Source organism: Marinobacter iranensis, assembly GCF_029207565.1.
Taxonomy (GTDB): Bacteria; Pseudomonadota; Gammaproteobacteria; order Pseudomonadales; family Oleiphilaceae; genus Marinobacter; species Marinobacter iranensis.
Genome location: NZ_JANCMW010000001.1, coordinates 397,917 through 628,602, shown reverse-complemented (window position 1 = coordinate 628,602; position 230,686 = coordinate 397,917). Strand labels below are relative to the sequence as shown.

General features: G+C 57.9%; 205 protein-coding genes and 10 tRNA genes (1 of these 215 running past the window's edge). 63 read left to right on the top strand and 152 right to left on the bottom strand.

The features are described 5' to 3' along the window. The 10 genes from NLU14_RS02960 to NLU14_RS02915 form a co-directional block, all read right to left on the bottom strand. On the bottom strand, positions 1-496 hold the start of the coding sequence (locus tag NLU14_RS02960) for a SurA N-terminal domain-containing protein (RefSeq protein ID WP_275704663.1). It extends 1,358 nt beyond the left edge of the window; 496 of the gene's 1,854 nt are visible here — the first part of the coding sequence; its start codon is at positions 494-496; its stop codon lies off the left edge, out of view. A 172-nt stretch (positions 497-668) separates the two neighbouring features. Further along, a complete protein-coding gene (locus NLU14_RS02955; RefSeq protein ID WP_027832426.1) occupies positions 669-941 on the bottom strand; it encodes an HU family DNA-binding protein in 273 nt (90 codons plus the stop codon). A gap of 238 nt (positions 942-1,179) precedes the next feature. After that, complete coding sequence (gene lon, locus NLU14_RS02950; protein ID WP_275704662.1) at positions 1,180-3,597, bottom strand: endopeptidase La; 2,418 nt, start codon at positions 3,595-3,597, stop codon at positions 1,180-1,182. Positions 3,598-3,762: 165 nt separating this feature from the next. Then, positions 3,763-5,046, bottom strand: coding sequence for an ATP-dependent Clp protease ATP-binding subunit ClpX (gene clpX, locus NLU14_RS02945; protein WP_275704661.1), 1,284 nt, complete (start codon positions 5,044-5,046; stop codon positions 3,763-3,765). A gap of 77 nt (positions 5,047-5,123) precedes the next feature. Next, positions 5,124-5,759 (bottom strand): ATP-dependent Clp endopeptidase proteolytic subunit ClpP, encoded by a 636-nt coding sequence (clpP, locus tag NLU14_RS02940; RefSeq protein ID WP_275704660.1) that lies wholly within the window; start codon positions 5,757-5,759, stop codon positions 5,124-5,126. A 179-nt stretch (positions 5,760-5,938) separates the two neighbouring features. Next, positions 5,939-7,246, bottom strand: coding sequence for a trigger factor (tig, locus tag NLU14_RS02935; protein ID WP_275704659.1), 1,308 nt, complete (start codon positions 7,244-7,246; stop codon positions 5,939-5,941). A gap of 215 nt (positions 7,247-7,461) precedes the next feature. Further along, a tRNA-Leu gene (locus NLU14_RS02930) sits at positions 7,462-7,546 on the bottom strand. 83 nt (positions 7,547-7,629) lie between these two features. After that, a tRNA-His gene (locus NLU14_RS02925) sits at positions 7,630-7,705 on the bottom strand. 94 nt (positions 7,706-7,799) lie between these two features. After that, a tRNA-Arg gene (locus NLU14_RS02920) sits at positions 7,800-7,876 on the bottom strand. Positions 7,877-7,926: 50 nt separating this feature from the next. After that, positions 7,927-8,003: transfer RNA gene (locus NLU14_RS02915), tRNA-Pro, on the bottom strand. Between the two features lie 164 nt (positions 8,004-8,167). Between NLU14_RS02915 and folD the strand changes: the two genes are divergently transcribed. After that, complete coding sequence (gene folD, locus NLU14_RS02910; RefSeq protein ID WP_275704658.1) at positions 8,168-9,025, top strand: bifunctional methylenetetrahydrofolate dehydrogenase/methenyltetrahydrofolate cyclohydrolase FolD; 858 nt, start codon at positions 8,168-8,170, stop codon at positions 9,023-9,025. 176 nt (positions 9,026-9,201) lie between these two features. Here folD and NLU14_RS02905 read toward each other — a convergent pair whose 3' ends face one another. The 3 genes from NLU14_RS02905 to NLU14_RS02895 form a co-directional block, all read right to left on the bottom strand. Then, the gene (locus tag NLU14_RS02905; protein ID WP_275704657.1) at positions 9,202-11,382 is read right to left on the bottom strand and encodes a malate synthase G; all 2,181 of its coding nucleotides are present in this window, start codon (positions 11,380-11,382) and stop codon (positions 9,202-9,204) included. 154 nt (positions 11,383-11,536) lie between these two features. Further along, positions 11,537-12,919, bottom strand: a complete 1,383-nt coding sequence (gene cysS / locus NLU14_RS02900; RefSeq protein ID WP_275704656.1) for a cysteine--tRNA ligase — start codon at positions 12,917-12,919, stop codon at positions 11,537-11,539. A gap of 187 nt (positions 12,920-13,106) precedes the next feature. Then, complete coding sequence (locus tag NLU14_RS02895; RefSeq protein WP_275704655.1) at positions 13,107-14,783, bottom strand: glutamine--tRNA ligase/YqeY domain fusion protein; 1,677 nt, start codon at positions 14,781-14,783, stop codon at positions 13,107-13,109. Positions 14,784-14,921: 138 nt separating this feature from the next. On the opposite strand from NLU14_RS02895, the gene NLU14_RS02890 reads away from it, so the two are divergent. After that, entirely contained in the window at positions 14,922-15,431 is a 510-nt protein-coding gene (locus NLU14_RS02890) for a peptidylprolyl isomerase (protein ID WP_275704654.1), read from the top strand. Further along, positions 15,428-16,153 (top strand): UDP-2,3-diacylglucosamine diphosphatase, encoded by a 726-nt coding sequence (locus NLU14_RS02885; protein ID WP_275704653.1) that lies wholly within the window; start codon positions 15,428-15,430, stop codon positions 16,151-16,153. Before NLU14_RS02890 ends, NLU14_RS02885 begins: the two co-directional genes overlap by 4 nt. Positions 16,154-16,192: 39 nt before the next feature. On the opposite strand, the gene NLU14_RS02880 is transcribed toward NLU14_RS02885, so the two are convergent. From NLU14_RS02880 to NLU14_RS02860, 5 genes are all read right to left on the bottom strand, one after another. Beyond that, complete coding sequence (locus NLU14_RS02880; protein WP_275704733.1) at positions 16,193-16,903, bottom strand: amino acid ABC transporter ATP-binding protein; 711 nt, start codon at positions 16,901-16,903, stop codon at positions 16,193-16,195. Between the two features lie 98 nt (positions 16,904-17,001). Beyond that, on the bottom strand, positions 17,002-18,087 hold the full coding sequence (locus NLU14_RS02875; RefSeq protein WP_420845017.1) for an amino acid ABC transporter permease: 1,086 nt from the start codon (positions 18,085-18,087) through the stop codon (positions 17,002-17,004). Beyond that, positions 18,087-19,274 (bottom strand): amino acid ABC transporter permease, encoded by a 1,188-nt coding sequence (locus tag NLU14_RS02870; RefSeq protein ID WP_275704651.1) that lies wholly within the window; start codon positions 19,272-19,274, stop codon positions 18,087-18,089. Before NLU14_RS02870 ends, NLU14_RS02875 begins: the two co-directional genes overlap by 1 nt. 94 nt (positions 19,275-19,368) lie before the next feature. Beyond that, the gene (locus NLU14_RS02865; protein WP_420845016.1) at positions 19,369-20,394 is read right to left on the bottom strand and encodes an amino acid ABC transporter substrate-binding protein; all 1,026 of its coding nucleotides are present in this window, start codon (positions 20,392-20,394) and stop codon (positions 19,369-19,371) included. 260 nt (positions 20,395-20,654) lie between these two features. After that, positions 20,655-21,542: a hypothetical protein gene (locus NLU14_RS02860; RefSeq protein WP_275704650.1), complete on the bottom strand. Its 888-nt coding sequence runs from the start codon at positions 21,540-21,542 to the stop codon at positions 20,655-20,657. Positions 21,543-21,641: 99 nt separating this feature from the next. On the opposite strand from NLU14_RS02860, the gene NLU14_RS02855 reads away from it, so the two are divergent. Together NLU14_RS02855 and NLU14_RS02850 are read left to right on the top strand one after the other, a co-directional pair. Further along, positions 21,642-23,519 (top strand): LTA synthase family protein, encoded by a 1,878-nt coding sequence (locus NLU14_RS02855; protein ID WP_275704649.1) that lies wholly within the window; start codon positions 21,642-21,644, stop codon positions 23,517-23,519. Between the two features lie 7 nt (positions 23,520-23,526). Further along, positions 23,527-25,323, top strand: coding sequence for a glycerophosphodiester phosphodiesterase family protein (locus tag NLU14_RS02850; protein ID WP_275704648.1), 1,797 nt, complete (start codon positions 23,527-23,529; stop codon positions 25,321-25,323). Position 25,324: 1 nt separating this feature from the next. Here NLU14_RS02850 and NLU14_RS02845 read toward each other — a convergent pair whose 3' ends face one another. Further along, a complete protein-coding gene (locus tag NLU14_RS02845; RefSeq protein ID WP_275704647.1) occupies positions 25,325-27,283 on the bottom strand; it encodes a winged helix-turn-helix domain-containing protein in 1,959 nt (652 codons plus the stop codon). Positions 27,284-27,410: 127 nt separating this feature from the next. On the opposite strand from NLU14_RS02845, the gene NLU14_RS02840 reads away from it, so the two are divergent. Both NLU14_RS02840 and NLU14_RS02835 read left to right on the top strand, forming a co-directional pair. After that, on the top strand, positions 27,411-28,016 hold the full coding sequence (locus tag NLU14_RS02840) for a DUF1326 domain-containing protein (protein WP_275704646.1): 606 nt from the start codon (positions 27,411-27,413) through the stop codon (positions 28,014-28,016). 17 nt (positions 28,017-28,033) lie between these two features. Continuing rightward, on the top strand, positions 28,034-28,801 hold the full coding sequence (locus NLU14_RS02835) for a DUF2182 domain-containing protein (RefSeq protein WP_275704645.1): 768 nt from the start codon (positions 28,034-28,036) through the stop codon (positions 28,799-28,801). Here NLU14_RS02835 and NLU14_RS02830 read toward each other — a convergent pair. The 3 genes from NLU14_RS02830 to NLU14_RS02820 all read right to left on the bottom strand — a co-directional run bounded on the left by NLU14_RS02830 (position 28,795) and on the right by NLU14_RS02820 (position 31,122). After that, positions 28,795-29,898: a hypothetical protein gene (locus NLU14_RS02830; protein WP_275704644.1), complete on the bottom strand. Its 1,104-nt coding sequence runs from the start codon at positions 29,896-29,898 to the stop codon at positions 28,795-28,797. The genes NLU14_RS02835 and NLU14_RS02830 overlap by 7 nt on opposite strands. Positions 29,899-29,922: 24 nt before the next feature. Beyond that, on the bottom strand, positions 29,923-30,252 hold the full coding sequence (locus tag NLU14_RS02825) for a DMT family transporter (RefSeq protein WP_275704643.1): 330 nt from the start codon (positions 30,250-30,252) through the stop codon (positions 29,923-29,925). Positions 30,253-30,351: 99 nt separating this feature from the next. After that, positions 30,352-31,122, bottom strand: coding sequence for a ferredoxin--NADP reductase (locus NLU14_RS02820; protein ID WP_275704642.1), 771 nt, complete (start codon positions 31,120-31,122; stop codon positions 30,352-30,354). A gap of 119 nt (positions 31,123-31,241) precedes the next feature. Here NLU14_RS02820 and NLU14_RS02815 point away from each other — a divergent pair, with 119 nt between their 5' ends. After that, on the top strand, positions 31,242-32,177 hold the full coding sequence (locus NLU14_RS02815) for a LysR family transcriptional regulator (RefSeq protein WP_275704641.1): 936 nt from the start codon (positions 31,242-31,244) through the stop codon (positions 32,175-32,177). Positions 32,178-32,212: 35 nt separating this feature from the next. Here NLU14_RS02815 and NLU14_RS02810 read toward each other — a convergent pair whose 3' ends face one another. Next, positions 32,213-32,815: a MiaE family protein gene (locus NLU14_RS02810; RefSeq protein ID WP_275704640.1), complete on the bottom strand. Its 603-nt coding sequence runs from the start codon at positions 32,813-32,815 to the stop codon at positions 32,213-32,215. 194 nt (positions 32,816-33,009) lie between these two features. On the opposite strand from NLU14_RS02810, the gene acnB reads away from it, so the two are divergent. Then, positions 33,010-35,604, top strand: coding sequence for a bifunctional aconitate hydratase 2/2-methylisocitrate dehydratase (gene acnB / locus NLU14_RS02805; RefSeq protein WP_275704731.1), 2,595 nt, complete (start codon positions 33,010-33,012; stop codon positions 35,602-35,604). Between the two features lie 307 nt (positions 35,605-35,911). On the opposite strand, the gene putP is transcribed toward acnB, so the two are convergent. The 13 genes from putP to NLU14_RS02740 all read right to left on the bottom strand — a co-directional run bounded on the left by putP (position 35,912) and on the right by NLU14_RS02740 (position 49,773). Further along, the gene (putP, locus tag NLU14_RS02800; protein ID WP_275704639.1) at positions 35,912-37,402 is read right to left on the bottom strand and encodes a sodium/proline symporter PutP; all 1,491 of its coding nucleotides are present in this window, start codon (positions 37,400-37,402) and stop codon (positions 35,912-35,914) included. A gap of 212 nt (positions 37,403-37,614) precedes the next feature. After that, positions 37,615-40,794, bottom strand: a complete 3,180-nt coding sequence (gene putA, locus NLU14_RS02795; RefSeq protein WP_275704638.1) for a bifunctional proline dehydrogenase/L-glutamate gamma-semialdehyde dehydrogenase PutA — start codon at positions 40,792-40,794, stop codon at positions 37,615-37,617. 202 nt (positions 40,795-40,996) lie between these two features. Continuing rightward, entirely contained in the window at positions 40,997-41,776 is a 780-nt protein-coding gene (locus NLU14_RS02790) for an AraC family transcriptional regulator (RefSeq protein ID WP_275704637.1), read from the bottom strand. Positions 41,777-41,843: 67 nt separating this feature from the next. Further along, positions 41,844-42,476 carry a dTMP kinase gene (gene tmk / locus NLU14_RS02785; protein WP_275704636.1) on the bottom strand — a complete coding sequence of 211 codons (633 nt, stop codon included), beginning with the start codon at positions 42,474-42,476 and terminating at the stop codon, positions 41,844-41,846. After that, the gene (gene mltG / locus NLU14_RS02780; RefSeq protein ID WP_275704635.1) at positions 42,473-43,540 is read right to left on the bottom strand and encodes an endolytic transglycosylase MltG; all 1,068 of its coding nucleotides are present in this window, start codon (positions 43,538-43,540) and stop codon (positions 42,473-42,475) included. Before mltG ends, tmk begins: the two co-directional genes overlap by 4 nt. Before the next feature lie 5 nt (positions 43,541-43,545). Further along, positions 43,546-44,364, bottom strand: a complete 819-nt coding sequence (pabC, locus tag NLU14_RS02775; protein WP_275704634.1) for an aminodeoxychorismate lyase — start codon at positions 44,362-44,364, stop codon at positions 43,546-43,548. A gap of 7 nt (positions 44,365-44,371) precedes the next feature. Further along, positions 44,372-45,619: a beta-ketoacyl-ACP synthase II gene (fabF, locus tag NLU14_RS02770; protein WP_275704633.1), complete on the bottom strand. Its 1,248-nt coding sequence runs from the start codon at positions 45,617-45,619 to the stop codon at positions 44,372-44,374. Between the two features lie 114 nt (positions 45,620-45,733). Further along, a complete protein-coding gene (gene acpP, locus NLU14_RS02765) occupies positions 45,734-45,967 on the bottom strand; it encodes an acyl carrier protein (RefSeq protein ID WP_095609555.1) in 234 nt (77 codons plus the stop codon). A 133-nt stretch (positions 45,968-46,100) separates the two neighbouring features. Beyond that, positions 46,101-46,844 carry a 3-oxoacyl-ACP reductase FabG gene (fabG, locus tag NLU14_RS02760; protein WP_275704632.1) on the bottom strand — a complete coding sequence of 248 codons (744 nt, stop codon included), beginning with the start codon at positions 46,842-46,844 and terminating at the stop codon, positions 46,101-46,103. Between the two features lie 9 nt (positions 46,845-46,853). Then, positions 46,854-47,795 (bottom strand): ACP S-malonyltransferase, encoded by a 942-nt coding sequence (gene fabD, locus NLU14_RS02755; protein WP_275704630.1) that lies wholly within the window; start codon positions 47,793-47,795, stop codon positions 46,854-46,856. Between the two features lie 128 nt (positions 47,796-47,923). Further along, positions 47,924-48,925 carry a phosphate acyltransferase PlsX gene (plsX, locus tag NLU14_RS02750; protein ID WP_275704629.1) on the bottom strand — a complete coding sequence of 334 codons (1,002 nt, stop codon included), beginning with the start codon at positions 48,923-48,925 and terminating at the stop codon, positions 47,924-47,926. Positions 48,926-48,968: 43 nt separating this feature from the next. Then, positions 48,969-49,148: a 50S ribosomal protein L32 gene (rpmF, locus tag NLU14_RS02745; RefSeq protein ID WP_036205010.1), complete on the bottom strand. Its 180-nt coding sequence runs from the start codon at positions 49,146-49,148 to the stop codon at positions 48,969-48,971. 70 nt (positions 49,149-49,218) lie between these two features. Then, complete coding sequence (locus NLU14_RS02740) at positions 49,219-49,773, bottom strand: YceD family protein (protein ID WP_275704628.1); 555 nt, start codon at positions 49,771-49,773, stop codon at positions 49,219-49,221. A gap of 151 nt (positions 49,774-49,924) precedes the next feature. Between NLU14_RS02740 and NLU14_RS02735 the strand changes: the two genes are divergently transcribed. Next, the gene (locus NLU14_RS02735) at positions 49,925-50,530 is read left to right on the top strand and encodes a Maf family protein (protein ID WP_275704627.1); all 606 of its coding nucleotides are present in this window, start codon (positions 49,925-49,927) and stop codon (positions 50,528-50,530) included. On the opposite strand, the gene NLU14_RS02730 is transcribed toward NLU14_RS02735, so the two are convergent. The 3 genes from NLU14_RS02730 to rluC are packed head-to-tail and all read right to left on the bottom strand — an operon-like array spanning position 50,527 to position 53,343. Next, positions 50,527-51,567 carry a S49 family peptidase gene (locus tag NLU14_RS02730; RefSeq protein WP_275704626.1) on the bottom strand — a complete coding sequence of 347 codons (1,041 nt, stop codon included), beginning with the start codon at positions 51,565-51,567 and terminating at the stop codon, positions 50,527-50,529. The genes NLU14_RS02735 and NLU14_RS02730 overlap by 4 nt on opposite strands. Positions 51,568-51,592: 25 nt before the next feature. Next, positions 51,593-52,240, bottom strand: coding sequence for an HAD family hydrolase (locus tag NLU14_RS02725; RefSeq protein WP_275704625.1), 648 nt, complete (start codon positions 52,238-52,240; stop codon positions 51,593-51,595). A gap of 50 nt (positions 52,241-52,290) precedes the next feature. Continuing rightward, positions 52,291-53,343 (bottom strand): 23S rRNA pseudouridine(955/2504/2580) synthase RluC, encoded by a 1,053-nt coding sequence (rluC, locus tag NLU14_RS02720; protein ID WP_275704624.1) that lies wholly within the window; start codon positions 53,341-53,343, stop codon positions 52,291-52,293. Between the two features lie 596 nt (positions 53,344-53,939). On the opposite strand from rluC, the gene rne reads away from it, so the two are divergent. Next, complete coding sequence (rne, locus tag NLU14_RS02715; RefSeq protein ID WP_275704623.1) at positions 53,940-57,023, top strand: ribonuclease E; 3,084 nt, start codon at positions 53,940-53,942, stop codon at positions 57,021-57,023. Between the two features lie 3 nt (positions 57,024-57,026). Beyond that, on the top strand, positions 57,027-57,566 hold the full coding sequence (locus tag NLU14_RS02710; protein WP_275704622.1) for a YecA/YgfB family protein: 540 nt from the start codon (positions 57,027-57,029) through the stop codon (positions 57,564-57,566). Here the strand turns inward: NLU14_RS02710 and NLU14_RS02705 are convergent. Then, positions 57,563-58,441 carry a PHP domain-containing protein gene (locus NLU14_RS02705; protein ID WP_275704621.1) on the bottom strand — a complete coding sequence of 293 codons (879 nt, stop codon included), beginning with the start codon at positions 58,439-58,441 and terminating at the stop codon, positions 57,563-57,565. The two genes, NLU14_RS02710 and NLU14_RS02705, sit on opposite strands and share 4 nt — an antisense overlap. Before the next feature lie 86 nt (positions 58,442-58,527). Between NLU14_RS02705 and NLU14_RS02700 the strand changes: the two genes are divergently transcribed. From NLU14_RS02700 to NLU14_RS02690, 3 genes are all read left to right on the top strand, one after another. Next, positions 58,528-58,827 (top strand): YciI family protein, encoded by a 300-nt coding sequence (locus NLU14_RS02700; RefSeq protein ID WP_275704620.1) that lies wholly within the window; start codon positions 58,528-58,530, stop codon positions 58,825-58,827. Between the two features lie 118 nt (positions 58,828-58,945). Then, positions 58,946-59,617 (top strand): TIGR04211 family SH3 domain-containing protein, encoded by a 672-nt coding sequence (locus tag NLU14_RS02695; protein ID WP_275704619.1) that lies wholly within the window; start codon positions 58,946-58,948, stop codon positions 59,615-59,617. Between the two features lie 200 nt (positions 59,618-59,817). Then, positions 59,818-60,108, top strand: coding sequence for a PilZ domain-containing protein (locus tag NLU14_RS02690; protein WP_275704618.1), 291 nt, complete (start codon positions 59,818-59,820; stop codon positions 60,106-60,108). Between the two features lie 74 nt (positions 60,109-60,182). Here NLU14_RS02690 and rraA read toward each other — a convergent pair whose 3' ends face one another. Then, positions 60,183-60,665, bottom strand: a complete 483-nt coding sequence (gene rraA / locus NLU14_RS02685; protein WP_275704617.1) for a ribonuclease E activity regulator RraA — start codon at positions 60,663-60,665, stop codon at positions 60,183-60,185. Between the two features lie 27 nt (positions 60,666-60,692). Then, the gene (gene ppsA / locus NLU14_RS02680; protein WP_275704616.1) at positions 60,693-63,065 is read right to left on the bottom strand and encodes a phosphoenolpyruvate synthase; all 2,373 of its coding nucleotides are present in this window, start codon (positions 63,063-63,065) and stop codon (positions 60,693-60,695) included. 174 nt (positions 63,066-63,239) lie between these two features. Between ppsA and ppsR the strand changes: the two genes are divergently transcribed. Beyond that, complete coding sequence (gene ppsR, locus NLU14_RS02675) at positions 63,240-64,055, top strand: posphoenolpyruvate synthetase regulatory kinase/phosphorylase PpsR (protein WP_275704615.1); 816 nt, start codon at positions 63,240-63,242, stop codon at positions 64,053-64,055. Positions 64,056-64,122: 67 nt separating this feature from the next. On the opposite strand, the gene NLU14_RS02670 is transcribed toward ppsR, so the two are convergent. Further along, on the bottom strand, positions 64,123-67,047 hold the full coding sequence (locus NLU14_RS02670; protein WP_275704614.1) for an insulinase family protein: 2,925 nt from the start codon (positions 67,045-67,047) through the stop codon (positions 64,123-64,125). A gap of 98 nt (positions 67,048-67,145) precedes the next feature. Here NLU14_RS02670 and NLU14_RS02665 point away from each other — a divergent pair, with 98 nt between their 5' ends. The 3 genes from NLU14_RS02665 (at position 67,146) to NLU14_RS02655 (ending at position 70,238) form a co-directional block, all read left to right on the top strand. Then, positions 67,146-67,667 carry a hypothetical protein gene (locus NLU14_RS02665; RefSeq protein WP_275704613.1) on the top strand — a complete coding sequence of 174 codons (522 nt, stop codon included), beginning with the start codon at positions 67,146-67,148 and terminating at the stop codon, positions 67,665-67,667. Between the two features lie 159 nt (positions 67,668-67,826). Beyond that, complete coding sequence (locus NLU14_RS02660) at positions 67,827-69,092, top strand: MORN repeat-containing protein (protein WP_275704612.1); 1,266 nt, start codon at positions 67,827-67,829, stop codon at positions 69,090-69,092. Between the two features lie 48 nt (positions 69,093-69,140). Next, positions 69,141-70,238 (top strand): response regulator, encoded by a 1,098-nt coding sequence (locus tag NLU14_RS02655; RefSeq protein ID WP_275704611.1) that lies wholly within the window; start codon positions 69,141-69,143, stop codon positions 70,236-70,238. On the opposite strand, the gene NLU14_RS02650 is transcribed toward NLU14_RS02655, so the two are convergent. Further along, positions 70,221-70,832 carry a nucleotidyltransferase family protein gene (locus NLU14_RS02650; protein WP_275704610.1) on the bottom strand — a complete coding sequence of 204 codons (612 nt, stop codon included), beginning with the start codon at positions 70,830-70,832 and terminating at the stop codon, positions 70,221-70,223. The two genes, NLU14_RS02655 and NLU14_RS02650, sit on opposite strands and share 18 nt — an antisense overlap. Positions 70,833-70,942: 110 nt before the next feature. Here NLU14_RS02650 and NLU14_RS02645 point away from each other — a divergent pair, with 110 nt between their 5' ends. Next, the gene (locus tag NLU14_RS02645) at positions 70,943-71,794 is read left to right on the top strand and encodes a 6-pyruvoyl trahydropterin synthase family protein (protein ID WP_275704609.1); all 852 of its coding nucleotides are present in this window, start codon (positions 70,943-70,945) and stop codon (positions 71,792-71,794) included. A 79-nt stretch (positions 71,795-71,873) separates the two neighbouring features. On the opposite strand, the gene NLU14_RS02640 is transcribed toward NLU14_RS02645, so the two are convergent. The 3 genes from NLU14_RS02640 to gltX form a co-directional block, all read right to left on the bottom strand. Beyond that, positions 71,874-71,949: transfer RNA gene (locus tag NLU14_RS02640), tRNA-Glu, on the bottom strand. 7 nt (positions 71,950-71,956) lie between these two features. Continuing rightward, positions 71,957-72,032 (bottom strand) — tRNA-Ala (locus NLU14_RS02635). Positions 72,033-72,144: 112 nt separating this feature from the next. Continuing rightward, positions 72,145-73,629 carry a glutamate--tRNA ligase gene (gene gltX, locus NLU14_RS02630; RefSeq protein ID WP_275704608.1) on the bottom strand — a complete coding sequence of 495 codons (1,485 nt, stop codon included), beginning with the start codon at positions 73,627-73,629 and terminating at the stop codon, positions 72,145-72,147. A gap of 162 nt (positions 73,630-73,791) precedes the next feature. Between gltX and NLU14_RS02625 the strand changes: the two genes are divergently transcribed. Next, a complete protein-coding gene (locus NLU14_RS02625) occupies positions 73,792-74,739 on the top strand; it encodes a zinc ABC transporter substrate-binding protein (RefSeq protein WP_275704607.1) in 948 nt (315 codons plus the stop codon). Here the strand turns inward: NLU14_RS02625 and NLU14_RS02620 are convergent. The 3 genes from NLU14_RS02620 to NLU14_RS02610 form a co-directional block, all read right to left on the bottom strand. Beyond that, positions 74,719-75,633 carry an AEC family transporter gene (locus NLU14_RS02620; RefSeq protein ID WP_275704606.1) on the bottom strand — a complete coding sequence of 305 codons (915 nt, stop codon included), beginning with the start codon at positions 75,631-75,633 and terminating at the stop codon, positions 74,719-74,721. The genes NLU14_RS02625 and NLU14_RS02620 overlap by 21 nt on opposite strands. Positions 75,634-75,716: 83 nt before the next feature. Continuing rightward, positions 75,717-76,487, bottom strand: a complete 771-nt coding sequence (locus NLU14_RS02615) for an SDR family oxidoreductase (RefSeq protein ID WP_275704605.1) — start codon at positions 76,485-76,487, stop codon at positions 75,717-75,719. 44 nt (positions 76,488-76,531) lie between these two features. Further along, the gene (locus NLU14_RS02610) at positions 76,532-77,281 is read right to left on the bottom strand and encodes a CLCA_X family protein (RefSeq protein ID WP_275704604.1); all 750 of its coding nucleotides are present in this window, start codon (positions 77,279-77,281) and stop codon (positions 76,532-76,534) included. 253 nt (positions 77,282-77,534) lie between these two features. Between NLU14_RS02610 and dusA the strand changes: the two genes are divergently transcribed. The 5 genes from dusA (at position 77,535) to NLU14_RS02585 (ending at position 82,099) form a co-directional block, all read left to right on the top strand. Continuing rightward, entirely contained in the window at positions 77,535-78,599 is a 1,065-nt protein-coding gene (dusA, locus tag NLU14_RS02605; protein WP_275704730.1) for a tRNA dihydrouridine(20/20a) synthase DusA, read from the top strand. A gap of 111 nt (positions 78,600-78,710) precedes the next feature. Beyond that, on the top strand, positions 78,711-79,676 hold the full coding sequence (tal, locus tag NLU14_RS02600) for a transaldolase (RefSeq protein ID WP_275704603.1): 966 nt from the start codon (positions 78,711-78,713) through the stop codon (positions 79,674-79,676). Positions 79,677-79,710: 34 nt separating this feature from the next. After that, positions 79,711-80,157, top strand: a complete 447-nt coding sequence (locus NLU14_RS02595; RefSeq protein ID WP_275704602.1) for a tellurite resistance TerB family protein — start codon at positions 79,711-79,713, stop codon at positions 80,155-80,157. 17 nt (positions 80,158-80,174) lie between these two features. Further along, on the top strand, positions 80,175-81,302 hold the full coding sequence (locus tag NLU14_RS02590; protein ID WP_275704601.1) for a 3-deoxy-7-phosphoheptulonate synthase: 1,128 nt from the start codon (positions 80,175-80,177) through the stop codon (positions 81,300-81,302). Next, entirely contained in the window at positions 81,299-82,099 is an 801-nt protein-coding gene (locus NLU14_RS02585) for a glycerophosphodiester phosphodiesterase (RefSeq protein ID WP_275704600.1), read from the top strand. Before NLU14_RS02590 ends, NLU14_RS02585 begins: the two co-directional genes overlap by 4 nt. Here NLU14_RS02585 and sthA read toward each other — a convergent pair. The 10 genes from sthA to NLU14_RS02535 all read right to left on the bottom strand — a co-directional run bounded on the left by sthA (position 82,073) and on the right by NLU14_RS02535 (position 92,622). Next, the gene (gene sthA, locus NLU14_RS02580; RefSeq protein WP_275704599.1) at positions 82,073-83,464 is read right to left on the bottom strand and encodes a Si-specific NAD(P)(+) transhydrogenase; all 1,392 of its coding nucleotides are present in this window, start codon (positions 83,462-83,464) and stop codon (positions 82,073-82,075) included. The genes NLU14_RS02585 and sthA overlap by 27 nt on opposite strands. A 122-nt stretch (positions 83,465-83,586) precedes the next feature. After that, entirely contained in the window at positions 83,587-83,835 is a 249-nt protein-coding gene (nqrM, locus tag NLU14_RS02575; RefSeq protein WP_275704598.1) for a (Na+)-NQR maturation NqrM, read from the bottom strand. 12 nt (positions 83,836-83,847) lie between these two features. After that, positions 83,848-84,897, bottom strand: a complete 1,050-nt coding sequence (locus NLU14_RS02570) for an FAD:protein FMN transferase (RefSeq protein ID WP_275704597.1) — start codon at positions 84,895-84,897, stop codon at positions 83,848-83,850. An 8-nt stretch (positions 84,898-84,905) separates the two neighbouring features. Next, a complete protein-coding gene (gene nqrF, locus NLU14_RS02565) occupies positions 84,906-86,132 on the bottom strand; it encodes an NADH:ubiquinone reductase (Na(+)-transporting) subunit F (RefSeq protein WP_275704596.1) in 1,227 nt (408 codons plus the stop codon). Between the two features lie 37 nt (positions 86,133-86,169). Further along, positions 86,170-86,778, bottom strand: a complete 609-nt coding sequence (gene nqrE, locus NLU14_RS02560; protein WP_137434919.1) for an NADH:ubiquinone reductase (Na(+)-transporting) subunit E — start codon at positions 86,776-86,778, stop codon at positions 86,170-86,172. Then, a complete protein-coding gene (locus tag NLU14_RS02555; protein ID WP_275704595.1) occupies positions 86,778-87,443 on the bottom strand; it encodes an NADH:ubiquinone reductase (Na(+)-transporting) subunit D in 666 nt (221 codons plus the stop codon). The genes nqrE and NLU14_RS02555 overlap by 1 nt, the downstream gene beginning before the upstream one ends. Before the next feature lie 2 nt (positions 87,444-87,445). Next, positions 87,446-88,249 (bottom strand): Na(+)-translocating NADH-quinone reductase subunit C, encoded by an 804-nt coding sequence (locus NLU14_RS02550; protein WP_275704594.1) that lies wholly within the window; start codon positions 88,247-88,249, stop codon positions 87,446-87,448. Beyond that, positions 88,242-89,447 carry an NADH:ubiquinone reductase (Na(+)-transporting) subunit B gene (locus tag NLU14_RS02545; protein ID WP_275704593.1) on the bottom strand — a complete coding sequence of 402 codons (1,206 nt, stop codon included), beginning with the start codon at positions 89,445-89,447 and terminating at the stop codon, positions 88,242-88,244. Before NLU14_RS02545 ends, NLU14_RS02550 begins: the two co-directional genes overlap by 8 nt. Before the next feature lie 4 nt (positions 89,448-89,451). After that, the gene (locus tag NLU14_RS02540; protein WP_275704592.1) at positions 89,452-90,798 is read right to left on the bottom strand and encodes a Na(+)-translocating NADH-quinone reductase subunit A; all 1,347 of its coding nucleotides are present in this window, start codon (positions 90,796-90,798) and stop codon (positions 89,452-89,454) included. A 354-nt stretch (positions 90,799-91,152) separates the two neighbouring features. Beyond that, positions 91,153-92,622: a glyceraldehyde-3-phosphate dehydrogenase gene (locus NLU14_RS02535; protein ID WP_275704591.1), complete on the bottom strand. Its 1,470-nt coding sequence runs from the start codon at positions 92,620-92,622 to the stop codon at positions 91,153-91,155. 193 nt (positions 92,623-92,815) lie between these two features. Between NLU14_RS02535 and mfd the strand changes: the two genes are divergently transcribed. Beyond that, entirely contained in the window at positions 92,816-96,325 is a 3,510-nt protein-coding gene (gene mfd / locus NLU14_RS02530) for a transcription-repair coupling factor (RefSeq protein WP_275704590.1), read from the top strand. Positions 96,326-96,399: 74 nt separating this feature from the next. Next, on the top strand, positions 96,400-97,242 hold the full coding sequence (locus NLU14_RS02525) for a CsiV family protein (protein ID WP_275704589.1): 843 nt from the start codon (positions 96,400-96,402) through the stop codon (positions 97,240-97,242). On the opposite strand, the gene NLU14_RS02520 is transcribed toward NLU14_RS02525, so the two are convergent. From NLU14_RS02520 to NLU14_RS02500, 5 genes are read right to left on the bottom strand one after another with little or no spacing between them, the layout of a single operon-like run. After that, complete coding sequence (locus NLU14_RS02520; RefSeq protein WP_275704588.1) at positions 97,223-98,005, bottom strand: S-methyl-5'-thioinosine phosphorylase; 783 nt, start codon at positions 98,003-98,005, stop codon at positions 97,223-97,225. The two genes, NLU14_RS02525 and NLU14_RS02520, sit on opposite strands and share 20 nt — an antisense overlap. A 2-nt stretch (positions 98,006-98,007) precedes the next feature. Then, the gene (locus NLU14_RS02515) at positions 98,008-99,255 is read right to left on the bottom strand and encodes a mechanosensitive ion channel family protein (RefSeq protein ID WP_275704587.1); all 1,248 of its coding nucleotides are present in this window, start codon (positions 99,253-99,255) and stop codon (positions 98,008-98,010) included. Between the two features lie 32 nt (positions 99,256-99,287). Further along, complete coding sequence (locus tag NLU14_RS02510) at positions 99,288-99,794, bottom strand: L,D-transpeptidase (protein ID WP_275704586.1); 507 nt, start codon at positions 99,792-99,794, stop codon at positions 99,288-99,290. A 58-nt stretch (positions 99,795-99,852) separates the two neighbouring features. Beyond that, entirely contained in the window at positions 99,853-100,527 is a 675-nt protein-coding gene (locus NLU14_RS02505; RefSeq protein ID WP_275704585.1) for a TetR/AcrR family transcriptional regulator, read from the bottom strand. A gap of 59 nt (positions 100,528-100,586) precedes the next feature. Further along, positions 100,587-101,504, bottom strand: coding sequence for a hypothetical protein (locus NLU14_RS02500; RefSeq protein WP_275704584.1), 918 nt, complete (start codon positions 101,502-101,504; stop codon positions 100,587-100,589). Between the two features lie 218 nt (positions 101,505-101,722). Here NLU14_RS02500 and NLU14_RS02495 point away from each other — a divergent pair, with 218 nt between their 5' ends. Then, positions 101,723-102,337, top strand: a complete 615-nt coding sequence (locus NLU14_RS02495; RefSeq protein WP_275704583.1) for a riboflavin synthase subunit alpha — start codon at positions 101,723-101,725, stop codon at positions 102,335-102,337. Here NLU14_RS02495 and NLU14_RS02490 read toward each other — a convergent pair. The 6 genes from NLU14_RS02490 to NLU14_RS02465 form a co-directional block, all read right to left on the bottom strand. Continuing rightward, positions 102,316-103,461, bottom strand: a complete 1,146-nt coding sequence (locus tag NLU14_RS02490) for a class I SAM-dependent methyltransferase (protein ID WP_275704582.1) — start codon at positions 103,459-103,461, stop codon at positions 102,316-102,318. The genes NLU14_RS02495 and NLU14_RS02490 overlap by 22 nt on opposite strands. A gap of 164 nt (positions 103,462-103,625) precedes the next feature. Continuing rightward, positions 103,626-104,477, bottom strand: coding sequence for a UDP-2,3-diacylglucosamine diphosphatase (locus NLU14_RS02485; RefSeq protein WP_275704581.1), 852 nt, complete (start codon positions 104,475-104,477; stop codon positions 103,626-103,628). A gap of 82 nt (positions 104,478-104,559) precedes the next feature. Beyond that, positions 104,560-105,606: a class I SAM-dependent methyltransferase gene (locus NLU14_RS02480; protein ID WP_275704580.1), complete on the bottom strand. Its 1,047-nt coding sequence runs from the start codon at positions 105,604-105,606 to the stop codon at positions 104,560-104,562. A 107-nt stretch (positions 105,607-105,713) separates the two neighbouring features. After that, complete coding sequence (locus NLU14_RS02475; RefSeq protein ID WP_275704579.1) at positions 105,714-105,887, bottom strand: hypothetical protein; 174 nt, start codon at positions 105,885-105,887, stop codon at positions 105,714-105,716. Between the two features lie 124 nt (positions 105,888-106,011). After that, complete coding sequence (gene can / locus NLU14_RS02470) at positions 106,012-106,689, bottom strand: carbonate dehydratase (protein ID WP_275704577.1); 678 nt, start codon at positions 106,687-106,689, stop codon at positions 106,012-106,014. A 64-nt stretch (positions 106,690-106,753) separates the two neighbouring features. Continuing rightward, positions 106,754-111,640, bottom strand: coding sequence for an NAD-glutamate dehydrogenase (locus tag NLU14_RS02465; protein ID WP_275704576.1), 4,887 nt, complete (start codon positions 111,638-111,640; stop codon positions 106,754-106,756). 144 nt (positions 111,641-111,784) lie between these two features. Here NLU14_RS02465 and NLU14_RS02460 point away from each other — a divergent pair, with 144 nt between their 5' ends. From NLU14_RS02460 to NLU14_RS02435, 6 genes are read left to right on the top strand one after another with little or no spacing between them, the layout of a single operon-like run. After that, positions 111,785-112,747, top strand: coding sequence for an AAA family ATPase (locus tag NLU14_RS02460; protein ID WP_275704575.1), 963 nt, complete (start codon positions 111,785-111,787; stop codon positions 112,745-112,747). Positions 112,748-112,758: 11 nt separating this feature from the next. Further along, positions 112,759-113,703 carry a DUF58 domain-containing protein gene (locus tag NLU14_RS02455; protein ID WP_275704574.1) on the top strand — a complete coding sequence of 315 codons (945 nt, stop codon included), beginning with the start codon at positions 112,759-112,761 and terminating at the stop codon, positions 113,701-113,703. A gap of 19 nt (positions 113,704-113,722) precedes the next feature. Beyond that, a complete protein-coding gene (locus tag NLU14_RS02450; RefSeq protein WP_275704573.1) occupies positions 113,723-114,193 on the top strand; it encodes a DUF4381 domain-containing protein in 471 nt (156 codons plus the stop codon). Continuing rightward, positions 114,187-115,209: a vWA domain-containing protein gene (locus NLU14_RS02445; protein WP_275704572.1), complete on the top strand. Its 1,023-nt coding sequence runs from the start codon at positions 114,187-114,189 to the stop codon at positions 115,207-115,209. Before NLU14_RS02450 ends, NLU14_RS02445 begins: the two co-directional genes overlap by 7 nt. Beyond that, a complete protein-coding gene (locus NLU14_RS02440; protein WP_275704571.1) occupies positions 115,202-117,001 on the top strand; it encodes a vWA domain-containing protein in 1,800 nt (599 codons plus the stop codon). The genes NLU14_RS02445 and NLU14_RS02440 overlap by 8 nt, the downstream gene beginning before the upstream one ends. Beyond that, positions 116,995-118,743 (top strand): BatD family protein, encoded by a 1,749-nt coding sequence (locus NLU14_RS02435; RefSeq protein ID WP_275704570.1) that lies wholly within the window; start codon positions 116,995-116,997, stop codon positions 118,741-118,743. Before NLU14_RS02440 ends, NLU14_RS02435 begins: the two co-directional genes overlap by 7 nt. A 4-nt stretch (positions 118,744-118,747) precedes the next feature. Here NLU14_RS02435 and ccmI read toward each other — a convergent pair whose 3' ends face one another. The 9 genes from ccmI to ccmA all read right to left on the bottom strand — a co-directional run bounded on the left by ccmI (position 118,748) and on the right by ccmA (position 126,003). Continuing rightward, entirely contained in the window at positions 118,748-120,025 is a 1,278-nt protein-coding gene (ccmI, locus tag NLU14_RS02430; RefSeq protein WP_275704568.1) for a c-type cytochrome biogenesis protein CcmI, read from the bottom strand. A gap of 66 nt (positions 120,026-120,091) precedes the next feature. Then, positions 120,092-120,580: a cytochrome c-type biogenesis protein gene (locus NLU14_RS02425; RefSeq protein WP_275704567.1), complete on the bottom strand. Its 489-nt coding sequence runs from the start codon at positions 120,578-120,580 to the stop codon at positions 120,092-120,094. Next, entirely contained in the window at positions 120,580-121,116 is a 537-nt protein-coding gene (locus NLU14_RS02420; RefSeq protein ID WP_275704566.1) for a DsbE family thiol:disulfide interchange protein, read from the bottom strand. The genes NLU14_RS02425 and NLU14_RS02420 overlap by 1 nt, the downstream gene beginning before the upstream one ends. Beyond that, positions 121,113-123,122: a heme lyase CcmF/NrfE family subunit gene (locus NLU14_RS02415; RefSeq protein ID WP_275704565.1), complete on the bottom strand. Its 2,010-nt coding sequence runs from the start codon at positions 123,120-123,122 to the stop codon at positions 121,113-121,115. The genes NLU14_RS02420 and NLU14_RS02415 overlap by 4 nt, the downstream gene beginning before the upstream one ends. Positions 123,123-123,160: 38 nt before the next feature. After that, entirely contained in the window at positions 123,161-123,637 is a 477-nt protein-coding gene (gene ccmE / locus NLU14_RS02410; RefSeq protein WP_275704564.1) for a cytochrome c maturation protein CcmE, read from the bottom strand. 14 nt (positions 123,638-123,651) lie between these two features. Further along, on the bottom strand, positions 123,652-123,879 hold the full coding sequence (ccmD, locus tag NLU14_RS02405) for a heme exporter protein CcmD (RefSeq protein WP_275704563.1): 228 nt from the start codon (positions 123,877-123,879) through the stop codon (positions 123,652-123,654). A 4-nt stretch (positions 123,880-123,883) separates the two neighbouring features. Then, positions 123,884-124,627, bottom strand: coding sequence for a heme ABC transporter permease CcmC (ccmC, locus tag NLU14_RS02400; protein WP_275704561.1), 744 nt, complete (start codon positions 124,625-124,627; stop codon positions 123,884-123,886). Positions 124,628-124,649: 22 nt separating this feature from the next. Next, on the bottom strand, positions 124,650-125,381 hold the full coding sequence (gene ccmB, locus NLU14_RS02395) for a heme exporter protein CcmB (protein ID WP_275704560.1): 732 nt from the start codon (positions 125,379-125,381) through the stop codon (positions 124,650-124,652). Next, a complete protein-coding gene (ccmA, locus tag NLU14_RS02390) occupies positions 125,365-126,003 on the bottom strand; it encodes a cytochrome c biogenesis heme-transporting ATPase CcmA (protein ID WP_275704559.1) in 639 nt (212 codons plus the stop codon). Before ccmA ends, ccmB begins: the two co-directional genes overlap by 17 nt. Before the next feature lie 133 nt (positions 126,004-126,136). Here ccmA and fliK point away from each other — a divergent pair, with 133 nt between their 5' ends. Both fliK and NLU14_RS02380 read left to right on the top strand, forming a co-directional pair. Further along, positions 126,137-127,483, top strand: a complete 1,347-nt coding sequence (gene fliK, locus NLU14_RS02385) for a flagellar hook-length control protein FliK (RefSeq protein ID WP_275704558.1) — start codon at positions 126,137-126,139, stop codon at positions 127,481-127,483. A gap of 35 nt (positions 127,484-127,518) precedes the next feature. Next, on the top strand, positions 127,519-127,821 hold the full coding sequence (locus NLU14_RS02380; RefSeq protein ID WP_275704557.1) for an EscU/YscU/HrcU family type III secretion system export apparatus switch protein: 303 nt from the start codon (positions 127,519-127,521) through the stop codon (positions 127,819-127,821). Between the two features lie 12 nt (positions 127,822-127,833). Here NLU14_RS02380 and NLU14_RS02375 read toward each other — a convergent pair whose 3' ends face one another. From NLU14_RS02375 to flhA, 14 genes are all read right to left on the bottom strand, one after another. Next, the gene (locus NLU14_RS02375; protein WP_275704556.1) at positions 127,834-128,226 is read right to left on the bottom strand and encodes a DUF2802 domain-containing protein; all 393 of its coding nucleotides are present in this window, start codon (positions 128,224-128,226) and stop codon (positions 127,834-127,836) included. A 67-nt stretch (positions 128,227-128,293) separates the two neighbouring features. After that, positions 128,294-128,782 (bottom strand): chemotaxis protein CheW, encoded by a 489-nt coding sequence (locus NLU14_RS02370; RefSeq protein WP_275704555.1) that lies wholly within the window; start codon positions 128,780-128,782, stop codon positions 128,294-128,296. A 143-nt stretch (positions 128,783-128,925) separates the two neighbouring features. Further along, positions 128,926-129,708, bottom strand: coding sequence for a chemotaxis protein CheW (locus NLU14_RS02365; protein WP_275704554.1), 783 nt, complete (start codon positions 129,706-129,708; stop codon positions 128,926-128,928). After that, positions 129,701-130,498: a ParA family protein gene (locus NLU14_RS02360; protein ID WP_275704553.1), complete on the bottom strand. Its 798-nt coding sequence runs from the start codon at positions 130,496-130,498 to the stop codon at positions 129,701-129,703. Before NLU14_RS02360 ends, NLU14_RS02365 begins: the two co-directional genes overlap by 8 nt. A gap of 197 nt (positions 130,499-130,695) precedes the next feature. Further along, entirely contained in the window at positions 130,696-131,478 is a 783-nt protein-coding gene (motD, locus tag NLU14_RS02355; RefSeq protein WP_275704552.1) for a flagellar motor protein MotD, read from the bottom strand. Further along, positions 131,475-132,212: a flagellar motor protein gene (locus NLU14_RS02350; protein WP_275704551.1), complete on the bottom strand. Its 738-nt coding sequence runs from the start codon at positions 132,210-132,212 to the stop codon at positions 131,475-131,477. The genes motD and NLU14_RS02350 overlap by 4 nt, the downstream gene beginning before the upstream one ends. Further along, complete coding sequence (locus tag NLU14_RS02345) at positions 132,212-133,363, bottom strand: protein-glutamate methylesterase/protein-glutamine glutaminase (RefSeq protein WP_275704550.1); 1,152 nt, start codon at positions 133,361-133,363, stop codon at positions 132,212-132,214. The genes NLU14_RS02350 and NLU14_RS02345 overlap by 1 nt, the downstream gene beginning before the upstream one ends. Positions 133,364-133,398: 35 nt before the next feature. Next, the gene (locus tag NLU14_RS02340) at positions 133,399-135,561 is read right to left on the bottom strand and encodes a chemotaxis protein CheA (protein ID WP_275704549.1); all 2,163 of its coding nucleotides are present in this window, start codon (positions 135,559-135,561) and stop codon (positions 133,399-133,401) included. Between the two features lie 16 nt (positions 135,562-135,577). After that, positions 135,578-136,366, bottom strand: coding sequence for a protein phosphatase CheZ (locus NLU14_RS02335; RefSeq protein WP_275704548.1), 789 nt, complete (start codon positions 136,364-136,366; stop codon positions 135,578-135,580). 20 nt (positions 136,367-136,386) lie between these two features. After that, the gene (cheY, locus tag NLU14_RS02330; RefSeq protein WP_275704547.1) at positions 136,387-136,770 is read right to left on the bottom strand and encodes a chemotaxis response regulator CheY; all 384 of its coding nucleotides are present in this window, start codon (positions 136,768-136,770) and stop codon (positions 136,387-136,389) included. A 175-nt stretch (positions 136,771-136,945) separates the two neighbouring features. Beyond that, positions 136,946-137,677 carry an RNA polymerase sigma factor FliA gene (locus NLU14_RS02325; RefSeq protein ID WP_275704546.1) on the bottom strand — a complete coding sequence of 244 codons (732 nt, stop codon included), beginning with the start codon at positions 137,675-137,677 and terminating at the stop codon, positions 136,946-136,948. Between the two features lie 30 nt (positions 137,678-137,707). After that, complete coding sequence (locus NLU14_RS02320; RefSeq protein WP_275704545.1) at positions 137,708-138,520, bottom strand: MinD/ParA family protein; 813 nt, start codon at positions 138,518-138,520, stop codon at positions 137,708-137,710. A gap of 46 nt (positions 138,521-138,566) precedes the next feature. Further along, entirely contained in the window at positions 138,567-139,862 is a 1,296-nt protein-coding gene (flhF, locus tag NLU14_RS02315) for a flagellar biosynthesis GTPase FlhF (RefSeq protein ID WP_275704544.1), read from the bottom strand. Between the two features lie 60 nt (positions 139,863-139,922). Further along, positions 139,923-142,091 (bottom strand): flagellar biosynthesis protein FlhA, encoded by a 2,169-nt coding sequence (gene flhA, locus NLU14_RS02310; RefSeq protein WP_275704543.1) that lies wholly within the window; start codon positions 142,089-142,091, stop codon positions 139,923-139,925. Positions 142,092-142,326: 235 nt separating this feature from the next. Here flhA and upp point away from each other — a divergent pair, with 235 nt between their 5' ends. From upp to NLU14_RS02295, 3 genes are read left to right on the top strand one after another with little or no spacing between them, the layout of a single operon-like run. Further along, positions 142,327-142,965 (top strand): uracil phosphoribosyltransferase, encoded by a 639-nt coding sequence (gene upp / locus NLU14_RS02305; protein WP_275704542.1) that lies wholly within the window; start codon positions 142,327-142,329, stop codon positions 142,963-142,965. A 2-nt stretch (positions 142,966-142,967) separates the two neighbouring features. After that, the gene (locus NLU14_RS02300; protein ID WP_275704540.1) at positions 142,968-144,224 is read left to right on the top strand and encodes a uracil-xanthine permease family protein; all 1,257 of its coding nucleotides are present in this window, start codon (positions 142,968-142,970) and stop codon (positions 144,222-144,224) included. Continuing rightward, positions 144,205-145,080, top strand: coding sequence for a class I SAM-dependent methyltransferase (locus tag NLU14_RS02295; RefSeq protein ID WP_275704539.1), 876 nt, complete (start codon positions 144,205-144,207; stop codon positions 145,078-145,080). Before NLU14_RS02300 ends, NLU14_RS02295 begins: the two co-directional genes overlap by 20 nt. Positions 145,081-145,524: 444 nt before the next feature. On the opposite strand, the gene flhB is transcribed toward NLU14_RS02295, so the two are convergent. The 23 genes from flhB to NLU14_RS02180 form a co-directional block, all read right to left on the bottom strand. After that, complete coding sequence (flhB, locus tag NLU14_RS02290; RefSeq protein WP_275704538.1) at positions 145,525-146,661, bottom strand: flagellar biosynthesis protein FlhB; 1,137 nt, start codon at positions 146,659-146,661, stop codon at positions 145,525-145,527. Positions 146,662-146,785: 124 nt separating this feature from the next. Beyond that, positions 146,786-147,568: a flagellar biosynthetic protein FliR gene (gene fliR, locus NLU14_RS02285; protein WP_275704537.1), complete on the bottom strand. Its 783-nt coding sequence runs from the start codon at positions 147,566-147,568 to the stop codon at positions 146,786-146,788. 6 nt (positions 147,569-147,574) lie between these two features. Next, on the bottom strand, positions 147,575-147,844 hold the full coding sequence (gene fliQ / locus NLU14_RS02280; protein ID WP_275704536.1) for a flagellar biosynthesis protein FliQ: 270 nt from the start codon (positions 147,842-147,844) through the stop codon (positions 147,575-147,577). Positions 147,845-147,857: 13 nt separating this feature from the next. Further along, the gene (fliP, locus tag NLU14_RS02275) at positions 147,858-148,622 is read right to left on the bottom strand and encodes a flagellar type III secretion system pore protein FliP (RefSeq protein WP_275704535.1); all 765 of its coding nucleotides are present in this window, start codon (positions 148,620-148,622) and stop codon (positions 147,858-147,860) included. 1 nt (position 148,623) lies between these two features. Beyond that, a complete protein-coding gene (gene fliO, locus NLU14_RS02270) occupies positions 148,624-149,094 on the bottom strand; it encodes a flagellar biosynthetic protein FliO (RefSeq protein WP_420845023.1) in 471 nt (156 codons plus the stop codon). A 10-nt stretch (positions 149,095-149,104) separates the two neighbouring features. Continuing rightward, complete coding sequence (gene fliN / locus NLU14_RS02265) at positions 149,105-149,617, bottom strand: flagellar motor switch protein FliN (RefSeq protein WP_275704533.1); 513 nt, start codon at positions 149,615-149,617, stop codon at positions 149,105-149,107. After that, the gene (gene fliM / locus NLU14_RS02260) at positions 149,610-150,608 is read right to left on the bottom strand and encodes a flagellar motor switch protein FliM (protein WP_275704532.1); all 999 of its coding nucleotides are present in this window, start codon (positions 150,606-150,608) and stop codon (positions 149,610-149,612) included. Before fliM ends, fliN begins: the two co-directional genes overlap by 8 nt. A 49-nt stretch (positions 150,609-150,657) precedes the next feature. After that, entirely contained in the window at positions 150,658-151,167 is a 510-nt protein-coding gene (locus tag NLU14_RS02255; RefSeq protein WP_275704531.1) for a flagellar basal body-associated FliL family protein, read from the bottom strand. Positions 151,168-151,323: 156 nt separating this feature from the next. Next, complete coding sequence (locus tag NLU14_RS02250) at positions 151,324-152,538, bottom strand: flagellar hook-length control protein FliK (RefSeq protein ID WP_275704530.1); 1,215 nt, start codon at positions 152,536-152,538, stop codon at positions 151,324-151,326. A 108-nt stretch (positions 152,539-152,646) separates the two neighbouring features. Continuing rightward, positions 152,647-152,991: an Hpt domain-containing protein gene (locus NLU14_RS02245; RefSeq protein ID WP_275704529.1), complete on the bottom strand. Its 345-nt coding sequence runs from the start codon at positions 152,989-152,991 to the stop codon at positions 152,647-152,649. Then, positions 152,988-154,754, bottom strand: coding sequence for a SpoIIE family protein phosphatase (locus NLU14_RS02240; RefSeq protein ID WP_275704528.1), 1,767 nt, complete (start codon positions 154,752-154,754; stop codon positions 152,988-152,990). Before NLU14_RS02240 ends, NLU14_RS02245 begins: the two co-directional genes overlap by 4 nt. A gap of 32 nt (positions 154,755-154,786) precedes the next feature. Further along, positions 154,787-155,092 carry an STAS domain-containing protein gene (locus tag NLU14_RS02235; protein WP_275704527.1) on the bottom strand — a complete coding sequence of 102 codons (306 nt, stop codon included), beginning with the start codon at positions 155,090-155,092 and terminating at the stop codon, positions 154,787-154,789. Positions 155,093-155,218: 126 nt separating this feature from the next. Beyond that, complete coding sequence (gene fliJ / locus NLU14_RS02230; protein WP_275704526.1) at positions 155,219-155,659, bottom strand: flagellar export protein FliJ; 441 nt, start codon at positions 155,657-155,659, stop codon at positions 155,219-155,221. Then, positions 155,659-157,041, bottom strand: a complete 1,383-nt coding sequence (gene fliI / locus NLU14_RS02225; RefSeq protein WP_275704525.1) for a flagellar protein export ATPase FliI — start codon at positions 157,039-157,041, stop codon at positions 155,659-155,661. Before fliI ends, fliJ begins: the two co-directional genes overlap by 1 nt. Continuing rightward, positions 157,022-157,873 (bottom strand): flagellar assembly protein FliH, encoded by an 852-nt coding sequence (locus NLU14_RS02220; RefSeq protein ID WP_275704524.1) that lies wholly within the window; start codon positions 157,871-157,873, stop codon positions 157,022-157,024. Before NLU14_RS02220 ends, fliI begins: the two co-directional genes overlap by 20 nt. Further along, positions 157,873-158,913, bottom strand: a complete 1,041-nt coding sequence (fliG, locus tag NLU14_RS02215) for a flagellar motor switch protein FliG (RefSeq protein ID WP_275704523.1) — start codon at positions 158,911-158,913, stop codon at positions 157,873-157,875. Before fliG ends, NLU14_RS02220 begins: the two co-directional genes overlap by 1 nt. After that, positions 158,906-160,606 (bottom strand): flagellar basal-body MS-ring/collar protein FliF, encoded by a 1,701-nt coding sequence (gene fliF, locus NLU14_RS02210; protein WP_275704522.1) that lies wholly within the window; start codon positions 160,604-160,606, stop codon positions 158,906-158,908. The genes fliG and fliF overlap by 8 nt, the downstream gene beginning before the upstream one ends. A gap of 15 nt (positions 160,607-160,621) precedes the next feature. After that, the gene (gene fliE, locus NLU14_RS02205; protein ID WP_275704521.1) at positions 160,622-160,990 is read right to left on the bottom strand and encodes a flagellar hook-basal body complex protein FliE; all 369 of its coding nucleotides are present in this window, start codon (positions 160,988-160,990) and stop codon (positions 160,622-160,624) included. Between the two features lie 219 nt (positions 160,991-161,209). After that, positions 161,210-162,664, bottom strand: a complete 1,455-nt coding sequence (locus NLU14_RS02200; RefSeq protein ID WP_275704520.1) for a sigma-54-dependent transcriptional regulator — start codon at positions 162,662-162,664, stop codon at positions 161,210-161,212. Positions 162,665-162,676: 12 nt separating this feature from the next. Beyond that, complete coding sequence (locus tag NLU14_RS02195; RefSeq protein WP_275704519.1) at positions 162,677-163,966, bottom strand: sensor histidine kinase; 1,290 nt, start codon at positions 163,964-163,966, stop codon at positions 162,677-162,679. Positions 163,967-164,188: 222 nt separating this feature from the next. Continuing rightward, the gene (locus NLU14_RS02190) at positions 164,189-165,640 is read right to left on the bottom strand and encodes a sigma-54 dependent transcriptional regulator (RefSeq protein ID WP_275704518.1); all 1,452 of its coding nucleotides are present in this window, start codon (positions 165,638-165,640) and stop codon (positions 164,189-164,191) included. A 71-nt stretch (positions 165,641-165,711) separates the two neighbouring features. After that, positions 165,712-166,038, bottom strand: a complete 327-nt coding sequence (locus NLU14_RS02185; protein ID WP_275704517.1) for an SOS cell division inhibitor — start codon at positions 166,036-166,038, stop codon at positions 165,712-165,714. A 71-nt stretch (positions 166,039-166,109) separates the two neighbouring features. Continuing rightward, positions 166,110-167,468, bottom strand: coding sequence for a DUF1329 domain-containing protein (locus NLU14_RS02180; RefSeq protein ID WP_275704516.1), 1,359 nt, complete (start codon positions 167,466-167,468; stop codon positions 166,110-166,112). 257 nt (positions 167,469-167,725) lie between these two features. Between NLU14_RS02180 and NLU14_RS02175 the strand changes: the two genes are divergently transcribed. Together NLU14_RS02175 and NLU14_RS02170 are read left to right on the top strand one after the other, a co-directional pair. Continuing rightward, entirely contained in the window at positions 167,726-168,202 is a 477-nt protein-coding gene (locus NLU14_RS02175; protein ID WP_275704515.1) for a DUF6586 family protein, read from the top strand. Positions 168,203-168,253: 51 nt separating this feature from the next. After that, positions 168,254-168,514, top strand: a complete 261-nt coding sequence (locus NLU14_RS02170) for a hypothetical protein (RefSeq protein ID WP_275704514.1) — start codon at positions 168,254-168,256, stop codon at positions 168,512-168,514. A gap of 4 nt (positions 168,515-168,518) precedes the next feature. On the opposite strand, the gene NLU14_RS02165 is transcribed toward NLU14_RS02170, so the two are convergent. Both NLU14_RS02165 and lexA read right to left on the bottom strand, forming a co-directional pair. After that, on the bottom strand, positions 168,519-168,932 hold the full coding sequence (locus NLU14_RS02165) for a cell division inhibitor SulA (protein WP_420845015.1): 414 nt from the start codon (positions 168,930-168,932) through the stop codon (positions 168,519-168,521). Positions 168,933-169,092: 160 nt separating this feature from the next. Then, positions 169,093-169,701, bottom strand: coding sequence for a transcriptional repressor LexA (gene lexA / locus NLU14_RS02160; RefSeq protein WP_275704512.1), 609 nt, complete (start codon positions 169,699-169,701; stop codon positions 169,093-169,095). Between the two features lie 178 nt (positions 169,702-169,879). On the opposite strand from lexA, the gene NLU14_RS02155 reads away from it, so the two are divergent. Both NLU14_RS02155 and NLU14_RS02150 read left to right on the top strand, forming a co-directional pair. After that, on the top strand, positions 169,880-170,875 hold the full coding sequence (locus NLU14_RS02155) for an amidoligase family protein (RefSeq protein ID WP_275704511.1): 996 nt from the start codon (positions 169,880-169,882) through the stop codon (positions 170,873-170,875). Continuing rightward, on the top strand, positions 170,868-171,632 hold the full coding sequence (locus tag NLU14_RS02150; protein ID WP_275704510.1) for a gamma-glutamyl-gamma-aminobutyrate hydrolase family protein: 765 nt from the start codon (positions 170,868-170,870) through the stop codon (positions 171,630-171,632). Before NLU14_RS02155 ends, NLU14_RS02150 begins: the two co-directional genes overlap by 8 nt. Here the strand turns inward: NLU14_RS02150 and NLU14_RS02145 are convergent. After that, a complete protein-coding gene (locus tag NLU14_RS02145; RefSeq protein WP_275704509.1) occupies positions 171,617-171,817 on the bottom strand; it encodes a hypothetical protein in 201 nt (66 codons plus the stop codon). The two genes, NLU14_RS02150 and NLU14_RS02145, sit on opposite strands and share 16 nt — an antisense overlap. A 12-nt stretch (positions 171,818-171,829) precedes the next feature. Between NLU14_RS02145 and NLU14_RS02140 the strand changes: the two genes are divergently transcribed. Then, entirely contained in the window at positions 171,830-172,516 is a 687-nt protein-coding gene (locus tag NLU14_RS02140; RefSeq protein ID WP_275704508.1) for an SIMPL domain-containing protein, read from the top strand. 26 nt (positions 172,517-172,542) lie between these two features. Here the strand turns inward: NLU14_RS02140 and NLU14_RS02135 are convergent, their stop codons facing one another. Both NLU14_RS02135 and NLU14_RS02130 read right to left on the bottom strand, forming a co-directional pair. Continuing rightward, the gene (locus NLU14_RS02135) at positions 172,543-176,277 is read right to left on the bottom strand and encodes a translocation/assembly module TamB domain-containing protein (RefSeq protein WP_275704507.1); all 3,735 of its coding nucleotides are present in this window, start codon (positions 176,275-176,277) and stop codon (positions 172,543-172,545) included. Then, positions 176,274-178,034 carry an autotransporter assembly complex protein TamA gene (locus tag NLU14_RS02130; RefSeq protein WP_275704506.1) on the bottom strand — a complete coding sequence of 587 codons (1,761 nt, stop codon included), beginning with the start codon at positions 178,032-178,034 and terminating at the stop codon, positions 176,274-176,276. Before NLU14_RS02130 ends, NLU14_RS02135 begins: the two co-directional genes overlap by 4 nt. A gap of 209 nt (positions 178,035-178,243) precedes the next feature. Here NLU14_RS02130 and NLU14_RS02125 point away from each other — a divergent pair, with 209 nt between their 5' ends. From NLU14_RS02125 to NLU14_RS02110, 4 genes are all read left to right on the top strand, one after another. Beyond that, positions 178,244-179,548, top strand: a complete 1,305-nt coding sequence (locus NLU14_RS02125; RefSeq protein ID WP_275704505.1) for an acyl-CoA dehydrogenase family protein — start codon at positions 178,244-178,246, stop codon at positions 179,546-179,548. A gap of 19 nt (positions 179,549-179,567) precedes the next feature. Then, the gene (locus tag NLU14_RS02120; RefSeq protein ID WP_275704504.1) at positions 179,568-180,776 is read left to right on the top strand and encodes an acyl-CoA dehydrogenase family protein; all 1,209 of its coding nucleotides are present in this window, start codon (positions 179,568-179,570) and stop codon (positions 180,774-180,776) included. A 225-nt stretch (positions 180,777-181,001) separates the two neighbouring features. Next, entirely contained in the window at positions 181,002-182,012 is a 1,011-nt protein-coding gene (locus tag NLU14_RS02115; RefSeq protein ID WP_275704503.1) for a hypothetical protein, read from the top strand. Positions 182,013-182,042: 30 nt separating this feature from the next. Then, positions 182,043-183,524 (top strand): amidase, encoded by a 1,482-nt coding sequence (locus tag NLU14_RS02110; RefSeq protein ID WP_275704502.1) that lies wholly within the window; start codon positions 182,043-182,045, stop codon positions 183,522-183,524. Here NLU14_RS02110 and nhaD read toward each other — a convergent pair. The 8 genes from nhaD to NLU14_RS02070 form a co-directional block, all read right to left on the bottom strand. Beyond that, positions 183,514-184,929, bottom strand: a complete 1,416-nt coding sequence (nhaD, locus tag NLU14_RS02105; RefSeq protein ID WP_275704501.1) for a sodium:proton antiporter NhaD — start codon at positions 184,927-184,929, stop codon at positions 183,514-183,516. The two genes, NLU14_RS02110 and nhaD, sit on opposite strands and share 11 nt — an antisense overlap. A 58-nt stretch (positions 184,930-184,987) precedes the next feature. Next, entirely contained in the window at positions 184,988-186,784 is a 1,797-nt protein-coding gene (gene oadA / locus NLU14_RS02100) for a sodium-extruding oxaloacetate decarboxylase subunit alpha (protein ID WP_275704500.1), read from the bottom strand. A 21-nt stretch (positions 186,785-186,805) separates the two neighbouring features. After that, positions 186,806-188,227 (bottom strand): acetyl-CoA carboxylase biotin carboxylase subunit, encoded by a 1,422-nt coding sequence (locus NLU14_RS02095; RefSeq protein ID WP_275704499.1) that lies wholly within the window; start codon positions 188,225-188,227, stop codon positions 186,806-186,808. Between the two features lie 386 nt (positions 188,228-188,613). After that, positions 188,614-188,946 (bottom strand): hypothetical protein, encoded by a 333-nt coding sequence (locus NLU14_RS02090; RefSeq protein ID WP_275704498.1) that lies wholly within the window; start codon positions 188,944-188,946, stop codon positions 188,614-188,616. Positions 188,947-189,037: 91 nt separating this feature from the next. Then, on the bottom strand, positions 189,038-191,560 hold the full coding sequence (secD, locus tag NLU14_RS02085; RefSeq protein WP_275704497.1) for a protein translocase subunit SecD: 2,523 nt from the start codon (positions 191,558-191,560) through the stop codon (positions 189,038-189,040). Positions 191,561-191,631: 71 nt separating this feature from the next. Next, the gene (locus tag NLU14_RS02080) at positions 191,632-192,018 is read right to left on the bottom strand and encodes a hypothetical protein (RefSeq protein WP_275704496.1); all 387 of its coding nucleotides are present in this window, start codon (positions 192,016-192,018) and stop codon (positions 191,632-191,634) included. A 159-nt stretch (positions 192,019-192,177) separates the two neighbouring features. Continuing rightward, positions 192,178-192,254, bottom strand: a tRNA-Met gene (locus tag NLU14_RS02075). Positions 192,255-192,355: 101 nt separating this feature from the next. After that, the gene (locus NLU14_RS02070; protein WP_275704495.1) at positions 192,356-193,693 is read right to left on the bottom strand and encodes an acetyl-CoA C-acetyltransferase; all 1,338 of its coding nucleotides are present in this window, start codon (positions 193,691-193,693) and stop codon (positions 192,356-192,358) included. Between the two features lie 166 nt (positions 193,694-193,859). Between NLU14_RS02070 and NLU14_RS02065 the strand changes: the two genes are divergently transcribed. Beyond that, positions 193,860-195,266, top strand: a complete 1,407-nt coding sequence (locus NLU14_RS02065) for a 3-oxoacyl-ACP reductase (protein WP_275704494.1) — start codon at positions 193,860-193,862, stop codon at positions 195,264-195,266. Positions 195,267-195,345: 79 nt separating this feature from the next. On the opposite strand, the gene NLU14_RS02060 is transcribed toward NLU14_RS02065, so the two are convergent. From NLU14_RS02060 to NLU14_RS02035, 6 genes are all read right to left on the bottom strand, one after another. Beyond that, positions 195,346-195,421, bottom strand: a tRNA-Val gene (locus NLU14_RS02060). 23 nt (positions 195,422-195,444) lie between these two features. After that, a tRNA-Asp gene (locus NLU14_RS02055) sits at positions 195,445-195,521 on the bottom strand. 69 nt (positions 195,522-195,590) lie between these two features. Beyond that, positions 195,591-195,666: transfer RNA gene (locus NLU14_RS02050), tRNA-Val, on the bottom strand. Positions 195,667-195,745: 79 nt separating this feature from the next. Then, positions 195,746-195,991 (bottom strand): hypothetical protein, encoded by a 246-nt coding sequence (locus tag NLU14_RS02045; protein WP_275704493.1) that lies wholly within the window; start codon positions 195,989-195,991, stop codon positions 195,746-195,748. An 87-nt stretch (positions 195,992-196,078) separates the two neighbouring features. Beyond that, positions 196,079-196,987, bottom strand: a complete 909-nt coding sequence (locus NLU14_RS02040) for a DUF2846 domain-containing protein (RefSeq protein ID WP_275704492.1) — start codon at positions 196,985-196,987, stop codon at positions 196,079-196,081. 162 nt (positions 196,988-197,149) lie between these two features. Next, complete coding sequence (locus tag NLU14_RS02035) at positions 197,150-198,172, bottom strand: hypothetical protein (RefSeq protein WP_275704491.1); 1,023 nt, start codon at positions 198,170-198,172, stop codon at positions 197,150-197,152. Between the two features lie 178 nt (positions 198,173-198,350). Here NLU14_RS02035 and purE point away from each other — a divergent pair, with 178 nt between their 5' ends. From purE to NLU14_RS02005, 6 genes are all read left to right on the top strand, one after another. Continuing rightward, positions 198,351-198,842, top strand: coding sequence for a 5-(carboxyamino)imidazole ribonucleotide mutase (gene purE / locus NLU14_RS02030; protein WP_275704490.1), 492 nt, complete (start codon positions 198,351-198,353; stop codon positions 198,840-198,842). A 173-nt stretch (positions 198,843-199,015) separates the two neighbouring features. Beyond that, entirely contained in the window at positions 199,016-200,134 is a 1,119-nt protein-coding gene (locus NLU14_RS02025; protein WP_275704489.1) for a 5-(carboxyamino)imidazole ribonucleotide synthase, read from the top strand. 71 nt (positions 200,135-200,205) lie between these two features. After that, the gene (gene sodB, locus NLU14_RS02020; protein WP_275704488.1) at positions 200,206-200,784 is read left to right on the top strand and encodes a superoxide dismutase [Fe]; all 579 of its coding nucleotides are present in this window, start codon (positions 200,206-200,208) and stop codon (positions 200,782-200,784) included. Positions 200,785-201,043: 259 nt separating this feature from the next. Then, a complete protein-coding gene (locus NLU14_RS02015) occupies positions 201,044-203,104 on the top strand; it encodes a putative bifunctional diguanylate cyclase/phosphodiesterase (protein WP_275704487.1) in 2,061 nt (686 codons plus the stop codon). A gap of 37 nt (positions 203,105-203,141) precedes the next feature. Then, positions 203,142-203,729, top strand: coding sequence for a LemA family protein (locus NLU14_RS02010; protein WP_275704486.1), 588 nt, complete (start codon positions 203,142-203,144; stop codon positions 203,727-203,729). Between the two features lie 11 nt (positions 203,730-203,740). Continuing rightward, the gene (locus tag NLU14_RS02005; RefSeq protein WP_275704485.1) at positions 203,741-205,711 is read left to right on the top strand and encodes a M48 family metallopeptidase; all 1,971 of its coding nucleotides are present in this window, start codon (positions 203,741-203,743) and stop codon (positions 205,709-205,711) included. A gap of 19 nt (positions 205,712-205,730) precedes the next feature. Here NLU14_RS02005 and gspD read toward each other — a convergent pair whose 3' ends face one another. The 6 genes from gspD to NLU14_RS01975 form a co-directional block, all read right to left on the bottom strand. Beyond that, the gene (gspD, locus tag NLU14_RS02000; RefSeq protein ID WP_275704484.1) at positions 205,731-207,680 is read right to left on the bottom strand and encodes a type II secretion system secretin GspD; all 1,950 of its coding nucleotides are present in this window, start codon (positions 207,678-207,680) and stop codon (positions 205,731-205,733) included. Positions 207,681-207,712: 32 nt separating this feature from the next. Further along, positions 207,713-208,561, bottom strand: coding sequence for a type II secretion system protein N (locus NLU14_RS01995; protein ID WP_275704483.1), 849 nt, complete (start codon positions 208,559-208,561; stop codon positions 207,713-207,715). After that, a complete protein-coding gene (gene gspN, locus NLU14_RS01990; protein ID WP_275704482.1) occupies positions 208,561-209,355 on the bottom strand; it encodes a type II secretion system protein N in 795 nt (264 codons plus the stop codon). The genes NLU14_RS01995 and gspN overlap by 1 nt, the downstream gene beginning before the upstream one ends. 167 nt (positions 209,356-209,522) lie before the next feature. Continuing rightward, complete coding sequence (gene groL / locus NLU14_RS01985) at positions 209,523-211,175, bottom strand: chaperonin GroEL (RefSeq protein WP_275704481.1); 1,653 nt, start codon at positions 211,173-211,175, stop codon at positions 209,523-209,525. 65 nt (positions 211,176-211,240) lie between these two features. Beyond that, entirely contained in the window at positions 211,241-211,528 is a 288-nt protein-coding gene (groES, locus tag NLU14_RS01980) for a co-chaperone GroES (RefSeq protein ID WP_007155569.1), read from the bottom strand. A gap of 162 nt (positions 211,529-211,690) precedes the next feature. Next, on the bottom strand, positions 211,691-212,278 hold the full coding sequence (locus tag NLU14_RS01975) for an FxsA family protein (RefSeq protein ID WP_275704480.1): 588 nt from the start codon (positions 212,276-212,278) through the stop codon (positions 211,691-211,693). 308 nt (positions 212,279-212,586) lie between these two features. Between NLU14_RS01975 and NLU14_RS01970 the strand changes: the two genes are divergently transcribed. Next, entirely contained in the window at positions 212,587-213,108 is a 522-nt protein-coding gene (locus NLU14_RS01970) for an REP-associated tyrosine transposase (RefSeq protein WP_275704479.1), read from the top strand. A gap of 37 nt (positions 213,109-213,145) precedes the next feature. Here NLU14_RS01970 and NLU14_RS01965 read toward each other — a convergent pair whose 3' ends face one another. The 3 genes from NLU14_RS01965 to NLU14_RS01955 all read right to left on the bottom strand — a co-directional run bounded on the left by NLU14_RS01965 (position 213,146) and on the right by NLU14_RS01955 (position 215,659). Further along, the gene (locus tag NLU14_RS01965; RefSeq protein ID WP_275704478.1) at positions 213,146-213,457 is read right to left on the bottom strand and encodes an MGMT family protein; all 312 of its coding nucleotides are present in this window, start codon (positions 213,455-213,457) and stop codon (positions 213,146-213,148) included. A 303-nt stretch (positions 213,458-213,760) separates the two neighbouring features. Further along, on the bottom strand, positions 213,761-215,098 hold the full coding sequence (locus tag NLU14_RS01960; RefSeq protein WP_275704476.1) for an AmpG family muropeptide MFS transporter: 1,338 nt from the start codon (positions 215,096-215,098) through the stop codon (positions 213,761-213,763). A gap of 78 nt (positions 215,099-215,176) precedes the next feature. Further along, a complete protein-coding gene (locus NLU14_RS01955; protein WP_275704475.1) occupies positions 215,177-215,659 on the bottom strand; it encodes a YajQ family cyclic di-GMP-binding protein in 483 nt (160 codons plus the stop codon). A gap of 157 nt (positions 215,660-215,816) precedes the next feature. Here NLU14_RS01955 and NLU14_RS01950 point away from each other — a divergent pair, with 157 nt between their 5' ends. Both NLU14_RS01950 and NLU14_RS01945 read left to right on the top strand, forming a co-directional pair. Then, positions 215,817-216,785 (top strand): response regulator, encoded by a 969-nt coding sequence (locus NLU14_RS01950; protein ID WP_275704474.1) that lies wholly within the window; start codon positions 215,817-215,819, stop codon positions 216,783-216,785. A gap of 393 nt (positions 216,786-217,178) precedes the next feature. Next, positions 217,179-218,201, top strand: a complete 1,023-nt coding sequence (locus NLU14_RS01945) for an AraC family transcriptional regulator (protein ID WP_275704473.1) — start codon at positions 217,179-217,181, stop codon at positions 218,199-218,201. A gap of 203 nt (positions 218,202-218,404) precedes the next feature. Here NLU14_RS01945 and NLU14_RS01940 read toward each other — a convergent pair whose 3' ends face one another. The 7 genes from NLU14_RS01940 to NLU14_RS01910 form a co-directional block, all read right to left on the bottom strand. Then, positions 218,405-219,616, bottom strand: coding sequence for an argininosuccinate synthase (locus NLU14_RS01940; RefSeq protein WP_275704472.1), 1,212 nt, complete (start codon positions 219,614-219,616; stop codon positions 218,405-218,407). Between the two features lie 75 nt (positions 219,617-219,691). After that, entirely contained in the window at positions 219,692-219,919 is a 228-nt protein-coding gene (locus NLU14_RS01935; RefSeq protein WP_275704471.1) for a hypothetical protein, read from the bottom strand. Positions 219,920-219,929: 10 nt separating this feature from the next. Next, positions 219,930-220,331 (bottom strand): flagellar export chaperone FliS, encoded by a 402-nt coding sequence (gene fliS / locus NLU14_RS01930; RefSeq protein WP_275704470.1) that lies wholly within the window; start codon positions 220,329-220,331, stop codon positions 219,930-219,932. A gap of 30 nt (positions 220,332-220,361) precedes the next feature. After that, positions 220,362-221,765: a flagellar filament capping protein FliD gene (fliD, locus tag NLU14_RS01925; protein WP_275704469.1), complete on the bottom strand. Its 1,404-nt coding sequence runs from the start codon at positions 221,763-221,765 to the stop codon at positions 220,362-220,364. A 183-nt stretch (positions 221,766-221,948) separates the two neighbouring features. Further along, positions 221,949-222,389: a flagellar protein FlaG gene (locus NLU14_RS01920; RefSeq protein WP_275704468.1), complete on the bottom strand. Its 441-nt coding sequence runs from the start codon at positions 222,387-222,389 to the stop codon at positions 221,949-221,951. Positions 222,390-222,469: 80 nt separating this feature from the next. After that, positions 222,470-223,294: a flagellin domain-containing protein gene (locus NLU14_RS01915; RefSeq protein ID WP_275704467.1), complete on the bottom strand. Its 825-nt coding sequence runs from the start codon at positions 223,292-223,294 to the stop codon at positions 222,470-222,472. Between the two features lie 152 nt (positions 223,295-223,446). Then, positions 223,447-225,549, bottom strand: a complete 2,103-nt coding sequence (locus NLU14_RS01910) for a motility associated factor glycosyltransferase family protein (protein WP_275704466.1) — start codon at positions 225,547-225,549, stop codon at positions 223,447-223,449. 365 nt (positions 225,550-225,914) lie between these two features. On the opposite strand from NLU14_RS01910, the gene NLU14_RS01905 reads away from it, so the two are divergent. The 4 genes from NLU14_RS01905 to NLU14_RS01890 all read left to right on the top strand — a co-directional run bounded on the left by NLU14_RS01905 (position 225,915) and on the right by NLU14_RS01890 (position 230,549). After that, entirely contained in the window at positions 225,915-227,078 is a 1,164-nt protein-coding gene (locus NLU14_RS01905) for a flagellin (RefSeq protein WP_275704464.1), read from the top strand. Between the two features lie 454 nt (positions 227,079-227,532). Beyond that, complete coding sequence (locus tag NLU14_RS01900; protein ID WP_275704463.1) at positions 227,533-227,772, top strand: type II toxin-antitoxin system Phd/YefM family antitoxin; 240 nt, start codon at positions 227,533-227,535, stop codon at positions 227,770-227,772. A gap of 1 nt (position 227,773) precedes the next feature. Next, positions 227,774-228,160, top strand: coding sequence for a type II toxin-antitoxin system VapC family toxin (locus NLU14_RS01895; protein ID WP_275704462.1), 387 nt, complete (start codon positions 227,774-227,776; stop codon positions 228,158-228,160). Positions 228,161-228,551: 391 nt separating this feature from the next. Next, positions 228,552-230,549 (top strand): tetratricopeptide repeat protein, encoded by a 1,998-nt coding sequence (locus NLU14_RS01890; protein ID WP_275704461.1) that lies wholly within the window; start codon positions 228,552-228,554, stop codon positions 230,547-230,549. Positions 230,550-230,686: the final 137 nt, after the last annotated feature.

Below are 230,686 nucleotides of genomic sequence, written 5' to 3'. Positions count from 1 at the left end.
TACCAGCACGAATCTGATTGACCACATACTGCTTGCGCATGGTTTCGCGGAACTCGGCAACGCCCATGCCCATATTCCTGACTGCGGAAACAAAACGGTCGCGGTTGAAGGTACCATCCACCTGGAACTGGGGCATCTGGGTAATCAGGGAATCAATATCCGCATCAGAGAGTTCAAGGCCCTGCTCTGCCGCATCTTGAGTCATAACCTTTTGCTGGACCAGGGAATCCAGAACGTCCTGACGTATCTGGTCTTCATTCAGCAACGAAGGGTCCGGATTGTCCATCTCCGACAGACGACGCTGGCTCTCAAGTTGAACAACACGGAGAAACTCCCTCTCGGTGATGTCTTCCCCATTGACCGTTGCCACTTCAGGCTCGCCGGAAAACCCACCGACAATTGCGTCCATTCCCCAGATCGAAAGTGAAACAATCAGAAGACCAATAATGATTTTGGCAATGGTGCCCTGGGCATTTTCCCGAATATCTTGAAGCATGTCTCTCCCGGATCCCTGATCAAAGTCTGTGAGGGTCTCTTAACGTAAAAAGGCGCATTCTTTCAGGAATGCGCCTCGAATTCATCTGGAGCAGGCTGACAGCGGTATCGCCACCGGGCCAACCGCTCCGGCAGTACCCGGAAGCCCGGGCACTGCCAGATGAAAGAGTCCGTTACTTAACGGCGTCCTTCAGGGCCTTACCTGCCTTGAACCCAGGCACTTTGGAGGCCGGGATCTTGATTTCGGCACCAGTCTGCGGGTTACGGCCGGTACGAGCGGCACGCTCTTTAACAGAGAAAGTACCAAAACCAATCAGGGTTACCTGATCGCCTTTTTTAAGGGCACCGGTGATAGAGGTGGTCATGGCATCCAGAGCACGGCCAGCAGCGGCTTTGGAGATATCTGCGGATTCTGCAATTGCATCGATCAGTTCGGACTTGTTCACACTAAACCCCTTCGATTTCAGGTTGAAGATGTTATAGGTTGGTTTGTTGTTTCCTGGACGTTCCCGACTATCGCATAAGCGGTCAGAGAATTCCATTCTTCACTATTTTTATTCCTTTCGGCTACTAACCGGTGTTCGGAATAGGCATTAACTGCGCGGGAGCCCTTGATATTGGCTGCTTCACGGCGAAACAGTTATACCAATGGGCTCTCTCGCATGTCAACAACACAACGCGTGTTTAATGTGTATTTATGCGCTCTGCGGCCTCGCCTTCGTCATCACGGGGGGTACCTGCACCCGTTTTCGAGGACGAATCTTCAGTGCGTGGTTCAGGCGGATAGGCCAGTGCAATGTCCAGCACCTCGTCGATCCATTTGACCGGACGGATTTCCAGTGATTCCTTGATATTATCCGGTATCTCTTTGAGATCCCGAATATTTTCGTCAGGGATAATCACTGTCTTGATGCCGCCTCGGTGGGCCGCCAACAGCTTCTCCTTGAGCCCGCCAATGGCCAGCACACGACCCCGCAAGGTGATCTCACCGGTCATCGCCACGTCGGCCCGGACCGGAATCTGGGTCAATGAAGAAACCAGTGCCGTGCACATGCCAATACCGGCACTCGGGCCATCTTTCGGCGTTGCCCCTTCGGGCACGTGGACGTGGAGATCGTGCTTTTCATGGAAATCGTCGTTGATACCAAGGCCAAGCGCACGGCTCCTGACCACGGTCAGCGCTGCCTGGATCGACTCCTGCATCACATCACCCAGGGAACCGGTCTTGACGACCCTTCCCTTGCCTTTGGTCAGGGCGCATTCCAGGGTCAGCAGCTCACCACCAACCTGGGTCCAGGCAAGACCAGTCACCTGCCCTACCTGGTTCTTTTCCTCGGCCAGGCCGTACTTGAACTTCTTAACGCCCGAGTAGTCCTCGAGCATTTCCTGCGTGAGGACCACAGAGGCCTTGTCACCGCTTTCAACATGGTTACGTACCACCTTACGGCAGATCTTGGCGATCTCGCGCTCAAGGCCACGTACGCCGGCTTCACGGGTGTAGTAGCGGATCAGGTCGCGAAGTGTCTCTTCCGGCATCTCCAGTTCTTTTTTGCGGAGGCCATTAGCCTTGATCTGTTTTGGCAACAGGTACTTCTGCGCAATATTGACCTTCTCCTCCTCGGTGTAGCCCGGGATACGGATGATTTCCATGCGGTCCAGCAGGGCCGGTGGAATGTCCATGGAGTTCGACGTACACACGAACATTACGTCGGAGAGGTCGTAATCCACTTCCAGATAATGATCGTTAAAGGTGTGGTTCTGCTCCGGGTCCAGCACCTCCAGCAAGGCGGAGGCCGGGTCACCACGGTGATCCATACCCAGCTTGTCGATTTCATCGAACAGGAACAGCGGGTTCTTCACGCCGACCTTGGACAGTTTCTGAAGCAACTTGCCCGGTAATGCACCAATGTAGGTTTTACGATGGCCGCGAATTTCGGCCTCGTCCCGCACACCACCCAGCGCCATGCGGGTGTACTTACGGTTGGTCGCGCGGGCAATGGACTGGCCAAGGGAGGTTTTACCCACGCCCGGAGGCCCGACCAGACAAAGCACAGGCCCTTTCACCTTCTTCACCCGGCTTTGGACCGCAAGGTACTCCAGGATGCGTTTCTTGACTTCGTCCAGGCCGTAGTGATCCTCGTCCAGGATATCGCGGGCCTTTTCAATGTCATGGCGAACACGGCTGCGTTTTTTCCAGGGAATGGCCAGCATCCAGTCGATGTAGCCACGCACCACCGTTGCCTCCGCGGACATCGGTGACATCATCTTGAGCTTGTTAAGCTCCGCTTCTGTCTTCTTGCGTGCTTCCTCGGGCAGGCCGGCTTCTTCCAGCTTCTGCTCCAGTTCTTCGAAGTCGTTGTTACCCTCTCCGAGACTGCCCATCTCCTTCTGGATGGCTTTCATCTGCTCATTGAGGTAATACTCTCGCTGGCTGCGCTCCATCTGCTTCTTGACGCGGCCACGGATGCGCTTCTCAACCTCTATCAGGTCGATTTCACCATCGAGCTTGCCCAGCAACAGGTCCACACGCTGACGGATTTCCAGTGCTTCCAGCAGTTCCTGCTTCTCGGGAATCTTCAGTTCCAGATGAGCCGCCATGGTATCCGCCAGGCGCTCAAGCTCGTTGATGCCGGTCAGCGCATTGGAGACTTCCGAAGGCACCTTCCTGGAGAGTTTGACGTACTTCTCGAACTCGTCCATCAGGGTTTTGACCAGCACTTCCTCTTCCCGCGCCGGCAGGGAGTCTTCATCCATCAACATGGCCTTGCCAGCCAAGTGCTCACCGTCGGAAATATCGGTGATGGTTGCGCGGGCGTTGCCTTCCACCAGGACCTTGACCGTTCCGTCCGGCAGCCGCAGCATTTGCAGCACGGTGGCAACGGTGCCCATGGCAAACACGTCATCCGGGCCGGGCTCATCCGTGGAGGCGTCCCTCTGGGCCACCAGCAGGATTTCCTTACTGCCCTCCATGGCCGCTTCCAAGGCCTGTATGGACTTCTCACGGCCCACAAACAGCGGCACCACCATGTGCGGGAACACCACCACATCTCTCAGTGGCAACAGCGGGTATTCTTGCACAGATTCTTCAGGTATCAGGGTCATAGAAAATCCTCTGACGATGTTTCATTTAGCCTATCACCCTTCATTGGGGCGACAGCAAAAATTGCAATCTTTTTACATTCCGCAATGCCATCTCACAGGCGGTTCCGAGCATAAAAAAAGGGCGTTTCCGCCCCTTTAATTCAAAACGCTGACAGTCTGGACGGGTCAGTCCTCAGGGACTGCCTTGGCGTGGTCACTGCTGTCATAGATCTTGAAAGGTTCGGACTGCCCACTGATCACGCTTTCATCAATGACGACCTTGGAAACATCGTGTTCAGACGGAATCTGATACATGGTATCCAAAAGAGTCGCCTCCATAATCGAGCGCAAACCCCGGGCGCCGGTTTTACGCACCATGGCTTTACGGGCAACAGCGCGCAGGGCGTCCTCACGGAAATCCAGTTCCACACCTTCCATGTCGAACAGCTTCTGGTACTGCTTGGTCAGCGCGTTCTTGGGCTCGGTCAGGATCTGGACAAGCGCGTCTTCATCAAGTTCCGTCAGGGTTGCGATAACCGGCAGACGACCGACAAATTCGGGAATCAGGCCATACTTGACCAGGTCCTCGGTCTCCACATCCTTGATGATATCACCGGTGTTCTTGGTGTCGTCGGGGCTTTTCACCAGAGCGGAGAAGCCAATACTGCTTCGCTCCGAACGCTCCTGGATCACCTTGTCCAACCCGGCAAACGCACCACCACAGATGAACAGCATATTGCCCGTATCCACTTGCAGGAACTCCTGCTGGGGGTGCTTGCGCCCGCCCTGGGGCGGAACCGAGGCCACCGTGCCTTCAATCAGCTTGAGCAGGGCCTGCTGCACACCCTCACCTGACACATCACGGGTGATGGACGGGTTATCGGACTTGCGGGAAATCTTGTCAATCTCGTCAATGTACACAATGCCACGCTGGGCCTTGTCAACATCGTAATCGCACTTCTGCAGAAGCTTCTGGATGATGTTCTCAACATCCTCGCCCACATAACCCGCTTCGGTGAGCGTGGTGGCATCAGCGATGGTGAAGGGAACGTTCAACATGCGGGCCAGCGTCTCGGCAAGCAGGGTCTTACCACTACCTGTCGGACCGATCAGCAGAATGTTGCTCTTGCCAAGCTCCACTTCGGCCTTGCCCTCACCATAACGCAGGCGCTTGTAGTGATTATAGACCGCTACTGAGAGCACTACCTTGGCCCGGTCCTGGCCGATCACATACTCATTGAGCGTGTCGCGGATTTCGGCGGGTGTCGGAAGACGATCGCTGGCTTCTTCCTGGGCATTCTCCTGGATTTCCTCCCGGATAATATCGTTGCACAGGTCGACGCACTCGTCGCAGATGAACACCGAGGGCCCTGCAATGAGCTTCCGGACTTCATGCTGGCTCTTTCCACAAAACGAGCAGTACAGCAACTTGCCGTTATCGTCGCCTCTGCCGTTTCTTTCATCTGCCATTGAAATACCTCTGAGCTTGGTTTACCGGCGCAATTACCTCAATACGCCGGCAGGGAATGTTGCGATTACCATCAGTATTATTTATTCGGTACACGCTTATCAAGTATAGAATCAATCAAGCCATAGTCCTTCGCCTGCTGCGGATCCATAAAATTATCGCGGTCCGTATCCTTGGCGATGGTCTCCAGCTTCTGGCCGGTATGGTGGGCGAGGATTGAGTTCAGGGTGTGGCGGATCTTCAGGATCTCGCGGGTATGAATCTCGATATCCGTCGCCTGACCCTGGTAGCCGCCGAGCGGCTGATGGATCATCACACGGGAGTTCGGCAGACAGGCACGTTTGCCATCAGCACCGCCCGCCAGCAGGAAGGCCCCCATACTGGCCGCCTGTCCTACACACAGGGTAGCCACGTCGGGCTTGATGAACTGCATGGTGTCGTAAATAGACATACCAGCGGTGACGGAACCACCCGGGCTGTTGATGTAAAGGTGGATGTCCTTGTCAGGGTTCTCGGATTCGAGGAACAGCAACTGGGCCACGATCAGGTTGGCCATGTGATCCTCAACCGGGCCCACCAGAAAGATTACCCGTTCCTTGAGCAGACGGGAGAAGATATCAAAAGAACGCTCGCCTCGTGCGGTCTGCTCGATAACGATTGGCACCAGGCCGGAATTGGTAACCATTGCGGGACCATCGATTGGTTTCTGCGTCATGATGCGCGTGAACTCCTTCTGGACAATGGAGTGGCGTTTCTCCGCCACAGCGTTATAAATCAGCTACGCCTAGTAATACTCTTTACTCTGCCAGCACCGGGCCAAGATGAAAACAGCCGGACGTGCCGGCTGTTTTCTCTCTCAGGCATGCCGGGGACGTTTTACGCGCCCCGCAGTCATTAACCCTGCTGCTGTTGGCCGGCCTGGATAGCCTCTTCGTACTTGAGCTTCTTCTCCTTGACCTGGGCCTGACCCAGAATCAGGTCAACAACCGCGTCTTCCAGAACAGACGATTCAATCTGCTGCTTCTGCTCGGGGCTGCTGTTGAAATGTGCCACAACCTCTTCAGGTTGTTCATACGTTGAGGCAATTTCCTGGATCTTTTCATCCACTTTAGCAGGATCTGCCTTCAGATCATTCTGCTTGACCACTTCCTGGAACAGAAGGCCTGTTTTCACACGGCGACGGGCCTGCTCCTCAAAGATCTCTTTCGGCAGCTGCTGGGGATCAATCTGTCCCCCGAAACGCTGCACCGCGTCCTGCCGCAGACGGTCGATTTCCTGGTCGATCAGGGCAGTTGGCACTTCAAGTTCGGTGCTTTCCAGAAGCCCTTCAACAACGTCGTTCTTGACCTTGTTCGAGACAGCCTGCTTGAGCTCTCGTTCCATGTTCTTCTGTACTTCTTCACGGAAAGTGGCCTCGTCTTCCGCATCGATACCGAATTTCTTGAAGAACTCGGCATCCAGCTCCGGCAACTGCGGCTCCTGAACCTCGTGAATCTTGATCTCGAACTTCGCCGGCTTGCCCGCCAGATCTTCGTTCTGGTAGTCGTCCGGGAAGGTCACTTCAATTTCCAGCTCTTCGCCGGCCTTGCCACCAACAATGCCTTTTTCAAAGCCCGGAATCATCTGGCCCGAGCCCAGAGTGAGCTTATGGTTCTCGGCGGCGCCGCCTTCGAATTCTTCACCGTCCACAAAGCCCTTGAAATCAATCAGAACGACGTCCTTGTTCTTGGACTTGCGTTTGACGGACTTCATGGTGGCCTGCTGGCGACGCAGGTTATCGATCATGGTGTCGACGTCTTTGTCGGCAATCTCGGCCTTAGGCTTTTCAACGGAGATTTTGCCGAAATCCCCCAGTTCCACGTCCGGCAGCACTTCAAAGACAGCCACGAATTCCAGGTCCTTGCCCTCTTCCATGGTTTTTGGCTCAAACTTCGGCCAACCCGCCGGGTTGATGTCCTGCTCCTGAAGTGCCTTGATGTAGTTGTCGCGCATAACTTCGCCAACAATCTCCTGGCGGACACTGTCACCAAAACGACGCTTCACCACACTCATGGGCACCTTGCCCGGACGGAAACCGTTCATCTTCACTGTGCGTGCGGTTTCCTGCAGGCGTTTCTGGACCGCCTGGTCGATTTCCTGGGCGGGCACACCAATCGTCATCCGACGTTCGATGTTGGAGGTCGTTTCAACAGACACTTGCATGGAAGATCCTCAAATTACAGGTTCGGTATGTGAATGAAAATAAAACCAAAAGTCCGATTCAGGGCGAATTCCCGGAAAAGGACGCAAATTTAAAAGCGGGTAGTTTATCACGGTTTGCCATGCCGAGAGAATCACCCGGTACGGGCTCATTTGCGACAAAGGATCACAGACAGATCAAGGAAAGAAAATAGAGGAGAAAACCGATAATATAAAAATGGTGCGAGCGGAGAGACTCGAACTCTCACGGGTTGCCCCACTGGAACCTAAATCCAGCGCGTCTACCAGTTCCGCCACGCTCGCACACGATTTGCGAACCCACACCTGCAACACAAGCGTAGAACTCCGCAACTGCGGAAATCAACCATCAATCACTGAGGAGAAAGTGGGGTGGACGAAGGGGTTCGAACCCTCGACCGCAGGAGTCACAATCCTGAGCTCTACCAACTGAGCTACGTCCACCACATCCAGACTACCGCCGGGCAGACCCCAACAGGTACTTCAGGTTAACTTTGCTGATTCGGTGTCTCCGGGACAGATCAGACCGTCTGCGGTATGGCGCGCCCGGCAGGACTCGAACCTGCGACCACCGGCTTAGAAGGCCGATGCTCTATCCAGCTGAGCTACGAGCGCATGACCGTTCGCCCACCTGACTGTCCAATACCACTCCGTTAACCAGAAAGTGGTCGGGGTAGAGAGATTCGAACTCCCGACATCCTGCTCCCAAAGCAGGCGCGCTACCAGACTGCGCTATACCCCGTCTGAACTGAACAACAGATACCTCAGCAAAGTTGGCGCGCATATTACCGGCGCTAACCCGGCCCGTCAACACGCATTTGGGCTTTTCCCCCACCGATTGGCGGCGGGGCCCAAGCATGAGACAATGCGGCGCCTTTATTTTCGCACAACCGACAAGACAAAGACATGAGCGCCAAACTGATCAACGGAAAAGAAATCGCCGCCGCCGTGCGACTGCAGGTTGCGGCTGGAACCGAGGCCCGCAGACAGCAGGGGCTTCGCGCTCCGGGCCTGGCTGTCGTGCTGGTGGGCAACGACCCGGCCTCCCATGTATACGTAGGCAACAAGCGCAAGGCCTGCGACGAGGCGGGCATCATGTCGCTCTCCTACGACCTGCCCGAAGATACCTCACAGGAAGCCCTGGAAGCGCTGGTTGACGAGCTTAACGAGAATCCGGACGTAGACGGCATCCTGGTTCAGCTTCCACTGCCGGCCCATATGGACGCCGACCCTATCCTGGTAAAGATCCGCCCTGACAAGGATGTGGACGGTTTCCATCCCTACAACATTGGCCGCCTGGTGCAGCGCAAACCTGCCCTGAGGCCCTGCACGCCCGCCGGCATCATTACCCTGCTGGACAGCATTGACACCCCTTACAAGGGCCAGCACGCGGTTATAGTGGGTGCGTCGAACATTGTCGGACGGCCCATGACGATGGAGCTGTTACTGAAGGGCGCCACCGTTACCGTATGTCATCGCTTTACCGACGACCTGGAAAAATTCGTCGGGGAAGCCGACATTTTGATTGCCGCTGTTGGCAAGCCGGGGCTGATCAAAGGTGACTGGATCAAGCCGGGGGCAACGGTGATTGACGTGGGCATTAATCGGATGGAAGACGGCAAGCTGCGTGGGGATGTGGATTTTGCGGCTGCCTCGGAGCGAGCGGCTTACATCACGCCAGTTCCGGGTGGCGTGGGGCCGATGACCATTGCCACGCTTCTGCAGAACACACTCTATGCGGCGAATGAGTTGCACAGGGATTGAGCCGGGTTGTCGGATTACGGCTTCGCCTAATCCGACCTACGGGCGGGCACCGGGATATTTTCACTTGCAGGTCGGATTAGGCCCGAATGGGCCGTAATCCGACAAAGCGGACCACTCCAAAAGCCCCACCCACAAAAAACCCCGCAGATGCGGGGTTTTTTGATGGCCGGCCCTGATTACTGGCCGTACTTCTCTTTCGCCTTCAGGCGATACGCGTGCAGAAGCGGCTCGGTGTAGCCATTCGGCTGCTCACGGCCCTTGAGCACCAGGTCCATGGCGGCCTGGAAGGCGATGCTGCCATCAAACTCCGGAGCCATGTCGCGGTACGACGGGTCGTTGGCGTTCTGGCGATCAACCACCGCGGCCATGCGCTTCATGGTCTCGTGGATCTGCTCTTCAGTGCAGATGCCGTGGTAGAGCCAGTTGGTCAGCAACTGTGACGCAATACGCAGCGTGGCACGGTCTTCCATCAGGCCCACATCGTTGATGTCCGGCACCTTGGAGCAGCCAACACCACTGTCGATCCAGCGCACCACGTAACCGAGGATACCCTGGGCGTTGTTATCCAGTTCCTGTTGGATCTCCTCCGCCGACAGGGACTTCGGATCGTCCATGACCGGAACGGTCAGGATGTCGTCCAGGTTGGCGCGGGTGCGGCTTTCCAGCTCTTTCTGGATATCCGCAACGCTGACCTGGTGATAGTGGGTCGCGTGCAGCGTGGCCGCTGTCGGTGATGGAACCCAGGCAGTATTGGCGCCAGCTTTCGGGTGGCCAATCTTGGCTTCCAGCATACCGGCCATCAGGTCCGGCATGGCCCACATGCCCTTACCGATCTGGGCAACACCACGGAAACCGGTTTCCAGGCCGATGTCCACGTTCCACTGCTCGTAGGCCTGGATCCATGCGGCCTGCTTCATCGGCCCCTTGCGGATAAACGGCCCCAGCTCCATGGAGGTGTGGATCTCATCCCCGGTGCGATCCAGGAAGCCGGTATTGATAAAGACAGCACGCTCCCTGGCAGCATGGATACAGGACTTGAGGTTCACGGTTGTGCGACGCTCCTCGTCCATGATGCCCACTTTCAGGGTGAAAGCCGGCAGACCAAGCGCGTCTTCAACGCGACCGAAGAACTCGTTGGTGAACGCCACTTCTTCCGGGCCGTGCATCTTCGGCTTGACGATGTAAACTGAACCCGTGGTGCTGTTCTGCAGCTTACCAGTACCCTTCAGGTCGTGAATCGCGATCAGCGAGGTCAACAGGCCGTCCATCAACCCTTCGGGCACTTCGCTGCCGTCTTTCAGCAGGATCGCCGGGTTGGTCATCAGGTGGCCCACGTTCCGCACGAACATCAGGCTGCGGCCCTTCAGCACCAGCTCACCGCCGCTCGGCTTGTTGTAAGCACGGTCTTCGTGCATCTTGCGGGTCATCTGCTGCCCGCCTTTCTCGAAGGTTTCTTCCAGGTCGCCTTTCATCAGGCCCAGCCAGTTGCGGTAGGCCAGCGCCTTGTCGTCCGCATCCACGGCGGCAACCGAGTCTTCGCAGTCCATGATGGTGGTCAACGCGGACTCCATCAGCACATCTTTAACGTTTGCGCCGTCATCCTTGCCGATCGGATGGCTGGCATCGATCTGGATCTCGAAATGCATGCCATTCTTGACCAGCAGAACGCCAGTCGGCGCATCGGCGGCACCGGTGTAGCCAACAAAACCGGACTCGTCTTTCAGGCCTGTGGATTCACCATTCTGCAGCTTGACTACCAGCTTGCCGCCCTCAACCAGGTACTTTGTTGCGTCCTTGTGGCTGCCAGAAGCCAGCGGAGCGGAGCTGTCCAGCAGGTTACGGGCAAATTCGATAACCTTGGCACCGCGCACCGGGTTATAGCCACGGCCTTTCTCGGCTCCATTTTCCTCGGAAATCGCATCGGTGCCGTAAAGCGCATCATACAGGCTACCCCAACGGGCGTTGGCGGCGTTCAGCGCAAAACGGGCGTTCATCACCGGAACCACGAGCTGGGGACCAGCCATCGTGGCCACTTCAGGGTCTACATTCGAGGTTGAAATTTTAAAGTCGCCTGGCTCATCGACCAGGTAGCCGATGTCTTGCAGGAACGACTTGTACTCGGCCATATCAAGCTTCTGGCCTTTATGGTCGCGGTTCCAGGAATCCAATTTTTCCTGGATGGCATCGCGCTTGGCGAGCAGCTCTTTATTGCGGGGTGCCAGTTCGTGAACAATCTTGTCGAACTCGGCCCAGAATTTGTCAGCATCGACACCGGTGCCCGGAATCGCTTCATTGTTAACGAAATCGAACAGGTTCTTTGCGACCTGAAGGCCGCCGACTTGTACGCGTTCTGTCATCGTTGTTTGCCTCAGTGGGTTACTGTATTCCCTGCCCTTTCATCGGGTTTCCCCGGAAGAGCCGTTATAATTCGAGGGCGGTATTGTACGGGAAATTCCCTACAAGGTCATGCCCGCGCCGACAACCAGACTTTTGGCTGAGCCAGGCGGAACACTACCCCCTGCGCCAGCTCGTTCCCTCGCGGCTGTCGTCCAGAATGATGCCCTTATCCGCCAACTCATCACGAATCCGGTCTGCCTCGGCGAAGTTCTTCTGCGCCCGCGCATCGGCCCGGGCCTGGATCATGGCCTCGATATCATCTGCGCTGAGTTCACTGCCGGTATCAGCCTGGAAGTAAGCTTCCGGGTCCTGCTGCAACAGCCCGAGAATACCGCCAAGCCTGACAAGCACTGCGGCGTGTTCGTTAGCTTCGTTATCGCGGCCATCCCTTCGCAACTGGTTGATCTCATTAGCGACGGCGTGAAGCACGGCCATGGCGCCGGCGGTGTTGAAGTCGTCATCCATGGCCTCGGCAAAGCGCCGATCATAGTCCGTTTCCGCCACATCCTTGGCGGGCACCAGCCCGCGAAGCGAATGATACAGCCTGGTCAGGGTGCGCCCCGCCTCAGCGAGATTTTCTTCCGAGTAATCCACCTGGCTACGGTAATGACTGGATACCAGGAAGTACCGCACCACTTCCGGCGCGTACTTCTCAAAAATTTCGCGAATGGTGAAGAAATTATCCAGGGACTTGGACATCTTTTCCTTGTTCACCCGAATGGCACCCGCGTGCATCCAGGTATTCACAAAGGTATGGCCATTGGCGCACTCGGACTGGGCGATTTCGTTCTCATGATGCGGAAACAGCAGATCCGGCCCGCCACCGTGGATATCGAAGGTCTCTCCAAGGCAGCGATTGGACATGGCCGAGCATTCGATATGCCAGCCAGGCCGACCATCGCCCCAGGGAGACTCCCAGCTTACTTCACCGGGCTTGGCAGCCTTCCACAGCACAAAGTCCGCGGGGCTTCGTTTGGCTTCCTGGACATCCACACGGGCGCCGGCCACCAGGTCTTCGAGCTTCTTCTTACTGAGCTTGCCGTAGTCCGGGTATGACTCCACGGAAAAATATACGTCACCATTATCTGCTGCATAGGCGTGCCCGCTGGTGACCAGTTTGTGGATCATAGCCACAATTTCATTGATGTATTCGGTAGCGCACGGCTCTTCCGTTGGAGACAAAACACCCAGCTTAGCCTCATCCTCGTGCATTGCCTTGATCATGCGTTTGGTGAGATCACTATAAACTTCACCGTTTTCCTCGGCACGGCGCAGGATCTTGTCGTCGATATCAGTGATATTACGAACGTAATGAACGTCGTACCCGCTATGACGCAAATACCGCGTAATCACATCAAACGCCACCAACACCCTTGCATGTCCGAGATGACAGTAGTCGTACACCGTCATGCCACACACGTACATGCGAACCTTTCCTGGCTCGATCGGCTGGAACTCTTCCTTCTTCTGACTAAGGGTGTTGTAGATTTTAATCACTTGATGCTCGTTGGTTGCCTGATGTATCGAGTTTTGGTGCGGGTCGCCGCCAGGCCGGGGGTATCTATCCGGGACACGCCGTGAATACGTCCCTGTAGGCTCGTAAAAAACATCCCTGTTTTTTACGGTCCCGGATAGATACCCCCGGCCTGGCGACTCCTCCCTACTTTGTTCGTGCCTTCAACTGCTATTTGCCTTTGCCCCAGGAATCCCGGAGGGTCACCGTACGGTTGAAAACCGGGTGACCCGAAGCGGCGGTTAACTCTTCATCACAAAAGAAGTACCCCTCCCGCTCGAACTGGTACGGCAAGTCTGTCCTGGGTGTGGCCAGGCTCTTCTCCACCCTGGCACCTTTGAGGACCACCAAGGATTCCGGGTTGATTGAGTCTACAAAGTCGGTTTCTTTGTCACTGTCCGGCGACTCATGATTGAACAACCGGTCGTACTGGTTGATGTCCGTTTCAACACTGTCTGTTGCCGATACCCAGTGGACGACGCCGTTCGGTTTATACCCTTCGGGGTTAACGCCCAGAGTGTTTGGATCGTACTCACATTTGAGTTCGACGATCTCGCCGCTATCGTCGCGAATAATCTCACGGCAGGTCATTACGTATCCGCCACGCAGACGCACCGCCTGATCCGGGGCCAGACGCTTCCACTTGCGCGGTGGCTCTTCGGCGAAGTCTTCCCGGTCGATGTAGAGGGTCTGGCTCCAGGTCACTTCCCGCTCGCCCATATCCGGGTTCTGTGGGTGAACCGGCAGCACCAGGGTTTCGGTCTTGTCTTCCGGGTAATTGGTCAGGGCGACCTTCAGCGGGCGCATCACGCACATGGCGCGGGGTGCACGGGTGTTAAGGTCTTCCCGGATGGCGTGCTCCAGCATGCCCATATCCACGGTGCCGCCAGCCTTGTTCACACCAATCATGTCGCAGAAGGTGCGGATGGATTCCGGGGTGTAGCCACGGCGGCGCAGGCCGGAAATGGTGGGCATGCGGGGGTCGCTCCAGCCGTCAACGAAACCTTCGTCCACCAACCGCCTGAGCTTGCGCTTACTGGTGATGGTGTAGTTCAGGTTCAGCCGCGCGAATTCAATCTGCCGTGGTTGGCAGGGGGCCGAGATGTTTTCCAGCACCCAGTCATACAGCGGGCGGTGATCCTCGAATTCCAGGGTGCATAGGGAGTGGGTGATCCCCTCCATGGCGTCGGAAATCGGATGGGTGAAGTCATACATCGGGTAGATGCACCACTTGTCACCGGTCTGGTGGTGGTCGGCGTAGCGAATCCGGTACAGGATCGGGTCCCTCAGGTTGATGTTGGGGGACGCCATGTCGATTTTGGCGCGCAGCACCAACTCGCCATTCTGGAATTTTCCGTCGCGCATATCGCGGAACAGTTGCAGGTTTTCCTGCACGGGACGGTCGCGGTATGGGCTGTTCTGGCCAGGCTTTTTCAGGGTGCCCCGGTATTCGGCCATCTGGTCCGCTGTCAGTGCACAGACATAGGCCTTGCCCTTTTCGATCAGCTCAACGGCAAAATCGTAAATGGCATCGAAGTAGTCCGAGGCGTAACGCACTTCGCCGGTCCATTCACAGCCCAACCAATGGACGTCCTGCTTGATAGAGTCAATGTACTCCTGGGATTCCTTTTCCGGGTTGGTATCATCAAACCGCAGGGTGCAATCGCCATCAAACGTTTCAGCGATGCCAAAATTCAGGCAGATCGACTTGGCGTGACCGATGTGCAGGTACCCGTTGGGTTCCGGCGGAAAACGGGTGACCACCTTGCCTGTGTGCTCGCCGTTGGCAATCGCGTCTTCGATCAGGCTCTGGATGAAGTTATGGGCTTTCTTGGACTCGGCGCTCATACAATCTCAATCATAGGGTGTGGGTCTGAAACCGCGTATTATACTCACAAATCATTGCCTAACTCATGCACGCGCTCAAACTCTTCAGTACAATAACGCCAACGTTGCTTTTTATACCCATTTGAACAGGAAACCCTGATGATTCTGCTGAAAACTTCCCACGGTGATATCACACTGGAACTGGATTACGACAACGCCCCGGAGACGGCCAAGAACTTTGAACAGTATGTTCGCGACGGCTTTTACGATGGCCTTGTTTTTCACCGTGTGATCAGCAACTTCATGATCCAGGGTGGTGGTTTCGAACCAGGCATGACCCCGCGCAAGACCCGTGAGCCAATCAAAAATGAGGCCAACAACGGCCTGAGCAACATGCAGGGCACTGTCGCCATGGCCCGCACCATGGACCCTCATTCCGCGACTGCACAGTTTTTCATCAACGTCGAGAACAACGGTTTCCTCGACCATACCGCCGAGAACGCTGAAGGTTGGGGCTACTGTGTGTTTGGCAAGGTGATGGAAGGCATGGACACGGTCAACGCCATCCGCTCCGTGCGCACCACCATGCGCTCCGGACACCAGGATGTTCCCGCCGAAGACGTGGTAATTGAGAAAGCCGAAGTTGTAGAGGATGGAGGCGCGGCGTGACCACGCTGTTCATCTCTGACTTGCATCTGGAAGAGTCCCGGCCGGACATTACCAATGCCTTCCTGGCTTTCCTGGACGAAAAGGCCCGGGGCGTAGAGAAGCTCTACATCCTGGGAGACTTTTTCGAGGCCTGGATTGGTGACGACGAGCGGACGCCACTCCAGGAACAGGTGGCGGAGGCGTTGCGTGCAGTCAGCAACACCGGCACGGAACTGTTCCTGATGCATGGCAACCGGGACTTCCTGATTGGCGAGGATTACTGCAACCGTATCGGCGCCACCCTGCTTGACGACCCAACCGTTGTGGATCTGTATGGCACGCCCACCTTGCTGATGCACGGTGACAGCCTGTGCACCGCCGATGTGGAGTACCAGAAGTTCCGCGCCAACATGCGCAACCCTCAGTGGCAGCAAATGATTCTTCAGCGTCCCCTGGCCGAGCGCCAGCAGATGGCCCGGCAGTTGCGGGAAATCAGCATGGCCAAGAACAAGGGCAAGGAAGAGTTCATTATGGATGTCACCCCCGACGAGGTGGTGAAGGAAATGGAAGCCCGCGGTGTGCAACGCCTGATTCACGGCCACACCCACCGCCCGGCGGTTCATGAACTGGAAGCCGGCGGCAAGCCTGCCAGGCGTATTGTACTGGGGGACTGGGACGAAAATGTCTGGTGGCTGGAAGTGGAGTCCGGCCAGGAACCGGTACTGAGAAAACACCCGCTATGATACCCTGGCCGGGTTCCGAAGCCCGGCCAGGTTTCACCCTCAGTGCTGTAGAATCTGCTCCAGGAACTTCTGAGTCCTGGCTTCCCTGGGGTTGGTGAAAAACTCCCTGGGCGGCGCGCCCTCGACGATTTCACCACCATCCATAAAGATCACCCTGTCGGCCACGGTTTTGGCGAATCCCATCTCATGCGTCACACAAAGCATGGTCATACCGCTTCCAGCCAGCTCGATCATGACATCCAGCACTTCCTTGATCATTTCAGGATCAAGTGCCGAGGTAGGCTCATCAAACAGCATGATTTTCGGCTTCATGCACAGCGCCCGGGCAATTGCGACCCGCTGCTGCTGACCTCCAGACAATTGCCCGGGGTACTTGTCGGCCTGTTCCGGAATCCTTACGCGTTCAAGGTACTCCATCGCCGATGCCTCAGCCTCCTTTCGTGGTGTCTTCCTTACCCAAATGGGTGACAGGCAGCAATTTTCCAGCACCGTCAGGTGGGGAAACAGGTTGAAGTGCTGGAACACCATGCCCACTTCCTTGCGCACGCTGTCGATCTGGCGCACGTCGTCGGTAAGCTCGACATCGTCCACGATGATCTTGCCCTTCTGGTGTTCTTCCAGTCGGTTGATACAGCGAATAAACGTCGATTTTCCGGACCCTGACGGGCCACAGATAACAATGCGCTCCCCCTGTTGCACGTTCAGGTTAAGATTCTTCAGTACATGGAAGTCGCCATACCACTTATGCATACCCTCAACGCGTATGATGTCCGGCTTTCCGCTGGCCGGCCCCGGGGATGATGGCTGCGCCTCGGGCGCCTGAGTCTGTTCTGTCATAGGGTTACCCATCAGGTTTTATGACCGGTGTCGAGTTTACGTTCCAGGTTCTGGCTGTAGCGGGAAATACCGAAACAGAAGACCCAGAAACAGAAGGCGACAAACACATAACCTTCCACGGCGACGTTCTGCCAGGCCGGGTCGGTTACGGTCGATTGCACGGTTCCAAGGATGTCGAACAAGCCGATAATCAACACCAGCGTGGTGTCCTTGAAAAGCGATATGAAGGTGTTCACGATGCCGGGAATCACCATGGTCAGGGCCTGCGGCAATATCACCAGCCCCATTTTTTTCCAGTAGCCAAGCCCGAGCGCGCTGGCGGCCTCATATTGGCCACGGGGTATCGCCTGCAGTCCACCACGAATTACCTCCGCCATATAGGCCGACTGCCATAGCGTGATGCCTATCAGGGCGCGCGCCAGCTTCTCGAAGCTCATGCCTTCGGGGAGGAACAGCGGCAACATAACCGAGGCCATAAACAGCACGGTTATGAGTGGAACCGCCCGCCAGACTTCGATGAACACTACGCTCAACCCACGGATAACAGGCATTTCGGACCGCCGGCCGAGGGCCAACAAAGTGCCAATCGGCAACGAAGCGATAATGCCGATGTAGGCCAGTATCAGCGTCAGCATCAACCCGCCCCATTTGCTGCTTTCCACCGGTTCAAGACCGAAAAGCCCACCAGGAATCATGAAAAAGCCGATCACCGGCAGCCCGGTCAGCCCGAAGATACCCAGCCATTTGCGGGCCGGAAAGCCTTCAATGAACTGGGGCACGAAGGCAACGGCAAGCAGGATAAACATCGCATCCACCCGCCACTGCAGATCATCGGGATAAAACCCGTAGATAAAGAAGTTCAGGCGCTGGTTGATAAAGAGCCAACAGGCGCCCTCGCCTGCGCAATCACTGGGCTCAGCCCCCGTGAAAGTGGCCTCCAGGAACAACCAGTTCATCAGGGGTGCAATACTGGTCAGCACCAGGTAGCCAATAACCACCGTCAGCAGTGTGTTGTACCAGGAAGAGAACAGGTTTGAACGTATCCACTTGACGGGGGCGAGTGCCTTTTTGGGTCGTTGTACTTCAGACTCGGTCATCATCGTTCCTTAATGGCCACGGCCCGGTTGTAGATGTTCATGAAAAGGGAAATCAGCAAACTGATGGTCAGATAGACCGCCATGGTGATCGCCACAACCTCAACCGCCTGCCCCGTCTGGTTCAGGGTTGTTCCCATAAACACAGCCACCAGGTCGGGATAACCGATAGCGGTTGCCAGGGAGGAGTTCTTGACGAGGTTCAGGTACTGGCTGGTTAGCGGTGGAATGATGACCCGCATAGCCTGGGGAATCACCACCAACCTGAGAGTAAGGTTGGCCGGAAGACCCAATGCCTTGGAGGCTTCGGTCTGCCCCTTGCTCACCGAAAGGATACCGGAGCGCACAATCTCTGCGATAAAACTGGCGGTGTAGAGCGACAGTGCAACCCAGAGCGCGGCGAGTTCCGGGATGATGACGAAGCCACCTCCGAAGTTGAAGCCCTGAAGCTCCGGAATCTCCCACTGCAGGGGCTGGCCAGCCAGGAAGTAAGCAATGACCGGCAGCCCGACGATAAGACCAACGCCAACCTTGAATACCGGGAAGATTTCACCGGTTTCAAGTTGCCGCTTCCTGGACCAGCGGCGCAAGGCAACAGTCCCGATAATAGCCACAGTAAGTGCACCATAAACCAGGCCAAAGCCGTCCTGGGCGAAAGGCTCAGGCATGTAGAGCCCACGGTTGTTCAGGAACAGCCAGTCACCCACATCCATTGTCTGGCGAGGTGAAGGCAGGTTTCGCAGTACCGCGAAGTACCAGAAGAATATCTGCAACAGCAGCGGAATGTTACGGATGACCTCTATGTAGGTCAGTGCCAGCTTGGCAACCAGCCAGTTCGTGGACAGCCTCGCCACACCAACGACAAAGCCGATGATGGTGGCCGTCACAATGCCCATTGCCGACACCAGTAAGGTATTAAGCAGCCCGACGAAGAATGTGCGGCCATAAGACATGGTCGCATCAAAAGGGATCAGGTGCATGATGATGCCGAAACCGGCCGATTCTCCGAGGAAACCGAAACCGGTACTGATGCCACGGCTTTCCATGTTGGAGAGGGTATTGTCCACTAGCGTCCAGCCAGCCCAGAAGACCAGAGAGATAGCGACAATCTGAAAGAAGATGGAACGGACCTGTGGGTCGTACCAGGGCTTTGGGCCCGCGGGCCTGGAATCAATATTCTGGTTTTTCATGCTTGTTCCCGGAAAGCAAACCTGCGGTTGAACACATCACAGAACTCAGGGAGCGGCGACAACCGCCACCGCCCCGCTGAATTGCTTTCAGGAATTAACGTACTGGCGGCGCATACATGATGCCGCCTTCAGTCCAAAGCGCGTTAAGACCGCGGTCAAGGCCAAGAGGTGTGTCCGGGCCAACGTTACGGTTGTACATCTCGCCGTAGTTGCCAACGCCCTTCACGATGGCATAGCCAAAGTCATCCGGCAGGCCGAGCTTGGCGCCCATGTCGCCGTCAGTACCCAGCAGACGCTGGATATTGGGGTTGTCGGACTTCAACATGTCATCCACATTGGACGATGAAACACCCAATTCTTCGGCATTGATCTGAACGGAGAGCACCCACTTCACAATATTGAACCACTGGTCATCACCCTGGCGAACAACCGGACCCAGCGGCTCCTTGGAAATGGTTTCCGGGAGGATTTTGGCGGAATCCGGCTCAGCCAGCTTTGAGCGTAAGGCTGCAAGCTGCGAACGGTCGGATGTCAGCACATCACAACGGCCGGAAGCAAAACCCTGTACTGTCTGCTCGGAGGTATCGAACACCAGTGGCTTGAAGTCCATACCCTTGGCACGGAAGTAATCCGCCAGGTTCAGTTCGGTGGTGGTACCCGCCTGGATACAGATTGTCGCGCCGCTGAGTTGTGACGCTTCATCCACACCCAGGTCCTTTTTGACCAGGAAGCCCTGGCCGTCGTAATAATTGACGCCGGCGAAGTTCAGGCCGAGGGAGGCATCTCTCGTCAGGGTCCAGGTGGTGTTCCGCGAGAGCATATCGATCTCGCCGGACTGGAGTGCGGTAAAACGTTCCTTTGCAGTCAGCGGCGTGAACTGCACTGCTTTCGGGTCGCCGAAAACGGCGGCAGCAACGGCGCGACAGGTATCCACATCGATACCGGTCCAATTACCCTTGTCATCCGGCTGGGAGAACCCCGGCAGGCCTGTTGTTACACCACACTGCAGATGTCCTTTTTCCTTGACACTCTCGAGCGTTGTAGCCGCGCTGGCCACCGAAGCGGTAAACACACTGCACAGCATGACTGCGCCGACTGCAATCGACTTGGTGTTTTTCATTATCGTATCTCCAAAATTCCGTTGGTTAGAGGTGCACCGAATATGAGCAATTTACGAGCCAGATATACCAACGTGTTGATTTATAATATTTGTTTTTCATACAAGCCGCCTGAGAAAACGCACAAAACCCGCAACTGGCCTCAAGATTGTGCAGCCTTCGCCTTGCTTCAGCGCAGACAGAGGGACCATGGGGCAGGCATTTTCCCGACCGCTCCATTATAAAGTAGAAGCCGTTCGGGAAATGGACCAGTTTTCGTGAATTATTTTGGTGCGGATGGAGCTGAAACTGGCTCACGATAGGTTTCCAGGCGCCGGAGCCAACCCGGCAGCCAACGCTCTTTCTCGATTGAGTCGTCTGCGTTTTCAGCCCGACGGCTCAGCACCTCAGCGGCTGCCATCCGAAATTGTTCCACGGTGGGCCTGGCGTCTTCCTCCATGTTAATCAGGACCTGCAGTAGCCCCCATCCATCGCCGTTATATTGCTCGGCGGACGACAACCCCTCGCCCTTGAAGTTGACGTAGTCGATTACCGCATAAACTCCGCCTGGCGTGCTGACCAGGGATTCAAGGTGCTGTCGGACGCGTGACGCCTGAGAGGCCGGCGCCGCTTGCACGATGCGCGACAACGAGTCACTTGCGCGCTGGACGATGAACCCGGCCTGGAGATCCCGGGTTGCATCCAGAAACTCACGCAGCTCGGTAATGCGAGCGGAATCGGCCACCTTGAGATAAGCCGCCCTGTCCGGCCATGGAGCATCAAATGGATCGAGTCTTGCCAGCCAGCGCGGTAATGGAGCATTGTGCTCGGACATATACCGGATCAATGCAGGAAAGCTTTCGACAAACCGACCATCCACGCCGGACGGGTACCAGATGAAGTGCCCGATCCCGAGAGACGGAAATGCCTCCCCTTCATTCCAGTGCACCAGGCAGGTTGTCTTGGCGGAACACTCATTACGGAACACCTGCTGGCCGATCCAGTCGAGTTCGGCGCGGTTCAGATCAATCTCCGGCACGCTCTCATCACGTGCCTTATCCTCATTGAGTGCCTTTTCCGATAGCTCCGGTGTATTACCGTCTGAGCAGCCGGTAAAAGTAAATACGAGCAGCAGCCCGATTAACAGTGCTTCATAAACGTCTCGCGACATTGCCAGCCTCCAGCCGGTATCGATAATCTGTTTGGTAGACACAGGGCCTCTCACTGCAACACTGACGGCCTGAATCAGGATTAAACACCGGACGACACTATGGCATTTTTCTCGGGGCTCATGACCAGACACTTCTGCAAAACGATGCTTTTAGCATTCTGCTGGCTGGTGGCCGTCAGGGCGAGCTACGTATTGCAAAGCGGTGTCTGGCCCGATACCTCTGCGATGATTGCCAGCGACCTGGCCGGTGCATTCATTCTTGCTGTCTTACTGACTGTAACAACAGGTGTCTTCAGGGCCATCCTGGTCATAGTACTTGGATGTGCGGCCTTCGTTGCAGGCATGCACCTGACGGTACACGGGACACTGTTCCAGTTGTCGCTCATCGGCAAGAGTGTCGACCCTACCTTTGTCACCGGCAGCCTGATCAACGTTCACTCACTGTGGCTTCCAATCTATATTTTCCTTGCCTGGTTACTTCATCGACTCCACCGCAGTATCAAACCTGAAACGCCGTTGGCCGGTCACAGTGGGCAAGTCGTGCTCGCTGTACTTGTAACGGTGGTTTACGGCATCTCCTTTCAGAGTCTTACGACACCAGCCAACAATCTTGTTGCCAGCTTTTTCTCCCAAATACCCGGCGCTCTCATTGCCCCTGTCAGCACGAAGCTACTCACTGTCACAGAATCCGCCACCACGCCAAAAGAAACCCTTGAAGGCGCCAGCTTCTTTCGTCACCAGGTTGCTACCCCCAATGTGGAGGAGCCACCCAATGTGCTGCTGATCATGGTTGAGGGCTTGTCGGGCGGCTACTTCCCGAGCCTGAGTGACTATCACGAACTGGACCCGACCGTTGAGTTGGCCAATCTCGAAACGAACCTGCGCCGACACGGTTTTCGCATATACCGCAACGCACTGAGCATGGATCGGCAGACGAATCGCGGCACCTTCGCCATCCTTTGCGGCGAATATCCGGATTTCCGCAGGCAATCCCGGAAAATGGTTGATGTCGCCGAAGACCGCGCCGAAGTGGACTGCATGCCGGGCCGCCTCAAGGAGCATGGCTATCACACCGCTTACTGGCAGGCCGCCCCGCTCGACTACATGCAGAAAGGTGAATTTATGCCCAAGGCAGGATTCATCGACGTAACCGGCGCCGGCATTTTCAACGGGCCCGAGGACGAGGTAGAGGGGTGGGGGCCGCCAGACCCGGTCTATTTCGACAACATCGCACAACGCCTCCGGCAACTGGACTCACAAACGTCTCCATGGCTGGTCACACTGCTGAACGTAGGCACTCACCACCCTTTCAATATTGGCGAAAAGAGGGAGGAGCAAGAGGAACGAGAAAAACAGGACTCCGATGGCAAGCTGGATGCCGAGGACATTACACCAGAGCCACAGGAAGCGCGGCGGATGGCGATGAAAACCATGGAGGAATCACTGAATCGCTTCCTCAACGGCCTGGCGTCCGACGGTATTCTTGACGACACCCTGGTGATCGTTACCTCCGATGAATCCGGCGGCTTCATCAGGAAAGACCACGAATCCATACCGCTGAACAGTAATGTCGGTGTGCTGGCCCTGCGTCCTCCAGACAGGGATTCACTGGAGCGCTACGCTGATCGGGACCAGATCGTCGCCCAGATTGATATTCCGCCAACCATCCTGGACGTTACCGGGTTCAGCAAGAAAGCCGGCGATATGATCGGTCGGAGTCTACTGGTGAGGCAGCAAGGCAACCCCCGGAACCTGCTTCTGGCAGACACTTACACAGGGCTCAAGTATTTCCTCCGGGAGTCGGGACAATTGCTGAGCTGCAGCGAACTCATGACAAACTGCAGTAGCTGGCGTTTTGAGCCGGAGCGCCTGTTCGGCACACTGGAGCAGACGGATGCGGAACCTTTCCTGACCTTCGAGGAACGCACCGCGCTGTTTAACAGGGCAGCGCGGATGAAACCCGCGGAAACCCCCTGAGCCGGAAATGAAGATCCTTGCACTGCATACACTGGCATTCCTGCACATTCATCGCCGGGCACTATTGGCTTTTTACCTGTTTTTTACCGGCCTGGCCCTGGCAGCACTCACGCCACTCTTCTCAGGAGCGTTGGCAGCCCTTCGTCCCATTACCGGCCAGGCAGCGATCAGCACAGGTGGACTAGTCCAGTTCGTGGTGTCTCCCGGTGGCCTGGTTTGGCTAGCAGCAACGGCGAGCCTTACCGCTCTTCTGGTCGTCCTTCAACAGGCGGGAATGACCTGGATCGCCGCCTCAGGTGGGCGCCGGGAATATCGGATAGCCATTTCCGCGCTCTGGGCCCTGGCCCGCCATTTCAAACGGTTACTGTCCCTGACCCTGTTGCAGGTGGGGGGCCACCTCCTGACGGCATTGCCGTTTTTACTTGCGATTGTCCTTGCCTATCAGTGGTTGCTGTCCTCCCATGACCTTTACTATCTGAAACTGGAACGACCACCAGTGGTCTGGTGGTTCATGGGTATTTCCGGCGTGGCAGCGCTGGGGATCACCCTTTGTAATGGCTGGCTCTATCTGCGCTGGATACTGTCCGTTCCGCTGGTCCTGCTTGATGGTCTCGACGCGCGGGACGCGCTCAGGCGAAGCAGTCGTTATGTTCATGGCCAACGGCTACCAGCAACGGGGGCGCTCATATCCGGCCTGGCCGGGCTGATCCTGCTGCCTATTCTGGTAACATGGGTGTTCCAGGCTATGGGTAGCCAGATACTGACTGCTCTGCCCGAGCGAATGGATGTGCTCGTGCCCGTTACTCTGGGTTTTATCGCCCTTTATATCCTCTTTACGCTTACCGTCGCCTTCGTCGGCATGGCAGCCTACAGCATGCTGCTGTACAGCGTTTACAGGCAGGCGACCGGCCACCACCGACAGGTCCCCGTTAAAGACCTGCCTGAACAGGCCGCCCCGCTGGCCTGGACAGCCGAGCTTCTGATCCTCGTCCTTGCCGTCACCCAGGCCTGGTTCGTGTTGCAATCTTTCGAGCAACAGGACGAGGTTGCCATAACTGCCCACAGGGGCAGCGCCTTCAAGGCACCTGAAAACACCCTGAGCGCCATTGAACAGGCTGTTCAGGACGGCGCCGACTACATTGAAGTTGATGTCCGCATGACCGCGGATGGCGTACCGGTACTCTGGCACGACAGCGATATGCGACGGGTGTTCGGGCTTGCCGGGAAGATCTCCGACATCAGTCTGGAGGAGGCCCGCAGCAGGGATGCGGGCTCCTGGTTTGGCCCGGCCTTCAGCGGCGAACGAATCGCCACGTTGGAAGAAGTCATTTCCGCCACCAGGGGCAAAGCCAAACTGTACGTGGATATAAAACCAGACCCGGACAGTCCCGGACTGACCCGGAAAGTTGTCGGCCTGCTCCAGCAAATGGATGCGGTTGACGGCACCGTCATTGCTGCCGCCGAATGGTACGTCCTGGCAAAGGCTCGCAGGCTTGAGCCAGCACTGAAAACCACCCTGCTGGCACAATTCATCGTCGGCCCACTTTGGGAACAGAGTTTTGACAATCTGGGCCTGCGGCAGAACAGGGTCACGCCCACCACGGTTGCCCAAACCCACCGGGCTGATAACGAACTGCATGTCTGGACCGTCAATAGTCCCCGCGCCATGTCACGGTTTATTGATATGGGCGTGGACAACATTATCACGGATCGGCCCGCAGTACTGGCGGAGCTCCTGGAGCAACGGCGGGGACTGACCGACGCGGAGCTGTTAGTCGTCAAACTGCGAAACTGGTTGCGCTAGCCTAATCGCGCGAACGTAACCGATATCCGAAGCCAGTAACGGTTTCGACACGGGTGGCTCGGTTGCCTAGCTTTCTGCGCAGGGTACGCACCACCGCGTCAACCACATTGCTGCCACCCTCGTAGCGGGTTCCCCAGACATCCCTCAACAGTTCGCTGCGGGAGACTGCTTTGCCCTGACGGGCAACCAGGTAGCGCATGACCCCGAACTCAAGTGGTGTCAGGGTCACCCTGCCCTCATCAAGCACCAACTCCCTGGCATCCGGGTCCAGCAGTTCCACTTCGCGCTGAACACCCAGTTCCGCAGCCGCAAGATCCGCCAGCCAGCCATCCACCGAGGCCGGGCCAAAGTCGAGCACGGCGGAGTGATAGTGGTGGCCATCCAGTACAATGGTTCGATCTGTCAGCACTTCAAATCCCAGGCGCCGGGCAACGGCAGCATAGTCGCCTATGTTCATCACGGCCAGATAAACACGGCGGAGCTCGGGCCTCAGCTCCATGTAGGTTCGCTTCAGGTCCAACCAGACCGCTGCCTGTACATCCCCCGGAGAATCTCGGTCTTCAATACTCAGCCAGCGGCGGCAGAACAGGGCAATTTCGCCCCTTGGCATCGGGTGGTGTTTCAGGTGTGAATACCATTGATCCATAATCGGGTCGTCCAACAACCAACCGGGCTCAACCTCATCCGATCGGAACTTGCAGTAAAAGCCGACCATATGACCTTCACTGTCTCGGACCGAAGAAAATGCCTGCGGTAAACGACGCCACCATGTAAGAATGGCGTCAGCGGCCTCAACGCCTTCGCAGGCGTGCGCAATATCTGCCAGCGCCCGCTCATCAGCAGCACTCGCCAATTCCACGGTCAACGTCGGAGAGCCACTGGGAAAGAAGGCTTCCCGTACCACCGGGTTCTCAATCATGAACAGCATGTCCGCGGTATAGCGCCAGAGATCGCCACCTCCGGCAGAGCCCGCCTCACGGGTTAATTGTCGCCAGGCAGCCCGCCGGTATTCGAGATAACGCCCGGGATCGCTGGCATGAAGGGATCGTGCAATGGCTTCCCGAACAGCATCATGAATCATCAATCCATCACTGGCGCCATCCACGAACGGTAAACGGCGCAAACGCTCCCACGCATCCTGGGGTGCGAGATCCGGAAATAGCGCCTGCAGCAGCGAGATCGTCACCCGACGAACGACAGCTGATCCTTCAAGCACCCGCCTGGTGACCGCATCGCCCACATCCTCAAGGAAAATACGTGTCAGCTCGTCCAGGGCATGCTGTAACGGGGCACCTGTAGGCCAGTGCTCAGGCGCTGACTCCCGCAGGGCAGCTGCTGCCAGTTTCAGTGCCAATGGATGGCCATGGGTAGAACGGGCAATCATTGCCCCATCCGCCTTATTGATGCCCTGGCTCAGCAAAAAATCTTCCGCTTCCTTTTCTGTCAGCGATGGCACGGGCACCGCCTGCATAACCTGGCCCCACCCCGCGCATGCATACCACGCCGCGCCTGGCGGCTGACGACCAAGCAGCACAACCCTTACGTTCTCGGGGAGCGATGGCGTGAACACCTGCCTGAACCAAGTGTCCAACAGCTGGAAAACCTCGAAGGTATCAAAAGCCAGGATAACAACGCCTCCGAGATCGCCCAGACGGTCCACAACCACTCCGGTATTCAGCGCTGATACACCAATTGCCTCACCCAGCGCCCTGACAACACCTTGCTCGGTGGGCTCCACATGGCGACAGTCAAGCTGGATGACTGTCGCTCCCTGAGCCCGGGCAATGCCTGAAAAACGAGCCAGCAGGGTAGATTTGCCAATACCGGCAATGCCGTGAACATGCAATATCCGTGGCCCGTGCGGTTCCAGCAGGGTTCCCAGAGTGGTCAATTCAGCAACACGGCCCACGAACGTCTGATGCGCGTGGGCCGCCAGCAAGTCGGACATCCTTTGGGGCATGGCAGATACCTCCCGCTACATTCTCATAATATTCTCATCCCCTCATCACCTCTAACCACGCATTCAGGGCTATAACTGACAATAGCAGTAACAACAAACAAACCCGCATCACGAAAGGAGTATAGATATGAGCACCGAATGGAAAATGCAGGGGGAATACCTTGAAAGCTGCACCTGCAGGGGCGCCTGTCCCTGCATCTATCTGGAACCACCGACGGAGGGGGACTGCACAGCCATGGTCGGCTGGCACATTAAAAACGGCCACTACGGTGAGGTCACGCTGGATAACCTGAACATCGCCGTGGTGCTGAACGCCCCGGGGCCCATGGCCGAAGGCAACTGGAAAGCCGTGCTGTACATTGACGAACGAGCAGACGAGCAGCAGCAGGAGGCGCTGGGTGCCGTGTTTGGTGGCAAGGCCGGAGGCCACCCCGAAATACTGGCGTCGATGATTGGAGAGGTACTTGCGGTGGAGAAGCATCCCATCGGCTTTGTCATCGAAAAAGGCCACCGCCACCTGACCATCGGTGAGTCTCACGAAGCCCGCATCAACGCCATCGAAGGACAGGATGGCCGGGATGTAACCATTAACGCTCACCCATTTGCAGTTGCACCCGGTCATTCGCTTGTGGTCGCCAAGTCCCGGTCCCTGCGTCATCAGAGTCATGGACTGCAAATGAATCTGAGCGGACGGACAGCGCTCTACTCGCCTTTCGAGTACACCGGGCCATAACAACGGAGGTCATCGCAATGGAACTGACAATGGCGAAGATTCACTCACTGGAGCGTGTGTTGGTCGCTGCTTCCCTGGTAGTGCTGACACTACTGGCATGGGCTTACCTGGCCACCGGAGATTCCTCCGGTGGCATGGCCATGCCGATGTCTGGAGCCGAAGCCAACGGGTGGAACCTGCACCTTCTGAACCTCAGCGTGATCATGTGGGCTGTGATGATGGTGGCGATGATGCTCCCCGGGGCAGCCCCGATGATTATGACCTACATACGGGTTTATCAACGCAGGATTGCGTCACAAAGGGCAATGGCACCTACCTGGGTATTCATCGCCGGGTATCTGGTGGTCTGGACAAGCTTTGGTATCACCGCTGCGGTTACACAGTGGGCCCTGCATCAGACCACACTGCTGAGCTCGGCGATGGGGCATGTGGGTCCGTTGTCAGGCGCGGCTTTGCTGATCGTGGCCGGGGCCTTCCAGTTCAGCCACCTGAAACAGGCCTGCCTCGGCAAGTGTCAGTCACCACTCGGCTTCCTGATGACGGAGTGGCGGGAAGGTCTGGCCGGCGCCTTTATTATGGGTGCCCGGCATGGCGTATTCTGTGCCGGCTGTTGCTGGGCACTGATGCTGTTGATGTTTGTCGGTGGAGTGATGAGCCTGGCATGGATGATTGGGCTGGCACTTTACTTCCTGGCGGAAAAACTGGTGCCCTGGCCGCGACTATTCAGTCACGCCACAGGCGTTATTCTGATGGTGAGTGGTGTACTGGTGGCTACGGCTCACTGAAGACCGGAAAAATAGCCGGGCCTTCGCCCGGCCAGCCGGTGCAAAAGCGCAAGAAGCCCTTTAAGCAGCGCAATGGCGGGCCACAACAGCCAACTGGCCAGATAGAACACCGGTACAAGAATCAGTAACCAGCCGGCAAGCTGGATCATCATCGGGGATACACCCAACACCTCGGCCACGCCGGCGAAAAAATCATTGATGATGCTTGGGTGGGCCACCACGAGATACCCTACCCCCAGGACAACAGGCCATTTCGCGTAACGGGCGCTGCGCAGAATCAGCCGCCCGCTACCAGTGATACGGGCGGCCAACGCCGCTGACCGGGTTGAAAGCCTGGCTCCCTGGGTGGCCTTTGCCGCCGTGCGGCCCGCGCGAAGCACCTTGACCGCACTGGCGAACACCAGCACATCCACCGAGGCCCAGCCGATGTCACTGGCGGAGATATCCTCGCCAGTGCGGTAATCCGACTCCAGCTGCCGTACACCGCTGGTAAAGAACTGGGCTATACCTTCGGTAATGCGTTCGGTCTGGACCCACTGGGTTCGGCCCTCGTCATCCACCACAAACTGCCCCAGGAAATCATGGCCTTCATTGCGGATAAAGTTCACCGCGTACCAGCCACGCTCTTCAGGGGTCAGCGGGTCGGCTTTTTCAGGTTCAGCGGGTTCACCGCCTCGCAGCTCCGCAATGTAATCCCTGGCCCGTTCGTATTGTCGGGCTGCCTTGTTCATCCACTCAATGGAACTGACCGGCTGGCGGATAAAGTAATGGATGGGTGGCAGGGCGTTTTCACCGTAGCTGCGCAATACCTCGCGAAACTCCGGCTCGGAGGCGTAAAGGGGAAGAACAGTGCGGGCCATGTCGGGATAGGCAAGCAAAGCGGCCTGGGCCTTCAGGAGCACCATGGGGTCATCGCCCAGGTCCAGGATCGCGGCCTGCACCTCGACTGGCTCATTCTCAATGTTGTCAAAACCAGGCAAAGCTTCCCGGGCCTGGATCGATATGAGCTTGTGCTCAATCGGCACTGGCCGGGACGCATAACTGGCAAGTGCGGCAATCATCAGCGCCACACCCAGGATCACCATGGCTTTTTTCAAACACCCACCTCAGGCTTATTGGTTTCAACCTATACTGCCTGAGAATACGTTGATTACCATAACACCGGCAACGATCAGGCCGATGCCAGTGATGGCGGCCAGATCCAGCGACTGCCCGAAAAACAGATACCCCACCAAGGCAATCAGCGCCACACCGGCCCCCGCCCAGACTGCATAGGCAACGCCCACTGGCAGCGTTTTCAGGGTCAGTGCCAGAAAGTAGAACGCCACGATGTAGGAGATAACCACCACCAGGGACGGCACCAGGCGAGTAAAACCCTCCGAACTCTTCAGGAACGATGTTCCGATCACTTCCGCCAGTATCGCAACTGACAAATACACCCACTGAATCATTGCGGTGCCTACCTCATTGATTTGCTCTGGATGCAAAAACCCCGAAGTTCTCACTTCGGGGTTTCGCGTACGCTCGAGTTTGGCGGTGAAGCGGTTGCGTTACTGCTCCACAAACGCCCTCTCGATCACATAGTGCCCAAGGTTACCATGGCGTGCTTCCTTGAAGCCCATGTTGTTGAGAATGGAGCAAGTGTCTTTCAACATGCTGGGGCTGCCACACACCATGAAGCGGTCATTCTCCAGGTCAAATTCCGGCAGATCCAGGTCCTTTGTGAGCTTGCCGTTTTCCATGGCATCGGTCAGGCGACCGGTATTACGGAAGTCTTCTCGGGTGACTGTTGGGTAGTAAAGCAGCTTACCTTCCACCATTTCACCGAAAAACTCGTTGTTGGGCAGCTCTTCGATCTCTTCCTGGTAGGCCAGTTCCGACTTGTAGCGAACCCCGTGGGTAACAATCACCTTATCGAACGCCTCGTAGACCTCCGGGTCCTTGATGATGCTGATGAACGGCGCCAGGCCGGTGCCTGTGCTGATCAGCCAGAGGTTTTTGCCGGGCAGCAGGTTATCCATGATCAGGGTGCCCGTGGGCTTCCGGCTGACCACGATTTCGTCACCCACCTGAATTCGCTGCAGGCGTGACGTCAGTGGGCCGTCCTGTACCTTGATGGAGAAAAATTCCAGTTCCTCTTCATAATTGGCACTAGCAATACTGTAGGCTCGCATCAGCGGCTTGCCATCGGTTTCCAGGCCAATCATGGTGAAATGGCCATTCTTGAACCGGAATCCCGGATCACGGGTAGTGGTGAAACTGAAGAGGGTGTCATTCCAGTGGCGAACACTTGTTACACGCTCTTTATTCAGATTGCTCATGGTATCGCCCGTTCGTTAGCCGTTAGCAAATGAGTGAAAATCATTGTGTAAATAATAACCCAGGGTTAACCTATCGACAAAATGGGATATTCACATAACCTTATTCGGAATTATCGATTATGAAATTCAGTTTCCGACAACTCGAGGTTTTCCTGGCCGCGGCGCACTTCCAGAATATCACCCGGGCTGCCAATTCCCTCGCCATGTCCCAATCTGCCGCCAGTAGTGCTTTAAAAGAGCTTGAGAACCAGTTTAACATCCAGCTCTTTGACCGTGTCGGCAAACGATTGCAGCTCAACGAGCTGGGCCGGCTTTATCGTCCCAAGGTAGAGGCGTTGCTCGCCCAGGCCGGTGAACTGGAGCAGGCTTTCAGCAAACATACCGAGGTGGGCGCCCTGAAAGTGGGGGCAACCCTCACTATTGGTAACTATCTGGCCGTTGGGGTCATGGCCCAATACATGAATACCCCTACCCACCCGAAAGTCTCCCTGGAGGTGGCGAATACCCGCACAATCGCCAAGCGTGTCAGTGATTTCGAGCTCGACATCGGACTGATTGAGGGTGAATTGCAGTCCTCAGAGCTGGACGTTATCCCCTGGCGGGGCGATGAACTGGTGGTCTTCTGCTCCCCCGACCATCCTTTCGCCAAAAAGGAAATACTCTCGGATGCAGACCTCCGCTCCGCGACCTGGGTCATGCGGGAACCAGGTTCAGGCACACGGCAGACCTTCGAGCGGGGCATGCACGGCCTGCTTCCGGAACTGGATATACTGCTGGAACTGGAACACACGGAAGCCATCAAACGCGCCGTGGAAGCCAACCTGGGCATTGGCTGCCTCTCGCGGGTATGCCTGGCAGACGCGTTCCGAAGGGGAAGCCTTGTACCATTGAGGGTTCCCGAAGAGCGACAGTTCGACCGGACTTTCTACTTTATATTGCACAAACAGAAGTACCGGAGTGCAGGCATAGACCGTTGGATCGACCTGTGCGAACAGCTCCAGGACCCACCATTGCCGGAAGAGCACGGCCTTTTGTACGACAGGAAAGCCACCTGATCGCCCTGGACGGTGGCATAGCAAGGAAGAACGAATCAGACGGGGCCGCTGTGGAAGCGAAACTCCGTGTCCGGTAGCTCGATCAATTGCTTTTCAAGGACCAGGAAGGTCGCAACGCGTTCATCCACCGGGCCGCCTGCGGCCTGCTCGGCCAGCGCGAGATAATCCCGATAATGCCGCGCCTCAGATTTCAGCAGCCCGTTGTAGAAATCCGCCAGTTTGTTGTCCAGGTGTGGGGCCAGGGCGGCGAACCGTTCACAGGAACGGGCTTCGATGATAGCCCCCACGATCAGCACATCCACCAGCCGGCCCGGGTCTTCCACCCTCACCTCTTTACGCAGGCCGGCAGCGTAGCGTGCCGGTGTCAGGTGGTCGTAGCGCACGCCGCGTTTGCCCATGATGGCAAGCACCTGCTCGAAATGGCGCAGCTCTTCCCGGGCCAGACGCGACATCTTGTTGAGCAGGTCGGTGTTATCCACATAGCGGTACATCAGGCTCAGGGCGGTGGAGGCTGCCTTTTTCTCGCAATGGGCATGGTCAATCAGCATCAGATCCTGATTGGCGAGGGCGTTTTCAATCCATCGCTGTGGCGTTCTGCAGGGCAGGAAATCGTGAATATCGTTGAGAGCGTCAGTCATTGTTTGCGGCAGGTCAGGTCCTCGGGCACGGCAGTATACAGCAAGAAACCGCCACATCCGACCACCGTCCAACTTAACTTTATAAGGGGTTTCCTATAGAATGCAGCGCCAACTTAACGCCTTTTCGCCATAAAACTCCCGCCAGGCAAAGACGCCCCCGGCGCGGGACATTCCAACTGATGAGGGTCCATATCGTGTTAGAAGCCTATCGTGAACACGTTGCTGAACGCGAGGCTCTGGGCATTCCCCCAAAGCCTCTGAACGCCGAGCAAACCGCTGCACTGGTCGAGCTCCTGAAGAATCCGCCGGCCGGTGAAGAGGAAACGCTCGTTTACCTTCTGGAAAACCGTATTCCGCCGGGCGTTGACGAGGCCGCCTACGTAAAGGCCGCGTTCCTGTCTGCCATTGTGAAAGGTGAAGCAACTTCCCCGCTGATCGACAAGAAAAAGGCCGTTCAGCTGCTGGGCATGATGCAGGGCGGCTACAACATCGCCACCCTGGTTGACCTGCTGGACGACAGCGAACTGGCCGAGCTGGCCGGTAAAGAGCTCAAGCACACCCTGCTGATGTTCGACGCGTTCAACGACGTTAAAGAGAAAATGGATGCCGGTAATGCCGTCGCCAAGGCCGTGGTTGAATCCTGGGCCAATGCCGAGTGGTTCACCAACAAGAAGAAGGTGCCCGAGAGCACCAGGATGGTGGTCTTCAAGGTCACCGGTGAAACCAACACCGACGACCTGTCTCCGGCTCCCGATGCCTGGTCCCGCCCGGACATCCCGCTGCACGCCCGCGCCGCCTATAAAATGGAGCGTGATGGCCTGAAGCCGGAAGAGCCCGGTGTTACCGGCCCCATGGGCCAGATCGACGAGATCAAAGCCAAGGGCCTGCCCGTTGCCTTTGTGGGCGATGTTGTGGGTACCGGTTCCTCACGGAAGTCTGCCACCAACTCCGTTCTGTGGTTCTTTGGCGATGACATCCCGGGTGTGCCGAACAAGCGTGCCGGTGGTGTCTGTATCGGTAACAAGGTTGCCCCGATCTTCTTCAACACCATGGAAGACGCTGGTGCCCTGGTATTCGAAGCGCCGGTTGACGACATGAACATGGGCGACGTCATCGAAATCCGCCCGTACGAAGGCAAGATCCTGAACGAAGCCGGCGAGACCATCTCCGAATTCGGGTTCAAGTCCGACGTGATTCTGGACGAAGTCCAGGCTGGCGGCCGTATTCCTCTGATCATCGGCCGTGGCCTTACCGCCAAGGCCCGCACAGCACTGGGCCTGGGCGCCACCGACATCTTCCGTCTGCCGGATGATCCCGAAGCCGGTACCAAGGGCTTCACCCTGGGCCAGAAGATGGTCGGCAAGGCCTGCGGCCTGGAAGAAGGCAAGGGCGTTCGCCCCGGCACCTATTGCGAGCCGCACATGACGACTGTCGGTTCCCAGGACACTACCGGCCCGATGACCCGTGACGAGCTGAAAGATCTGGCGTGTCTGGGCTTCCAGGCAGACCTGGTGATGCAGTCCTTCTGTCACACCGCGGCCTACCCGAAGCCGGTTGACGTTGAAATGCAGCACACCATGCCGGACTTCATCCGCACCCGTGGCGGTGTATCCCTGCGTCCGGGCGACGGCATCATCCACTCCTGGCTGAACCGCATGCTGCTGCCGGACACCGTCGGTACCGGTGGTGATTCCCACACCCGTTTCCCCATGGGCATCTCTTTCCCGGCCGGTTCCGGCCTGGTGGCGTTCGCCGCTGCTACCGGTGTTATGCCGCTGGACATGCCGGAGTCTGTGCTGGTTCGCTTCAAGGGCGAAATGCAGCCGGGCATTACCCTGCGTGACCTGGTACACGCCATCCCGCTGTACGGCATCAAGCAAGGCATGCTGACCGTTGAGAAGAAAGGCAAGATCAACGAATTCTCCGGTCGCATTCTGGAAATCGAAGGCCTTGAGCACCTGACCGTTGAGCAGGCGTTCGAGCTGTCCGATGCCTCCGCCGAGCGTTCCGCAGCCGGTTGTACCATCAACCTGTCTGAAGAGTCCGTGGCTGAGTACCTGCGTTCCAACATCACCATGCTGCGCTGGATGATTGCCGAAGGTTACGGCGACCCACGCACCCTGGAGCGTCGCGCCCAGCAGATGGAAGAGTGGATTGCCGATCCGAAGCTGATGCGTGCCGACAAGGACGCCGAGTACTCTCATGTAGTGGAAATCGACCTGGCCGATATCAAAGAGCCCATCGTGTGCTGCCCGAACGATCCGGACGATGCCCGCACCCTGTCCGAAGTGGCTGGCGACAAAGTAGACGAAGTGTTCATCGGTTCCTGCATGACCAACATTGGTCACTTCCGTGCCGCGGGTAAACTGCTGGCACAGAACAAGGAGCCCCTGAAGACCCGTCTGTGGATGTCTCCCCCCACCAAGATGGACCAGGCCCAGTTGATGGAAGAAGGCTACTTCAACATCTACGGCACCGCCGGTGTTCGCACCGAAATGCCGGGCTGCTCCCTGTGCATGGGTAACCAGGCGCGCGTGGCTGCCAAGAGCACGGTGCTGTCCACCTCCACCCGTAACTTCCCCAACCGCCTGGGCGATGGTGCCAACGTGTACCTGACCTCCGCGGAACTGGCGGCAGTTGGCGCGGTTCTGGGCAAGCTCCCCTCCGCTGAGGAGTACATGGAGTACGCCAAGGACCTGAACAGCATGTCGAAAGAGATCTACAAGTATCTCAACTTCGACCAGATGGAGAACTACACCAAGAAGGCGGCTGAAGCGAACGTCGCTTAAGATTTGACCTTCTGGTTTTGGCTCCATGAAAACGCCAGCCTTCGGGCTGGCGTTTTTTGTGCCTGGTCGCTGGCTTCTGAGCATTTGGCAGCCTGCCAGTGATGTGGCTGGGCCCGCCGCGGGGTACCTTTTCTTCTGGGAAAAAGAACTCGCTGCGCTCAGACACCTTTTTCCCGGCAGAAAAGGCACCCCACACCGTGCCCGATCTGACTGATTGGATATACCCCGGCGGGCCCAGCGAAAAACCAAAAAAAGGGGCCCCCGAAGGAGCCCCTGTCATTACTCAGAGCGTAGAAAGCGCTCTTGTTTACCGGGTGATGTGCTGGTACTCGCCGGCATCTTCCGTGGCCAGGCTTACCACCATGATGGCAATCCAGGCAGCGATGAAGCCGGGGATGATCTCGTACACGCCAGGACCACCCATGAACTCGCCGTTCCAGCCCAGTGAAATCCAGACGATAACGGTCGCCGCACCTGCAACCATGCCTGCGATGGCGCCAGCGCCGTTTGTACGCGGCCACATCAGTGACAGGATGATCAGCGGGCCAAACGCCGCACCGAAGCCTGCCCAGGCGTTACTGACCAGTGCCAGGACCTGAGAGTTTGGATCAGAGGCGATAACCGCTGCAACCAGGCCAACCAGTACGACACAGATCCGGCCAACACCGACACACTCTTTGTCAGTCGCTTCCTTACGCAGGAACAGACGATAGAAATCTTCTGTGAGTGAGGAGGACGACACCAGCAACTGACTGGAGATGGTACTCATAACCGCAGCAAGCAGCGCAGCGTAGAGGAAACCGGTGATCAGGGGATGGAACAGCAGGTCCGACAGGATGATGAAGATGGTCTCCGGATCCTGGATATCCATGCCGTTGCGGACTGCGTACGCCCGGCCAAAGATGCCGAGAGAGACGGCGCCAACCAGGGAAATCAGCATCCAGGACATGCCGATGTTGCGGGCAGTCGGCACCTCTTCAAGCGAACGGATCGCCATGAAGCGCACGATGATGTGTGGCTGACCAAAATAGCCCAGACCCCAGGTAACCGCAGACAGCCAGCCGATAACCGTCAAACCTTCCGTCCAGGACAGCAATGTTGGGTCGACTTCGTTCAGGGTTTGCGATGCCTGCGCGAAACCGCCGCCACCTTCGCCAAAGAGAACAACCGCCGGCATGATGACCAGTGCGAGCATCATGATGCAGCCCTGGACGAAGTCCGTCAGGCTCACAGCCAGGAAGCCGCCAACAACAGTGTAGGCAAGCACCACGCCCAGCGTGATGACGATGCCGACTGCATAGTCACTCAGACCACCGAAGTTGAAGATGCCGGAGAAGGCGCTTTCAAACAGCTTGCCACCGGCAACCAGGCCGGACGCTGTGTAAACCGCGAAGAAAATGACGATAACGATGGCGGACACGGTGCGCAGGGAGAGTGCCTGCGTCGGGAACCGGTTCGCCAGGAAGGACGGAATCGTGATCGCATTGCCATAGTGAACTGTCTGTTCACGAAGACGTGGCGCTACCAGGGTCCAGTTAAAGAACGCACCCACAAGCAGGCCGATACCGATCCAGGCCGAACCCAGGCCCGATGCAAACAACGCCCCGGGTAACCCCAGAAGCAACCAACCACTCATGTCCGAAGCGCCGGCGGAAAGCGCTGCTACTTTTGGACTGAGAGCTCGCCCACCCAACATGTAATCTTCGGATGAAGACGTAGCTTTGCGCATGGCATAAACGCCGATGGCGATCATGAGCGCAAAGTAAAGAAATAGACTGATCCAAACACCAATAGCCATGAAACTCCTCCAGTTCAAATAGGACGGAATCAGCTCCGACCGGTTGGCGCGTTTACCATGCTGAATACGGTAGTCGCACCCTTTGTTTTTTTAACTCCATTGCCTACTCACGTCACAAGGCGCTACTGCCTATAACGCCGGCCTGCGCTTCTCAATACTTACCTCCTGTCGTTTCAGTTATCGTTCCGCACTGCCTCAAGAGCATAGCGCCCCTATACTTTTTCGATTCCCAATGACAGCAGCGAGGCGTTACCGCCCACAGCCGTCGTGTTAATGGTGCGTGTTCTCTCCGTGGCAAACCGCAACAGGTAATGTGGGCCGCCCGCTTTCGGGCCGGTTCCTGACAAGCCCCGGCCACCAAAGGGCTGCACACCAACAACAGCACCAATCTGGTTACGGTTGACGTAGGTATTACCCACCTTCACGCGCCGCTCGATGTACGCCGCCGTTGATTCACTCCGGCTGTGGATACCCAGGGTAAGCCCGTACCCTGCCGCGTTTATTTCATCAATCACATCGTCCAGCTTCTCTGCAGTGTAGCGGACAATATGAAGGACCGGACCGAAGTGCTCCTCTTTCAACTCGTTGATGCCGGAAATAGCATAAGCGGAAGGCGGAACGAAGTAACCCGAGTGACAGCCATCCTTCAACGGCGTTTGCGACACAAACCTGGCGCTCCCGTCGAGCTCCGCCAGGTGGGCTTTCAGATCCGCCCGGGCCTCTTCGTCGATCACCGGGCCCACGTCAGTGCTGTGAAGTTCCGGGTTACCAACGGATAATTCCTGCATGGCACCCGCCAGCAGGGTTTCCATGCGATCTGCGACATCTTTCTGGATATAAAGCACGCGCAGCGCCGAACAACGCTGCCCCGCGCTCGCAAAGGCGGACTGGATAACATCCCTGACCACCTGCTCCGGTAGCGCACTGCTGTCCACAATCATGGCATTCTGCCCGCCTGTCTCGGCAATCAGGGGCACAATTGCGCCCTCTCGCTTTGCCAGGGTGCGATTGAGGAGATGCGCTACCTGTGTAGAACCGGTGAAGGCAACGCCGGCAATTCTGGGGTCCGGGGTCAGTTTGCCGCCGATTGTTGCGCCATCACCGGGTAAAAATTGAATTACGTCAGGCGGAAAGCCGGCTTCCAGCATCAGCTCAAAGGCACGATACGCGACCAGGCTGGTCTGCTCCGCAGGCTTGGCGATAACGGCGTTACCTGCTACCAGCGCCGCCACGATCTGGCCGGTAAAAATAGCCAGGGGGAAATTCCAGGGGCTGATGCAAAGGAACACGCCCCGCCCCTCCATATAGAGTTCATTGCTTTCGCCTGTGGGCCCGGGCAGGGCGATGGCCTTGCCGAAGCGCGCTCGTCCCTGGAGGGCGTAATAACGGCAAAAATCGACGGCTTCCCGTACTTCGTCGATGCCATCCTGCATGGTTTTCCCTGCCTCACGGCAACAGATCGCCATGAGCTCTTCCATATTTGCTTCCATCAGGCCAGCGTAACGCTCGAGACAGGCGGCACGTTCTTCCACCGGGCGCTCCCGCCATGTGGAGAAACCTTCAACAGCCACATCCAGTGCCTCGGCCGCCTGTGTTTCACTCGCCCAGTAAACGGCGCCGACCTGTTGCGCACCATCGTAAGGCGCATGAATGTCCCTGCGCTCGCCATCCTTGCGCTTCTCACCACGAATCACCGGGGCCGCTTCCCAGCGTGTTGTCGCCCATTGTTCAAGGTGATTCAGCAACGGGTCCAGGTGAGCCGCCACATGGATATTGATTCCCCTGGAGTTGCACCGTTCGTTGCCATAGATATCGATGGGTAGCGGAATACGATCGTTGGGCAACGAGTCGTACCCAAGCAATTCCTGAACCGGGTTCTGTACCAGGGCGTCGATGGGCGTGGCCGCGTCCACCAGCCGGTGAACAAAGGAGGAGTTGGCACCGTTTTCCAGCAGGCGCCGGACCAGGTATGGCAGCAGGTCCTTGTGGGCACCGACCGGGGCATAAATTCGCACCGGAATGTCATGCTCCTCAAGAATGCTGTTGTACAGTGCATCGCCCATTCCGTGCAGGCGCTGGAACTCGATTTTGCGGCCCTTGTTACGAGCCATGGCCAGTACAGATGCAACGGTGTGGGCGTTATGGCTGGCCAGCTGCGGATATAACGCACCTTCGGTATAGTCGCTCAGCAGGAAACGGAGGCATGCCAGGTAGGAGGTATCGGTGCCTTCCTTGCGTGTAAATACGGGATACCCTTCCAGGCCCAACTGCTGGCAGATCTTGATTTCCGTATCCCAGTAGGCGCCCTTGACCAGTCTGATGGGAATCTCATCGCCCTGCTCTTTCGCCAGTTTGGTCAGCCAGCACAGTACCGGCAACGCCCGCTTGGAATACGCCTGGATAACCAGCCCAAACCCGCCCCAGCCTTTGGCAACCGGTGACGTAAACACCTTTTCGAACAACTTTAACGAGATTTCCAGCCGATCCATCTCCTCGGCGTCGATGGTGATATCTACCCTCTTTTCCCGGGCAAACGTCAGCAGATCGATCACCGTGGTACAAAGTTCCTCCAGGACACGCTCTTCCTGGGACACCTCATATCGTGGATGCAGTGCGGATAGTTTGATGGATATAGACGGCGCGGGCGCCTTGCTGCCCGGATAGGCATCGTTTCCGACGGACTCGATGGCATCCATATAGTCTTTCAGATAGCGGGCAGCATCGTCTTTGGTCATTGCCGCTTCGCCGAGCATGTCGAAGGAGTAGGTGTACCCCATGTCCCGATACTCGCGGGCGTTCTTCAGCGCCTCGTCAATATCGCGGCCCAGCACAAACTGCTTGCCCATAATGGCCATGGCCTGATACATCGCACTTCGGATGACCGGCTCACCGCTGCGTTTGACCAGTCGCTTCCAGATGCTCGACGGTGAACCGTCCAGCCGCTTGTCCATCTTTACCACCCGGCCAGTCAACAACAATCCCCAGGTGGAGGCATTGACCAGGGTGGACTCACTGCGGCCCACATGCTTTTTCCAGTCAGCATCCGAAAGCTTGTCCTGTATCAGTGCATCAGCCGTGTACTTGTCGGGGATACGCATCAGGGCTTCGGCCAGGCACATCAGCAGGATGCCTTCTTCCGTATCAAGGCTGTATTCCTGCAACAGGGCATCGACCATGTGGACGGCGTCGTCCTGGTCACGGACCTTTCTGATCAGGCTTGTTGCGGTTTCGGTGACGGCACGGTGCTCGGAGGCATCGCTGCGGGCCAGAGGAATCAGTTCATTGAGGTAGCGTGTTTCGTCGACGGCGTAATTGGCAATAATCGATTGCCAGAAAAACGACCTTGGCTGTTCCTGGAATGCAGGCTCAAGAACCTTGCTTGCATTGAACATCTGAGCGCCTCGCCGACGGTTCCCGACACTGGCCAGGTACCTCGAATTATATTTGTTTATGGGTCAGACAACGCGTACCTATTCGTCCAGCGCTGTGACGTGATCAGCTACCCTGTTAAGTTAGTATTACTACGGATCCGAGGCTTACAAAATCCTACGGTTTTTTTGTAAATTCGTCCGGAAATGGGAGTTTTTTGGCAAATCAGGCGACTTTTTCACCAAAACGTAACCTGGAGGGCGTTGTACCCTTGTGTTTTCTCAAGGCGTTGGTAAGGGCACTCTGGGAGGAAAATCCTGTCCGGTAGCTGACCTCGGACACCGACAGGGAGGTGACGGTCAATAACTGCGCAGCCTGTTCCAGCCGGGTCTGAAGCAGGAATTGGTGGGGGGTGATACCGGCCACTTCGCGGAACATTTCATGGAAGCGGCTAACACTGAGACAGGCAACACCGGCAAGGTCGTTCACCGTGATCTTGCGCTGTATGTTCTCCATGATGTAGCGACGAATGGTATCCGGGCTGATGGCATGGCGATTCTGGCGAACCTCCCTGCCCTCGTTGAGGCGCTCAGCCATGCAGTGCAGGATACTGGCTCCCATGTGCCGCTTCATGCCCTCATTCTCCGGGGAGCGGTCAAACTCACTCGCCACGAACTGCACCAGACCCTGCAATTTGTTATCGAGAACCAGCGTGCGCGGTCGTTCGAACAGTGGCGCGAGGGTTTCGTACTCACTATGGGCAGGGCTGTTGATAGCAGGCATGTAGGGATCAAGGTTAATGACCAGAACGTGATTCTGGAGATCACCACAATAATCATGCCGGGCTTCGGTGGGCACCAGGCAGGCACGCCAGGTGTCGAGGTGCGAGCCGGTCCCATCCACACTCAGGTCAGCCTCTCCCCGGACACCGACAACAATCTGGTGATGTTCATGGCGGTGGTGGTGAGAAGCCGTGGGAAGCTTGAGCAAACGTGCGTCCAACATACCCGCGATCCGGAGATTTTCTGAGAATGTGATCCAATTAAAGCAGATCAGCGGTTAACTTGCACGATTACGCCCGATCTGCCAGCTCACGAATCAGGCCTGAGACTTCATCACTGACGGCCTGCAACGACTGAGAAGCATCGACAATGTGATAACGAGCAGGCGATCCGGTGGCACGATCGAGGTAGGTCTGGCGTATGCGTTCAAAGAAGGCAACCGCCTCCTGCTCGAACCGGTCCAGCTCCCCTCGATGGCGCGCACGGGTCATACCAGTTTCCACCGGCGCGTCCAGCAGAATGACGTGATCCGGGCGTACAGAGCCCTGAACCAGGTTTTCCAGTTGGGCAATACGCTCGGCAGGTACACCGCGCCCCCCTCCCTGGTAGGCAAAGGTGGCATCGGTAAAGCGATCGCACAACACCCAGCGACCAGCCTCCAGTTCCGGAAGGATGCGTGTATGAAGGTGTTGGGCTCGGGCGGCGAACATCAGCAGCAGTTCGGTGATTTCATTCACCGGTTCCGCCCTGGGTGCCAGCAACAGTTCCCGAATGGATTCCGCCATGGGTGTTCCGCCCGGTTCCCGGGTCACGATGTAATCGATACTGAGAGCCTTCAGGATGCTCGCCGCGTTCGCCAGTTGCGTGGATTTCCCGACCCCTTCGGTACCTTCAAAGGTAATGAACTGTCCCCGGTTGCTCACGGGTCTTCCCCCTCCACTGCCGTATCGGGCACCGGCGCAGGGGAGGACCGGTAATCGGAGCGCCGGTTGAGCTGGAACTCACGCACGGCCTTCTGGTGCTCCCGCAGGGTTTTCGAAAACTTGTGGGTACCATCGCCGCGGGCCACAAAATACAGACTATCGCCCTCAGCCGGATTCAGTGCCGCATGAATCGCTTCCTTTCCCGGTAGCGCGATGGGCGTGGGTGGCAAGCCGTCGATCCGGTAAGTGTTGTAATCAGTGCGGGTTTGCAGATCCTTGCGGGTAATGCGCCCCTGGTATTTCTCCCCCATCCCATAGATAACCGTGGGATCGGTTTGTAGTCTCATGCCTTTTTCCAGGCGCCGGACGAAAACTCCAGCCACTTCATCCCGTTCATGGACTGCCCCGGTTTCACGCTCCACGATAGAGGCCATAATCAGGGCCTGGTAAGGAGAATCATAAGGCAGGTTTTCAGCCCTGGCATCCCATTCAGCCGCCAGCACCTCTTCCATCCTTTCAAAGGCCCGGCGCAACAGGTCAAGATCCGTTTCGCTGCTGGTGAACAGATAGGTGTCCGGAAAGAAGCGACCTTCGGGATGTTCGCCGCTGGCACCCATGGCCTCCATAATCTGCTCATCGGTCCAGTTCGCTGTTACCTGTTCAAGGTGCTCATTGTTGGCAAGAGCGGTGCGCATATCGCTGAAAGTCCAGCCTTCTATGAACTGGATCTGCCAGTGCTTGATGGCGCCTGCCACCATCATGTTGATCATGTCGAGACTGGTCATGCCCGTGGTGAACTCATACTCACCGGCTTTCAGCACCGCCTGTTCCGGATACAGCCGCCCGTGGACTCTCAGCCACAAGCTGTCTCCCGTGAGGCCTTCCGCTTCCAGCTTGCGCGCGACCTGATCGTAACCGCTCCCGGAAGGGACGCTGAACAACACCGGCTCGTCCAGCACGACCGGCTGCTCAAGGGTCTGAAGCCCCTGCCATAGCCAGAGGCCGCCTCCGGCAAGCGCAAGCACAACAAGACAAAACAGACTGATTAATAACTTCTTGAACAAGCTCTTTATTCCAAAGTTTGCAGAGGGTCGCAGATTGTCTCAAGCCCGTCATCCACTGGCAAATCAACACCGTCCATTCTGCGAACAGGCGCAACACCGATGACGCTGTTTAATACGTAAAGTCCCCGAAGCCCGGGAGAGGATAACAGGGACGGTGGAATAGCCTGTTCCCGAACCTTATGGCCAGCGGCCCGCAGACACTTCAGGGCGTACTGTCGCATAACACCTGCCACCGCGAGACCCTGTACCGGCGGGGTGATCCATTCATTCTCCAGCCGGACGAAAAGGTTGGTTCGCGTGCCCTCCACCAGGTTCCCGTCAGTGTCGGCCATGATCAGCTCAAATTCCTCGCCGCTGAACTCACTGCTTGCCATGACCTGCTCCAGGCGATTGAGGGTTTTGATACCCGCCAGTCTCGGGTTCACCGTCAGCGGGAATTGAGCGAGTGCAACGACCACACCTACCGGGTCAGGAAGTGCCGGCATGGCTGAGGAAGTGACAATCAGGCTAGGCTCACACTCGGCTGGCAACCGATAACCACGACCCCCGACACCCCGGGTGAGCACCAACTTCAACACCCAGTCGTCAGACCCGTACCGGCGGGCGGCCTCACGCCCCGACCGGGTAATTTCCGCATCCAGGTCATCACGGCGAACAGGAATTCCCAACCGGCCGGCATCGGCGACCATCCGGTCCAGGTGAAGCGAACGCAGGACAGCTTTCCGGCCGCGCATGCGGATGGTTTCGAACAACCCGTCGCCGTATGCCAGCCCCCGGTCTGCTGCAGGAACCCCGGCGCTATCCGGGTGGATAATATTCAGCACGACCCGATCAATCCTCGTAGCGACGGAAAATCAGGGTTCCGTTGGTGCCACCAAATCCGAAGGAGTTGGACAGAGCAACCCTGACATCCGCGTTGCGGCTTTTGCCTGGCACAAAATCCAGGTCGCATCCGTCATCCGGATCATCAAGGTTGATGGTCGGCGGCAACACACCGTCCCGTATCGCCAACACCGAGAAAATCGCCTCGACAGCCCCGGCGGCACCCAGCAAATGCCCTGTCATTGATTTGGTGCTGCTGACAGACAGTTTATAGGCATGGTCGGCAAACACTGACTTTACTGCAGACACCTCTGCCAGGTCGCCGACCTGGGTGGACGTCCCGTGAGCGTTAATGTAGTCAATGTCGCCTGCTTTGAGCCCGGCATCGCGGATTGCGTTGTTCATGGAACGCGCCGCGCCCTCCCCATTTTTCGGAGGGGAGGTAATATGGAAAGCATCATCGCTCATTCCAAAACCAATCACTTCGCCATGAATCTGTGCACCACGGCGCTTCGCGTGCTCCAACTCTTCAAGCACCAAAACTCCGGCACCATCACTGAGCACAAAACCATCCCGGCCACGGTCCCATGGCCGGCTGGCCTTCTCTGGTTCATCGTTCCGGTTGGATAGTGCCCGCGCGGCCGAAAATGCGGCAATGGAACTGCGAGTGGTCGCCATTTCCGAACCGCCGGCAAGCATTACGTCCGCATCGCCATAGGCGATCGTGCGAGCAGCGTAGCCAATGTTGTGGGTGCCCGTGGTGCAGGCAGTCACGATGGAGATATTCGGGCCCTGATAACCGAAACGGATGGCCACGTTGCCGGAAATCATATTGATTACTGAGGCCGGTACGAAGAAGGGTGAAACCTTCCTGGGCCCCGACTTCTCCATGGTGATCACATTCTTTTCAATGTATTCGAGGCCACCGATACCCGAACCGATGGCAACCCCCACCCTTTCCTTATCAAGGTCGGTGTAGCCGTCCAGGCCACTGGCATCGACCGCCTGCTGGGCAGCGATCAGGCCGTAATGAATAAAGGCATCCAGCTTCCTGGCATCCTTGGTGGACAGGTAGGGTTCCATATCCAGGTTCTTGATACCGCCGCCGATCCGTGTGCTGTAGCCGGTGGTATCAAAGCGGTCGATCTCGGCGATGCCGCTGCGGCCGGCCTGAATCCCCTCCCAGGACGAATCCACATCGTTCCCGAGTGGCGAGAGCATACCCATGCCTGTAATGACAACACGTCGTTTAGCCATACCCCTTCACCTGAGTTCCTTGCTGGTAATGAACTGGAAAACCAGCCAATAAAAAAGCCGTCCAATCATATTACATGGACGGCTTTTTGCCTGGCGTATAAAGCGTGCAGAGTATCAGGTGTGCGCGACGATGTAGTCGATCGCGTCCTGAACACTCGTCAGCTTCTCCGCTTCCTCGTCCGGAATCTCGGTCTCGAACTCTTCCTCGAGTGCCATGACCAGCTCAACGGTGTCCAGTGAGTCAGCGCCAAGGTCCTCTACAAAAGAAGATGTATTCTGAACTTCGGACTCTTTAACGCCCAACTGCTCACAAACGATCTTCTTCACGCGCTCTTCAACTGTACTCATAATGTCCTCACTTTTGTGTCAACCAAGCAACTTAAGTGCTGCCAGTTTAGTTTAAACCATACCTGCAAACAAGCAGGGGCTCCATTCAAACATGTTGTGCAACAAGGGTTTGCGCACATGTCCCCTGAGGGGACTATCCCATGTACATACCGCCATTGACGTGAATCGTTTCGCCCGTCACGTAACCGGCGGCCTCCGAGGCCAGGAAGGCAACCACCGCAGCCACCTCTTCCGGCTCACCCAGACGACCGGCAGGTATGACTTCCATCATAGCCTCACGTTGCTTGTCGTCCAGTTTTCGGGTCATATCCGTGTCAATAAATCCCGGTGCAACACAGTTGGCCGTGATGCCCCGGTTCGACATTTCTTTCGCCAGGCTGCGAGTAAAACCCTCAACGCCGGCCTTGGCCGCGCAGTAGTTGGCCTGGCCGGGGTTACCCATGCCGGCAACAACCGAGCTGATATTGATAACGCGACCCCACCGGGCCTTTGCCATTCCGCGCAACACCGCCTTGCTGGTGCGATAGACGCTGGACAGGTTGGTTTCCACAACCGAGGTCCAGTCATCGTCCTTCAGGCGCATGAGAAGGTTATCACGGGTGATCCCTGCGTTGTTCACCAGGATAACCGGCGCACCGGCTTTTTCGTTCACTTCCTTCAGGCCAGCGTCGATGCTGTCCGGGTCGGCAACGTTCATTACGATTCCGAAACCCTTCGCGCCCGCCGCTTTCAGGTCGGCGGAAATTGACTCTGCGCCATTCTCACTGGTTGCCGTGCCAACCACTGTTGCACCCTGCTCGGCCAGAGCCCTGGCGATGGCCTTTCCGATACCACGAGTTGCACCGGTCACCAGTGCGGTCTTGCCTTCAAGAGACATGAATTGCTCCTATCCTTTCTGTTCGAATGCTTCCAGCGCCTTTGCCAGTGCATCCGGTTCCTCGATTCCATAAACCGACAGCTCGCGATCGATACGCTTCGCCAAGCCAGCCAGCACTTTGCCAGCGCCGCACTCTACAGCGATCTGCACGTCGCTTGCCACCAGTTTCCGAACCGTATCGGTCCACAACACAGGAGAGTATAGCTGCTTCACCAGATTGGTCTTGAGGGAATCACTGTTCCGGGCCACAGAAGCCGTCACATTCTGTACCACGGGGATGACAGCATCGTTAAAGCTGACCTCATCCAGAGCCGCTGCCAACTCCTCAGCAGCGCCCTTCATCAGCGCACAGTGCGAAGGCACGCTTACCGGCAGCGGCATGGCCTTGCGGGCACCACGGGCCTTGCAGGCATCAATGGCACGTTCGACTGCCGCCGTGGCGCCAGCAATCACAACCTGTCCCGGGGCGTTGAAGTTGACAGCAGACACCACATCGCCATTCGCAGCCTCGGCGCAGGCAGCAGTGACGTCATCATCCTCAAGACCAAGGATTGCCGCCATCCTGCCTTCGCCGGCCGGCACTGCGGTCTGCATAAGCTCACCACGCAGTTGCACCAGCTTGATAGCATCAAAAAAATTCAGGCTTTCCGCAGCCACCAAGGCGCTGTACTCACCCAAACTATGGCCGGCGACATAGTCTGGCGCCTGCCCCCCCGCCACGAACCATTGCCGCCAGAGCGCGACACTCGCGGTCAGCAGCGCAGGCTGGGTGACCGTGGTCTGGTTCAGGTCGTCTGCAGGACCATGTTGGCACAGGTGCCAGAGGTCGTAGCCCAGCACATCTGAGGCTTCGGAAAAGGTTTTCTCTATGATCGGCCAGTTCTCGGCTGCCGTCGCCAGCATGCCGACAGACTGCGATCCTTGTCCGGGGAAAATAAAGGCTGATTTCATAGTAGGGATCTTACCGTCAATGAAGGGTTACGGGAGATTAGCCAATAGTACAACCTGGGGGCCAGTCCGGCCAATCTAGCAAAAATGGGGAGAGACTTTAGTCTCAGGGAAAGGCAAAACTGTCGAAATCAGATCATCAGATCGTCAAGGCGCTCGTTTATCCGACTGGGCACCTCCAGCTCTACCTCTCGGACTGCTTGCCGGATGGCGGCCAGCATCGCACGCTCATTGGCGTTACCATGGCTCTTGATCACCACACCCTGAAGCCCAAGGAGACTGGCACCATTGTGCCGTGACGGGTCCATAAGCCGCAGCAGTCGCCCGATAATCGGTCGCGCCAACAGGCCAACACACTTGCCATAGAACGTCCGGGTAAAGGCCTGTTCCAGCAACTCGATCAGCAGGCCCGCGACACCCTCACCGGTCTTGAGGGCGATGTTGCCCACAAAACCATCGCAAACCACTACATCGGCGACATCCCGGAACAGGTCACTGCCCTCAATGTACCCGATATAGTTAATGGTATCGCACTGCGCCAGCATGTGTGAGGCAAGTCTCACCTGCTCGTTACCCTTGATTTCTTCCTCGCCAACATTGAGCAGGGCCACCCGTGGCTCCGGCTGACTGCAGATGGCGGAGGCCATCAGCGACCCCATCAAGGCATATTGGTAGAGGTTTTCCGCAGTGGAGTCCACGTTGGCACCCAGATCGAGCACATGACAACGCCCGCGCAGGGAGGGAATCAACTTGGCAATGGCCGGGCGCTCTATGCCCGGGTACATGCGAATAACCGAACGACCAAACGCCATGAGCGCGCCAGTATTACCGGCACTGACGCAGCCCTGGGCGGCACCATCCCGCACAAGGCCAAGGGCAACCGCCATGGAAGAGTTGCGCTTGTGGCGGAGCGCATGGGAGGGCCGCTCGTTCATCCGCACAACATCCGCGGCTTCAACGATGCGAATTCGGGGATGCCCCGGATGCAACAAAGCCTCGAGCTCGCTCCGAATTCCTACCAGAACAAGACTCAAGGCTTCGTTTTCTTTCACCGCATCCAGTGCCGCGGAGACCACCACGTCGGCTCCGCGATCACCACTCATGGCGTCAATTGCGATGGTGACCGGCCTCACCGTTCCTCCATCTGGCACTGGCGGGTGGATTGCTCGCGACGGCTTACTCGTCGCGAGCCTCAATTACCTGCTTGCCACGGTAAAAGCCGTCCGGGGACACGTGGTGGCGACGATGCACTTCACCGGTCGTGGTGTCAGTGGACAAAGCTGCCGTGCTCAGGGCGTCGTGTGAACGGCGCATACCGCGCTTTGAGCGGGTCTTTCGGTTCTTCTGTACAGCCATGATTATGCTCCTGACCTGATAAACGTATGTTCGTTAAATTCGCGCCGTCTTCCGATGAAAACAACGCCTGTTAATGCTTCTTCGTCCTGAGATCCGCCAGCACGCTGAACGGGTTGTCCTCGGACTTCCTGACCGGCTCATCACCGGAATCATCCGGCTCAAACGCTTCCAACTCCTTCCGGGCAGGACATTTGTCACGCTCGTGAAGCGGAAATGGCGGCAAAACCAGCAACAGCTCGTCTTCGGTCATGGACCACAGATCCGCGCTGAAATCGTCCGTCAGAAACGGCTCGAGTTCCTTTGGCAGTTGCTGCGCCTGCTCATCGCTGGTGACCAGCCCCAGCGTAAAGCTGGAGACCAGTGTCTGCTGCATGGGCCCCATGCAACGCTGACACTCCAGAGTAACTGGCGCTGCCAGTTCGCCCGTCACCATGCGTCGGCGCTCACTGTCCATGGAAAATGACAGACTCACCCGGCACACTGCGCCATCCTCAAAACCGAATACGGAATCACCAAAACGAGGCAATGCCTTCAGAGGAATTTCTCCCTCCAACACGATCTTTTGCTCCGCCAACCGGTAAGGGTCAACAGTTTTGGGCAACTCGGCACTTGAGGCTTTTGACATAGGCGCGCAATTTTAGGGGCCCGACCCGCTGCTGTCAAAGACTTCATGCGCTTTTGCGCCGGGGTTACGCCATGGATAGGTGTATTCTACGATAATATAAAGACAACCCGGACTGTCCGGGGCCGCACCCAGCACTGAATCAAGGAAACCAATGAAACCACGCCCGCTGCTGCTAGCCTCTTCCTCACCCTACCGGAAACAGCTGATGACAAAGCTTGGCTTGCCATTCCAGGCGGCATCGCCGGATGTGGACGAGTCGCCAGCCATGGATGAAAACGCGGAACAACTGGCCACACGCCTGGCCCTCAAGAAAGCCGACGCCCTGGCCGGCGATTACCCCCATCACTGGATTATCGGCTCGGATCAGGTGGCCTGCCTGGAAGACGGCACCCTGCTGAACAAGCCGGAAAGCCATGAGCGCGCCATAGAGCAGCTTGTCCGCAGCAGCGGCCAACGCGTTTCCTTTATGACAGGCCTGGTATTGCTGGACTCCAGCTCAGGAGAACGCCAGAGCCACTGCGAGCAGTTCCATGCCCACTTTCGCCAACTCAGTACGGAGGAAATCCAGAACTACCTGTACGCAGAAAAACCCTACGACTGCGCCGGCAGCTTCAAGATGGAAGGCCTGGGCATCGCCCTGTTTAACCACCTTGAAGGGCGGGACCCAAACAGCCTGGTGGGGCTGCCGTTAATTGCGCTCACCGACATGCTGCGAAACTGGGGGCTGAACCCGCTGCTCAACCCCCCGGTGTGCTAGCGGAGCTCCAGTCGCGACTCCATGATATAGCTGGCAATGCCACTACCTACGGAAACCCCGAACTGATCCACAATGTCCTGGAACGGCGACTTGCGACGACTGTAATCCACCATGTCTTCCTGACCAATCACCTGCCGGGCGACATGGGAGGAGCTGCCAAGACCATCAATAAGGCCCAGTTCCAGCGCCTGCTCGCCACTCCAGATCAACCCCGAGAACAGGCGCTCGTCATCAGCAAGCCTGTCACCCCTGCCCTTTCGCACACTCTCAATAAACTGCTCATGGGTGGTTTCCAGGACATCTTCCCAGAACCGCACTTCCTCTTCCTCTTCAGGTGAGAACGGGTCCAGGAACGCCTTGTTCTCGCCGGCGGTATAAAGCCGACGATCAACGCCGAGCTTTTCCATGATACCAGTGAACCCGAAACCGCCCGCGACGACACCAATGGAACCCACAAGACTGGCCTTGTCGGCGTATATTTCATCAGCCGCCGCCGCAATGTAATAAGCTCCGGATGCCCCGACGTCGGAAATCACCGCATACAACTTCTTGTCCGGGTACTCTTCCCGCAACCGAACGATTTCGTCATAGACATAGCCTGACTGAACGGGACTGCCTCCGGGACTGTTGATCCGCAGGATCACACCCACCGAGTTGTCAGCCTTGAACGCCTCTCGCAGCGCACCAACGATATTGTCGGCACTGGCTAACTCGTCGGCTGCAATGGTGCCCTCAATCTCCACGAGCGCCGTATGCTCTCCCTTGGTGGCGGACTCCAGAGCACCACCCAGGGGAAACTGGATCATGAGCAGCAGCGCAAAGAGGTACCCGAATGTCAGCAGCTTGAAGAAAATCCCCCAACGCCGACTCTTTCTCTGCTCGGACTGCAGCGACATCACCAGCTTTTCTATCAGCTTCCAGTCGCGGGCCGACTCCGGAGGTATCGCCGGCGACCGGCGACCACCCGAAGACTTGCCTGCCCCTTCCTCTGGCTCGCTTCCCCAGCCCGGGCTCCTGCCTGACTCCCAATCGCTCATTGATACATCCTGTTGCCGTTAAGGTTCAGAGACCAAGTACGTCGCGCAAATCTTTTACAGAGTCGACGATCGCATGTGGTGAATAATGCCCCAACACATCGCGCTTATGCACACCCCATTCGACACCGATGGATGGCATACCAATGCGCTGCGCCATTTCAAGATCATACCGGGTATCGCCGATCATAACTGCTTCCGACGGCTCAATGCCGTAAAAGCGGATAATCTCACCCAGCATCGCCGGGTCTGGCTTGGAGCGGGTTTCGTCGGCACAACGGGTAATATCGAAATGCGGGCCGAGACCGCTGGATATCAGCGCCCCCTCCAGACCACGGCGACTCTTGCCGGTGGCAACCGAGCAGCCACGCCCGCCACCCCGCAGGTCGGCGAGAACATCCGCCATGCCCTCAAAGACATTCTGTGGTGTGGTGACTTTGGCAAAGAAATAGCGTGCATAACCTTCGCGTATAGCCGTCATCTCCTCCCGGGTAATGCCGGGATACAGTTTTTCCAGCGCCTCGATCATGCCCAGGCCGATAATGTCACGATAGGCTTCGCGCTCCAGCTCCGGATACCCCAATTCAGTGGCTGCCTGGTGGAGACTGTCTGCAATGTGATCAACGGAATCCACCAGCGTTCCGTCCCAATCAAAAATTACGACCTTTACGTCCATTACTACTACCCTGCCATGGTTACCCTGCCTGCCTTTCGCAGAACAACCGGTTATTCGGATGCCGTTCGGCGCGCTGCCAGCCTGGCAATGAGTTCGCTGAAAGCCTTGTCGTATGGCGCCTCGAGATGAACAGGCTCACCGGTGGTCGGCAGCGTGAAGTCCAGTGCACGAGCATGAAGCATCAAACGCTGCCCCCCAGCGGAGCGAAAGGCCCGGAGGCTTACATCATCCATATACTTGTCATCCCCGGCAATCGGATGACCTGCCCAGGCGCTGTGAACACGAATCTGGTGAGTACGCCCGGTCACCGGAGACGCCTCCACCAGGGTATAGCCTGCAAACGACTCAAGCAGCCGAAACAGGGTCAGGGATTCCTTGCCGGTATCGTCCACCCGGACACGACGCTCGCCAGAACCCAGCTCAAACCTCAACAGGGGCTCACTGACCTTCCTGACGGTCCGCGGCCAGTCCCCGACCACCAGGGCATGATAGTGCTTGCGGATGCGCTTGTGGCGCAATTCATCCTGCAGATAACGCAACGCCGAGCGCTTCTTGGCCACCATCACCAGGCCGGAGGTATCACGATCAAGACGATGCACAAGCTCCAGGAACCGGGCTTCGGGCCGCGCCGCCCTGAGCACCTCTATCAACCCGAAGTCCAGGCCGCTGCCGCCGTGGACCGCTATGCCGGACGGCTTGTTAACCACCAGCATCTGGTCGTTCTCGAAAATAACAGCGTCCTGCATAACACCCTGGACACGGGAACCGGGAACGACTTGCGCCGGCTTTTCCTTCCGGGTAACGGGCGGAATGCGCACCTCATCCCCCGTATTCAGGCGGGTGTCAGGCTTGACCCGCCCTTTGTTCACTCTCACTTCGCCCTTACGGATAATGCGATAGATAATGCTGCGCGGCACATCACGGATTTGCGCCATCAGGTAGTTATCCACTCGCTGTCCGTGGTTATCCTCATCAACCACTACCTTGCGAACACCCTGCTTCACTTCCCCGTTCCGGGCGCCGGGCGCCTGAACGCCCCGCGCATCCGTATGCGGGCGGAATGGTGAGGACGAGGAACGCTTCTGCCTGGTAGATCTGGACATGAATACCTTACCGCTAGGAACCCTGCGGGATTGAAGGAGCGGGTGAATACTGTTATATTCCGGCGTGCTTTGCCGTTTGTCTACGGCCTGGCCAGTATGCCAGAAGCCGGAGCGGCAGAAGTATACCGACACTATTTGAGAGTTTGAACGCCGAATGCCCAATCATTACCGGGCGCGGCGGCTGAAATCCTCCCGGGTTGAAACGGAAGATGCCTGAAACGGCAACTGACCGGAAGCCGGGAGAACTAAAACCGTACGGAAAACCGTCGGGCGACATCGCGAAGAATCATTACCAGCACGCAGGGCCGGGCCGTCCAGCTTACGAATACGACGTGAGACCCAGGCACCAGCGTGAACCTGAAAAACGGATAACATGCGTCAACAGACTCTGACCCTAAGCGACACTTTCCTGCCCACAGGCAGGCGAACCGTCGGCGGTGGCCTCAGAACTCCGGGAAGACTTCCCGCAGATATCTGATTCGTCTGGCCGCCGGCTTGCCTCTGTTACAAGGGGCCCGCGGCACGCAAGTTCTGCTTCGCTGATGCCATTCCCCGGGTTTTCTGTCCAAACCAAACGACAGGAACCATTTCTTTCCATGAAAAGAATGCTGATCAATGCAACTCACCCTGAAGAGTTGCGCGTAGCCCTGGTCGACGGCCAGCGTCTGTTTGACCTCGACATCGAATCCAGCTCCCGTGAGCAGAAGAAAGCCAACATCTACAAGGGTCGCATTACCCGGGTAGAGCCCAGCCTGGAAGCCGCATTTGTGGACTTCGGCGCTGACCGCCACGGATTCCTCCCCCTCAAGGAAATCTCCAAGGAGTATTTCAAGAAATCGCCAGGCCAGATTGAAGGCAAGATCAACATCAAGGATGTTGTTGCCGAGGGCCAAGAAGTGATTATCCAGGTCGATAAGGAAGAGCGTGGCAACAAGGGCGCAGCCCTGACCACCTTTATTTCCCTCGCCGGCCGCTATCTTGTGCTTATGCCCAACAACCCCCGCGCCGGCGGCATTTCCCGCCGCATTGAGGGTGACGAGAGGGCACAGCTAAAAGACGCCATGAGCGACGTCCAGGTGCCGAAGTCGATGGGCATCATTGTTCGTACCGCCGGCATCGGCCGTACCACCGAAGAACTTCAGTGGGACCTGGACTATCTGGTCCAGTTCTGGGAAGCCATTACCCAGGCAGCTGGCGAACGAAAGGCACCGTTCCTGATTCATCAGGAAAGCAACGTTATCATCCGCGCAGTACGTGACTACCTCCGCCAGGACATCGGCGAAGTGCTGATCGACTCAGGAACGGTCTACGAGGATGTATTGAACTTCGTCCGTGCCGTGATGCCCTCGTTCGAGAACAAGATCAAGCTGTACAAGGACGAAATCCCCCTGTTCAGCCGCTACCAGATCGAAGGCCAGATCGAGACCGCCTTCCAGCGGGAAGTGAAGCTGCCTTCAGGTGGTTCGATTGTGATCGACCCGACCGAAGCACTGGTGTCCATCGACATCAACTCCTCCCGTGCCACCAAGGGTCACGACATTGAGGAAACCGCGCTTCAGACCAACCTGGAAGCGGCGGAAGAGATCGCCCGTCAGCTTCGCCTGCGCGACATGGGCGGCCTGATTGTTATCGATTTCATCGACATGACCCCCGCCAAGCACCAACGGGAAGTCGAGCAGAAAATGCGTGAAGCGCTGGAAATCGACCGCGCCCGGGTCCAGGTGGGCAAGATTTCCCGCTTCGGCCTATTGGAAATGTCGCGTCAGCGCCTGCGCCCCTCACTGGGCGAAACCCGCAGTGAAGTCTGCCCGCGCTGTGAAGGCCAGGGCACCATCCGGGGTATCGAGTCCCTGGCCCTGAGCATCATGCGCCTGATCTACGAAGAGTCTTCCAAGGAGAAGACCGGCCAGGTTCGTGCTGTTGTGCCCGTAGCGGTCGCCACCTTCCTGTTGAACGAAAAACGCAAGCAGCTGGCTGACATCGAAGCCCGTCAGGAAGTGGAAGTTGTGGTGGTACCTGCACCCCACATGGAAACACCCCATTTCGAAATCCTCCGCATGCGCGATGATGAATCAGGCGTGGAGCATGTATCCAGCTACCAGGTAGCCCAGGAATACAGCGAGCGTGAAGAAGAAATTTTCGAGGCTCCCGCTGCCCAGCCCCCTGTGCGGGAACAGGCAGCCGTTAAAGCCATTCGTCCGGTTGCCCCGGCACCGGTTCCTGAAAAAGTTGCAGAAGCAGCGACACCTGCCGAGCAGACGGAAGGGCTGTTCCGCAGGCTTGGCCGCAAGATTGCTGACTTCTTCAGCGGTGAGGAAGTCATCGGTGAACCGCCAGCGAAGCGCGAACAATCCGGTAGCCCCAATCGTGACGATCGTCGCACCCAAGGCCGCCAGGACCGTCGCAAGTCCAGGGTAGCCAGGGACGACAACCGTTCAGGTAACCGCAGTGGTACCGACCGCCGTCAGGCTGGCAGCCGCAGTGAAAGCGGTCGCGGCGATGACAACCGTAGCCGTAACCGTGGTGCAAACCGCCAGCGCGGAGAAGACCAGGGGCGCAGCACCCAGGCACAACCAGGTGGCTCCGACAAGGCAGCTGACAGCCGCAGGGACAGCAGCCGTAAGGACAGCCAGCCCCAGGGCCGTGGTCAGGGTCGCAACAAACCCCAGGGCCGCGACCAGAAGGATACCCGCGAACAGAAGGACAGGCAGGATCAGCAGGACACCAGTGCCCCGAAGGCACCAGCCGCTGATAAGTCCGGCGCTGACGAGAAACGCCGCAAGCCCAGGCGCAATCGTAACCGCGATGGCTCGCCTGCGGAGACGCCAGCCTCTACACCGTCGGATCGCAAGGCCACCCGTAGCGAAAGGCACCAGAAAGATACCCAACCGGAAGATCAGTTGGAGGACAAGAAGCCTGCAACCCAACCGGCGGGCAAACCGGAGATAGCGGCGGCTAACACTGCAGATGAAAAGCCTGCGGAGAAGCCGGCAGAGCAAACCGAGGCCCGCGTTGACACGCCGGTGCCGGAAAAGCCTGCCAGCGAAGACAAGCCGGCAGTAGAGACCACCGGGGAAACCAGCAAGCCGGATGCACCCAAGGCAGATAAAGCCGAGCCGGATGCTCCCGAAACGGACAAGGTAGAGCCGGACACCGCGGCTGAGGAAAAGCCGAAGCGCCCTGCTCGTCCGCGCAGATCATCTGCCAGGAAGCCCGCCGAGAAAAAGGCGGAAACAGCCACCGGAACTCCGGACGAGCCTGCTGCCAAGCCGGCGGCGGAAAAGGAAACGCCGGCGCCGACTGAAACAACCGAGGCATCGAAACCTGAAGCCGCTGCCAAGCCGGAGCAGGACGAAGCCAAGGTAGAAACCAAAGCGGAAACCAAAGCGGACGATACGGCCAAAGCCGAAGCACCCGCTCCGAAACCGGAAAAGGCCGAGCAACCCGCTGAATCCGGTCCGGCACCTGAACCGGCCGCACCTGATGAGAGCGTAAAGGCTGAAGATGTAAAGGCCGAGGAAGAACCCGCGCAGAAGTCTGAAGAGCCCGCGGCGGAACCGCAGAAGACAACCGACCAGGTGGATGTACCGGTAACCCCGGGCCGCGCCTACAATGATCCGAGGGAAGTCCGTAAACGTCAGCGGGCAGCCGAAGAGGCCAAGAAGGCCGGGAGTAACTGACGAATGCTATCAGATTCGGACATCGAAGCGCTGGAAGACATCTTGTTCGCGGAACCCTGGGGTGACGACGCCCTGGATTTCTTCGGTTTGCATGGGGTTGTCTGCGCCAGCGTGGTAGGCCCGGCATCATTGAGCATTGAAGATATCTTCAAGCTGGCCACCGGTGCTGACCAGACACCGGAAGGCCAGGTACCGGACACCTTCCGCAATGCCGTGGAGCAACTCGGCAGGGATATGGCCCATGCACTGGATATGGGGCAACCCCTGGAATTGCCGGAACCGGAAGATGGCGACCCGATGAATGCACTGGAAAACTGGTGCGCCGGGTTCGTGGATACCTTCCTTGAGCACGAGGACGCATGGTTGGAAGCCGGCGAGGAAGAAACCGCAGACCTGCTGGTGCCGATGCTTACACTGTCTGGATTGTTCGAGGATGAAGACTTCCAGCATGTCCGCAACAGTGAAAAGCTGTCACGACAGATGGCGGACGCCATTCCGGACTCGCTGACAGACCTGTACTTGCTGTTTCACGCACCGGACTAAACCGCTGCAGGAACCCCTGCCGGTTGTTTGAAATGATGCCAGACAGGCTCCAGGCCGTCTGGCATTTTCATGATGGAACCAAGTTCACACCAGGGCGCACCGGGAAAGTGGAAATCGCTACCCTGGGAGGCCAGCAGGTTTTCCCGGCGACACAATTCCGCCAGGAAGCCAAGGTCCCCGCTGGATTGGCCAGAGGTGGAAACCTCAATACCACGACCACCGGCCTGACGGAAGTCACCCACAAGTGACCGCAGTTTGGTAGCGGTTAATTTGTACTTCCTCGGATGCGCCAGAACAGCAATCCCCCCGGCCTCATTGATCCACCGAATGACCTCCGGCAGCTCAGGCCAGAAGCCTTTTACATCACCCGCCTTACCTGAACCGAGATAGCGTTTGAAAGCCTGGGCGACATCCTTGACCGCGCCTTCCTCCACCAGCACCTTCGCAAAGTGAGGACGACCGGGCACATCGCCGCCGGCCTTGCCGGTAGCCTTCTCCAAGAGGTCTTCTATTTTCAGCTTCGAAAGCTTGTCGGCAATCGTACGGGCACGTGACCAGCGATTGTTGTTCTGACGCTCCAGGGCCTGACGCAAGTGATCGTTGGCAGTATCAAAATCAAGGCCGACGATGTGTATGGTGTGGCTTTTCCAGACACAGGACAGCTCAGTACCGGCAATCAGCGTAATACCGGCCTCCTTCGCCGCCTCGGACGCCTCTTCAATACCGGCGATAGTGTCGTGGTCTGTCAGAGCAAGATGGCTCACCCCCTTTTCACGAGCCCGTAATACCAGCTCCTGCGGTGGCAGAGCCCCGTCAGAGGCCGTGCTATGGCAATGCAGATCAATGCAGAATTCAGCTTCTTGAGTTATAGTCACATCGTTTCCGATTTCAGAGTTAATTCAACCAGGGCCAGTGTACCAGCCGGGCAGTGCCCTGTATCAGCAAATATCCGGAGAATGCCATGTACTACGCGATCATCAGCGAGGATGTTGAAGACAGCCAGCCGCTCAGGTCCTCCGCTCGTCCTGCCCATATTGCGCGGCTCAAAGCACTCAGGGATGAAGGACGGCTGCTGGTCGCTGGCCCCCACCCCGCCCTCGATACCCCCGAGCCCGGAGAAGCAGGGTTCACCGGTAGCCTGGTTATTGCCGAGTTCGATTCGCTGGAGTCCGCCCAGGCCTGGGCGGATGCGGACCCATACGTGGATGCGGGCGTGTATCAACAAGTCACCGTCAAACCCTTCAAGGCGGTATTACCTTGATAGGCATGGTATTGGTTGCGCCTGATACCATGAGCTTTTTGTAATGAACTCCACCTTGTATGCCCCGGCATCTATGACAAAATTGCGCCTTAAATCGCTGTTCCAGGGAATAAAACCAGTGACGCCTTTACGTCTGATTACTTGCATTATTGTCTTGATGATGGCCGCAACCTCGGCTCATGCTAAAACCGTGTATGTCGACGATACACTCTATGCCCCGATCCGAAGCGGTGAAGGAACGCAGTACCGAATCCTGCACTCCGGTGTCAGAAGCGGAACCGCCCTTGAGCTTCTGGAAACCTCGGAGTCCGGATACAGCCGCGTGCGCACGCCAGACGGAATCGAAGGCTGGATGGTATCCCGCTACCTCACGGAAACCCCCATCGCCCGCCAGCGACTGGAAGCCGCAAACCGGCAACTGGAGCAGGCCCGCAATGAACTGGGCAACCTCAGGGAGCAGCTTGAAGAAGTAACCAGTGAGCGAGACGAGCTAAGGAAATCCGAAGAAACACTGGAAGCCCGTGCAGGCAGGCTCAGCGAGGAGCTTCGCAACATCAAGGAAGTGGCCTCCGATTCCATCAACCTGAACCGTCGCAACAGCGAGCTTCGAGAAGAGAATCAGAAGCTGCGCAACGACCTGGAAGTGCTCACTGCGGAAAAAGAGCGACTCGAAGCCAAGGAAGAGTCTGATTTCATGCTGCTGGGTGCTGCCCTGGTGCTGCTCGGCGTCATTCTGGCCCTGATTATTCCACTGCTCAAGCCTTCCCGTAAGACAGACAACTGGGCATAACACCACACAGCCCCGTCAACCAGCACCTCCGACTGGAGGTGCCTCCCCCTAAAAAACTACATATAGTGGTACCTCAAAAGCCTCAATACTAAATATAAGGGTCGCGCGGATTTTTATTCCCATGAATTCTTTGACGCTTCAGCCCTCAGCATTTATAAGTAACAAAACAACAACCGTGAGGTGCCGGGATGCTTGAAAACATGAAGGACTATTCAGAAAAACGCGATTTCCACCGCATGAAAATGAATTCGGAAATCGAACTTACAGACGGCAATGGCGTCCCGTTCCCTGGTGTTTGCCGGGATCTCAGCGGCACGGGCATGCAGCTTTTTGTGGAAAGGGCGTTTGCCGAAGGGGATGAAATCCATACCCTGCTGCCCTCAAGCAGTGATCAGTTTCCTCCGTTCGAAACCGTATGCCGCGTGTTGCGCTGCGAACCGGAAGAGGATGGCTTTATTCTGGGTGTGGAAATTGTGAAGGTAAAGCGCTGACCTGACAGGCCAGCGCCGATAAAGAGTTCAGGAAGGAAGTCCGGCAGCCGCTGACGGCTACCGGGAAAGTCGTATCAGGCGGTCTTAAGCGGTTTGTCAGAGACAACAATGCCGTTGTTGTCTGCATAAACGTAGTGGCCCGGGTGAAAGGTCACGCCACCAAACGCCACAGGCACGTTCAGGTCGCCGACGCCACGCTTCTCGGTTTTACGAGGGTGTGTACCCAACGCCTGAACCCCCAGGGCCGTCTTGCCAATCACGTCCACATCGCGAATGCAGCCATAGATAACCAGACCGGCCCAGCCATTGTCCGCGGCCATTTCTGCCAGCATATCGCCCAGCAGTGCAGCGCGTTTTGAGCCACCGCCATCAACCACCATTACGCGGCCATTACCCGGCAGGGCAACCTGCTCCTTCACGATCGAATTGTCTTCAAAGCACTTTACCGTGACAATCTCGCCGCCGAAGGCATCCACGCCACCAAAGTTGCGAAAACCCGGTTCCACAACAAGGACTTCCGGATAATCATCACACAGATCAGGGGTTACGATAGGCACGCTTGCGCCCTCCTTTTCTCGAAATGGTCAGTCGATTTTCTCGTCGGCAAGGAAGAACCAGGTGTCCAGTACCGAGTCCGGGTTCAGTGACACCGAGTCGATCCCCTGATCCATCAGCCATTTGGCCAGGTCCGGATGGTCTGACGGCCCCTGCCCGCAGATGCCGATGTACTTGTTGGCCTTCTTGCAGGCCCGAATGGCACTGGCCAGCAGCGCCTTGACGGCGTCGTTCCGCTCATCAAACAGGTGGGCGATGATGCCGGAGTCCCTGTCCAGGCCAAGGGTAAGTTGGGTCAGGTCGTTGGAACCGATTGAAAAGCCGTCGAAGTGCTCGAGGAATTGCTCCGCCAGCAGGGCATTGGCGGGCAGCTCGCACATCATGATCACACGCAGGCCGTTCTCGCCACGCTTGAGACCATTTTCCGCCAACAGGCTCACCACCTGTTCCGCTTCGCCCACGGTACGCACAAACGGCACCATGATCTCCACGTTGGTCAGCCCCATTTCATTACGGACTTTTTTCAGGGCCCGGCATTCAAGCTCGAAACAGTCACGGAAGGTTTCGGAGATATAGCGGGAAGCGCCGCGGAAGCCCAGCATGGGGTTTTCCTCATCGGGCTCGTACAGGGTACCGCCGATAAGGTTGGCGTATTCGTTGGACTTGAAGTCCGACAGGCGGACAATCACTTTCTTGGGCGCAAAGGCTGCCGCCAGGGTGGAAATGCCCTCAACCAGTTTGTCGACGTAGAAGTCCACCGGCGAACTGTATCCGGAAATCCGCTTTTCAACGGTCTGGCGAATATCACGCGGCAGGCCGTCAAAGTTCAGCAGTGCCTTGGGATGCACACCAATCATGCGGTTGATAATGAACTCCAGACGCGCCAGCCCCACACCTTCGTTGGGCAGTGCCTGGAAATCGAAGGCCCGGTCGGGGTTGCCCACGTTCATCATGATCTTGAAGGGGATAGCCGGCATGGAGTCGACCGTGTTCTCTTTCAGCTCGAAATCCAGGCTGCCCTCGTAGATCATCCCGGTGTCGCCTTCGGCACAGGAAACCGTTACTTCCTGGCCGTCTTTCAACACTTCCGTGGCATCGCCACAGCCAACCACCGCCGGTATGCCCAGCTCCCGCGCGATAATCGCCGCGTGGCAGGTACGCCCGCCACGGTCGGTGACAATGGCGGACGCCCGTTTCATCACTGGCTCCCAGTCCGGATCGGTCATGTCCGTGACCAGCACGTCACCGGCCTGTACGCGATCCATTTCCTTGATGCTGGTGATAATCTTGACCGGGCCGCTGCCGATCTTGTGACCGATACTGCGGCCTTCCACCAGGACAGTACCGGTTTCGTTCAGCAGATAGCGCTCCATCACATTGGCGGAGGAGCGGCTCTTGACGGTTTCCGGGCGGGCCTGGACGATGTAGATACGGCCATCGTCCCCGTCCTTCGCCCATTCGATGTCCATGGGGCGCTGGTAATGTTTTTCGATGATCATGGCCTGCCTGGCCAGTTCTTCCACTTCCGCATCGGTAATGCAGAAGCGGTTACGATCATCCTGGTCCACCTTGACCGTTTCCACAAACTGCCCGGCAGAAGGATCGGTGTGGTAAACCATCTTGATAGCCTTGCTGCCCAGGTTACGGCGCAGTACCGCAGGCCGGCCCGCAGTCAGGGTAGGCTTATGAACGTAAAACTCATCCGGGTTGACGGCCCCCTGCACCACCGTTTCGCCCAGACCGTAGGAGCCGGTGATAAACACCACTTCCCGGAACCCGGATTCGGTATCCAGGGTAAACATAACGCCACTGGCCGCGGTTTCACTACGGACCATCTTCTGGATGCCGGCCGAGAGAGCCACCTGCTTGTGATCAAAGCCATGGTGAACGCGATAGGAAATGGCACGATCATTAAACAGCGAAGCGAAGACTTCCTTCACCGACGTGCGAACCTGCTCCAGGCCCACCACGTTGAGGAAGGTTTCCTGCTGACCAGCAAAAGAGGCATCCGGCAGGTCTTCCGCCGTTGCCGATGAACGCACCGCCACCGCCAGGTTGTCGTTACCGCCGCGCAGTTTTGCGTAGGCGTCCGCGAGCGGTTTTTCCAGTGCCTCCGGAAACGGCGTATCGAGAATCCACTGACGAATCTCCGAGCCAACCCGTGCCAGTTCATTCACATCATTGATATCCAGGGCGTCCAGGGCGTTGTCGATTTTCTCCCGAAGGCCGTCTTTGGCGAGGAATTCGCGATAGGCATGGGCCGTCGTGGCAAAGCCGCCCGGGACGGTAACACCTGCATTGGCAAGATTACTGATCATTTCACCGAGGGAGGCGTTCTTTCCCCCGACCCGGTCAACGTCTGACATTCCCAGGTGATCAAACCAGATAATGTAATCTTCCAAAGCGTGTCTCCCTTGATTCGTTGTAGCAAAGAGCGAAACCGTACTGGTGGAGCAGACCTTACCCCTGCAATTCCTGCATTCTCCACTGCGGGCTCTCGAACTTGGCGTGTATGATACTGTAACCTGTGGGAATTACCTAGGGAACCCGCCAAATACGGAGCCGGACCGCACACCATGAAACGAACCGCTTTCTTTATATCCGATGGCACCGGCCTGACCGCCGAGGCCCTGGGGCACAGCCTTCTCGCGCAATTCGAAAAAATCGATTTCGAGCGCATTACGGTGCCATATATTGATGACGCAGACAAAGCCCGGGAGATGGTTAAGCGCATAAACAAAGCGGAGGAAATCGATGGCACACGGCCGCTGGTTTTCGACACCATTGTTAATAGCGATATCCGCGAAGTCATTGCGGGCGCCAACGGCTTTATGGTGGATATCTTCGGTACCTTCCTGAACCCGCTGGAGCAGGAACTGCAATCTTCGTCGTCCTATACCGTTGGCAAGTCTCACGCCATCAACAACGAAGGCAGTTATGAACGGCGAATCCATGCCGTCAATTTCGCGTTGGACAATGACGACGGCGCCCGCACCCGTCATTACGATGAGGCAGATCTGATTCTGGTGGGCGCGTCCCGCAGCGGCAAAACCCCCACGTGCCTTTACCTGGCCCTGCAATATGGCGTAAAGGCCGCCAACTATCCGATCACCGAGGAAGACCTGGAAGATCAGCAGATGCCTGCGGCGCTGCGCGCCCACAAGGAAAAGATCTTCGGGCTTACCATTGAGCCCGAGCGCCTGGCCACCATCCGCAACGAGCGCCGGCCAAACTCCCGCTACTCCTCCCTCAAGCAGTGCATGCACGAGATCGAGGAAATTGAGCTGATGTACCGTAGGGAGCGCATCCCTTACCTCAATACCACCGCTTATTCCGTGGAGGAAATCTCCACGCGCATTATGGTAAGCACCGGGCTCAAGCGAAACCGGTAGTCCAGACAACAAAAAGGCCGGGACTCTCACTTCAAGAGAGCACCGGCCTGATCTTCCTCCGGGTGGCTTAAAGCTCCTGGATTTCCAGCCCCAGTTTCTCCGCGGCACTGCGGTTCTCGAAGCTGGTAACAACCGCCACACTGGCGTTTTCCGGCTTCAGCCATTCACGGGCCACCCGTGTCATGTCGTCCAGGGTCACGGCCAGAACCCGCTCCCGGAACCGGGCGCGTTGCTCGGGCGTGCGGCCGAACAGACGGTTATGGAAAGCATGGCGTGCCGCACCGGCGGGCGAACGCGGGCGGTCCAACTGGCCAATCACACCAAGGATGGACTCCTCCAGGTCCTGGGGGTCGTGCTGTTCTTCCTGCAGCCAGTCCAGAGCCCTGTCGAAATCCTCAAGGGTGTCACCCAACCGGGGATCACGATAGGAAAAGAAGCGGAACGTACCGTTCACACTGTCCTGGCCAGCACCGCCACCATAGGCACCACCCTTTTCGCGGATTGCCCTGTGCAGGTAGCCATTACGCAGGAATCCACCCAGCACCGTCAGCGCAGCCGCATCGGGATGATCAATCGCAACCGTACTGTAGGCCTTGGCGCAGAAATTCACCTGGGTTGAGGTCAGCCATGCCTGGCGAGTCTGGTAGCTGACCGGTTCAAGCCTCCAGGCATCCTTTTCGCCAGCGCTGGGGCTCCCCCAAACGGACTTCAATTCCGTCAGCATGGGGTCCAGTTGCTCTTCCTCTCCAATCAGCAGAAATTGACGGGACTGCTGCCGGATGCGCTCGTGCAATGCAGCCAATCGCTCACAGAGCCTGTCGAGTTCAGCGGGATCATCAAGGGACTTGTCCAGAGCCTTGACCCCACGAATCGCCTCCAGGCCACCGAGCCTGAACGACAACCACGCCCCGGGGCTGATGCCCTGGGAGGCCGCACCCATGGCCAGTGCGTGGCCGCTACCGGTGACGCCCTGCTCCCTGCGGGAACGAATCTGGGCAATCAGTTCGCGAACCCGCTCCTTCTCATCAAACCGGGCGCCGTTGAAGACGTCGTTCAGCAGACGAGTCAGGGCTTCACGGTTCCGGGCCAGGGCCTTGCCATTGAAAACAATGTAACCCGCCAGGTCCTGGACATCGTCAATCCGCCCCTTGGCAGAGAAGGAGGCGCTGACACCACCGGATTCCGCTGAAATACGATCCTGCATCTGCAGGTAATCCAGGTTGCCGCAACCCACTTCCGGAATCAGGGTGGTGTAATACGGCAATAACAGCAGTTCGTCTTCCGACAGGTTCGGTACCGGCAGGACCACCTGTTCATACACCAGGCCATTGGTGCCGCGGGCATAAATCGTCGCCGGCATATCACCGGCAAACCGGGCTTCCGGTTCCGGCAATTGCAGGGGAACATCCGACAAGTCCACCTTGGGCAGGATGGAGTCGTCATCCTTGCGGGTCTGGCGCTCTTCCAGGGCCTGGGCGCGCTCGATAATCTGACGCACCTCCTCATCGGTCAGCGATGCCTTGCGGCGGGCCAGCGCCTCGCGGATGGCACTCTGGCGACGGCTCTCCAGCTTGTCGTCGGGACGCAGCGTCAGAGTAACCCGGTGCGGATTTTCCAGCAGCTTGCGGCGAATCAGGCCCGGCACGTACTGCGGATCGCGGATCTTCTCGCGCATGTCCGCCAGCACCGGCTCCAGGTCCAGAAGCTCCACCGGGTCGCCACCGTGAACCATCGGCGAAATCGCCGTCATGATCAGTTGCAGGCCGTACGGGAAGCTGTCGCCGGCAATTTCACGCTGATGCAGTTCCAACTGGTGCAGGATGGCCTCCAGGCGATCCTGACTGACCCCTTCTTCGACCACCTTTGCCAGCGTTTCTTCAATCAGCGCCTCAAGGTCGCCCTGTTTGTCCGGGTCACTGCCCTCAATGCCGCACACGAAGGTCATCTCGCGGTTGGAATCCTCAAGGCCGCACATGGGGGATGGCGAGTGCCCGATGTCCGTGGTTTCCAGCGCCCGCATCAAAGGCGATGCGCTGTTCTCCAGCAATACACTGGCCAGCAGTTGCCCTTCCAGGTTTTCCTGCAAATCAAAGCTGTGGCCCAGCAACCAGCCCATCACAATGTGGGTCTTGTGGCCGGTTTCCTCGCCTTCACTGACAGCGTAGCTCTGGTCGACACGTACCGGCGAAAACATCCGCTTTTCGTCCCGCACCGGCAATTCCACATCCAGGCGGTCAAACCGTTTCAGGGCCAGTTCCTCGAAGCGCTCGTGGTGTTCGTGGGCCGGAATATCGCCATAGGTCGCAAAGATCGCGTTGCTGGGGTGATAGTGGTGGCGATAGAACCGCAGCAGGTCGTCGTAACTCAGATCCACAATATGGTCCGGCTCTCCCCCACTGTTGTAGTGATAGGTGGTGGTCGGAAACAGGTGGCTGGACAGGTTCTGCCAAAGCTGCGACGTGGGCGCGCTCATGGCGCCTTTCATTTCGTTGTAGACAACACCGCGATAGACCAGGTCGGTGGTGGGGTCATCCGGCTTGTCGAATTCCAGGCGATGGCCTTCCTGGGCGAAATCCAGCGGATCCAGAGAGGAAAAGAACACCGAATCCAGATAGACCGTCAACAGGTTGTCGAAATCCTTGCGGTTCATGCTGGCAAAGGGATACGCGGTCCAGTCGCTGCTGGTAAAGGCGTTCATGAAGGTGTTCAGGGACCGGCGAATCATCATGAAAAACGGGTCGCGCACCGGGAAACGCTCGCTGCCGCAAAGTGCTGTATGCTCCAGGATGTGGGCAACACCCGAGGAATCCATGGGGAAGGTCCGCAGGGCCACAAAAAACACGTTCTCGTCATTGTCCGCCGCCAGGTGGAGATGGCGAGCGCCAGTCTTGCGGTGACAGTACTCCTCCACCGTTACGTTCAGCGTGCTGATCCGGTGACTGCGAAGCTTTTCAAAGGCCGGATGGACGGTGTTTTCAATCACTGCAGCCATTCAAACTATCCTGTCTTTAACTAAATGAGGATTGTAGGGTAACACGTACTTTCTATTATCATGCACTAACCCGTAGCCACAAGGCAGTACCCGACTCCATGACCATTGAAACCCATGGTGACCAGACGCCGGACACCCCGCAGAAAGCGACCGACACGGCCCACAGGCCCGCCGGCAAACGCCGGAACATCAACGCCCCGGAAGTGGCTGCTTACTGGGCGGAGCGTCGCCGCTACCTGGAACGCATACGCCGGGTTCCGGAAATCCGCCAACGTTACTGGCGAGCCATCGGCATTTACATGCTCCGCCGGGTGCTGTGGTCCTTCGGTTTTTTCCCGGTTTTCATCGCCTTCTGGGTGCCCTTCGTGCTGTCCAGCTTCAACCCCGTGGTCCTGGCGTCCGACCTGATCCCGTTGCTCGAGGGTTTCGTCAACGCCAACCCCGAAGTTCAGGCCAACACCTTGAGTACGCTGGTGATCGCCTGGGGATCTGTCGGTTTCTTCTTTCTGGTGTTTGATTTTGTACTGACGCCCTTCAAGTCACCCTATGAATACGAAGCGGATGTCTACATGCGCTCCTGGGAGCAGCTCAACCATGATCAGCTTCCGGACAAAGTGTGATTTGTCCTGCATTCTCGTTAACTTCAGTGACTTTGTGTTACATAAGATTGCTCCGACTGGGTAAGATGAAGCGGTGTAATCCCGGAACCCCGTTGAACAATGACAACAAGGCGGGCGGGACATAGGCAGTAACACGAATGCAGAATTGAGAGGTTGCCCATGGTCGATTTCAGACCCCTCCTGTTTGTCAACGCACTGGCCCTGATGCTTCTGGTGACGGCAGGCTTTGCGTCTGTCCGCGACGAACTGTCCATGGGCATGGACCCGATACCCAGCGAGCCAGCAGTGGAAGATTCCATTGCCGCGGTTTCCGACGTCACACCAACGGAAGAAAAACATACCGAAGAGCCAGCCAGTGAACCGCGTGTTACCGCCGAACCTTTCTCCATTCCCGACATTCCGGAAGACCCCGAAATGCTGGCCATGGCCGAACCGGCTTTGGCAATGCCCGCAATCCGTAGCGATGTCGTGGAACAGCCCCGCCCCACTCCCACTACCGGCACGCTGGTACTGCGCTCAAACGTAGTGGGCGACGAAGTCACGATCAATGGGGAGGACTACGGCGCCACCCGGCTGGACCTGGAACTGGAACCGGGTAGGTATGAGGTTACGATCAGCAAGGACGGCTACAAGCCCTGGAGCCAGACGGTAGCCCTGGCCGCCGGCAATGAGAAGACCCTGGTTGGCAAGCTGGAAGCCTATACACGTGTTGATTACCGGAACGGGACCTGGATCGGTGGCGTTAAAACCGGCGACGGCACATACGAAGACGCCGAAGGTCTTCGTTACGAGGGGCATTTTGTTGATGGCAAATTCGATGGTACGGGCACAGCCTGGTACCCCGACGGCAGCCGCTATGAGGGCGACTGGAGCAAAGGCCGCCGACATGGCGAGGGAGCCTGGCGGGACGCGGACGACACCCGCTACACCGGCCAGTTCCGCGATGACCAGTTTGACGGCCAGGGCACATTGACCCTGGCCAACGGAGACATCCTTACGGGGCAATGGTCCGAAGGCCAGCTCAACGGACATGGGTCACTGACCACATCGGATGGCATGCTTTATGTAGGCAGCTTCCGCGACAACGAGTTCCATGGCGAAGGCACCCTCACCTATCCGGACGGACGCCATTACGAGGGCGAATTCTCCAATGGCGAGTTCCACGGTGAAGGCAAGGAAGTCTTTGCCGATGGCAAAAAGTACGAAGGCCAGTATATTGAAGGTTCGTTCCACGGCAAGGGGCTGCTGCTGAACCCCAATGGCAGTTCGATCGAGGCAACCTTCCGTTATGGCGAACCCTACGGACAGGTACGCCTGACAACGGCGACCGGGGAGGTATTCACCGCCCGGACCAAGGAACCCGGTGTTTGTTATCGGGAAAAGAGTTACCGGGCAACCCAGTGCCCGACACTGGAAGGCTGGTAAGTGACAGCCCGATAATGAACCCACATGCTGTAAGGTTGAGGTTGTGACATGGTGATCAAGAATGCACTCCTGGTAGACGACTCGAAAGTAGCCAGATTTGCCCTGAGCAAACTGCTGGAAGGCCGTGACATGGAAGTGAACATGGCTGGCTCGGCGGAGGAGGCACTGGACTTTCTAAACTCCAACAAGCGCCCCGATGTCATCTTCATGGACCACCTGATGCCCGGAATGAACGGCGTGGAGGCCACCAAGGCCATCAAGGGCAACCCCGAAACCGCTGCCATTCCCATCATCATGTGCACGTCCAAGAAGTCGCCATCGTTCATGGAGGAAGCCCGCAACTTTGGTGTCTACAACATCCTGACCAAGCCGCCGCACACGGAAGGCCTCAGCCTGGTTCTTGACCAGCTCGACAGCGATGTGACCGACGGCAACCTGCCCGAGCCACCTGAACTGGACGCTGCCGCAGACGCCTCGGACGAGGATCTCCTGGACATTCCCGCTGATGCGTCCCTGGAAATGTCGCCAAAGGCCGACGGCGAACCGCGAGCCAGCGACAATGGCGGCCCCCAGGTGGTTCCTTTAACCAGCGACCTCATCGAACAGATTGCCCGATCAGCGGTAAAAACCCACATCAACAACCGCCTGCACGAGTTGCTCAGTTCGCTGTTCGACGAACAGTTTGACCACCTCAAGCGGGCGCTGGATGAGTCTGGCAAAAAGCAGGAAGCGGCCGTTGAGGAACGCCTGAACGCCGTTACTGAAATGATTGAAGAGCGCACGCGTAACCTGCATGATGATGTGGCAGCGGAAGTGAACCTCAACCTGGGCCGTGAATTGGCCGACCTGCGCAAGGACCTGTCCCGCAACAACGGCTTCACCAGCGATCACATGGCGGAGCTCAAGGACCACATCACCAGTGTGCAGACTATCGATACCGAGTTCTGGCAGACCCTGCAGTCAGAAGCCATCCAACAGGCCCATGAGATTTCCCGGGAAACCGCCGAGGATATCGCCCAGCGCACCATTGACCTGTTTGTCGCCCAACAGCGTTCCGCCACCTCGCGAATCTACACCATGGGCCTGGCGGCCAGCCTGGGTATATTTGCCGTGGGTATTGCCTGGTTATCAGGACTGTTCGGCTAACTGGCTTCGAATGCGGCGCCAGTCCCCGGGCGTGTCGACATCGGAACCGGCGCCAGCCACCGCTATCCGGGTCGCGTTGTTTCTTGCGAGTATGGCCGCCGCCCCCCTGTCACCTTCCAGTGTCATGACCTGGGGCCAGAGCCTCCGGGGAATGTAGGCCGGCGCGCCCGGTTTTCCATTCATGTCGGCGGCAACGGGTTGTGAAGGATTGCTTTGGGCTGCTTCCCTCAACTGCGCCAATGCCTCCTGCTTAATCATTGGCTGGTCCAGAAGGATTATGAAGACACCCTTTGCATGCGCCCCAAGGCTGGCCACGCCGGCTTTCAGCGAAGCCGACATACCGTCCCGCCAATCCGGAGCACTGACCCAGGCCGAAGGCTGGGTTCTGCAACGGAAGCGAACCAGTGGGTACCAGGCACCTGTCACCACCGTTACGGGAGCGCCGATCAACCTGGCCTGACCAATGGCATGATCCATCAGGATGCCACCGTCTAGCGGCAACAACGCCTTTGCCCTTCCCATCCGGCGTGAAGCTCCGGCCGCCAGCACCAGTACAGGAAAGGCCTCACGGTTATCCGCACCAGTCCTCTCCATTCTCGACGGCTCCGTTATTTTTGCCATGGCAAACTTGCAAGGCTGCTAGCGTTGGTGGATTTTTGCTAGAATTCGTCCATCATTCAACCTCTTCTTGCCAGGCTCCTCCGATGAACCACCTTTTCGTAGACAATCTGACGGTTATCGACTTCGCCTACCTGGATGCTTCCCGCGGGCTGGTGGGTGAAAGCTGGATTGTGGACGTGGTGCTCGGCGGTGAGCTGGACGACCAGGGCATGGTGTTTGATTTCAGCAACGTCAAACGCACCATCAAGCGAGTCATTGATGAACGCGTGGATCACCGGCTGGTGATTCCCCGGGCGTACAGCGGGCTAGAATGGAGCGAGGACGAACCTGACAGCTTCGTATGGCACCTGACTGACCGTACGCACATTCTGCATCGCTCCCCGGACGAGGCGGTGGTGTGGCTGTCCTCCGAGCGCGTGGTGCCGTCTGCAGTGGCCCGCCTTCTGGAGCAGGAGTTGCGGGCAGTGCTGCCAGCCAACGTGACGGATGTGGAGATCACGCTACGGGAAGATGTGATTGAAGGGGCCTACTACCATTATGTTCATGGCCTGAAGAAACACCTGGGCAACTGCCAGCGGATCGCCCACGGGCACCGCTCTCCTATCCGGATTGACCGTAACGGTCACCGGGACCGGGATCTTGAGAATCGCTGGGCGAAGCTTTGGCAGGACATTTATGTGGGGTCCGAGGAGGACGTAACACAGCGCTGGGTGGCCGAGGATGGTACGGCGTACGTAACATTCGAGTACGAGGCCAATCAGGGGGAGTTTGCGCTGACGCTGCCGGAAAGCCGGGTTTATATGCTGGACTCGGACACCACGGTGGAGTTGATTGCATCGCATATTGCAGGGCAGCTTAAAGCCGAGTTCCCGGAGGATGTTATTCGGGTCAAGGCTTACGAAGGCGTCGGCAAAGGAGCCATTGCTTCGCGCTGAGATTTCTACAGACACAAAAAAACCGCCCGAAGGCGGTTTTTTTGATGGCTTTCCGGTGGACTAAACCGTTAAGCCGTATTGGCGTCCCCTAGGGGGTTCGAACCCCTGTTGCCGCCGTGAAAGGGCGGAGTCCTAGGCCACTAGACGAAGGGGACTAGAAATTGGTGGAGCCAAGCGGGATCGAACCGCTGACCTCAACACTGCCAGTGTTGCGCTCTCCCAGCTGAGCTATGGCCCCTCAACGGCTGCGTATATTAAGGATCGCCCCCTGGGGCGTCAACCTTTTTTCCAACGTTTTTTCAGTTTCGTGAACATCCCTGTCCAGACCGTTTACTAATTCACCAATCTGGTTATTCCGCCAGCAGGGCTGCGTATTCCTTTTCCACCCGCTTGGTTTCCTTTTTCGAGAAACCGCCCATCACTTCAAGGGCATGACGCAGGCGGGACCGGGTCATGTCCGGGCCTAGGATGGCCATGGAGTCCATGACGGACCAGGAGTTGGGGGTACCGGCGATGGCGACGAAGATGGCGAACATGAAATCGCCCATTTTCAGTTCCATGGCCTTGGCCAGGGTTTTGATGTCGGCGAAGATGTTGTCCTTGGCCCAGTGGCGCTGGGCTTCCAGTTTCCACAGGGTGAACTGGAGCACCCGTTTGACCTGGGCTTCATCCAGCTTGTTGTGGCTGAAGTCTTCCGGTTTGAGGTTGAGCATGCCGGAGAACATGAACGAAGCCATGGGGGCTACGTCGCTGAACACTTCCGCCCTGCCCTTGATGTGTGGCACCAGGTCCCGCAAGGCCTGTTCGTTGAACCACCAATGGCGCATGCGCTCGATGAACTGGTCGTCGCTGAGCTCGTCGCGAATCCACTGGCCATTGAGCCAACGCAGCTTTTCCACGTCGAAAACCGGGCCACCCAGGGACACGCGCTGGATGTCGAAGTTATCGATCATTTCGTCCAGGGTGAACTTCTCCCGCTCGTCCGGCATGGACCAGCCCATACGGCCGAGGTAGTTGGTGACTGCTTCCGGCAGGAAGCCCATGCGCTCGTAGAAGTTGATGCTGGTGGGGTTCTTACGCTTGGACAGTTTGCTCTTGTCCGGGTTGCGCAGCAGCGGCAGGTGGCACAACACCGGCATGTCCCAGCCAAAGTAGTCATACAACAGCTTGTGCTTGGGCGCGGAGTTGATCCATTCCTCACCACGCAGTACGTGGGTGATTTCCATCAGGTGGTCGTCCACCACGTTGGCCAGGTGGTAAGTGGGCATGCCGTCGGATTTCAACAGTATCTGGCTGTCCACCTGGGACCAGTCGATTTCGATGGTGCCACGGAGCATGTCCTCAATCTCGCAGATGCCGTTTTCCGGCACTTTCATGCGGATGACATAGGGATCGCCTGCATCCAGGCGGCGTTTGACCTCTTCCTCCGGAAGTTCCAGATCCCCCTTGATGCCAGGGTTAAGGCCCTGGGCCTTGCGCTCTTCACGGATGGCTTCCAGCTCTTCCGGGGTGCGGAAACAGTAAAAGGCGTGCCCTTTGGTGACCAGATTCAGCGCATACTGACGGTAGGATTCCTTGCGCTCAGACTGCCTGTAGGGGCCGTGAGGGCCACCCATGTCCGGGCCTTCGTCCCATTCCAGTCCGAGCCAACGCAACGCGCGCAGGATGTCCTGTTCCGACTCATCGGTACTGCGAACCTGATCCGTATCTTCGATCCGCAGAATAAACTGTCCGCCGTGTTGCCGGGCAAAGCACAGGTTAAACAGCGCCACGAAGGCGGTACCAACGTGGGGATCACCGGTGGGAGACGGTGCGATTCGGGTACGTACGGTCATGAAAACATCCTGATGTGTCGGCCTGGTAAAAGGCTGTGCGTTGAAAGCCACGCATTATACCGGCCACGGCCGGATTTCGCATGGGTAGGCGCACGCCCTCTTCATCTATTGCCTGATTTGTTATATTATAACGTACCATTAATTTTCCAGGTCTCACTCATCATGGTCACCAACCGCTTTACTGGCATCACCGCCCTGGGCATTGCCGCATTCCTGGCATCTGCCAGCACCCTGGCAGCGACCCAGGTTGTCACTTCCCTTAAACCCATCGAACTGCTGGTGAAAGCTGTTGCAACAGACAACGTGGCAATCACCACTCTGGTCCAGCCCGGAGCCAGCCCTCACAACTATTCCATGAAGCCTTCCCAGCGCCGGGCACTCGAGAATGCCGACGCCATCTTCTGGGTGGGCCCGGAGATGGAAACTTTCCTGACCCGGCTGCTCGGTGGTAGCGAGTTTCGAGAGCGCACCCACTCACTCATGAACGGGGAAAACGTTCCGGAAGCGCAAACGGACAGCGCCCACGATGATCTCGGGCATCACCAGCACGAAGAGCCTGACGACCATCACCACGACCATGGCGACGGAGAAGACCCGCACATCTGGCTGGATCCGGCCCTGGCCGTTGAAATGGCAAGGGAGATCCATCAGGTGCTGGCAAACCTGGAGGGCGCGGATGTCAGCACGCTTGATGCCAACCTCACGCGGTTCGAGCAAGACATGGCAGCGACCGAAACGGCGATCGATCAACGCCTGAACCCCGTTCGCGACATTGACCTGTTTACTTACCACAACGCCTTCACCCGGTTTGTGGCGCATTACGGCCTGAACCTGGAGGGCGTGCTGACGCTGAACCCGGAACTATCCCCGGGGGCCCGGCATATTGCGGAAGTCCAGGAGAAACTGCGCAACGCGAATCGCCCCTGCCTGCTGACGGAACCGCAGTTCAACCGCCAGTGGTGGCGCTCGATCTCCGAAGGGGTGAACATTACGCTCAGTACCTGGGACCCACTGGCTACGGATATCGAAGTTAGCCGCGATGGCTATATCGCGTTCCAGCACAGCCTGGCTGACGCCGTGCTCGAGTGCCTACCAGAGAATGCCCAGTAACAGGGGGATGGTCACCATGGCCAACAATGTCTGGCCACTGATGATCCCCGCCATCAGTGGCGCGTCGCCACCCAGCTGGCGCGCCAGGATGTAGGAGGAGGTGGCAGTTGGCAGTGCCGCCAGCAGTACGGCCACCTGGACCATCATTCCCTCAAGCCCCAGAAGCAATGCCAGCCCGGCCGTTAGTAGCGGAAACCCCACCAATTTGGCGGCGGAGGACACCAGGAATGGCATGGAGGCACCACGCAATGCCTTTAGTTGCAGGCCCGCACCAACCGTCATCAGGCCAAGCGGTAACGCCAGGTCACTCAATGGTTCGAGAATGCCGGCCACCAGTGGATGGAAGCCAATCTGGAAGTAGCTCCAGAACATCCCCACCACGGAACCAATAATCAACGGGTTGGAAACGATAGCCTTGAGGACAGGCCTCACCTTCACCGCCCCCTGCCCCGCGACCAGGGAAAACATCAGTATGCACAGCAGGTTCAGCAAGGGCACTTTCACCGCCACGGCAATGGCGATGAGCGACAGGCCATCGTCTCCCAGCAACATACCGGCCGTCGCCAGGGCAACGTAGGAATTGAAACGGATACCACCCTGGAATACCGAAGAGAATACCGGCCCTGGCCAACGCCAGATCCATTGCAGGGCGACCAGCAGCAGCGTCATCGCGGCCAGCATGGCAACGATCAGAATGAGGATATCGCCGTAGGCTGACGCCGGTACCTGAGCCTGGCCCAGCTTGAAGATCAACATCGCCGGGAAAAGGACGTAATAGGTAAACCGCTCGGCCTGGGGCCAGAAGTCGCCCCCCGGAAAATGCCAGCGCCGGAACAGGTAGCCCAACAGGATCAACACAAACACCGGCAACAGCGCCTGGATCATTACCGGCATTGCACATCGCTCCCGAATGACCGTACCAACAAAGCCTGAAAGGATAGCAAAGATAGCCGCCCGACGCCTTGCCCGGTCACAAGCTACTTACCCCAAAGCTTTCTCAGTACCCCGCGGGTGACTGACGCCGGCGCGGACCGGGCGATGGGCCACAATGCCCGGAATTGCATCGAAATCGGCCGATGCAGGCGCGGCTGCTCCACTTGCGCCCAAACCTGCGCCGCGACCACATCCGGGGTCAGGTTGACGCCCAATCGGTCAAACAAACGGGAACCCTGCTCGTTCTGCTGCACCATACCGGTATTCACGAACGGCGGCATCAGGTCGCACACCCGGATATCGTACGGCTCCCACTCGATATCCAGAGCCTCCGTCATGGCACGGACCGCATGCTTACTGGCGGAATAGGACGCAAAATCCGGAATGCCATAGGCGGCGGAGGCTGAACTCATATTCACCACCTGGGCACTGGGCGTCGCTTTCAGGTACGGAAACGCAGCGTGTAACACCGTCATCAGCCCGATCACATTCACCTCCACCACGGCCCGATGCGCCGCCAGGCTAATCTCCTCAAACCGGCCCACTTTGAGGATACCGGCATTGTTGTGCAACAAGCGCAATTGGCCACCGGTGCGCCTGGCAAAGTCCGCCAGCCCCTGTTTGACCGACGATTCGTCCACTACATCCATAACATGCGTGCTGCAAAGGTCATCACCCAACTCATTCCGCAACGATGCCAGAGCCGCCTCATCCCGGTCGGCAGCACCGACGAACCAGCCTTTGGACGCGAACAGACGTGCGGTCTCGCGGCCTATGCCGGCGCCGGCACCTGTGATAAAGATGGATTCGTTCATGAGGCAACCTTGTCACTGTTGTGAAATCGGGGGCAATGCCAGGCTCACCCGGCTTTAGCCTGCTCCCGGTATAGCGCGGCTCCCAAAGCCGCAAAGAATCCCTTGAAGGCATCATTGATTCGCTGCCGATGGTCCCCGTCAGGATACAGGCCTGCTTTGGCTTCATCGGAATATACCGTACCCCTCACCAGAAAACTGTTTCGTGGCTGGCTATCTTCAACAAAGGCCTCAAATGCCCGGGCACAGAGCTCTTCCGGCCTGGCGTAGTAAAGAACGTTCATCCGGGCATCGGCTTGCCGGGAGCAGCGAAACAGCGAGCTGGGGCTGGTGCCGTCCTCGTTGAGCAAAATGGTTCGAAAACAGGTGTTCAGCCGTTCATTGAGGGGATGCGCCTTCTGGCTTGCACTGTTCAACCAGCCACTGGACGCGAAGCCATAATTATCCAGATTGCGGAATGCCTTGCTTCCCATGTAGTGATCGAACGCATGGAACCATTCATGGGCCAGGCTCCCGGCGCCGGCGTTTTTCGCCAGTGCCAGTTGTCGTGTTGCGGGAATGTAGTGTGCCGCAACGCCCGGCCTGCCACCGATTCCGTACTGCAACCCCAGGGAACCCCGCAGGGAGACCAGGGTCTCAGGGCCCTGGAGGATGGCCATAAGATCGCATAAAGCCTGGTAGAACCTGCCAGCCGCCCTGTCCCGTTCCGGCGGTGTTACCCAACGACCGATCTCAATGCTCCGGAACTCGAACCGGCGCCTGACCTCTACAAAGGAAAGCGGACTTTGTTCTGTCATAATGGCCCTACCTGCTTGGGTGGCGGCAGGAATGGAGTACCACGCATACCACGCACCAAGCACCAAGCACTGTTCACTTATACAGTATTCTGTAATGCATTGATCACCGGGTCAACCCAATCGCTTCTCGAAACCCCCATCAGTGTTTGCACTACCTTTCACCAAACTCTCCATTCAAAGGCTGTGTTTTCCTGATAAACTAGCGCTTTTCAGAGCAGTGGCAAACACAGGTAGAATTGAGCACTCAATGAGTATGAACGCGCCCCTGGAAAGCTCCAGCATCGCCGGGAAACCTCCTGAAGGAGCGGTCCCGGAACCGTCCCGACGCTTCTGCGTGGCCCCGATGATGGACTGGACCACCAGCCACTACCGCTACCTGGCGCGCCAATTAAGCCGGCACACCCTGCTCTATACCGAGATGGTGACCACCGGTGCGCTGATTCATGGCGATACCCCGCGGTTCCTTCGGCACAATTCCGAGGAATACCCACTGGCACTGCAACTGGGCGGAAGCAATCCGAAGGAACTGGCTCATTGCGCCGCACTGGCGGAACAGTACGGTTTTGATGAGGTGAACCTCAATGTGGGCTGCCCCAGCGACCGGGTTCAGAACAACATGATCGGTGCCTGCCTGATGGCCCACCCGGACAAGGTGGCTGAGGGCGTACGGGCGATGATCGCTGCCACCAGCCTGCCGGTGACCGTTAAACACCGTATCGGGATTGACGGGCGCGAATCCTGGGACGATCTGTGCGAGTTCATAGAGAAGGTGTCCGGCGCAGGCTGTCGCACCTTTATTGTCCACGCTCGCATCGCCGTACTTGAGGGCCTGAGCCCGAAAGAGAACCGTAACGTGCCGCCGCTGAAATATGACTGGGTCTATCGCCTGAAAGCCCGCTATCCGCACCTCGAAATCATTATCAACGGCGGCATCAGGACCTTTGCCGAGTGCCGTGAGCATCTTGAACATACCGACGGCGTCATGCTCGGCCGCGAGGCTTACCACAACCCCTGGCTGCTGGCCGGCGTGGATAGCGAGTTTTTCGGGCAGCCCATGCCGGTCCAGTCCCGGCATGATGCCTTGCGCGCCGTATTACCATTCATTCAGGATGAACTGGACCGTGGTGTTTACCTCAGCCATATCTCCCGCCACCTGATGGGTCTGTTCCTTGGCCAGCCCGGAGGCCGCCAGTTCCGGCGCTACATCAGCGAGAACGCCCACAAGCCGGGGTCCGGACTTGAGGTTATTGAACAGGCCATGGCCAGGGTTCCCGAACCCGCCGATTCAGTGACTGACTCGGCGATAGTGTCTGCCTGAACGCCCCGATACCTTTTACCGTCTTGTTCCTGTCAGGGCAGCCCGTTATTGTAGACGTATGCGCCCGCGAACCGGGCGATCAATAACAAATTGATCAGGACGACAGGACGAATGACCAGCAAGCTTGAACAACTCAAAGCCATGACCACGGTGGTCGCCGACACCGGTGACCTGGACGCCATTGCCCAGTGGAAGCCGGAAGACGCCACCACCAATCCGTCGCTTCTCCTCAAGGCCGCGGCCTCCGATGCCTACCGCCCCATGCTGGATGAAGCCGTGGCTGCCGCCCGTAAACAGGGCGGATCGGATGCGGAGCAGTTGACCTACGCCACAGACATGCTGGCCGTACTGGCGGGTAAGGAAATTCTGGGTCGTATCCCCGGCGTGGTGTCAACCGAGGTGGACGCCCGCCTGTCCTTTGATACCGGCGCCACCCTCACCCGGGCACGTCGCCTCGTGGAGCTCTATGATCATCTCGGCATGGACACCAGTCGGGTACTGATCAAGATCGCTTCTACCTGGGAGGGCATCCGGGCGGCAGAACAGCTGGAAAAAGAAGGCATCCGCTGCAACCTGACCCTGCTGTTCTCCTTCATCCAGGCCGCCGCCTGCGCCGATGCGGGCGCCTTCCTGATTTCTCCGTTCGTGGGCCGCATCCTGGATTGGCACCTGGCCGCTACCGGGCGCGATTCATTCCCGGCAGAAGAAGACCCGGGCGTGCAGTCCGTGGCCCGCATATACAACTACTACAAGGCCAATGACTACAAAACCGTGGTCATGGGCGCCAGCTTCCGCAACACCGGTGAAATCGAGATGCTCGCCGGCTGTGACCGGCTCACCATCAGCCCGGCGCTTTTACAGGAACTGGACAATGACAGTGCCGCCCTTCCGCGTCGGTTGTCCGCCACCGGCGCGAAAAGTTCTGACAGGCCCGGCAATATCGATGAGCGCACTTTCCGCTGGGAGTCCAACGAAGACGCCATGGCTACGGAAAAGCTGGCGGATGGTATCCGCCGTTTCACCAACGACCAGATTGAACTGGAAAACCGCGTCCGCCGGTTGGCCCAGGCCGCCTGACGCTGGCAGTAACCGGGAGGAGTGTTGCAGAATCATGATTGAGCGCCTGAAGAGCCTGTTCGGCTCACCTGAAGATGAACCAACGCAGCCCGACAGCCACCAGCTTGCCGTTGCCGCTACCGCACTGATGGTTCAGTTGTCCCGAGTGGACAGTAGCCAGGACGATGAAGAGCTGAAAATCATCGTCGACTGTGCCGTCCGGGCCCACCAGGTAACCCGTGAAGAAGCGGAAGACATCCTTCAGGATGCGCTCAGCCACGCCGACGACGCCACCTCCCTTTACGAGTTTACCGGCCAGATCAATGAACAGCTGGACCAGGAAGGGAAACAGGTACTGCTTGAAAGTATCTGGCGGGTTGCCTTCGCTGACGGCCGTATCGACAAGTATGAGGAACACCTGATTCGCCGCATAGCGGATCTGTTGCACCTTAACCACAGGGAATTCATGCAGGCCCGTCATCGCGCCGAGGGCGCTAACTGAACCTTTAAGGAGCATGTATGTTAGCCATTCTCCACCCGGATACCGCGCTGGACAGTGAAGCCTATCGCCAGACCATGCATTTTCTCGAGAACCTGCCGGGGGTATCGGTCAGGGTTCACGAGGTGCAGGGCGCCAAGCAGCGTCTGACCGAGGTTTATCTTCTGGGCGACACCAAGTCCCTCGACAAGGATGAAATCGAGGCCCTCCCAGCCGTGGAGCGGGCCATTCGCATCTCCGATGACTACCGGATACTGGGTCGCCATAAAGATGATCGGCGCCAGAGCGGTTTTACCTACAACGGCGTCACATTCGACCAGTCAAACCTGAATATTTTCGCTGGGCTGTGTGCCGTCGACGTGCCCGAACATGTCGAGCAGATGATGCAGGCGCTGGAAGACAATGGCCAGGTCTGTACCCGCATGGGGGCCTACAAACCCCGCACCAACCCCTATTCCTTCCAGGGGCACGGCAAGGGCTGCCTGCCGTGGGTATTCGAGAAGGCCGGCAAACATGGTATAAAGGTGATCGCCATGGAGATCACCCACGAAAGCCATATTGAGGAGATCGACCACTGCCTGGAACAGCTTGGCCGGCCCACCGGCGTGATGGTACAGGTAGGTACCCGCAACACCCAGAATTTCGAGCTGCTCAAGGCCATCGGCCGCCAGAGCACCTACCCGGTGCTACTCAAGCGCGGCTTCGGCATCACCCTGAATGAGTCCCTGAACGCAGCGGAGTACCTGGCCAGCGAAGGCAACGCCAACGTGATTTTCTGCCTGCGCGGCATGAAAACCGAGGCTGGCCAACCTCACCGTAACATGGTGGACTTCGCCCATGTGCCGGCGGTGAAACGCCTTACCCGGATGCCGGTGTGTGTGGACCCGTCCCACTCGGTGGGCAGCCGTGAACGCGCACCCGACGGCGTTCTGGATGTCATGCACGCCACTGCCCAGGGCGTGATAGCCGGCGCCAACATGGTACTGGTGGACTTTCACCCGAAGCCGGAAAAGGCGCTGGTGGACGGCCCCCAGGCCCTGCTGATGGAAGAGCTGCCAGCGTACCTGGAAGACATTCAGTTGTGTCACGACACCTGGACGAAACGCCAGCAAATTTACAACCGTCTGAAGGAATCAGCAAAAGCATGATCGTATACGGGCACAGGGGCGCAAAAGGAGAAGCCCCGGAGAATACCCTGGCAGGATTTACCCATGCCTATCGTCATGGCGTGCGGCATTTTGAGCTTGACCTTGTGTTGTCAAAAGACGGAAAGCCAGTGGTTATTCATGACCTTACCGTTGATCGAACGACGGGGCAGAATGGCAATGTTGCCAGTTACACCACTGCGGAACTGGCTGATATGGACGCCAGGCGCAATACCACGAGCTGGCCAAAGAAAGCGGGCATCCCCACCCTGGAGGCGCTGCTGAACGAGTTCCCGGATTTTGAGCACCTGCAACTGGAAGTGAAGAAGGACAGCCGCCAACGGCTGAATGTCCTGTGCAACCGGCTCACGGAAATCATCCAGCGCCGCGATCTGTACGATCGGGTTGCGATTACTTCCTCTGACAACGGATTCCTGCAGGAAGCTCGCCGCCGTGACCGCAAGGTGCGTATCGGGCTGGTGACGGACCGGAAATTTCCGCGGCCGGTCAACACCGCCGCCCGGCTACACTGCGACTTTCTCTGCATCGGCTGGCGTATCTGCACGGAAGCCGTCGTGGACGATGCCCACCGCAGAGGCATGCACGTGTCCACCTGGACGGTTAATCGCATCCACGACATGCTCCAGCTTGAGGCCAAAGGCGTCGACAGCATTATTACCGACTACCCTACCAGTTCCCGGATGTTTTTCGAGAACCGGGCGAGAGCTGCCCTACAGCTTCCCTGCGGACAACATACCGCCGAAAAAACCGAATCAGAAAATCCGGTTCAGACCGTTTAGTGCAGCTACCCGGTAGGCCTCGGCCATGGTCGGGTAGTTGAAGGTGGTGTTAATGAAGTAATTCAGGGAGTTGGCTTCGCCTTCCTGGTTCATGATGGCCTGGCCGATGTGAACAATCTCCGCAGCCTGGTCACCAAAACAGTGGATCCCCAGAAGCTGGCGGGATTCACGATGGAACAGGATCTTTAGCATGCCCACCGGGTCACCGGTAATCTGTGCCCGCGCCAGGTCCTTGAAGAACGCCTGCCCCACTTCATAGGGCACCTTGGCTTCGGTCAACTCGCGCTCGGTTTTACCAACAGAGCTGATTTCCGGAAGGGTGTAGATGCCTGTCGGCACATCGGACACCAGCCGGAAGTAGTCATCCTTAACGATGTCAGATGACGCGGAGCGGCCCTGGTCGTAGGCGGCACTGGCAAGGCTTGGCCAACCGATCACATCCCCGGCCGCGTAGATGTTTTCCACGTCTGTCCGATAGTGATCATCTACAGCCAACTGGCCACGGCCGTTAGGCGTCAGGCCGATATTCTCCAGCCCCAGCTTCTCGGTGTTACCGCTACGGCCGTTACACCAGAGAAAGGCATCGGCACGGATTTTCTTGCCGGATTTCAGCGACAGCACAACGCCGTGGTCATCGCCATCAACCGACTCGTACTCCTCATTGTGCCGAACCAGCACACCGTTATTGCGCAGGTGGTAGCTCAGGGCATCGGAAATTTCATCATCCAGGAAGGTGAGCAGGCGGCTACCGGGGTTGATCAGGTCAACCTTCACCCCCAGGCCGGCAAAAATGGAGGCGTACTCGGAACCGATGACACCGGCACCGTAAATAATCAGCGTCCGGGGCGTATGGGACAGGTTCAGTATGGTGTCCGAGTTGTAGATACGGTGATGGCGGAAGTCCACATCGGGCGGAAGATAGGGGCGTGAGCCGGTTGCGACCACCGCCTGCTTGAAGTGGAGGACTTCATGGGACTTGTTACCACGAATCTCAAGACGGTTGCTGTCGATAAAACTGGCACGACCGTTGATCAGGTCCACCCGGTTACGGGCGTAGAACTGGGTCCGCAGTTTCACCTGCTTGCCAATAACCTTTTGAGCATTCTGCAGGACGCGGGGAAAAGAGAACCAACGTGGCTCACCAATGTCCCGGAACATCTGATTGGTATTGAAGGTGATGATCTGTTTGACCGAATGACGCAGTGCCTTTGAGGGTATGGTGCCCCAGTGGGTACAGTTACCGCCAACGGTGGGCTTGTCTTCGATGATTGCGACACGCTTGCCGTGTTTCGTCGCATTCATCGCCGCACCTTCTCCTGAAGGTCCCGCGCCGATAACGACGACGTCGTAATGATGTTCTGCCATTCTGCAGTGACTCCTTATCTACGTCGTGAGGGAGCCTCTGAAAAGACCCTGCAGATGCGCGCTGGCAGGGCGCAGGCGCTTTTCAGAAGCTCCCGGGATTATTATGAATTCGTGAAGCAGGATCAGCGGTCGCCATTACGGGAGGCGTCATAACTCAGTGCCTCCGCCGATTTGCCCTCGTTGGCCAGGCGTTCATTCTCTTCTTCACATTTCTGTGTGTTGCCGCCACAGATGTCACAGGATTTGCTGATACCCATGGCACCAATTCCGCCGCAGGTGCCGCTGATCGGCTTGCGACCAAAGATAACCCCGACTGACATCGCTGCAACGAGCAATACGACAATCATCAGGACCAGCAGAAAAGTACCCATAAGACCTCTCCGTCAATTAGCCAGGAATGAGGAGAAAGCGGGCGTGTAATCCGTTTCAAACCCGTCGTCGCCCCGAACGATAAAATACGCGGCAATATTTTCACGGGTAGCGAGCGATTTTGCCTGCTCGTGCCCCATCACGTTGAATGCCGTTGCCAGCGCATCTGCCATCATGCAGTTGTCTGAAATAACAGTCACCGAAGCCAGTGTGTGGCTGATAGGCCTGCCATCCTTGGGGTCTATTGTATGTGAAAAGCGCCGACCTTCCGATTCGTAGTAGTTACGATAGTCTCCGGAGGTTGCCATTGCATGGCTGTCGAGGGCAACCACGCGGTTGATTTCGCGTCTTTCCGACACCGGCTGCTCAATGGCCAGACGCCAAGCCTCTCCATCCGGTTTACGGCCAAAAGCCTGGACTTCACCGCCAATTTCCACAAGATACGCGGTTATACCCTCTTCCTTCAGGTAACTCGCAACGGCGTCCACGCCATACCCCTTGGCAATGGCAGACAGATCAATGTACTGATTGGGGCTGGCCCGAAGTGCCGGCGGATCAGACCGGAGTTCCAGCTTGCCATAACCGGTTTTTGCGAGCCTGGCCGCCAACTCGTCGTCACCAGGAATCTTGTCCGGGCGCGCATCCGGCCCAAACCCCCACAGATTAACGACCGGGCCGATAGTGACATCAAAAGCACCATCCGTCAGTTCGGATACCTTGCGGGCCGTGGTGAGTACTTCGTGAAGCGGTGGGGAGATTTCAACCCATTCAGACTGGTCTTCCAGGTTGTTGAATCGCGAAAGCTCGGAATCCTCCCGCCAGGTCGACATTGAGGCATCCACGTCTTCCAGAACCTTTTCAATGCCTTGCGAAAGATTCTCCAGCCGCTCCGTATCTTCCGTCAATACGACGTTGATATGATAACGGGTCCCGAACATCGGCCCCGCAATCTCCCAGACCTTTTCCTCGTCCTCAACTGAACAACCCGTCAGCGTGGCCAGGGCCAGCACCAGTAAGGCGCTGGCCACAACCACCCTGACGGGCCGGAACTTGCTGAATGTCATGGAGCCAGTTAACCCCCGAAGTCATCCAGCATGATGTTCTCGTCCTCAACACCCAGATCCTTCAACATCTTGATGCATGAGGCGTTCATGATGGGGGGCCCACACATGTAGTATTCACAATCCTCGGGCGCTGGATGGTCCTTGAGATACTTCTCATACAGCACGTTATGGATGAAGCCTGTCGGACCTTCCCAGTTATCCTCCGGCAGCGCGTCGGACAGTGCCACATGCCACTCGAAATTGTCGTTCTCTTTCGCCAGCATGTCGAAATCCTCCACATAGAACATCTCCCGGACACTTCGTGCACCGTACCAGAAGCTGATCTTGCGCTTGGACTCCAGGCGCTTGAGCTGGTCAAAAATGTGGGAACGCATGGGCGCCATACCGGCACCACCACCGATGAATACCATTTCGGCGTCTGTCTTCTTGGCGAAGAACTCGCCGAACGGCCCCATCACAGTCACCTTGTCACCCGGCTTCAGGTTGAAGACATAGGAGGACATGATGCCCGGCGGATGGTCCGTACCCGGAGGCGGAGTGGCAATCCGGATGTTGAACTTGAGCACACCCTTCTCTTCCGGATAGTTGGCCATGGAGTAGGCACGGATGGTCTCCTCCTTGTTCACGGCCTTGTAACGCCAGATATCATGCTTGTCCCAGTCTTCATGGAACTCTTCCTCGACGACGAAGTCCTTGAACGGAATTTCGTAGGGAGGGCACTCAAGCTGCACGTAACCACCTGCACGGAAATCCACTTCCTCGCCTTCGGGAAGCTTCAGCACCAGTTCCTTGATGAAAGTGGCCACGTTATGGTTGGAGACAACCTCGCATTCCCACTTCTTGACGCCGAAGAACTCTTCCGGTACCTCCACCTTCATGTCCTGTTTCACCGGAACCTGGCAGGACAGGCGCCAGCCTTCTTTCTCTTCACGGTTGGTGAAGTGGGTCTTTTCCGTTGGCAGCATCGCGCCGCCGCCTTCGAGGACCTTACACTTGCACTGGGCGCAGGTACCGCCGCCGCCACAGGCGGAGGACAGGAAGATGCCGTTTCCGGCCAGCGTACCCAGCAGCTTGCCACCGGCTTCCGTCGTCAGTGTATGCTCTGGGTCGTCGTTGACTTCAATGGTCACATCACCGGTGCTTACGAGTCTGGACCGTGCCGCGAGAATGACCGCGACAAGGGCCAGCACGATAACGGTGAACATGACCACGCCGAGAATAATTTCTGTATTCATGGTCTCGCCTTTTCGTTAAATCGAATCACCGGGTTGATTACAGTGAAATACCTGAGAACGACATAAAGCCGAGGGACATCAGACCAACCGTAATGAAGGTGATACCCAGGCCTCGCAGCCCTTCGGGAACATCGCTGTACTTGAGCTTCTCGCGAATGCCGGCCAGGGCAAGGATTGCCAATGCCCAGCCAACACCCGCGCCAAACCCGTAAACCACGCTCTCGCTAAAGGTGTAGTCCCGCTCGACCATGAACAGTGATGCGCCCAGGATGGCGCAGTTCACCGTAATCAACGGCAGGAACACACCCAGTGCGGCGTATAGAGCCGGGATGTACTTGTCCAGTATCATTTCCATAATCTGGATAAGCGCGGCAATGACACCGATATACGTAAGCAGGCCCAAGAAGCTCAGGTCAACATTCGGCAAACCTGCCCAGTCCAGCGCACCTTCCCGAAGGATGGTGTTATAGAGCAGGTTGTTCACCGGAACGGTAATCGTCAGTACCACGACAACGGCGATACCCAGGCCGGCGGCGGCTTCGATCTTCTTGGAGATCGCGATGAAGGTACACATCCCCAGGAAGAAGGCCAGCGCCATGTTTTCAACGAAAATGGCCTTCAGGATCAGACTGATATAGTGTTCCATCAGAAGGCCTCCTTAACGGTGTGGCGGGACATCTTGAAGTCAGGCTCTTCCACCTGCTCCGGCTTCCAGGTCCGCAGACCCCAGATGGTAAGACCAATAATAAAGAACGCACTTGGCGGCAGCAGTAGCAGGCCATTAGGAATGTACCAGCCACCTTCGTTCACAACCGGCATCAGGGACACGCCGAACAGCGAGCCCGCACCCAGAAGTTCACGGAAGAACGCTACAAAGATAAGCAATACCGAATAGCCAAGGCCGTTACCAATGCCGTCGAGGAAGCTCAACCAGGGGCCGTTCTTCATGGCAAAGCCCTCAGCCCGGCCCATAACGATACAGTTGGTGATGATCAGACCAACGAATACCGAGAGCTGCTTGCTGATTTCATAGGCGTAGGCCTTGAGTATCTGATCCACAACGATAACCAGGGAGGCAATGATGGTCATCTGCACGATAATCCGGATACTGCCCGGGATTTGCGTGCGAACCAGCGACACGGCCAGGTTGGAGAAGGCCGTTACCGCGATAACCGCCATGCACATAACCAGGGTTACGTTCATGCTGGTGGTCACCGCCAGTGCCGAGCAGATCCCCAGGATCTGCAGAGCAATCGGGTTATTACTGAATATCGGCTCGAAAAGAACCTGTTTGGCTGAAGCGTCTGCCATGATCAGACCTCCCCTTCACGAAGTTTTTTCAGATACGGCGCGAAGCCCCGGTCACCCAGCCAGTAATTGACCAGTTGCTCCACACCGCGGCTCGTCAGGGTCGCACCGGACAGCGCGTCCACCTTGTGTTCCTTGTCGGATGCACCCGAGCTCACGCCGCCCTTGACCAGGCGAATCTGCGGCTCTTCCAGCTCATCGCCATACACTTCCTTGCCAACCCACTGACTCTTCCAGCGGGGGTTATCCACCTCACCGCCAAGCCCGGGCGTTTCGGCGTGGTCGTAGAAGCCCAAGCCCTCAATGGTGTTGGCATCGCCTTCCAGCGACACGAACCCGTAGAGGGTGGACCACAAACCATAGCCGTGAATCGGAAGCACGACTCTCACGAGTTCGCCGTTCTCACTCAGGGTATAGATCTTGGCCACGTTCGGACGGCGCTTAATACCGGCCTTGTCTTCCGAAGCCGGGATGTCGGTAGACATGGACGGGTCTGAAGCGGCCTTGTACATGTCGTACTTCATCGGGTCTTCAACACCCACCGTTTCCGGATCGACATACTCACCGGAATCCAGGTCCACCAGCCGCACGTCGAAGCGCGAGAAGGTTTGTTCGATTTCATCCGCTGTCGCTCCTTCCTCGAGCATGCCAGCGGCAGCGAGGATATTGGACCGAATGTCGAGATTCTGGTTCTTGACCTGCGCCGGCCTGAGCATCACCGCCGCCGTGGAAACCACGACAGAGAAGGCAATACTCAGCACCAGTGCAACCATCAGCGTTCTGGAGACAGTTTCTTTAGCTTTAGCCACGTGCGAGCCTCCGTTTGATGTTGGCCTGAACCACGTAGTGGTCCATCAGCGGTGCAAAGAGATTGGCAAACAGGATTGCCAGCATGATGCCTTCCGGGAAAGCCGGGTTGATAACACGGATCAACACTGTCATCACGCCCACCAGAATACCGAAGCACCAGCGGCCTGTGTCGGTCATGGCCGCAGAAACAGGATCCGTTGCCATGAACATCATGCCGAAGGCAAAGCCGCCCATAACCAGATGCCAGTGCGCCGGCACATCGAACATCGGGTTGGTCTCGGAGCCGACAAGATTCAGCAGTAGAGACATTCCGATCATGCCGATCATAACGCCACCAACGATACGATAGGACGCAATTTTCATCACCAGCAGGATAATGCCGCCGATCAGCACAGCCAGTGTCGAGGTTTCACCTATGGAACCCTGAATGGACCCCATGAACGCCGACATCCAGCCGATCTGGGTTTCAAGTGCCTCCAGGCCTCCGCTGGCTGCCCAGCTCAGTGCAGTTGCGCCGCTGAAGCCATCGACCGCAGTCCACACCGTGTCACCGGATATCTGCGCCGGATAGGCGAAGTACAGGAATGCACGGCCGGTCAGGGCCGGGTTCAGGAAGTTCTTGCCGGTACCGCCAAACACTTCCTTGCCAATCACAACACCGAAGGTAATACCAAGGGCCACCTGCCACAGCGGGATGGTCGGAGGACAAACCAGCGCAAAGAGAACCGAGGTTACAAAGAAGCCTTCGTTCACCTCATGTCGGCGCACGGTAGCGAACAGCACTTCCCAGAAACCACCCACCACGAAGGTGACGAAGTAAATGGGCACGAAGTACGCCATGCCATAGACGAAGTTGTCCCAGATGCTGGCGGCATTGTTACCGGCCAGGGCACTGATAAACGCCGTACGCAGACCACCGTCGCCCATCAGGGCGTCCGGATTCTCAGCCAGAAAACTGTTGGCCTGGAAGCCAATGTTCCACATACCGAAGAACATTGCCGGGAATGTACAGAGCCAGACCGTGATCATGATGCGCTTGAGATCAATACCATCACGCACATGAGAGGTAGTGGACGTCACGCTCGCCGGCGAATAGAAAATCGTATCCACCGCCTCGTAAAGCGCATACCAGCGCTCGTACTTGCCACCTTTTTCGAAATGATGCTCGATACCATCGAGAAACTGTCGGATTGCCATCGTTTTAGCCCTCGATCTCGATTCGGGTCAGGTTCTCACGGAGAATCGGACCGTATTCGTATTTGCCCGGGCACACGAAGGTACACAGTGCCAGATCTTCTTCATCCAACTCCAAAGCACCCAGCTTTTGTGCCATCTCAGTGTCACCCACGATTAAAGACCGCAACAACTGGGTCGGCAGAATGTCCAGTGGCATGATCTTTTCGTAAACACCCACCGGCACCATCGCCCGCTCACTGCCGTTGGTCGTGGTGGTCATATCGAACCGTTTGCCGCCGACCAGTTTGGACAGATAGATGTTCATAATCGAGAACTTGTTGGCTCCCGGTGAAAGCCAGCCCATAAACTCTCGTTTGTTGCCCTCTTCCAGGATCGAGATCTGGTTGGCAAAGCGACCGAGGTAGTTGCACGGTCCGTCACCACGACGACCACCAAATACTGAACCGGAAATCCTGCGAACCTCGCAATCGGTGGCAATTTCGCCCTCCAGAAGTTCTGTAAGATTAGCGCCGATACGGGTACGAAGCAGGCGCGGCTTCAGCGCCTTCGGACCACCAACGGCGACGATCCGGTCTACCGAAAGCTCCCCGGTTTCAAACAGCCTGGCAATGTCGATCACTTCCTGGTAGCCGATACTCCACACCACCTTGTCACCTGCAATCGGATCAAGGTAGTGAATATGAGTACCAACATTGCCCGCAGGATGAACACCGTCAAACTGCTGCACTTCCACTTTGTCGTCGGACGGGACCGGCACGTCGGAACCGGGCTTGCCGGTTACAAATACCTTGCCATTCGTGAGCTTGGAGATAATCTTCAGACCCTGCTCAAAGGCTGCGCCATTTTCACGAACGATGACCGTTGGGTCCGCTGCCAGCGGATTGGTATCCATCACTGACACAAAAATGGAATGCGGTGCCGTATCGATGGCAGGCACCTTGCTGTAGGGACGGGTCTTGAAGGTCGTCCACAACCCGGATTCCACCAGGTTATCGACAACCTGCTGGCGCTCCAGGCCGGCGATATCGGAAGCGTTGTAGCGCGCAAAGGTTTCAGCGTCATCACCATCAATTTCGATAACAATCGACTGAAACACGCGGCGCTCACCGCGGTTGATTTCCTTGACTACACCGGCGGCCGGTGAAGTATAACGAACGCCTTCGGTCTTCTTGTCCGTAAACAGCAGCGTGCCGCGCTTTACACGGTCCCCTTCTTTCACAGCCATCGTCGGCTTCATGCCGATATAGTCAAAACCGATCAATGCCACATGGCGAACGGGTTTGCCGTCTGTAATGGTCTGTTCAGGAGCGCCGCTGATGGGAAGATCCAGGCCTTTTTTGATATTGATCATTAGCCTCATCCAATCATCAGAAACTGTTCGATGGATTTTAACGTCCGACGCCCGCCGTCCGGGCATTCCAGTCCGGTCGGAACCGGATGGCAATGCCAGAGCAACGGACCCACCAGGGTCATTCACATTCCGGGCATCCGGTTACAGGAAAGCGATGGGAAGCGGGAGTCAGACGTACCCAAAATCGCGCCAATTATAGAGATTAAGGAATACTATTTCCACCAGAAACCCTGCGGAGTTTGTGCCTTAACGTAAAGAGAGGATGGTTTACAGGGACCCAAAAAGAAACCCCGGCCGCAAAAACGACCGGGGTTTCACTCTGGCTCGGACCAGCCCTAAGCTTTCAGCCAGCCGTCAACCTCGAACCCGTTTCGGGAAGATCGGGTAGGTAACACCTGCCATCTGATTCACCACACGGATAACCTGGGCGCTGTAACCAGCTTCATTGTCGTACCACACATACAGGATCAGACGCTTGCCATTGGCAATGGTTGCCTGGGCATCCACGATTCCGGCATGCCTGGAACCAACAAAGTCGGTGGAGACCACTTCCGGTGAGTTGACAAAATCGATCTGCTTCTGCAACTCCGAGTGCAGCGCCATATCGCGAAGGTATTCGTTCACGCCGTCAACCGATACCTCTTTTGACAGGTTCAGGTTGAGTATGGCCATGGACACGTTCGGCGTCGGCACCCGGATGGCATTACCCGAGAGCTTGCCCTTCAGCTCCGGCAGTGCCTTGGCAACGGCCTTCGCGGCACCTGTTTCAGTGATAACCATATTTAGCGGAGCACTGCGACCACGGCGACTGCCCTTGTGATAGTTATCGATCAGGTTCTGGTCGTTGGTATAGGAATGAACCGTCTCGACATGGCCATCCTCGATAACGTATTCGTCATGGATAGCCTTGAGTACCGGCGTGATGGCATTGGTGGTACAGGAGGCAGCGGACAGGATTCTGTCGTCGCTGGTAATCCAGTCGTTGTTGATGCCATGGACGATGTTCTTGATATCACCCTTACCCGGCGCCGTCAGCAAGACGCGGCTGACACCTTTCGATTTCAGGTGCAGGCCAAGGCCGGCCTCGTCGCGCCAGATACCGGTGTTGTCGATCACGATCGCATTGTTGATGCCGTACTGGGTATAATCCACCTGGTCGGGACCCGGGGAATAGATCACCTTGATGAAATTACCGTTGGCAATCAGTGCAGAGTGCTCTGCGTCCACGGTAATCGTGCCGTTAAAGGGACCGTGAACAGAGTCGCGGCGCAGCAGGCTGGCACGCTTTTCCAGGTCGTTGTCGGCACCCCCCTGGCGGACAACAATAGCACGCAGGCGGAGGTTGTTGCCGCCACCGGCCTTTTCAATCAGGATGCGGGCAAGCAGCCGACCGATCCGGCCAAAACCGTACAGCACAACGTCCTTGGTGTCGTTTTCAGCGTCTTCTTCGGACTGCGTCTGGTACTGCCCGACAATTGGCCCGATTTCGCGCTTGAGGAAGTCCTCGAGTGAACCGCCCTCTTCCTTGAACTTCACGGCAAGCTTGCCAATGTCGACGTGGCCACGCCCCAGGTCCATTTTGTCCATCGCCTGCAGAATCGGGAGGGTATTGTGGACCGACAGCTCACTGTCTTCAACCTGGCGCACAAAGCGATGCGCACGAATGATGTCGATGACCGACTGGTTAATAATGGACCGACCATACACGGACGTGACCACATTGTTTTTACGGTAGAGGCGACCGATCAGCGGAATCATGGCTTCCGCGGTGGATTCTCTTTCCGTCCAGTTAGACAGGTGCTGGTTGATCTGTTCGTGACTCACGCTTGAACCTCTGCAGTTGGAACCTGGAAAATTGGGCGCACATTATCCAACGTTATCACCCAGACAGCAAATACGGTCGACCGTTTCAATGTGGTAATCCGGCCCGGCCGCCATGACAGCACAACCTCTGGCCGGTAGAATACGCGCCTCGTAGTTGCCCGGCCTCACTATATTCAGGAGTAATACCCGACCCATGACGCAAGGTGCCTCCCATTCCGACAGACATCCCGTGCTGGTGGCACCTGCTGCGCCGGCTAAAGCTGCGGATCATCGCACCTGGGGGCAATTGCATGGCAGCAGCGATGCCCTGGCCATCTGCGAGAGCGCAAAAGCGCATAACGGCCTGACGCTGGTCATCACCCGCAGTACCGAGGAAGCCATCCGTCTCGAGCAGTCCATGCGCTTTTACCTGGGCCTGCCCACTGATGAAGACGAGCCAGCCATCACGCCCGACGGGCTTGAACTGTTGTCGCTGCCGGACTGGGAAACCCTGCCCTACGACCTGTTTTCGCCGCACCAGGACATTACCTCCCGTCGAATCCGGGCGCTGCATCGCCTGCCTGGCACCAGCCACGGCGTTCTGGTGGTGCCGGCCCGAACCCTCATGCACCGACTGCCACCGGTCAGTTACCTGCAGGGAAACACACTGTTGCTGGAAGTGGGCCAGTCACTGGATATCGACAACTGGCGCATGCAGTTGGAATCCGCTGGCTATCGTCATGCGGACAATGTTTATGAACACGGCGAATACGCGGTTCGCGGCGCTATCCTCGATATATTCCCGATGGGCGCCACCCGGCCCTACCGGATCGATCTGTTTGATGACGAAATTGAAACGTTGCGAACCTTTGACCCGGAAACCCAGCGCTCCATCGACCGCATCGGGAAAATTGAACTGCTGCCCGCCAACGAGTTTCCCTGGCATAAGGAAGCCCGCTCCGGATTCCGCAACCGCTGGTTCGAGCAGTTCCCCCACGCCGACAAAAATGCGCCGATCTATCAGGACGTCACCCACGGCATTACGCCTCCGGGAATCGAATACTACCTGCCGCTGTTCTTCGAGCAGACCGCAACCCTGTTTGACTACCTGCCGGGCGAAACACTGGTGTTCACGGCCTCCGGCCTTAACGAAGCGGCAGAGCACTTTGACGCCGAAACCCGCACCCGCTACGAGGAGCGGCGCCATGACCGGATGCGCCCTATCCTGCCGCCAGCACAGCTGTTCCTGCAACAGGATGAGCTGTTTGGCCAGCTCAAGGGTTTTCCACGGGTCACGCTTGCCACTGAAACCACTGACTCCGCTGGCGGCAGCAACTGCCCCACGGAGGTATTGCCCGACGTATCCATGGACGGCCGTGCCGCAGACCCCGCCGGCCGCCTTAAACGCTTTGTCAGTGAGTTCCATGGCCGGATCCTGATCTGTGCGGAATCGTCCGGCCGGCGCGAGGCGCTGATAGAGAACCTGGCCGACCACGGCCTCAAGCTGTCGACACTGGAGAACTGGCAGGCCTTCGTTGGGGACCCGGACGTCACCCTTGGCATCACCGTTGCTCCGATGGAATACGGCCTGCTGCTACCAGAGCACCATATTGCACTGATAACGGAAACAGCCCTGTTTGGCGAACGGGTGCTACAGCGCCGACGCCGGGAGAAACCCACCGAGGTGGACGATTCCGGCTACCGGGACCTGTCCGAGCTGCGTATCGGCGCCCCGGTCGTCCACATTGACCACGGTGTGGGTCGTTATCAGGGCCTGGAAACCATCACCGTCGAGGGCGAAGCGAGCGAATTCCTGATGCTGGAATACGCCGGCGGCTCGAAACTCTATGTGCCGGTATCCAGCCTGCACCTGATTTCCCGCTATACCGGTTCGGACACCGACCACGCGCCCCTGCACAAGCTTGGAACCGACCGTTGGAGCAACGCCAAGCAGAAGGCACTGGAGAAAATCCGCGACACCGCAGCCGAGCTGCTGGACGTCTACGCCCGCCGGGAAGCACGCAAGGGGTTCTCGTTTGAAGACCCCCAGGAAGCCTACCGCGCCTTCGCAGCCGGCTTCCCCTTCGAAGAAACCCCGGACCAGCAGGCCGCCATCGAAGCCGTCTTCGAAGATATGGTCAGTGACAAGCCCATGGACCGTCTGGTCTGCGGCGATGTCGGTTTCGGTAAGACCGAGGTCGCCATGCGCGCCGCGTTCATGGCCACCTACTCCGGCAAGCAGGTGGCGGTACTGGTGCCCACAACCCTGCTGGCGCAGCAACACTACGAGTCCTTCCGTGACCGCTTCTCGGACACCGCCGTCAATGTAGAGCTGCTCAGCCGCTTCCGCAGCGGCGGACAGACGAGCAAAGCCCTGGCGGCGATCGAAGCCGGCAAGGCCGACATTGTGATCGGTACCCACAAGCTGCTCCAGGGCGACATCAAGTTCAAGAACCTGGGGCTGGTGATCATCGATGAAGAGCACCGGTTCGGTGTGCAGCAGAAAGAACGCCTGAAAGCACTGCGCGCCGAAGTCGACATGCTGAACCTGACCGCGACGCCGATTCCCCGGACCCTCAATATGGCCATGGGGCATCTGCGGGACCTGTCCATCATCGCCACCCCGCCGGCCCGGCGCCTGTCGGTGAAAACCTTCGTCCGCCAGCGGGACGAGGCCATGGTCAAGGAAGCCATCCTGCGGGAAGTGCTGCGCGGCGGCCAGGTGTATTTCCTGCACAATGACGTTGCCACCATTGAGAAAACCGCCGAGGACCTGCGCCGGCTGATTCCCGAGGCCCGGGTGGGTGTCGCCCATGGCCAGATGCGCGAGCGTGATCTGGAACAGATCATGTCGGACTTCTACCACAAGCGCTTCAACGTCCTGGTCTGTACCACCATTATTGAAACCGGCATCGACATTCCCAGTGCCAACACCATCATCATCGAACGCGCGGACAAATTCGGGCTGGCCCAATTGCATCAGCTCCGTGGCCGCGTGGGGCGCTCCCACCACCAGGCGTATGCCTATCTGCTGACACCACCACCAAGGTCCATAACAGCGGATGCGAAGAAACGCCTGGAAGCCATCTCGGAAGCGCAGGACCTGGGTGCCGGCTTCATGCTGGCTACCCACGATCTCGAAATCCGGGGCGCCGGGGAGTTGCTGGGAGAAGAACAGAGCGGCCAGATCGAAAGCATCGGTTTCACACTCTACATGCAGTTGCTGGATGAAGCCGTACAGGCGATACGTGAGGGTCGAACCCCCAATGCCGAACTGCCACTGAGCCATGGCACGGAGATGAACCTTCGCATACCGGCGCTAATTCCGGACGATTACCTGCCCGATGTCCACAATCGGCTGATGCTGTACAAGCGGATTGCCAGTGTGAGCGACAAGGCGGGATTAAAAGAACTTCAGGTTGAGATGATCGACCGCTTCGGATTATTACCGGAACCGGCCAAGAACCTGATTCGCCAGTCGGAGCTCAGGATTCGCGCCGAAGCCCTGGGAATCGTAAAGGTTGACGCAGGAAAGGAATGGGCCCGGCTTGAATTCGGCAGCTCCACGCCGGTGGACCCGCTGGTTCTGGTTAAAAAAGTGCAATCCTCCCCAGACCAGTATCGCCTGGAAGGCGCCAACAGTTTCCGTTTCCGGCTGAAGGATACCTCAACCAGTGGTAAACTCGACGGCATTTCCGACATGCTGGGGCAACTGACCTCCTGATGCACACGGTTCAGCGCCCCTTGATGATCAACAGGAACATTGGAGCAAAGCCCTTGCGAACGCCTGGTAACCTATTGCGCGGAAGACCCGTCTTCATTCTTGCGGCCCTGCTGGCCTTCTCGCCCTGGGTGACCGCCCAGGAGCCTGCCGAAGCGCCCACCGCTGGCGCCCCCGAAGAGCAGAGTAGTAGTAACGTGTCTCCGCAATCGGAGGCACCCCGTGAAGACTACTACCGGGCGGAATTCGTGATACTCGAACGCAAAGTCGATCCCGCCGACGTCAACGAGAAAATGGCCAGCCGGGTTCCTGAGCCGCCCGACCCGGACATCACAGAAATCCTCCGGGCCGTGGACCGCAATGGCGTGGTCGAGACCACACGCAAGCTGGTCTCCCGCGACCAGCTATACCTGAGCTCAGCCGCCAACCGCCTGGAAAACAGCGGGCGATTCCGGATACTGCTGGCCACAGGCTGGTATCAGTCCTTCCCGCCCAACTTTGAGGGCGAACCACTACGAGTTGCTATTGGGGACTGGTTGCCCGACGCCGGGCACCGTGAGGTGGAAGGCCATATCACCATCGACCGGCAGCGCTACCTCCATGTGGGTGTACACCTGAACCACTGGGAACCACTGCCCGACAAGGAGATCATGCAGGCTTCGGGGACAGTTGATTCCCAAGGCGATGCGACTGTCTCAGCGGATGAAGAAGCTGAACAAACACAGGACACACTGGCGAACATCGCCGAGGGCGGAGACATACAGGGAACGAATCAGCCTGAGCTGTCTGGAGAAGCCTGGCCAAAGGCACAACTGGTGACCTGGATACGGGAGACCCGCCGAATGCGCAGCGAGGAAGTCCATTTCCTGGACTCCCCCACCATCGGCGTACTGGTTTTCTTCAAGAAGATCGAGCAGTAAGCGCGCCCAAACCGCCCATGGATATCTCGAGGATCCGCCTGACGCCAGACATCCCCTGGCCGATGGCGGCCTCGATCTCTTCCATCGTAATAATGTGATCGGACTTGCCGGCAGCGCGGTTCACCACCAGCGCCAGGCACACGTAATTCATCTTCAGTTCCGCCGCCAGCGCAGCCTCCGGCATACCTGTCATGCCCACCAGGTCGCAGCCATCCCGCTCCAAGCGGAGCACCTCTGCTGCGGTTTCCAGTCTTGGGCCCTGCGTTGCGCCGTATACACCGAAATCCGAGAATGGGAGCCCCTCGGCGCGGGCTGCATCAATCAACAACGCGCGGGCTTCGCTGGAATATGGAAAGGTAAAGTCAATGTGGGTGGTTTCTTCCAGGTCTCCCTCAAAAAACGTACTCGCCCGCCCCCAGGTGTAATCAATAATCTGATCAGGGATCACGATATGGGCCGGGCCCATGTCAGCATGAATACCACCCACGGCATTGACGCCGACAACCGTACGAACGCCCATCTCGTAGAGAGCGTGAAGATTCGCCCGGTAGTTAACCTGGTGCGGAGGGATACGGTGTGGATTGCCATGGCGTGACAGGAACACCACCGGCTGGTCGCCGAGCAGCCCTTCCACCAATGACGATGACGGTTCACCCCAGGGGGTGTTTACCGGCCGTTCCCCGGTGAGTTCAAGACCGGACAGGGTTGTAAGCCCGGTGCCTCCGATGATGCCAACCGGGGGATGATTGCTGGAAGTTCCCATAACTAGTCCCCCGTTGCCTCTTCGCTGTCACCCCGGGTTTCCGAGGAATACGTGCTACCGGAGGCCGGAGCGCGTCCACTTTCTTCCGCGTGGTCCGAAGCTCCGGACTCATCGCTTTCGCCTGCCGCCTTCCGATTCTCGTCGGCAGCAACACGAACACCCCCTGGCAAATGAAGTGTGCGCGTGGGGAAGGCAACTTCGGCCCCGTGATTTTCGATGATTTCACTGATCCTAAGCAGTACATCCTGCTTGACCTCATGGAACCGCACCCACTCGATGGTCTTGGTGAAGGTGTAGACCATGATATCCAGCGAAGACGCGTTGAAAGCGAGGAAGTTCACAATAAGGGTCTGGTCCTGGTCGATATCTTCATGGTTCTCCAGCATCGACCGGATGTCAGCCACGATCTCCGCCATCCCGCTGACATCCGCGTAACGTATACCGATGGTTTCAGAGATACGACGATTGAGCATGCGCGAGGGGTTTTCGACCGCGATCGTGGTAAAGGCGGCGTTCGGCACATAAAGCGGACGCTTGTCGAAGGTCCGTACGGTGGTCAGGCGCCAGCCAATGTGCTCGACGACACCCTCGATATTCCTGTCCGGGGAGCGAACCCAGTCACCCACCTTGAACGGGCGGTCGAGATGGATAATAAAGCCACCGAAAAAGTTTGCCAGCAAATCCTTGGCGGCAAAGCCCACGGCGATACCGCCAACACCACCGAACGCCAGCACACCGGATATGCTGTAGCCAAGCGACTGCATGGCGATCAGTATTGCAGTAATAATGACCACAGCCCGGGACAGCTTGCTGACGGCGTTTACCGTAGTGTAGTCCATGGGCTTTTTCATTTTCAGGGGCGAGGCCAGTATTTCCTCCCCCTGTTTAATCAGCCGCAGCAGGGTCCATACCAGCAACCAGACGAAGCCGAGCTGCAGCAGGGTATCGTTAACGGAGAATAATTCGGACTCTGAATAGCGATGAGCCACCTCGGCAGCCCAATACACCCCCTGCAACCAGACAAAACCCACCACCGGCTTCCGGGCTGCATGGAGCAAAGCGTCATCCCAGAGGTTGCTGGTTTTCTGGAACCGACGCTCGGCGACCCCCACAATGAAACTGGCTATATAGGCAACCAGCGCCGTACCGGCCACCAGGGCGAAGACCACAAGCCCAACGCGCCAGCTTTCCGACAGCAGGCTCCAGTCCTGTATCCAGGAATTGACTATGGAAGGCGCTTCTTCAATCATCGGTTCCCTCTACTCAATGGCGACCGCTAATCCTAACGTATGGTGACAGGCATGCCGGGTGAGACCCGACCATACAGGTCAACAACGTCTTTATTTCTCATGCGTATACAGCCATGGGAGCGTGGAACACCCATGGGTTCGGTATCTGGTGTGCCGTGAATGTATATGAAGCGGCGAAAACTATCGACCCCGGGGCCACGATTTTTCCCGGACTCAAGCCCGCACAGCCACAGGATTCTTGACAGGATCCAGTCACGCTCGGGAAACTTCCGCGACAGAGCGTCAGAATACACTTCGCCGGTGGGCCTACGGGCAACAAATACGGAGTTAAGGGGAACCCCGCCACCAACCATTGCCCGTACATAGTGCCGGCCTCTTGGAGTACAGCCACTGCTTTGGCGCTCACCCGGGCCATTCAGGGCCGTTGAAACAGGATAGGAGAGAGGAGTGGACGCGCCATCCGGAAACAGGGTCAGCGTTTGCGTATCGAGGCTGATCTCGATTCCGGGAACGGGCGTCGAAACAGGATCACTTGGCATGCGGTGTCAGGCTCCCGGCGGACAAACCAAACCGGAAGCCTAACCGAGAGTAGGCAATTCAGGCAACAGAGGTTTTATGGGGCGGTGGCACCAGCATGGTGTCTTCAGCTTGCATTCCCGCAGCGAGGAACGGCACCAGGCGCGCCGCAATTTCCTGAACTGTGGTTTCCACACCCAACTTGTTTTGCAGAATATCCTGCAATGCATCACTGCTGGACATGGTGAATGCAGTGGCGCCCAGCATAAACTGTATCCGCCAGTAACGATCCACCGCCGACAGTTGCGGTGTCGCCTCTTTCAGCAGGCGCATAAAGCGGCTGAATGGCTGGCTATACTCCTGCTCAAGGAACTTGCGAAGGTGGCCCTGGGACTGCGTGTAAGCCAGGCCGAGCAAACGCATGAATATGGAAATGCCTTTCTCATTGCGCTGGGGCATGCGTACCGCACTTTCGGTCAGCGCCCACAGGGTCTGGTTCAGCGTTGGTGGCTCGCCGTCACATCGCGCTTCAAGGTCGTCAAACGCATCCTCCAGTGTGGCGGAGAACGGTGTAAGAAAGCGGGCAAACACCGCATGGATCAGGGCGTTTTTAGAACCAAAGTGGTAATTGACAGCAGCAAGATTTACCTTAGCCTTACTGGTAATCATGCGAAGGGAAGTTTCAGAAAACCCACGCTCGGCGAAGAGCTCTTCCGCTGCATCAAGAATCCGGTCAACCGTATCAGACTGAGCCATGTGTTATCAGTGCCTCTAGCAAACGTCTGTTTGAAACATACGTTTGACCGGCAGCGATGTCAAGCTCTGTTCCCGGGTTCGGCAGCCACCGAAGACCAGCCCTTGTCGATTGCCTGCTGATGGCCCTCGAAGAAAGCCTGTTGTGCCCGGGAGTAAGCTTTCTCTGCTTCCAGCAGATAGATCAGGTAAAGGCGGATATGTTCCCGGCGGCTCATGTTGCGTGCCAGCACCCGGCGCTCGGAAAGGGCCAGTAGCTCGCTGAAGCGGGGCGCTTTGAGAACGGAATTGAACTCGCCCATGCGCGCGCATTGCCACACCAGCCCCTCTTTGCCCTCCAGGTGCTCAATATGCTTACGCGCATCGCGAAGCAGTCGCTGACGGCGGATGACAAGGTCCAGATAGGAGGGCCGCGACGTGTACAGCCGACGAATGCCCGGCACACCCAATAGCAGGATAATCACAAAGGCGCCAAAGCCGCCGCCGGCAATCCAGGCCGGCACAAAACCGGTCATGCCACTCAGAAAGACAATCGCTGCCAGGAGCGCACAGAAAAGCCAGGCGTCGCGATTGCGGCGGGCCGCAGAGAGCGAGTAATTGTCCGGCCAGTCTGGCAGGGCAAGAAGTTCGAAATCTAACAGCAATACGCGATCGCATTGACGCAACATCAGGCGGAGTTTGCGTTGCCGGGATTCAGCCAGGGTTTTCTCGATATCCTGCGGTTCATCGCCGCTGGCAGGCTGTTCACTGGCTGAGGCGTCCTCAGTACCCTGTTCATCATTCCCGGACGGCGCGCCCTGCCCCTCACGACCCTGCCCCTCACGATGGGGAACGGCGGGAGCAGCCGGGTCGGTAGCGATGCCCCGGCCCCCTTCTCCCGCATTGGGATGAGGATCCGCCGGGCGCCCCCTGCGCAGCAAGGGTTCTCCGGCACCCGCGGTATCGATAGTCTGCTGGCGTGTGCTCTCGTTCTCTGCCATGGCTGCTTACCCGTCAATATATCCCGGGGCAACACCCTCAAGTCTGCACCCGCCCTGATAGTATATCGGCCACCCGCACGGATCCTTGAGTGAAAACGGCACAACCGTACCCGTCTGTGTGACTTGGCTGCGTGGCTTGGCAGAGCCCCGTGGGATCGCTATCCTTGGCCCATCCAGTGTGGTCGGAACCGGCCGCAGACACTACCCGAGGTTGATACATGTTTACAGGTATTGTTCAGGGTGTTGCCATCGTTGACAACATCTCCACCGCGCCGGGGCTGAGCAGTTTCAGCATTCGCTTTCCGGAACAACAGGTTCACCATGTCACTACAGGCGCATCGGTTTCCATCGACGGTACCTGCCTGACGGTAACACGGCAGGAAGGTCGCAACCTCTACTTTGATGCCATGCAGGAAACACTGCGCCTGACCACCCTTGGCGACCTGAAACCCGGCGACCGGGTGAACTTCGAGCGGGCTGCGCGGATCGGTGACGAGATTGGGGGCCACCTTCTTTCCGGCCACGTTCACACGACGGCGGATATCGTGGCAATTGACCAGCCCGAGAACAACTGCACCATCGAATTCCAGGTACCGCAGGCCTGGGCCCGCTACATTTTCCCCAAGGGCTACATCGCCATCAACGGCGCCAGCCTGACCATCGGGGAGGTCAACGACAACCGCTTTAACGTGCACCTGATCCCGGAGACGTTGCGCGCCACTACCTTCGCCGATGCAGGTGTGGGTGACCGGGTGAATATCGAAATCGACAGTCAGACCCAAACCATTGTCGATACCCTGGCGCGCATGGGTTACGGCCGGCCGGCTCCCTGAGCACGGGCCTCAAACACTACGAATTTCGGATCTGCATCGAGCTGACGCACCTGCGAAAAGTAACGCCTGAGACTGCGGTGATACCCCAGGTGCCGGTTCCCCACCATCAGCATTCGGCCATCTGGCGACAGGTGGCGGGCGGCTTGCTGGAACAGTTGCAGGGCGATGTGGTCGCCCACCACCCCACCCTCATGAAACGGCGGATTCAGCAATACCAGGTCAAAGCGGCCGGCACCGCCCGGAACGCCATCACTGTGATGAAAGCTCGCCACGGCGTCCGGAAAGGCAGTCATAACGTTGTGGCGCGCACTGGCCACAGCCTGGCTGGACACGTCCGCATACATCACTTCCAGCACCGGCTTGCGCGCCAGGGCGCACAAGCCGAGCACTCCATTCCCGCAGGCCAGGTCCAATACCCGTGCCACAGGCGGAAGCTCGGCAACCGCCCGCTTGATGGCCGGCAGCAGCAATCGCGAACCGATATCAAGCTTTTCCCTGGCGAACACGGCCGGCATGCCCGCCACTTCGTAGTGGGTCGACGGCAACCCATAGCCCTGCCATAAATCCGTCCAGCCTCTTAACGTCTGCCTCCCGGGGCCGGCGACAATCACCCTGGATTTCTTGCGCGCGGGACAGACCTCCCGGGTGTGAACCAACTCCCCGAAGATCGCGGCGCTACGGGAGGGCAGGTGCTTGATCATACCGCCGGCAATAAGAGTACCCCCTGGCGTCAGGATACTGTTCACCCAACGCAAGAGGCACGCCAGGTAATCCAGTTGCCTGGGAATACGCATGATCACCAGATCAAACGGCCCTTCCGGTGGTGCCAGCCAATTCAACGGTGCAGGAACATTCACCCCTGGCAAGGCATTGGTATCAAGGGATTCGGTGAGGGTGCGGCTGTCTGCAAAAGAGAGCGGAGAGAATTTCGCCAGCCCGAGGGTCAGGGCCCCGAACTGGTCATCGATGATCAATACCTGCGGGTGGCTTTCCGGAGTACAACGTTCGCAGGCCTGCTCCAGCAACTGCTCATCAGCAGCATCCCAGGCGCGTAACGAGCGGCCTCCACCGGGGCGTTTCAGGGACATGGCACCACCGCTGAATTCCAGAACATCGCTTGTCATTTCAGGCATCCGCTTCTTCTCTATCCAAAGTGCGGACATTCTAGGCTGATTACTCTAGAAATTAACCCTACTCTGATGGAACGATTTCAGGTTGCACCTCTTGTTGTGGTCGCAAACCTTCTTGCCCCTTACCCCAGGGGCTTTTTTTCGTCCCGGGAAAAGCACTACTTCGGCGCTGCGTTGATACTTTCGATAAACGCCGGCGACAACACGTCGATGACGGGCCGCTGGCCACCGGTGAACTCCGGGGCCGGTTGCAAAGGCTCCGAGGCAATAATACCCGGCTGTTCCGACCAGTGCAGGATAGCCAGCTTGCCGTCATACTGCTCCACCAACGCTGTGCAATGCTCCACCCAGTCGCCGTCATTACAGTAGAGGCCTTCCTGGCTGCGAAGGAATCCGGCGGAATGGATATGCCCGCAGATAAACCCGTCATAGTGTCCACGTTCCGCGGCGGTGAGGGCAGCAAGCTCAAAGCGGCGAATAAATGAGCGGGCCTTGCCGATACGGCTTTTCACCCAGGCCGCCAGTGACCAATAGGGTTTGCGGCGCAACCGCCGCCAGGCATTAAACCAGCGGTTGAGGCGCAGCAGCAGCCCGTGCGCCCTGTCTCCTACCAGCAGCATCAGCGGGCTGCACCGCACAACCTGGTCAAACTGGTCGCCGTGGCACACCACAAACCGACGGCCGTCCGCTGTGGTATGGATGGCTTTCTGCTTCAGCTCGATACCGGCCAGGGTCTGGCCGCAGAAGTGCCGCAGGAACTCATCATGATTACCGGGCACATACACCACCCGCGTTCCGGACGCGGCGATGGCCATGAATCGTCGCACCACCGCCTGGTGGCTTGCCGGGAAATGCACCCGACGCTGCATGGCAATCAGGTCGACAATATCCCCCACCAGGTACAGGGTGTCGCAGCTGACGTTATCAAGAAAATCCAGAAGGTAATCCGCCTGGCAATCGGCTGACCCCAGGTGAACATCGGAAATGAAAACGCTCCGGTACTGATGCATCGGCTTCCCCCACCGGCCTGTTCAAGGATTACCCGTACCTTGTGCGATGGGAATGACGACCGTATGACAGCCCTGCGACAGTTCAGTGACGCCGCGCGGACCAGACAGTGAAGCGCCTGTCAGCGGCGAGCGCCCTGACGGGGCCGACATGGCGTCGGATCAGCGCCTCGTAGGGAAGGAAGCTGTTCGCCACCAGACGCAATTCCCCGCCAGGCTCCAGGTGCCTTGCCACGTCCCGCAGGAACTGCTCGGTCATTGATGTATCAGTACGGATACCCGTGTGGAACGGTGGGTTGGTAATAACCGTCGCATAGCGCCCCTCAACGGCGGATAGCCCGTCAGAGGCCACAATAACACCATCCACCGATACGGCCTGGTATGTGGCACGGGCGCAGGTCACTGCCTGGGATTGCACGTCCACCCCATCGACGGGGGTGACAGCCTGGCCGGTGGCCCGCTGGTGCAACTGCACCCAGGCACCCATAACGCCGGCTCCGCAGGCGAAGTCCAGCACCCGTCCCATGGCAACGGGCGAGTCAGCCAGGGTTTCCAGCAACATGGCAGTGCCGCCATCGAGCTCGCCATCACTGAAAATACCGGGCAGGCCGGCCACCTCGAAACGGATTCCCGCACATTCAACGGTGTGCCACTGCAGCCAGCGGCTAACATCGAAGACTGGCAACGGCTGCAGGTTGTCCGCCCGCCAAACCTGACAATGGCGGGCACTGTCGGCCTTGACGGCCTGGGGCAACAACGCCCGAAGCTGCTTCACCGCGCCGGCAATGCCCTCCTTTTTTTCGCCCACCAGGATAAGTCGTGCACCCTCTGCCGCCAGCCACAGCGCCAGCTCCAATCTCAGGGACAACTCCGCCCGGGCTTTGGGAAGAAAAACCACCAGCGTATCGGCCATGCCCGGCGCCAGGCCAGGATCATCATAACCAAAGGCAGAGACCCAGCCACTGGCGGCTTGCACCTGCTGGTAGATACCGAGGTGTTCGGTAACCGCCAGTCCTTTTCCGGACAACACAGGAAGTAGACCGGAATCCGCTACGCCGATAACCGCCAGGCGGCCACGCAACAGGTCCTGATTTTTCAGCAGCGCTTCATGGGAGTTGGGAAGTACAGGCATTGGTCAGAGTATCCCGGTCGTCATTTCAGGCGGGATACTCTAACCGGAATAGGGCCCGGAGTCTCGGCCGGGCCACCACAAACCGGAGCGTTCCGGTTTGTGGTGAATTACTTGTACCGTGCGACCGTATTGGCTCGCAACGCGTCTTCCGGTGACATACCCCAGTCTTCGGAGGGTGCGGACTGCGTCGTTGTTTCACTGGCACGGCGACGGGCCTGTGCGGATTGCGTCGTCTTGCGCTGGCTCATGGCACTGAGCGCTTTCTGTACGATCTCTCGCATGGTTAACCTCCTGGCTTGTTGCAACGTCATTGTAACAACCAGCCAGGCACCGAACTGTGATGACGACGGGGGTCAGAAAGTGACGCCCGTCACGAATAATTGACACAATTTGACATCATTTGTGTCACTTTTTTTGGCGCCCCGACCGAACCGGCCGCAACACCAACTCGTCCACACTGTTCTGTTTGACGGCCTCGCGATCGGCGTCCGAACTTATGGACAACCCCATGTCCCGCAAGATGCCATCCGCCACGTCGTAGACGAACCCGTGCACCGTCAGGGTCTGCCCTCGGCGCCAGGCTTCCTGAACGATGTTGTTCTGGCAAACGTGCCCCACCTGTTCAACAACGTTCAGTTCACACAACCGGTCCACACGGTCCTGATCCGATGCAACGCCATCAAGCACCTCCTGATACTTGTCACGAACGTCCTGAACGTGTCTCAGCCAGTTCGAAATCAGCCCAAAACCCTCATTGTGCAGGGCAGCCCTGACGCCACCGCAGCCATAGTGGCCAACCACCAGGATGTGCTTGACCTTGAGCACGTCAATGGCGAACTGCAGCACTGACAGACAGTTAAAGTCGGTGTGTACCACTACATTGGCCACATTGCGGTGCACGAACAGCTCACCGGGCATCAGGTCGACAATCTGGTTGGCCGGAACCCGGCTGTCCGCACAGCCTATCCAGAGATACTCCGGCGCTTGCTGGTTGGACAAGCGGGTAAAGAATTGCGGGTCCTGGCTTTTGATGTTATCAGCCCAGGCCCTGTTTTTTTCCAGCAAATTATCAAGCTGCCCCATCAAACTTCTCCCTGCTAATCAACGTTGCCGGAATTGAACGGCAATCAGCATCATAAAGCAATCATCAACTGGTCTGAGTCTGTGCTTCATCGTGATGTTCATGCATGGTGGTCTGGGCCAGATCCAGCAGCTCACGCAGGGCAACAGAGAACATCGCGTATTCCGGCTCACGCACACCCTTGAGTTCCGCCAGCATGGATTTCCAGCGCGTGATCATGGCGTTATGCCGCTCCATCCAGCCCTCAACGGCGCTGCTCACATCGCCCGGCTTACCCGCCAGCTTGAGCACGCCGGTGGTCAGCGCGCGCTGTTGCCAATCCAGGTCTTCACGGAAGCTCTCCCTTGCCAGGGCTTGCCAGTGAGAAGCGGGCACCAATGCAGCTATCGCGTTGGCAAACCAGTTCAGGTCCAGTTTGTCACCAAGATCATAATAGAGGTTGGCAACCGTTTTCAGCGGCATGCCGGTAGCCTCTCGGGCCTCAATGATGCCAAGGGAGGAGTACAGATAGCTGGTACCAGAAACCACAGAGGCCAGTTCAGCGGGCAAGCCTGATTCGACCAGTTCGTCGTGGCGCTTTTTCCAGTCGGCGCAGGCCTGATCCCCGAGATAGTCCGGCAGATCAGCGGTGATCTTCCAGACACTGTCGGCAAAGCGTTCCATATGGCTCTGGATGCCAAGCTCTCCACGGCGATTACGCAGCAACCAGCGGACAGCGCGACGAACCAGCCGCATCAGGTCGCCCATCAGTTCCATCTGCAATTTGGCGGGTATGAAATAATCCAGGTACTCGATCTTGTCCCACCAGGTATCCAGGCGGAAAACATCGCGGGCGATGATCCATGCCAGCGAAATCGACGCGGCATCAGCCCCGGTTGACTGTTTCAACCGCTCCACAAAGGTAATACCCATGTGATTAACCATGTCGTTGGCAATCTGGGTTGCGATGATCTCCCGGCGCAACTGGTGCTCGCCCAGTTCCCTGGAGAATTTACGGGTCATGTCCTGGGGAAATACCTTGTACATTTCCCCGGCCAGCAAGGGCTCGTCCGGCAGGCTGCTGTCAATCAGGGTCTGCTTCAGGTCGCCCTTGACGTAGGAAATCAGTACCGAAAGTTCCGGACGAGTCAGCCCCTTCTTGTCCAGTTTGCGCTCGGACAGGGTTTCGTCGTCCGGCAGGAACTCCAGGCTGCGATTGAGCTTGCCCTCGCTTTCCATATTGTTCATCAGCCGACGATACTCTTCATGGCGAGTAACGGCTTCAACACTAGCAATACTGATGGCCTGGGTTTGCCGGTAATTGTTCTTCAGCACCAGGGCAGCCACATCATCCGTCATTTCCTCCAGCATGATGTTGCGCTGCTTATCAGTCAGATCCCCCATGGCAACAGCATGGTTCAACAGGATCTTTATATTTACTTCGTGGTCCGAGCAATCCACACCGCCGGAGTTGTCGATGAAGTCGGTATTGAGCCGGCCGCCACGCAGCGCAAACTCAATGCGCCCAAACTGCGTCAGGCCCAGGTTACCGCCTTCACCGACGATCTTGCAGCGAAGTTCGGAGCCGTTGATGCGAACCGCATCGTTGGCTTTGTCTCCGACATCGCCATGGGACTCATTCTGCCCCTTCACGTAGGTACCAATGCCACCTACCCAGAGCAGATCCGCCTGAGCTTTCAGGATGTGGGTAATCAGCATGTTGGGCGGAACCCGGTCTGACTTGATCCCCAGCAGCTTCTTCATCTCCGGGCTGACCGGAATCGACTTGGCGCTACGACTGAATACACCGCCACCTTTCGAGATCAGGCTGGTGTCGTAGTCGGTCCATGACGAGCGCGGCAGTTCGAACAAACGCTTGCGTTCCTTGTAGCTCTTGGCGGCATCCGGCGTTGGGTCGATGAAGATGTGAATATGGTTGAAAGCCGCCACAAGCCTGGTTTTTTCCGAGGAAAGCAGGCCATTGCCAAAGACGTCACCAGCCATGTCACCGATACCAATGGCGGTGAATTCATCCAGAGCGGGGTTGATCCCCAGCTCGCGGAAATGGCGCTCAACAGAGACCCAGGCACCGCGGGCGGTAATGCCCATTTTCTTGTGGTCATAGCCATTGCTGCCACCGGAAGCAAAGGCGTCCCCCATCCAGAAGCCATACTCCGCTGCCAGGCCATTGGCTATGTCCGAGAAGGTTGCGGTACCCTTGTCCGCGGCAACAACGAGATAATGGTCGTCATCGTCGTGACGGATAACCGCTCCCGGTGGCTGGATGCCCCCATCTACAAGGTTGTCGGTAATATCCAGCAGGCCCCGGATGAAGGTTTTGTAGGCTTCGATACCCTCCGCCTGGAAGGCTTCACGGTCCGACATGTCCGGCAACCGCTTGGCCACAAAACCGCCCTTGGCACCAACGGGCACAATAACGGCGTTCTTGACCTGCTGCGCTTTCACCAGCCCGAGGATTTCAGTGCGGTAGTCCTCGAACCGGTCGGACCAGCGCAGGCCGCCACGAGCCACCTTGCCGCCTCGCAGATGCACGCCTTCAACCCTTGGCGAATAGACGAAGATCTCGAACATGGGCAGCGGCAGTGGCATATCCGGGATATGGGAAGGATCAAACTTCACACTGATGTATGGTTTGGTCTTGCCTTCCCCGTCGGGCTGGTAATAGTTAGTGCGTAATGTGGCCTGCATCAGCTCCAGGAACAGGCGCAGCACCCGGTCCTCACTAAGGTTCTCCACCTCATCAAGGCCGGCATTGAACTCAATCTCCAGCTTTTGCTGCGCAGCGGCACTTTTACCCTCACTCTGGTACCGCTCGGGATTGAAGCGAACCTCGAAGAACTCCAGCAGCAGACGTGTCAGGTCCACATGGTTAACCAGGGTATTGGAGATAAAGGTCTGACTGTTGGAGAAACGGATCTGGCGCATGTAACGGGCGTAGGTCCGCAACAGGGCAATCTCCCGCCAGCTCATGTAGGAGGACAGCAGCAACCGGTTGAAGGCATCGTTCTCGGCATCCCCGTACCACACCCGACGGAACAGGTCCTCGAAGATGGGCCGGATACGGTGAATATCCACCACCTTTCCGCTATGGGCCTGCAAGGTGAAGTCATGTATCCAGACCGTCTTGCCCCGGCGATCACTGACCTCAAAGGGGTGTTCGCCAATCACCCGGAAACCCAGGTTGTCAAAGATTGGCATCACGTCTGACAGCGGCAACGGCTCATCCGGGTAAAAGAGCTTGAAGTGCAGCGTGCTCTCCTCTTCTTCGAGAGCCCGGTAAAAACTCATGGTGAGGTGTTTCTCGTTGGCCGCACCGGAGATATGCTCGAGGTCAATCGCCGCTCGCCTGGGCGAGAACATGTCCTTGTAGCTGGCCGGGAAGCCTGCCGAATAGAGGCGAAACATCTCGTTGCCCTGCTCTTCGCCATAGGCTTCGTGCAGCGCCTCCAGCAGCCCGTCACGCCAGGACTGCGCGAGATCTATGACTTTCTCGCGAATTTCCGATATCGGCAACTGACGGTTTTCCACCTGGGGTACACGAATCGTGAACTGCACACGCGCCAACACGGATTCGGAGAAATGAGTAACAAATTCAATATCCTCGGCTTCGAGCGCGTCCTGCAACACCTGCTCCACCCTCAGACGCAGTTCCGTGTTGTAGATATCCCGCGGGAAGAACGCCAGGCAGGTCACGAACTGGCCATACACGTCCTCCCGCATGAACAGCTCAATCCGACGACGCTCCTGAATGTAAAGGATGCTCTTGGCGACAGACAGCAGCTCGCCGGGCTCGATCTGGAACAGTTCGTCCCTGGGATACACCGTTAGAATCTGGTCCAGCTCCTTACCGGCGTAATCATCACGCAGGAACCCTGAACGCCGCATAACGGTCTGGAACTTGCGCCGCAGCAGGGGAATCTCATCCGGGCGCTCGTTGTATACCCGAGAGGTATACAGACCCAGGAAACGGCGCTCACCCACCACTTCGCCCTTGCTGTTAAACTTCTTGACGGCGATATAATCCGGATACGCAGGACGGTGCACTCGCGAACGCTGGGCCGATTTGGCGAAGATGAAAATATCATCGGTACGGGTCATTTCGTGGCGGGTGCGTTGGGGCAATTCGTTCAACCTGACCTTGTCCGGGCGCTCATTGTTGACCCGCAGGATACCCAGCTCGGAATTCTCTACACGGCGGACCACCAGCCCGCTCTTGTCCTTGGCAAAATCGTATTCGTCATAGCCCAGGAAGGTGAAGTGGTCCTTTACCAGCCATTCCAGAAACGCCTTGGCCTCTTCCTTGCTCTCCTCGTCGATTCCCGCCGTGGTGTCATCCAGTTCGCGGCTGATTTCGTTGACTTTTTCGGTCACTATCGGAAAATCACTGACCGCTATGCGCACCTCGTGAAGGATGGTTTGCAACACCTCCTCCAGCGACCTCAGATCCTCCGGGCTGCTGTGGCGGTCGATTTCCAGGACAATCAACGCTTCGTAACTGGCGTTAGCGGACTTCTTCTTGGGAGGGTGCAGCTTTTTAAACTTTCCCTGTGTATCCCGCTCCACCTGAAGTATGGAGTGTTGTATGGAGTGGGTGCCAATCTCACGCTGGTTGATCGCTATCCGCAGGGAATCGATCAGGAACGGCATGTTCGGGTGAAGAATGAAAATGACGGTGTGGGTCGACTGCCAGCCGTCACTTTCCAGGTCCGGATTGAATACAGACACGGGGGTTTCTTCGGCAGAACGCTTCTGGAGAAATTGCCAGGCCGCCAGTATGGCTCCGTAGGTGTCGGCAAACCTTCGACTTACAAGCTCTTCGAGAGGAATGTGTGCATAATGCTGCTTTGCGAATTCACTGATCTTTTTCGCTTCGGTTTTCGCTATTTTTTCAGCGAAAGCTTCGTCCAGCTGTTGGAAAAACTGTTCCTTGCTGGCGATCGTCAGCGCATTCATAGTCGACCTCTGTGAGTGTGAAATAAACGTAATCGGTGTACCGTCACATAAGCATAGTCAAAGCCTTGATTTTTGCCCCACAGATGCGAAAACTGCGGCAACTACTTACGCGAACCATCCCTGCAGTAGGAGTGAACATCCCCCATGGCATTACAGCATACGTTTGGAGAGCTCAGGTCTCAGTTAGCAAAACGGATAATCGGCCAGGAAAAGCTGGTGGATCGTTTGCTGATTGCCCTGTTGGCTGATGGTCACCTGTTGGTGGAAGGCGCTCCCGGCCTGGCAAAAACCACCGCCATCAAAGCCCTCGCCGATCACCTCGACGGTGACTTTCACCGCATCCAGTTCACCCCTGACCTGCTTCCGTCCGACGTCACCGGCAGTGAAATCTATCGCGCCGAAACCGGTCAGTTCGAATTCCAGCACGGGCCAATCTTCCACAACCTGGTACTGGCCGATGAAATCAACCGGGCGCCCGCCAAGGTGCAATCGGCCCTGTTGGAGGCCATGGGGGAACGCCAGGTGAGTGTCGGCATGCGCACCTTCCCGCTGGACCGTCTGTTCATGGTGATGGCAACACAGAATCCCATCGAGCAGGAAGGCACCTATCCCCTCCCGGAAGCCCAGCTCGACCGGTTCCTGATGCATGTGGTGATCGACTATCCGTCGGCAACAGCCGAGAAGGCGATTCTTCACCTGGCGCGCAACGACTATCGACGCGGACAGGCCGCCGCCGAAGTCCGTCTGACGGCGGACCAGGTTTTCGAGGCACGGCATGCGGTGTCAGACATCTACATGTCAGAGCCCGTCGAGCAATACCTGCTGGCCCTGGTGCTTGCCACCCGGGACCCGGCCTCCCTGGACCCGGAACTGGCCCGCTGGACCGCCTTTGGTGCCAGCCCGCGGGGTACTATTGCGCTGGATCGTTGCGCCCGCGCCATGGCCTGGCTGGAGGGGCGGGATTACGTCAGCCCGGACGACATCCGCAACATCGCCTTTGACGTGCTCAGGCACCGCATCCTGCTGACATTCGAAGCGGAAGCCGAAGGCCTGACTGCCGATGCCATCATCCAGCGCCTGATCGACCGTGTTCCGGTAACCGCCTGATCCCTGTGACCATGACACCAGCCGAACCAGCTACCCACATCTCCCTTTCGGGCCTTATTCGCCTGCAGGCGGACGCCCGTGCACTGAAGTTGCCGGCGGCCCGGCCGGTCAGGTCCCGGCAGGCCGGCCTGCAACGCTCACCCCGCCGTGGACGGGGTATGGCGTTTGCGGAAGTGCGTCAGTATCAGCCCGGGGATGATATTCGCAGTATCGACTGGCGGGTGACGGCGCGGCGACAATCACCCCATACCAAACTTTATGAAGAGGAGCGCGAGCGGCCGGTACTCCTGCTGTGCGATCTGGGCCCCTCGCTGTTTTTTGCCAGCACTGGCGCCTACAAACAGGTACGCTGTGCCCAGCTTGCCGGAATCCTGGCCTGGCTCGCGCTCTGGTCTGGAGACCAGGTCGGAGGTATCGTGTTCAATGGCGATGAACTGACAGTACAACGGCCGGCCCGGCGCAAGAAATCGGTGCTCCAACTCCTTGATACCGTGGCAAGACAACAGCGGAGCACCCGCGACTCGAAATCGCCGCAAGGCGCCAATGCCGGAACGGCCAACCTGGATACAGCCCTCCAGGAAGCACGCCGGGTAGCACACACAGGCAGCCGTATTTTTGTCATCAGCGACTTCCTGACCATTACCGGAGACACCTCGCGGCTGCTCGGCTCACTGGCCCGTCACAACACTGTCAGCGCCCTGAGGGTCATCGACCCGCTGGAGCTGAAGTTGCCTGACAGCGGCCGCTTCGCCATTGCCGGAGAAGACGGGCCGGTATGGTTTGATAGCAGTAACCCCCGTTTCCAGCGGGCGTACGCGGAGAAGGTCCGCCAGCACACGGAAGCGCTTGAAGAATGTTTCCGCACGGCGGGGGTACAACCCGCCAGTGTGATGACCGGTGACCAGCCCGCCCTGACATTACAGACTTTACTTGGCCCCCGTGGTCATATCGGATGACAGGACCCGCAACAAAACCATGATGGAACAGGATCCACTGAGCCAACTCAGAGACATTCACCTGCCGCAACCCGGTGGTTTCTGGCCACCGGCACCTGGCTGGTGGCTGTTGCTGGCCATTGTCATTGCCCTGGGCATCCTCGCTTTCCTGCTGGCCAGGCGAAAGCTCCGCAAAAACCGCTGGCTGAAAACCGCCCACGCCGAACTGGACAGGCTGGAGCAAACGCCCACGCCCGACAGCGAGTGGTTTGGAGCACTGAATGCACTTCTCAAACAAGCGGCCCGCATCCGCTACCCTGAACGCCTGCCGGAGTCCCTGTCCGGTGAATCCTGGATCCGCTTCCTTCTGGACACCAGCCCGAAAGACCGCATCGCCTCGCGCCCGGTGGTGGAAGCCATGGTGAACAGCAGTTGGCAACCGAAGCCAGAATGCCAAACCGGCGACGCCGTCGCGTTCGCCCGGGTTTGGCTGGGAGGCCAGAAATGCTGAGCCTCGTCTACCCCTGGGTCCTGTTACTGGCCCTGCTGCCCTTGCTAATGCGCCTGCGCAAACGCAGTGCCCAGGCAGTGGAGGCGCCTGTGTTCCCCGTCGGCCACTGGCTCTCCGATTTGCCGGGCGTCAGCCGCAGTGGAAGCCGAGTGCCTCTTTGGCAGCAGTTGGTGCTGTTTCTTATGTGGCTGTTACTGGTAGTGGCACTGGCGCGCCCGCAACACGTGGGAGAGCAGGTACAGTTGCCCGTGAGTGGGCGTGACCTGCTCCTGGCGGTGGATATATCCCCGTCCATGGATGAGCGGGACATGGTCATCCAGGGCCGTAGCATTAACCGGCTGCAGGCGGTCAAGCGCGTCCTTGATGACTTTATCCAGCGCCGTGAAGGCGACCGGCTGGGGCTGTTGTTATTCGGTACCGAGCCCTATATCCAGGCTCCCCTGACGTTCGACCTGGCAACGGTACGCACGCTGCTGAACGAAGCAGGCATCGGCATGGCGGGGCGGGCCACGGCCATCGGTGACGCCCTGGGCCTGGCGGTCAAGCGCCTTCGCAACCGGCCCCAGGAACAGCGGGTGGTTGTACTGCTGACCGATGGCGCCAACACCGCCGGTGAAATTGCTCCGGACAAGGCCGCCGAAATTGCCAAGGCAGCCGGAGTGCGCATCTATACCATTGGTATCGGCGCCGAATCCATGGTTCAGCGCGGGCTGCTGGGCTCTCGCCGGGTTAACCCGTCCCGCGACCTGGATGAAGGACTGCTGAAGCGTATAGCCCAGCAAACCGGCGGGGAGTATTTCAGGGCCCGCAGCCTGCCTGAGCTGGAACTGATCTACGAAAGCATCAACCAGTTGGAGCCCATAGAACTGGAAGGCAAACACTACCGGCCGGTGACTGAACTTTACGCCTGGCCGGCAGGCATGGCGGCCCTGCTCTGGCTGCTGGTGCAATGCTCCAGAATCGCGGGCAACCTGAGAACATCACGGCGCGAAGTACAGGGAGGGGACAATGGCTGATTTTCATTTCCTGCGGCCCCTGTGGCTACTGTTGCTTCTTGCAGCCATCGCATTGCCACTGGTGCTGCGCCGGTTCCGCCAGAGTGACAGCGGCTGGAGTCGGGTCATACCCCCGCAATTACTGCGGCCGCTGATCAGCCAGTCCGGAGCTGCCGGCAGTCAGAAACGGTCGCCCGTGCTGCCGGCGGTGGCAGCCATTGTCGTCCTTGCCATTGCCCTTGCCGGCCCGTCCTGGCGTCAGGCACCAACACCATTACAACAGCAGAACGACAGCCTCGTTATTGTGTTGGATCTGTCGCTGTCAATGTTGGCCACCGACGTGGAACCGAACCGCCTGACGGTGGCCAAACGCAAGATTCGCGATATCCTTAAGGCCCGGGAAGGCAGCCTGACCGCTCTGGTTGTCTATGCAGCCGACGCCCATGTGGTCACCCCGCTCACGGATGACAGCAATACCATTAAGGGTATGCTGGATGTTCTTGAACCAGTGATCATGCCGGCTGCGGGAAACCGCACCGATCTCGGCATCCAGCGCGGCCTTGACCTACTGGAGCAGGGGGCCCCCGGCAAGGGCCGCCTGTTGCTGATCGCAGACAATGTAGACGAGCGCTACCGGGACCGCATCAGCGACACCCTGGCAGACAGCCGGTTCGGTCTCAGTACCCTGACAGTTGGCACCACGGAAGGCGGGCCCATACCGCTCGCGCGCCAGGGATTCATCCGCGACAACGGCGACATTGTAATTACCCGCGCCGACCCTGGAGCCATGACAAGCCTGGCAAACCGTAACGGTGGTGATAGCCACAACCTGACTATTACAAACGAGGATATCCGCGCCCTGGACCTCCGCCCCATCGACTCCGGAGACTGGAAAGACAGCGAACGGGACCTGACAGTCAACCGTTGGCAGGATGACGGCTACTGGCTGTTGTGGCTGGCGGCACCACTGGCCCTGATCGGCTGGCGCCGTGGTGCCATGATCGTGATGTTGTTCGCGCTGTTGCCACTCACACCCCGCCCGGCCATGGCCTTTGACTGGGAGGCTCTGTGGTCACGCCAGGACCAGCGCGCACCGGAGCTGATTAAAAAAGACCCGGAGCGTGCCGCCCAAATTCTCGACGACCCACAATGGCGTGGCAGCGCACTCTATCGCTCAGGCGAGTATGAAACGTCAGCCAAAGCCTTTGCCAATGCCGATACGCCAAATGCGGACTATAACCGTGGCAATGCCCTCGCCCGGGCCGGAAAACTGGAAGAGGCGCTCAAGGCCTATGAAAGTGCCCTGACAAAGGACCCCGACCACGAAGACGCCCGCTTTAACCGTGACCTGGTCAAACAACTGCTGGAGCAGCAACAGAACCAGTCCGATGGTCAGGGGAATGAATCCTCCGACCAGGACGGCGACCAACAGCAGCAGGGCAACCAGCAGAATTCCCAGGGCGGATCAGACAACCAGAATCAGAACGGTAACCCGTCTGACCAGCCCGGCCAGAACCAACCGGATAACCAGCAGAGCAACCAGCAACAAAATAACCAGCAGGACGGGGAAGGCGAGCACCAGGAAAACCAGAGTCAGAGTGAACAACAGAATCAGGCCGATACCGACTCTTCCGAAGGCAACACACAGTCACCACAGGCGCCGGCGGAACTTGAAACTTCACCACTGACCCAGGGACAGGAACAGTGGCTCCGGCGTGTTCCCGACAACCCGGGTGGCCTGCTGCGACGCAACTTCCTGCAGCAGTACCAGGAACGAGAAACACCATCTGACGAGGGCGATACACCATGGTAAACCGGCTGACCGGTCCGTTTATTCTGATACTGCTGCTTGTCATCATGGCGGGACCTGCCATGGCAGCGAACGATCTCACGGTTGAACCAGACAGGACGCGTCTCTACGAGGGCGAAGTGCTCACCCTTACCGTAAAGGGCAGCACCAAAATCGATATCAACCTGAGCAACCTGTTTGATTTCGACATGTCCAATCTGCCCAAACCGGATATCGAAAAGGTGGAGGATAACTTCGAGATCCTTGCCCGCAACCAGCAATATTCAATCCGCACCGTCAATAACGAAATGATTGGCGAAATCACATGGACCTATCAGTTGGCGCCGACGAAGACCGGCAACCTCACCATTCCGGCCCTCAGCTTCCGCGACTCCCGGTCTGAGCCCGTGACCATCGAAGTCATCAGTGGCACACCGCCAGACCAGGAAGCCGATGCATTAAGGGACAGCTTTATCGAGTTGTCCGCAGACAAGGACGAAGTCTACGTGCAGGAGCAACTGGTGCTGACCATCAAGCTGTTCTTCACCGGCAATCTCATTCGTGGCGAGCTGTCCGAACCCGAACACCCGAATGTCATTATCGAATCGCTGGGAAAGCAGAATGAATACACCCGCTACCGTGACGGCGTGCGCTATCGCGTGGTTGAACGCCGCTACGCTCTGTTCCCCCAGCAGGCGGGCCAGTTGAGCCTGCAACCCATCCGTTTCGAGGGGCAGGCCCGCAACAACCAGGGCCAGTTGAAGTTCCTTCGTGACAGCGCAAGCCTGTTCGATATCCCCGTCAAGGGTGTACCGGCCGGGTTCAGCGGTGACACCTGGCTACCCGCACGGAGCCTGGAACTGGCCGAGTCCGGCCTGCCACAGAATCGGAACCTGACAGCAGGCCAGAACCTGACCAGAACGCTCACCATGCAGGCAGACGGCCTGCCGGCGGAAACCCTGCCTCCCCTCCCGGAACGGATGCCAGACGGCATGCGTGCCTACCCCGAGAAGCCCGAACGTACGACCACGCCGGGCAACCACGGGCTGGTCTCACAAATGACCCAGACCACAGCCCTGGTGCCGGTCCAGCCCGGAGAACTGACATTGCCGGAAATCCGGGTTCCCTGGTGGGACACCGAAAGCGACAGCGAAAAAGTCGCTGTCATTCCGCCGCATACGCTAACGGTTGAGGGAGTTCCCGGCCAGATTGAACCCCTGCCCGATAACGCCGAGGCGCCGGAATCCACCTCCGGGGAGGAAAATGCCCCGGCACCAACGGCATCCGGAGGAGACACCAGCGTCGGGTTCTGGCAACTGGCCACCCTGGCTGTTCTTGCTGGCTGGCTGGTCACCCTTGCAGGCTGGTGGTACAGCAGACGACAGGCCAATCGCCGTCAGGAAGCTGGAGTGAACTCCGGGAATGACAGGGAAAAAGTCCTGTTCAGGGACCTTTGTGAAGCAGCACAGGCTGGATCGCCCAAGACCACCGACCTTCTCGTGCGGTGGATATCCCAGAGATATCCGGAACACACATTCCGGAGTGTGGCGGACGTCAACCGGTTCCTGAACGACATGGAACTGGCTGCCGAAATTGAACAACTGCAACAGAGGCTATTCGGAACACCGGGTGAGCCGGCATCGGAACCCTGGCAGGGTGACCGGCTGGTGGCAGCGTTACTGCGTGTACGCGGTAAAGCGAGCGCCCCCACACCTGGCGATCAACTGCCACCACTGTATCCCCGGGGCCTGAACACCAGTCGCTGATGTGCTAATCGATCAGTTGGGTATCGATCACCAGAGTGACCGGCTCGGCGTCGCCTTCGGTCACCGGCACGGGTTCACTGATCTGCCCCTGCCAGTCACCGGCCTGGGGTCTGGCGTTGCCGGATCGGGACAGGCGCGCCTGCAAGCGCACCGCTTCCGCATCCGACAGTTTTGCTTCCGGAGACATACTGAAGCTGTCGTCCAGCCGGATTTCGGCAGGTAACTGACCGGCGGTGAGCCGCGCGACCGCGAGTGGCGGGCCACCCTGGCCGCTGGCACGTCGTGCCAGCACAAACAGGGTTGTGTCGTCGGGAATATCCCCCTGGAAAGCCTCGTCGATTTCGACCCGCACAGTGACACCAACGGAAGATGCCGCCGCGCCATCACCGGATGGTGCCTCGCGGCCAAGGCGCTGGTAAGCCTGCTCAATCCCCTCTCGGATGGAACCGACCTGGGGATGATTCGGCGCGACTTCCACAATACGCTCCCAATAACGGATGGCTTCTTCGTAGTTTTCCTGGCTGAAGGCGTAGATTCCCAACAGTCCCAGCGCATTTACCTCGTCCGGATTCAGCGCCCTGGCTTTTTCAATGGCCTCAGAAACATCGGGATTGAGATCACCCTGGCTCAGGAAGAACTCCGCCTGGGCTGACAGCCCCCAGGCCACCGCCTTGCGGTTGTCGTCCTCCTCGATGCTGCCGGCCAGGCGCTCAAAGGCCCAGGCAGCATCTTCATACTGTTCAAGACGCATATAGGTACGCCCCAGCATGGCCCAGCCATCGGTGTTCTCGGGATTCTCCTCAAGCCGCTCACGAAGTTGGGCGGTCAGTTCCTGCATCTGTGCCAGTCGGTCACCATCAGCTGCCATCATTTCCTGCATGGCACGGAACTGCTCAACGTCGTCCATCGCACCCCACTGCTGATACAAAAACACCGCAGCGGCGGGAATAACGAAGAGGCTGACAACCACAACCGCAATGGCGCTTTTTCCACCCCTGCCCCGGGCTGGCGTGCCAAGTACACCCTCGCCGGCATCGGGCACATCATCAAGCATGCTACCCGCCAATTCTTCCCGGAGTTGACGGTAGCTTTCCTCATCCATCACCCCCGCTTCAAACTCATTGTCCAGTTCTGCCATCCGGCTGCGGTAAGCCAGCAAATTCTGGTTGCGCAGATCCATCTCCGCGCGTCGTCCGGAACGGTGAAAAAACAGGGGAGCAACCACAAACGCGAGAGCGAGGATGATTAATACTGCGGCCGTCAGCCAGAAAGTCTGTGTCATAGAACGGTCATTAATCCGGTTAAGAGGGAATGAATCGTGAAATCATGGTGATTTACCGGCCGCCATTCATCCTGAAGAACGATCGGAATCGTCGCCATCAAGAATCCTGGATGCCCGAGCACGTTCTTCATCGGTCAGTGCCGGCTCGCTCTGGTCGCTACGACGGGAGCGGATAATGATACCGGCAACCACCAGGAGGCCGCCGAATACCACAATGGCCGGAGTTGCCCACAACAGGATGGTGCGGCTATCCACCTCGGGCTTGTAACGAACGAATTCGCCAAAACGGTCGACCAGCGCCCCCACAATCTCCTCGTTGCTGGCGCCATCAGACATCATGCGGTAAACCTCCTCCCGCATATCCTTGCTGATGGGCGCGTTGGAGTCGGCAATATTCTGGTTCTGGCATTTCGGACACCGCAACTCTGAAATCAGCGACTGGAACCGCTGCTCTTGCGCCTGTGACTCGAAGCCGTAAACATCACGTGCGTCATCGGCCAGAGCAAAGGGCACCAGCATGAACAACAACGCAAGGGCAATCGTTGAGCGCAACATCAGGTTTTCTCCCCGTATCGCTCAACCAGGGGCTTGATCTCCTGCTCCCATACCTTTTCGTTCACCACGCCCACGTGGCGGTAACGCACAATACCCTCCGCATCAATCACGTAGGTTTCCGGCGCGCCGTAAACGCCCAGGTCAAAACCAAGGCTGCCGCGGGGATCGTAGATCGATACCTGGTATGGATCTCCCAGCCGGTCGAGCCAGACCAGGGCATCATCACGGTTGTCCTTGTAGTTGAGGCCGACAATGCGCACACCTTTCTCTTCCGCCAGCCAGACCAGGTCAGCATGCTCGTCACGGCAGGCAGGGCACCAGGTACCCCAAACGTTCAGTAGTGACACCTGCCCCTTGAAGACATCCCGTGTCAGTTCCCTGCCCTCGTCATGAAGGTCTGTCAGTACAAACTCGGGCACTGGCTTGCCAATCAGGGCCGACTCCAGTTCGTTGGGATCCTTGCCAATACCCGCGAACAGGACCACACCCAGCACCACGGCCAGTACCAACGGAACAAACAGGAGAATCCGCTTCATGAGGCAATTCCCGCCGGATCCGGACGGCCCCTGTCACCCACTGGTGACGACGCTTCCCGGCTATCCGGCACCTTGTCGCGAATACGGTAACGACGATCGGATATTGCCAGGAAGCCGCCAGCGGCCATAAACAGCGCTCCAAGCCATAGCCAGCGTACCAATGGCTTGTACTGCACCCGGATCGCCCAGGCATCGTCGGATACCCGCTCACCGATCGCGACAAAAATATCCCGGAACAATCCCGCGTCAATTCCCGCCTCGGTCATGGTATTGCGCTGGACCATGTACTGGCGCTTCTCAGGAAAAAGGGTGGACACCGCCTCACCCTCGCGATCAGAAATCTCGAAACGTCCGTATTCGGCGGTAAAGTTCTCACCCCTTCGGTTACCAATCTCGGTAAACGCAACCCGGTAGTCACCAACCATCGCGGTATCACCGGGAGACATACGCACGTCCCGCTCAATCCCGTAATTGGAAGCAATCGTTGCACCGGCCATGGTGATGGCCAGCCCAAGATGTCCGAATACCATACCGTAGTAACTGCGGGACTGACGCCTGAGGCCGTGGAGCCGCCCTTTTCTGGAACCGGACTTGCCCCGGAGATCCCAGAAGGTTGCCACCGAAATCCAAACAGCGGCAAACACACCGCCAAAGGCCCAGGGCTCGAAGCTGCCATAGCCCGCGATTATGGCCGATGTCGCGACGACGCTGATCGCCAGCGGCCATAACAGTTTGCGGCCCAGCCAGCCACCGTCGGTTTTTTTCCAGCGGGAGAAGATACCAGCACCCAGCAACAAACCTGCGGCAATGCCCAATGGGCTGAACGTCAGGCTGAAGAAGGGTTCACCAATGGACAGCCGCCCCATATCAAGGTAATCCAGTACCAGGGGATACAAGGTTCCCACAAGGACCAGCAGCGTGGCCGCAACCAGCAGCACATTGTTGAGCAGCAGGAAGATTTCCCGCGACAGACTGCCGTAACGGGAGCGCACATGCACCACCGGTGCCCTGAACGCATACAGGGTCAGGCTTGAAACGATGGTGATGGCCAGCAACGCCAGCAGGAAGGTGCCACGGTCGGGGTCCGATGCAAAGGCATGCACGGAGGTCAGCACTCCGGACCGCACCAGGAAGGTTCCGAGCAGACTCAGGGAGAAGGTAACGATCGCCAGCAGCACTGTCCAGCTTTTGAAGACGCCGCGCTTCTCGGTCACCGCCAGGCTGTGCATCAATGCCGTTCCGGACAACCAGGGCAGTAGCGACGCGTTCTCCACCGGGTCCCAGAACCACCAGCCGCCCCAGCCAAGCTCGTAATAAGCCCACCAGCTACCCAAAGCAATGCCGAGGGAAAGAAAGGCCCAGGCCACCGTGGTCCAGGGGCGTGACCAGCGAGCCCAGGCAGCGTCCAGTTTGCCGTTAATCAACGCCGCGATGGCGAACGCAAAGGCCACGGAAAAGCCCACGTACCCCATATACAGCATCGGCGGATGCACAATCAGGCCGAAGTCCTGCAGCAAGGGATTCAGATCGGCGCCATCAGCAGGAACGTTGGGAAGAGTACGAACAAAAGGATTGGAGGTCATAATGGTAAACAGCAGGAATCCCACGGTAACCATGCCCAACACGGATAACACCTGGGACACCATCACCGCCGGCAGGCGCCGGCTGAACACGGCAACCGCCAGCGTCCAACTGACGAGCATCAGTACCCAGAGCAACAGCGAGCCTTCATGGCCACCCCACACGGCACTGAACTTGTAATACCAGGGCAGCATGCTGTTGCTGTTATTGGCCACATAGGCCACCGAAAAATCGTCTGTCACGAAAGCGTGGGTCAGTACCCCAAACGCCAACACCACAAACACAAACAGGCCCGCCGACAGCGGCCGGGCAAAGGCCAGCAACTGATCACGACCGGTCACCGAGCCTACCAGGGGGACCACGGAAAGGAGCACTGCCAGCAACAGCGCGAGTATCAGTGCGATCTGTCCGAGTTCCGGATACATCAGGGTTCTCCAACTCTTCTATAAATAGGCCAGCAGTTCTAGTAACCGGCGCTGGATTCACCGGCCGCAGCCGGCATGGCAGCCCGTTTGCCGGCAGCCTTGTCCAGGGCTTCGTTGACCTCCGGTGGCATGTAGTTCTCATCGTGCTTCGCCAGTACCTGGTCCGCCACAAAACGACCATTACCGTCCATGCGGCCCATGGCCACGACACCCTGCCCCTCGGCAAACAGATCCGGCAGGATTCCGGTGTACTCCACCAGCACGGATGAGGTGAAGTCCGTTACCTTGAACTCAACCTTCAGGCTTTCCGGGTCACGCTGAACCGACCCTTCTTCCACCATGCCACCGGCCCGAATACGAACGTCCACCGGTGCTTCACCACTGGCAATCTGGCTCGGATCGTAAAACAGGTTGATGTTCTGCCGTAGCGCGTAGGTGGTCAGGGCAACAGCCACTGACACCCCGACAAGCAGAAAAAGGACAATGGTGAGCCGTTTTTTTCGGATCGGGTGCATGTTTCGTATACCAGTCAGTCTTGTGAGGATTCAATTCGGGTAAAGCTGGCGGCAGCCGAGCGTTCATCCCGCACCGGTGCGCTATCCATGCGGCGGCGTTGTTGTGCAATGATGACGCGGCGCTGGCGCAGTGACCACCAGGTAATAGCGCCCATCAGCAGGAAAAACACCGCGTAACAGGTCCAGACATAAGGGCCGTGACCGTCCATCGCCATGAAGGCGGCAAAAGAGTCGAATGCCATCCGCTCAGTTCCCCCGTGCCTGAACCAGTTCTTTTACCCAGCGGGTGCGACCTTCCCGCGCCAGTATGTCGGTCTGCATGCGCAAACACGCCAGCCAGCCGAATATCAGATAAAGCCCCAGTACCGAGAGTAACAGCGGCACCCACATTTCCGCAGGCATACTGGGCTTTTCCGTCAATTTGAACGTGGCGGGCTGGTGAAGGGTATTCCACCACTCCACGGAATACTTGATGATCGGTATATTCACTACGCCCACCAGCACCAGCACGGCCACTGCACGTGCCGATGATTTTTCATCGGAAATGGCCGCCCCCAGGGCCATTACCCCAAAATAGAGAAACAGCAGTATAAGCATGGAGGTCAGTCGGGCATCCCAGATCCACCAGGTTCCCCAGGTGGGCTTGCCCCAGACCGCACCGGTGAACAGTGCCAGAAAGGTCAGCACGGCCCCCACCGGCGCCGCGGACCGGACAAATACATCCGCCAGTTTCATGCGCCACACCAACGTTACCAGGGCAGCAACCGCCATCATGATGTAGACGGACTGGGCCAGAAAGGCAGACGGCACGTGGATAAATATGATGCGGTAACTGTTACCCTGCAGGTAATCCTGTGGTGCGAACACCAGCCCCCAGACAATACCGGTCATAAACAGGGCAACGCCGATGCCAAGCAGCCAGGGCATCAGTGCCGATGCAATGCCGAAGAACCACTTTGGTGACCCCAGCTTGTGAAAGATTTGCCACATCAGGTCGTTACCTTATTACCTTTTAACTGTTGGACAGACTGATTCGCAGCGCTGCGGCCGATGCAAACGGGGCCAGTGTCAGGGCCAGCACCAGGAATGCGCCCATCAGCGCAAGTTGTCCGCCCACCGGCGCGCCCTCCGAAGCGGCCATTACCGTACCAGTGCCAAAAATCAGCACCGGAATGTACAGCGGAATGATCAGCAGGGACAAGAGCACTCCCGCCGATCGCAACCCGAGTGTCAGTGCCGCACCGATGGAGCCAATCAGGCTGAGCACCGGCGTTCCGATCAGCAGCGTTAGACACAGAACCGCAATAGAGTTCCCTTCCAGATGCACCATCACCCCGAGAACCGGCGCCAACAGCACCAGAGGCAGGCCGGTGAGCACCCAGTGCGCCAGAGATTTGGCCAGTACCAGCAGGAACAGCGGCTGGGGCTGGAGCACCAGTTGTTCCAGCGTGCCGTCGTCGAAATCATGACGGAACAGATGGTCCAGCGACAATAACACGGACAGCAGTGCGGCAACCCAGAGGATACCGCTACCGGCCTCCCGCAGAAATGACACTTCCGGACTAACCCCGAGGGGGAAAAGGGTGACAACCATGACGAAAAACAGCAACGGATTCAGCAGATCCTGGGGCTGGCGCAATGCGATTTTCAGATCCCGGACAAATACGGCCTTCATCGCCGACAACGTGCCCACCGACATATCCGGCGTGCAAATGGGCAGCCCGGTTTCAGAGGCCATGGTCATCACCGCCTCCCAGGGTAATCCGATGCATCGAAGGCAGGTACAGGTCGTGGTGTGTGGTCACCACGATGGCGCCACCACTCTCAACCCGTTCCTGCAGCAATCGTTCCAGGGCAGCCACCCCATGCCGGTCGATCGCAGTGAATACCTCATCCAGTATCCACAGGGGTTCATCCGCGATCAGTAGCCTGGCAAGGGCGACCCGACGCTGCTGCCCGGCAGACAGGTTGCGGCTGGGCACATTCTGGAAACCACCCAGGCCAGTACCTTCCAGCGCCTGCCAGAGCACTTTGTCCGGAAGCGGTCTGCGCCCTGCCATCAGGGCCCGGAGGTTTTCCATGGGGGTCAACAACGGCTTGATGCCCGGTCGATGGCCCAGATAGAGCATGTTGCGGAGGAATTCTTCCCGGTAGGCGTGGCGGCTTTTACCCCGCCAGAGCAGGTCGCCGCTGTAACTGTCATTCAATCCCGCCAGAATTCTCAGCAGCGTGGTTTTGCCGGAACCGTTGGGGCCCTCGACACGGGTCAGCGTACCGGGCAGTATGGATAAAGAAAGATCCCGGAACAGCGTCCGGTCAGCGCGCTCACACTGCAGATTGACAGCCTGTAGTAACGGCTCAGACATCGGGGCCCCAGAGCTGGTGTACACATTACTGACCCGGCGGGTTCAGACGTTCGGAAAGGCAATACTTACCGGCGGGGCGTATTATAGCGAAAGCGCCTCAGAATTACTCTTGTCTGACATCAAATCAGTGGCAATGAAATTACCAAACGGTAACCCCACACCACCACCCAAATCCGATTCACCGGTGCCGGCAACCAACCGGCCCACCGGCGAACAGCCCTCCGCCAGACTGGACGCGGCATCCGCCCGTGTGCAGCTTGATCAGCTCAAGCTTGCCAACCGCGAAGCGACCCTCGCACGTGTGGCGGAAGTGATCAGCCGCCAGTCATCAGCCGGAGCACAATTGTTACTGGATATCCGCGGCCAGTCGCTGACCGTCCAGGCGGCGATCGGTGACACGTCACTGGAAACCGGTGACTGGGTCAAGGTCATGCGGGCAGGCAACGAGCTGCAATTGATGGGCAAGCTGGCCCAGGCGCCGGAAGCGGGTATTTCCAGGGCACTGGCCCAACGCCTGCCCTGGCAGCAATCCATTGATGCCGGCCTTGCCAGAGTGCTGACCGCGCTGACCGGCGGCGCAAGACCCGACAGCGGAGCAACGGGCACACCGCTCAACGCCCCACCACAACCACTTCCACAACCGGTCAGGCAGGCGATTGAACAACTGGTGGCAAGATTGCCCTCCAGCCAGTCCTTGACGCCGGGCGCCGGAACCCAACCCGGTGCGGCAAACCAACTGAAGCAGTGGGTTGAGGAGAGCGGGCTGTTTGCTGAATCGCGGCTTGCCAGGGCACCTGAGGCAACCCTGCCCGACCTGAAGCTGGCTATCGGGCGAATCATCACCACCCTGCTCGCACAGCAAGGAGACGGTCCCGACGCGTTCAACCGGCTTACTCCGTTACCCAGCCCGGAGCTCATGCAGGCACCACTGCAATTTCCCAATACCTTTCCGCCACCACCGCCACAATCCTCGGCCGAGCCAACCGTCGGGCAGATGTTAAGGCTGCTGGCAGGCATGCTTAATCGCATTACCGTCAACCAGCTGCATAGCCAGGTACTGTCCACCCGGACGACCGCTGAAGCGCCAACGCCGGTATCAACCCTGTTACTGGAACTGCCCTGGCTGAACCCCAACAACGAACCCCGGATTGCACAGCTGCGGATTGAACAGGAACGGCCTGACAGCGAACACCAGCAAGCCGGGAAAGCCCGGGCAACGGAGTGGCGGCTGTCGCTTGCCATGGACCTGGACGAGGCCGGGCCTCTGCATTTCGATGTTTCCCTGCGGCAGGATCAGGTATCAGCGCAGGTGTGGGCGGAGAAACAGTCAACGCTGCGCCAGGTGCGGGAAGACCTGCCACAGTTACGCAAGAGCCTGTCGGATATTGGTCTGGACGTAGTTGATCTGGAGTGTCGCCGCGGGACGCCACAAGGCGCGAGCACCCGTCTTGAACACCGGCTTGTGGACACCAGGGTATGAGCAGTGGAAATGGGCAGCAAAAATGAGTAGCAATAATGAGAAGAGAGAACCGAAACACGGACTCACCAGCAGCAGTGGCACTGAAATACGATGGCGAGCGGGCCCCCGTCATTGCCGCAAGCGGCACCCACGAACTGGCGGAAGAGATTATCCGCATTGCCCGTGAACACAACGTGCCGCTTTACGAAAACCCGGAGCTGGCCAGCATACTGGCACGGCTGGAGTTGAACGACGAGATCCCGGAAACCCTGTACCGGGTTGTGGCGGAAATTCTTGCCTTTGCCTTCAATCTGCAGGGCCGTACGCCAGAGGACGCCGGGCGGCCCCGGGCAGACTGATTGCTCCCCGGCTTATGCAGCCTGGCGCTTGCGTAGCGCGGAAACCAGCTCGGCCTCCGGGCGGGAGATACCGCAGGTGTTCATCAGGTCGTCGATATCCGCTCCCAGGTCTACCAGCCTGGAGGCTTCGTCGTAGGAAATCCTGAGGGGATCGTTCTGCCGCATTTCATCCAGCATGCCGCGCAGTTCGTGAAGCTGTCGCTCACAGGTAACCACCCGCTGCCCGACCCCCATGCTGCCACTGGCCGTTGCGTGGAGCTCCCTGCCCAGGGTTTCGCAACGCTCTTTCAGTTGTTCCCGGAGCTTCCGGTTTTCACGGCGTGACAACAGGCCCTGGGCAAACAACAGGCCCAGAGCAGCGACTGTCAGAAGCCACGGTGCCAGGGAAGAGATTTCTGCAAACATGATGGACGTCCTCGGTTAGTTGAACCACGGGGCGCCCATCCTGCCTGCTGTCCGGCGACAGCCGGTATTACAGTGCGGAGATTTCAGCCCACTCGTGGTCTGTCAACATCTTGTCGAACTCGACCAATATGATCAGTTCGCCGTTCTTGTTACACACGCCCTGGATGAACTTGGCACTTTCCTCGTTCCCCACGTTGGGCGCGGTCTCTATTTCACTGGCTTTCAGGTACACCACCTCAGCCACGGAATCCACCAGGATACCCATCACCTGGTTGGATGACTCCATCACCACAATGCGTGTCGCGTCCGTTACTTCCGCATCCGCCAGCCCAAAGCGACGGCGGGTGTCTATAACGGTCACTACATTGCCGCGCAGGTTGATGATGCCCAGAACGTAGTCCGGAGCACCCGGAACCGGCGCGATCTCGGTGTACCGCAACACTTCCTGGATCTGCATGACGTCAATGCCATAGGTTTCGTCATCCAGCCTGAAGGTTACGTACTGCAGTACCTGATCATCCTGGGCCTGATTTTGCTGTCCGCTCGGGGATGCCATAGCCTTGTGTCTCCTGTTCGGCTGCCCGGCGGGCAGCCTGATCGTCAAAAATTCATCATCAGTGCCCAATACTATAGTTCAGGGCACAAACCGTGCCAGCAGAGCACGGTTTCATTCGGTAACCGATGTAATCGAATAACGGCCTAACTCAGGTCGAGGTGGTGTTCACGCTCGGCCCGCACCAGCAAATCCGCCATGGTTTTCACATCGACCAACGCGCACATATGGTCAACGACCGTACCCGCCAGCCAGGGCCGCTTGCTACGGGCCGTGCGCCAGCGAACTTCGTCCGGCTTCAGGGTAAAGGACTGGGCCACGTCGTCACAGGCCAGACCCCATTCACTGCTGTCCAGCCGGATCACGAAGCGGTAGTTGTCCCTTGCATCAGCCGGCGCGCGGCCAGCCATGATCCACTCGGCGGTATCCACCACCCGCAGGTTATGATCCCGGTCAGGGCGCATGCCCATGTACCAACGGGGGCTGCCGGGAATCGGCTTGACCGGCTCCTCGATGCGATGGATGGCGCCCAACAGTATCAGGGGAACCGCCAGCTGCAGCCCGGCAACCGTGAAGATCAGGCACTCGAACGGCTTGTCTGACCATTCCGGCCGCCCGGGGGGCTCTGGCTCGGGAGGCGACGGAATATCGGCGGCCTGCTTCTGCTCAATCGGTGGCGGCTTCACCTCCGGCGCCTTTTCGGCCACCGGTGTCACTGGCTTGCGGGTCTCAACCTCTGTTTTTGCAGCGGTCCTGGCCACAACGCGCGCAGGCGGGGGCGCTACACGCGTACGTTCACGGGCTACCGGCTTAGGCGGTTCGGGCTCTTCCTGCAGGGCGCCGTCGGTCGCTGTATGGAGCAACTCGTCCAGGTAACTGGCGATGGCGGACGTGGGGTCCGCCACCTGTGTCAATTTTTTGTCAGGCATGGCGGCGCTCCGCCACTGTGCCGGTCATTTCCTGCAGGTCGCTCAACAGGCGGACATAGGCCCTCACACCGTGGGTTCCCGCATCCAGTGCCGACGGCGTTACGCCGGCCTGGCTGGCATCCCGGAATTTGGTATCCACCGGAATGGCGAAGCGCCAGAGGGTGTCGGTGTGGGTTTTTCGCAACTGGTTGAGGCTTTTCACCGAGGCCTGGGTGCGCCGGTCAAACAGCGTCGGCACGATGGTGTAGGAAAGCTGGTTTTTCTGGGAGCGCATGATCATGGTCAGCGTGTGCAGCATCCGCTCAAGACCCTTGATGGCCAGAAACTCGGTCTGGACGGGGATAACCAGGTGCTGGGCGGCGGCAAGCGCGTTCACCATCAACACGCCCAGGGACGGCGTGTTGTCCAGCAGGACATAATCAAAGTCGTCCCACAGCTGGGCCAGGGCACGGGATATAATCAGCCCCATCCCCTCGACACCCACCATTCGCCGTTCAAGGGTCGCCAGTGCGGTACTGGCCGGCAACAGAGAGAGGCCCGGGCAACTGGTTTCAGTAATCAGTTGGGCGGGCAGGCCATCAGGCACCTTGCCCTGGTGCTGGAAGAGGTCATACACGCTATGGGCAATGGTGTCCGGGTCATACCCGAACCAGCTTGTAAGCGAGCCGTGGGGGTCCAGGTCTACCACCAGCACGCGTTTACCGCTTTCGGCCAGCAGACCACCCAACGCCACCACCGATGTGGTTTTACCCACACCGCCTTTCTGATTGGCTACTGCCCAGATTCGCACGCTGCACTCTCCAAAAATATCAGCCCCGGAAACGCCGGAAACCATAGGGAGTTATCGGCCATCGTCCGCTCAACTTGAAAACAATCCGGCAAGGGATTGCCGACACCAAAGATGTACGGGAGTTAATACAGATATTGTGCCAACTTGCCTATAGGGACCTTCCGTCATCGTCCTGCAAGTGACTGAGTGCAAAGCGGTTATCGCATGGCCCCGCGGATGCTGGCGTCCCGGGAGACCAGCAGGACCACGCGGCGGTTGCGGCGCCGGCCTTCCTCGGTGTCGTTGCGGGCCACCGGCTGGTGTTCACCATAGCCTACGGCTGCCAGGCGTTCGGCTTCAACGCCCTCCATCGTCAGCATTCGCACAATGGCTGCAGCCCTGGCGGCCGAGAGTTCCCAGTTTGAGGGAAAAGCATTGGTTCGTATAGGGAGGTTGTCGGTAAACCCCTCTACCCGGATGGCGTTGTCGCGGTTGCGGAGAACACCGGCGATCTTCTCCACTACCTCAAAAGCATCGTAGTGGGGTTCCGCATCGCCGCTGCCAAACAGCAGACTATTACGCAGGCTGAGCTCCAGCCATTCATCACTGGTTTCCAGTGTCACCACACCCTGATTGATCAACTCATCGAACTCCAGCGCCAGTTGGTCCGCCATGGCACGAAGGGCTTCGGTACGCCCCTGTTCATTCATAGAGGGGTTTTGCGGGGCTTCCGTTACTGGGGGGTCGATTACATCTTCGGCGGCCTGGGGCGTTGACCGGCGGGGCTGGTCGCCCACTTCAACGGGTTGGAAGGAGCGCTGTGGTGCATTGAAGACGCCTGTCAGCGTTTCGGACAGCACCTTGTACTTGCCCTCGTTCACCGACGACACCGAATACATCACCACAAAGAACGCAAACAGCAGGGTTATGAAGTCGGCGTAGGAAATCAGCCAGCGCTCCTTGTTGTGAAGATCATCATCCTGCCGCCTGCGACGTCTCACAGGAAACCCCGCAGGCGCAGCTCGATGGATTTCGGGTTCTCGCCGTCAGCGATGGCAATGATACCGTCGATCATCATGTCTTCATATCGGGTGCGTTCCCGGAGGATTCCCCGCAGCTTGTTGGCAATCGGGAAGAACAGCAGGTTGGCAAGTGCCACGCCGTAGATGGTGGCCACAAAGGCGGTAGCAATACCGCTGCCGAGGGATTGCGGGTCCTCAAGATTGGTCATCACCTGGATCAGCCCCATCACCGCACCAATAATACCGATAGTAGGCGAATAGCCGCCCATGGCCTCAAACACCCGCGCGGACTCCAGGTCCCGTTGCTCGCGGGATTCCAGGTCCACTTCCATAATACTGCGGATGGTTTCAGTCTCGGCGCCGTCCACAAGTAGCTGCAGCCCCTTGCGGGCGAAGCGCTCGGGTTCTTTCTCCGCCAACCCTTCCAGCCCCAGCAAGCCCTGCTTTCGGGCTTTCACACTCCAGTCAATAACTTTGCCAATACCATCTTCCAGGCTGATATACGGCGGAAAGAACACCCAGCGCGCCTGGGAAAAGGCTCGCTTAAGCAGCGGCCAGGAGGTCTGGAGAATAGTCGCTGCCAGAGTGCCACCGATCACAATTAGCGCGGCGGGGCCATTGAACAGTGAGCTGATAGCGCCGCCTTCCAGCAGGTTGCCACCAAGGATGGCCACAAACGCAAGGATAACCCCCAGCAGGCTGAGAATATCCATCAGCTCACCCCTTCAACCAGGCGGGGGCCGATGTCATCAAGCGCAAGGACTTCATCCGTCAGACCGGCCTTGGCCACAGCCATTGGCATACCGTAGATTACCGACGTTTTCTCGTCCTGGGACCAGATATCGGAACCACTCTGCTTCATCAGCCGACAGCCCTCCTTACCGTCCGAGCCCATGCCGGTGAGGATCACCCCCAGGGTCTTGCCCGGAAAGCTACGGGCGAGCGAGCCAAAGGTCACATCCACACAGGGCTTGTAGTTAAGCCGGTCATCGCCGGGCAGAATCCTTACCCTGCCCTGTCCGCCACGATTTTCGATCATCATCTGCTTGCCCCCGGGTGCCAGCAGGGCAACGCCGGGTTTCAGCATCTCACCGTCCTCTGCCTGGCGCACTTCAATGCGGCAGAGCTTGTTCAGCCGTTCGGCAAAGGCCGGGGTGAAACTGGCCGGCATGTGCTGGACGAGAACAATGGGCGCCGGGAACCCGACTGGTAACGCCATCAGCACCCGCTGCAATGCCACCGGCCCACCGGTTGATGTCCCGATGGCAACCACATTGTAGTGTTTGGCGGCACCTCGGCGTGCAGCGCGTCTGGGAGGCGCTTCGGACTCCGGGACGCCGCTGCGGGATGCCCTGTCCGGCACTGAAGGCCTCTCCGGCACACTGCGTTTTGCAGGCTCGGAAACGGGAGCACGGGAAGACGGCGTCGGGCGCGCAGGGGGAGACGGCGGGGGTTTTGTGCCGGGTCGGCTGCCCGCCACATCCAGTACACGTTCAATCAGTATTTTCTGGAGCTGGCTGGAATCCCGGGCGATTTCCTCGAAATTCTTGGGCAGGAAGTCAACGGCACCGGCCTCAAGGGCATCCAGGGTAACCCGGGCTCCCTCGTAGGTCAGGGACGAGAACATTAATACCGGCGCCGGGTGCCGTTTCATGATCTCGCGGACGGCGCTTATGCCGTCCATAACGGGCATCTCGTAGTCCATGGTGATGACGTCGGGGCGCAGCTTTTCAGCAAGTTCCACACCCTCGCGGCCGTTTGTGGCCACGCCAATCACCTTGATCTGACCGGAAGCGGTCAGGATTTCCGTCAGTCGCTTGCGGAAGAACCCTGAATCATCAACGACCAGGACAGAAACCGTCATCCATTTCTCCTAAACCTGGGCCTGCCGACGTCTTGTCAGCCGTAGTTCTGCAGCAGGCTCGGAACATCAATTATGAGTGCAATCCGGCCGTCGCCGGTGATGGTTGCACCCGCCATACCCGGCGTTCCCTGCAGGGCCCGGCCAAGGGGTTTGATCACCACTTCTTCCTGCCCGATCAACTGGTCAACCACAAAGCCGACACGCCGCGTGCCCATGGCCACGATCACCACGTGGGCGTTCCCCGGCTCCGGTTCACCGGTCGTTCCTTTAACCAGCCAGCGCTTGATGTGGAACAGCGGGAACACCTTGTCACGGACCACGATGCACTCGCGGCCATCCACAATATTCTTCTTGCTCAGATCAAGATGAAAAATCTCAACCACGTTCACCAGGGGCAAGGCAAAGGACTGGTCTCCAAGCATGATCATCAGCGTGGGCATGATGGCGAGAGTCAGTGGCACCTTGATAATGATGCGCGACCCCTTGCCGAGCTCGGACTCCACGCTCAACTGGCCGTTGAGCTGGCCAATCTTGGTCTTGACCACATCCATGCCAACGCCACGGCCAGACACGTCGGAGATCTGGTCCTTGGTGGAGAAACCGGCGGCGAATATCAGGTTATAGCATTCGGTGTTGGTCAGCCGATCAGCGGCATCCTGTTCATAGATGCCCTTCTCCACCGCTTTGCGGCGTAGCACATCGGGGTCCATGCCGGCACCGTCATCCTCGATGGACAACAGGATATGGTCGCCTTCCTGCTCAGCAGAGAGGGTTACCCTGCCCTGCCGGGGCTTGCCCGCCTTTGCGCGGACATCCGGTGCCTCAATGCCATGGTCAACCGAATTGCGGACCAGGTGAACAAGGGGATCGGAAAGCGCTTCGACAAGGTTCTTGTCGAGGTCGGTATCCTCGCCGTGCATTTCAAGGTTGATTTCTTTCTTGAGGCTGCGAGCCAGATCCCGAACCACGCGGGGGAATCGACCAAAGACTTTCTTGATCGGCTGCATCCGCGTTGCCATCACGGCAGACTGGAGGTCTGTGGTCACCACATCCAGGTTGGAGACGGCCTTGTGCATGTGCTCGTCTTCACTCTGGGCGCCAAGGCGCTGCAACCGGTTACGCACCAGCACCAGCTCGCCAACCATATTCATGATGTCATCGAGACGCTTGGTGTCCACACGCACGGAGGTTTCCGCCACCGCCGCATTGGCGTCACGGGCAGGCATGGCGGGCGCCGCGGATGTTGCGCCGCCTTTATCTTCAGCCGGCGCTTTTTCCGCCTTGCCAGCAGGCTTGGCAGGTTTGTCAGCCTTGTCACTGGCAGGCTTTGCAGCCGGTTTCCCCGCGGCGGGTGTTGGCGGCGTCTTGTCGGAATCCGCCGTGGGGCTGCCGCCCTTGCCATGAAGGTCGTCGAGGAGCTTCTCGAACTCGTCGTCCGAGATCAGGTCGTCACCGGCCTTCTTGCCACTTGCGGTATCACTAGCGGCAGTTTTCTGCTCTCCACTATCGGCTTCGTCGGTTTCGGGCGGGCCTGAAAACTGGCCCTTGCCATGCAACTGGTCCAGCAGGGCCTCGAATTCATCGTCGGAGATTTCGTCGTCGCCGCCAGTTTTCTGATCGCCACCAGAGGCCGGTTTATCGCCGGCGCTGGCAGCCGATACGTTGTTTTTCTCGTCGGCCAGGGCATCCAGCAACTGCTCGAATTCGTCATCGGTGATATCACCGTTGTCCTCGCCAGAGGCGCTGTCCTGGGCGGTGCTCTCTTCAGCATGGTCAACAACCGCTGCACCCTTTTGCGGAGCTTCGCCAGCCGGTTGCGCCAGTGCGTCCAGGGCGGCAATCAGTTCGTCGGGAGCCGGTGTGAGCTCCTCATGGTGACGAACCTGCTCGAACATGGCGTTGACGTGGTCCAGGGCTTCCAGCACCACGTCCATCAGTTCCGAATCCACCTTGCGCTTGTGGTTGCGCAGGATATCGAACACGTTTTCCGCGGAATGACAGCAGTTCACCAGGGCATCCAACTGAAGGAACCCGGCGCCGCCCTTTACGGTGTGAAAACCACGGAAGATGGCGTTGAGCAGATCACTGTCGTCCGGGTGTTGCTCCAGGTCGACCAGTTGCTCAGACAGCTTCTCGAGTATCTCGCCTGCTTCAACAAGGAAGTCCTGCAGGATCTCTTCATCGGCATCAAACGCCATGCGTTACCCTCTTTACTCAGAAACCGAGACTGGACAGAAGATCATCAACATCGTCCTGTCCCGACACTACATCTTCACGCTCTGCGGCCTTGATCTGTGGGCCGACACCCTGTTCCGCTGATATCTTTTCCCGCTCTTCCAGCTCGTGCACGGTGCCGGTCATCTGGTCCACATGGCTCGCCATCACTACCAGGCTCAGCAGGTGTTCTTCCACCTCCTTGACCAGGGCGGTCACCTTCTGGATAACCTGCCCCGTCAGGTCCTGAAAATCCTGGGCCAGGAGAATCTCCGACAGATTGTCGTACATGGCTCCGGCATCATTGTTCAGGGTGACAAAAAACGTATCGATACGGGCATAGAGTTCACGGAACTCCGCGGGAGCCATCTCACGGCGGCGCAGCCGTTGCCACTCATCGCGCAGCTCCGCAGCTTCATCGCGGATGGCACTGGCCCTGGGCATGGCTTCCTCGACCAGGTCCATAGTCCGGTTTGCTGCCTTTCCGGTCATCTGAACCACGTATTCCAGGCGATCCGAGGCATCAGTCATCTTCGACAACGCTTCAGACTGTTCGGCGTTACGCGGATCAATCTGGAAGTTTCGAATCGCCTCGTGGAGACTGCGCGTCAGCCGACCAACCTCTTGATACAGGCTCTGGTCCCTAACCTCACCCAATTCATTGATCAGGGTCATAGCCTGGCCATAGTCGCCGGCATCGATCTTATTAACCAGTTCAGCAGCCTGGCTGCGGAGCTTCTCCTTCACCTCTGGATCGAGGCCCTGTTGGTCTTGTTTACTATTGCCCATGGAAGCCGTCCGACCTCTGATTACTGGATGCGTTCGAAGATCTTCTCAATCTTCTCCTTGAGTACGGCTGCCGTGAACGGCTTGACCACATAGCCGTTCACACCGGCCTGGGCCGCAGCAACGATCTGGTCGCGCTTCGCCTCGGCGGTCACCATAAGCACAGGCAGGGTCTTGAGGTTCTCATCGGCACGGACTTCCTTGAGCAGGTCAAGCCCTGACATGCCCGGCATGTTCCAGTCAGTTACCAGAAAATCGTATTTGCCGCTCCTGAGCATCGGCAGCGCCGTATTGCCATCGTCTGCTTCATCGGTGTTGGTAAAACCGAGATCACGAAGCAGGTTCTTGATGATCCGTCGCATTGTGGAGAAGTCATCCACGATCAGGATTCTCATGTTCTTGTCCAATGGGACCTCCAGTTAAAAACGCCCGGCATTCGTTTTTGGCTTCCGGCTCACAGTCTAGCAGGCCGGCTGTTTGACCGCTTATTGTGTGGCCTTTGGGCCGGTTGTAAAGCACCGGTTACCAAAAGGCTACAGTAAAGAATGCTTTGCAATGATGTTCAACCGCCTGGTGGCGCATCTAATGCTGCCAGTCGGCGAGACGGCCCCGCAGGCGAAGCGCCGCCTGGCTGTGGATCTGGCTTACCCGGCTTTCGCTGACGCCCAGCACGGCACCGATTTCCTTCAGGTTCAGCTCTTCCTGGTAATAGAGGCTGAGCACCAGCTTTTCACGCTCGGGCAGGTTACCGATAGCCGAGGCCAGATTCTTCCGGAAATTGTCAGATGCCAGATCATCCAGCGGGTTATCACTGCCCTCTGTTTCTTCTATCGGCAGCTCGCCGGATTCATTGAGCTCATCCAGACTAAAAAGTCGGCCACTGTTGGCATCGCTCAGGGAGGAATAGTACTCATCAAGGTTCAGCCCAAGTTCTTCCGCGACTTCCGAGTCCTGGGCCTCCCGGCCAAACCGGTCCTCTACGGCCTTGATGGCTTTGGCAATACGGCGGGAATTTCTGTGAACGGAACGGGGGACCCAGTCACCCTTGCGAATTTCGTCCACCATGGCACCACGGATCCGGATGCCCGCGTAGGTTTCAAAGGTGGCCCCTTTGGTGGAGCTGTATCGCTGGGCCGCTTCCAGCAGACCGATCATGCCGGCCTGCATAAGGTCATCCAGCTGAACCGATGCGGGCAACCGGGCCATCAGATGGAGTGCGATTTTCTTGACCAGCGGGGCCTGCTCCTCAATAAGCTGGGAAGGCCCCCGTGTGCCGGTCCGGTGATAGATTCCAAGTTCTTTCGCCAATGTCATGTATCCGGCTTTTCAGTGACAGGATCAAAATCAGACTTCGACGAGCCGCTCCACAAAGAATTCCAGATGTCCCCGGGGCGACTGTGGCAATGGCCAACTGTCGACTTTTTCCGCCAGGCTCTTGATGGCCAACGATGCCTTGGCACGGGGATAGGCGTCCAGCACAGCGCGCTGGCGCTGTACTGCCTTCTTTACGGCTTCATCGTAAGGCACCATGCCTACATATTGTAGTGCCACATCGAGAAAGCGCTCGGTAACGCGAGTCAGTTTTTCAAATAGATGTCGACCTTCCTGTTCATTACGCACCTGGTTCGCCAGGATACGGAAGCGGTTGGTGCCATAATCCCGGTTCATCAGTTTGATCAGCGCGTAGGCGTCTGTGATGGAGGTAGGCTCGTCGCATACAACCAGCAAAACTTCCTGTGAAGCACGCAGAAAGCTGATCACAGATTCGGATATACCGGCTGCGGTATCCACAATCAGTACATCAATCTGGTCGCCCAATTCACTGAATGCATTGATCAGGCCGGCATGCTCTAGCGTGGACAACTGGGTCATGCGCTGGGTACCGGAGGAAGCCGGCACAATCTTGATTCCGCCCGGGCCGTTCACCAGTACATCACGAAGATCGCATTCGCCGGAAATAACATCCTGAATGTTTCGGTTGGCGGTAATCCCCAGCAATACGTCGATATTGCCAAGGCCGAGATCGGCATCCAGCAGCACGACACGACGCCCTTTCTGCGAGAGGGCAATGCCAAGGTTGACGGCAACGTTACTTTTGCCAACGCCACCCTTCCCGCCGGAAACCGCAATCACCTGTACCGGATGTGGTTTGCTCATACTGACTCTGATCTCTTGCCACGTTTAACCGCTGGCTGTGTTGTTGTTAAACAGCGACTGCCTCTTGCTGCTGGAGTTTCCTCAGCCTCTCCACGGCCAGCCGCACCAGCGGAATAGGTTCAGCGTGGTGCAGGTCTTCCGGGATCTTCTGTCCGTCGGTGTAGTAGGCCACCGGCAATCCCGTTTCCATGACAAATCCCAGCGATTCTCCCAGAGTCAGTGCTTCATCAATTTTGGTCATCACACAACCCGTAAGATTTGCCATCTTATAGCAATGCCAGACGGATTTCATGATGCGTGGCTGACTGGTTGCCGAAACCACCAGGTGGGTCCGAATGCGGTGGTGACTGCGGGCAAGCTCCGTGAGTTGCTCTTCATAGCCCTTGTCCGTGCTTGTCAGGCCCGCCGTATCAATCAGCACAAGGTGGCGGTCCGACAACTCATCCAGTATGTCATCCAGGGAATGGGTCTCGTCCACCACCCTTACAGGTACATTCAGGATACGCCCGAATACGAACAGTTGCTCATGGGCGGCCACCCGGTAGCGGTCCGTGGTGACCAGTGCCAGGGAGTCAGGGCCGTGGTTCAGCACGTAATGCGCAGCCAGCTTGCCGATGGTCGTGGTCTTGCCAGACCCCGTCGGCCCGACAAGTGCATAGACACCGCCTTCTTCCGCCCACTCGGCACGCGCGGTTTTCACCCCGGCGGCCAGAATTTTCAGGGACTGCTTCCAGCCATCCTCAAGCCGTCCGGCGCGGTGGCGCCGGGACAGGGAATTGGCCAGTTCCAGGCCCAGACCGAATTCCTGCAACTTTTCAGACAACCGCTGTTGTACCGCATTCACCGCAGGCCTTTCAGGCTCACTGTTATGCCGGGCGCTGACCAGGTCGCGGAGGGAGCTGATTTCCGCACGCATCTGCGCCAACTCTCCGGAATAATCTGAACTGGCGACGGCCGGCTCCTCAAGCGACATATCTTCATCAGCTAGCGACTCCGCCGACAGCCCTGTGTGGCCAAAAGCCCCGCCGTGGCCAGCCTGGCCTGCAGCAGCACGCTTCTCCCGCACTTCGCGGATGCGATCACGGGAGCGGCCAAGCTCGTCCTCCAGGCGGCGATGCTGTTCCGCCTGCAGCTCTGCCAACCGGGAGCCGTTAGTGGCTTCACGGGCAGCGTCACCGAGTCGCTGGCGCGCCATATTTTCGTCGTAGTCCAGCGCTGTCACAATTTCGACACCACCATCCACGCGGCGATTGGACAGGATCACGGCATCGGGGCCCATCTGATCACGCACCTGACGCAGTGCCTCTGCCATGCTCTGGGCAAAAAACCGTTTTACTTTCATGATGACTCTTCCTCCCCGGTCAGCGCTTTCCAGCGCCTTCCGCCTTGCCAGCCGCGGCCTTTACTGGCCCACGGATGCCACAATGGTGATCTGTTTGTTATCCGGAATTTCCTGGTACGACAGTACATGCAGGCGCTCTACCCCGAAGCTCGCGAACTTCGCCAGCACCGGCCGCAGTGGCCCGGACACCAGCAGGATCGCTGGTTTACCCAACATCTCCTGTCGCTGGACGCTGTCCCGGAGCGAACGCTGGAGTTTCTCGACCATATTCGGCTCCAGCACCAGCCCGATGTCTTCCTGACCGCCAGATTGTTGACTCTGTTGCATAGACTTCAGCAATAACTGTTCCAGGTCTGGATCCAGAGTGATCACCGGGATCTCGGCGTCGTTGCCACAAATGCTCTGAACAATCATTCGGCGCAGCGACTGGCGGGCAACCGTGGTCAGCAGTTTCGGATCCTGACTCTTGGGATGGACGTTCACGATGGCTTCGGCAATGGAGCGCATATCCCGGATCGGCACCTCTTCTTTCAGCAGGTTCTGCAGCACTTTCAGCAACAGGCTGATGGAAATGGTGGTGGGCACCAGCTCTTCCGCGAGTTTCGGAGAGACTTTTTCAAGCTGATCCAGCCACTTCTGCACCTCCTCATGGCCAAGCAGCTCATGGGCATGTTTCTGCAGGATCTGATTCAGGTGGGTCGCCACCACGGTACTTGCGTCCACCACGGTGTAACCCAGGGTCTGTGCCTGGTCTTTCTTCCCTGTTTCTATCCAGCTTGCATCCAGGCCGAAGGCGGGGTCCTTGCCTTCAATACCCTCGATCTTGCCAAATACCTGGCCGGGATCGATGGCCAGTTCCCGGTCCGGATGAATTTCGGCCTCAGCGATGGTGACGCCCATCAGGGTGATGCGATACACGTTCGGCATCAGGTCAAGGTTGTCGCGGATATGAACCGAGGGCATCAGGAACCCCAGGTCCTGGGAGAGTTTCTTTCGCACGCCCTTGATCCGGCTGAGCAATTGCCCACCCTGTGATTTATCCACAAGGGGAATCAGGCGATAGCCCACTTCCAGGCCAACAATGTCCACCGTTGCGACGTCGTCCCAGCCCAACTCCCGGGTCTCACCCGGCGGTGGAAGCTGTGCGCCCTGGTCGCCACCATCACCACCCGAAGGCAGATCACGGCCAGCCGGCCTGGCACCGCCACCCCGGACCGGGTAGACCCCATCCTCCTCAACGGTCTGGCGTTCCTGTTGCCAGATAAACCAGGCAATGCCGCCGGCAATGGCGCCAAGGCCAAGGAATGCCACATGAGGCATGCCCGGTATCAGGCCCAGGATAATCAGGATCACCGCCGCAATGGCCAACGCCCGGGGTGCATTGAACATCTGCTGCAGTATCTGCCCGCCCATGTCCTGGCTGGACGTTACCCGGGTCACCATAATGGCCGCAGACGTGGAGAGCAGCAGCGACGGAATCTGCGCTACCAGGCCGTCACCAATGGTCAGCAACGCGTAGTTCTGGGTAGCAGTGCCAAAATCCAGCCCATGCTGAATCATGCCGATGGCGATACCGCCGATCAGGTTGATGGCCAGGATCAGCAGGCCGGCAACGGCATCGCCCTTGACGAATTTGCTGGCACCATCCATGGAGCCATAGAAGTCGGCCTCCTGGGCAATTTCAGAGCGGCGGTGCTTGGCCTCCTCCTGATTGATCAGGCCGGCGTTGAGGTCGGCATCAATCGCCATCTGCTTGCCGGGCATGGCATCCAGGGTAAAGCGGGCGCTCACCTCCGACACCCGGCCGGCGCCCTTGGTCACCACCAGGAAGTTGATGATCATCAGGATGGCGAAAACCACCAGGCCAACGGCGTAGTTGCCACCAATCAGCACCGCGCCGAAGGACTCGATGACCTTACCTGCTGCGTCCCCACCCTCATGGCCATTGAGCAGCACAATTCGCGTGGACGCCACGTTGAGTGCAAGCCTCAGCAAGGTGGCCACCAGCAGTACCGTCGGGAAGGAAGCAAACTCCATCGGGCGCAGGGCGTACACGCACACCAGAAGGATGACGATGGACAGGGTGATGTTGAAGGTGAAAAACACGTCCAGCATGAACGCCGGCATGGGCAGGATCATCATGCCCAGCAGACCCATCACCAAGATGGGAACACCCAGATTACCCCGCGTCAGGGATTTGACATTATTGAGGACTAGCGCTCGGTCCATGCCGGGAAACTCTCCAATTGGCGGCTAACCGCAGGGGTTTGCGGGTCGTTTTTTTGACGCAGACGCATCGTTTGAAGGGGTGTTCGCAAGATCCGTACCACTCCTCACCGGTTTTATTCACGCCACGCCTGACGGACCTGTCCAGATACGGTATCCTTGCGCCATTTGCCAGCGGTTACGCTGGGCACAATCACGTCATTGATCCAGACACGCACAACACGCAAAGGTGAGCCCCATGCCAATCCACGAGGTCAAGCACCCCCTTATCCGCCACAAACTCGGCCTGATGCGCCGCGCCGACATCAGCACCAAGAATTTCCGGGAACTGGCACAAGAAGTGGGTGCCCTGCTGACCTACGAGGCCACCAAGGATTTCTCTCTCCAGAAAAAAACCATTGAGGGCTGGGCGGGCCCGGTTGAGATCGAGCAGATCCAGGGCAAGAAGGTCACCATCGTTCCTATCCTGCGCGCCGGCATGGGCATGCTGGACGGCGTTCTCACCCTGATTCCGGGCGCCCGCGTGAGTGTTGTCGGCCAGGTGAGAAACGAGGAAACCCTGGAGGCCAGCACCTATCTTGAAAAGCTCGTGGGCGAACTGGACCAACGCATGGCCATGATTGTGGACCCCATGCTGGCTACCGGCGGCTCGATGATTTCCACCATTGATCTGCTGAAGAAAGCGGGCAGTCATGAAATCCGCGCACTGGTGCTGGTGGCCGCTCCGGAAGGTATAAAGAAGGTACTGGACAAACACCCGGATGTGTCCATCTATACCGCCTCGATCGACGAGCGGCTGAACGAGAAAGGCTACATCCTCCCCGGGCTTGGTGATGCCGGCGACAAGATTTTCGGCACCAAGCAGAAGGACGTGTGACCATGCAGGACCATACCAACGACCCGGTCTGGAAACAGGCCATTGCCGGCTCACAGATGTTGCTGGTGGCCTTTGGCGCATTGGTGCTCATGCCACTCATTACCGGGCTTGATCCCAACGTGGCCCTGTTCACCGCCGGCATTGGCACACTGATATTCCATATTGTCACCGGCGGGCAAATTCCGATCTTCCTGGCGTCTTCCTTTGCCTTTATTGCCCCGATTATCGCTGCCAAGGGCCGCTTTGGCCTGGAAGAAACCCTGGGTGGCCTGATGGCGGCGGGTGTCCTCTATATTATCCTCAGCGGCGCGGTGCGCCTGCGCGGCACCGGCTTCGTCACCCGCCTGCTGCCACCCGTGGTGATCGGCCCGGTAATCATGGTGATCGGCCTGGGTCTCGCACCAGTCGCCGTCCATATGGCCTCTGGCCGCACTGGCGACGGAGCGGAGCAACTGGTGCCCTACGACACCGCGATCTGGATCGCGATGATCTCCCTGGTGGTCACTGTCATCATGGCGGTCTGGTCCAGCGGAATCTTCCGCCTGATACCGATCATGTTCGGTATCATCGTCGGCTACATCCTGTCGGCCATCGCCGGCATCGTGGACCTGTCCCCCATCACCAACGCGCCCTGGTTCGCCATCCCCAACTTCGTGGCACCGGAGTTCAGCTGGGCGGCCATCCTGTTCATGATTCCCGTCGCCATTGCGCCGGCCATTGAACACATCGGCGACATCCTCGCCATCGGCACCGTTACCCGCAAAAATTACCTGGAAAAGCCCGGCCTGCACCGCACCCTCCTGGGCGATGGCCTGGCCACCAGCGCCGCTTCAGCCCTCGGTGGCCCGCCCAACACCACCTACTCCGAAGTCACCGGTGCTGTGGTGCTGACCAAAAACTTCAATCCGAAAGTCATGATCTGGGCCGCCTGCATCGCCATCGTGCTGGCCTTCGTCGGCAAGTTCGGCGCGGCACTGCAAACCATCCCGGCACCGGTAATGGGCGGTATCCTGTGCCTGCTGTTCGGCTCCATTGCCGTCGTCGGCCTGAACACCCTGATCCGCCACCAGGTCGACCTGTCCCAGGCACGTAACCTGGTGATTGTGGCCGTCACCCTGGTATTCGGCATCGGCGGCATGGCAATAGGCAATCTGGAAGGCATTGCCCTGTGCGCCGTGGTGGCCATCGCCCTGAACCTGATCCTGCCGGGCAGCGGCGAGGCATGGGGGAAAAGGATCCATGAGAACGACACCCTCTGACAGCCGTCCAGAGCAAGTGACTGACAGCTCCGGCATCAGCTTTACCGCCCTCTACACCGGTGCCGTCTGGCACCGGCACGGGCTCTCGGATGACGTACTGGCCACCGATCAGGGCCGCTGGCTCTACCACCTGATGACGCCCTTCGAGGCCGGCAGCAAGGCACTCATCGGCGGCAACATCCGCACCTTCCTGTTACAGCGCCACCTGATTATCGACCACCTGGTCGAACAGGCACTCGAGCGCGGCGTCACCCAGGTACTGGAAATTGCCTGCGGCATGTCGCCCCGGGGTATCCGCCTGCGAGACAGGTACCCGCACCTCCACATGGTGGAAGCCGACCTCCCCGACATGGCCACCCGCAAAGCGGCAAGATTGCTGGTTGCTGGCCGGCTCGGCGATCAACACCAGGTAATGCCCATCGATATCCTGGCAACATCCGGTGAGCAGTCCATGGAGGCGGTTGTGGCAAGAGCTTTCGACAACAACGCCCCGATGGTTGTGGTCACCGAAGGCCTGACCAGCTACTTCTCCCTGCCGGTCATGTCAGAGTTCTGGAAGCGCCTGGCCCGGCTGATGCAGGAACGCCCCGGTTCGGCCTACCTGTCCGAAAGCTACTTGATGCCGGGCCAGCCGTTGTTGCGAGGTAGCCTGAAAGCCCTCGGTGGCTTGCTGGGATCGGTTACGCGAAGTGATGTCAGTTTCCATTTCCTGAACGACCAGCAGGGTGCTGAGCATTTTACTGCGTGCGGGTTCCCTTCCGTAGCGGTCCACAATCCTGCGAACTTCTATGGTCGCCTTCCGATTCCCGAAAGCCGGCATGATCCTATGGTTCGGGTTATTGAGGCCTGGTCCTGACTTTTTGACTGATAATTCGGGGGCGGCGGATGTGGGGAAGGGCCTCCCAAAAAACGCCCGTGAATACGTCCATGTAGGGCTCGGTCGCGCCATCCCTGGCGCTCCACGTTTTTGGGAGGCCCTTCCCCACACCCGCTCGAGCAACGGTGATATCGCTAGCAATGACTTCGTAGGTCGGATTAGCGAAGCGTAATCCGACATCCCGTGTTCCATATTGAAGCCATTTGTCGGATTACGCTTCGCTAATCCGACCTACGTTCAGAAAGTTCTCGAGATACCTGTTAGGCCCAAAGTGGTTCGTCGGGTGGGCATTCCAAAACTGTGCGGAGCCATGGATGGCGGAGCTCAAGCGCCACATGGATGTGCTTGAGCGTGTTTTGGAATGCCCACCCGACGAACCACCTCCCCCACAACCATCAGGCTGAACGCAGGCAAACTCAAAGCTCAAACATCCCGCCGCAAATCCGAAGGAATCGGAAAATCCGGAACATGGGGCTTCTGGCCACGCCCTTTACGGAACTGCCGGAGCTGGAATACATAGGCGAGAACCTGGGCAATGGCCATATACAGGCCATCCGGGATCTCACCGCCCACCTCGGTATTGTGGTAAACCGCCCGGGTCAAAGGCGGCGTGCGGAGAATCTCCACCTTATGCTCGCGGGCAATCTCCATTATCTTGAACGCCGTTTCGTCAAACCCTTTTGCCACCACAATCGGTGCCGCCATCTTCTTCTGGTCATACTTCAACGCCACCGCGTAATGAGTCGGATTGGTGATGACCACATCCGCCCCGGGCACATCCTGCATCATCCGGCGCTGGGCCATCTCACGCTGTAACTGGCGGATCCTCCCCTTCACCTCTGGCTTGCCTTCGGTGTCCTTGTACTCGTCCTTGACCTCTTGCAACGTCATGCGCAGCTTTTTCTGGTGGTCGAAGATCTGGAACGGTACGTCAATTGCGGCAATGACGATGGTGGCGCAGGCGAGGATGAAGAAGCTCCACCCCAGGGTCCATAGCACATGCTCCATGGCGGACCTGGCAGGCTCTTCGGAAATGCTGAGCAAATCGTCGGTACGCAGATTGAGGATGAGGATGGCAACAGCCATGACCAGTCCCACTTTGAGGATGGCTTTGACGAGTTCTATCAGTGAGCGCATGGAGAACATGCGCTTCAGGCCCTTGAGTGGGTCCATGCGGTTGAGCTTCGGGGCGATAGCTTTGCCGCTGACCAGGAGGCCGCCGATGCCAATGGAGCCGGCGATGGCGGCGACGAGCAACAGTATCAGCAGCGGCATCAGGGCAAGAGCCGCCTCTTTGGCTGAAGCGATCAGTTGGACGCTCATGTGGCGGGTGTCGAAGATGGCGGAGCGTTCGAGTACGAAGCTGTCCCGCATGATGCTTTCCATTGAGGCGCCCAGGGAGGAGCCAAACATCAGCAGGCCGCCGGCGCCGGCCAGCAGGACGGCCATGGTGGCCAGTTCCTTGGAGCGCGCGGTCTGGCCATCCTCCTTGGCTTTTTCGAGCCTTCGGGGGGTGGCATCTTCCGTTTTCTCCTGGCTGTTGTCGTTTTCTTCGGCCATGTTTTGTCTTTGGTTTGACTTCTTCGGAGTATCGGTTGATGGGGAGGGGGCTCCCCATCAACCTCGGCAAACTTTTGTGCTTGGCCCGCGCCAAACCGTCAATCCAATAACACCTGGTTAATGTTTACGGCTGGCCCTGCAGGTTCCGCATGAATTCGAATGTTTCCCTGGTGTACTGCTCGAAGTGCGGCAGAAAATTGGCGTGCAGCACCCATATGGCGAATAATCCAAAAATCAGGCCAATCGGGAAGCCCAACGCGAAAATATTCATCTGTGGCGCGGCGCGGGTCATGACGCCGAAGGAGATGTTGACGATGAATACGGCGGTTACCGCCGGCAGCGCCAATAACAGGGCGGATGCAAATATCCAGCTGATGCGGTGGGCGAGCTGCCAGACGCCTTCCTGCCCCAGGCCCTCAAGGCCGACAGGGAGTGTTCGGAAGCTTTCGATGAAGACTTCAAACGCCACCAGATGGCCGTTCATGGCCAGGTATAGCAGTGTGATGGTGATGGTGTAGATCTGCGCCAGCACGGGCACGTTGATGCCGTTGGCGGGGTCGACCATGGAGGCGAAGCCGAGGCCCATTTGCATGGCGATCATCTGCCCGGCCACAACAAACAGCTGGAACAGTGCGGTGAGGGCAAAGCCCATGCCCACGCCGATGAGGATCTGCTGCAGGGTGATTATTACACCGTCCGCGCTGAAGGCATCAACTTGCGGTGCCGGGGGGATCATCGGTACGACCAGGATGGTGATGATCAGGGCCAGTCCGAGCCGGACTCTGGCCGGGACCAACTGGGTGCCGATGAAGGGGATGACCATCATGAAGCTGGCCAGGCGGAACAGCGGCCACAGGTGTTGCCCAATCCACTGGTTTATCAGGTCGGCTGAGATTTCAGTGGGCATGCCCGGTCAGCCGATCAAATAGGGAATATTGGTGATAAGCCGGTTCGCATGATCAAGAAGCTGGGTCAGCATCCAGGGGCCGGCCACGATGATGGTAATCAGGGTAACCAGCAGACGGGGCAGAAAGCTCAGGGTCTGTTCGTTAATTTGCGTGGCGGCCTGGAAAGTACTGACCACCAGGCCAATCACCAGCCCCGGGCCGATGATCAGGCTTGCCAGCATTACGATCATCCACAGGGCTTCGCGGAGGATGTCGATAACGGTTTCGGGTGTCATGGTTGCTCTCCCCCTATATCCCGTAACTGGCGGCCAGGGTACCCATAATCAGGGCCCAGCCATCCACCAGCACAAACAGCATGATTTTGAACGGTAGCGAGATAATGATCGGAGACAACATCATCATACCCATGGCCATCAGAACGCTGGCAACCACCATGTCGATGATGAGAAACGGTATAAACAGAATAAATCCGATCTGGAAGGCGGTTTTCAGTTCACTGGTCACAAACGCCGGGAGAAGCACCCAGAAGGATACATCCTGGGCGGTGGCATATTGCTCATCCGCGATGCGCATGAACAGGCCCAGGTCGCTTTCCCGTGTCTGTGCCAGCATGAATTTGCGGAATGGCTGGCTGGCCTGCTCCACCGCCTCCAATGAGCTCAGTTCTTCCTGCATATAGGGCTGGAGTGCCACTTCGTTGACCTCTTCCAGCACCGGTTTCATGATGAAGATGGTCAGGAACAGGGTCAGGCCAAGAAGAATCTGGTTGGACGGCGTGGACTGCAAACCCAGGGCCTGTCGAAGGATCGCGAACACCACGATGATGCGGGTGAATGACGTCATCATCATCAGCATGGCGGGCAGGAAGGTCAGCGCTGTCATCAGCGCCAGGATCTGCAGCGACACCGAGTATTCCTGTACGCCCTCTTCCTCGCCCGGCGTTACCGTGAAGGCGGGAATGCCGGGGATATCCGCCAGTGCCGCGGGAGCCCAAGTAGTGAGGAACACCAGAACCAGCAACGCGAGGAGGCGCCCGGGTACATACGCCGACATGTCAGGAACCTTCCTTCGATGAAGAACCGGAGCCCCAGGATTTGCCAATCATGCCCTGGAGTTTACGGGCGAAATCAGAGGATACCGGCTCACCGGCACTGACCACCGGTTCGTCAAACACGTGCAATGTCCGAATCGCCGAGGGCGTGACGCCAATCAGGATCTGCTTACCACCCACCTCAATCAGGGCAATCCGCTCCCGTGTGCCCATGGGCATTACCGAGACCACTTTGATGGCGCGGGTGTTACCACCGGTCATTCCGCTCATGCGCCGCACAATCCAGGCACAACCGAAAATAATGGCAATGACCGCCAGCAGGCCAGCACCCAGGCTCAGCATGGTCACCAGGGTATCCGGAGCCGACGCGGTTTCCTGGCCGGGGGTTTCCTGTTCCTGGGCGTGCACCAGTGCAGGTGCAAGTGGTATCAAGCAAAGGCTGACCACTCGGCGGCAAATCGCGGAACGAGGCATCCAGGTCATACTATTTCTGCAACCGCTTGATACGTTCACCGGGGCTGATGACGTCCGTCAGGCGAATACCGAACTTCTCGTTCACCATGACCACCTCGCCATGGGCGATCAGGGTGCCGTTGACCAGCACGTCCAACGGTTCGCCCGCCAGTCTGTCCAGTTCAATGACCGACCCCTGGTTCAACTGCAGCAGGTTGCGAATCGGGATCTGGGTATTGCCCACTTCCATGGAGATAGTGACGGGAATATCGAGGATAACGTCCAGGTCCGGTGCGGGGCCGCTACCCTGGCTGAAGTTTGATCCTTCCGGAAACTCTTCCATGGGAGCAGCACGGACGTTGTCTTTCGTCCCGGCGCCGGTCTCGTCATCGCCTTCTCCGGCTTCTGCCATGGCAGCGGCCCACTCGTCCTCGCGGCCATCTTCGTCGGCATCCCCCGACTCTTCCATGGCGGATTCCCACTCGGCAGCGAGCTTCTCGTCTTCGCTGAGTTCCTGCTCGTCTTTCTTGTCGTCGTCAGCCATTGCGTCCCACCTTCAGTTGTTTTTTCACTTTGGGCACCGTCGCCCGGTCATGAATTCTCAGCGCCAGCTTGCCATCCCGGGTGCCCATCGTGGCTTTGTAAACGGGAATACCGTTCGCCGTAAGCGTCAGCAGTTCGGGAATTTCCACCGGTATGATGTCTCCCTCCTTGAGCTTGGCAATATCACGAAGGGAAATACGTCGCCGGCAAACTGTAGTGTTGATTGGTACGTTCACGTCCTTGATGTCTTCCTGCAACGCGCTGACCCAGCGTTCGTCCACATCGTCGATATCACTCTGGACACCGGCATCAAGCACGTCCCTGATGGGCTCGATCATGGAGTATGGCAGCGCCATGTGCAGCTCTCCGCCCCCGCCATCCAGTTCAATGTGGAAGGTACTCACCACCACCACTTCACTGGGGCTGACAATATTGGCCATGGCCGGGTTGACCTCGGAGCTGAGGTACTCGAAATCAACTTTCAGAACCGCGTGCCAGGCTTCCCGCATGTCATGGAAGACCTGGTCCAGCACCATCTGCACGATGCGGGTTTCCGTCGGAGTGAATTCCCGGCCCTCGATCTTGGCGTGGCGGCCTTCACCCCCGAAGAAATTGTCCACCAGTTTGAAGACCAGCTTGGCGTCAAGAACAAACAGGGACGTGCCGCGGAGCGGACGCACCTTACAGAGGTTCAGGCTGGTGGGCACATAGAGGGTGTGAATATACTCGCCGAATTTCATGATCTGAACACCGCCGGTAGAAACGTCGGCGTTTCGGCGCAACAGGTTGAACAGGCTGATCCGAGTGTAGCGGGCAAAACGCTCGTTGATCATTTCCAGCGTAGGCATCCGGCCACGGACAATGCGGTCCTGGCTGGCAAGATCGTAGGACTTGATACCGGTATCGTCGCCTTCCTCGTAGGTATCAATGTCTCCATCGTCAACACCATGGAGGAGCGCGTCGATTTCGTCCTGTGACAGTAAGTCCTGCATATGTTTCTCTGCCCCTGATCGTCGCCCTGGCCGGGCCTACTTGCATTCTCTATTGAACGACAAAGTTCCTGAACAGCACTGCAAGCAAGGGGGGTTCCCCTTCCTGTTCAAGCGCGCTGTTCACCGCTGTCAGCATATCATCGGCCAGCGCCTGTCGGCCCTCTGGTGTCTGCAATTTGTTGAAATCACTGCCTCCAAGGACGCCAATCAGCCGGCTCCGCAGCAGCGGCATGTGCCGATTGGCCGCAGCCAACGCCGCGGGATCGTCGGCTTCGAACGCCAGGTAAGCCTGAGCATAGCGCTGGCGCCCCTCAGCCTGAACCGTTGTGACCAGCGCCTTTTCAAGTACGGTGTAGGTGCTGGGAACGAATACCTCGGCCTGTTCGACACCTTGCTCTTCTTCACTGTCAGTCACTCCCGGGATACCGCCCCCCAGGAACCACATTGTACCAACCACCGACAGCCCTATCGCGAGAAGGACCACTACCGTCAGTAGCAGAATCAGCTTGAGCTTGCCTTTTTTCGCCGGCGCCTCGGGGGACGCGTTGTTTTCAGCCATAACGTATGTCTGCCAGAAATCCGTCAACCGGACCGTTTATAAAGAGGTTTAAGCAAAGGGCGGGCCAGATAGACCCATCCTCCCTATCGGAACAGCAGTTTAGCGTTGCAGGGGAGGATGGGCAAAACAAGAATGGTCAGTTGATAGACAACCCGGTCAGGCGAAGATATCGACTTCGCCCTTCCAGGTCAGGTCGAGGGAGTCAGACTGCAGATCCTGGTCGTCCGAGCCGGCATCGGCCAGTGTTGCGCCCTCGCCAGCCTTACCGTCCCCGGTGCCGTCTTCACCGGTTTGCCGTTGCGGGGAATCCGACACATCAAACTGTGCCAGGGAGAGTCCCTGTTCACTCAACATATCCCTGAGGCGGTGGCTGTGCAGTTCAAGCTGGTCCCGCACCGCCGGATTGGCGGAGTGAACGGTGATGTTTGCCTGTTCCTGCTGGACCTGGACCCGCACCTCCATCGGCCCCATATCAGGGGGTGTGAGGTGTATTTCAGCAACAGACATATTTCGTGCCGTCAGCCAGGTCAACTTGCCGACCAGCTTGTCTCCCCATTCTGCATGATTGACCGGCAGATCGATAGAGGTTGTATACCCGCGAAGAGCAGCTGCTTCAGCAGGCAGCTTTGCACTGTTCGGGTTTGCCAACTGCTGGCCGGCCAACTCTGCTGCGGCCTGAAACCGCATGGTACTCTGCAGAGATGGTGCTTCCTGGGTACGGGACGCATCGGCCGTCAGGCCAGACAACAGCGCCTCTGTCAACGCCTGCCCCTGCCCGGCGCCAAGCCCTGTTCCCTGGCCGGGGGCCTGGCCCTGCTTACTTCCCGGGCTGCCAGGCAAACCGGCGATCATCCCGGCAAACGCTTGCACCCCCGGCAACGGGCCATTACCCGTTGCATTACCGCCGATGTTGCCCCCGGAAACTGACGTTGTATTGCCCCCTGCCGGCATCAGCAATGCCTGCAAGTCTGCAAATGTCAGGGATACGGTCTCTTCCGGAAGGTCCTGATCCGCAACCCGCTCCCCGGCCTTATCAGACGCGTCATCTTTGGCGGCTGGCTTTACCGGGGCTTCTTTGCCACGGCCGTCGTTCGCGCTACGGGACTCGGTTGCAGGAGAGGATTCCTTGCTGTCTTCCGGGCGGCTGTCATTACTTTTATCGTGACGTACCTGTTCGTTGCCGGCCTTGTCTTCGGCACGCGCCTGGTCACGTTTTTCCGCTTGTTTACTGTCAATTCGCTGTTGTTCGGCACGAGAGACAGAGTCAAACTGACTTTCACCGCTTTTTTCCCGGCTGTCTTTTGCGCTTTTTAAACCATTGTCGGCCTGTGGTCCCTGTGGGGAAGCCTGGGGGAGAACCATTTGGGACATGGCAACCTCTTGCCGCTTTTGCTGATTGAGAGAGGCATCTGAACGCTGCAGCCCCCTTTCCAATACTCTTTCAAGCATTGAAGCAAAAGCAGTGCCATTATGGTCACATCATTCCAAAAACCGCCTCAGCGTCCCTTCAACCTGTCGGAACTCGTTCTCGATGGCGTCCAGCATGGCCCCGGCCTTCTCCAGACGATTATCGATACCCGCTTTTTCCGCCTGAAAGCAAAGCTCTCCAAGTCGAGGAGCACCTATGTTGATGCAACTGCCCTTGAAGCTGTGCGCGGATTTGGCGAACGAGTCAGCATCCGACTTCTCCAGCGCGGCCCGCAGGTGGGCAATCCGGTCCGAGGAATCATTGATGTAGGTGTTGATCAGGACGTCGAATTCATCCTCCATAACGTCCTGCAACTCAGCCAGAGCTTCTTCATCAAGGTGTGGTTTATCCGTCATGACCAACCCCCTGGTTGTTGGATGGTGCTGCCCTCGCGGGTAGCAACCTCGGAAAAATGCCAATCATATACAATTTCAGCCCGGGTGCCATGTTCGCGATAGTTCAGGGAATGTCCCAGCTTTCGCAAGAGCATCAACCCCCTTCCGGAATAACGGCACTCACTCCCGGCTGCGGAACTTTCTTTGCGGTAATCGAAGCCGCTGCCGCTGTCTTCGCAGACAATGGCCAATCGCCCACCCCTGTCTGTCATGGTATGGGTCAAAGTGAATCGTATAAAGTGGCCCGCCACATCACCGAGCCTTCGCTCCCGTTCGGCGTAATATTGCCCGAAGCCGTCAGGAGTGGCCTTCCAGTCAGAACACAGTCCCAGGACACCATGCTCCAGGGCATTGGTGTACAGTTCCGACAACAGGGTATATATTTCACCACTTTTCCGGCGCAGCCCCGGCACTTCCATACAGATATGGAGCAGCAGCGGTAACGGGCTGAATTGTCCCAGGGTGCGATCCTGAACCTCGTAGACGCAGTGCCATTCCGCCGGCCCCTCCAGCGCTGACTGGGGCAATCGTTCGGACACGCCGGCCAGCTCCCCCTCTTCCACCATCCCGAGGGAAAACAGCGTCAGGTCGTCCTGCTCCGGCTGATTCCCCGTAAAGGCACGTATGCCCGCCATAACCGTCTCGAATGGCGAATCCCCCTGCCCCGCCTCGTTAAGCGAGCGGGCAAGGCGCTGCTCGCCGTACATTTCTCCCTGCTGGTTCTCAGCCTCCATCACACCATCTGTCATCATCAGCAGGGTGTCACCCGGCTCAGTCTGGAAAATTTTCATGCCGGCATCAAACCGGGCGGTGCCAAGGACGCCCAACGGCAGGTGATGGGAAACGATGTTCTCGCGTGCGCCATTTTTCCTCAGCAACACCCCATCCGGGAGCCCTCCGTTCCAGATCTGCAACTGATTCAGGTGAAAGTCCGCCTGGATCATCGCGGCACAGCAGAACATACCGGTCGGCAGTATCCTGCCAAGTTTCTGGTTGATCTCCCTGAGCACGTCACTACCGCTGAAGCCCTTGCTGGTCATGCCGTAGAATATTTCCGCCACTGGCATGGCCCCGATGGCAGCGGGCAGGCCGTGGCCGGTGAAATCGCCGATCAGTATCTGCATACCTCCGGCCGGGCGCGGACAGGCGAACAGTACATCACCATTGAAAATCGACATGGGGGATGCGTGATAGCGGATATTGGGCGCATCCAGACAACCGGTATGGGCAACGTTGTCAAATACCCGCTTGGCGATTTCCTGCTCTTCCAGCAGCTTCCTGTTGCGTTCGCGAATCAGGTCACGGTGGTGGCTCAGGGTACGATGCATTAATCGCATGCGATTGAAGGCGTTGATCTTGGCCTCAATGATAATGCGGCTATAAGGCTTCGTCAGAAAATCGTCACCGCCAGCCTCCAGACAACGGGCCAGCGCATCAGCATCCGACAGCGAGGTAAGAAAGATCAATGGGACCAGCCGCTCACCCGCCAGCACCTTGATGTGGCGGGCGGCTTCCATCCCGTCCATAACCGGCATCAGTGCATCAAGCAACACAATGTCTGGCGCGGATTTGCGAAAAATATCGAGCGCTTCCATCCCGTTTGCGGCGTCTTCAACCTCATGACCAAGTCGCCGCAGCAGGGTTTTCAGTATCAGACGGTCGCTGTCGCTATCATCGGCAATCAGAATCCGGAGCGGCCGGTTGTCTGTGAGCGGTTCATCCACATCGGGCCTCCGCGACGCCACTATCCTTTGATTCAGCGAATCGCAAACAGTTGCTCAAAATTGGAAATTGATAGAATACGGCGAACATCGTTGTTGCAGTTTTCGATGCGTATCCGGGCATTGTCACCGCCGGCGTAGTCTCGTAGTAAAAGCAGCATGCCAAGTGCCGAACTGTCGAGATAGGTGGTGTCAGAAAGATCGACGATAAAGGTGGTCACCTTCTCGTCACCGTGCTCGTACGCATCACGGAAGGCCTGATGGGTGCTGAAATCAAAACGCCCCTCAATTTTTATGGTCAGGGTCTGGCCATCTTCACTGCGATGCGTATGAATCGGCATTCCGGAGCCTCCATGAAATGCGTACCGCGTAACGGGAGAACAAGACGAGTGCCCGGGGCACCCTGTGGTAAAGGATAGCTCACCACACTGAATTTGCATCCGCAGAAGGTTTATTCCGCAATGGAATCAGCGGCGCCTTGCCAGTATCCGCCCGGCAGCCTCGTCCATCTGCTTCTGGTCCCTGAGGTCCTGCTCCCGCTGCTCGTGCTGGCGACAGGTTTCGATATACTTTTCCATGCCCCGGCGGCGTTCCCAGGCCTTCTGCCACTCTTCACGGCACGCCTGCAGCCGCTCTTCAGCCTGTGTCAGAAGTTTCTGTTGCTGGGCTATAACCTGGTCCAGTTGGGCGATAAACGCCTGCCAGCCCTGGAGCCGGGCAACGGAAACCACGCCCTTCTGACTGCTGCGGATCTGCTCCCGGTATTCACGCTGATACCGCTCAAGATTTTCGATTTGCTGGCGCTGGGCCTCGTGGTGTTGCTGGGCCTGGGCCATTTTCTCCAGGGCTGCCTTTTCCTTGCGCTCTTCAAGGGCGAGCACCACCGCCAGCCGTTGGGATCGCAACATCAGCTACCACCCCCAGAGGCGGCCGGTGGGGTTTTGGGCCGATCGGGAGAGCGCCTTTCCGGTACCACCGCCAGCAATTGATGGACACTGTCCTCCAGGGGGGCGCTTTCGTTCAGCCCCTGTTGCAGGAACTGCCCCATGTTGCCGATGTGGGCGATGGCAAAGTCGGTTTCCGGATCCGACCCCTTCACGTAGGCACCCACGCTGATCAGGTCCCTGGCCTGTTGATAACGGGAGTAAACCTGCTTGAATCGTTGGGCACGGGAGAAGTGTTCGGGTTCCGTGACTTGAGGCATCACACGGCTGATGGAGGCCTCCACATCAATGGCGGGATAGTGCCCCTCTTCGGCCAGGCGCCGGGACAGCACGATATGGCCGTCGAGGATGGCCCGCGCAGCATCCGCGATCGGATCCTGCTGATCGTCGCCCTCGGTAAGTACCGTGTAAAACGCCGTAATGGAACCACCACCGGGACGGCCGTTACCGGTACGCTCCACCAGTTGTGGCAGCTTGGCAAAAACAGAAGGGGGGTAGCCTTTGGTGGCCGGCGGCTCGCCCACGGCCAGGGCGATTTCCCGCTGGGCCTGGGCATAACGGGTGAGGGAGTCCATCAGCAGCAATACCCGCTTGCCCTGGTCGCGGTAGTATTCCGCAATACGGGTGGTCAACATGGCTGCGCGCAGGCGCATCAGGGGCGAATCGTCCGCGGGGGAGGCAACCACCACAGAACGACCAAGGCCCTCGTCGCCGAGGATATCTTCGATGAACTCCTTGACCTCGCGGCCACGTTCGCCAATCAGCCCGACCACAGTGACATCCGCGTTGGTAAAGCGGGTCATCATGCCCAACAGCACACTTTTACCAACACCGCTACCGGCGAACAGGCCCAGACGCTGGCCCTGGCCGACAGTCATCAATGCATTAATGGCTCGAATGCCCACATCCATGGACTGGCGCACCGGGGCACGGTCCAGCGGGTTGATGATATCGCCACTGAGTGAAACCCGGGCCTCCGCCTGTAGCGGACCCTTTCCATCCAGCGGCTCGCCGTTGCCGTTTACCACCCGCCCCAGCAACCCCGGGCCCACAGGCACCCGGCTGGCCGCCGACAACGGCACCACCCTGGCGCCAGGGCGCAGCCCCTTTATGGCAGTCAGGGGCATAAGATAGACACGGTCGTCTTCGAAGCCGACCACTTCCGCTTCCACGGTGCCGGCGCCCTGCCCGGTAATAACGCAGCGGTCGCCAACGACCATGGGGCAACCCACGCATTCCAGGGTAAGACCGACCATTCGTGTTAACCGGCCTGAAAGCTCCGGCTGGGGTTCTTCGTTAAAATGGCCCTGGAGTCTTGCCAGGCGTTCAGCCAGGTGTGCCGTCATCGCCTTCCTCCTCGTCGGAGTCGAGCACATCGTGCCGGAAATCGGTGAGATCGCCCATCATGGCGTCAAGTTCTTCTCCTTCACCGGCTTTCTCGCTATCCAGTTGCTTGTCCAGCATTCCCTGAACCGCTTTCTGGAAGCGTTTTTCCACCGTGAAGTCCACCAGGCTGTGGCGGGTTTCCAGCTTGCAGCCACCCCGTAGTACAGAGGCATCCTCGACAATGGAAGTGGCCGCCTCGAACTTCCCGGCAACCTCGCTGACCCATTGGTAATCGTCGGGATGAATATGAATCCGTACGTTTTCGGTGGTTGACGGCAGCGAGGCCATCGCCCGCCGGACCACGTCGCTGATGTGGGACGAGTCCAGGGACAGTTCCCGGAACACCACAGCACGTGCGAGAACCGTGGTCAGGTTAACCAGGGCGGTTTCCACTTCATCCTCGTGACGCTTGATGGGAACCAGCAATTCGCCCAGCAAATGCTCCAGGCGGTCAAGCTTGGCGTCGACTTCCTTACGAGTCTCCGCCAGCCCCTGCTCTGTTCCCAGCTCACGCCCTTCGGCCAGGCCCGCCTCGCGCCCTTCCTGATGGCCTTTTTCCCGACCTTCACTGAAGCCTTCCTGATACCCCGCCTCCCGGCCCTCGGCATGGCCATCTTCCCGGGCCGCCTGACGTATTTCCTCGATATCGGCAGCCGTCAGAGGCTTTACATCGCGATGCTCTTCCTGCGCTACTTCATTGCCCCGGGCATCCAGCAGCGGAAGCTCCCAGCGTTCATAGGCGGTCAGGTTTTCCTTGGGAATGCGATCAAGGTTGCGGCGGGGATCTTTCATCACATCATTTCTTCGCCAGCACCGCCGAGGGTGATCTCACCGGCTTCAGCCATACGGCGGGCGATGGTGATAATGTCCTTCTGGGCGGATTCCACTTCACTGACCCGCACAGGCCCCTTGGCCTCAAGGTCATCCTGCAGCAGTTCGGCGGCGCGCTTGGACATGTTCTTGAAGATTTTCTCCTGGACACCGTCGTCCGCACCCTTCAGCGCAACCACCAGCACTTCGGAGGAAACTTCCCTCAGCAGCGCCTGGATACCACGGTCATCAATGTCTTTCAGGTTATCGAAAACAAACATCAGGTCTTCAATGGTGGAGGCCAGGTCCGGATCCATGTCCTTGATGGAATCCATCAGGCCACCCTCGATACTGCGGTCCATGAAGTTCATGATATCGGCCGCTCGCTTGACCCCGCCAATGCGGCTGGTCTGGGCGGCGGAACCGCCGGAGAACTGCTTCTCGAGGATGTCGTTGAGCTCCTGCAGTGCCTGGGGCTGGATACTTTCCAGGGAGGCGACCCGCATCATCACGTCCAGGCGCACCTTGTCGTCCAGCGTACCGAGAATCTCCGCGGCCTGATCCGGATCAAGGTAGGAAATAACAATGGCCTGAATCTGAGGGTGTTCATAACGGATGATGTCACCCACTGCACGGGGTTCCATCCACTTCAGGGTATCCAGGCCAGTGGTGTTGCCGCCAATGAGAATGCGATCGATCAGGCTGGAGGCCTTGTCGTCACCCAGGGCCTGGGTAAGCATGGTGCGGATGTAATCGTCGTTACCGACACCCAGACCGGTCTGGCCGCCAACCGCCTCAACAAACTGGTTGAGCACATAGGTAACGTCGTCCTTGCTCACGTCTTTCATCTGGGCCATGGCCACGCCAACCCGCTGGACCTCTTTCGGGCCCATGTGTTTGAGGACTTCGGCAGCGTCGTTTTCACCCAGCGACATCAGCAGGATGGCCGCCTGCTCCACCCGCGGAATCTTCCGCTGGAGCTTTTGCGGCGCCTCAGGCTGGCGGTTGTTCTCATCAGTCATCAACATTCACCCACTGGCGCATCACCTGGGAAACCCGGGCGGGGTCTTCCGCAATAAGGCCTTTCAGCGCATTCAACTGCCTATCATAGCTGTCTGTCGCCCCAGGCAAAAGCAGATCATCCTGTGAATGCATGGCCTCCCGGAGGGCATCACCACCTTCAATACCGTCAAGCCCCTCGTAGCGGTCATCCCCGGATTCACCCCGGCGTTCACTGCGTCCGCCGCCAGACAGGCTCTTAAGGGTCGGGCGCAACAATCCCAATACAAGCACAAGGATCACCAGGCCTGCCAGCACCTGCTTCATCAGATCCCAGAACCAGGGCTGCTCCCAGAACCCCGGGGCTTCAAACTCTACCTGCTCTTGCGCTGCAAACGCTGTGTTCATTACCGTAACACTGTCACCTCGGGCCGCTGAATACCCCACGGCATCACGAACCAACATCGTCAGGCGCTGCAGTTCCTGTTCAGGCCAGGGTTCATAGCTGACTTCGCCAGTCTGGGGATCAACCACCTTCATGTCATCGACGGCCAGCGCCACCGACACGCGATCAATGCGACCGAGCTCCTGGCGTACGTAGCTAACAGTGCGGTCCATTTCGTAATTCCGGGTCGACTCTTCACGCACGTTCACCGGAGACGCCTGAGCCTCACCCTCCTCATCGCCATTGACCTGCTCTGGCACGGTGGCCTGGGCCGGTGGCTGGTTGGACAGGGCGCCGGGAATACCACTGGCGCCGCCACCGACACGGCGTTCGGACATCTGGCGCTCGCTGCGCACTGCCTGCTGCTCCGGATTGAATAGCTCCTCTGCCTGCTCCACCGAGGAGAAATCCAGGTCCGCCGTCACTTCGGCGCGGAATCGGCCATCACCTACCACCGGGCGCACCAGAGACGCGACCCGGTGTGCCAGACGTTCCTCAACGCGGGCAGTGTAATCGTACTGGTCTTCCATCTGCTGAGTGTCGCCGCCTTCCTCTCGACCCGTGAGAAGGTTCCCGCTCTGGTCAACCACGGTGACATTGTCTTTGTTCATTTCCGGAATACTGCCGGCAACCAGATTCACGATTGAAGCAATCTGTTCCTGCTCCAGACGGCGACCAGCAATCACTTCCAGGAAAACAGAGGCCGTCGGCGTGCGGGCGTCACGGACGAACACCGAGCGCTCCGGAATGGCAAGGTGAACCCGGGCAGCGCGAACCGTGCGCATGCTACTGATGGTGCGGGCCAACTCACCTTCCAGGCCACGGCGGAAGCTGATGGTTTCCATGAACTGGGAGGTTCCCAGGCCCCGGTCCTGGTCCAGAAGCTCGTAACCGATCGTCTGCTCATCTGTCACACCCTCTGCTGCCAGCTTCAGGCGGGCGTTATAAACCTCGTCGGAAGGCACCAGCAAAGCCCCGGTGCGCGGGTTCATACGGTAATTGATACCGTTGGCGTCGAGGATGGTGGTGACGTCCTGGGGATTGTAACCGGACATATCCCCGACGACCGGCTGGTAATTAGGCTCCTGGGCCCACAGCACCACGGCAACACCAAGGGCAACGCTGGCCGCCAGCCCCACCATCAGGCCCACCTGCCGCAGCAGATTCAGCCGGTTGAACCCGAATATCACGTCACTGCGGCTTTCACCGGTGTCGTCCTCCCGCGCTGCGGGCATATTCGAGGATGAGGTTTCAGCAGGTAAGCTGGCCATGGGTCTGCTCCGTTATCAAACCGGCATGTTCATGATGTCTTCGTAGGCTTTGACAACCCGGTTCCGAACCTGGGTCAATGCCTCGAAGGAGATGGATGCTTTTTCCGACGCAATCATGACGCGAGTAATATCCACATTGGGATCGCCCATCTCATAAGCCGTCTTCAGATCACTTGACGTCTGTTTCAGTTCGTTCACCGATCCCACAGCCTGGCTGAGCATATCGCTGAACTTCGGCGTGTCGGGGGTTTCCTGAACTTTGGAGGGGCCGTCAAGGCGCCCGCGGATGTTGTTGTCCTGCTCAACCCGCTGATTCTCCATCATCTGCGAGCGCATATTGCGGATTTCAGAAAGAACACTGTTGATGTCAGCACGCTGAACCATGATTCACTCTCCCGGATCGCCCTTTTTGCAGGCAAGCCATTGAACTGGATATCTCTTTCCGAAGTTAAGCAAACCATAGGCCAGAATTATTTATTGCCTTATTTTCATTAAGTTAATGAACTTTTCGGAAGGCGGGCTCAGAACAGCGACAGTCTTTTGACAAGCCCATAAAAAACGGCACCCGAAGGTGCCGAACGAAGGAGCCGCTGAGAAGGGGAATCAGGCGGTGGCCAGTTCGGCATCCAGATCAATGCCCGCATCCCGCATCTGGGCCAGCTTGTACCGGAGCGTGCGCGGGCTGATGCCCAACTGCTCCGCTGCCCGGTTGCGGCGACCGCGTTCCTTTTTCAGGGTCTGGATAATAATCCGGAACTCACGTTGCCGAACCTCGTCACCAAGGGATGTGGGAGACAACCCTGCAAGGTCGATCCCGTCCGATGGGCGAGAGTACTCCTCGTCTGCCTGGGCAGCTGTGTCAGATGCGGGTTCCGGAGCAGTATACGGAGGCGTTGCCGGGGCCGACGTGCTGTCCATTCGCCCGGTAATACCCAGTTCCAGGCAAAGATCACCGACATGAATCACGTTTCCCTGGTGCAGCACCAGCGCCCGCTGAATAGCATTGTCCAGCTCACGAACGTTGCCGGGCCATTGGTGGGCCATCAGCGCGTCCCTGGCATCGGGCGCAAAGGTCACGCCGGTCAGTTTCATCTTGCGACAATGGCTTTTCAGCAAGGCACTGGCCAGCGGCATGATATCCAGGGTGCGTTCGCGCAGGGGCTGCCAGTGCATGGGGAACACCGTCAGCCGGTAGTAAAGATCTTCGCGGAATCTGTTTTCCCGTACGTAGTCCGCCAGGTCGCGGTTCGTGGTGGCAATCACCCGCACGTCCAGGATAATGGTCTTGCGCCCCCCTACCCGTTCAACCTCGCGTTCCTGCAACACCCGCAACAGCTTGGATTGCAGGCCAAGGTCCATTTCTGAAATCTCATCCAGCAGTATGGTACCACCGTTAGCCTGCTCGAACTTGCCGGGGGAAGAAGCCACTGCACCGGTGAAGGCTCCCTTCTCATGACCGAACAGAATCGCCTCCAGCATGTTTTCGGGGATCGCCGCACAGTTAATCGCAACGAACGGCTGGTCGGATCTTGGAGACTGCTGATGAATATAGCGGGCCAGCACCTCTTTGCCGGTGCCGCTTTCACCGGAAATCATTACCGTTGAATCGCTGGCCGCCACTTTTGCCGCCAGCTGGAACATACGCTTACTAATGGGGTCTTCCGCAACGGGCTGATCGCCACTTTTCTGGCGACCACCACCCACCACCCGTGTAACGGCGTCCACAAGCACGGAAGGCTCAAACGGCTTTACCAGGTAATCGATAGCACCCGACTGCATGGCGGATACCGCGTGGCTGATCTGGCCGTACGCGGTAATCAGCATGGTCGGCAGCCCGGGGTATCGCCTCTGGATCTCATGCAGCAGGTCATGGCCGGACATCCCCGGCATATTCACGTCACTGACGACCATGTCCACCGGCGACTCGGCCAGTTGTGCCAGCGCCTGCTCCGCATTGGCAGCTTCCCGAACCCGGAACTTTGCCAGTTCAAGGGTGGTAACCAGCGCTTCACGCAGATCGTGGTCGTCTTCAACAATCAGAATTTGGGCTTTGGCCATGGTCGCCTCCAATCAGTCATTCTTGTGTGTCTGCTGCCGACGGCCACCGGCCGACAGCGAACGCAGCAACGGCAGGGAGATGGTTGCAACCGCCCCACCATGAGCGGGCGCATCAATCGCAAACCGCCCCTGGTGTGCTTTCACAACAGCCTGGACAACAGCCAGCCCCAAACCTGTACCGTGGGACTTGGTGGTATAAAAAGCTTCCATAAGCTGGCTCGCCTGATCCCTGGTAAATCCGGGGCCATTGTCAGTAACCTGAATCACCAGTTCACCTTCCACGGACACAACAGCCACCGAAACGGCCGTGGCACCTGCCTCCACACTGTTGTTCACCAGGTTGGTACAGGCGCCCACCAGGGCATCGCGGTTACACATCAGCGACTCGTCGTTCGCCTGGCGGTCCATCGTCACCGCAACCCCGGCAGGAAGCTTCAACCCTTCCAGCGCGGATGAGAGTGCCTGACCCAGGGTACCGGCAGACAATTCCTCCGCCAGCCGCGTCTCGCCGCGGGCAAAAATCAGCATGTCACGCACCTGCTGCTCAAGGTGCGTCAAACGGGACATCAGACGGGACGCGCAACGCTGGCGCATCTCCTCATCCAGATCCTCCTGACCTAGGTGCCCGCCATACAGAATAGCGGCGGACAGCGGCGTACGGATCTGGTGAGCCAGGGAAGCCACCATCTTACCCATTGCCGACAATCGCTGGGCGTGGGCAAGCTGAGCCTGCAGGTGACGGGTTTCTGTCAGGTCCGTCAGCAGGATCAACTGCCCCGGCTGATTCTCCATGGTACGGATTTCAATACTGACGCGGCGGCCATCCTTCAGCGACACCTCATGACCATCATCCCGACGAGGCGCGAAACAACGACGAATCACATCCACCCAGCGTTCGCCATCGAGGGGCTCCCCCAACAACGTAATCGCCGCCGGATTGGTCTGTGTCACCACACCCTGGCTGTCGAGAACCACAACACCCGCCGGAAGCGCGTGTAGCAACGTGGAAAGCCGATCAGCCAGCTCCTCCTTCTGCTCCAGCTCTACCTGGCGCTGTTGCGACTCCGCTGACAATTCCCCCGACAGCTGGTTAACACGGGACTCCAGGGTGCGATAGGAATCAGTAATCTGCCGGGACATCTGGTTGAACAGATCCAGCGCCGTACCCACAGCCTCATCGCCCTGCTCCGGGAACAACGCCGTCACCTTGTCATTGACATCCGCCGCCGCGTTGGACGGAGACTCCTTATTGGCTAAGGACTCCTTCGCCGACGACAAACCAACAAATTGCAACTGACTCATAAACTCGCCCTCTGACCGGACCAAACACCGGCCCGCACCAATCGGATGGATCGTTTGGGCAGGACTAAGCCAGCACCGTGCCAACTTTAATTTTTGTTTATATTTCAACAGGAAGGTAAAAACAGAGAAAGGAAGATGACGGGATTACGTCGCCCCGAAACAACAACGGCGCCGAAGGTTACAAACCTTTGACGCCGCTCAAGCCAGAAAAACCGGAGAATTTCAGCCCTCCTCGGACTCCTCGTCCCTAAGCCCGTACTTCCGAACTTTCTCAACCAGGGTCGTCCGCCGAATCCTCAGCTTCTCCGCTGCCCGGGCCACCACACCACCGGCCTCATCCAGCGCCTGCTGAATCAGTTGCTTCTCAAGACCAGAGAGATAATCCTTCAGGTCGATACCGTTCACCGGCAACAACGCCGGCGCATCCAACCCCACCAGCCCCGGAATACCGGACGGCATCCCCGAATCCTCAACCGGCCGGTTCTCATCGTAATCGTCCACATAGCGGAACTTCTTCGGTAACTCCTGCACCCCGATAACACCATAGGGATGCATGATTGCCAGCCGCTCCACGAGGTTCGCCAGCTCGCGCACATTGCCCGGCCAGTCATGCCGGCAGAGGCTCATGATCGCAGCCGAGTTCAACCGCAGGGAGCCACGCTTTTCCTTCTCCATGCGGGAAATCAGCTCATTGGTCAGCAGCGGAATGTCCTCCACCCGCTCACGCAGGGCCGGCATCTCGATCGGGAATACGTTCAGGCGGTAGTAAAGGTCCTCCCGGAAATCGCCGGTTTCAATCATGTCTTCCAGGTGCTTGTGAGTGGCAGCAACGACCCTCACATCCGCTGATTGAGTGCGATTACTGCCAACACGCTCGTACGTGCGCTCCTGCAGAACCCGCAGAATCTTCACCTGCATGTTCAGGGGCATATCGCCGATTTCATCAAGGAACAACGTACCACCCTCGGCGAGCTCAAAACGGCCAACGCGGGATGTAATGGCTCCAGTGAAGGCGCCTTTTTCATGGCCGAACAGCTCGCTTTCCAGCAGCTCCGCCGGAATAGCGCCACAGTTGACCGGAACAAACGGCTTGTCACGCCGGGCCGAATGGTAATGAAGGTTGCGGGCCACCACTTCTTTGCCAGTGCCGGATTCGCCTGTAATCAGTACGCTGACGTCCTTATCCGCCACCTGCTCCATCAACTGGCGCACAGACTGCACCTTCCGGCTGGTACCCACCAGACTGCGGAAAAGCTGCAGCCCACGTTGCTGGCCACGTTCCCGGGAGCGGGCGTACTGGTCCCGATAAATCTGGGCGCGATAGAGGGAGTCCACAAACTTCGTGTAACTCAACGGCCATTCCATGCGGGCAATAACCCGGCTGGCCTCGTCATCCGACAGGCTGCTAAGGTCGGGGTGACCCACCAAAAGTACCGGCACTCCCCTGACAGCTTCACATACTGCGGAAACAAACCTGAGCCCGCCATCCTCTTCTCCATTGACGATCGCAGCGGATACCGACTCCAGGCTTTCAGCATCACCACTGGACAGCAGTGCATGAGCCTCGGCACCAGAGACTATTTCTTCTTCACCAATGAATTCAAGAATGATGGAAATGTCATGTCTTCTTTTATCGTCCTCGCTGAGCACCAGCACCTTGTTATTTTTAGACATCCAAACGAATCTCTTGCGGGGATTTGTGCGGTATTTAAGACTGTAAGCGCGCCCGAGTCAATTTTATGACGCTATTTAGGACGATTTAAAGAAACGTTCTGATAGGCTTTTGCCGCGCTTCGGTTCTGGTTGGCACCTTTGAGGGCTTGCTGGGCTTCCGCCTTGGCTTCATTTGCCGAAATATTGGCACGGTCGCAAAAGGATTGCAGAGTTGCCAGCCTTTTCCTGACCGGTTCCGGCTCTAATTCGCCGGCCTCAAGGGCGGCCATGACCGGTTCAATCGTCGGCTTCACAAGCTCATTCAAACGGGACAGCTCGTCCCAGTTCTTCTCGGCAAGAGCGGCTTTAAGGTGTTCAACCAGGGTATCCACTGCCTCAAGCTGTTCCGGTGCCGCCATAACTGAATCTCCTCAATAGTGTTTCGGCCCGGACAGGTTCCGGGCCCTGCCAGGCCCGGGGAAACCGACGGTTAGCGGCGGGCCGCTCTTCGGGCTGCGGAGGCCGAGAACTGGTTGCCGCGGAAGCCAGGCTCGAAATCGTAGGCCGGGAAGCCGTTATCCAGGCCATCTATGTAATAGCGCTGGGCCTTAAGGTCGTATGTCATCTCCATGGTAGTCCAGAACACCGGCTCACTGTAATAGCTGATGTTGTGCGCTTCGGAAACACGCCAGAGTTCATTGTTGCCGTCATACTCCTCCGTGGCGAGAATCTGCCAGCTATCCTCATCCACATAAAACACCCGACGGGAATAGATATGGCTGATACCAGTGCGCAGTTTTGCCTCGACCACCCATACCCTATGCAGCTCGTAGCGGGCCAGCTCCTGGTTGATGTGCTGCGGCCGAATGACGTCATCCGCCCGGACATCGCTGTCGTGCAGCTTGTAGGCATTATACGGCACAAAAATCTCCCGCTTGCCTTTCAGCTCCCAGTCATACTGGTTCGGGGCGCCATTGTACATGTCCTTCTGATCAACAGCTCGTAGCGAGGAAGAGTTCGGCAAATCGGTTTCATAGGCCAGGTTCGGTGAGCGGCGCAAGCGTCGTGAACCGGCATCGTAGCGCCAGGCAAGGCGAGGCGAGCGAATCTGATCCAGGGTTTCATGGACCAGCGTGATCGTCCCCGCAAGCGTAGAAGGTGCAATGGTATCGGTCTTCAGATAGAAAATCTTGTTATCAATATCAGCAAGATCCGCGCCTCTGCGGCTATAGGCAAAGAAATAATCGTACTGGTTAACAACCTCGTTGTAGGAACCGTTTACCTGCGGCGTTGCGGATGAGCTGCGGAACGACAGCTCCTCGCCACGATAACGCAGGATGTGGTTCCAGATCACTTCCAGGCCGTTCTTTGGAATCGGAAACGGGCTGGTCATGATAGTGCCACGGACACCGTTGCCGTTCGCCAGAAGTTCCGCGCTGAGGGCATTGTCACGCGACTTTTCATACACATCTTCGGGGAATGCAGCTGTACGACGGGTCTGATAGACCGGCATCACGAACTCCGGCCCATACTGCTCCAGCATACGGATATGGCCATCGGTGAGTTTGTCCCGGTATAGGTCCAGGTTGTCGCCGGTAATCACGAACAGCGGCTCATCTTCAGGGAACGGGTTGCTTTCAATCTGCCCCGGCGTCCAGTCAGCGGGAGGCTGGCTGAGCCCGCCAGTCCACCCGGGAATGCTACCTGAGGCATTGCCCTCTCGCTCTGCACCAACGGGAGTGAGTTCATTGCCTAACCGCTTTGCTTCGGATTCGCTGACCTTTGCCAGAGTTACACCGGAAAGCCCGAACAACGCCACTGTAAAACCTGCGACCAAATGGTTACGCATTCCCTTCCACCTCCACGGAAACAGACAGCCCGTTCTCGACTTCCAGGATTTCCACTTCGGATCCACGGGAACGGGCGCTCAAATGTTATTCAATCGGGGCGCCTTTGTGCCAAATTCAAACGACCGTTTCAAGTGATTCTTTGTAGTTTCTTGTCAAAGCTCCTCGAATGCATGGGGGAGAAGAAATCTCTGACGGAAAATGTTATAGTTGGCGATTAATTCATCGCACGGCAGTGGAATCACCCTCAGGTACTACCATGGCGTCACAGTGGCACTCATTGGTTTCCCAGAAGATTTTCCTGGCCCGTACCTTGTTGGGGCAGTTGGAGCGGAGTGACAGCGTTCCCGCGAGGGAGGCACTTTTGCAGGGCGCCACTGAACTGGCGTTGCGGGCCCGTAAATCGACGTTGGTCATGATTGCCAGGCTCTACCAGGACAAACAGGGCCGGCCCGCTGATCTTGACGCACTGGGCAAACTGGTTGGTGACAACAGCCCCGAAATGGCGGAACTGGAACAGTTAGCCCATGACCGGGGTAGTTGGTGGAACCATCTCGAGCAACTTGAGCAGCATCAGGGCAACCCGCCGGCCAGTAAAAAGACGGTCAGCAGTGAAAACGTTATTGCCATTGCTGCCGATACCGGCCCGGATCGTTCACAGACAGCCCTGGAACAGACACTGGGTGCGATGAAACACTTTATCGATATCCTTGAGGAGCGGCACAGCGAGTGGTAGCGCACCACAAACTGACCGTTACCAACGGGAATGAACTGAAAGGCTAGCTTAATGTCACCATCGTTTTTCGAGATCGTACAACTGAGCAACGGGGACTATGCACTTCGTCGGATCGACGACGACAGTGCACCATTGGTGCAGATATCATTTTCGACGGAAGCCAGGGAAATGATGGAAGACCGGGATATGAACGTTGCCAAAGCAATGATTGCAGCCGGTATCGAAGCGGTCGGCAACGTTGCCCATGATATCGACTGGGAAGACGAAGAGCCGGATGTCCAGGATATCCGGCCCTCTTACACACTTCACTGAATCATCAACGCTGGCGCAGCACCACACCGTGGCTATTACCCCTGGCTGAGGCCTGTTCCAGCGACGCCAGGGCTTCCCGGCCCAGTTTACGAGTCCACATCACCACTGCGTGGCAGGTACCGGCACTCAGTGCCCGTTCCGCAAGCTGCCCGGCCGGGTAGTCTGGAGTAGAGCGCAACACCAGCAACTCTCCCGCAACAATGCCCCGCATGGTTTGCCACTTACTGACAAGACTCTGGGGTGGGTCTATCCAGGCGAGCCAGCGCTTTTCCTGATTCAGTTGGGTAAGCATGGGCAGCAACAACTGGAAATTCTCAACCTGGCCTTCAGGCAAAATAATTTCGGTGACGTTGCCAGCCGGTGGCTTGGCCGGACGGGCTCTGGCGGAAGGCGCCTTGACGATATCATGGCTGCTCATACCGGCAGCCTCTGGGCCGACAAACCTGCCACCTCCGTGAGCATAAGCCAGATTCTGATTAAAGCTGAGTTGTTCCATGATAAGCCTCACTTGCCGTTAAGCTTCGCCTGCGGTGTTTACTCTTTGCAGGTGTTTGCCTGAATGTTCGGGTATCCGGGTATCAGTGAAGGTCCGAACGTCGGATCACCCCTACGCCCAGCCCTTCTATGAAGAGTTCCTGTTCTGACAGATCCACTTCTATGGGTTGAAATTCCTCATTCTCTGCGATCAGGTACACTTTCGAGCCTTCCTTGCGGAAACGCTTGACGGTGACTTCCTCACCTACCCGCGCCACAACGATCTGGCCGTTGTGCACATCATGTGTCCGATGCACCGCAAGCAGATCGCCGTCAAAAATGCCAATATCCTTCATGCTCATACCACGCACCCTGAGCAGGTAATCCGCCGATGGGGAGAAAAACTCCGGCTGCAGGGTGCAATGATCCTCAATGTGTTCCTGGGCAAGGATGGGGCTGCCGGCAGCGACCTGACCAATCACCGGCAAACCAAGGTCGGCTTCCACTTCGGGAAGGCGTATTCCCCGGCTGGCTCCCGGCACCATCTCGATAGCACCCTTGCGGGCCAGCGCTCGCAAATGTTCTTCGGCGGCGTTGGCGGAACGAAATCCAAGTTCCGCGGCAATTTCCGCACGGGTCGGCGGGTATCCGGTCTCGTCAAGATAGCGACGGATAATGTCCAGTACCTGTGTCTGCCTAGCTGTCAGCTTCATTTACGTTGCCCCGGTTAGCCCTGTTTTTATATACAGTGATTTGACTATATACAGTGTTTTATCCAGTGTAAACCCCGTCCTTCGAATTTTCACAGGCCTGTGCTCCGGTGCTCCGTTCCCGCTTGGCCGACCAAGCGACTGTGATAAGGTAAATGCAACCCATTGAGGAGTCACATGAATGAGCAGCAGATGCAGAATGCCGGACATACTGAACACGGACGACGGCAAGGAACGGAAGGTTGGCGTTGAAATTGAACTGTCCGGCCTTGGCTACGAGGATCTCATCTCATTGTCTGCCAAGCTGCTGGGTGGCTCCGGCAAGTCTGTTGCGCGTTACGTGGCCGAGATTGATACCGAACTTGGCGCATTTACCATCGAACTGGATTCGGACCCCATAAAAGAACTGGACCTGACGGACGAACGCCTTCCCGAATCGGTCAGGGAACTCGGCGGCCAGGCGATGAATGTGATCGACGCCGCCGCTGAGAAAATCGTTCCACTCGAGATCGTCAGCCCTCCCCTGCCGTTCAGCAAGCTGGAGCGCATTGAAACCCTGTGTGATGAATTGCGCAAGGCCGGTGCCCTGGGCAGCCGTGAAGCTTTGTATTATGCCTTTGGTTTGCAATTGAATCCGGAACTGCCGGACCTGAAAGCCACCACCCTGCTTCGTTACCTGAAAGCCTTTGCCGCGCTCTACGAGTGGCTGAAAGCACGCCATCAGGTGGATATCAGTCGCAAGCTGACCAGCTACATTGAGCCCTGGAGCAGTGCCTACATTGATCTGCTGGTGTCTGAGGATTACGCACCGGACATGGAACAACTAATGCGGGATTACCTGCACTACAATCCCACCCGGAACAAGGCACTGGACCTGCTTCCCCTGTTCGCCCACCTGAACAGCGACCTGTTGGCGGAATACGTCCGGGACGAGCGCATCAAAAACCGGCCGACACTGCATTACCGGTTACCGGACTGCGATATCGACAACCCCGACTGGCATTTTTCAACGGTGTGGAATGACTGGGTCGTGCTGGAACAACTGGCTGCCAACGCCGCCGATCTTTCGGTATTGGTGGCGGAATTCCGCAACAGCCGGAAACTGAGCTTTCACAACCTGACCCATAGCTGGGTGGACACGTCCAATCAGTGGCTCCGGTCTGGAAACTATGTCTGATAGTACGGCAGAAAAGCCCGAACACCCGGGGCTTACGATCGGTATCAGTGGCCCGGCGCGCCGCAGTCTTGCCCACCGGTTAATCACCTTTGCGCTACGCCTGCATGGCGCGCGCACCCATTTTATCCGTCCGGGGTCAAAGGTGGACGTCTCACTTCTTGACGGTCTTGTGCTTTCGGGTGGTACTCATGTTCACCCGTCAAGGTACGGTCAGGCACCTCAGGTAACCGCCCGATATGACCTGCGCCGCGACGAAACCGATTTCCATCTGCTATCCAGGGCTGAAGAGCTGAGCATTCCAGTGCTTGGTATTTGCCGGGGGGCCCAATTCATCAATATTTTCCGTGGGGGGTCACTGTGTCAGAACGTGACGCCACTGCGGGTGAACACACGGCATCGGCCACTGTTGCTGCCCATGCAGACTGTTCGGGTTGTCAGCGACAGCCGGCTCGGCCAAGTGATGCACAAGCCGGTCATTGGTGCCAACCGCATCCATAGCCAGACGATCAAAAAACTGGGAACCCACCTGCGCGTGGTCGCCGTCGACAATGACCTTTTTGTTCAGGCGATTGAAAACACCTGGGGGCAATGGCTGATGGGTATCCAGTGGCACCCGGAGTATTTGCTCTACCATGGCGGCCACCGGCGGATTTTCAGCCACTTTGTGCAAGCTGCGGAAGAAAGGAAATTAATTCGACTGGACACCCCCATTGACGCCGAAGAATATGATGAAACTGGCCCTCAAAGCGGCAGGTAACGCTGCAGCACGGCCTTGATTTCACGGATTTCCCGGGCATCATCGGGCAGGGCCGTCAAATAACAGGCCGCCCACTCTTTCAGTTGCTGACGGGTGGTCACATAATGGGGATCACTCCCGGTCAGCCTGAACAGGACATCACGCTCCCGGGGAGACAACCTGACCTGATTCTTGTGTAATAACATGGAGATCCGACAATGTTTCACAACGTCCATCGATACCTGCTGGCCCCAACGGCCCTGATCCTCTTTCCCCTGGGTGTGGCGGCAGCAGAAGTCAGCCTGAGCGGTCAGGCCTCGGTCAAGTATACGCCAGACAGCGCCCGGCTGCAGTTTACCGCCAGTGCCGAACACAACCTCCCGGAGACCGCCACCCAAAGGGTCAACGAACAGATGGAACAGTGGCGGGAAGGTATAGAAGATTTCCGCGACCAACTCGAGTCCTACAGCGACGCCTCCCTGAATCTCTACAGCCGCTCGATACCTTCGCAAGAGCGCGGACAGGAACCCGAGCGCATGGCTGTTGCGTCACAGACCGTCAGCTTCACCATTGACGACCTTTCCCTGCTCAATCCGATTCTTGCGCAGGCACAATCACTGGGTATGGACTATAACGTTGGCCCCCACCAGTTTTTCCATTCCGATGAAAGCGGTTTGCGCAAACAGGCCCTCGCAGGCGCCATTGCAGATGCAAAGGCCCGTTGCGAGTTTGTCGCCAGGGAGCTGGGGAAGCAGTGTGGTGAGGTGATCAACATCAACGTGGATGGCGGCCACCAGCCCCCGGTTCCGATGATGGCGGAAATGCGCGCTACCTCGGATGCAGTCTCCGAGGTAGGTTCCCGGGAATTGCAGGCCCGCGTGAGTGCCACGTTTGAACTGGAGTAACCCCCGAACCTGAGCGGCATGAGCACTCAGAAATCCCGGGTATAGAAAATATCCAGGGAGGCTGCCAGGCCACTGGCGGCCTCCACATAGAAATACCGTCCGATGTCATAACGTAGCGCGACTGTGGTGATCGGCTGGAAGATCCCCACTCCGTACCGGATACTCAGTTCGTCCGTCAGGTAACCACTGGCCACCACTGCGGATTCGTCCCCTGAACCTTCCGCTTCCAGCATCAGATTGCGTATTCCGAATTCCTCACCAATTCCCTGGGTCACCTTGTTGGCCTGGGTCAGGCCCAGGGAAATGGCCGCCCGGCTCATCTGACCTTCATCACCACGGCTCTGTGGGGCGCGGCCGAGGATCACATAGGACAGCGCATCGGTCTGGGGCATTTCGGGCTCGGAGAATACTTCCGTCCGCGGGGAACTTACCGGGCCGCTGAGCCGGATACCTGCCACCACGGTGTCCACGCGCCTTACCGCTTCAATGTCCAGGTAGGGTTCCGACAAAGGCCCCACAAACACCAGCCTGGCCCGTCGCAGTTCCAGCTCCTGGCCATAGGCCTCATAGCGCCCGTCTACCAGCTGCAGGGCGCCCCGGGTATCCATGTTATTGCCAATACGCAGTGTGCCCTCAAGGTCTCCCGTCACTCCGAAACCGCTGAAGCTGACCTGATCCTCGCCCACCACCACGGTAACGTCCATATTCAGGGAACGCAGACCGGCTTTCTCTTCCTCGGCACCAACGATGACTTCGTCCTCGGACACGGAGACTGCCTGGGCGGGCAACTCCCGTATCTCGATGGTTCCCCTGGGCACTTCCAGGCTACCAGACACCGATAAATCGCCCGCTTCGTAGGCGATGGTGATATCAGGCACCAGTTCCACCTGGGCATAGGGTTCGTAACTGAAAGGCAGGCGGTCGCCGGTCAGCCGGACCTCAACCGACGGCTCGGATTCCCATGCCAGCGTGCCCTCGATATTGCCCTTGCCACGCTCATTGCTCCGCCAGCGCCCGGACAGATCGGCGGCATAGCCATTCAGCTCCAGGCTCACCACCATGTCCTCAAGGGGTATCGGAAGCCGTGGGTCGGCGATGTGCCCTCCGGTCAGCGAAATCTCTCCGTTCACCGCCGGTTTCATCAAGGGGCCAGACAGGGTTCCCTCGCCGTTGAGTTCGCCTTCAACCACTTCCAGCCCGGCAAAGATACCGGCCATGGCGATATCCAGGCCATCAATCCGGAACTGGCCGTCAACTTCCCGCGCCTCACTGTCCGGATTCACCGACATTCCGACAGACAGATTGCCCAGTTCCGGGCCCTGTAACCTCAGATCAAGCTCCGCAACCTCCGGCCGGAGGTTAAGTCGAGTGGTGAAGGTGTCGTAGCTCAGGCTTTCCCATTCGTCCCGGACCAGCACTTCAAACGCGCCGGAGCCGGCATCCACGGATATTTCGCCGTCCGGACCATCCCCGTCCATCACCAGTCGCACGTCGGCGTTCAATCGGGCATCCCAGCGCAATGTCTCTGGCATCAGCGGCGACAGTGCGGTGGTGGGAAAATTCTCGATGCGGTAGGCAATGTCCTGTGTCGGCAGCAGCGTCTGGTCCTCGGCGCATATGGACGCCTGGTCCCATTGCCAGCAATGGTTGCCCAGGGTGAGCGTGCCGGTGTCGGTGTAGGCCAGGTCCGCAGGCCCCGACAGCGTCCATTGCTGGTCCTGTGCCGGGATATCCACGCGCCCCTGCTCCAGGGCACCTGCCCAGGCGTTCCAGCTGTCAGCAGCATCCCCGGCCAGGGACAGCGTCAGTTCCGCCTCTTCGTGCACGGCGTTGAGCGTGAGTTGGTGATTATCGCGGGTTCCTGTTAATGCCAGCGAAAGCTCCTGAAGTAGTTGCTCGCCATAGCGAACTTCCGTTCCCTGAAGGTCTGCCTGCACATCAAACCCTTCCCGAAGTGCCGCAGTCAGCTCCAGGCTCTCGACGCTGAGTTGGTCCTCCCAGGCCAGTCCGGAGCCGGTGATACTTGCGCTGCCTTGTGGCTGGTTCGCGGTACCGGAAACCGACACCGTTCCACGTACGGAGCCCGCCAGCCCAGGCAGGAAAACCTCCGGTGCCGGCAATTCCAGCTCCAGACCACCTGAAATCTCCCGCCCCCAGCGGCCCTGGCCCACTAGCCGGTTGGCACCGACGTCCAACTCCAGGTCGGACAACTCCCAAATTCCGGCATCACTGGTCAAGCCCCCCCTTATCAGGGCCTCATTGGCCCTCCATGTTCCAGACAGGTCCCATCGCGCCTGCAGCGATGGAGCACCCGTGTCATCCAGTTGGCCACTGGTATCAATATCACCACTGAGACTTGCCTCCAGGGCAGGCAACCAGTAACCGGGGTTGAAGCTGTCCAGTTCCAGGCTGGCGTCCCAGGACAACTGATCGGCGAACGCCACATCCGCCTGCCCACCAAGGAAACCCGCTCCCGTATTGACACGCAGGCTGGTGACAGCAACAGACTCCATATCACCATCCAGGTCTGCCGCCATATCAGCATCCCCCATGGGCCCGCTGACACTGGCATTGATACTCGCCTGATAGGCACCAGCCTGGTAGCTGACATCACCATTGAGCCGGCTCAGGGTCACCGGTGGCTTTTCAAAATCCGGAATCAGGCTATACCAGGGGAAGGCTTCCAGGCTCACTTCGGCCTCCGCCTGGAACGCTTCCTGCCAGCTCATATTTCCGGTCACGGAAAGATGCCCTGCCTCTGCGTCCGCTTTGGCGGGCCCGGTCAGCTCGAGATCAAGCTCCTCAACGCCTGCAGTGGTAATTAACCCCTTCAGGGAAACAGGGATATCGCCAGTAGTACCCGGCAACGATGTGCGGGAGTCGGAACGGAAGCCATTCTCGAGGCTGCCCTTCAGGGAAACCACGGTGTCCTCAAGTACCAGGGTTTCCGGCAGCCCCTCTGCGGGAGCAAAGTGGCTGGACCTGACAGTCAGTTCCGCAGGCAGCGCGCTTTCCAGAGGTGCCACCCGGCCCGCGAGGGTCGCTTCGAGGTAGCCGCTGCTCTGGCCCTTGACCCTCAGGTCGGCAACACTTCCGGTCAGATTGAGGGCCAGTTGCCAGCCAGCCCCGTAAGGCGGTGGAAGTTCAATACCAACGTCCAGATCCAGAGGCCAGTCGCCCCGGGTCTGGACCCGGCCGGATCCGTCAATCCTGATATCATCGCGAACAAAAGCAAGATTCTGCAGATGCCAGTCCGAACCGGAACCCTCGGCCTTCAACTGGAGCCTGTCCCAAACCTTGGCGTCGTTGAGGGTGAAGGGGCCAAGATTCACTTCCCGGATCGCCAGTCCCAATGGAAGGTTGACGCCGGGGAGGCTGATATCGCTGCTTTCCTGCGGGGGCTCACCGGATGATTGCAGCGTCAGGTCGATGCTGTCCGCCAGCAACCTTTCCAGGCAAAGCTGCTTGTTGAAAAGACAGGTTGGCGACCAGTCGACGACCGGGGCTTCCACTTGCACCCCGACACCATAGCCCTGCCAGGTCAGGGAGGACGCCTGCCACTGCCCGAGCAACGACCCCTGCCCCTGCTTTACCTCCAGGCCGGGAATCTGGTCGATCACCCAGGCGGTACCGGTTTCCGAGCGTAGCGCCAGCAACAGTAACCCCACTACCAACACAGGCAGCAGCACGATAACCGCCAGGGCGACCAACAGCCAGTTTCTCAGGCGTTTTGGCCTGGGAGTTTTCGCCTCTTCGCTCATAACTCCGGCCCCATGGAAAAGTGAATTCGCCACTCACCACCAAATTCGGGATCCAGCCCCTTGGCGATATCCAGGCGCAGCGGGCCTACAGGGCTGATCCAGCGAAGACCCAGGCCGGCGCCGGTCGCCAGCGGGTCAGACAGCTCATCAACGGCATTACCCTCATCAACAAACGCCGCCACCCGCCAGTTATCGGCAAACTGATACTGATACTCGACGCTGCCCACCATCAGGAATCGACCACCCACTGCAATACCCTCGCTGTTCCTTGGGGACAGGGTTTCGTAACCATAGCCACGGACAGTCTGGTCACCACCGGCAAAAAACCGCAGTGACGGCGGCACATCCGAAAAACGGTTGGTGGCAACAGCACCAAACTGGAACCGGGACAGAAAACGGTGATTGTCCGCCAGGGTATAGAGCCCTTTTACGAGAACATTGGCGTGCAGGATGTCCACGTCAGACAACACAGCCCTGTGGGAGCCGGTCACATCAAACTGGATACGATAACCACGGGAGGGATCCAGAGGCGAATCCGCGTGTAGCTTCGAATAGCCCAGTCCCGGCAACAGCAGGCTACTCTGCTCGGTCTCCTCATCGCCAATGCGGAAACGTTCACCTTCCCAGCGAATCGAAGCCACCTGCAGCCAGCCGTCGTCAAGCTGGTGTTTCCATTGCTGGCCCAGGGTAAGCAGTTCGGATTCCACATCTTCAATATCCTCCCGCTGATAACCGGCGGAAAGACGAATCGAATCCGTCATGGGCGGGTCCAGGGGCAGTTCGTACCAGGCGCCCACATTCTGTCGCGGCGCCGAGAGCTCGGTTTCGGCACCCCGTCGGTGCCCCATGGGATTAATCCAGTGCTCCCGCCAGTTACCGCTGAAACGCGGCCCCACATCGGTGGAGAAACCGACACCGGCCGCCACTGAGCGCGGCGGACGGGTGGTCAGGCCCACCGATACCGGTATGACCCCATCCACGGCGCTACCCGGTGATGCGTCGATGTCCACACCGGAAAAATAGCCACTGTTGGATAGATCGCTGCTGAGCCTGGCAATTTTGTCCGAATGGTAGATTTCACCAGGCTCAAAACGAACAAACTGCTCCAGCAACTGTTCCTCGAACCCATGCCCTTCCCGGAAGCTCACCTCCCCCAAGCGGTAACGCATGCCACTGCGGAAAACCAGGGTGATATCCGCCACTCGTTGCTCAGGGTCGACTTCCAGCCGGCGGGTGGTGAATTCACCGTCGAAATACCCCAGTCGGGTGGCACGATTCTGGATGGTCTGCCGCAACGTACTGTACTGGCCATGATTCAGCACATCGCCCTCGGCGGGCTTCTCCGGCAGGGTCCCAACGAAGTCGGGGTCCTGGTTCGCTGGGCCCTCGATTGATACCTGTCGGGAACGTACGCGAACGGGCTCTCCAGGTTGAACCGTCAGTACCAGGCGGGCGGGCGTTTCATCCTCGGCGGATGGCTCAACAACCTCCCACTGAATAACCGGGCTGTAGTAGCCAAGCGCACGGAGCGCCTCCTCCACCTGCGCCTCTGCGGTGCTGGCGTAGCGCCTCAGGCTGCCTGCGCTGCGGCCCTCAACCTCACCCAAAAAGGCCTCGGCGTTGTCCTGCAACTGTGGATAGTCACCCTGAACTTCCACCTCCACTTGCTGTGCCCAGGAAAGTCCCGGCAATGCCGACAACAGGAGCCAGACAATTCGCAGCCGGCGGAGAAACAGGACGTGAATGTGGGAACACATCAAGCAGCGTTACTTCAGTAAAAGTGAGTGAAACAGGCGCGATAACAATGGGAGTGTACCGGGTAGAGGTCCAGTTAATCCATGGCAATTGACCATCTTGCCTTTCGGTAATGCGCTCCATGCCAATGGCGCGGGAGTGTGATGCCCCCATGATCGTTGACTATTCATACGCGCCGGATAGCAAAACAAATCAAAGCAGGAGACAACAGATGACACGCACCCCCGTGGGCTTTGCCCTGTCCATGATGAACCGGTTGGCGGCCAATCCCATGCTGGATCGGCTGGGGCTGCGCAGCCCTCTGGAAAAAACCGCCTATCATGGCACCCGCGCGGGGTTTCGTACCCTTGCTCTTGCAGGACGGGAATTCAAACGTGTCAATCAATGGCTGCCCCGCAAACGATTGCCGGAACGCCCGCCCGCCGAGCTGTTTGACCTCTCGCTGACCGACGACCAGCAGATGATGACCGACACGCTCCGCCGCATGGCTCAGGACAGGCTGCGGTCAGCAGCGCCGGAGGCTGATGAAACCGGAACAGCACCTGAAACCGTAAGCTCGGCGGCCTCAGAGCTCGGGCTTGCCCTCTACGCCGTGCCGGAAGCGTTCGGAGGCGTTGCGGAACACCAGTCGCCCGTCACCAGTGTGCTGATCGCCGAGCAACTGGCATGGGGCGACATGGGCCTTGCGACCGCGTTACTGGCACCATTCAGTGTCGCCCAGGCCATCACCCGCTGGGGCACCGGCGAACAACAAAGTCGCTACCTGCCAGCGTTCTGCGAGGACGAGCCGCCTGTAGCCGCCATAGCCATTGACGAACCAACGCCCCTGTTCGACCCCACCAACCTTCAGACCATCGCCAGCGAATCCACCAGTGGTTACGTCCTGAACGGCTTGAAAAACAGCGTCGTACTCGGCGCCAACGCCGACCTCCTGCTGGTTGCCGCGAAACTGCATGGCCAGCCGAGGCTGTTCATTGTTGAAGGCGGCACTCCGGGTATCCGCGTGAAACCAGACCCTGGTATGGGTCTAAGGGCTTCCGGCCCGGTACAGCTGTTGCTGGAAGACGTGCAACTGCCCGCCGAAGCCCTGCTCGGCGACGACGATTTCAACTACCAGACCTTTCTGGATTGCGGTTCCCTGCTCCGCTGTGGCCTGGCAATCGGCACATCCCAGGCTGTCCTGGACTACGTCATTCCCTATTGCAACGAGCGGCAGGCCTTCGGTGAGCCCATCAGCCATCGCCAGTCCGTCGCCTTCATGATCAGCAACCTGGCCATCGAAACCGACAGCATGCGCATGCTCACCTGGCGCGCCGCCAGCCGACTGGAGCAGGGCCTGCCGGCTCACCGGGAAGTGGCCCTGGCGCGTTTGCTGTGCAGCGAAAAAGCCATGGAGGTCGGCACCAACGGCGTACAACTGCTGGGCGGCCACGGCTACGTCAAGGAACACCCGGTTGAACGCTGGTACCGCGACCTGCGCTCCATAGCCACCCAAAGCGGCGGCCTGCACGCCTGATCAACGTAAGGACACCCCCATGAACCTTGAAATACCAGGAAAATTTGCCCCGCTGATCGACCAGGCCCGGCAAGTCGCCCGGGAAGTCTTCCGGCCCATCTCCCGCAAATACGACCTTGCGGAGCACGAATACCCCAAAGAGCTCGACATGTTCGCTTCCATCATGGACGGCATGAACGACGGCGCGGCGGACGGCGGCACCGGCGCCGGAAAACTCGCCCGCTCCGACAGCAACGGCGGCGCCGGCAACCGCAATGGCACCAACATGAAAACCGTCCTCGGGCTGACGGAACTGTGCTGGGGCGACGTCGGCCTGGCCCTCTCCATCCCCCGCCAGGGCCTGGGCAACTCCGCCATTGCCGCCGTCGCCAACGACGAACAACTGGCCCGCTTCGGCAACACCTGGGCCGCCATGGCCATCACCGAACCCGGCGCCGGCTCCGACTCCGCCGCCATCCGCACCACCGCCACCGAAGACGGCAACGAGTACGTCATCAACGGCGAGAAAATCTACGTCACCGCCGGCGAACGCGCCGACGCCGTCGTGGTCTGGGCCACCCTAGACCGCAACAAAGGCCGCTCCGCCATCAAATCCTTCGTGGTGGAAAAAGGCACCCCCGGCATGACCGTGGAACGCCTGGAGAAAAAACTCGGCATCAAAGCCTCCGACACCGCCGCCATCCGCTTCGACAACTGCCGCGTTCCGAAACAAAACCTCCTGGGCGACCCCGACATCAGCGTCGAAAAAGGCTTCGCCGGCGCCATGCAAACCTTCGACAACACCCGCCCCGTCGTCGCCGGCATGGCCATCGGCCTCGCCAGCGCCGCCCTGCAGAAAACCCGAGAACTCATCGCCCTCACCGGCATCGACCTGGAGTACCACCACCAGACCTGGACCCAACCCGCCGTCACCCGCGAACTTCAGCTCATGGAAGCCGAACTCGAAGCCGCCCGCCTGCTCACCCTCCGCGCCGCCTGGATGGCCGACAACGGCCTGCCCAACTCCAGGGAAGCCTCCATCGCCAAAGCCAAAGCCGGCCGCGTCGGCAGCATGGTCACCCTGCGCTGCGTCGAACTCTGCGGCAGCCTCGGCTATGGCGAAACCGAACTGCTGGAAAAATGGGCCAGGGACTCCAAAATCCTCGACATCTTCGAAGGCACCCAACAGATCCAGCTGCTGATCATCGCAAGAAGATTACTGGGCAAGTCGTCGGCGGAGCTGAAATAAGCTAACCTGTGTGAAAGCGTCGAAAAATCAGGCAAGTGCAACAAATGCCCGCGACCTTAATGGCGGAAAAGCACAGAGCCTGATCGCAGCGGATGTGTCGCTTCTCCCCAGACCGTGCATTGCCAAGGATGGCAATGCCGAGCCCCCATGGATGGGTTAACGGCGTGTCTGGGGAGAAGCGACACATCCGCTGCAGACTCCAAACTCGAAGTCCTGGACTGATGAATGCTAAAGATAAACCGAGAAAATCTGAAAACCAGCCACCAACTCATCTGGTTCGTCATAGACTTCCTGATGCTCGGCCTGCTCATCATCAACCTGGCCTTCATCATCTTCGACTCCATCTACAACTTCGCCGGCGTCCAGAACCTGTTTGCAGCACACGCCCCGGCCATCAAAGAGCTCTACCACCCCATCCACGAAAACTTCCTCTTCTACGACCTCATCTTCGTCAGCATCTTCCTGACCGAATTCGTCGTGCGCTGGGGCTACGCCATCAAAGCCAAGGTCTATGACCGCTGGTACTTCTACCCCTTCATCCACTGGTACGACATCATCGGCTGCATCCCCGTCGGCAGCTTCCGCTTCCTGCGGATATTGCGCGTCATCTCCATCATCTATCGCCTGCACCAGTACAAGGTTATTGACGTCACCCAGACCAGAGCCTTCCAGTTCTTCAATTTCTACTACGAAGCCTTCATGGAAGAACTCTCCGACCGCATCGTCATCAAGGTGCTGTCCGGCGCCCAGGACGAGATTCGCCGGGGTTCACCCCTGTTTGATCGCATCCAGAATGAAATTCTCTACCCAAGACGGGAAATGCTCTCCGACTGGGTGTCACAACGCGTTGCGGAAGCCGCACAGGAAGGTTACGTACCCAATCGCGGCGCCCTGAGAAGTTACCTGGAAACCCGCGTCGACAACGCCCTCAAACAGAACCTGGAACTGTCACGACTGAAGTACCTGCCCGTGGTGGGCCCGACAATTCAGGAAACCCTGGAAGAAGCCGTGGGCGACATAGTGGCCAACGTGATCCACCAGATTCTGGAAGATCTGGCCTCCGCCTCGAACCACGCCTTTATTGAAGACATCGTGAATGTGTTCCTGCCGTCACCGGATGCAAACGGCGAGCAAGACGCCCCCAACGAAGCGCTGATCAATCTGATTGTCGAAATACTGGACGCCGTCAAATCCCAGGTCAGGGTCAAGCATTGGCGTAGCGAACTCTCAGGATGAGCAAGGCCAGGCAATAACAACGAGGAAACCATGAACCCACTGCACTACCGCTCTGCCACCGAACTCGTTAGTGACCTCAAGGACGGCAAGCTAACCAGCGCGGAAACCACCCAAGCCTTCCTGGACAGGATTCGCCAGTGCAACGGCGATATCAATGCCGTCGTGACCCTGGACGAACACAAGGCGCTGGAAAAGGCCCGGAAGGCAGACGAAGCCCTTGCGCGAGGCGAACCCACTGGCCCCCTCCACGGCCTGCCACTGACCCTGAAGGACACCTGGGAAGTCGCGGGCATGACCTGCACCGCCGGTGCCCCCGCGTTGAAAGACTACACCCCGGAAAGGCATGCGGATGTGGTTCAGCGCCTGGAGGAAGCTGGCGCCATTATCCTGGGGAAAACCAACGTTCCCATCTACGCCACCGACCTGCAGAGTTACAACAAACTCTTTGGGGTCACCAACAACCCCCACAACCTGGCCCATACCCCCGGCGGCTCTTCAGGCGGAGCCGCGGCTGCCCTGGCAGCGGGCATGACGCCCCTGGAAGTGGGCAGCGACCTGGCTGGCTCCATCCGCACGCCTGCCCATTTCTGCGGTGTTTTCGGCCACAAGCCCTCACGGGCACTGGTTTCGTTCCGGGGCCATATTCCCGGGCCTCCGGGCACCGAATCCCGGCCTGATCTTGCTGAAGGGGGTCCCCTTGCCCGCTCGGCAAAAGACCTGGAACTGCTGCTGAACGTGATTGCCGGCCCGGCCGAGCGTGAGCGCACAAGCTGGCAACTGGCAATGGCGCCCGCAACCTTTGATTCCCTGGAACAGGCGCGAGTGGGATTGTGGCTGAAAGACCCCTTGTGCCCGATCGACGACGAGTTGCTGGAGGCTTACGAGCACCTCGGGCAAAACCTGGAAAGCAAAGGTGCGCTGGTTGCCGAAGCCAGGCACCACCTGCTCAATCTGGAACATATCCTGCCCGCCTACTTCAACCTGCTGGGCAGCCTGCTCAGCACCTCCATGAAACCGGCCCAACGCCGGCAGATGAAATGGATCGCCCGGTTTGAGAGATGGCTGCACCTGTTTGGCCCGGTTACAGCATTCGTTGGTGAGTATGGTCGCGGCGTGAATCAGCCGGTATACCAGTGGATGGCCTGGAACGAGATGCGGGAAAAAATGAGAGCGGAGATAACCACACTGTTTGATGAATTCGATGTTCTGCTGACACCGGTCACACCCACCACCGCCATCCGGCACGACCACAGCAACCCGGTCTTCAAACGGCAGATCACTGTCGCCGGACAGCCCAGGGCCTATATGGACCAATTCTGCTGGATTGCCCTTGCCACCCTGCTCGGACTACCCGCCACGTCGGTGCCTATTGGCAGGACAAAAGCGGGATTGCCGTTCAATGTTCAGGTCATTGGCGCCCCGGGCATGGATCTGACCACCATCCGGTTTGCGGAGTTACTGGAAGACGGGGAACTTGCCGGCTTCCAGCGGCCACCCGACCTCAGCCATTGACCAGGAAATGCACCCAGATACTGGCGCCGTACCCCAGGGCAATGGCCGGCGTCCATTTCAGGTGGCTGAAGAAGGTGTACTGCCCCCTCGCCTGCCCCATCAGGGCAACACCGGCGGCTGAACCTATCGACAGCAAGCTGCCGCCAACGCCAGCCGTCAGGGTGACCAGCAACCATTGATAGTCAGGCATCGTCGGATTCATGGTCAGGACCGCAAACATCACCGGAATATTGTCCACCAGCGCCGATATCACCCCAATCATGATGTTGGCAAAGGTAGGCCCCAGGTCGCCATAGAGGGTGGCGGACATCATGCCCAGGTAACCGATGAATCCCAGACCACCGACCGCCATAATCACCCCGTAGAAGAAGAACAGCGTGTCCCATTCCGACCGGGCAATGTGGGAAAACACATCAAACGCGCGACGGCCCTGTGTGCGATCGCCCGAACTGTCTCCAGGTGGGGTTTCGAAACTCTCGTTCCAGTGATACTCCTCGTGGCGCTTGAGGTAGAAGCCGAAAATCTTCAGATAACCGAGCCCCGTCATCATGCCGAATACTGGTGGTATATGCAGGAACTGGTGAAAACTGATGGCAGTGGCAATTGTCAGCAGGAACAGGCCACATATGACCAACCCGCCCGGACGCAGGACGTTGTTGTAGGACTCGAGTGACGACGGCTGCCCCTTGGGCAGGGCGAAATGCATCAGTGCCGCCGGCACCAGGAAATTAACCATGGACGGCAGCAGCAACTGGAAGAAGTCCTGGAATGGGAGTATGCCTTTCTGCCAGACCATCAACGTGGTGATATCACCAAACGGGCTGAACGCCCCGCCTGCGTTGGCACCCACCACGATATTGATACAGGAGAGGGAGACAAAAGCAGCGCTGTCCCGGCCCACTGCCATCACTACCGCACACATGATCAGTGCGGTGGTCAGGTTATCCGCCACCGGCGATATGAAAAACGCCAATGCACCGGTTATCCAGAACAATTGCCGGTAGCCGTAACCCTTGCCCAACAACCAGATCCGCAACTGGTCAAAAACCCCACGTTCCAGCATGGCATTGATGTATGTCATGGCCACCAGGAGAAAGAAGAACAGTTCCGCGTATTCCAGGAAGTTGTGCCGTATGGCCTCTTCCACTTCGCCATTGGCGCCCGCGGCACGGTATGCCAGGGCCACGAGTATCCAGATCAATCCGGCCGCAATCAGCATCGGCTTGGATTTAGCCAGGTGAATCCGCTCTTCCAGCATGACGAACAGGTAGGCGACCACAAAGATCACTATCGCAATGTATCCTACCGGGTGGGTAACCAGATCCACGGCCCGGTCGGGATTTGCCCACACCGATGTGGGTGCCAACGACAACACAGCCGCTAACAACAAAAAGATCGACTTCATTCGAGGGGTTGCTCCCAACTGCAATGGAATGCCCGGGACGACCGTCCCGGGAGGCTGGTTATTCGATTTCGATCAGGCTCTCGCCGGGCGCAACACGATCGCCCTTGGCAATGCTAACCGCTTTGATAGTACCGGATTTGGTGGCCTTGACCTCTGTTTCCATTTTCATGGCCTCAATAATCAGCACCGGGTCGCCGGCGGATACCTTGTCACCTTCGCTGACCAGCACATCAACAATGTTGCCAGGCATGGTAGTGGTCACGTGGCCTTCACCGGTAGCCCTTGCGCGGCCACCCTTGCGGGTATTTTCAGACGCTTCACCCTGGGATTCCAGATGAATTTCCTCGGGCACGCCATCCACCGTCATGTAGAACCGGCGCTCGGTCTCACTCACCGGGTTGGCACCGGTCACGTGGATGTCGTAGCTTTCTCCGTGCACCGTAATGCGGAACTCGGTGGACACATTGCCTCCGGTTTTACCCGTGGCAATGGGTTCCAGCGCCTCCGGCTGCAGGGTGCCATCACGGCGTTGCTGCAAGTAGGTGCGGGCCTGATCCGGGAACATGGCGTAAGTGAGTACGTCTTCCTCGCTCTCCGCGAGATCCCCCACGTCTTTACGCAGTTCTGACAGTTCCCTGGGAATCAAGTTGGCCGGGCGCTCCTCGATCAGATCTTCCTTACCAACAGCCCGCCGTTGCAGTTGTGTATCCACCTCCGCAGGAGCCTTGCCATACCAACCCTGCATGTATTTCTTCACCTCATTGGTGATGGTGTCGTAACGCTTGCCTCCCAGCACATTGATCACCGCCTGGGTGCCGACGATCTGCGAGGTTGGTGTCACCAATGGCGGATACCCCAAATCCTTGCGCACTCGGGGGATTTCCTCGAACACGTCCTGAATCCGGTCCAGGGCGCCCTGCTCCTTGAGCTGATTGGCCAGGTTGGACATCATGCCACCGGGAACCTGGGACAGCAGCACCGAAGTATCCACCCCATTGTAGTCACTCTCGAACTGATGGTATTTCTTGCGAACCTCGCGGAAATGCCGGGTGGCTTTGTCCAGTAGCTCAAGGTTGAGGCCGGTTTCGTAGCCGGCGTCGTGCAGTGCGGCCACCAATGACTCCGTGGGCGGATGGCTGGTACCTCCCGCGAACGCCGACAGCGCTGTATCAATATGATCAACGCCCGCCTCCATTGCCGCCCACTGGCACATGGGCGCCATGCCGGAGGTGGCATGGGAGTGCAGGAACACCGGCAGCTTGAGGTTCTTCTTCAGGCCACTGACCAGCTCGGCGGTCACCGCTGGCGTCAGCAGGCCCGCCATGTCCTTGATGGCGATGCTGTCAGCCCCCATGTCAGCCATGGTTTGAGCCTGGGCCAGGAAGGTTTTCACGTCATGCACGGGACTGACCGTGTAACACAGCGTGCCCTGGGCATGCTTGCCAGCCTTTTTAACCGCCTTGATACTGGTTTCCAGGTTGCGCACGTCGTTCAGGGCGTCAAAAATCCGGAACACATCGATACCGTTTTCAGCGGCCTTTTCAACAAACGCTTCCACCACATCGTCGCCGTAGTGCCGGTATCCCAGCAGGTTCTGACCGCGTAACAGCATTTGCAGGCGGGTATTGGGCAGGGCCTTGCGTAAGGCGCGAAGACGCTCCCACGGGTCTTCCTTCAGGAACCGTACGCAAGCATCAAACGTAGCGCCACCCCAGCACTCCAGTGACCAATAGCCAGCCTGGTCCAGCCATTCACAGGCCGGCAACATATCTTCGGTGCGCATCCGCGTGGCGATCAGGGACTGGTGGGCGTCCCGCAGGATCACGTCGGTAATGTGGATCTTTCTCTTGCTCATGGATGTTCTCCAATATTCGTGTTACACGCCTGCCTGGGCGGCAATGGCGGCGGCAATGGCAGTTGCGACGGATTCCGGCCGGGACTTGTTGCTGTATTCCAGCAACTGGGGATTACGTTCAACAAAGCCGGTGTTGAAGGTGCCGGCCTGGAAATCAGGGTGATTGAGGATTTGCTGATAGTAAGGAATCGTGGTGTGCACCCCGTAGATGGCCATATCACTGAGTGCCCGGCGGGAACGGGCCACCAGTTCCGGCCATTCCCGTGCCCAGACAATCAGTTTTGCGCACATGGAGTCGTAGTACGGTGGTATCTCATAGCCCGTATACATGGCAGCATCCGTACGCACGCCCGGGCCGCCTGCGGAATAGTAGCGGCTGATGCGACCAAAGCTGGGTAGAAAGCCATTCTTCGGGTCTTCGGCATTGATCCGGAATTGCGCCGCAAAGCCGCGATAACTGATGTCCTCCTGGGAAAACTCCAGGGGTTCGCCCGACGCAATACGGATCTGCGCCTTGATGATATCGATGCCGGTGATTTCCTCGGTGATGGTGTGCTCCACCTGCACCCGCGTGTTCATTTCCATGAAGTAGAAGCTGTCATCGTGATCCAGCAGGAACTCGACGGTGCCGGCATTCACATAGCCGCATTGGCGGGTCACCTGGATGGCCAGTTCGCCGATGTATTCACGCTGTTCCTCACTCAATTGGGGAGACGGCGCCACTTCGATCAGTTTCTGGTTACGGCGCTGGATGGAACAGTCTCGCTCATACAGGTGCACCACATTGCCATGGTGGTCAGCGAGAACCTGCACCTCGATGTGGCGGGGCTCGATGATGCATTTCTCAAGGAAAACCTCGGCACTGCCAAAGGCCTTGGTGGCTTCGGAAATTACCCGCTCGTAGTTTTGCCGCAACTCCTTCTCATTGTCGCAGCGGCGGATGCCCCGGCCACCACCACCGGATGTGGCCTTCAGCATAACCGGGTAGCCAACGTCCGCCGCCTGGCGCACGGCATCTTCCACGTCGTCCAGGTTGCCTTCGGAGCCCGGTGTCACAGGTACCCCTGCGGCGATGGCGGTCTGACGGGCCTGAGTCTTGTCACCCATGGCACTGATCGCCTCGGATGACGGGCCGATGAAGGTGACTCCCCGCTGCTGGCAGATAGCTGCAAGCTCAGCGTTCTCGGAGAGAAAGCCGTAACCCGGATGTAGCGCATCACAGCCGGTTTCCACCGCCAGGTTCACCAGGTGATGGGGATTCAGGTAACCACTGAGCGGGTCCTTGCTGATCTGATAGGACTCATCCGCTTTCTTCACGTGCAGGGAGTACTGGTCCGCCTCTGAATAGACAGCGACGGAACGAATGTCCAACTCCTTACAGGCCCGCGCAATGCGAACGGCAATTTCGCCGCGATTGGCGATGAGCACTTTTTTAATGGCCATGGAAGCTTCCTTTAAATACTGGTCATTATCGGAAGAATGTTGCAACCCGCAACGGCAGGTTGCAACATTGCGAGGTTTACCCAGGGCTTTTCCGGACCGCGTGAACAATATCGGAGAACGACCTGATCCTCTGCCCCAACAGCGACAGCCTCCGTTACTAAAAGATAGTCCGAATGAAGCCCTTTGAAAATGGAAATTAATTCATCAACTTTCAGGCCCTGGAGCTTACCAATTTCCATCGTTGGCAAGCCGATATTTGGCGCCGGCAGACAAGGGCGCTTGAACGCTTGGTTGATTGCTCATGGCAATTCTCCTGACTAAAGATCATTTCGCCAGGCGCAACCTGCCTTCGTAAAGGTCAGGGAAGCCTGGGTCTTTGCAAATGTCTAAACCAGGGAAGGAGGGGCTTGTGACTTGCCGGGATAACTGAGAAGTCTTGTGGCGGGGGCCTCAAAGGCCAACTGGTGCAGGGCACTGGCATTCAGTGCCAGGGGAGGAAAGACGAATACGGGGGTCAACGAAGCGACATCGCCGGGAGAGGACGATCCCTCCGCAGATTCGGCGTTAGCCTGCCAATCGCTCAGGGCAACAGCGGTGGCAACCGGATCATCCTGGGCCGGAAGCGCAACCGCTACCGATGTCCAGACAACAAACACCAGGCCAAGCAACGCAATAAGGCTGCCCGGCAAACTGGCTTTGTATGTGGACTGATTTTTCATATTCCCGCTATTAGCCACCTAACTAATGTTGATACGTAATCTACCATCGCCCGGCCCCGCAGGGCAAAAACGGGTTCGCCAAACGTTGGCTTCACGCGATCTGCTCCAATTCTTTTCGGATGTCCTCAGCCGATGGGCGTAGTTGTGCCAATCCCTTGCGGGCGCGCCGCTGGCCCAGGTAATACAGAATCGATGACGCGATAAATACCGACGAACTGGTGCCGATCACGATGCCGAACAGCATGGGCAAGGCGAAACTCGCGACGGCCGCGCCCCCGGCGATGCCCATGGGCAGCAACGCCAGGAAAGTGGTCACCGAGGTGAACACGGTACGGGTCAGTGTTGACGATATGCTGTCGTTCAGCAATTCCAGCATCGGTCGCTCCGGCGTTCTCCGCAAATTTTCACGAATACGATCAAACACCACCACCTTGTCGTTGACGGAATAGCCGATCAGGGCAAGCAGTGCCGCTACGGCGGTCAGGTTGAACTCCACGCCGGCCAGGGCGAAGAAACCAATGGTCTTGGTGATGTCCAGCGCGATGGTCAGGGTCGCGGCCAGTGCGAAATGGGATTCAAACCGAACCCAGAGATACGCCAGCATTCCCGCGCCGGCCAGCAGAACCGCCAGAATCGTGGCATCACTGAACCCACCGCTGACTTTGGGCCCCACCATGTCGACCCGTGGAAACTCCGCGTCCGGTTGGGCCGAGGTCACTGCTGATTTGAGCGACGCCACCTGATCTGCTGTTGCCCCGGGCTCTCCCTGTGCAACAGGCAGGCGAACCAGGAAACGCCCGTCAGCACCGAACTCCTGGATGGCGGCTTCATCCAGGCCATGGTCCTGCAACGTGGTGCGCAATTGCTCCACCGTTGCTGTTCCGGCCTGCACCTCAACCACGGTACCCCCGGTGAAATCGACGCCGTATTTCAGTCCGGGCTGGACAAACAGACCAATGGCAGCCACCGACAGCACCGCCGACACCAGCAATCCGGTCATGCGGGCGCGCATAAAGTTCACGCCTCGCTCACTGAGCCGGTCCAGCCAGGCGATGCCGGAAATCACCAACGGCTCCCGGGCCCTGCCCCGGATACGCCACTCCATGATCAGCCGGGTAACCGCAATCGCGGTAAATAGGGAAGTCAGCAAACCAATACCAATGGTGACCGCAAAGCCCCTGACCGGCCCACTGCCCACCATGAACAGCAGGCTGACCGCAATCAGGGTGGTGACGTTGGAATCCAGGATGGTTGTGTAGGCCTTGCCAAACCCTTCCCTGAGAGCCATCCACGCAGGCTTACCCTTGCGGGACTCCTCCCAGATGCGCTCGTTGATCAGGATATTGGCATCCACCGCCATGCCGATGGTAAGAATAATCCCGGCGATGCCCGGCAACGTCAGGGTGGCGCCGAGCAGGCTCAACACCCCGAAGACCAGCCCTACGTTCACCGTCAGCCCCACACAGGCAATCAGCCCCCAACGTCCGTAGAGCCCCACCATAAAGGCGATCACCATGGCCGCCCCCAGCAAACCAGTGGTCAGCCCCATGGCGATGGCGTCACTGCCAAGATCAGGGCCAACCGTGCGCTCCTCCGCCACATGCAGCGGGGCGGGCAAGGCGCCAGCCCTTAGCAGCAGGGCCAGATTGCTGGCCTCTTTGGTTGTGAAGGCGCCGCTGATTTCACCACTGCCGCCGCCGATAACACTGCGAATAACCGGCGCCGTGATGACCTTGCCATCCAGCACGATGGCCAGGGCGCGGCCAATATTGTCCCGGGTCATGTCACCAAACAGGCGTGCACCTTCGTTGTCCAGCTTGAAATTGACAACCGGTTCGCTGGTGTCAGGATTAAACGCCATTTGGGCATCCCGGATACGCTCACCGGGCATGGCGACCCGTTTTTCCAACTGGTACCGACCTTCTCCGTTGGCGTCCGGAAGGGAGAATACAGCAACGCCCTCCCCCATCTCCCGCGCCACCCAATGGAAACTCATCTTCGCCGTTGTACCCAGTAACTTGCGGATTTCACTGGGATCGGCGACACCCGGCATCTGCACCAGGATACCGTCACTGCCCTGACGGGTAATGCTGGGGTCCACCAGGCCGGTTTCGTCGAGCCGCCTGCGCACCACTTCCAGGCTCCGTTCCACCGCATCCCGGGCCACATTCTCCCGCCAGGCTTCGGTCAGCGTCAGCACCAGCCGCCCACCATTCTGGTCAACGTCAAAGCGGCGCGAGCCATCGGGGGGTTCCCGGGCCAGCTTGCGGGCAAGGCTGGCCGCTTCGGACAACTGGTCGGATTGGCGCACCGGCACCTCAATACGGTCCCCGACCATCAGGGCCCTGCCATAGTGAATACCCGCCTCACGCAGGGTCCTGGCCAGCTCTTCGGCTATGGCCTGGCGCTCGCCGGAAAACAGGTCATCAAGGTCGGCCTGCAAAAGCAAATGGGAACCACCCTGCAGGTCCAGCCCCAGGGACACCGTGTTTTGCAGGTACCAGTCCGGTAATTTTCCGGACTGGTTGTGGGAAAGAAGATTCGGTAACGCGCTCAGTAACCCGAGTACTATCACCAGGCCGTATACCACGGCCCGTGAACGTAGTGATTTCATGGGTAATCCTCGAAGAAAACTTTGTTAACCGGAACGACAGTCGGAAAGACCCGCCGCGACAAAGTGGAGAATTACGCCAGGGGAGGTGCGCGCAGGAGGGGAATTACATAACGGCCGGCTAGCGGGAGATCGCCCGTTTCAACAGAGGAGACGCTGCCAATATCACGCTGACCAATCCAGATATCCGTGGAACCATTGCTCCACCACTGGGGAAAATCCCGGTCTCCATCAGCTGCGGCGCTTTCGTCATCGTTGTTACCAACCAGTGCCCTGACCGATTCATTGGGGCTGGCAACAACCAGATGATCCAGCGTGCTGATAAATCCATGGTTCAGGCGGGTTTCAGCGGCGTACTGATAGGTGAGGGATGAGAGAAAAGCAAGCAGCAACGCCAGCAGTGGAAGCACTACCAGAGGTGTTTGAATCCGTCGGCGGATGAGGTGATGCGTGTTGTTCATGTTGCTGTCCCAGGCTACAACATGAGTCTGGCGGGCGGACAGGAAATAGTCAACGGGGTTGGCAGGCCATGTATGGAAAATACCTAGCAGCGTGCTGGCGGGAGAATAAGCCGTTGCCAGAAAGCAGAAAGGCCAGCTAAAGCTGGCCTTTCCTGAAGATGGTAGCGGGGGCAGGATTCGAACCTACGACCTCCGGGTTATGAGCCCGACGAGCTACCAGACTGCTCTACCCCGCATCAAACTGGTTGTATCCCGGGGAAGGCCCCGATCAACGAGGTGCGCATAGTACGGGTAGAAACCTTGGCTGTCAAAGGGAAAAATTAAATTTTCCGTAGACTTACCGCTCCAGTATCGCAGTCACCCCCTGCCCGCCGGCGGCACAGATGGAGATCAGCCCGCGGCCGCTGCCTTTCTCTTCCAACAACTTCGCCAGGGTGGCAACAATACGCCCACCAGTGGCCGCGAAGGGATGGCCCGTGGCCAGGCTGCTGCCCTTCACGTTCAGTTTGCTGCGGTCAATGCTGCCCAGGGGCTTGTCCAGGCCCAGGCGGTCCTTGCAGAAGGCGGGATCTTCCCAGGCTTTCAGGGTGGAGAGCACCTGTGCGGCAAAGGCTTCGTGGATTTCGTAGAAGTCGAAATCCTGCAGGCTCAGCCCGGCTTTCTCCAACATGCGCGGCACGGCATAGGCCGGCGCCATCAGCAGGCCCTCTTTCTTGTCAACGAAGTCCACGGCGGCTACTTCGGAGAAGGTCAGGTAGGCCTTTACCTCCATGTTGTTTGCCTTGGCCCACTCTTCGCTGGCCAACAGCACACAGGAGGCACCATCGGTCAGCGCCGTGCTGTTGGCGGCGGTCATGGTGCCGTTGTCCCGGTCGAACACGGGCTTGAGCGTCGCCAGTTTCTCCAGGGTAGTGTCCGGGCGCAGGATATTGTCCTTCTCCAGCCCCGCCAGTGGCGTCATCAGGTCCTTGAAGAAACCTTCCTCATAAGCCGCAGCCAGTTTCTGGTGGCTTTCATAGGCCAGCTTGTCCTGCTCGTCACGGGGAATGGACCATTCATGGGCGGTGATCTGGCAATGGCCACCCATGGACAGGCCGGTTCTGGGCTCTCCGTTTTGCGGAATTTCCGGTTTCAGGTAGCCGGGGCGGAAACGGCTCAGTGCTCTCAGGCGCTCGCCGGTCGTCTTGGCGCGATTCAAGTCCAGCAGGATTTCCCGCAGGCCCTCCCCCACGCCAATCGGCGCATCGGAGGTGGTGTCGGTGCCGCCGGCAATACCGCACTCAATCTGCCCCAGGGCGATCTTGTTCGCCACCAGGATGGCCGCTTCCAGGCCGGTGCCACAGGCCTGCTGGATATCATAGGCGGGCGTTTCCGGCGCCAGGCCGCTGCTGAGCGCAGACTCCCGCGTCAGGTTAAAATCCCTGGAATGCTTGATGACCGCACCAGCGACAACCTCTCCAACGCGCTGCCCCTGCAACCCGAAGCGGTCAACCAGCCCCCGCAGTGCACTGGTTAGCAATTCCTGATTGCTGACTTTGCTGTACGCCGTATTGGAGCGGGCAAAAGGTACCCGGTTACCGCCGATAATAGCGACGCGGCGGATACCGCTTTTGGCGGCCGGGGCCTTCTTTGCCGTCGATGTTTTCTTTTGGGTGCTTTTCGGTGCCTGTGCCATGATGAAGTCCTGTTTAAACGAGTGTATCCGTTGCGTTGCAGTCTAGCGCCAACCGGGCGCGGCTCATTGGCATCCCTGACAACCGTCACAGAGCGTTGAGTCAATCCAAAAGCTGCCCGATTCTTTAACCTGTACGCCGATATTCGTTTCGCAAAAGGAAAATGCCATGTCTGACCTTTACCTCAAGTTCGTCAATACCTCTGTGGGCAAGACCGCCGCCCAGTCCCTGGGGCTTCCCGCGCCAGTGCCCCTGAAACGCTGGAAGCGCGCCGACCAGCCATTTATCGAGGGCGACGTACTGATCGGCGCCGCCAATGGCAGCAAAGCCATTGCCGCGGTTGGCGGTGTGCTGGGCGCCAGTGCCGCGAAACTCTTCCATGCCAGTGCTGTGGATACTCTGAACGATTCTTCCAAAAGCGGCAACAAGGCCGAAGCCCTGCCCCTGAATGCCGACATTGACCGCAAGTTCTCTGCCCTGGTGTTCGATGCCACCGGCATGAAAGACACCACCGACCTGAAAGCGGTTTACGAGTTTTTCCACCCTACCATCCGCAAGTTGGCTGGCAATGGCCGGGTACTGGTTATCGGGCAGGACCCCGCCACCTGTCGCCAACCGGCCAAGGCGGCGGCGCACCAGGCACTGGAAGGCTTCGTGCGTAGCGTTGGCAAGGAAGTGGGCAAGAAAGGCTCTACCGCAAACCTGCTGTGGATGGCGCCCGGCGCCGAGCAACAACTGGACTCCAGCGTGCGATTCTTCCTGTCGCCCCGGTCCGCCTACGTGTCTGGCCAGGTAACCCGCATCGGCAAGGGGACGGTCGCACCTGCCACCAATCCGGTCGCACCGCTGACCGGGAAAGTCGCGTTGGTAACGGGCGCCTCCCGGGGCATTGGCGCTTCCATTGCCGAAACCCTGACCCGGGACGGTGCCACCGTGATTGGTCTGGACATCCAGCCAGCCATGGAAGACCTGCAGAAAGTCATGGGGCCGCTCAAGGGCAAGGCGCTGGCGTGCGACATTACGGACGAGAAGGCGCCAAAACAGATTGCGGACTTCGTGAAGGAGCACTTCGAAGGCATTGATCTGGTCATCCACAACGCCGGCATCACCCGCGACAAAACCCTGGGCAATATGCCGGAGCACTTCTGGAACATGACCATTGCAGTCAACCTGACGGCCGAGGAACTGATTGATGAGGAACTGATGCACCAGGAGTTGCTGCGGGAAAACGGCCGCATCGTCTGCATTTCCTCCATCAGCGGCATTGCCGGCAACTTTGGCCAGACCAACTATTCCACCGCCAAGTGCGGCGTGATCGGCTATGTGGAGGCAATGGCAAAACAGGTGAAGAACGGTGTGACCATCAACGCCATCGCGCCCGGTTTCATCGAAACCCAGATGACCGCCGCCATGCCGATCACCATCCGCGAAGCCGGTAGGCGCATGAACAGCCTGTCCCAGGGTGGTTTGCCGATAGACGTGGCAGAAGCGATTGCGTGGTATTGCAATCCAGCATCGAATGGCGTGAACGGGAACGTTGTCCGGGTATGCGGGCAGTCGTTGATTGGGAAGTAAGAGGTGTAGGTCGGATTAGGCGCAGCCGTAATCCGACAACCCAAAGTATCGGGTTAGAAACACATCTTTGAGGGAAAAATGGTGGGTGGTACTGGGATCGAACCAGTGACCCTCGCCTTGTAAGGGCGATGCTCTCCCAGCTGAGCTAACCACCCGGGATCTGGAAATCAACAAAAAATGGCGGAGCGGACGGGACTCGAACCCGCGACCCCCGGCGTGACAGGCCGGTATTCTAACCAGCTGAACTACCGCTCCGCATCAATCCCGACCTGGACGGCCTTTGGGATCTGAAACCGGGCGGGGTGGCCCGGTGATGCTGAAAAGTGGTGGGCGGTACTGGGATCGAACCAGTGACCCTCGCCTTGTAAGGGCGATGCTCTCCCAGCTGAGCTAACCGCCCACTTTCACAGCACACTGGTGAGTCAGCGTTGCTGTCTCGACCAAGTGAGACGCGCATTTTAAGCATTTGTTCGGCGGTGTCAAATTTTTTCCCGGATTTTTCTGGTGGCCTTCTGCCCGGCCTGTTTTGCCTTGCGATTGAGCGACAACTCACTGACCCTTGACTTGCGGTCCTCAGGCAGGGCTTTTTCAGCCAGCGAGCAATTCAGGTTGTCCAGGCGCTTTCTGAGATCGTCCATTCGGTGGCCGGCGTTTTCAAGCGCACCGGGGATTATGTCCCCGGAAAGCCGGCGCAAGGTCTGTTGTAGTGAATCTCTTAGCGACATAATCCCGCAATCCTCTGAATAACGACTACCAACAGTCTAGTAACCGAAGCCGGAAACAACAATTCACAGGGGGCCAGATTTGTAGCCTCAGAACATCCACCATCCTCCACCGGATTCCGCTTCTTCCCGGCGCTCCCGCTCCTTTTCCAGCGTAGCGTAGTTCCTCTCCAGTTCACGCTGCTTGCGGTCACTTTCCAGAGGCACTTCGGGGCCGCCACCGAAGGGCCAGTACCAGGGCGCCTCGTCGTATTTGCCTTCGGCCTTCAAGCGCTCGATTTCTGCTTCCCGCTCCTCTTCCAGCAACGCCAGATTGCGCTCATAGTTGGCGTCCTCGTTTACCTCAACGATGGAGGTTGCAGCATGGTTCGGAGCCAGCAGATCGCTGTTCAGGAAACGCGTGGAGACAATCTCTCCGGCCTGCATGGCGTAGTCCCGGCTCACCAGTTGCAGATCGCCAGACGTCAGGGGGTGGTCTTCGGCCAGCGCTGGGTGGTTGCTGTCCGGCTCTTCCAGCTCGTTGTAGCGCAGGTAATAGATTTGGCCAGGCTCCACCTCCAGGGTGGCATCCGCGATCAGGCTCAGGCTGAACGAATTCAGCCCTTCCAGCCCCAGCAACGGCCGTCGGATGGCGATATGACGCTCTCCGGGGGCAACTTCCAGCCAGGTAAAGGCGTCATTGCGGATATTGAAGTAATGATGGTCGTCAATGTAGACACTGGGCGCCTCGATCTCATCGGCGGCCCACTGGGAATGGGTGCGATAAAAGTAGAGAACCGCATTGCTGCGATCCCACTGGTCATTGCCAATATGGACAAAATCATGCCCGGATACCGGATGCAGGAACGAGCCCACGCTTTTACCAATAGACTGGTACACCGTGCAGCCGGAACCAAGCACCAGCAGAAACGCCACACACACGGCCGTCAGGGGCCGGGAAAGACCGGAAACGGGAAACCGGGGGACAAATATTCTGGTGACAGGAAATCGGGTTTTCATTGTTGTTCACTCTTCATCCTTTCTCGAGTTGCCCCGATCATAGCAACTGCAAACTCGCGGAACTGAGAGCTACCGCAAGGGATGAATACAAACTGTTACAAAGCACAGTCGAGCCCCGCTGGGCTGACTGTGCCTTAACGTCTTACAGGATCTCCGGCCGAATTATTGCCCGGATACCTGCGAGCGCAGATCGTTGACCTCTTCAGACAACCGAATCAGCCTCGACGTCAACTGGGCCCGCGACGAATCAATGGCCGATACGGTTTCCCTGAGCCCTGCCAGGTCCTTGCGAACCGCGTCCAACTGGCCGCCGCTGGAGAGATTGTTGGTGGCTCTCTCCAACGCCGCAATCCGGCTCTCCAGACCGTCAATAGTCAGGTCCTGCTCACGTTCAAACCTCAACAACTGGCGTTCCACCATCTTGTCGACGCCAGCGAGGGACTCGTCCAGTTTCGTCAATCTCGAGGCATTTTCCTGGCCGGTTTCGCGAACGGCAGTCAGCTGTCGTTCCAGGTCTGACCGGACTTCGTCCAGCCTGGTCGAAACCGTGGTTTCCAATTTTTCAACAGATGCCGACAAGGCTTCACGCTCATTCTTGCCGCTGTCTACCTCCGCGCGTAACGACTCAAGTCGGGCTTCATGGTCATCCAGCTGCTTGCGGTTGCGATCATTGGCCACGCCCCAGAGCTTACGGATTTCGCTGTCTGCCGTATCCAGGCGCTCATTCTGGGTAGCCAGGGTTTCTTCAATGGATTGCCCCTTTTCCTGAAGGTTCTCCCCGGTCTCGGAAAGCTCGCCCTCAAATCGCGCCAGCGCCAGCTTGCTCTGACGGGCCCAGTAATCGGCCTCTTCCAACTGTCCTTCCAGCATCTCGATACGCTGCTCCTGCTGATACCAGCCAGCCCCGGCAGCTCCGGCAACAATCAACAGGCCAATCGCCAGCATTGCACCACGGCCGGAACCACCTCCCCCGGATGACTTCCGGGTTTTCCCTGCGGGTTTGCCGGGGCCGCCGTTGCCGGGGCCGCCGTTGCCAGCGCCGCCTGCAGTCTGCGCGCTGGCTTTTCTGGCCGCTGCCGGTTTGTCTCCTGCCTGCGGTTCCCTCTGGGCAGAAAGCCCCTCTTCCGGTTTATTCCCGGCCTTGCCGGTACGTACTTCATCATCATCTGGACGGATCGGTTCCATAACAGCTCCGGGATATGGACGGTAACGGTAACAAGGCCTGATAATACCCGTACCTAGCGACACAGCAAAATGAAGGCCAGGAAAGATGGCAGGATAAGGCCGCGCACCATCGTCTGTTTGCATGGTTCCGGGGCCTTACATACAATGTCCGGCTTTCTCACACACAGGACTGTTGCATATGCAGCCGCTTGTAGGACTCATCATGGGCTCGAAGTCTGACTGGCCCACCATGGAACACGCCGCCGAGATGCTCGACAAACTGGGCGTGCCTTACGAGACGAAAGTTGTCTCTGCCCACCGCACCCCGGACTTGCTCTTCGACTACGCCAAGACCGCCTCCGACCGCGGCCTGAAGGTGATCATCGCCGGCGCTGGCGGCGCTGCCCATCTGCCGGGCATGGTTGCTTCACAGACGTCATTGCCGGTGCTCGGTGTTCCTGTCCAGTCCAAGGCGCTTAACGGTCTTGATTCGCTGCTGTCTATCGTACAGATGCCCGGTGGCATCGCAGTAGGTACTCTGGCCATTGGCAAAGCCGGTGCTACCAATGCAGGCCTGCTGGCGGCGCAGATCATCGGAACGTTCAAGGAAGATGTCCGTAAGGCAGTCGATGAATTCAGAGCAACCCAGACACAAACGATCCTGGACAATCCTGATCCTGACGATCAGTGAATCCAACTCCATATTCGGCTGAGCGGGTCGGGGCAGGCTTTCCAAAACTGTGCGGAGCCATGGATGGCGGAGCTCAAGCGCCACAGGGATGTGCTTGAGCGTGTTTTGGAAAGCCTGCCCCGACCCGCTCACAACACCGAACTTTGCAGATGCCTAATGGCAGGAGATAACGAATGAGAATTGGTGTTTTAGGGGCTGGACAGCTTGGACGCATGCTGGCGTTGGCTGGGTACCCGCTGGCCAAGACGTTTGTCTTCTATGATATGTCGGGTAGTCCCAGTGCCGGGCTGGGTGAAGTCATTATTGACCGAGATGGCCAATATCTGGATGACTTCATTTCCCGGGTAGATCGGGTTACCTACGAGTTCGAACACTTACCGGTTGATGTAGCAGCGCGAATCGCCAAGGAAAAACCGGTTCATCCCTGCCCCCGTGCATTGCAGGTTTGCCAAAACCGCGAAATGGAGAAAACCCTATTCGGCGAGCTCGGCATCCCAACACCACAGTGGAGAATTGCGGACAGTGCAGAATCACTGCAAGCCGCCGCTGAAGAGCTTGGCTGCCCGGTTGTCGCCAAATCCAACACTGAGGGTTATGACGGCAAGGGGCAAGCAGTTCTTCGTTCACCGGAAGAAGCCGCAGCGGCCTGGCAATCCATCGGTCATCCACGCCTGATTGTCGAAAAGTTCGTCGAGTTCCGCCGTGAAGTATCGATTATCGCCGTTCGTGCCGAGGACGGCGAACTGGCGTTTTACCCCATGGCGGAAAACGCTCACCACGAAGGCATTTTGCGCTATTCCATCGCACCAGCGCCGAAGCTTGAAAAGCATGTTCAGGAAGACGCCGAGCGTTACATCAAGGCGCTGTTGAACGAGCTGAATTATGTGGGCGTACTGACGCTGGAGTTGTTTGAAACCGCCGACGGGCTGGTTGCCAATGAAATGGCGCCGAGGGTGCACAACTCCGGCCACTGGACCATTGAAGGCGCGATGACAAGCCAGTTCGAAAATCATATTCGCGCGGTGAGCGGCCACCCGCTCGGCAACACAGCCCCCCGCGGCGTCAGCTGCATGATCAACATCATTGCCGAGCATGGTGACATTGAACGAATCCTCGAACTGCCTTACGCTCATGTACACCTCTACAATAAAGGCGAGCGTCCGGGGCGGAAACTGGGTCATGTGACCGTTCTGGCGGACAGCTACGAAGAATTGGTATGGCGGGTTAAAAACTGCGCCCAGTTTTTGCCCGGTAGTCCTGAGTTCAACAGTACGCTCACGGCAAGGGGTTGATATAACTCAAAGCGCCCCTATATTTATGGTTTACATCCACATAAACAGAGAGAACCAGGGAGAACGACCTCATGGCATTTGAACTTCCCGCACTGCCTTATGAAAAAAACGCACTGGAACCACACATCTCTCAGGAGACTCTTGAGTACCATTACGGTAAGCACCACAACACCTACGTTACCAAGCTCAACGGCCTGATCGAAGGTACAGACAACGCCAACAAGTCGCTCGAAGACATCATCAAGAGCGCCAGTGGCCCGCTGTTCAACAACGCAGCCCAGGTCTGGAACCACACCTTCTACTGGCACTGCATGAGCCCCAATGGCGGTGGCGAGCCCACCGGTGCAGCCAAAGAGGCTATCGAGAAGGCCTTCGGCTCCTTCGAAGACTTCAAGAAAGAGTTTAATGACAAGGCCGCCAACAACTTCGGCTCCGGCTGGACCTGGCTGGTAAAGAAAGCAGACGGCAGCGTCGGCATTGTGAACACCAGCAACGCCGAAACTCCGCTGACGACTGCGGACAAGCCGGTTCTGACGGTAGACATCTGGGAGCACGCGTACTACATCGACTACCGCAATTCCCGGCCGAATTACCTGGAAGCATTCTGGAAGTTGGTGAACTGGGATTTCGTGAACGAAAACCTGGCGTAACAGCCCTTCAGATAGCCTTCTGATAAAACTGCATTCGAAAACGCCCGCCCTGTTTGCGGGCGTTTTCGTATCTGCGATATAACAGACCTTACAAATTGATACACCCGAAGCCTGAAATATCTGGAAGAATTGCCGATACTGAATACAGTTACTGAAGACTGAACCCTGTTCAGAGAAGAAAAAGTCAGCCGAGAGCCCCTTTTACCCCAGGAAATCGGTACCGGGTCTCACTCAGTTGGAACGAATCAAACAGGCCTCCATGCAAAATTCCTATGAGGTAGAACATCGCCTGGGGTACCGGGTGCTGCGATGGGTACTCGCTGTGGCGTTAATCAGTGGGGTCGTCGTCAGCACCATACAGGTCATCCTTGATGCCGGGCGGGTATCAAAGTCCCTTGATGAGCAAGCACGCCAGACCATGGCACTGGTCAGGGACGCATCCACACAGGCCGTTTTCAGTATCGACGCCGATCTGGCCCAACAGGTAGTCGATGGCCTGTTCGCCCAGGAAGCCATTCACATAGCACGCATTACCCACCCGGATGGTGAACCTCTTGGCAGCCGTGAGCGCCCCCTGCAGGAAAGCCCATTCCGGCAGATCACGGATCCCATCTTCGAATCCGAACGGTACTACCGGGAGGAACTTTCCAGGAGCGGCAGCGCCAACAACATCTATGGCTACCTTGAACTGCGTTACGACACCGGCCCGGCCGCCCGGACATGGCTTGAACGCGCTTCGGTAACCTTCGCTTCAGGTATCGCCATTGCCGTTATTCTCGGCATGGTGCTGTTCGTGGTTTTCCATCTGTTGCTGACACGCCCGCTCCTGCGGATTGTCGAGTCCGTTAAACAGGTGGACCCGGACCACCCGGACGACAACCTGATTCACCTCCCCCACGGGCACCAGAGAGATGAACTGGGCCTCTGGGTTAATGCCACCAACAATCTCCTGGTTGCGATTGGCGATAGCCAGACCCGGCATCGGGAAGCGGAAGATCGCGTTACCCGCCTCGCCCGGTATGATCAACTGACTGGCCTCCCAAGCCGGGACACCTTTATGGAATTGCTCCAGGCCGATCTCGAGGACGCCCACGAGGCGAAAACGGTCCTTTCGCTGGTCTGTTGCGGCATTGATGACTTCAAGTCCATCAACGAGCAATGCGGCTTCCGCACTGGTGACATGATCCTGCAGACGGTGGCTGATCGTCTTACCCAGAACCTCAGCGGCACACGCTTTACCATCGCCCGCCTGGGCAGTGACCAGTTTGTTATCGTGGAAAAAGGCCTGCGGGACGGGTTTCAGGCGGCGGATACGGCAGACCGCATCCTGGCCTTCCTGGGCAGCCCCATGATCTTTGAAGATCAGATCGTCACCATGACGGCAACCCTTGGCATTGCTCTATATCCTAACGACACGGAGAAGGCCGACAGACTGCTTCAAAGTGCCGAGCAAACCATGGCACTGGCCAAGGAAAGCGGACACAACTACTTCCAGTTCTATGTGGCCAGCGTCGACCAGGAAATCCGCGAACGCAAACAGCTTGAGAAAGACCTGTCCGTTGCGCTGCACAACCACCAGTTCCATCTTGTCTACCAACCACAGGTCAACCTGGAAACCCACCGGATTATTGGCGCAGAAGCACTCATTCGCTGGGAACACCCGGAAAAAGGCCTGATCCCCCCGGACGAATTTATTCCAGTCTCCGAAATGAACGGCAGCATCGTGGAAATTGGCCAGTGGGTACTTGACCAGGCGTGCTGGCAAGCTGCGCGCTGGGCCAGCAACGGCATGCCACTGCGGATTGCCGTCAACCTTTCAGCAGTACAACTGCGCCAGGACACCATTGTTGACGACATACTCGACACCCTGAAGCGCCACCATATCCCCGCCGGGCGCCTGGAACTGGAAGTAACCGAAACCAGCTTCATGACCAACCTCGAAGAAGCCGTCGACAAACTGAAGCGCTTGCATAAAGCCGGCATCAGCATTGCGGTGGATGATTTCGGTACCGGCTATTCCTCGCTGACCTACCTCAAGCGCATGCCGGTCCAGCACCTGAAAATCGACAAGCAGTTCATTCGTGACCTGCTGGTGAACGAAGAAGACACCCGCATTGCCAACACCATCATTGACCTTGGCAAGAGCCTGAACCTGACCGTAGTGGCGGAAGGCGTTGAGACAGCGGAACAGGAATATTACCTCGCCCAGAGGGGATGCAAACTGGCACAGGGTTATTTCTTCAGCAAACCGCTGAAACCCCACGAATTTGAGATCTTTGTTGCTGGCTTTCACAGTAAAATCGTCGAAAATAATGCCTGAACACTGAACCGCCCCACCAGGAACGCAAGGAGTCGCTATGGGAACCACACTGATTGGCCTGATCGTCACTGCCGTTGTCGTTTTCTACATCGTTTTTATCTACAACCGCCTGGTCTCCCTGCGAAACCAGTTCAAGAACGGATTTGCCCAGATTGATGTGCAACTGCAGCGCCGCCACGACCTGATTCCCAACCTGGTGGAAGCGGCCAAGGCCTACCTCTCCCATGAGCGCAACACCCTCACCGAAGTGATGGAGGCCCGAAACAATGCCGTCAGCGCCCAGAAGGACGCCGCCGGCGACCCGGCCGACGGCGGCAAGATCCAGCGCCTGGGCAGTGCCGAAAACATGCTGTCCAAGGCCCTGGCCAATTTCTACGCCGTGGCAGAAAACTACCCGGAACTGAAAGCCAACGAAACCATCCAGCAGTTGATGGAAGAGCTTTCCAGTACCGAGAACCGGGTGTCCTTCGCCCGCCAGGCCTACAATGACGGCGTCATGAGCTACAACATCTTCCGTGAGCAGTTCCCCAACAACATCGTGGCCGGCCTGTTCGCCTTCAAACCATCCTCCCAGTTAGAGCTGGAGTCTCCTGAAGCCCGCCAGGCACCCAAAGTCGCCTTCTGAGGCGGGTTGCCATGGCACATCCCGGATTTTTCCAGCGTCAGGCCAGTGCCCGCCGGAACACAGGACTGCTTGTGGTCCTGTTTCTGGCGGCCGTGGCCATCATCACGCTTGCCGTTTGCCTGGTGGGCTACCTGGTCACCCGCAGCGAATACACCGGGCTGGCATTTGCAGACTGGCTACTGAGCCGGCATGGCCTGTTCACCGCACTTGCCGTTGTTGCCCTGATTGGCGCTGGTTCGCTGATCCGCTGGGCCGACCTGTCAGGCGGTGGTGATCGGGTGGCGAAAATGGTTGGTGCACGCGCTATCGACCCCGACACCAGAGATTCCGACGAACGCCGGTTGCGCAATATTGTCGAGGAAATGTCCATCGCCAGCGGCATCAGTGTGCCGGAACTCTACGTGATGGACCATGAAACCGGTATCAACGCCTTTGTAGCCGGCTATACGCCCGGTGAAGCAGTGATGGTGGTTACCCATGGTGCCCTGACCCAACTCACCCGTGACGAGCTCCAGGGCGTCGTGGGCCACGAGTTCAGCCATGTCCTGAACGGCGATATGCGCCTGAATGTCCGGTTGATTGCCATCCTGGCCGGCATCCTGATGATCGGCCAGATTGGCGCCTTCCTGCTGAGAATGTCGTTCCACCGCACTCACCTTTCCACCCGCTCATCCCGGGACCGGCGTGGCGAAGCGATTTTCGGGCTGGTGGGACTGGCGCTACTGGTCATCGGTTATGTGGGCGTGTTCTTTGGAAGGCTGATCCAGTCGGCAGTCTCGCGGCAACGGGAAATGCTGGCAGACGCCTCCTCCGTGCAGTTTACCCGCAACCCCGAAGGCATTGCCGGCGCCCTGTTCAAGATCGGCCTCAAAGGCGGCTACCTGGACACCACCAGCCACGCCAGCGACATGAACCATATGTGTTTCGGCGAAAGCACACGCATGAAATTCGCGGCATTGCTGGCCTCGCACCCTCCGGTACAGGAACGCATTGAAGCCATCCAGCCGGGGATGTTTGCCCGCCTTCGCAGCCGCCTGCGGGACAGTGAACCGGAGAGCGCCCTGCGATCGGTTGGTTCATCCCCCGCAGCCACCGGTAACACAAGCACGCATGAGGCAATATCAGGCTTCAGTTCTGGTGCGGGTGCCTCAACTTCACCCTTGAACACCCAACCACCACAAAGGCTCTCGGCTGCGGTGGGTACGGTGAACAAGCGCAGCGAAGACTACGCTGTTGACCTGCTCAACAGTCTGCCCTCCACCTTCCGCAACCTGCTCTATACCCGGGCAGGCGCCATCCAGCTGTGTTACGCACTGCTGATTTACTATTTACCGTCGCAGTCACAGCAGGAGCGACTTTCACTGATTACTGCCGGGTCACTCTTCGCCCCCAATCCTGAACTGCTGGATAAACTGCTGCCTGCCCTCGCATCGCTGGGTGATGCAGTACGCTTCCCCGCCCTGGAACTGGCCATGCCGGCCCTGCGAAAACTTGACCCCGAAGAACGCCGCCAACTGATATCAAGCACGGAAGCACTGATTCGGGCGGACAATCGGTTAAGTCTGTACGAGCTGGCCCTGCACACATTCCTGCGCCGCCACCTGGCAGGAGATTCTGCGCGGGTTGTGCCGACACGACACCGCAGCTACCGGCCGGTAATCGCCCAGTTGCAGGTTTTGTTCAGCCTGATGGCAAGGGCTGGTGCGGAGGACAGCGCTGGAAGCCAGAGACTGTTTGATGAGGCGATGGCGGGCTTTACAACGGGACGTGCCAGGCCGGAACTGCTGGAAACCGTCTCCATCAAACACCTGCGCAACGCGCTGCTGGAACTGAACACACTATCCCCACTGCTCAAGCCAGGTATTCTTGATGCCTGCGGCCACTGCGTGCTTGCAGACGGACGGGTTAAAACCACGGAATACGAACTGATCCGCCTGGTGGCGGATCAGTTGGATTGCCCGATGCCGCCACTGCAGGCCTGATTTTCAGCCGGGCCGAAGATCAGTCCGTCTGCGGCTGGAACAGGGAGTCTTTTGTAGGAGGGCTTTTGGGGTCCGGCAGGCCAAGCTTCTTGCGCACACCGAGGTTGATTTCCCAGAGGCTCTGGAACTTCTCATCCGTCGCCGCAATGGCGTCGGACTTGTCGAGCATAATGGTCGGGCGCAGGAAAACCAGCAGGTTGCGCTTTATCCTACGCTCAGATTCCGATGAAAACAGCCTGCCCAGTAAAGGGATATCGCCAAGCAGGGGAACCTTACTTTTGTTGACCTGGAAGTCGTCAGTCGTCAGGCCACCCAGTACGATCGTCTCGCCATCATCCGCCAGGACCGTGGTCTTGATCTCACGTTTGTTGGTGATGATGTCCGAGGCGGCTTCAATACTGTCCCCGATACTTTCCGTCGACTGTTCCACCACCAGGCGCACAAGCCCATCGGCACTGATGGTCGGCGTGACTTTCAGGGTCAGGCCGATATCCCGGCGCTCAATCGTGGTGAACGGGTTGGTGGTGCCGTCGCCGGTAACGGTGGACTGGCCGGTTCGGAACGGGACGTTCTGACCCACGATAATCTCGGATTCCTGGTTATCCAGGGTGATAATGCTGGGCGTGGACAACAGGTTTGCTGCTGCCGAGGTTGATAGCGCCTGCAACAGAACGCCCCAGGACACGCCGTCCTCGTTACGCTGGCCCGCACCAATGGTGATGCCGCCCACGGCAGGCGCCAGAACAGACTCGGACAGGATAGCACCCAGTACATCACCCAGGCTCTTGCCGACATTATCGAAGTTGGTGCCTGCCACCGGTGTGGAACCACCCGACTCATCACCAACTGCCAACTGAACGCCAAGGTCCTGTCCCAGCTCATCACTGATTTCGACAATGGCCGCTTCAATCATGACCTGGGCGCGACGTACGTCCAGCGCCTCAACGATCATTTCGGCTTCCTGCATCATCGACGGCTCACCGCGCACCACCAGTGCGTTCAGGCCCTCATCCGCAAAAACCGAAAAACTGGTGTTGCGGCCGCTTCCCGAGCTGGCACCGGCACCTCCAGTTCCCCCGGACGACTCCTTGGCCACCTCGCCCATCACGCCTTTGAGGATCTCTGTCAGGTTCTCAGCATCGGCGTGGCTCAAGCGTATAACCTTGGTGGTGCCACCGGTCGCCGAAGGCTGGTCCAGCTTCATGATCAGCTCCCGCATCTTGTCGCGGAAGGTTTCGTCACCCCGCAGGATCAGGCGGTTACTGCGCTCATCCGCAGTCACACTGTATTTGCGGGCTGCGTTTTCGCCGCCACCCTGCCCGAGTTCAGCCGGTGCCAGTTCCTGCAGCAACTCAACCATATCACCCACCCAGGCTTCTTCCAGCTGAATCACTTCCACTTCGTACTTCGAAGGGCTGTCCAGCTCCGTTACGATCTGTTCAATGCGACGAATGTTGGATGAGTGATCGCTGATAATCAGGGCGTTGGCGGCTGCCACTCCGGCAAGATGGCCGTATTTGGCAACCAGGGGCCGAAGGATGGGCACCAGCTCCAGGGCATTGGCGTTATCAATCTGGATGACACGGGTAATCAGCTGTTCCGATGGCGTCTCAGTGAACCTGTCCAATGATTCAGCGGACTGTTTGGCATCCACCTGCTGCACCACCTTGATCACTTCCTCACCGGGAATGGCGGTAAAACCATGGACCTGCAACACGGCCAGGAACAGGTCGTAGATCTCATCCTTGTTCATGGGAGCGCTGGAGAGCACTGTGACCTTGCCCTTCACCCGGGGGTCCACCACGAAGCTGTAACCGGTAATATCCGCCACCTGGGTGACAAAAGCACGGATGTCGGCATCCTTGAGATTCAATCGCCAGGTTTCTTCCTGCCCGTAAGCAACAGACATAAGGGGCATCAGCAGGGCCAGAACAAAGGCCCGGAATAGTTTGGATCTGTGGTTAAGCATCTGGCGTTATTGTCCTGTATCGTTAAATCCGTTCAGCGCCACTGTTCAGGTATGGCATAACTTACGGTCAGAATGGATCCGTCTCGTTCAATTTCAATTTCCAGTTGCGGCTCAGACCGCCAATTCTCAAAAAGCATCATATCCTGCTCAAGATTGCCCAGACGCTGCCCGTTAACGGCGGTGATCACGTCACCCGCCCTTAGGTTGACCGCATTGAGCATGGCATTCGAACCGTCATAGACATAACCGGAACTGCCGTCGCCGGCCGGGCTAAGCCCGTATGGAGCCAGAGCGGCAACGCCCTGGGAATTGAGCTGCTCCCGGGCCTCGCTCAGGAATTGCTCAGGTGAGGATTCCGCCGGCCCTTCCTCCACATCCTCAACCAGATCCGTTGACAGTTGTTCCTCAAAGGTGAGGGTTTCGTATTGTCCATTCCTGCGAATCAACACTCGGCCTGGTTCCACCTCAGCAAGCATTGCGTTACCAGGCAGCACGTCACCCACACGATAGTGCTCCGTTACGCCGTTGCTTCCCGCAACTATAGCACCGGAGTCCTCCGGGCGCTCTCCCACCAACACACCTTCAAGCCTGAGGTTGAGCCTGGTTTCGGGCGCTGACCGCCGCACCACTTCCGCCACTCTCGCCTGCTCCTCGGACCTGCCGAAGAATTCGTGGGCCGCCAGCGGCTGCATCCTGCCGGAACCCGCGCCGCTTCCGCTGTTGGTCGATGCGGGTGCCAGGGCAACCGGGCGCTCGTCCCAGGCAATCAGCCACGTAGTCTGCGCCAACAGGAGCGCAACATAAACCACTAATCCGGCCAGTAACAGATTAGCCAGTAACCAGGGAACTCGCCGGCTACCCATAACAGACGCCACCGCCATCACAAAGCGCCTCCAGGAATCAATGGCTGCCTGACTTTAAAAACAACATCACTTGGGCGTGCGGAATCTGGCCAGGGTTGGCCCGCCAGATCGACCATGCGTTTGTACACCCGCAATTCCATCATACCGTTCCAGCGTATTTCGGCGTCCGCCGCAGGGCCATCGCCGCCCTGCTCCGAGACTACCAGCGCAACACCATCAGCCGTGCTATCCATAGTCGCCCGCATTGGCGGAAACTCTGCCTGGCCAGTGCCGCTACCCATGGGCCAGGTGACCTGACCTCCGGCCCAGCGGCCGACGCCGTCCGCCTGGGTTACACGGCCGTCTTGCCAGGAGAGCTCCAGCCGGTCAATGGTCACGTCACCTTCTATGACCGCTCCTCCACTGCGCCGAATCAGCTCCTCAAACTCGGCCACTGCCAGCCGGCCACTGGCACTGAGGCTACCGGCACCCTGCCAACCCAGACTAACACTGCCATCCACTGAAGACTGTGACGACAGCAGGGAAAACCCCACGGGTAATGATAATCCCGACACAGAGGGCATCCCCAGGCGCCATTCCAGCCTGACAGGATAACCCGCCACCATGACACCTGCCGCGCCTGACCAGGCTTTACCGGATACCTGCCTGACCTGAATTTCCGGTGGGAGTTCAATATGGGCGGAAGCCTGATGCCATAACCACCCGGCGGGCACGAGAACCACCAGCGCAACCAGATAAATCAGCACACCGGCAAGGGTCAGCAGGAACACCTTGCCAGGTCTGAGAAAGGCTTTTGCGGGGGTTTCGCTCATACAGTGTCACAAAGGTGAATGGCCGGTTGCCGAGTCTAGCAAAGCCATTTCGCAAGTTCATGACAAAAAAACAAAAAACCCCGCAACAGTGTGAACCGATGCGGGGTTTTCCGGGTTTATGGGGCCATTTCCCGAAAAATGAGAAATGGTCCGGGGTCAGGCCGGCATTACATCATGCCGCCCATGCCTCCCATTCCGCCCATGCCACCCATGTCCGGCATACCGCCGCCGGAGCCTTCTTCTTCCGGCTCGTCCGCAATCATCGCCTCGGTGGTGATGATCAGGGAAGCCACGGAAGCGGCGGCCTGCAGTGCAGAGCGGGTCACTTTGGCCGGGTCAAGAATACCCATTTCCAGCATGTCACCGAACTCTTCGGTAGAGGCGTTGTAGCCATAGGCGCCTTCACCTTCCAGAATCTTGTTCACAACAACGGAGGCTTCGCCACCGGCGTTGGTTACGATCTGGCGCAGCGGAGCTTCCATGGCACGGCGCAGGATGTTAACGCCAGCCTTCTGCTCTTCGTTGATGGCGTCAACCTTGTCCAGGGCCGCAATGGCACGGATCAGCGTAACACCGCCGCCCGGTACAATGCCTTCCTCAACCGCAGCGCGGGTGGAGTGAAGGGCGTCTTCAACGCGGGCCTTCTTCTCTTTCATTTCCACTTCGGAACCAGCGCCCACCTTGATGACGGCAACACCGCCAGCCAGCTTGGCAACACGCTCCTGGAGCTTTTCCTTGTCGTAATCGGAAGAGCTGTCTTCGATCTGCTTGCGGATCTGCTCAACGCGGGCTTCGATATCACCCTGGGCACCGGCGCCATCAATGATGGTGGTGTTTTCCTTGGTGATGTTCACACGCTTGGCAGTACCCAGATCGTCCAGAGTGGTGTTCTCCAGCGTCAGGCCAACTTCTTCGGAAATCACGGTACCACCGCTCAGGATAGCGATGTCCTGCAGCATTTCCTTGCGACGATCACCGAAACCAGGCGCCTTCACGGCAGCCACTTTCACGATACCGCGCATGTTGTTGACAACCAGTGTTGCCAGCGCTTCGCCTTCGATGTCTTCGGCGATGATCATCAGCGGCTTACCAGCCTTGGCAACGGATTCCAGCACCGGCAGCAGTTCGCGGATGTTGGAGATCTTCTTGTCGACCAGCAGGATGTACGGATCATCCAGTTCGGTGGACATGTTTTCCTGGTTGTTGATGAAGTACGGGGACAGGAAACCACGGTCGAACTGCATACCTTCAACCACGTCCAGCTCATCTTCCAGGCCGCGGCCTTCCTCAACGGTAATGACGCCTTCCTTGCCAACTTTTTCCATCGCGTCTGCGATCAGCTGGCCGATGGTCTCGTCGCCGTTGGCGGAGATGGTGCCTACCTGGGCAATGTTGCGGCTGTCATCACAAGGCTTGGACAGGTCGCGAATGGCCTGTACAGCGGCGATGGTTGCTTTGTCGATACCACGCTTCAGGTCCATCGGATTCATGCCGGCAGTGACGGCCTTGATGCCTTCCCGAACAATGGCCTGTGCCAGAACGGTCGCTGTCGTGGTGCCGTCACCAGCGGTGTCGTTGGTCTGGGAAGCAACTTCCTTGACCATCTGGGCACCCATGTTCTCGAACTTGTCTTTCAGCTCGATTTCCTTGGCGACGGATACGCCGTCCTTGGTAACGGTCGGCGCGCCAAAGGATTTGTCCAGAACCACGTTGCGGCCTTTCGGGCCCAGGGTTACCTTCACTGCGTCCGCCAGGATGTTAACACCCTGAACCATACGTTTGCGGGCGCTGTCACCGAATCTAACGTCTTTTGCTGCCATGTCTTCTATTCCTGTTCGTTAAACCCAATTTAATCGTTCAATCGGATTGCTGCGTAACCGAGCGCTTACTCGAGAACGCCGAAAATGTCGTTTTCGCTCATAATGAGCAGGTCTTCGCCGTCAACCTTTACGGTGTTACCGGCGTACTGGCCAAAGACCACGGTGTCACCCACCTTGACCGCCAGTGCACGGGTTTCGCCATTGTCGAGAATACGGCCATTACCTACGGCGATAACCTCGCCCTGGGACGGCTTCTCCTTGGCATTGCCCGGCAGCACGATGCCACCAGCTGTTTTCTCTTCTTCTTCCTTACGGCGCACGACAACACGATCGTGTAGCGGACGAATTTTCATTGCTCGATATCTCCAATGTCAGGTTAGGTTTGGCAATGATGGTTGCGTTAAAAGCCGGGGCTTTTAACCAACTGTTTTACAGCGGTTATTAGCCCGCAGCGAACTTGTGAAACCTATGTGGGGGTGGCGGATTCGTTTTCAACACTTCGGCGAAAAAATTTTTCAGTTTTTTTTCGATTGATCATCGTCTTCTCCCCGGCTCTCACGATCGTGAGCGTTCCCGTGGAGGCGATCATACTCACGCTCGGTTTCGTCGCGGTATTCCCCTTCAATGATGTCGTCATTCCGGTCAAAGGGATTCTGGCGCCCAAAGGGCCCTTCGCGGCCGCCAAACGGCCCCTGCCCCTGAGACGGACCACGCTGGCCCGCGGTAAAAGTGAAGCCGCCGGACTGCCCGGCCACCACCATCCGTTTCAGGGCCTGGGCCGCCAGCCAGTGACGGGTACCCGGGATCAGGCACAGGAAACCGATGGTGTCGGTCACGAAGCCAGGGGTCAGCAGCAGGGCACCGCCCACCGCCAGGATCAGGCCCTCAGCCACTTCCTTCGCCGGCAGCTCACCACTGTTGATCCGCTGGTTGGCCTTCAACAGAGTTGCCAATCCCTGCTGCCTCAGCAAGGCGGCACCGATGATCGCCGTCAGCAGGACAAGCCCGACAGTGTTAAGGGCACCGATGATGGTTCCCACCTTGATCAGAATCGTCATTTCGACGATGGGCATAACAATGAACAGAAAAAGAAAAATGCCCAAAAGAGCCTCCCGGAATGCACTGTGTCTGGTTGCAGCGGCGATAAACAGCTCTGGTATACTCGCCTCGCTTGTTCACTCATTACCTTAGGGCAAAACATGAAACTTCAAGATTCCGTGGTTGCAATTACCGGCGGCGGCCAGGTATTCGGTGATAACGTCGGCATTTGTCGGATTACGCCTTCGGCTAATCCGACCTACGATTCCACAGGTCGATGCTTCATGTAGGTCGGATTAGCCGAAGGCGTAATCCGACAAACCCGAAAACAACTGCCAAAATCCGAAAACACCACCAAACCATACAAGGACGTATGATGAACTACCGCCGCAACCGCCACCCTGGCGGCACCTACTTTTTCACCGTGGTAACCGCCAACCGCGCCCCACTCTTCAACAACCCCGCCGCGGTTCAGCGCCTGAGAACCACCCTCCGCAACGTTATCCACCGCCACCCCTTCACCATCGACGCCATGGTCGTCCTCCCCGACCACATCCACTGCATCTGGACCCTGCCGGCCGATGACACCAACTATTCAACCCGCTGGCGCTTGATTAAAGGCGGATTCACCAAAGGCTTTCGACAGTATTCGCAAGATAGAGCAGGAGCTGCCAAATTACTCTGGCAAAAGCGCTACTGGGAACACACCATCAGGGACGAGAACGACTTCAACCAGCATGTCGACTACATCCATTACAACCCCGTCAAACACGGCTACGTCGACCGCGCGGTTGACTGGCCGTATTCCAGTTTTCACCGGTTTGTGAGGGATGGGATTTTGCCGGTGGATTGGGGGATTAATGAAGCGGAGCTTGAGGGGGTTGGAAGGGAGTAGGCCTGAGAGTTGTCGGATTACGCTTCGCTAATCCGACCTACGGCTGCCACCCAAACTGCCGCATCGAAATCCTGCCATCGACAACCACAACCCCCTCCTCCCGCAAGCTCTGGGCCTGAACCTCAAACGCCGCACTTCCGATGGGGAACGCAATCTGTCCGTTGCTTCGGATTACCCGGTACCAGGGAATGGCGTGGCCCTCGGGGAGTTTTCCCAGGGCCTTTCCGATGTAACGAGCCTGCCGGCCCAGGCCCGCCATATCGGCGATCTGGCCATAGCTGGCCACCCGGCCGACGGGGATGGCGGCGACGACTTGCCAGATTTTTTGGTCTTTGGTGGGCTCGGTCATGGCGCTTGGGTTTGGAGTTTGATTGAAAACTGGGCTGTCGGATTACGCTTCGCTAATCCGACCTACGATTCCCCCAGGCCGATGGTTCCCGCGTAGGTCGGATTAGGCCCAACGGGCCGTAATCCGACAAATGCCGAAGTTACCTGCAAAGCCAGAATCGGTCCGGGGGTGGGGGTACCTTTTCTGCCAGAAAAAGGTGTCTGAGCGAAGCGAGTTCTTTTTCCAAAGAAAAGGTACCCCCACCCCCGGGCCAGCCTCCGCAGCTGGCTGGGGCCTGCATTTGTCGGATTACGGCCTGGTGGCCTAATCCGACCTACGGGGTTCTTGTTCGACAGCTTCGTTGCGGGGCGCGAGGGCATCCAGGCGTTCTCCTTTGCGCATCATATACACAGCCAACAGTATAGCCGGAATCCCCATCAGGCCGGCCACCAGGAAGAACTCCGCGTAACCGAAACCGGCTACCACCATACCGGAGAAGCCACCAATAAATTTGCCAGGCAGTGTCATCAGGGAACTGAACAGTGCGTATTGGGTCGCTGTGAAGGCTGCACTGGTCATGCTGGATAGCCAGGCGATAAGCGCCACGTTGGCGATGCCGCCACTGAGGTTGTCGGCGCTGACCACCAGCGCCAGGGTGGCGATGTTCGGAGGGTATTGCGCCAGGACCACAAACAACAGGTTGGTCGCTGCAGTCATGATCGCACCAGCGAGCAGTATCCGCCGCACGCCGTAACGTACCACCAGCACACCACCCACCAGGGAACCGATGATGGTCATGAAGAAGCCAAAGATCTTGGTCACGTCCGCCACCTGGGTTTTGGAGAAGCCCATGAAGTCCAGGTAGAAAGGATTCGCCATGACACCCATGGCAATGTCTGAGATGCGGTAGACCGCAACCATCATCAGGATCAATATGGCGAGTTCCTTGTAGCGTCGGAAGAAGTCCAGGAACGGTCCTGCAATGGCGGCGTAGAACCAGCCTATAAAACGTGCCAGGCGAGGGTTCAGGTGGGTGCGTTTGCTGGCTTCGTGTTCAATTTTGTCGGCGATATCCTGGGCGGCGGCGAAGTGATTGACCGTCGGCTCCCGCACGATGAGTACCGTCGCCGCACCAACACCGACGAGCAGCGCCATGACCTCATAAGACACCTGCCAGGACCAGAATTCCGCCAGATACAGCGCACCAGCCCCGGCAACCAATAGCGCCAGGCGGTAACCAAATATGTAAGTGGCGGCAAGCGCGGCCTGCAAACGCTCTTCAGCAATTTCAATCCGGTAGGCATCAATGGCCACGTCCTGAGTGGCGGAGGAGAAAGCAACCAGCAAGCCGCAGAATGCCATCATCTCGGGCGCCACGGTGGCATCCACATGGGCCATCAGGTAGAGGCCGGTGGCAATACCAGCCTGGGCCAGTACTATCCAGCTACGGCGCTTGCCCAGCAGCTTGTCGAGAAGCGGCAATTTTACCCGGTCCACCACCGGGGCCCAGAACACCTTGATGGAGTAGGTAATACCCAGCCAACTGAAGAAGCCGATGGTAGCGGTTTCCACCCCCACATCCGCCAGCCTCGCATTCAGCGTGGAGAACACCAGCAGGAACGGCAGGCCCGCCGAAAAGCCCAGAAACAGGAGCGCAATCACCTGCCAGCGGGTGTAGGTGTAAACGGTTTCCCTGAGCAGTGCCAGGTTGCTGCCGGATAAGATGGTTCAGCCCCCGATTCAGTCGCGGAAATTATTGAACTGCAGAGGAATATCCAGCTCGGCTTCCTTCAGAAGGGCAATGGCGGTTTGCAGGTCGTCCCGCTTTTTCCCTTTTACCCGTACCTTGTCGCCCTCAATGCTGGCCTGGACCTTCAGTTTGCCATCCTTGATCATCTTGACGATCTTCTTGGCCATATCGGTCTCGATGCCCTGCTTCAGCTGCAGGTGCTGCTTGACCAGTTTACCGGACTTGCTCTCGCCGTCTTCGGCCAGCGCACGGGAGTCGATATTGCGCTTGGCGAAGGCCATTCGCAGCATATCCATCAGTTGCTCCAACTGGAATTCCTGCTCGGCACTGATGGTAATGCCCTTGTCGTCCAGTTCGATGTCCGCTTCCACGTTCTTGAAGTCCCAGCGATTACCCAGCTCGCGTTTGGCCTGGTCCACGGCGTTGGTGACTTCGTGCATGTCGATTTCAGAAACGATGTCAAAAGAAGGCATGGTCGGTTCTCACTTTTTACAATTATCCACGTCAGGGCACGCACAAAACGCTATACTGGTGCCCTTCTGGTTGCACTCTGGTTTTACAAGGTGCCAAAGCATACCAAGACCGGGGCGGCACCGCATCTGACAATGGACTGGTGAGTAGTAGATAACAATGCCAAATCTTGACCTTCCCATCCTCGTGGTAGACGACGCCAAATTCAGCAGCATGGTGGTGGGCCGCACCCTCCGCAATGCAGGATACCGCGACGTACGAATCGCTAACAATGCGCCCGCCGCGCTCGAGTTTATCGACCAGCGCCCGGTGAGCGTGCTGATTGCTGACTGGCTGATGCCGGAGATGGACGGGCTGGAGCTGACCGATCAGGTACGCCAGCAGGACGAGCAGAACAACCACTACACCTATGTGATCCTGCTCACCGCCCGCGAGAGCGTGGAAGCCCTGTCTGAAGCCTTTGATCGCGGCGTGGATGACTTCATCTACAAGTCCGACATGACGAAGCAGTTGATCCCCCGGATCTTCGCCGCCGACCGCATGGCCGATCGCCAGAATACCCTTCTGAAAGCCAATTCCCTGCTGGTTGAGAACAACCGCGAGCTGGAAAACAGCAGCATCATTGATCTGGAAACCGGCCTGTGCAACAACCGCTACGCCCGCGACAAGCTCAGCAAATGCCTGCGCCAGGCAGAGTCCCGGGGCGGGGCTTCGGCCTATGTATTGTGTGGCATCCGCAACTGGCAGGAGCTGAAGCGCAAGCATGCGCCGTCGGTTATGAGTGAGCTTGCCGTGGGCATTGCCCGCCGCCTGAGCCACCTGATCCGCCCGATGGACTCCCTGTGCCGGGTGGGCGACAACCAATACGCCATTATTGCCCATTTTCCGAACAGCGATCACTGCTCCACAACCGCCTTCCGCCGGGTGTTTGATGGCATCAACCATAAGGCGCTGAAGACGACAGCGGGTTATATTTCCGTTGAAGCGGGCATGGTGCTTTGCCGGGCCGATGCGCAAAATGGCACGCCAGCGGTGCAGGAAATGGAGCGTGCGGCGGTTCAGGGGTTGGTGGATGCGTATGAGACGCGGCGGTTTACGGAGACGGCACCTGAGATGGAGAAGGCCTGAGTATCTTTGTCGGATTACGCTTCGCTAATCCGACCTACACCCTATGTCTATCCTCGTGGCACCCGTAGGTCGGATTAGCAAAGCGTAATCCGACAAAATCCCCCACCAATTTCCCCTATTTTGCATACACACTCCGTAACACCACGACACACATCACAAACAGACTTCCAGGGATGAAAGCCCTATTCTGCAATTGTGGATTTAAGCAGTATCCCCCATGGCGGAGGAGCCGAGTTGTACCTCCGCCGCTAAATGGGAAAGTCCACAGAATTAACGAATTTTTCAGGCACTTTCGTTCTTTCCTTGTTTTTAAGCCAGCTTTTTAGCTGGCTTTTTTCGTTTCAAACTCCGGTATACTTCTGCCAACAATAACCCCAAGAAGTTGCCGTAACCATGAGCACCCTCGGAACCGCCTCCGTCGCCGCCCTCAGACAATACGTTCGTGCCGCCAACGCCCATGGCCTGGATACCTCTGCACTGTTCACCAAAGCCGGACTGGATGCGTCGATTCTTCAAACCGACGAAGAGCGCATAGACGGCGAACAATTCCAGTCGTTTATCCGGCTTCTGTGCGAAGAAAGCCGCAACCCGATACTTGGCCTGGAAACCGGTGATTTCGTCCAGCCCGGTTCCTACAGTGTTCTCGGATACATCACCATGAGCTGCGCCACACTGGGCGAAGCCGTAGCGAGGATTGCCCCGTTCGAGAAACTGGTGGGCGACATGGGCACCACCCAGATCGTTGGCAGCGGCGACCACATCAAACTGACCTGGGCCTGCAACTACACCGATCCGGTCGTCCGGCCCCACATGGTGGACAACGTCTTCGCCTCCTGGATCAACTACGCCCGCTGGCTGGCCGACAACAACACCGCCTCGCCGGTGGAAGTACACTTGGAACACCCCTCCCCCGGTCCCGAACTGGAAAGCGCCTACACCGAACGCTGGGGCTGCCCGGCCCGATTCAGCGCCGGTGAAGATGCGATCGTGCTGCACAAAGACCTGCTGAACACCCCCCTACGCCAACCAGACCCCCTACTCCGCAAAACCCTGGAAGCCCACGCCCAAAGCCAACTCGCCACCCTGGACACCGACACAGCCCTGACCAACCGGGTAAAACACAGCATCCGAAAACAACTCATGCACGGCATCACCCGCCAGGACATGGTCGCGGACCACCTCGGCATGACCAGCCGAACGCTGCAGCGCAAGCTGAGCCAGGAAGGGGTTTCTTATCAGCAGTTACTGGACGAGGTCAGGCAGGCTATGGCCGAAGACTTCCTGGCCAACAGTAACTTGGGGATACCGGAGATAGCGTTAAGATTGGGCTATAGCGAAACGACGTCGTTCCACAGGAAATTCAAAGCAGAAACCGGGAAAACACCAGGAGAATTCCGCCAACTAAAAGGGTTATAAGTCAGGCAGGCAACACCGAGCTTCAGAGAGCCAGGCAGGAACCGCTTTTCAGAATTGTGCATCCAAGGTCGGAACGAGCAAGGCCGGTACAGGTTCCCAGAAACGTGGAGCGCCAAGGACGGCGCGACCGAGCCCTACATGGATGTATTCACGGGCGTTTTCTGGGAACCTGTACCGGCCTTGCTCAGGCACGGATTAAGGCTTTAAAGCTTGCGGCCCTTCCCGGCAGCAATCCGCAACCGAAGGGCATTCAACTTGATAAAGCCCTCAGCATCCTTCTGGTCATACGCCCCCTGATCTTCCTCAAAGGTCGCAATCTTCTCATCAAACAGCGAATCGTCAGACTTCCGCCCAACCACATCCACATTGCCCTTATACAGCTTCAACCGAACCGTACCATTCACATAGGTCTGCGTCTGATCAATCAGCGCCTGCAGCGCCTCACGCTCCGGTGACCACCAGTAACCGTTGTAAATCACCTCCGCATAACGCGGCATGATGCTGTCCTTCAAGTGCGCCACTTCACGGTCCAGAGTGATGGACTCAATGGCACGGTGGGCACGCAGCATCACGGTACCGCCCGGGGTTTCATAGCAGCCGCGGGACTTCATGCCCACATAACGGTTCTCAACAATATCCAGGCGGCCAATGCCGTTATCGCCGGCCAGCTTGTTCAGGGTTTCCAGCACCACGTGAGGCTTCATCTCCTGGCCATCGATGGCCACAATGTCGCCCTTCTTATAGGTCACCTCAACATAGGTCGGCGTGTCCGGAGCAGCTTCCGGAGACACACTCCAGCGCCACATATCCTCCTCGGCTTCCGCCCAGGGGTCTTCCAGGTTGATGCCTTCGTAGGAAATGTGCAGCAGATTGGCATCCATCGAATAAGGGGACTTGCCCTTCTTCTTCTCAACAGGAATGTTGCGCTCATCGCAATAGGCCAGCAGCTTCTCGCGGGAATTCAGGTCCCACTCGCGCCAGGGCGCAATCACCTTCACACCCGGCTTCAGGGCATAGGCGCCCAGCTCGAAACGCACCTGGTCGTTGCCCTTGCCGGTCGCGCCGTGGGAAATCGCATCCGCGCCGGTTTCGTTGGCAATCTCGATCAAGCGACGGGAAATCAGCGGGCGGGCGATGGAGGTACCCAGCAGGTACTCCCCTTCATAGATGGTGTTGGCGCGGAACATCGGGAACACGTAATCACGCACGAACTCCTCGCGCAGGTCCTCAATGTAGATTTCCTTCACGCCCAGCGCCTTCGCTTTCGTGCGCGCCGGTTCCACTTCCTCGCCCTGGCCGATGTCGGCGGTAAAGGTTACCACCTCACACTCATAGGTATCCTGCAACCAGCGAACGATTACCGAGGTATCCAGGCCACCGGAATAGGCCAGCACCACCTTTTTAATATCAGACATGCCCTTGCTCCAGACTGAACAGAATGGATGTATCGAAAATAAGCCGCATATTGTACGGGACAGCGGGGGGAATGGCTATTGGGCGGAAGGGAGGGGGTCTTGTTGGTCGGTGCTGGTGGACTGGCCGAAGAAAATCTCGCGAAGCTCTCCGTCAGCGTTCATCTGCTCAATGGCGGACCTGAACTTGTGGGCCACATCATGTCGTGCCCCTGCCCGCGACATGTATAGAGTGCCGTTCTGGCCGGGCACGTGTTCACGGTACCTTAATGCGTCCCGGCTGAGGTACCGGGCGAACAGAGCCAAGAGTTTCTGCTTACACCGCCTGCCGTTGCAGCGAGGTGGCCTCCTCACGGATGCCGTCCCAGCCTTCCTTTACCTGGCGGAGCAGATGCGCCACTTCATCAAGCCGTCCGATATCATTTCTCGCATTGGCTTCCCATAATGCCTGCTCCATGTAGCCATAGAGAGCATCAAGCCTTTCCGCGAGGTCGCCGCCTTTCTCCCGATCCAGGAAACTACGCAGGCCAGCCACGATATCAATCGCCTTGAGGATAAGCTTGCCCTTGCCGTCAAAGTCCTTCGCCTGCATGCGCGCCTTCGCCATGTTAATTCGCTCAAGCGCGCCATCGTACAGAAGCTGGATCAGCTTGTGAGGATCCGCATCCGTAATGCTGGTCTGGGTATTGATTCTCTGATATTGCTGAAGACCATTCATTGTATAACCCTCTTACTCTGTCCAGCTGGACTAGCTCTGGTTGTTTTGAGGCGCGATTGCTGCCAACTGCTGACTCACGAAATCGCCGGTGCTATTAAGCTGTGATATCAACGAATCAGCAGCTGAAAACTGGGAGACAAGCCGCTCACGGTAACTCTCCATTCTGAGATCAAGACGATCTCTCTGTTCCTGAATCTGATCAAGGGCGTTGTTCAGGCCCTCCGTGCGTCCCGAGATTGCACCATCGCTCGCCAGATAGTTCTCAATAGTCGCGTCAATCTTTCCGGCAATGCCATCTACGCCATTCTGTTCCGAAAACAGTGCTGTCACTGCCTGCGGATCAGCTTCCAGCTTCTCTTTGAAAACTGAGGCGTCGAATTCGAGCTTGCCTGTGCTCGGCTCAGTCTTGATACCGAGATCCGCAAGGGTCCGGACGAAACTGTTTTCCATACCGGCGGGTACCGTAGTCAGACCTGAGCGCAAATCCCGCTCAATATTCCGGACCGTCGAATCACCCGACAATATCCCACCAATACCAGTATCGGCATTATAGCCGGATGCCTTGTCAATGATGTCTTGAAGCGCGTTGTACTTATCTACAAATTCCTGTACCCGGCTAGCAACTTCGTCAGGATCCCTTTCTATCTTGATAGAGGAGGAACCCACGGATTCTGCGTTGAAGGTAACACCCTCAACAACGTTCTCAATTGTATTGGAAGGCCGACTAATCGATATGCCATTGACTTCAAGCAACGCATCTTTCGCTGCAACCGTCTCTGTAAGGTTCGACGCTGTGCCATCAAAGGCAAATTGGGAAAGCCCCGAGGCATCGGAGTTGCTACCATCATTGTCGCTGACTGAGACCTGAATCGCGTTCTCCACCCCACTATCGTCAGAGGACAACACCAGACGAAATCCGCTCCCGGTATCCACAACTCCCGCAGACAGGCCAGCATTTGAATCGTTGATCGAATCGGCAAGGCCCTGGAGCGTGTTATTACTACCGTCCACCTCTACATCAGTGCTCACACCATTGACTGTAAACGTGAGCGTACCGGTGCCAACCGTCGTCGTGTCTGTGTCAGCAAAGGTTCCCGAAGCAAGCGATTGAGCCTGGGCCAGTTGTGTCACATTGACACTGTATGATCCACGGCTTGCCACTGACGAATCCACATCGACTGTCGCAACCGATTCATTAGAAGAGCTGGTCGCCAATGCCTTCAAGCCGTCGGGGGATGCCAGCGTTTCGAGTGGCGTCTTCAAGGCTTCCAAAGCACTTCGCAATGCACCAAAAGCAGAGATCTTGGTCTGAGCTTCGTTTTCTCTACTATTCAAGCGGAGCTCAACGGGCTGCCTCTCTGCGCTAACAAGCTGGTCAACCAGATCTGCGCTAAAGATTCCGGAGCCAGCACCTAGAGATGAAATTCCTGCCATATCGAGCCTCCAACAAGGCTTGCCTGTTCTATCAGTATGTATCGGCATCGAGCGGCAAAACTTTGCCTTATTCTCAATGCCTTTCAGTAACAGTTTGTAACTCTCTTAACGGTTAAGAATAGACGAAAACGCCGCCAGTCCAAAGGAGTGGCGGCGCTAACGAAGATCAAAGCGACTTCCCGTTCAAACCTTCAAATCAAATAACGTTAGCGGTTCATCCTGCTGCAATTTCTCTGCCAACCTCAATGCAACCTCATCCGGAATCTGCCGAATAACTTCCTGGGTCTCTTGATCAACAACCCTTACGATGGTCTTACCAAGCTCTTGGTCCACTTCAAACTGCAAATCCCTCTGCACACTCTGGACAAAATCATTCAATTGGGATATTGCACGGCCCAGATCTTCATCTTTAATTCGCCCTAATGGACTCGCGGTTTCCGAAGCTTGAGGAACTTTTTGCGTTAGGGAAGGGCCGATAATTACAGAAGGGTTTCCAGAGGATAAGTCTTCTTGAGCCGATACATTTCTGGCATCTGCTCGAGGTGACACGGACGCCCGAGCCGGAGCTTGCTCACTGGAACGAACCAGCTTCAAATCCGGGCTGTTCAGGTTTACGTCATTCATGCTCCACCCCCACTCTCCCTGAATGGAGAAGACCAGCCCTCTCTATCAAAAAGGGCCAGCCGACTCCAATCCACTCCTAATTACTGCAGGAGAGACAGTACCTGGTTGGGACGAGCGTTAGCCTGCGCAAGTACCGAGATACCGGCCTGCTGCAGTACATTCGCCTTGGCAAGCTTTGCTGTTTCAGCGGCGAAGTCCGCGTCAACGATCCGGCTGTTCGAGGCACTCAGGTTCTCAATGTTAGTTCCCAGGTTGTTGATCGTGCTTTCGAAACGGTTCTGTACAGCACCCAGGTCCGCACGGAAAGCGTTCACTTCAGACAATGCACCATCAATAGTCGCCAGCGCTGCACTCGCGCCACCAGCACTGGAGACAGAAACACCGCTGATACCGAGGCCAGCTGCGTTCATTGTTGAGTTGAAGTCGATGGCAATGGTTTGACCAGCGTTTGCGCCCACCTGGAAAGCCACACCTGAACCCAAGCTACCGTCAAGAACGGCCAAACCGTTGAACTGGGTATCGTCTGCGATCCGGGTAATTTCAGAAACACGCTGGGATACCTCAGCTTGCAGCAGTGAGCGGTCAGCGTCAGTGTTGGAGCCGTTTGCAGCCTGAACCGCCAATTCGCGGATACGCTGAAGGTTTGCAACCGTTTCATCAAGACCACCTTCCGCGGTCTGGACCATTGAAATACCATCGTTAGCGTTACGCTGTGCAACGTTCAAACCGCGAATCTGGGTATCAAAGCGAGTTGAGATCGCAAGACCAGCAGCATCATCTTTTGCAGAGTTGATGCGCAGGCCAGAAGAAAGACGCTCGAGCGCTTGATTGCTCAGAGACTGGGACTGACTCAGTTGGTTCTGGGCGCTGAGTGACGCGACGTTAGTATTGATTCCGAGAGCCATGATGCTTCCCCTTCAAAATTGTGTTGTGACATCTTAAAAAGGCCAGCCCCAATCTTTTCTGGAACGCTGCCCTGTTATTCCAATTAACGGCAGCGATTTCCATCACTTTAGCGTCCCCTCAAAAAATCATGTAACGAATTGTTAAATCATACTTATAAACGCCCGTCGGGCTCGGCGTTCATTAAGCGGGTATTGACCCAGGGGTCTTCAGACGGCTCAAGGTCAGACAACATCACAGATGAGAAGTGTTCAGGAAGCTCTTCAAGAAATGCTTTGAAAGTACCGCTCCAATGATCAAGAAAAGGCTGCAAATCCTCATCGCCGTGGGCGAGACCATGGCAGAGGCCCATTTGAAGAAAACGCTGGACAGTTCCCTTGAGAATTTGCCACCCCATCAATTGCACTACCACTGGCGAGCGCCTGCCGCTACCGGGCCCGACCCTATTTAGATAATCTCTAATCTGGTTACAGACTATGATCAGATCCTTGCGACCGGATAAACGGCTATTTCTCATCACTGACAACAGTTCCCGTGCAGTATCAGCAACCTCGTTGGAGACAGCTCCAAAAATCTGATTTGTGTCGTATTCCGGCATATCCTTTGCGGAATCCTTTACTGCTGCCATCACTGCATCTTTCCCTTGGGCCGACGCAGCTTCCAATAACCGGGAGAATGCCTCATCAGACAGCCAATCAGCACCTTCAATCAGCGCACCATCCGAACAATTATGAACTGAGAAAGAAATCCCCTGCCTGTCCCGATCCGACAAATACGTCTCCACCGCACGTTTAGCCGTAAAATAGTCTCCCTGGGTAATAACCTTGGTGCCGTTCACTCCCAAAGTCTCAAACTTTGGTCGCGCTTCCGTGCCGCTGGCCATTTCACTCCGGAACGTCGAAGCAAAGGCGGTTTTGGACTCCTCCCCGTAAACAGAAAATCGGGAGTGATGCTGAGATTTATCCTGGTAACCATAATCCGTCCCAAACAGGAAAATATTCCGAAACCCGCTTGAAAACGCCAAAGCCAATGCTGCATTCGTACATGTCGGCGTGCACCCCGGAATCGCATCGCTGTTCAAGCCAAGAAACGCCGGAATGTAGTACTCGTTCGAGAAGTAAAAGCGGTATTGCTCAAACAAAGGAGGGACCAGGGGATTCACACTAACTGTCGACAAGAGAGTGATGCCCTCGAGACCGAAATGCTCATCTATGTCTTTGAGCATTTCGTAAATCATATAGTCAGCATCAAGCTCGACATGGAAATCTGGTCGCACTCCATGACTCAAAAGCGCTCGTAACCCGGTGCCTGCACTAATGACAATGAGCTTGTCACGACTCGCCTTCAAGCCTTCTATCCGGCCATCAAGGGAGGGACCACTGCCTACTACTGCAACGGGCGTATTCGATTCTTGGAGTATATAGGGTTTCACATAGCGCCCACTAAGTCGCAAATTGTGAAAGACATTCCGAAAGCCACGGAGTTCAAAATCGTAATTACCCCAGTTTGCACCAACGACGGGGAGATCCTTTTCCAGATCCTTTGCGATACGGTACAGGCCCACATTTGCCAAGTGATTGTAATACCAGCAGAGATAGGGATATAACGGAACGATTTCTGCCACTTTAGCCCCAAGCACTCTGCGAACATTTTCCTCTGCTGGATCGGTCGCTATGCAAAACGAGATTGAACGACCCTTTCCGCGAAAACGTGAACAGATTTCCTCCCAGTCAATAGTGAACAGAGTCAACGCGAAACGCTCAGGATCGGGCTCAAAAACTACCGCATCAATGACATCCACCTTGGAAGTCAAGCTGTCGATGTGATAACCAAGCCCACATCCAAGGAAAACCACAGAAGGCAATACGTTTCCTCGATAATACCCCCGGAATGTGGCCGCTGAAACTTTGCTCAAAGCAACACTATCCCTCACGAACCGCGACGCAAAACGGGCGTTGGCCTGAGTTGAGACATACGGCGGCTCCATACTGACGATCGGTTTTTCAGGTGGATTGTTATTGAGGAAATCCGTTACTTCCGAATCTGAGTATTCGCGAGCGAGGTGCCGATACACGGATTGCCCGGAATCCACCAGGTCCACATCGTCGCGGCCAGGCGTCACAATCAGCTCACAGTGACGAGGCTCAAAACTGGCAAAGTACTGATAAATCTCTGGGCGGTATTTCTGGAAGTAAGCCAGGTTTTTTTGCTTTCGCCGAATGAACGGCAATGCAACATCTTCGTCAGTTTCGGACATTTATCTTTCCTTAATCAAAATCTGGGGTGACGCTCTATACCAGCGGTGGCTCAATAAACAGTTTCACGCCCGCCAAATACTCCAATTAATACCAGATTCACCAAACCGACAGCAAAATCTTCTCAGAATCCGGCCGAAAGCGAGCGGCAAAACTCTGCCTCAAACCATCACCTCTGACCAAAAACAAAACAGGACGGACAGACTGGATTATTTTTTTATTCTTTTTTTTCAAAAACTTAAAAGAAAATATCGCTTTCTGGCACGTTATTGGCTTTGGCCCTGTCAAGTAAACAGCCTTTTTTGCCGGCACCTCTAAACCTTCGGCATGAAAAGTTGTCCGGCAAATTAAACCGAGGAGAAAAGAGATGCCTCAGATCATTAACACGAATATTGCATCACTCAATGCCCAGCGGAATCTGAACGCCACCCAGAGCGACGCCAACGTCGCCTTGCAGCGCCTTTCTTCGGGGCTTCGAATCAACTCAGCCAAAGATGATGCGGCCGGCCTGGCTATCTCCGAGCGTTTCGAGTCCCAGATCACCGGCTTGAACATGGCACAAAGAAATGCCAACGATGGAATTTCTCTGGCCCAGACCACCGAAGGCGCACTGGACGAAATCACGACCAACCTTCAACGCATCCGCGAATTGGCCGTTCAATCTGCAAACGCCTCCAATAGTCCATCCGACCGAGAGGCACTGAACGCCGAAGTTCAGCAACGGATTGAAGAAATCAACCGGATTGCTGGCCAGACCTCGTTCAACGGATTGAAAATTCTTGATGGCAGCCTGCTCACACAAACCTTCCAGGTAGGGGCAAACGCTGGCGACACAATCAGCGTCTCTGGTTTTGATACCCGCGGCTCACAGATTGGTTCAACCATCAATCAAACCACCGACCTACTCGCGGAAACCGATGGCACAGACACATTACAAACCATCTTTGACGAAGGCCGGACCGTTGACATCACCTTTGATATCACCGGCGTTGACGGCACCGTCACTCCTGTAACCGTAACTGACGCCAGTTCATTGCAAGACGTCCTTGGACAAATCAATGCCCAAACACCAACAACTGGCGTCACCGTGAACATGAACCGGACGAATGATGAGCTTATATTCTCATCACAGTATGGCGAAGGCTTCTCTGTCGACATTACCCCGGCGGGCGGGGGCACTCAGACGGTCGTAGCCACGGCAGCAGCCAATACTAATTCGGCTAACGACACAGACATATCCACACAGGATGGTGCCGACCTTGCCATGATCTCCATCGACTACGCGATCGAAGCCATTAACGGCATTCGTGCGGAACTCGGTGCCGTTCAAAACCGATTCGAATCCACAATTGCCAACCTTAGCACCACATCCGAGAACCTGTCTGCTTCAAATAGCCGGATCCGTGACGCAGATTTCGCCGCCGAATCCGCCGAACTGGCCCGCACCCAGGTACTGCAACAGGCCGGCCTCTCGGTCCTGGCCCAGGCAAACGCAAGGCCGCAGCAGGTGTTGCAGTTGCTGCAGGGTTAAGTATCGATCTGAAATAAACGAACAAAACAGCCGGGCTTTGAGTCCGGCTGTTTTGTTTTGGAGTTTTCTGTTGGCCTGCTTTGTCGGATTACGCTTTGCTACGCCGACCTACTGGGTTGGGTTGTCGGATTACGCTTTGCTACGCCGACCTACTGGGTTGGGTTGTCGGATTACGGCTTCGCCTAAGCCGACCTACTACTCCCTGGCCCGGTAGCCCCCACGTAGGTCGGATTAGCCGAAGGCGTAATCCGACAAATGCCGACGTCACCAGCAAAGCCTGAATCGGCCCGGCGGTGGGGGTACCTTTTCTGCCAGAAAAAGGTGTCTGAGCGCAGCGAGTTCTTTTTCCAAAGAAAAGGCATTCCCACTGCCGGGTCAGGCACCAAGCCATAGGTAGCTCAACGGGCTTACCAATGCTAAACTAAGTCCAACAGACTAAGCTAATGGAGCCGCCATGGAATCCGTCAACATGCACGAAGCGAAAACCCGCCTTTCGCAACTCGTTGCCCGGGCCGCCAAGGGCGAAGCATTCATCATCGCCAAAGCGGGAAAGCCGGTTGCTCGGGTAACGGCTTTCGATTCTCCCGAGGAAAGCCAGCAAAAAAGGATTGGCTTCATGGCAGGGGAATTTACAGTGCCGGACGATTTTGACCGGATGGGCCAGGACGAAATCGTTGAAATGTTCGGAGGCTGACGTGAACCTGCTTCTGGACACTCACATTCTGCTATGGACAGCGGCCGAGCCGGATAAGCTGTCTCCCGAGGCGGCAACCCTGATCACCAGTGAAAGTAACCGGCTGTATTTCAGCGCAGCCAGTCTTTGGGAAGTGGTTATCAAGAATGGACTGGGCCGACCAGATTTTCACATTGATCCGCATTTGCTGAGGCGCGGCCTTGTAGACAATGGTTATCTGGAATTGCCGATATCGTCGCAGCACACGCTTGCCGTGAGCCACCTGCCAGATATTCACAAAGACCCCTTCGATCGCATTCTGGTTGCCCAGGCCGAAACTGAAGGCTTCTTGCTGCTTACCTCAGATGAGCTGGTTGGGCGCTATCCAGGACCTGTTCGGTTGGTTTAGGCCTAATCAATTGGGGTCAGACCCCAAGACCCACTCCCCGGCCCGGTAGCCCCCACGTAGGTCGGATTAGCCGAAGGCGTAATCCGACAAATGCCGACGTCACCAGCAAAGCCTGAATCGGCCCGGCGGTGGGGATACCTTTTCTGCCAGAAAAAGGTGTCTGAGCGCAGCGAGTTCTTTTTCCAAAGAAAAGGTATCCCCACCGGCGGGCCAGCCTCCGCAGTCATCGGGCTCCGGGTTGTCGGATTACGCCTTCGGCTAATCCGACCTACATGGCCCCCCTCCGAAACTGGCATGGGTTTCGCTACTTCTCTTCTAAAGCACTGCAAAACGTCAAAAAACTGCAGACCATTGCCGCCTGATTGCCGCGGCGGGTTATATGAGGTGTCCCATGCAAGCACAGCACAACATCCACGCCACCGACGCACAAAAGGTCCATATTGCGCGGCTTCTGCTGCAGGCAAACCTGGCTTATAGCGAGTCCAACAGCCCGGCATCACTGGTTCAACGCATCAAGGCACGGCATGAGTGCCGCGGCTACCTGGACGAAGTGCTGGCGCAGGAACCAGGCAACGCGGTCGCGCTGGGCTTGCTGGGGCGTGTGGAAATGGATGATGGGGCTCTCGAGAAAGCGCACACGTTGTTCACAGACAGCCTGAGCCAGGATCCCGCGCAACCGCAACAGTTCGCCAACCTGGGCTACTGGGCAATCCGCTCCGAGCGCCCGGCCCTGGCGGAGCAGTATTTCATCCAGGCCCTGGAGATGGACCGGCAATCCGCCGCCGCTTTCTGCGGAGTCGCCCACGCCAAGCGCTTGCAGGGTCAGTTCGATGTGGCCTACCTGCACTACCGCAAACTGCTGGAAACCGGCCTGGAATGGCCCTCCATCTATAGCGGCATGCTGACATGCGCCGAACATCTGGACGTCCAGAGGGCAGACACAAAGCTCGCCCGTGACGCCATCCTCCTACTACGCCACAACGGCCTGCCCCACCAGGAAATCGGCCGTTTCGTAGCTGCAATCATCCGCCAGCAATACGACCTGGAAAACCCGAATGCCCAGGTTGCACTGGATGCCGCCAGCGAAGACGAACTGCTGATCCTGGCCCTGGAAAAAACCCTGATGCCAGACCCGACCGTGGAAGAACTGGCCACCCTGCTTCGCCGCGCCATCATTGCCGAAGTGGCACAAACCGTTGAACTGCGTGACGAACTCCAGCCCCTGGCACTCGCCCTGGCCGTGTATGCAGACCGTACCGGCTATGCCCTGACGGCAGAAGACGACGAGGAACGCCTGGTCTCTGCCATCAATGACAGCATCTGTGCGCAACTGGCCCTGGGTGAGGAACAGGACGGCATGATCGGCTCACTGATCATCAGCGCCATGTACGGCGCCATGTTCCACCAGGAATTCGCGGTGCAACTTGGCCGCTGGAACCTGGTGGACTGGCCGGTCGCCCTGCAACCAGTGATGGCGGCGAGCTACTACAACCGCGCCTCGGAAGAAGCGATCAAACAGAACTTCGACGAAAAAGCTGGCGAACTCTGCCTGGAAAAAACCGACGTGCCCCAGGCCTGGCCCAGCTGGACCAAACTCGCCTATCGTTCAGAAACCAGCCTGAAAGCCATGATGGCTACCGAACTGGGCATGAACACCGACCAACTGCCCGACACCCTGCGCATCATGGTCTGCGGCGCCCAGTCCGGCCAACGCGCCATGGAACTGGCCCACTACCTGAAAGACGTGGAAGTGATCGCGGTGGACGAATCCCTGGCCAATATCGCCAAAGCCACACGACTGGCCGACGAGATGGGCATCGGCAACATCGTCTTCTGGCCCTGGTCCATCGCCCAGCGCTTCGTGGCCGATGACCACAAGGTGCACTGGATCGAAATCGGCCGCCTGCCCTCGGCAAAAATGACCGACGTATCCCTGGCAGCTCTGGTCAGCTCCGCCACCGGCAACGGCGCCGTGGTGCACATGCACACCGCCGTTAACGAACAGACCGACGGCGACAAACAAATCCGCCGCCTCATCGCCCAACACAACCTCAAACCCACCCGCACCGCCCTGCGACAGCTCCGCCGCATGGTACTGACCAACCGGCAGGACCCAATGTGGCAGTCGCTGGTATCAGAAACCGACTTCTACGGCCTCGGCGGCTGCCGCGACCGCTGGTTCTGCGAGCAGGACACCGCCCAGTTGAAAGAGCTGATGTCGCTGGTGAGTAATGAAGTGGAATGGAAGCTGGTTAAAGCTCAGGATACCGACGGCCACAGCCTGGCCGCGAAGCCGGTACAGAAACAGATCCAGGCCGAAGCGCTGGGGAGTGAGGTGCAGAGCTTGATGGGGCAAGGGTTGAGTGTTTATTTTCAAAGGCGGCGGTGAGTTGGACTGCAGAGGACTGCCCCCCTCTCCGATACGTCGGACCGCCCCGGCCCCTCTCCCGCGAGGGGAGAGGGGAGCTTATGGGTCGGGGCATGCGGGTATCGCTGTCTAGCCCCTCTCCCCTGGCGGGAGAGGGG

Coding starts and splice junctions, on each gene's coding strand:
- flhB (WP_275704538.1), bottom strand. CDS start 146,661: ATGGCCGAAGAAAACGACAACAGCCAGGAGAAAACGGAAGATGCCACC.
- NLU14_RS02790 (WP_275704637.1), bottom strand. CDS start 41,776: ATGTTGGACGCACGTTTGCTCAAGCTTCCCACGGCTTCTCACCACCAC.
- fliN (WP_275704533.1), bottom strand. CDS start 149,617: ATGGCTGACGACGACAAGAAAGACGAGCAGGAACTCAGCGAAGACGAG.
- NLU14_RS02170 (WP_275704514.1), top strand. CDS start 168,254: ATGTCACCATCGTTTTTCGAGATCGTACAACTGAGCAACGGGGACTAT.
- ccmE (WP_275704564.1), bottom strand. CDS start 123,637: ATGCACCCGATCCGAAAAAAACGGCTCACCATTGTCCTTTTTCTGCTT.
- NLU14_RS02180 (WP_275704516.1), bottom strand. CDS start 167,468: ATGCGTAACCATTTGGTCGCAGGTTTTACAGTGGCGTTGTTCGGGCTT.
- NLU14_RS02335 (WP_275704548.1), bottom strand. CDS start 136,366: ATGGGCAATAGTAAACAAGACCAACAGGGCCTCGATCCAGAGGTGAAG.
- NLU14_RS02110 (WP_275704502.1), top strand. CDS start 182,043: ATGAACCCACTGCACTACCGCTCTGCCACCGAACTCGTTAGTGACCTC.
- NLU14_RS02080 (WP_275704496.1), bottom strand. CDS start 192,018: ATGAACAACACGCATCACCTCATCCGCCGACGGATTCAAACACCTCTG.
- NLU14_RS01910 (WP_275704466.1), bottom strand. CDS start 225,549: ATGTCCGAAACTGACGAAGATGTTGCATTGCCGTTCATTCGGCGAAAG.
- fliM (WP_275704532.1), bottom strand. CDS start 150,608: ATGCAGGACTTACTGTCACAGGACGAAATCGACGCGCTCCTCCATGGT.
- NLU14_RS01995 (WP_275704483.1), bottom strand. CDS start 208,561: ATGGCGGTGGCGTCTGTTATGGGTAGCCGGCGAGTTCCCTGGTTACTG.
- ccmC (WP_275704561.1), bottom strand. CDS start 124,627: ATGTGGCAAATCTTTCACAAGCTGGGGTCACCAAAGTGGTTCTTCGGC.
- NLU14_RS01920 (WP_275704468.1), bottom strand. CDS start 222,389: ATGAATGACGTAAACCTGAACAGCCCGGATTTGAAGCTGGTTCGTTCC.
- NLU14_RS02890 (WP_275704654.1), top strand. CDS start 14,922: ATGATTCTGCTGAAAACTTCCCACGGTGATATCACACTGGAACTGGAT.
- NLU14_RS02555 (WP_275704595.1), bottom strand. CDS start 87,443: ATGGCAGACGCTTCAGCCAAACAGGTTCTTTTCGAGCCGATATTCAGT.
- NLU14_RS01905 (WP_275704464.1), top strand. CDS start 225,915: ATGCCTCAGATCATTAACACGAATATTGCATCACTCAATGCCCAGCGG.
- NLU14_RS02570 (WP_275704597.1), bottom strand. CDS start 84,897: ATGACATTCAGCAAGTTCCGGCCCGTCAGGGTGGTTGTGGCCAGCGCC.
- NLU14_RS02450 (WP_275704573.1), top strand. CDS start 113,723: ATGATGGAACAGGATCCACTGAGCCAACTCAGAGACATTCACCTGCCG.
- NLU14_RS02740 (WP_275704628.1), bottom strand. CDS start 49,773: ATGTCAAAAGCCTCAAGTGCCGAGTTGCCCAAAACTGTTGACCCTTAC.
- NLU14_RS02540 (WP_275704592.1), bottom strand. CDS start 90,798: ATGATCAATATCAAAAAAGGCCTGGATCTTCCCATCAGCGGCGCTCCT.
- NLU14_RS02200 (WP_275704520.1), bottom strand. CDS start 162,664: ATGGCCAAAGCCCAAATTCTGATTGTTGAAGACGACCACGATCTGCGT.
- NLU14_RS01915 (WP_275704467.1), bottom strand. CDS start 223,294: ATGGCTCTCGGAATCAATACTAACGTCGCGTCACTCAGCGCCCAGAAC.
- NLU14_RS02010 (WP_275704486.1), top strand. CDS start 203,142: ATGGGAACCACACTGATTGGCCTGATCGTCACTGCCGTTGTCGTTTTC.
- NLU14_RS02370 (WP_275704555.1), bottom strand. CDS start 128,782: ATGGCATCCCCGAGCGGACAGCAAAATCAGGCCCAGGATGATCAGGTA.
- groL (WP_275704481.1), bottom strand. CDS start 211,175: ATGGCAGCAAAAGACGTTAGATTCGGTGACAGCGCCCGCAAACGTATG.
- NLU14_RS02155 (WP_275704511.1), top strand. CDS start 169,880: ATGAGCAGCAGATGCAGAATGCCGGACATACTGAACACGGACGACGGC.
- fabG (WP_275704632.1), bottom strand. CDS start 46,844: ATGTCTCTTGAAGGCAAGACCGCACTGGTGACCGGTGCAACTCGTGGT.
- NLU14_RS02135 (WP_275704507.1), bottom strand. CDS start 176,277: ATGAGCGAAGAGGCGAAAACTCCCAGGCCAAAACGCCTGAGAAACTGG.
- NLU14_RS01890 (WP_275704461.1), top strand. CDS start 228,552: ATGCAAGCACAGCACAACATCCACGCCACCGACGCACAAAAGGTCCAT.
- NLU14_RS02520 (WP_275704588.1), bottom strand. CDS start 98,005: ATGGGAACTTCCAGCAATCATCCCCCGGTTGGCATCATCGGAGGCACC.
- flhA (WP_275704543.1), bottom strand. CDS start 142,091: ATGGACCGAGCGCTAGTCCTCAATAATGTCAAATCCCTGACGCGGGGT.
- NLU14_RS02325 (WP_275704546.1), bottom strand. CDS start 137,677: ATGACATTGGCGAAAGAACTTGGAATCTATCACCGGACCGGCACACGG.
- clpX (WP_275704661.1), bottom strand. CDS start 5,046: ATGGCAGATGAAAGAAACGGCAGAGGCGACGATAACGGCAAGTTGCTG.
- NLU14_RS02130 (WP_275704506.1), bottom strand. CDS start 178,034: ATGTGTTCCCACATTCACGTCCTGTTTCTCCGCCGGCTGCGAATTGTC.
- NLU14_RS02650 (WP_275704610.1), bottom strand. CDS start 70,832: ATGGAGAGGACTGGTGCGGATAACCGTGAGGCCTTTCCTGTACTGGTG.
- NLU14_RS01950 (WP_275704474.1), top strand. CDS start 215,817: ATGCCAAATCTTGACCTTCCCATCCTCGTGGTAGACGACGCCAAATTC.
- nhaD (WP_275704501.1), bottom strand. CDS start 184,929: ATGAAGTCGATCTTTTTGTTGTTAGCGGCTGTGTTGTCGTTGGCACCC.
- NLU14_RS02090 (WP_275704498.1), bottom strand. CDS start 188,946: ATGAAAAATCAGTCCACATACAAAGCCAGTTTGCCGGGCAGCCTTATT.
- NLU14_RS02035 (WP_275704491.1), bottom strand. CDS start 198,172: ATGGAACCGATCCGTCCAGATGATGATGAAGTACGTACCGGCAAGGCC.
- fliP (WP_275704535.1), bottom strand. CDS start 148,622: ATGTCGGCGTATGTACCCGGGCGCCTCCTCGCGTTGCTGGTTCTGGTG.
- NLU14_RS02510 (WP_275704586.1), bottom strand. CDS start 99,794: ATGCCAAGTGATCCTGTTTCGACGCCCGTTCCCGGAATCGAGATCAGC.
- fliI (WP_275704525.1), bottom strand. CDS start 157,041: ATGACGGCACACCTGGCTGAACGCCTGGCAAGACTCCAGGGCCATTTT.
- NLU14_RS02175 (WP_275704515.1), top strand. CDS start 167,726: ATGGCGTCACAGTGGCACTCATTGGTTTCCCAGAAGATTTTCCTGGCC.
- NLU14_RS02905 (WP_275704657.1), bottom strand. CDS start 11,382: ATGACAGAACGCGTACAAGTCGGCGGCCTTCAGGTCGCAAAGAACCTG.
- NLU14_RS02295 (WP_275704539.1), top strand. CDS start 144,205: ATGAGAACGACACCCTCTGACAGCCGTCCAGAGCAAGTGACTGACAGC.
- fliD (WP_275704469.1), bottom strand. CDS start 221,765: ATGGCAGGAATTTCATCTCTAGGTGCTGGCTCCGGAATCTTTAGCGCA.
- NLU14_RS02140 (WP_275704508.1), top strand. CDS start 171,830: ATGTTTCACAACGTCCATCGATACCTGCTGGCCCCAACGGCCCTGATC.
- NLU14_RS01970 (WP_275704479.1), top strand. CDS start 212,587: ATGATGAACTACCGCCGCAACCGCCACCCTGGCGGCACCTACTTTTTC.
- flhF (WP_275704544.1), bottom strand. CDS start 139,862: ATGAAAGTAAAACGGTTTTTTGCCCAGAGCATGGCAGAGGCACTGCGT.
- NLU14_RS02350 (WP_275704551.1), bottom strand. CDS start 132,212: ATGGATATTCTCAGCCTGCTGGGGGTTATCCTTGCGTTTGTGGCCATC.
- fabD (WP_275704630.1), bottom strand. CDS start 47,795: ATGAAATCAGCCTTTATTTTCCCCGGACAAGGATCGCAGTCTGTCGGC.
- NLU14_RS02835 (WP_275704645.1), top strand. CDS start 28,034: ATGGAACTGACAATGGCGAAGATTCACTCACTGGAGCGTGTGTTGGTC.
- NLU14_RS02420 (WP_275704566.1), bottom strand. CDS start 121,116: ATGAAGCGGATTCTCCTGTTTGTTCCGTTGGTACTGGCCGTGGTGCTG.
- NLU14_RS02480 (WP_275704580.1), bottom strand. CDS start 105,606: ATGCCTGTACTTCCCAACTCCCATGAAGCGCTGCTGAAAAATCAGGAC.
- NLU14_RS02730 (WP_275704626.1), bottom strand. CDS start 51,567: ATGAGCGATTGGGAGTCAGGCAGGAGCCCGGGCTGGGGAAGCGAGCCA.
- NLU14_RS02545 (WP_275704593.1), bottom strand. CDS start 89,447: ATGGCAATCCGACAGTTTCTCGATGGTATCGAGCATCATTTCGAAAAA.
- dusA (WP_275704730.1), top strand. CDS start 77,535: ATGAACGCGCCCCTGGAAAGCTCCAGCATCGCCGGGAAACCTCCTGAA.
- NLU14_RS02040 (WP_275704492.1), bottom strand. CDS start 196,987: ATGAAAACCCGATTTCCTGTCACCAGAATATTTGTCCCCCGGTTTCCC.
- putA (WP_275704638.1), bottom strand. CDS start 40,794: ATGTTCAATGCAAGCAAGGTTCTTGAGCCTGCATTCCAGGAACAGCCA.
- NLU14_RS01965 (WP_275704478.1), bottom strand. CDS start 213,457: ATGACCGAGCCCACCAAAGACCAAAAAATCTGGCAAGTCGTCGCCGCC.
- upp (WP_275704542.1), top strand. CDS start 142,327: ATGCCAATCCACGAGGTCAAGCACCCCCTTATCCGCCACAAACTCGGC.
- NLU14_RS02190 (WP_275704518.1), bottom strand. CDS start 165,640: ATGTCTAAAAATAACAAGGTGCTGGTGCTCAGCGAGGACGATAAAAGA.
- oadA (WP_275704500.1), bottom strand. CDS start 186,784: ATGAGCAAGAGAAAGATCCACATTACCGACGTGATCCTGCGGGACGCC.
- fliQ (WP_275704536.1), bottom strand. CDS start 147,844: ATGACACCCGAAACCGTTATCGACATCCTCCGCGAAGCCCTGTGGATG.
- NLU14_RS02505 (WP_275704585.1), bottom strand. CDS start 100,527: ATGGCTCAGTCTGATACGGTTGACCGGATTCTTGATGCAGCGGAAGAG.
- tig (WP_275704659.1), bottom strand. CDS start 7,246: ATGCAAGTGTCTGTTGAAACGACCTCCAACATCGAACGTCGGATGACG.
- NLU14_RS02620 (WP_275704606.1), bottom strand. CDS start 75,633: ATGCCGGTAATGATCCAGGCGCTGTTGCCGGTGTTTGTGTTGATCCTG.
- NLU14_RS02145 (WP_275704509.1), bottom strand. CDS start 171,817: ATGTTATTACACAAGAATCAGGTCAGGTTGTCTCCCCGGGAGCGTGAT.
- NLU14_RS02615 (WP_275704605.1), bottom strand. CDS start 76,487: ATGAACGAATCCATCTTTATCACAGGTGCCGGCGCCGGCATAGGCCGC.
- fliF (WP_275704522.1), bottom strand. CDS start 160,606: ATGGCCAGCTTACCTGCTGAAACCTCATCCTCGAATATGCCCGCAGCG.
- ccmI (WP_275704568.1), bottom strand. CDS start 120,025: ATGACACAGACTTTCTGGCTGACGGCCGCAGTATTAATCATCCTCGCT.
- NLU14_RS02460 (WP_275704575.1), top strand. CDS start 111,785: ATGGCATTACAGCATACGTTTGGAGAGCTCAGGTCTCAGTTAGCAAAA.
- lexA (WP_275704512.1), bottom strand. CDS start 169,701: ATGAAGCTGACAGCTAGGCAGACACAGGTACTGGACATTATCCGTCGC.
- NLU14_RS02595 (WP_275704602.1), top strand. CDS start 79,711: ATGATTGAGCGCCTGAAGAGCCTGTTCGGCTCACCTGAAGATGAACCA.
- NLU14_RS02065 (WP_275704494.1), top strand. CDS start 193,860: ATGTCTGACCTTTACCTCAAGTTCGTCAATACCTCTGTGGGCAAGACC.
- NLU14_RS02590 (WP_275704601.1), top strand. CDS start 80,175: ATGTTAGCCATTCTCCACCCGGATACCGCGCTGGACAGTGAAGCCTAT.
- gspN (WP_275704482.1), bottom strand. CDS start 209,355: ATGAGCGAAACCCCCGCAAAAGCCTTTCTCAGACCTGGCAAGGTGTTC.
- NLU14_RS01945 (WP_275704473.1), top strand. CDS start 217,179: ATGAGCACCCTCGGAACCGCCTCCGTCGCCGCCCTCAGACAATACGTT.
- rluC (WP_275704624.1), bottom strand. CDS start 53,343: ATGTCCAGATCTACCAGGCAGAAGCGTTCCTCGTCCTCACCATTCCGC.
- lon (WP_275704662.1), bottom strand. CDS start 3,597: ATGACCCTGATACCTGAAGAATCTGTGCAAGAATACCCGCTGTTGCCA.
- NLU14_RS02810 (WP_275704640.1), bottom strand. CDS start 32,815: ATGACTGACGCTCTCAACGATATTCACGATTTCCTGCCCTGCAGAACG.
- NLU14_RS02625 (WP_275704607.1), top strand. CDS start 73,792: ATGGTCACCAACCGCTTTACTGGCATCACCGCCCTGGGCATTGCCGCA.
- NLU14_RS02700 (WP_275704620.1), top strand. CDS start 58,528: ATGTACTACGCGATCATCAGCGAGGATGTTGAAGACAGCCAGCCGCTC.
- NLU14_RS02365 (WP_275704554.1), bottom strand. CDS start 129,708: ATGCCTGACAAAAAATTGACACAGGTGGCGGACCCCACGTCCGCCATC.
- NLU14_RS02425 (WP_275704567.1), bottom strand. CDS start 120,580: ATGTTGCGCTCAACGATTGCCCTTGCGTTGTTGTTCATGCTGGTGCCC.
- NLU14_RS02690 (WP_275704618.1), top strand. CDS start 59,818: ATGAAGGACTATTCAGAAAAACGCGATTTCCACCGCATGAAAATGAAT.
- NLU14_RS02815 (WP_275704641.1), top strand. CDS start 31,242: ATGAAATTCAGTTTCCGACAACTCGAGGTTTTCCTGGCCGCGGCGCAC.
- secD (WP_275704497.1), bottom strand. CDS start 191,560: ATGAAATCACTACGTTCACGGGCCGTGGTATACGGCCTGGTGATAGTA.
- rne (WP_275704623.1), top strand. CDS start 53,940: ATGAAAAGAATGCTGATCAATGCAACTCACCCTGAAGAGTTGCGCGTA.
- NLU14_RS02070 (WP_275704495.1), bottom strand. CDS start 193,693: ATGGCACAGGCACCGAAAAGCACCCAAAAGAAAACATCGACGGCAAAG.
- NLU14_RS02165 (WP_420845015.1), bottom strand. CDS start 168,932: ATGAGCAGCCATGATATCGTCAAGGCGCCTTCCGCCAGAGCCCGTCCG.
- NLU14_RS02860 (WP_275704650.1), bottom strand. CDS start 21,542: ATGTCGCGAGACGTTTATGAAGCACTGTTAATCGGGCTGCTGCTCGTA.
- rpmF (WP_036205010.1), bottom strand. CDS start 49,148: ATGGCTGTACAGAAGAACCGAAAGACCCGCTCAAAGCGCGGTATGCGC.
- NLU14_RS02380 (WP_275704557.1), top strand. CDS start 127,519: ATGAGAAGAGAGAACCGAAACACGGACTCACCAGCAGCAGTGGCACTG.
- gltX (WP_275704608.1), bottom strand. CDS start 73,629: ATGACCGTACGTACCCGAATCGCACCGTCTCCCACCGGTGATCCCCAC.
- NLU14_RS02120 (WP_275704504.1), top strand. CDS start 179,568: ATGAACCTTGAAATACCAGGAAAATTTGCCCCGCTGATCGACCAGGCC.
- NLU14_RS02475 (WP_275704579.1), bottom strand. CDS start 105,887: ATGCGAGAGATCGTACAGAAAGCGCTCAGTGCCATGAGCCAGCGCAAG.
- groES (WP_007155569.1), bottom strand. CDS start 211,528: ATGAAAATTCGTCCGCTACACGATCGTGTTGTCGTGCGCCGTAAGGAA.
- NLU14_RS02025 (WP_275704489.1), top strand. CDS start 199,016: ATGAGAATTGGTGTTTTAGGGGCTGGACAGCTTGGACGCATGCTGGCG.
- NLU14_RS02880 (WP_275704733.1), bottom strand. CDS start 16,903: ATGCATAAGTGGTATGGCGACTTCCATGTACTGAAGAATCTTAACCTG.
- NLU14_RS02840 (WP_275704646.1), top strand. CDS start 27,411: ATGAGCACCGAATGGAAAATGCAGGGGGAATACCTTGAAAGCTGCACC.
- NLU14_RS02585 (WP_275704600.1), top strand. CDS start 81,299: ATGATCGTATACGGGCACAGGGGCGCAAAAGGAGAAGCCCCGGAGAAT.
- NLU14_RS02005 (WP_275704485.1), top strand. CDS start 203,741: ATGGCACATCCCGGATTTTTCCAGCGTCAGGCCAGTGCCCGCCGGAAC.
- NLU14_RS02300 (WP_275704540.1), top strand. CDS start 142,968: ATGCAGGACCATACCAACGACCCGGTCTGGAAACAGGCCATTGCCGGC.
- fliG (WP_275704523.1), bottom strand. CDS start 158,913: ATGACTGATGAGAACAACCGCCAGCCTGAGGCGCCGCAAAAGCTCCAG.
- NLU14_RS02895 (WP_275704655.1), bottom strand. CDS start 14,783: ATGAGCGCCGAGTCCAAGAAAGCCCATAACTTCATCCAGAGCCTGATC.
- NLU14_RS02490 (WP_275704582.1), bottom strand. CDS start 103,461: ATGACAAGCGATGTTCTGGAATTCAGCGGTGGTGCCATGTCCCTGAAA.
- NLU14_RS01940 (WP_275704472.1), bottom strand. CDS start 219,616: ATGTCTGATATTAAAAAGGTGGTGCTGGCCTATTCCGGTGGCCTGGAT.
- NLU14_RS01900 (WP_275704463.1), top strand. CDS start 227,533: ATGGAATCCGTCAACATGCACGAAGCGAAAACCCGCCTTTCGCAACTC.
- NLU14_RS02515 (WP_275704587.1), bottom strand. CDS start 99,255: ATGATTGAAGAAGCGCCTTCCATAGTCAATTCCTGGATACAGGACTGG.
- NLU14_RS02670 (WP_275704614.1), bottom strand. CDS start 67,047: ATGGCTGCAGTGATTGAAAACACCGTCCATCCGGCCTTTGAAAAGCTT.
- NLU14_RS02345 (WP_275704550.1), bottom strand. CDS start 133,363: ATGACGGTTTCTGTCCTGGTCGTTGATGATTCAGGGTTCTTCCGCAAG.
- mfd (WP_275704590.1), top strand. CDS start 92,816: ATGACGCAAGGTGCCTCCCATTCCGACAGACATCCCGTGCTGGTGGCA.
- fliR (WP_275704537.1), bottom strand. CDS start 147,568: ATGCCCACTGAAATCTCAGCCGACCTGATAAACCAGTGGATTGGGCAA.
- ccmD (WP_275704563.1), bottom strand. CDS start 123,879: ATGGCATTCGACTCTTTTGCCGCCTTCATGGCGATGGACGGTCACGGC.
- sodB (WP_275704488.1), top strand. CDS start 200,206: ATGGCATTTGAACTTCCCGCACTGCCTTATGAAAAAAACGCACTGGAA.
- NLU14_RS02500 (WP_275704584.1), bottom strand. CDS start 101,504: ATGGCAGAGAACGAGAGCACACGCCAGCAGACTATCGATACCGCGGGT.
- clpP (WP_275704660.1), bottom strand. CDS start 5,759: ATGACGCAGAAACCAATCGATGGTCCCGCAATGGTTACCAATTCCGGC.
- NLU14_RS02870 (WP_275704651.1), bottom strand. CDS start 19,274: ATGAAAAACCAGAATATTGATTCCAGGCCCGCGGGCCCAAAGCCCTGG.
- NLU14_RS02725 (WP_275704625.1), bottom strand. CDS start 52,240: ATGGACGTAAAGGTCGTAATTTTTGATTGGGACGGAACGCTGGTGGAT.
- fliK (WP_275704558.1), top strand. CDS start 126,137: ATGAAATTACCAAACGGTAACCCCACACCACCACCCAAATCCGATTCA.
- nqrM (WP_275704598.1), bottom strand. CDS start 83,835: ATGGGTACTTTTCTGCTGGTCCTGATGATTGTCGTATTGCTCGTTGCA.
- NLU14_RS02440 (WP_275704571.1), top strand. CDS start 115,202: ATGGCTGATTTTCATTTCCTGCGGCCCCTGTGGCTACTGTTGCTTCTT.
- acpP (WP_095609555.1), bottom strand. CDS start 45,967: ATGAGTACAGTTGAAGAGCGCGTGAAGAAGATCGTTTGTGAGCAGTTG.
- fliO (WP_420845023.1), bottom strand. CDS start 149,094: ATGCCTCGTTCCGCGATTTGCCGCCGAGTGGTCAGCCTTTGCTTGATA.
- tal (WP_275704603.1), top strand. CDS start 78,711: ATGACCAGCAAGCTTGAACAACTCAAAGCCATGACCACGGTGGTCGCC.
- NLU14_RS02220 (WP_275704524.1), bottom strand. CDS start 157,873: ATGAAAGATCCCCGCCGCAACCTTGATCGCATTCCCAAGGAAAACCTG.
- NLU14_RS02875 (WP_420845017.1), bottom strand. CDS start 18,087: ATGACCGAGTCTGAAGTACAACGACCCAAAAAGGCACTCGCCCCCGTC.
- NLU14_RS02465 (WP_275704576.1), bottom strand. CDS start 111,640: ATGAATGCGCTGACGATCGCCAGCAAGGAACAGTTTTTCCAACAGCTG.
- NLU14_RS02115 (WP_275704503.1), top strand. CDS start 181,002: ATGCTAAAGATAAACCGAGAAAATCTGAAAACCAGCCACCAACTCATC.
- NLU14_RS02195 (WP_275704519.1), bottom strand. CDS start 163,966: ATGAGTCAGTTGCAATTTGTTGGTTTGTCGTCGGCGAAGGAGTCCTTA.
- NLU14_RS02015 (WP_275704487.1), top strand. CDS start 201,044: ATGCAAAATTCCTATGAGGTAGAACATCGCCTGGGGTACCGGGTGCTG.
- NLU14_RS02865 (WP_420845016.1), bottom strand. CDS start 20,394: ATGAAAAACACCAAGTCGATTGCAGTCGGCGCAGTCATGCTGTGCAGT.
- NLU14_RS02845 (WP_275704647.1), bottom strand. CDS start 27,283: ATGCCCCAAAGGATGTCCGACTTGCTGGCGGCCCACGCGCATCAGACG.
- NLU14_RS02665 (WP_275704613.1), top strand. CDS start 67,146: ATGACCATTGAAACCCATGGTGACCAGACGCCGGACACCCCGCAGAAA.
- NLU14_RS02710 (WP_275704622.1), top strand. CDS start 57,027: ATGCTATCAGATTCGGACATCGAAGCGCTGGAAGACATCTTGTTCGCG.
- purE (WP_275704490.1), top strand. CDS start 198,351: ATGCAGCCGCTTGTAGGACTCATCATGGGCTCGAAGTCTGACTGGCCC.
- NLU14_RS02095 (WP_275704499.1), bottom strand. CDS start 188,227: ATGGCCATTAAAAAAGTGCTCATCGCCAATCGCGGCGAAATTGCCGTT.
- NLU14_RS02250 (WP_275704530.1), bottom strand. CDS start 152,538: ATGTCCCAAATGGTTCTCCCCCAGGCTTCCCCACAGGGACCACAGGCC.
- NLU14_RS02375 (WP_275704556.1), bottom strand. CDS start 128,226: ATGTTTGCAGAAATCTCTTCCCTGGCACCGTGGCTTCTGACAGTCGCT.
- nqrF (WP_275704596.1), bottom strand. CDS start 86,132: ATGAATACAGAAATTATTCTCGGCGTGGTCATGTTCACCGTTATCGTG.
- NLU14_RS02320 (WP_275704545.1), bottom strand. CDS start 138,520: ATGAGCAAACCACATCCGGTACAGGTGATTGCGGTTTCCGGCGGGAAG.
- NLU14_RS02455 (WP_275704574.1), top strand. CDS start 112,759: ATGACACCAGCCGAACCAGCTACCCACATCTCCCTTTCGGGCCTTATT.
- sthA (WP_275704599.1), bottom strand. CDS start 83,464: ATGGCAGAACATCATTACGACGTCGTCGTTATCGGCGCGGGACCTTCA.
- NLU14_RS02185 (WP_275704517.1), bottom strand. CDS start 166,038: ATGGCGGCACCGGAACAGCTTGAGGCAGTGGATACCCTGGTTGAACAC.
- putP (WP_275704639.1), bottom strand. CDS start 37,402: ATGGCTATTGGTGTTTGGATCAGTCTATTTCTTTACTTTGCGCTCATG.
- NLU14_RS02125 (WP_275704505.1), top strand. CDS start 178,244: ATGACACGCACCCCCGTGGGCTTTGCCCTGTCCATGATGAACCGGTTG.
- fabF (WP_275704633.1), bottom strand. CDS start 45,619: ATGGCTAAACGACGTGTTGTCATTACAGGCATGGGTATGCTCTCGCCA.
- NLU14_RS02485 (WP_275704581.1), bottom strand. CDS start 104,477: ATGCATCAGTACCGGAGCGTTTTCATTTCCGATGTTCACCTGGGGTCA.
- fliS (WP_275704470.1), bottom strand. CDS start 220,331: ATGAATGGTCTTCAGCAATATCAGAGAATCAATACCCAGACCAGCATT.
- folD (WP_275704658.1), top strand. CDS start 8,168: ATGAGCGCCAAACTGATCAACGGAAAAGAAATCGCCGCCGCCGTGCGA.
- NLU14_RS02340 (WP_275704549.1), bottom strand. CDS start 135,561: ATGGCGTTTGATGCCGATGAAGAGATCCTGCAGGACTTCCTTGTTGAA.
- NLU14_RS02825 (WP_275704643.1), bottom strand. CDS start 30,252: ATGATTCAGTGGGTGTATTTGTCAGTTGCGATACTGGCGGAAGTGATC.
- NLU14_RS02660 (WP_275704612.1), top strand. CDS start 67,827: ATGGTCGATTTCAGACCCCTCCTGTTTGTCAACGCACTGGCCCTGATG.
- fliE (WP_275704521.1), bottom strand. CDS start 160,990: ATGGTTCAGCGTGCTGACATCAACAGTGTTCTTTCTGAAATCCGCAAT.
- NLU14_RS01955 (WP_275704475.1), bottom strand. CDS start 215,659: ATGCCTTCTTTTGACATCGTTTCTGAAATCGACATGCACGAAGTCACC.
- NLU14_RS02820 (WP_275704642.1), bottom strand. CDS start 31,122: ATGAGCAATCTGAATAAAGAGCGTGTAACAAGTGTTCGCCACTGGAAT.
- NLU14_RS02655 (WP_275704611.1), top strand. CDS start 69,141: ATGGTGATCAAGAATGCACTCCTGGTAGACGACTCGAAAGTAGCCAGA.
- nqrE (WP_137434919.1), bottom strand. CDS start 86,778: ATGGAACACTATATCAGTCTGATCCTGAAGGCCATTTTCGTTGAAAAC.
- gspD (WP_275704484.1), bottom strand. CDS start 207,680: ATGCTTAACCACAGATCCAAACTATTCCGGGCCTTTGTTCTGGCCCTG.
- ccmA (WP_275704559.1), bottom strand. CDS start 126,003: ATGTCTGAGCCGTTACTACAGGCTGTCAATCTGCAGTGTGAGCGCGCT.
- NLU14_RS02150 (WP_275704510.1), top strand. CDS start 170,868: ATGTCTGATAGTACGGCAGAAAAGCCCGAACACCCGGGGCTTACGATC.
- NLU14_RS02855 (WP_275704649.1), top strand. CDS start 21,642: ATGGCATTTTTCTCGGGGCTCATGACCAGACACTTCTGCAAAACGATG.
- NLU14_RS02610 (WP_275704604.1), bottom strand. CDS start 77,281: ATGACAGAACAAAGTCCGCTTTCCTTTGTAGAGGTCAGGCGCCGGTTC.
- NLU14_RS02735 (WP_275704627.1), top strand. CDS start 49,925: ATGAAACCACGCCCGCTGCTGCTAGCCTCTTCCTCACCCTACCGGAAA.
- ppsR (WP_275704615.1), top strand. CDS start 63,240: ATGAAACGAACCGCTTTCTTTATATCCGATGGCACCGGCCTGACCGCC.
- can (WP_275704577.1), bottom strand. CDS start 106,689: ATGGGGCAGCTTGATAATTTGCTGGAAAAAAACAGGGCCTGGGCTGAT.
- NLU14_RS02235 (WP_275704527.1), bottom strand. CDS start 155,092: ATGCCGATTCATACGCATCGCAGTGAAGATGGCCAGACCCTGACCATA.
- NLU14_RS02495 (WP_275704583.1), top strand. CDS start 101,723: ATGTTTACAGGTATTGTTCAGGGTGTTGCCATCGTTGACAACATCTCC.
- NLU14_RS02435 (WP_275704570.1), top strand. CDS start 116,995: ATGGTAAACCGGCTGACCGGTCCGTTTATTCTGATACTGCTGCTTGTC.
- fliJ (WP_275704526.1), bottom strand. CDS start 155,659: ATGTTGCGATCCCAACGGCTGGCGGTGGTGCTCGCCCTTGAAGAGCGC.
- NLU14_RS02245 (WP_275704529.1), bottom strand. CDS start 152,991: ATGACGGATAAACCACACCTTGATGAAGAAGCTCTGGCTGAGTTGCAG.
- NLU14_RS02045 (WP_275704493.1), bottom strand. CDS start 195,991: ATGTCGCTAAGAGATTCACTACAACAGACCTTGCGCCGGCTTTCCGGG.
- NLU14_RS02415 (WP_275704565.1), bottom strand. CDS start 123,122: ATGTATCCGGAACTCGGACAGATCGCACTGATACTCGCGCTGTTGCTG.
- NLU14_RS02255 (WP_275704531.1), bottom strand. CDS start 151,167: ATGGCTGAAAACAACGCGTCCCCCGAGGCGCCGGCGAAAAAAGGCAAG.
- NLU14_RS02850 (WP_275704648.1), top strand. CDS start 23,527: ATGAAGATCCTTGCACTGCATACACTGGCATTCCTGCACATTCATCGC.
- ccmB (WP_275704560.1), bottom strand. CDS start 125,381: ATGACCATGGCCTCTGAAACCGGGCTGCCCATTTGCACGCCGGATATG.
- NLU14_RS02445 (WP_275704572.1), top strand. CDS start 114,187: ATGCTGAGCCTCGTCTACCCCTGGGTCCTGTTACTGGCCCTGCTGCCC.
- NLU14_RS02645 (WP_275704609.1), top strand. CDS start 70,943: ATGAACCACCTTTTCGTAGACAATCTGACGGTTATCGACTTCGCCTAC.